Raw genomic sequence first — 230,686 nt, 5'->3', positions numbered from 1 at the left:
TTGCGATGACATTTTCTTTGTTTTTGGTACAATTGCTAAACAAAAAAGCTAGCAAGATAGTAAAGAGTATTTTGATAACCTGCATTAAATTAACTCCTTTTACAACTATATATAATATCATTAATCTTAGATAAGTCAATGAATAGTAAATATTTTGATTTTTTGATATAAGTTATTATACACATTAGAAATTTGAGGTATTAGATGAGTACAATTAAATCCGGAGATATTGATAAAGGTTCTTTTTTGCTATTTAAGGGTATGCCACATATTGTTCTTGAGCGTGAATTTTCAAAAATGGGTAGGGGAGGTTCCATTGTAAGATTAAAACTTAAAAATCTTAAAAATAAATCTGTTATTAAGGAAACTTTAAAAGGATCTGATACGGTGGAGGAAATTGAAGTGTTAGAGGTTAATTCTCAATATCTTTATAAAGATAATGAGAGTCTTATTTTTATGGATTTAGAGACATATGATCAATTTAGTGTTAATTTAAGAGATGTTGTAAATCTTGAAGATAAGGTTTTATTTTTGCAAGAAGCCGAGGTTTATTCTCTTATTAAGTGGGGTAATGAAGTTATTGATTTGAAGTTGCCACCAAAGGTTGCATTTGAAGTTATAGATGCTGAGATTGCTGTTAAGGGAGATACTGTTACTAATGCTATGAAAAATGTTACTTTGCATACAGGTTTGGTAGTAAAGGCACCTCTTTTTATTAATATTGGGGATAAAATTTTAGTTAATTCTGAAACCAAAGAATATGCTGAGAGAGTTAAAGTTTAATATAGTATTATTTTTTTTAATAATTTTTTGTTCTTGTGAGATGAACTATCCTGAGATCAGGGAAGTTGATTATGTAATTAATTATTATTTTAATAAAGATAAGTTTGATTATTTTATGACTTTTGATTTTGCTGTTAAAGTTTTAAATGCTGGTACTCTGAATAAGTTTATTATTGAAAACATGGATAGTAGAGAATTTATAGAAGTAGTTAAAGATAAATATTCATCTTCTTTTGTTAATTCTATTCTTGGACAGGATGTTCTTTATTGTAAAGACTTAAGATTTAATTTTGCTGATAAAACTTTTGATAGTTTCGTGGCAAAGGTTCATCTTATTGATTCTGGAATGAGAGTATATAGCAAGGATGTTATTATAAGTTTAAATTTGTCAAATGAAGAATTGGCCTCAATTTATGATCATGTATATAAGTCAAAAGATGTAGAAAAGTTAAATGAAATTAGTAGTAATAATTTATTTTTAATTAAAACCTCCAAAGATGAAATTAATTTTTTATATTCAATTGTTAAGATTAATGACTTAATGAATATCCAGATGGATGATAATCTTGATACTTATATAGGATTTTATCATATGGGTAAGTATTCTAATCTATTTTTTAAACTAAACTAATTTGGGCCCACCAGGACTTGAACCTGGGACCACCCGATTATGAGTCGGGTGCTCTAACCAACTGAGCTATAGGCCCCATAAGCTTTATACGCATAAAGCTTAGAAATACCATAGATCATTATATTGATTTTTTATTGATTGTCAAGTTCGTCAATTTCATCTTGTATAGTTTCTATTTTTGAATTTAGTTCATTTAATTTTATTTCTATTGATTCTTTATGTTTTATAAGTTGTTGCATTTTTGTTTGTATTTTTATAATTTCACTTTTTTTTATTTCTTTTATGAGTTCTTTATTCAACTTTGATATTTGCTTACTTAAATTTTTTATTGTTTCTAGGGATGAATTTATTGTTCCAGTTTTATTTAAGCCCTTTTCTGTTTGTGATAGTTCAACAAATTCTTCGGCTATCTTTTTTAAGATAGATTCTTTTTTAAATTGAACAATATTTATAGTCCGTTTTATTTTATTTTTATTATGCATGTTATTTGTTGTATTTGCATGTTTAATTTCGTTATTTATTTTTAAAATTTCTGTTTTCATTTCGGTTATTAATTTATATTCTTCAATAATTTCTGTGCTTAAGTCTTTATTCTCTATAAATTCATTAACAGTTTCCTCTAAATTTTCGGATTCTAAGTATTGTTTTAATATTTTGTTTTCAAATTCTTTTGACATTTTTTTTATGTTTGTTTTATTTCTTTTGTCTTTGAGCATTTGTTTTATATTTATAATAAGTTTTTTAAAAAAATTGATCTTTTCTTTACAATTTATTATTTCTGTTGTTTTATATTTATCTTTTGCAAGAGTTGATTTGATAAAATCCAGGTTATGTTCTAAAATCATTGACAGATTGTTTGGGTATTTATTTATGATGATTTCAATAATTTTTTTGAGCTTTATTTCATAGGCTTTTAAGATATGTTTTTCTCTTGATGTATAATCTTTGTTTTTTTTATATAATTCGTTTAATTTGTGTGTGACTTCTTCTGATTTATTTAAATTTGCTTTAAGTTGAGATATTTCTTTTTCAATTAACTTTAAGGAGGTATAAGATTCTAGTTTTTTAAGTTCTATTATATTGCTATTTTTAAGTTCTTTTCCAAGTTCAATTAATGCTTTATCCTTTTGTTGAATTAGTTTTTGAATTTTATATTTAAGATCTTTTCTCATAAATAACTTCTGTGTTTATTTTATTGTCTGTTGACACTTTTTTCAAGTTCAAATTTAGTAATTTTATGATAAATTTTTCTTCCATGTGGGCAGTGTTTTAATTTAAGATTAAAAAATTCATTTATTAAGAATTGACTAAATTCTAGGCTAATTGTGTCATTGCATTTAATGGCTTGTCTACAGGCAAGAGTTGCATATAATTCGGTTTCAAGAGAGTCAATTATTTTACTTTTTCTTGTCTTGAAAAATTGAATAATAATATTTTCATATTTGTTGCAAATATTGGGAATAGATTCAAGTCTATAAGTTTGGTTTTGTATTTTTTTTACTATGATGTCTATTTTTTTATATTCTTCTAATTCACTTGTTAATATTTTATCTGTATCTTCACATTCTACTTGAAATTCAATTGGTACTAAAAGTTTTTGTATAGTTTTTTCTGAATTTATTAGTGTTTGATATATGATTTTTTCATGGAGTGCATGTTGGTCTATAAAGTAAATTTCATTAGCGTTTTCTACTATTAAAAATTCTGAAAATAATTGTCCCATATATTTAAATTCATTTGTTTGTGTTGATTTTTGAAAGTTATTTGGCATTTTAGAAGTTTTTATAAAAATTTTTTGGATATGCTGTTTAAATGATGGTTTGTATTTTTGTGGTATTTGACCTTCAAATTTTACTTTATCTTCTATTATATTTGTTACTTTATTGTTTTTAGGTTTATCTAGGATTAAAGCTTCATCTTGTGTAATTTCATATGTTTTAAAATTAGAATTTGTTAAATCGTTTTCAGGGTGTAATAAATGAGCATCGTTTGTTAATTGTCTTTTTATTATTACATTATGATAATCTTGTAAAATTTCTTGTTTTTCTCTATCAAAAAATTCATTAATATTATTTGAAATTTGTTTGGGCAAAAATGGCAAATTAAAAAATCTTACTTCCTTTTTTTGAGGATGTATATTAAAGTCAACATGTGTAGTGTCTATTTCTAGGAATAAGTAACATACAGGAAAATTTTTGTAAGTTAATATTCTACTGTGTCCATTTATTATTGATTCAGATAAGCTTTTCTCTTCAATAGGTCTTCTGTTAACAAATATTTTGATGTTGCGTCTATCTTTTCTTGAGAAATTAGGTGGAGCGAAAAATATTTTCATTTTTACATGATCATATTCAGCTTCTATTTTTCCAAATTTGTTGTTTTCTATTATCTCTCCATATACACTTTGAACTCTATCTGCTAGACTCTCTTTAAAATATACTTTTTTCAGTTCTTTATTTACACTTAATTTAAAATCAATACCAGGATGAGTTACAGCTTTTTCTTCGAACACTTTTAAACACATTTTAGTTTCTATAGAGTCTTTTTTTAAGAATCTTTTTCTTGCTGGAAAGTTGTGAAATAGATTTGTAACATCTACCATTGTGCCATTTATTGCAGATTGTTTTTTAAAATATTTTTCAATACCATTTTCAATTTCAATTTGATAGCTATTTTCTCCTGTAGTAGAACTTGTTATCATAAGATTTGAACAAATGGCTATACTTGACAAAGCTTCTCCTCGAAATCCTAATGTTTGGATTCTCTCAAGATCCTTTTCTTCGTTTATTTTTGAAGTGGTATGAGGTAGATAACATATTTTCAAATCTTCTTTGCTAATTCCACTGCCATTATCTGTTATTAGTATTCGTCGAATTCCACCTTCTTCAATAAAAACTTCTATTTTGTCTGCTCCAGAGTCTATTGCATTATCAAGTAATTCTCTTAAAATAGAGCAAGGTCTATCTATAGCTTCTCCTGCTGCTATTTTTTGTACCAGAGTTTTATCTAGAAATTTTATTTTGTTCATTTGCCTATTATTTCTGTTATTGTTTTATTTTGTGTATAATTAGGAAATTTTTTAATAACTTCTTTAAGTATTTTGTCATTACCATATTCGGTATATTCTATTATTCCTAATGCATGTAGAGCTTCTGGATTGTTTGGATTTATTTTTATATATTCTTTTAGTTTTTCCATGGCTTTTTTATTATCTTTAATAGCAAAAAAGGTAGTTGCAAGATTGTATTTTGCATCAATATTTGATTGAGCTTCTGCTTTTTGAAAAACTTCTATTGCTTTTTGATAGTTTTTTTGATTTTTATAGAGTATGCCAAGATTATTTAGTGCTATTGCATGATTTTTATTACTAATCTTTTCAAGAATTGATATTGCTTTTGGTATGTTTTTTAATTTTTCATATGCCTTTGCTAAATTTATATGAGCCGTAATATTGTCAGGATTTTTTGAAATTACAGTATTATATAGCGGTACTGCTTCATTATAATTTTCTTTTGTTAGATAAATAGATGCTTTTAAATATAAATATTCAGTTTGTGTTGGATTTATATTAAGAGCTTTATTTATATTTATGAGTGATTCATTGAGATGGTTATTTTTAAAATTTGCCATTGATAAATTGTAAAACATAATATCATTTTTTTCATTAAGTGAGGTATTTGATTGCTTGAGATATTTTTCACTGTTTTTAAAATCTCCAAGATGATTTGCTATAATGCCTGCTTTTAAAGCGTAATGAGGATTTTTTGTAATTTCATAAGCTTTCTTAAAACTAATGAAAGCATTTTGTTTATCATTATCTTGTTCTTCTGCTATTCCTTTTTTATAATAGGCGTTATCATAATTTTGATCTATTGCGATTGCCTTTTCGAATTCTTTAATTGCTTGTTGTGGTTTATTTAATGCTATTAAACTTGTTCCTTTATTTGTGTATGCTTTTTTGTGTTGTGGGTTTAGAGATATTGCTTTATCAAAAGCTTGGAGTGATTCTTCATATTTTTTAAGTTTAAATTTTATGATGCCAAGTTTGTAGTGATCTTCTTCATTGTTTGTTGTATTTGCAATTTCTTCATAAATTGTTTCTGCTTTTTTTAAATTTTTTTGTTTTTCATTTTTTGATGCTAGCGTTTTAAGGGCTTGTAATTTTTGTGAATTTTGCATAGATTGATTTGTTTGTATATTAGGGTCTTTTTCTGTTTGTATTTGGGTGTCTATTGGTTGCTCTTTTATGGGTGGAATTTCTTCTATAGGAAGTTTTTGTTTTAAAAGCTCCTTTTCCAAAGGAGCTTGTCTTTTACTAGTTTGGTTTGGTTTGACATTTTGTTTTATTAATTTGATTAAAAGTTGAGCTGCTTCTTGATTTTTTTGTTTATCAATTAAATCATTAATTTTACTAAATTGTTCATTTAGTCCTTTTTTTACAAGTTCATTAATTCTTTCTTTTGCAAGTAAAGAATTGCCAGTATTAATATTATCTAATATTTCATAAAGTATTTTTTTTGTTGAATAATTATAAGGTATTTCTATTTTGTCAATAATTTGATTTTTAGGTGTGTCTTTTATGTTTTCTATTTTAGTTTTTGGTTTACTGATGGTAAAGTTTTCCTTTTTTGCTGTAGTTTGTTTTGTATTATCTTGTATCAAATTATCTGTTGTTGCTTTATCTTTATTTTGGTGATCTGTTTTTATAATTTTTTTTGGCTTGGTGTTTGTTTGATCTGTATTGGTTTGATCTAATTCTTTGTTTAAGCTTGCTTTTAGTTTTTGCAAGTTAAATAAATTTTTTTTATCATCTGTATCATTCTTATTTTCTATATTTGATTTCTGTTGTTCTTTTATTGTGTTTTTATTGTTGTTTAAATTTTGGGGTATTGTATTTTGATTGAATTCTAAAATATTTTCATTTGCAATACCAGTATTATCTTGTCTATCAGCATAATTTTCTATTTTTGTAGTGTCTTTGATGTATTTATTGTTAAAAGCAATTTCGGAGTTTTCATTATCAAGTGGTATTGATTGTTCTTTTCCTTGTATTTTATCTAATATTTGGTTAGCAGTATCTCTTTGTAAATTTTTTGATTCAAATGGACTATCATTTGCAAGTTCTGAGAGAGTGTTTTCAAGCATTGCAATGTCTGTGTTTTGAGGATATCTATCTTTTAGAATTTTTGTTATTGAATGTGCTTTTTTATAGTTTCTATCCATAATGCTGTTTTTGACTTCATTTAACATTATTTCTTGGTTATTCTTATTGAGTCTTTCTTTGTATATATAATAACCAAGACCTCCAAATGAGGTAATGAGTAATATTATTAAAATTATTAGTATGGGTAAATTTTTTCTTTTATTCATCTATATTTAACTCCTCTTGCCAATTAATTTTGTCTAATTCAATTAAAGAATTTGTTTTTACATTATCGGCAAATTTTTCTTTAAGCATTGTTTTTTTATTTTGATGTTCTTTTTTGTGTTGTTGATTGTTGTTTTGATTTAGATTTTGTGAATTTTGATGTTGCTGAGGTTTTTGAGTAGGAGTTATTTCTTTTTTGTGTTGTTGATTGTTGTTTTGATTTAGATTTTGCGAATTTTGATGTTGCTGAGGTTTTTGAGTAGGAGTTATTTCTTTTTTATGTTGTTGATTGTTGTTTTGATTTAGATTTTGTGAATTTTGATGTTGCTGAGGTTTTTGAGTAGGAGTTATTTCTTTTTTATGTTGTTGATTGTTGTTTTGATTTAGATTTTGTGAATTTTGATGTTGCTGAGGTTTTTGAGTAGGAGTTATTTCTTTTTTGTGTTGTTGATTGTTGTTTTGATTTAGATTTTGCGAATTTTGATGTTGCTGAGGTTTTTGAGTAGGAGTTATTTCTTTTTTATGTTGTTGATTGTTGTTTTGATTTAGATTTTGTGAATTTTGATGTTGCTGAGGTTTTTGAGTAGGAGTTATTTCTTTTTTATGTTGTTGATTGTTGTTTTGATTTAGATTTTGTGAATTTTGATGTTGCTGAGGTTTTTGAGTAGGAGTTATTTCTTTTTTGTGTTGTTGATTGTTGTTTTGATTTAGATTTTGTGAATTTTGATGTTGCTGAGGTTTTTGAGTAGGAGTTATTTCTTTTTTGTGTTGTTGATTGTTGTTTTGATTTAGATTTTGTGAATTTTGATGTTGCTGAGGTTTTTGAGTAGGAGTTATTTCTTTTTTGTGTTGTTGATTATTGTGTTGATTTAGATTTTGTGAATTTTGATGTTGTTGAGATTTTTGAGTAGGAGTTATTTCTTTTTTGTGTTGTTGATTGTTGTTTTGATTTAGATTTTGTGAATTTTGATGTTGCTGAGATTTTTGAGTAGGAGTTATTTCTTTTTTGTGTTGTTGATTGTTGGGTTGATTTAGATTTTGTGAATTTTGATGTTGCTGAGGTTTTTGAGTAGGAGTTATTTCTTTTTTGTGTTGTTGATTGTTGTTTTGATTTAGATTTTGTGAATTTTGATGTTGCTGAGATTTTTGAGTAGGAGTTATTTCTTTTTTGTGTTGTTGATTGTTGTTTTGATTTAGATTTTGTGAATTTTGATGTTGCTGAGGTTTTTGAGTAGGAGTTATTTCTTTTTTGTGTTGTTGATTGTTGGATTGATTTAGATTTTGTGAATTTTGATGTTGTTGAGATTTTTGAGTAGGAGTTATTTCTTTTTTGTGTTGTTGATTGTTGTTTTGATTTAGATTTTGTGAATTTTGATGTTGCTGAGGTTTTTGAGTAGGAGTTATTTCTTTTTTATGTTGTTGATTGTTGTTTTGATTTAGATTTTGTGAATTTTGATGTTGCTGAGAGTTTGAAGACTGTTTTTCAGTGCCAAACTCTTGTTTATTTTCATATTTTTGCGTATTTTCCTGTTCTTTTGGTTTTCCTTTGGCAATGTGTTCTTCGCTTCTATTTTGTAAAGTTTTATCGAGTTTTTCTAGATCAGCTTTTTTATTTCTTAAAAGGTCTATCATATGTAGAATGGCATTTTTTTTTGAGCTTTCATATCTTAGTGTAATAAATTGAGAGTAATCATGAATTGCCATGGTGTATGAATCCCACGCATTTTTATAATCTTTTTCTTTAAAATTAATTTTTCCTTGTTCAACATAAGAATTTGCTCTATTGAGGAGTGCCTTATCATAGTTGGGCATATTTTTGATAGAGCTAGAATAATATCTTATTGCTAAGTTATAATAACCTTTACCTCGTTTAAACATTATGTTTCCCAGTTCAAAATATAATTTGTAATCAATATTTCCCCCTATTGCAATTCCGTCAAGAAGGGCACCTTCTGCTTCTGTTAATTGATTGTTTTCTCTATAAGCTATTGCTAGGAAGTAGTATCCGTCTTGTTCTTTTGGATGTTTTTGAATGGCTTCACTTAAGATTTTTATTGCTTGTGAATAATTTTTATTTTTTATTTCTTCTTGTCCAAGTTTAATTAGTCTTTGAGAATATGCTAAGCTTGAATTTAGTAATAAAATAAGCAAGACAATCAAATTTTTAAGCAATAATAAACATTTCTTCATATCTTCTATATGTATTATTTTATTACTTTCAAGTAAATATTTCTATATTTTATAGTGTCTTGAAACCAAATTTATTTTGTTCTTGGGTTAGAAATGTAATGAAGTTTATTATTTCTTCTTTTTGTTTAGGTGATATTTTTTGTTCTTCTTTCAATGTATCTGGCTTGTAATAGCAAACAATATAATATATGGCTGGTAATAATGATATTTTTTTGTGAAATTCTTCTGGTTGAAATAATAATTCTAGTTTAATATTTTTGTTTAGTATTTTAAATACTCTTGTTCTTAGAGTTAGTGATTTTACAAAAATATATGATTTGCAGTAATTGAATTTATGAGGAGTTGTTTTTTGCATTTGGATTATTTCTTGAGGGATTGTGATTTTGTTTGAATCAAGGTATAGCATTATTTCTGATATAAATTCAAAATGTTTTTTATCAATATTGGGATAAAAAGATAGGAAATATACAAATATTTGATTTTGAATTTCAAAATTTTTATTTTTGAAAAATTGTTTTATATCTTTTTCTGTTTGTATTCTATCATTTTTATCTGCATATATATAAAATGAAATCCATCCATATGTATCTATTTTTGTGATATGTTTTTTAATATAATTTATCACGTTAATTAAAAATATTCTTCGTAGGTTTTTATTTTGAAATATTTTTGAGCTTTCATATGGATTGAAATTCATTTTTTCAAAAGATATGAAAAATTCTTCTGCTTGAAATTTTGCGGTGATCATGTCTTCTATATTTGTATTAAGGTTTAGTAATTTATGTGTATCAATATATTCAATTGTAAAAATGAAATCTTTCCATTCATGTGGTACTTTATCTTTAAAGAACCATTTTAGATATTGTTTTATTGCTGTTTTTTCAAGTGAAAATAAATATGTTTTGAAAGTGTTTTGAAAATCTTTTGGAGTATATCTTGTAAATTCACTGAAGAAATAATTGAAATTAGAATTTTTATTTGATCCTTTATAAAAAATTTCATTAAGACTAAATGTTTTGATTGTTTTTAAGTATTTTAAAATTTCATCGTATTTTAAAGTTAAAACTTCATCTATTATATATTTATAATTTTTTGTTAAAATTTTATTAAAAAGTGACTTAGACAGACATCCTACTGGCCAGTAAGTTAAAATAAGTAGCTTTTTTAATTTAGTTACTCTGTTTTGTTTTTGGCTTAAACTTGATTTAAATAATCTTTGAAATGATAAGTTATCTTTAAGTATTTGTTTAATTTTTTCTTTGTTTCTATATTTTACCGCTATTAGTATGTCTATTGTTGGTTCTAAATTTTCTATTTTTAAGTTATTAGAAAAATTTAGTATTAATTGTTTATATAATTCTTTTTTTTCTTCTGTGTATTGCTTATTATTGTATATTTCAATTATTTTTAAAAAATTGCTTGAATTTAATTTATATGTTATTCCAGGTCTTTTGCTAATAAGATTAGTTTCTTTTTTTATTTGAAGTAAATTTTTTTCTTTAATGATTTCTAATATCCAGTTTTTTAGATTATTGTCTTGTGCTTTTTCGTAATAATATTCTTCAAGTGTGATGTTTAATATATTTTTTTTAAGTTCATAATTTTTACTTATTGTTATGAGATTTATAACGTCTTTTTCATTGAGTTTGTAAAGTTTTGATAAGATACTATATTTTAAAATTTTTTCTTCTACATTTGTATTTATGTATTTTTTTAATATTTTAAGGTTATCATAAAATTTTTGATATTTTGTTGTTATTGTCATTTAATTCCTTAATGAATTGTTGATTATCTGTAGTAATTTATCATCTTGTTTTGCAATTTTGATTATTGTTTCTAAATAACCTTCAATATCACCTATATCAAGCCTTTCTCCTTCAATTTTTTTATATAATACTTTATTTTCAATCATTAGTTTTTTTAATGCATAAATATGGTGATATTCTCCTTTTTGGTGAAATTTAAAACCTTCTTCTAAAAATTTAAAAAATTCATTGGTATATAAGAATCTTCCTATAGATGCTTTATTGCTTGGTTCGTGACCAATTGCTGGTTTTTCTACTATATCTTTTACATGAATATTATCTTGATTTAGTTCTATTACTCCGTATCTATTGATATTTTTAGGATTTTCGATAATGGATAATATATTTTTACCAGTTTTTTTATATAGTTCTATTAATTGTGCTGTTAAGGGTGGTGATCCAATATGTAGATCATCGGGGTATGCAACTATTACGCTTTCATTGCCTATCCAAGGCTTTGCATGTAGTAATGCATGTCCTGTGCCCATCATTGTATTTTGTCTTATAAAACAAATGTTAATGTCTTTAAGTTTAATTTGTTCTAAAAAATCTTTTTGGCATTCTTTGATGAATGTATGTTCAAGTTCAACTTCTCTGTCAAAGTAATTATCCAAAACTTTTTTTCTTCTTGAAGTTATTATGAGTATTTCTTTAATTCCAGAATTAATAAATTCTTCAATAATATAATCAATTGATGGTTTATTTAAAATTGGTAACATTTCTTTTGGAATGGTTTTTGTTATAGGTAAAAATCTTGTACCATATCCTGCTGCTAGTATAATACCTTTCATATTTTGTCTCTCTTAAACAAGATTATATCAAAATTTGGTTTATGTATATATTTAATATTTTTGAAAAATGATTTAAAATGCATCCTGATGCGTGTAAGTTCAGGGAAATATAAGGGATGGAAAGTTGCTTGTCCTAGAGTAGGTTATGTACGGCCTGTGATGGCTATTATTAGGGAAGCATTTTTTTCTATTTTGTTTAATCAGATTTCGGGAATAAATTTTCTTGATGTATTTACTGGGACTGGAATAATGTCTCTTGAGGCTTTAAGTAGAGGAGCTAGTCTTGTACATCTTGTTGATTATAATAAATTTTCTAAAAATGTTTTGATTAAAAATTTTGATATTGTAAATGAACCTTATAAATTTTTTTTTACAAAAGCAGAATTCTTTCTTGCAAAGAGAGATCTTTTTTATGATTTAATTTATCTTGATCCTCCCTTTAACTATCCTTTGAAAAAAAATTTACTTGAAATAATCTCAAAAAATAAAAGTTTAAATAAAAATGCCAAAATTATTATTCATTATCCTGCTAGAGAGAATTTGGATAATAATATTTTAAGACTTTCAAAATATGATTTTAGAAAATATGGAGGCTCAAGACTTGATTTTTTTGAAGTTAATCTTGATATATAAATTGTTAATTCTGGATAGAATCTAAGAGTGGAAATTGTTCACTTTTAAGTTCTTCAATATTATGTCTTAATTCAAATTTATCAGTGTTTTTAAATGGGCTTTTTTTAATTTCTCCATTTTGTCCTTTTATTATTATTTCTCTGGATTCTAAGTTTAGTAGTATATCTCCAATTTTATATGATTTGTTTTTTTGTTTTATTATGGATAAAATAGGCAAAATATCCATTGTATATTTAAAAACAACAGCTTTAAATATAGGTTCATTGCAATTTTTTGTGTGTACATTTATTATCGTTCCATAGTCAAATGGTGCAAGTATTTTTAAAAAATTTTTTAGCATTTTTATGTCAAATTTTTTATTTCGTAAATATTCGTCTGGTTTATCTTTATCCCAATAGTATTTTGCGCTGTTTTGAGTTAAAAATTCAATTGCTTCTAATGGATTAACGGGTTCTTTAATTATTATTGGATTAATCATTTCATCATAAGTATCTATTATGCAAAAAATTCTGATAAGTTCATGTGTGAATTTTTTTGTTGTTTCTGTGTGATTTTTTTTATTAAGGTAATTTTTTTGTCCATTAATTATCATTTTTGTAATAGCAGAAATATCATCTCTCATTCTAAATAAATTTTTAGAAATATTAATACTTTTCTCTAAAAATTCTATTTTAGAGAAAAGTTGTTTTTCTGTATCGTTTTGTTTAATACTAATTTTGTTTCTTATTTTTTGTAGTATTGTGGTATGCATAAGTCCAATTGGGTGTAACAGTACTCCAAATGCAGCTTGTATTATAATATCATTATCGTAAAAAAATTCTGTAAATTCTGTATAGTGTGATTTGTCAATAAAAAATTTTGATGTTGATCTTGGTGCATTTTTTGCTGCTCGCTCTTTATTTAATTGTGCAATAGTGAATAAGAAATAAATTGTCGTATCAATTGCATGTATTAATATGGAGTCACCTTCTGTTTGTACTTGTTCTCTAAAAAATTCATAATCTCTTCTGATTGACTGCAAATTTAGTTTTTTTATTGTTTGATGATGGAGATTATCTTGATCTATGATTTTTTGAAAATCAAAATAATCATAGATCGTTGATAATATTTTTTGAATAGAGATTATTTTATGTCTTGGTAAAATTTTAAAACTACCTTCAATAATTTCTTTACTATAGATGGAATCAGGTTCTCTTTCCATTAGTGTATTTAAATTAATTGTTGTTTTCTTCCCTGAAATTGTGAATATTTTATCTTTTTCTGAGAATGGCTTATATATATCTTTTGATGCTTCTATTAGTTCTTCTTTTAAAAAATTTAATTTGTTGTTTAAAAGTTCTTTATTAATTGTATTGACTAATGTTTCATGTGAGATATTCTCATAATTGCTTATAACTGGGATATGTGAAACATTTCCTTTTTTTAAAAATGTTATGATTTTTTCATTTACCTTTGTACTTAATTTAGTTAAGTTTCCAATATTTGAAAATATTATATCCTTTTCTGTTAAGTCTTCTATTTTTTTTATTTCTTTGAGAATCATTGAAATCCTCTTAAAGTTTTAAGCATTGTCGTACAGGACAATTACATTTGCGAGATAAGGGTTTGTCTTATGTTCTGTTAATTTAGATAAGGTAATGTTTTGTAACATAATTTTATGTAGCTTTTTAATAGCCGAATTTAAAGCTTCTCCTTACTCCTTTATTTGCAACATGATTGCATGACAAAGCCTTTCATTCGTATTGCCGCCAGGGAGAATCGAACTCCCGACACAAGGATTTTCAGTCCTTTGCTCTGCCAACTGAGCTATAGCGGCTTAAATTTTGACATTATAATTTTTATTAACAGAAACAATTTTTTCATAAACAAAGTTTTTTGTCAATCAAATAAAGAGCTATTAAAATTTTTTAATCTTTATATTTCAATAAAAAGGAGTAATCAATTTTTTCTGTCTTTATATGAATTAGCAAAGAAAACGAACAATTTTATTAATTTTGATTGTTGTTTAATGATTTAAGTAAATAGTATTGTTTGATAATAAGTTGTTTGTACTTTTTAAGTGATGGAGATTAGGTTATATAGTAATTAATTTGTATTTTTTATTTAAACGCAATATTTGTATTCTTATTCTTAAATAAGAAAATAAATGGGTCTTAATACCGATAGTATATACCCATTTTATAATTTGTTTTGTTGATATTTATTTATCTTTTGATTTTTAACCAATTGAAACCAATTTTTTATTTTGTATGATGTAAGTATTTAAAAAAATCCATATCTGTTGAAAATATTTTTCGTTTATCTTTAAGTGTTATTTTATAACTTTCTAGTGATTGCCATAATTTATAAAATTCGGTATTTTGTCCGTAGGTATTTGCATAAATTTGTGCAGCTTTACTATCTCCTTCAGCTTTAATTTTAGCAGCTTCGGCCCTTGCTTCACTTAATAGTTTTAGTTTTTCTTTTTCAATACTACCAAGAATTTCTGTTTTCTCAGCAATTCCTATACTTCTTTGTTCTTCTGCTACTTGTTGCCTTTCTGAAATCATTCTGTTGTGTACGGAATCAATTAAACTTGGATCATAACCAATTTTTCTAATAAGTACATCTACAATTTCAATTCCAATATCTTTTGTATTTTGATTAGATACTTCAATTATTTCGTTTTCAATTATTTTTCGACCTTTTGTGATTTTATAGGTTGTATTATTTGTAATGTCTTGTGGGGTTAATATTCCATCAGATAGGCGTTGAATGGGATCATTTGAACTTCTTATAATTTCAAGTAAAGGATATTTTGCAATAACACCTCTTACTGCAGGTTCAATCGCTGCATTAATTATAATAGAAGCTCTAAACATTGTTTTAATTGCTGTGTAAAATTTATTAATGTCTACAATTTTCCATCTAGCAGTTGTATCTATCCAGATTAATTGTTTTTCTTCTCCTCCTGTTGGAATTCTTTGAGGTTCTCCATCCCATCTAAGTATGTATTTAGGAAAAATGTGTACATTTTCAATAAATGGAATTTTATATTTAAGACCAGCTGTATTTTCTGTTCTTTCAATTTTACCGAGTCTTGTAGTTATTGAAATTTCATTTTCTTTTAAAATATAGATTGGTTGTGTTATAGCTAATAATATTAAACCGAACATTAATGTAAAAGCTAAAATCTTAGCAAAATAGAGTAAAAATTTTAGTATATATTTCATTTACTTAACCTCCTTAAATGGAAGGAAATTTTTTAAGTTTTTGTCAATAATTTCAATATTGTCTTTATTTTCAAGAATTTCTTTCATTGTTTCGTTATATATTCGCTCTCTTGTAATTTCTGGATCTTTTATGTATGCATCTAGAATTGCATTAAATATGGCAGTTTCGGCTAATGCACTATTTATTCTGTTTTCTTTATATCCTTTAGCTTCTTCTATTAGTTTGAGTGCTTCACCTCTGATTTTTGGAATAATTTGATTAAATTCTTTTTTCCCTTCATTTATAAATTTATTTTTATCTTGGATTGCAATATTAACATCTTCAAATGCTTCATAAACTTTTCCTTTTGGTGGCATGGCATTTCTGATTTGTACCTGTATAATATCGATTCCTAAATTATATGTTTTAATAATTTCATTCATAGAATCTCTTACTCCTTCTGTGACACCAACCCTATTATCGTTAATGATTTCAAAAATAGTATTGTCTCCAATTAATCTGTTCATTGATGCTTTTGCAATATCTGTTATGGTTTTTTCTGGATCTTCTACTTTGAACATAAAAGAATATGGATCACTGATTTTATATTGCACTAACCATTCAACCTTAATTATATTTAAGTCTCCAGTAATAATAATTCCTTCATCTTCATCTGGATTGATTACCATATTGTTGTTTGCATTAAACCCAAATTTAACTTCTTGTATGATCTTTACTGGTACAATTAATTTTTCTTCAATTAATGGAATTTTGATATGTATTCCTGGTTCAAGTATTCTATTTAATTTACCAAGACGAAGAATGACCGCTTCATCAGATGGTCCAACAATGAAAACATTTGAAATGGTGATTATTAATATTATTACTAATACAATTAGAATTATAGTATATTCATATGTTTTGTTAAAAAAATTTAAGATGTTATTTAACATTTTTCCTCCCTTTTTATTACTATATTTTAAAATATGTATTTCATGATTAATCCCCTAATATTTTTTATAAGGTGTATTTTATGTTTACATTGAACTTTACTTAATAGACAATTTTTCCAAATATTCATTCCTTTTGAATTTTTTTAAATGTTATTTTTTTTATTTTATGGTTTTGAATTTCTTCTATGAGATATTCTCCGTGTTCTGTATTAACCTGTTCTCCTTTTGTAGGTATTTTGTCAAGTAAGTCCATGATGTATCCTCCCATTGTATTAATGTAGTCTTTATGTTGAATTTTAATTCCCACTGTTTCTTCAATTTCATCAAATGTTGTTTCTCCTGATATTAAGTAAATGTTATCGTCTTTTTTAGTAATGAGTTGTTTTTTCTCTTCGAAATCATATTCATCAAATATTGCACCGAAAATTTTTTCCATTATGTCTTCTACTGTGAGTATTCCTGAAAATCCACCGTACTCATCAATAACAATTGCCATTATTTTTTGTTTTTGTCTCATGATGTCTAATATGTCTTTTATTCTTTTATTTTGCTGTACAAAAACAGCAGGTTTTATGAATTTAATAATATTTTTTTCAAGTTTTTTTTTACTTATTTCAATTAAATCTTTAGTTATTAAGATTCCTATTATTTGTTCTCTATTTTGGCCTTTATATATGGGAATTCTTGAATACCCTTCTTTTTTAATTAATTTAATTTTATCTTTTAATTTTGATGTACTTGAAAGCGAAAATACTTCTGTTCTATGTGTCATAATTTCAGATGCCCTAACTTCTCCTATATTTAGCATTTTTTGCATGAATATTCTGTCATCATTTTCTAAAATTCCTAATTTTTCTGCTAAAGACAACATATTTTTTATACTATCTTTAGTTATTTTTTGATTTGTTGTTATTTTGCATAGATTTAATAAAATTTTGACTATTCCATTAATTATGTATATTGCTGGTGTGAATATTATTGTTAATGTTTTAATAAAAATAGAGGTATATAAGACTATACTCTCATTATTTAGGATTGCAATCTGTTTAGGAAATATTTCTGAACAGATGAGTACTATTATTGTTATGATTCCAGTTGAGAATGCAAGAGAATTATTGCCATATTTATCAAGAACAAATTTTGTTGTCAGAGTGCTTGCTGTTATATTAGCAATATTATTGCCAATTAAAATTGTTGTGACGAGTTTTGATGGGTTTTGTGATAAATTGTATACTACTGTTCCTAATTTTCCTTTTTTCTTTATGTCTTGAAGTTGGATGAGGCTTAATGATGTATAGGCTGTTTCTGATGCTGAGAAAATTGCCGATAATATTATAAGTATTAATATAATGATTAATTCTAACATAGTTATTATTTTAATTTATCTTAAAATCATTGTCTTTAATTTTGTTTGCCTTTATAAAAAACACATTGACCTTTAAGCCTTGTTTACAAGGCGCCGACCGGATTCGAACCGGCGAATCAAAGTTTTGCAGACTTTTCCCTTAGCCACTTGGGTACAGCGCCATATGAAACATTAGTTAGTTTATAAAAAAATATTTGAATTGTAAACAGTCTTTTTTCACTTTTATAGTTTAAATAATAATTGATTTTTTGGGTATTCTCTTTTGAAATTTTTATATAAAAATAAATTTTATTTTTGTAAACTTTATGAATATGAATAGAAAAGTACTTAATGATGTTTTATTTAGATTAAATCAAAATTTGATACAGAAAATTATAGGGTCTTGTGAAGTGGAAATATTGGGACTTGCATATGATTCAAGATGTGTTTCATTTAATTTCGTTTTTTTTGCTCTTCCTGGGCTGCATTTTAATGGTCAAAAATTTATTGAATCAGCAATTCAACGAGGTAGTAATGTTATTGTTCATACTAATGATATTGATTTTTATGATTCCAACGTAACGTATATTAAAGTTGATCCTTGTAATATAAAAAGATTTATGTCAAATTTTGCTCATGTTTTTTATGATGAGCCCTCAAAAAAGCTTAAAATTATTGGTGTTACAGGAACTGATGGTAAGAGTTCTGTTTGTTTTTATATTTATACTTTATTAAAATCTATGGGTGCTAAAGTTGGGTTTATCTCAACAGTGTTTCTTGAAGATGGAAGTGGTACTTTAGTGAAAAATCCCTATAGGCAGTCTACTCCAGAATCAACAGAAATTCATTTAGTTCTCAGTAAAATGGTTGCTAATAATGTTGAATATGCTATTATTGAATCAACTTCTCATGGTCTTGATGATAGGACATCAAGGCTTCTTGATATTGAATATTCTGTTGCTGTTTTGACTAATATCAGTCATGAACATCTTGAATTTCATGGTACGATGCAGAATTATTTGAGAGCCAAGCTTAATCTTTTTTATTCTGCAAATTTTCATGGTGGTTTTGGTATTATCAATATGGATGATAATCATTTTTCTGTGTTTATGAATTCTATTAATAGGACTTATACCTATAGTTTAAAAAATGAAAAGGCTGATTTTTTTATAAGTAAGATTAATGAACAAATGGGTTTTACTGAATTTGAGTTTTATCATAATAAAATTAAATATGCTGCTAGAGTTAATTTGACGGGTAGTTTTAATGTTGAAAATGTTATGGCTGCCTTAATTGTTGTTAGTCAAATTATGAATGTTGATATTTCAAAACTTATTTGTAAGCTTATTAATATTGAGAGTCTTTATGGACGCATGCAAGATATTAATTTTGGCCAAGATTTTTCTTTAATTGTTGATTATGCACATACCCCAGGTGCTTTTCTTAAAATGTTTCCTATATTTAAACGACTTGCAAAGAAGCGTTTAATTTCTGTTTTTGGTTCTGCTGGGGAGAGAGATATTCTTAAGAGAAGGTTGCAGGGAGAAATTGCAGATGAGTATTCAGATGTAATAATACTTTGTGATGAGGATCCAAGAGGTGAGGATTCTATGCAAATAATTAGAGATATTGCGGAAGGAATTGTGACAAAAACCTTAAATAAAGATTTGTTTTTTATTCCTGATAGAAAATGTGCAATTGAAAAAGCAATAAATATTGCATGTAGTGACGATTTGGTGGTTACTCTTGGAAAGGGACATGAAAGTTCAATAATCTATAAAGATAAAAGTATTTTTTGGGATGAACAAGCGGTTATTAAAGATATTATTTTAAGTTTGGGAAATAGGGGTTAGTGTTATGAAAAAAAATCTTATGTTAATATTTGGAGGAGTTTCTTTTGAACATGAAATTTCTCTTAGATCTGCTTATGGGATTTATTCATCTCTTTTGAAACTTGATAAGTATAATGTATTTTCGGTTTTTGTTGATAAAGTTACTGGAATTTGGTATTTGTTAGATTCTGTTCCCAGTAGCGCTGAATTGATTAAAAGACATACTACTTCTATTGTTAATTTTATTCCTGGTTGTGGGATATTTGTAAATAATAAATCTCTTGAGATAGATGTTATATTTCCTATTATTCATGGAAGAACAGGTGAGGATGGTGCTATTCAGGGATTTGTAAAGATGATGGATATTCCTTGTGTTGGTGCTGGTATTTTAGGAAGTGCTATTTCTATTAATAAATATTTCTGTAAGGTTTTGCTTAAAAGTTTTAATATTCCTGTAGTGTCTTTTATTGGATTTAAAAAGGATGATTATATTTTAAATAAAGAGGGAATAAAAGAGGATATAAATAATAAATTAAATTATCCTGTAATTGTGAAGCCTTCTGTATTAGGTTCTTCAATTGGAATTAATGTTGCATATAATGTTTCTCAGATTGAAAAATATATTGAAGAAGCTTTTGAATATGATTTGACAGTTGTTGTAGAAAAATTTATTAAAGCAAGAGAAATTGAATGTGCTGTTATTGGAAATGATCAGATTAAAATATTTACACCCGGTGAAATTGTTGTGCAGGATTTTATATTTTATGATTATGATGCTAAGTATTCTACTGTTCCTGGAGATTCAATTGTGTTTAATATCCCTGCTCATCTTGATATGAAACATTTATTAGATATTAAAGAATATGCATTTTTAACTTATAAATATTTGGAACTTAGAGGCATGGCAAGGATTGATTTTTTGATATCAAAAGATACCAATTTACTCTATGTTAATGAAGTAAATACAATTCCAGGTTTTACAGATATTTCTATGTTTGCTAAAATGTGTGAACATGATGGTCTTAGTTATGAGAGTTTGGTTGATAAATTAATCACTTTGGCTTTTGAGAGTTATAAAAAGCGTAAGGATAAAATTGATTTTACTAGGTTAGAGAGTTAGTTTAAATTTAAATTTTTTAATTTTTCAATTTCTTTATCATTTTGAAGTTTAAAAAAGGGGTCTAAATCTTGTTTTGATGATTTTGGAAGTATTCCTGAATGTTTGATTGTGTATGAATAATCTATATTGATATTTTTTATTTCTTTTTTTGTTTTTTGATCGTATATTTTGACTTCATTTTTATTAGTATCAAAGTAGGCAAAAGCATTATATTTAATGTCTTCTTTGCACTTAATTGTGAAGGTTATGTTTGTTATATTGCTTTTGATATTATTTGCTGTGAATATTATATTGTTAGATACTATTTTGTATGGTGTATTACTTTGATATACAATGAGTTCAGATGCATTTTCTAGGTACAAATGAATTTGTTCTGCAATTTTTGTTGTGGTGATTTTAATTGTATAAATCGATCGCTCTGCTGCGTCTATTTTTTGAAAAGATACGTCTATTAATTTTTCTTGTATTTTGGTTTCCTTTTTTATTTGTGTTTGATTTTTATCTAATTTTAAATTGAGATCTTTTATTGAGAGTTGAATTGTATTTTTGTTGTCTTGTAAGTATTTGACATTAATTTCATTTTTATGTTCTGGGAAGCTTATTGTTTGGGATATTTTTATTGTTGCAATTTTTTCTATGTCGTATGAAATTATGATGATGGCAATTATTAAGAGAAGAATTATAAATTCGATCTTTTCTGATTTTTGAAATTCTTGTTTTATTGTTGTAGTTTTGTGTTTTAAATGTTCTACAATATTGGCGAGTATTGCTGAGAATAGTGATATTGCTATAAAATAGCTTAGTTCAATAGGTCTTGATATCATTAAAGTTGTTTGTATTGATGTTATTAATATAAGATTTATTACCCAAATGAATATTATTATTAATTTTTTTAAGATTTTTATTTTATTAGGAATCATTAGTATTAATATATTCTTGAGTATAGTTATTAAAATAAATTCTATTTTGATATATAACACTATGATAAACTCAACTATGGAAGTTGATATTGCTAAGTATTTAAGTTCTTTTAAGTTTAGATGTATTTTATAATTGTATGCAAAGTAGGATATTAGATTGAAGTTAAATAAGGTTAGAAAAAAATTTACTAAATATACTGGATTTATAATATCATAATCTATAATATTTTCGTATGCAAATAGCATTTTATTTGTAAATAGTATAGAAAGATATGAGCTTAGGAACAATATAGAAAATAGTTTTATAATTTTATGATAATTTTCTTTTGTTTTTCTTAGTATGATGCTGGTTTTTTTGAATCTTATAATCATTATTAATATAATAAAGTTATAAGTGGCATATATCGCTATGATAAGTGTAATTTCATTTATAATCCATTTTTTAAATATAGTGTTGATAATAACATAGTGTAGTGTATCTTCATTTTGAATATTGTTTTCAGTTTTAATTGTTTCTTCTATTGCTTTATAAATATCATAAGGATTATTTTCTTTTATATATTTTAAAAGAGAATGTTCTCTATTGTTGCTTATGATTAAAATTGGAATTTTTTCTTTTAGATATAAATTATATATTTCGTTAATATTTTTATTTGTTATTTTTGATACGCTGAAATTTACTTTATTATTTTCAAATGTTTTTATGAAGTTTTTTAAAAAACTTAAATTTGTTTTTGAGTTTATTATATTTGATTGATTTTTAAATTCTATTAAGTTGTTTCTTTTATTTTCATTTAACATTAAATATATTGTATTTATATCTTTTTCAAAAGTATTACTGTTTAATAATAATCTGCTATTTATTGTTGATATTTGTTTATGTGAATCATCTTCTATAAAATAGATATTTATGCTGTTTTTAATTTCTTTGTTCTTGAAATTATTTATTAATGTAATAGCAATGGCAATTGCTAGATTATTTTTTAACTTGTATTGTGTTTCTATTGGTATAATTATGTTATAAATGGTTTTTTCTTTTCCTTTTATTTTTGTGTGAATTGCTTTATGTGAGTATCCAATAAATCCAATTTCTTGGAGTGAATGTTCTTTATATTGAATGTGATTTTCTATAAAGTATTTTTTTATATAATTATACGTGTTTTTTATTCTTTCTATTTTATCTAAAGATTTATTTAGCATATTGATTTTTGTAATATGTGTTATTATTTGTTCGTTATATTGTTTTCTTTCATCTGCGTTTATTGTTTTATGTAAAATGGATATATTTATTAAAATTAAGAATAGTATCTTAATTGTCATAGTTTTTTATGTCTTCTTCCACTTGCATTATTTGAAGTACATTAGGATTTTCTTTAAGTGAATTAAAAATCATTGATACATTTTTATGGTTTGATAATATTATAATATTTATTATTCCGTGTCCATTTCCACAGTCTTCTATTTTTTCACTAATAAGTCTTACATCAAATGTTGTAAAGAGATTATCTAGGTAATTAAAGAGATCTTTTAAATTTTTTAAAAATATTATAATATGATACACTTTCCTTGTTGGTGTTGCTTCCCATTCTACTTCTACCAGATGGTTTTTTTTCTGATATGTGATTTCTTTACAATTTTCTTTATGAACCACGATTGTATCTTTTTGTATTAAACCAATAATATCTTCACCTGTTAATGGGTTACAATCAGAAGCTGTTGTAATGCTTTTGAGTTTAGATTTTGTTAGAGATTTAAATAGACTAAATAGTCTTTTTTGTTCTTTATTTTCTCCAATCAAATATGCAATTATGTTATTGTCTACAAATATTGTATTGTCATTTTTGTTAAGCCAAGATCTAATTTTTGAACGTGCTTTTTTTGTTCTAACGCTATTTAACCAAATTACATCAGGTTTTGCTTCTTCAGATGTGAATATTTCAACAATTTGTTCGTTTTTTAATGGTTTGGTTAATGAACTAATTTTGCCATTGATTTTTGCATAAAGTGCTTGATCCCCAATATCTGTATGTATTGTATATGCAAAGTCAATTGAGTTTGAACCAAATGGAAGTTCGACTATTTCTCCTTCTGGTGTATAGACATATATAAATGTATTTAGAAGTTCCTTATGTATATCGTGCATTGAGTATTGATTTTTATTGGCCGATTCTTGTTGCCATTTTTTAATTCGATTGATAAATGATATATCATCAGCTTTTAATTCAACTTGTTCTTTATAAAGCCAGTGGGCAGCAACACCATATTTTGCAATTTTATCCATTTCTTCTGTTCTAATTTGTATTTCGATTAATTGATTATCTTCAGGTATTCTGACAGTTGTATGTAGAGATTGATATTTATTTTCTTTAGGAATGGCTATATAGTCTTTAAGTCTTCCAGGTATTGGTTTCCAAACTTTATGTACGATTTCTAGTATTTCGTAACATTCTTTTTGTTTCTTGCAAATTATTCTTATTCCCAAAGTATCAAAAATTTGAGAAATATTGTTATTTCTTGTTTTCATTTTTCTAAATATTGAGTAAAAATGTTTTGAACGCACTGTGATTGTGACGTCAATTCCAATTTTTTTGAGTTCTTTTTCTATTATTAATTTTCCTTTATATAATTTTTTTTCTCTTTCTATTTTTGTTGCGGATAAAAAATTTTTTATTTCTTTATATTCTTTTGGATAAAGATATTTTAATGATAAATCTTCAAGATATATTTTAAGAGATGAGATACCAAGTCTTTCTGCAATTGGTACGTAAGTTGCAAGACAATCTCTTGCAATTCTTTCTCTTCGATTTTTAGGTAAGTGAGAAAGCGTTGCCATGTTATGTAATTTATCTGCAAGTTTTATTATTATTATTCTAATGTCATGAGTCATTGCAAAAAACATTTTTGAGATTGTATTTGCTTCTTTGATTGCTCTTGTTTTATTGTGCAAATCATGAATTTTGGTTACCCCATCAATTAAACTGAAAACTTCTTGATCAAATTCTTTAATGATTTCTTCTTTTTGAACACTTGTGTCTTCTAAAACATCATGTAATAAACCAGCTATTATTGTTTTAAAATCCAACTGAAATTTTATAAGAAATAGTGCAACCATTATTGGGTGAATTACATATGGTTCTTTGCTCTCTCTATATTGTCCGTAGTGTAATTGCTCTGATATTTCAAGAGATTTAAATATTAATTTTTTTTGAATGTCATCTTGATAAGTATTATCTACAGTTTTTTTGAAAATATTTTTTAATTTATCAATATCATTTATTTTAAGTAAGTATGCAATTTCATAGACTTGTATCATGTTTTATCCTTAAAAGTAATGCTCTTTCTCTATTTTCAATATCATATATAGTTTTTAAAGATGTGAAACCTTCTTGTATTGCAAACTTTTCTAGAGATTTTTTTTGCCACGGAGCCATTTCTAATATTAAGAGTCCATTTTTAGTTAATTTGTATTTTGCCTGTTTGATTATTTTTTTTGCAATTTTAAGTCCATCTTGTCCAAATCCTAAGAGTGCTATTCTTGGTTCTTTTGCTAATTTTTCCTTTATTCTAAGTTCATCTTTAGTTAAGTAAGGAGGATTAGTTATTATTAGCTCAAACTTTTTACCTATGTATTTTAACAGATTTGAACGTTTTATTTCTATATGATTTGTTAGATTTAGTCTTTGTGTATTTTTTAATGATACTTTTAAAGCTTGCGCCGAAATATCGGCTAGTGTTACTTTTTGTTTAAGATAATATGCAATTGTTAATCCAATACATCCACTTCCACAACATAAATCTAGAATTTTACTTAAATTGTTTTTTTTTATTTGAATCAAGGCTTCTTCTACTAAACATTCTGTATCATCTCTAGGAATTAGTACGTGTTTGTTTATATAGAATTTGATTCCCATAAATTCTTTTGTTCCAAGTATATAGTGTATTGGGATTCCTGATTTTATGTTTTTTATTTGAGAAAATAATTTATATTCTTCTTGTTGTGTTAGATTTTTATTTGTATTTGCAAAGATTAGTTCTTTATTAATATTTAGTATTTTTTCAAGTAGTAGTAGAATTTCAATAGTGCTTAAATTATATTTTTTTGCATTTTTTATTACTTCTTGTATTGTCATTAAAATAAAATTATAACTGACTATTTTTTAGTGATTGTTCTTGAAATTTAAGTGCTAATGTATTTAGAAGGGAGTCAAGTTCTCCTTGCATAATTTCTTCTAGTTTATAAAGACTAATATTTGCCCTATGATCTGTTACTCTATTTTGTGGAAAATTGTAAGTTCTAATTCTTTCGGATCTGTCACCCGAGCCCACTTGTTGTTTTCTATCATTTGAACGTTGTTCTTGTTTCTTTAGGTTTTCCAATTCATAAAGTCTGGCTCTTAAAATTTTCATAGCCTGTTCTTTATTTTTATGCTGACTTCTTTCATTTTGACATTGTGCCACAATTCCTGTAGGTAAATGTGTGATTCTAACAGCAGAATCTGTTGTATTGACATGTTGACCACCAGCTCCAGAAGATCTGTAGACATCTATTCTTAAGTCTTTGTCATTAATTTCTATATCTGTGTCTTCAACCTCAGGTAGTACGGCAACGGTTGCTGCTGAAGTTTGAAGTTTGCCATTAGATTCTGTTATGGGTATTCTTTGCACTCTATGTACTCCACTTTCATGTTTTAATTTTTTAAATACATCTTTGCCTTTTATTTCAAAACTTACTTCTTTAAATCCACCAAGTTCTGTTTCGTTAAAATTAATAAGTTCTGTTTTCCACTTTTTCTTTTCAGAATATTTTGTATACATTTCATAAAGATTATGTGCAAAAAGAGCAGCTTCTTCTCCTCCTGTTCCAGCTCTGATTTCTATAATAATATTTTTATCGTCATTTTCATCTTGATGTAGTAGTAATATTTTAATTGTATTTTCTATCTCATCTTTTTTAGAATATAAGTGAGCTATTTCTTGCTTAATTAAATCTTTCATTTCTAAATTATCTTCTTCAGATAAAATTTTTTGATTTTCATTAATTTGATTTAGTATGTGTTGATATTCATCTTTCTTTTCCTTGATTTTTTCTAGATAATTATATTCTTTTATTATTTTTGAATATTCTTTTTGATTTTTAATTAAATTTACGTCTTGTAATTTTTCTTCGAGTATTTTAATTTTGCTTTCAATGGGATTTAATTTTTCTAAAAACATTTTCATTTCTCCTAATCAAGTAGTAAATATTTTATCCTAATTTTGAATTTTTTTAATATATTGATTTATAAATTTTATCTAATAGGTTCTCTAGGTACAATTTTGATAAATAAGTTTAACCATAAAAAATTAAGTATATTTTTTTAATTTTTTATATAATATGTTTATTGAGATTGGATGTTAAAGATTTATTTTATTAAATGTCTTGGTATGTTTATATAGTAAATAAGTTATATGTTTTTTAAGTAGTAGTATATATGAAATATGTTATGTCTTTAATAAACCAGTTAAGAAGGGGTTATTTATGTTAGACAATAAACTTTTAGATGATTTTGAAGATATCTCGCAAAATTCTGATAAAGAGCTTCTTGATGTTACTGAAAAATCCAAAAGAGGTTATCAGTTAATAAAGGAAGAGAGACTTTTTGAAGCAGAATCATTGTTTAATGATATCTTACAAAAGGATGATGATAATAATTATGCTCTTGTTGGACTTGGAGACATTGAAAGAAAGAAGCGTAACTTTGATAAAGCTATAATTTATTATCAAAAATGCCTTGCCAAACATTCAAATAATAATTATGCTCTTTTTGGGTTGGGAGATTGTTATAGAAGTTTGGGAGATTATAAGAAGGCCACAGACGTATGGGAAGAATATTTAAAATATGATTCTGAAAATATTACGGTTCTTACAAGAGTTGCGTCTTCTTATAGAAAATTAAAAAATTTTCAAAAATCAAGACAATCATATTTAAGAGTCTTAGAGCTTGTACCTGATAATGATTATGCACTTGTGGGTATTGGACATTTGTATTATGACTTTAAAGAATATAAAGAAGCTTTGAAATATTGGCTTAAGATGTATGAAATAAATCAAGTTAAGATAGATGTTCGTGTATTAACTTCAATTGGAAATTGTTATAGAAAATTGAAAGAATTTGGTAAAGGCATTTATTTTTTTAAGAGAGCTTTGGAAATTTCTCCAAATAACTTTTATGCTATTTTTGGACTTGCTGATTGCTATAGAGGAAGCAAAGAGTATGCTGAGGCTTTAAAATATTGGCTTACAATCATAGATAGAGATCCAAAAAATAATTTAGTTTTAACAAGGGTGGGGGATACATATAGATATTTGAAAGATTATGAAAATGCACAAATTTATTATAAGAAAGCACTTGATGTTGATTTTGATATGTTTGCTATACTTGGTCTTGCATTACTTCAAAAAGAACAGGGGCAATATGAAGAAGCATTGATAGCTATTAAGAATTTAATAAAAACTAATCCTAAAAATTCAATATTGTATGTAAATGTTGCTGAATGTTATGAAGCTTTAGGTCAGATTGAAGATGCTATTGATATTTTATCGAGTTTCTTGCAACTTGGCATGAAGAATGTTACCATTATTGACTATATTACTAATCTTAAAAAAAAGATGGATGCATGAAAGTTGATTTTAATAGAGCTATTTTTTTAGAAAAATTAATAGATACTCATGTTCATTTTAATGAAATGAAGAAACATTCTGTAGACATTCATTATGTTATTAGTGAATGTTTTAAAAGTGGCTTTTCTTATTTTATTGATATTGGACTTCATCCTAGTGATTTTTATGAAAGGAAACAACTTTTAGATACTTATTCTAATATTGCATTAACAGTTGGAATTCATCCTTTAAATAAAGCTTCAAATAGTGATTTTGAATTGATTGAAAAGATTTTAATGACAGAAAATGTTATTGCTATTGGTGAAGTTGGACTTGATTACCTTAAGGCAAATAATAAAAATGAACAAATTGAGGTTTTAGGGATTCAGTTAGATTTAGCTAGTAAATATCAAAAGCCTGTTATCTTGCATGTGAGAGAAGCTTATGATGATATTTATAATATTGTTAAATCGTCTAATTTTATGCATAGAGGAATATTGCATTGTTATTCTGGTACTTATGATTATGCTAAAAAATTCATTGATCTTGGATTTAAGGTATCTTTTGCAGGTAATTTAACTTTCAAAAATTCAGATCTTTTAAGAATGGTTTTAAAGAAGTTAAATATTGAAGATATTTTAATTGAGACAGATAGTCCGTTTTTAGCACCAGTTCCTTTGAGAGGCAAGATTAATACTCCACTTTTTTTGGGATATACATGTATTGAGATTGCTAAAATTAAAAATTGTGATATAGAAAAAATTGTATCTACTTTTTATAATAATTTTAAGGATTTATTTAAAGATTTGATTTAAGAATAATTTTCTTTTATTATTATTATAAAATTTTTTATTGTTAAATTTGTAATTATTATTTTATTTTGATTTAAAATTCATTTATTGTTAAATTTATTTTGTTGTTTTATAAATATTAAATTCATATTGAAAATTTTTGTTGATATTTTTTATTATTTCAATTAAATTGGGTATATTAATGCTGATTATGTATTTTACATTCACTTCTTTTATGTCTTGTTTTATATTGCCAATCAATATGAATTCTATTTGTTTAAATAATGATGATTCTGATAATTTTTTTAAAAAAATGTGGTTGTTTCTCATTGAAAATATGATTGCTTTTGTTATTTTTGGGGTAATTAAGTTTTTTATGTGAGAAATATTTTTATCGTCTATGGTAGTAATATTTATATTATGATCTTGTGCAATTTTTTCTAAATATTTGGAATCTTCTTGATTTATTGTATGATCTCTTATGATTAATGAAGTTGTTAGATCTATTGAAGGATCATTAAATATAGAATTTATTGCTTTTTTTAATGAGAATTTAATTTCTGAGAGATAGAAGGTTTTGTTTTTTATTTGTTCAGTATTTAGTATTTCGTTATTTAGCTTATGTGTAAGTAGTATTTTTTCGATATCGTTTAGTTTTTCCTTAATATTTTCGATATCTTTTTCATTTATAAATAGTATATTTTCTTGGATAAATGGGGTATTTTTGATTTTAAAAAAATATTCTGTTGCATTTGAAAAAATTATGACATAGCTAAAATCTTTGTCTGTAATTTTATCTTTTGTGCAGCTGAGATATGAGATTAAGATTATTGTGATAAGTAAAATATTTATTTTATGTAACATTATTTTATACTTCCAATAGCTTTTTTGTTTAAGATTGTTATTCCTAATAATATTAGTGATATAGCTAGAGAGTATATTTGTTGGTTAATTAAAATAAATACTTTTAAAAGTGTGATAATTATTTCTAGGGTTAAGATAGGAATAAAAATTGCTTGATACCCATTTATATTTTGTGTTAAATGTAGTCGTATTCCTTTTTCACATATAATTGCTGTGAATATTAGTTCTAACATATGTATCAATGGTATTTTAATATATTCGTATGTACCAAAAACTTTGCTGTTTGTTATGAGGAGAGAAATATTTTTAGAAAAAACAAGTCCAAATGCAAAATATATTAAAAATATTGGATTGTTTCTTAATAATGAATTTGGGTTTAATGTGAAGAAAAATGTGAATATGAATAATGGAAAGATATAGTAGTAAATTTGTTCTTTAATGAATATTGAATATATTAAGTCAAATTTTGTTTGATAGTTTATGAGCAAATTTTTATATAGTATGAATTCTTCTATCAGATATAATAAAGAAAAAATAGTTGCTGCAAGCAATATTGACATTGCATATGTGTAGGTTTGTTTTATCAATTTTAATTGAGGATGTTTTATTTGCATGTATATTTTAAGGACCAAAGGTAAACTTACGATTAAAAATACATTCATAATAAGTAGATTTTACTTTTAAATTATTTATTAATCAATTGAATTTGTATTTTTTAGAATTTTGTGGTAATTCTTTTGTTATTGTATTTAATAGATCTGTGTTCGAATTTACTTTTTATGGAAGGTATATTAAAATTAGTTATTGATTAATACTGTTTGAGGAGTATGTATTTTTAGATGATAAATAGAAATTCCGGTAAGGATAGAGATAGATCGAGGTCAGGTGATAAAGAATTGAGAATTAATCATAGAATTAAGGCTCGTGAAGTTAGAGTTATTTTTAATGATGGTACTCAATCTGTTTTGCCAATTGAAGATGCTATTAAATGTGCTAGAGATGTTGAGCTTGATTTGGTTGAAATTTCGCCAAATGCATTGCCTCCTGTTTGTAAAATAATTGATTATGGAAAGTACAAGTTTCATCAGGAAAAGCGTCAAAAAGAGCAAAGAAAAAATCAGAAAATAATTAAACTTAAAGAAGTTAGGATGCAACCCAAAATAGATACTCATGATCTTGATTTTAAGTATAAAAATATTTTAGGATTCCTCAAAGAAGGAAATAAGGTAAAAGTTACTATAAGATTTAGAGGACGAGAACTTGCTCATACTCATTTAGGATATGGGATTTTAGAGAGCATTCTTGAACGCGTAGGTGATTCTAATTATGTTTTAGAATCGCCAGCTAAGATGGAAGGGAAGACAATGTTCTTAATTATTGCACCTAAATCTAGGAAGTAATTGATAAGGAGATGTAGTATAAATGCCAAAAATGAAGACATGCAAAAGTGCAAGAAAAAGATATGCTTTTACTTCAAAGGGTAAAGTTAAATATAAAAAGCAAAATTTAAGACATATTTTAACAAAGAAATCTGCAAAGAGAAAGCGCAATTTAGGTAAGTCAGGTTTGGTTTCAAATGTTGAAGTTAAGAGAATTAAAACCTTATTGCCTTATGTTTAAATGTTGTTTGAGGAGCTTATATGGCTAGAGTGAAAAATGGAATAGTTCATGTTGCAAGACGAAAAAGAATTTTAAAGAAAACCAAAGGTTTTTGGGGTACTAAAAAAAGTAATTATAAGAAAGCTAAAGATACTCTTCGTAAGGGTATGATGTATGCTACAAGAGATAGAAAGACTCGTAAAAGAGATTTAAGAAGTTTGTGGATTGTAAGAATTTCTGCTGCTTTGACGGGTATGGGAATAAATTATTCAAGATTTTTTGAGGGTTTGCGAAAACTTAATATTAAGCTTAATAGAAAAATCTTATCTAATTTGGCAATTGAAGATATTGAAAGTTTTAAAAAAATTGTTTATGAAATAAAAAATTAATAGTTTCCTGGGAAGTTTAATTATAGGGATTAGAGTTATTTTTTGCGACATCTCACTAAATTTGGGGGGTTTAAGTATTTTTTTACGGATAGTTGCTATAGAGCACACTAAAAGTTAAGAATGAAAATCCCATCTTTGAAAATAGCGCTAAATAAAATATTTCTATGTTGGCTTCTTGGGATTTATTTAAAAGGGCTGGTATTGTGAAATTCATTTCTCTTGCTAATATAAAAAAAGAATGTAGTCACATATATTATAGAAGTGTGTATTTTGCTGATGCTTTTTATGAATATAATGGTCTTAAGGAAGTTAAACATGTAAAATTTATAATAGAAGTAACACCTTTAAATGAGAAACATGTTACTATTGAGTTTTTGGAGCCTCTCAATTATCCTGTTTTAAGTTTAATGGTTGCAATTAAAAGGCATGTCATTGAACTTAATACAAAAGGTGAACTTCCTTGATATTATCTTTTAAAAGAGAAGATGAGATGATAACTTTTTCTAAGTCTTTTTTTAATCCTTTACCTATTGGTAAAATATTTGCTCTTTATGGTGAGATAGGTGTTGGGAAGACGACTTTTTTAAAAGGTTTGGCTTTAAATCTTGGGATTTCTTGTTTTGTAAGTCCGACTTATAACATTATTAATGTTTATGAATTTGCAAATTTTAGATTTTATCATATTGATTTGTATCGTTTACATCTTTTAGATGAATTTGAGCTTATTGGTGGAATGGAACTTTTATTGGATATGTCATCTATAATAGCTATTGAATGGCCAGATATGGTTGTTGATATTTTACCTAAAGATAGATTGAGATTTTTAAAATTTAAAATTAAAGATGATAGTAGGATTTTGGAATTTGATAATGAATACTCTTGCGATTGAATATTCATATAAAAATTTATTGATTTATTTTCAAATTAATGAAGAAATTTTGTTTCTTATTATGAAAAGGAATGAAGTCAATAATGTTCTTAATGTGTCCAAATTATTTAATGATTTTATATTAGATAAAAATATTGATCTTGGTAATCTTGATTTACTTATTAATTCTTCTGGGCCTGGTTCTTTTACAGGGTTAAGAATTAGTTTAAGTTTTATTAAGGGTCTTTCCTTAGGACTTTCAATTCCTTTTGTTAATATTCCTACCTTTGATGTTTGTGTAAGATTGTTTCATACAGAGTCGGATATTCTAGTTTTAAGTTTTACTGCAGGTAGATATTTTCTTGGGCATTATAGAGATTTTAAATTGTGTGGTAATATTGTTTGTTTTTCTGAAATAGACTTGTTGAAATATTTGAATGAACTTGACTGTAAATTTGTTATTGTGGGTAATGACATTGATTTTATTTATGAAAAATTTAAAAGTAGGTTTAGAGTTATTGATGATATGCGTGCTTTTGGTGCAGTTTTGACTGATCTTGGTAAGGCAAAGTACCTCAAGAGTAGACAGGGTGATGATATTTTATCAGGACCTTGTTATGTAAGACCTAGTGATGCTGAAATTAATTTTTATTTGCTAAAATAATCAAATAATTTTTTAATTTTATGTATATTATTTTTATCTTGTAATATTGATTTTTTATTTTCTTCCTTAATGATATCGTAGATTTCAGATCTAAGTATTTTAATGTTTTCTGGGGCTTTTATTGCTATTTTTACACTATCTTTTTTTATTTCTAATATTGAAATTTCGATATTAGAGTCTATTTTAATGCTTTCATTTGCTTTTCTTGATAGTACTAACATATTTATTCCTTAAAGACTCTATATCTAAGATAATGTTCTTCATTAGTAGAGATGGCTTGTTTTCCAATTAATTTTTTTTTATTTAATATAATTGGAGCTTTGAGGTTTGCAGTTATTTCTTTATAATTCTTTACATGCATGTTGATGATACATAGTATTACCTTTTCGTTTTCATTTTCTGCTTGGATGTCTAACCAATCCTTGTTTTCTATGTTTGGCAAATATTTTTCTAAAAAGTTAAATGGGGATGTTACTAAAAAATTTATTTCTCCATTTATTGATTGCATTATAGAGAATGGCTTATGTGCAGAGTCTTTAATTATAAATTCTTTAATATCTTCAAATCCCAATATTCCTTCAGGAAATTTAACTTTTATACTAAATTTGTTTTTCATTTTATTTTAAGAAATCTAATAATGTTGTTTGCATTATTCTTGCAGAAACTCCTAAAGATACTTGATAAGCAAGACTTGTCATGTTAAGATCTGTGATTGCTTTTGTAACATCAAGATCGGTATATTGTACCATATCATCTTTCATATCCATTATTTCTTTGCTAAGTCTTGCATAACTTAATTCAAGTCTGTTTTCTTTAGTCCCAAGATCAGCTAATGTTGATAAAATTTTACTTAAACTTTCATCGATTTCTGCTAAATTTCTACTTCCTATAAGTCCTTCTCTATTTTCTTCTAAATTATCTCTTAGGTCGATTAAACTATCAAAAATTGTTCTATTTCTAATCTCAGCGTTGTTTGCTACGTTGTAAGGGGGTTCTTTGGAATCGTTATTTTGATTTAAAATACCAAGATCTGTTAGTACTGTTGACCCTTCTTCTTCTGTTATCCACATTTGATGAGGTGTTGTTGTGTTAATTATTATTGAATTTAATATATTGTCAAGAGAGGCTTCCACTGGAGCAGATGATTCATTGATTTTGGCGATAATGTCAGCAGCAGTATCTCCTGCTGTTAATACTATTTCAACATTATCAATATAAATTTTTGTGTTTTCTTGTACAACGAAATTATCAACATTTTTTGATGATGTTATATATTGATTTTGTGAAAAAAATAGCTCACTTCCAGGGTAGTTTGTTGAGATATAAATTCCATTACATATTTCGGTTGTTTGTTCTGATTGATTTCCATTATAGTCTATTTTTATTATTTGAGTTTCTGCTCTATCTTGGGTTAATTTATTAATTTTCTTTGCTCTAGTTGCTTTGAATGCTTCAGCATCGACTTTCGTTCCTGCAAACATGCTATATCCGTCTGCTCCTTTTGCATTTGCTATTGCAAGGACATCTTCAAGTATTGCATTTATTTCTTTTGCTATTATTTTTTTATCATCAGTGCCATATGTACCATTTGCTCCTTTAATAGCTATTTCTTTTGCTCGGGTTAAAATATTAGATAGGGATTGCAAGTATCCTTCTACGTATCTTAATTTGCCCCTAGCATTGTTGATATTATGAGAATAGGTATTAAGTTTAAATATGTTACTGTCTAATCTTATTGAATGAGTGACACCGGTTGGATCGTTTCTCAGGTTTGTAATTCGTTTGCCACCTTGGTATAAACTTTCTAAAAGTTTTGTTATTTTTACTTCTTTGTTTCTTGAAGATGATTTTAAGTTATCATATGTTAAAGGATGACTTACTCTGTTAATCATATATTATACTCCCATTTTGTTTATTATTGTGTCTATTAATTCTGCAGAAACATTGATGAATTTACTTGCAGCAATAAATGATTGTTGAAATTCTATCATATTTGCTAATTCTTCATCTTTATTTACACCAGATATTGATAATCTTAAATCGGTTAAATTTTTAAGTATTTGTTCTTGACTATTTTTTGTAACTTCTGCAATTTGTCCTTTTATTGCAATATTTGAAGCTGTATTTACAAAATAGTCGTTGAGTGTTGAGTTTTTCTCAACCATGATTTGTGAATTAACAAAAGATGCAATACGTAATGCTACTTTATTGTCACCAATAGGAGTATTATTTGTTGGGGTTTTAATACCCGATGCAATTTTTGATGGATCTTCTGTAATTATTTTAGATATTCTAATCCATGCTGATGGATTTTTTAGAGGAGATATTGAATATCTAGTTGTGTTTGTTAATTGGTCAGTGGTATTAATGTTTTGATAGTTATAAGCACCTTCAATTCCTGATGCATTTAATATACCCGTATAATTTGTTAAGAATAATCCAGAATCTTCAATATGTTTAATTCTAAAAATGGTACTGTCTTTATCTTCTTCTTTAACTGCCTTAATTTCAAATTTTTTGTTTTCATTAATTCTTGCAGTGACTTGTGCATCGGAATTGTTTATTTTATCTATTACATCTTTAACAGTATCTGTTGCATTATATGGTATTTCTATAAAATCATTTTTATTTATTGCTTGAAATCTGAGTATTCCTGCAAATCCTAATTTTTCTTTTGGGGAAATTTCATTTGTACTATTTACTTTAAATATATGAACAGAATCAAATTGTCCATCTCCATTGCTATCATATCTTCCACGATCGTCAGTTAATTTGTATTCTTGTTCAAAGAAGATTCTTCCATTTTGTTTGTCAAGGCCATATCCTGATATATGAACTTCATTTACAAGTTCTGCAATATTGATTGCTATATTGTCTAATTCATTAATTTCATTTTTAATTTCATTATCCCTTATATTAATAAGAGCTCCTAGTTTTCCTGTATTGATATTGGCAGTTTCTCGATTATTCCACAAAATGTTCCATTTTGTCTTTGTGGGACCATTTGCTGCTTCTAATATAAGTTCGTTTGCTATTGTACCTTGAATTAGATGTTTTCCTTCCATATGAATTAAAAATTCATTAGGATCCCTTTTGTTTTCTATGGAGATACTAATTAAATTGCTTAGTTTATCAATTATTAAATCTCGTTCATCCATTAAATCATTTGGATGATCTTTCATTGCGATTGCTTTTGCTATTTGTTTATTGAGATCACTGATATTTCTGAGATAATTATTAATCTCTTCAGTAGTTATTTTGATTTCGTCATTTGCCATTGTGTATATTCGTTCAAGAGAATGAAATCTGCTTGTTACTACTTCTACAAAAGCTTGTCCACGTTCTAATATAATATTTCTTTCTGCTAATCCTTGTGGTTGTTTTGATAAATCCTGCCAACTTGCCCAAAAATCGTTTAATCTTTTTCTCATTGATTGTTCTTCTGGTTCGTTATATACATTTTCTAGCAGAGAAATAAATCTATCTTTTAAGTTCCAATATCCAAGGTGATGTGATTCTTCGGCTATTTTTATGTCCAATAATTCGTCTCTTATTCGTTCTATAGATTGAACCATTATTCCTTGTCCTAATTGCCCAGCTTTATTTGCTCTATTTAATTGAGGAGCATATATTGGCATTTCGGTTTTCATTATAATTCTTTGCCTTGAGTATCCTGGCTTTGTTGCATTAGTTAAATTATGTCCAACTGTGTTCATAGCATCTTTGTGTGCAAATAAACTTTTTTTCCCAATTTCTATTCCTGAAAATGTTGAATCCATTTTACACTCCTTGATTATTTAAAGTTTTTTGTTTATTAATACGGATGCTTCATTTGGCGTTCCGTTTTTTGGTCCATAGGGGTTTTTATAAGTGATATTATCTACAGTCTCTTGAGCATCTTGAAAGATTGAGTCTAACATATCAAGGGATGTTTCTACATAACTTGATATTAGATGATTTAAATTTTGGATATTTAATGTTCCTATTTTCAATCTATGAAAGTAATTATGTATTTCTTTTTTATAAGTTGAGCATAATTTTTCTATGGCCATGTAAGTTGATTCAAATTGTTCATTTTGTGTAAATTCTTTCCAAATTTTATCTCTCTTTTGTTCTACATCTTTAAATTCTTGTAGGTAAATATTTGTTTTGTCTATTGATTCTTTCAACATCATTGCATTTTTTTCATCAAGATATTTTTTTATATTTAAATACATGCCATATATTTTTTCTATTAACAAGGTTTCTTCTTCTAATGTGTTTTTTAGTTCAGTTTCTAATTTAATTTCCATTTCTTTAAAGTAAATTATAAGTGAAATTTATGATATTTACAAATTTGCAATATTGTTGTTTTTATTATTTTGTACTTTTGTTTTTTATTTTATTTTTTGATTTTTGTTATTTATGCTATGTTATAATTTCTATAATCTATGAGCAGGCTTTTTCAGAAAGAAGATGATATTGTTGCACTTGCTACACCTTTTTTTAGTAGTGCTTTATGTGTAATTCGTAGTAGTGGAGTTTCTGCAATTGAAAAATTTTCTAAAATGTTCTCAGATCCGAGTAAATTGCTTGAGGCATCTGGGCACACTATTCATTATGGATATATTCTAGATAACGAAACTAAAGAAAAATTGGATGAAGTTGTTGTTTGTCTTTATAGAGCGCCAAAAAGTTTTACAGGTCAGGATTCAATAGAAGTGATGGCTCATGGTTCTCTTATTGGTATAAGGAGAATTATAGACTTTTTTTTGAAAGTAGGTTTTCGAATGGCTGAGCCTGGTGAATTTACCCTTCGTTCTTTCTTGGCAGGGAAACTTGATCTTACTAAAGCAGAGGCTATAAATGAATTAATTTCTGCTAAGACTAGGCAAGTACATGCTCTTGCTGTTAATAAACTTTCAGGTTCTTTGTTTGATAAGATAGATTTGATTAAAAAAGATATTTTAAATTTTCTTTCAGCCATTAGTGTTTATCTTGATTATGAGACAGATGATAATGAAGTTGTTATTCCTGTTGATATTATTTTAAAAAGTAAATCTGAACTTGAAAGGCTAATTGATTCTTATGATACTGCAAGAAAATTGGAGAATGGTGTTACATTAGTGTTGGCTGGTTCTGTTAATGTTGGTAAATCTTCTCTTTTTAATTTGTTATTAAAAGAAGATAGGGCTATCGTGTCTTCTTATGCTGGTACTACACGAGATTATATTCAAGCAAGTTTTGAATTTGATGGTATTTTGTTTAACGTATTTGATACAGCAGGGCTTAGAGAAACTAGTGATTTTGTTGAACAGTTGGGTATAGTGAGAAGTAATTCTTTGATTAAGGAAGCATCTTTGATTTTTTATGTTGTTGATTTAAGTGGCAAATTAACGGATGATGATTTGAAGTTTATTGATGCTTATAAGGAAGATTCTAGAGTGCTTTTTGTTTTAAATAAAGTGGATTTAGAGCAAAATAATCAAACAGTTGAATTTTTTAATTCTAATAATGTAGTTTCATTAAACACAGTAAAGATTAGTACTAAAACTTTATTTGGTATAAATTCCCTTTATGATAGGATAAGGTCATTGATAGCTGTTGATTATATGAAGACTAGTGATTATGATGTTGTAATATCATCAACTCGTCAGGCAGAACTTTTAAAGAGGGCTTATGCTTTAATTATTGAGTTGTTAAGCAAAATAGAACAAAATATAAGTTATGATATGTTGGCATTTGATGTTTACGAAGTGGTTAATGTTTTAGGGGAAATAACGGGTGAGGTTACTAGTGATGATGTGCTTGACAATATGTTTAAGAATTTTTGTTTAGGAAAATAGGTATGGATTTTGATGCTATTGTTATTGGAGGAGGGCATGCTGGTATTGAAGCATCTCTGGCTCTTGCAAGATTAAATTTTAAAACAATTTTGATTACTCAAAATTTAGATACAGTAGGTAAACTATCTTGTAATCCTGCTATTGGTGGGCTTGCTAAGGGAAATATGGTGAGGGAAATTGATGCTCTTGGTGGAGAGATGGGATGTTTAATTGATTTTAGTATGATTCAATTTCGTATTTTAAATAAAAGTAAGGGTCCTGCTGTACAAGCACCTCGTGCACAAGCTGATAAATTAGTATATCAGATTAAAGCAAAGGAAACATTAGAGATGCAGAATAATCTTGAACTTTTTCAAGATACTGTTAGTGATTTTTTACTTAATCCTATGAAAAATAAGATTGAAGGTGTCGTTACAGAAAGGGGTAATAAATTTACATCGCGTGTTGTAGTGCTTACAACGGGAACTTTTCTTAGAGGTAAAATATTCATAGGTGAATACAAGGCTTATATGGGAAGGATTTCTGAGCCAGCTGCTTTTGGTCTTGAGAAAATTTTGCTTGAACTTGGATTTGAAATGGGTAGACTTAAGACAGGTACTCCTGCAAGGGTTCATAGGAGAAGTATTAATTTTGCAAAAACAGAAATTCAGTTTGGAGATTCTGATATCATTCCTTTTTCTTTTTCAAATACTAAAATAGATAAGACTCAACTTTCTTGTTATGTTACTTATACTAATAAAAAGACTCATGAGATAATTAGTGAAAATATGCATCTCTCTCCACTTTATTCTGGGGAAATTGTTGGGAATGGTCCAAGATATTGTCCTTCTATTGAAGATAAAATTGTTAAATTTAAAGATAAAGATAAGCATCAAATTTTTATTGAGCCTGAGGGGATTAATACCCAAGAGATGTATCTTAATGGTTTAAGTTCATCTTTACCTGAGGATGTTCAAAAGAGATTAATTAATAGCATTGATGGACTTGAGGATGCAGTAATTACAAGACCAGGATATGCTGTTGAGTATGATTATATTAATCCCATTGAATTATATGCAAGCCTTGAGACTAAAAGGGTTGAAGGACTTTTTGTTGCAGGACAAACTAATGGATCATCTGGATATGAAGAAGCTGCAGCTCAAGGTTTGATGGCCGGAATTAATGCAGCACTTAAATTACAAAAAAAAGATCCAATGATACTGCCAAGGACTAGTTCTTATATTGGTGTTTTAATTGACGATCTTGTTACTAAGGGTACAAAAGAGCCTTATCGAATGTTTACTTCAAGAGCTGAACATAGACTTAATTTGAGGCATGATACTAGTGATAAAAGATTGATTAAATGGGGGTATGAAGTTGGATTGGTTAGTGAGGAGAAATATTCTAGGTATTTTTTTAAGGAAAAGCAAATTGAGGAAATTAAAGAACTTTTGAGGCATAGACGTCTTAAAGAGAAAGAGGCTAGTAGTTTTGAATTAAAAAGGCATATTAATAAAGATTTTTATCATATTGTGAAAGATCCATATATTAATTTAAAGGATCTTGTTAATATTGATCCTAAGTTAAATGCTTCAAAAGTAATTCTTGAACAAGTTGAATTAGACATTAAATATGAAGGCTACATTAATAGGCAAAAAGATTTGATTAGAAAAATGAATAATCTTGAACTTATTAAATTGCCACTTGATTTTAATTATGAGATTGATGGTCTCTCTAGAGAGGCTAGAGAAAAATTTGTTAAAATTCAACCAGCTAATCTTGCTCAGGCAAGTAGGGTTTCTGGGGTTAGGAATACTGATATTCAAGTTTTGCTTATATATTTTTCAAACCCTAAAAATAAAGTAGTACTTAATTTAGATTTATGATGACTAATTTTAAATTTGCTTTGAAAAATTTGAAAGTGAATTTTACTTCAGAAAATATTGATAAATTGAGATTTTATATAGAGAAAGTTTTATTATTTAGTGATAGGTTTAATTTGGTGTCAAATAATGTTCGCAACTTTGATGCAATGCTTTTACATGCTTTAGATTCTGTTTCTGGATTGCCTATTGTTAAAGATAAAAATCCACGACAAGTACTTGATGTTGGCAGTGGAGCTGGGTTTCCAGGAATTGTTTTAGCCCTTTTTGATCGTTGTAGAAAATATGTTCTTCTTGAGCGTAGTAATAAAAAAGCCATTTTTTTAAAAATGATTAGTTTGGAACTTGGTTTAGAGAATGTGGAGGTTTTAGAGCATAATGTTGAGGAGGAACAAAATAAATATGAATTTATTACAATCAGGGCTTTTGGAGATATAAGAAAATATGCAAATATTTTAGGCTCAATTTTGAAATCTGGTGGTTTAATTATGGCTTATAAAGGGAAATTTGATAAGGTTGAATTTGAAATGAGTTATGTTAAAAATTTATTTGATAAAGTAGAAATAAAATCATCAGAATTGATTTCTGATAAAGAGAGATATTTCCTTTTACTTTATGATTATAAATGTTAATTTTATTTCTAGGTTTTTAGTTTATATTTTGTTTTTTGTAGCAAGGAAATTTAGTACGATAGGAGTGGTATGAAAAATAGTTTTCAAATAGATTCTGAAGTAGAGAATGCATTAAGTTTAATAAATAAATTTAGAAGGGAAGTTGCAAGTAGAATTCTTGGGCAGCGAGAAATGGTTGATGCTATTTTGATGGGAATCTTGACAGAAGGTCATGTTTTACTTGAAGGTGTGCCGGGACTTGCTAAGACATTGACTATTCAGACAGTTTCAGACGTTCTTGATCTTGAATTTAAAAGAGTACAATTTACTCCAGATCTTTTGCCTTCTGATCTTACGGGTAATATGATATATAAGAGTACTACGGGAACTTTTAAAGTTAGAAAGGGTCCAATATTTTCAAATATTGTCTTAGCAGATGAAATTAATAGGGCTCCTGCGAAAGTTCAATCTGCACTTCTTGAGGCAATGAGTGAACGTCAAGTAACTCTTGGTGATGAGACACATAAGTTACCCGATCCGTTTTTTGTTCTTGCAACACAAAATCCAATTGAGCAGGAAGGAACTTATAATTTACCAGAAGCGCAACTTGATAGATTTTTATTGAAGGTGAATGTGAAATATCCATCTATTCAAGATGAAATTAAGCTTCTTAAAATATTTTCAGTTGATGGTGGACTTGAAAATATTAAAGTTGCAAAAATAATGAATGCTTATTCTTTAGCAGATCTTAGAAGGATAATTGGTAAGGTGAAGGTAGATGATAAAATAATGCTTTATATTGTGACCTTAATAGCAGCTTCTCGTGAAAATGATAAAAAAACCTATCCATTTACTAAGTATATTGAATTTGGAGCATCTCCCAGAGCTTCACTGAGTTTGCTAAAGTGTGCTCGTGTTAATGCTCTTTATGAGGGACGTTTGTTTGTTCTTCCAGAAGATGTGAAGGCTGTAGCTTATAATGTATTAAGGCATAGAATTACTCCTTCTTATGAGGCAGAAGTTGAAGAAATGAATACTGATGATATTATTAAGATACTTCTCTCAGCGGTTGCTCTTCCTTAGGATTTAATTGGATATGCAATATAGTAGTGAATCAAGTGCTAGTACTAAAACGAAAATAAAGGCTTTAAAATTTTTTTCTAGAAAAATGCTCTTAGAGCTTAATTTTGGTGGATATCGTTCTATTTTTAAAGGTCTTGGTCTTGAATTTCATGAGTTTAGACCATATGAAGAAACAGATGATGCTAGATTGATTGATTGGAACGTTAGTTCGAAAACAGATAATATATTTTCAAAGGTTTTTAGAGAAGATAAGGGAATAAATTTACATTTACTTGTTGATAATTCTCTTTCTATGAGTTTGGGAAGTATAACAAGTAAAAAAGAAATACAGGATTTATTGGTTTCTATCTTTGCTCATATGGCATTTTTTAATAATGATAAAATAGGTATGACTTTTTTTTCTAGCAAAACAGATAAATTTATTTCATCTAGAAAGGGATATTCGCATTTAGGATTAATTTTAAATGAGACAATTAATAGACAGTTAAAGAGGGGCAGTAATTTAACATATGTATTTAAAAATACAGCAGAGTATTATAAGAAAAGATCTTTAATTATTATCATTTCAGATTTTAAAGCCAGCGATTATTTTAAATCTTTAACAGTTCTCAGTAAACGTCATAATATTATTGCGATAAGACTTACAGATTTTTTTGATGAGAATCTTCCTCAATATGGAGTTTTAACCTATGAAGATATTGAAACACGTGAGGATTTTTTAGTTTCAGGGTTTAGTAAGAAGATATTAAATAGTTATAAGAATTATTGGACATTAGATAAAATAAAATGGCGGAAAGAATGCATAAAAAGGAATATTAATTTTATAGAAATTGACACAAGAGATGATGTTTTTAAAAAATTAAAGGTGCTTTTGAAAAAGGAGAATGGTATTTGAAAAATATGATTTTCCTTGCAACTTTCTTTCTTTTATTTCTTTCTTTTAATTTATTTTCTTATGAAATACAAAATGAGATGTTTATTCCAACTCGTTATTATGTGGGAGATACTGTTGAGTTTAAATTTTCTTTAATTCTTGATGATGATGAAAAATTTATTCCTATCGCGTTTGAATCAATTAAAAATGAATTTGTTGAGATTGATAAGATATTATACAGACCTGAAAGTGGAGAGATAATAATATATTTTGTTTCATTTTATATAGGAAGTAATACGCTTCCTCATATTTATGTTGGAGATATTATTAGAAGTGATAAAACTTTTAAGTTGATTCTTAATAATATTAAAATCAATACTAGTACATTAGTTGCAGATGATGATTCTCTTAAGATTCAAGATATAGAAGGAGTGCTTTTTCTTCCAGGTACCAGTACATATTTTGTTATTTTTATTTTGGCTTTTATATTGATTCCATATCTTTTTATTAAGTTTTTGAAACTTATAAAGCAATTATTAGTATTTCTAATCATAAAGCATAATTTAAGAAGGCCTTATAGAGTATTTCAAAAACAATTGAGTATTTTAGATAATTATATTAAAAGCGAAGAAAAACAGAATGTTTTTTATAATTTATTAAATTCGTCTTTAAGAGTTTATTTGTCTAAAAAAACGGGTTTTGATTTTAATGCGATTACTACTACTGAAATTTCTGAGATTTTACAAAGTCTTAATGTGCCCCATGAAATTCGTTCAACTTTTGTTAATATGCTTAGACTTTCTGATTTTAGCAAATTTAGTGGGATTAATTTATCGGGGGATAATTTATCGCTTGTTTTAAATGATTTAAAAAAAGCGGCTTTTAATTTTGAAGAATTTAATAGAGGTGATAATGTTAACATTTAATGAGCCTTTGTATTTGTTTTTACTTTTGGGATTGCCATTAATAATTTATTTTAGCCATTTTTTTAATCGTAGAGGTGGGAAAGTTAGATTTCCGATATCTATTTATGGAAATTTTGGTTCTATAAAATTAAGAGATTATGTACTAAATTTATTGTATTTTGTTACTTATACTTTTTTTTATTTAGCTATAATAGTTATGATCTTAACCTTAGCAGGGCCTTCTATATCAAGAAAGAAAATGACATATCTTAGTAGTGGAGCTGATATTGTTATTGTGTTAGATATATCTCCTAGTATGGGTGCTATTGAATTTTCATCAAAAAATAGACTTGAATTTGCAAAAGAATTGATTGAATATTTTGTATATCAAAGAGAAAATGACAATATTGGTTTAGTAGCTTTTGCAAAGGAGGCATCATTAATAGTGCCACTTACAATTGATAGGGATTTTTTTTCTAAGAAGTTAGATGATATTTATATTATGGATCTTGGAAATGGATCTGCTTTGGGACTTGGTATTTCTATTGCTCTTTCTCATTTAAAGCATTCTGAAGCACCTAAAAAATCAGTCATTGTTTTAACAGATGGTGTGGTTAATTCAGATGAAGTTTATAAAGATCAAGTAATAAATCTTGCTCAGGGATTAAATGTGAAAATTTATTCTGTTGGGATTGGTAGTGATGAGGAACTTAATGTTGGTTTTAAATTGAGATCTGGTAAATTTTATCAGGGAGTTTTGAAGGAAGTATATGATCCTAGCATGCTTTTTGAAATTTCAAATAAAACAGGAGGACTTTTTTATTCTGTTGGTGATGATTTTTCATTTAAACTTGCAATTCAAGATTTTTCGAAAAAAGAAAATGTAGAGAGAAAAGTTAAAATATCCGTTGATAATAATGATGTTTATAATGAATTTTTATTGGTAACATTTTTTTTATTAATTCTTTATTTTGTTTTTTCAAGGATTATTTTAAAAGAGGTGTTATGAGCATAGGCAATTATTATGCTTTTTACTTGTTTATAGTTTTATTTATAGTTTTGTTTGTGTATGTTTATGATTTTAGAAAGGCACTTCCATTTTTTAAAGCCTTAAGTCTTATGCATGTTAATAGTGCTTATGTTAAAAATTATTATATAAAGAAAATACTTATGATTTTCTTTTTTGTGTTGAGTTTTGGTTTTTTGATTTTATCAATTTTAGATGTTTCTTGGGGACAAAAGGCTACTGAGGATGAGAGAGTAAATTTAAGAATATCTTTTGTTGTTGATATTTCGCGTAGTATGTTAACTTTTGATGAGGGAAAATCTATTAATAGGCTTGAGAGTGCTAAAAATTTAATTAGTTTAATTTTAAATAGTTTTGAGAATGTTGAGTATTCACTTACTATTTTTAAGGGTAAATCTTTATTAGTTTTGCCTTTTTCTAAAGATAAGTCCAGTTTATATAAGATGTTAAATTATATTGAGCCTAACTTAATAAGTTCTCCCGGTAGTTTTTTAGGTGATGGGGTTTTGAGTGCTATACAAGGAATCAAAGATAGTTCTTATTATAATTTTTTGGTAGTTTTGACAGATGGTGATGAATGGGGTGAGAATAATTATTATACTTTTTCTAAATTAATTGATGTACGTAATATTGTAAGTTTTGTAATTGGAATTGGAAGCAATAGACCACTGCCTTTGGTTGATAATCATGTGAATGTGAAAGATAAGAATGATAGTGTGATGACTTTCATGCTTAATGAGGATAACTTGTATCTTTTAACATCTTCTATTAAGGGTTCTTATTATAATTTATACCTGAAAGGTACTAATTATGTTATTAATGAGATAAGGAATGATATAATAAAAAAAAGTTCAAGTAATATTTTATTAATTGGCATTTTAAGATACAAGCTTTTTTTAGCTGTTTCTTTTTTATTTATGATGTTGTATATATTTGTTAAGGTTATTAAATGGGACGATACTTTTTAATTCATTTATTAATAAGTTTTATATGTGCATTTTGTTTATCTTGTTCAAATGTTAAAGCTATGTCTCTTATGGCCATTGGTAATTATAGGTATATTAGAGGTGATTATCAGAGTGCAATTTCTACCTATTATAATCTTGTAGATGATAATAAGAGTGCTGCATGGGGTTATTATAATCTTGGAATTGTATATTATTCTTTGGGAGAGTATGAAAGCTCTCTTCGGATGTTTTCGTATGCAAGAAGAGATGATGATTTTTTTTTGAATTTTAATATAAGTTATAATGAGGGGATAATATATTACAATCAGGGACTTTATCGAAAAGCAGAAGTGGCATTTAAAGAAGCTTTAAAGATTAATCCTGCAAGTTATAATGCTAAGTATAATCTTGAACTTGCAATAATTAAAAAAAGGACTATGCCAGGAAATTTAAATAATTTAAGTATTAGTAAGAGTCAAAATTTTATTGAAAATAATGAAAATTTTTTGAGGTATATTGAAAATCTTGAGAGGGTTTTATGGGTAATGCGGGCAGACGAGCAAATTGTTTCTTTGCAAGAAGATTGGTAATATTTTTAATTTTATTTCTAGTACATTTAAAAATTTATTCTTTATCTGGTACTGATTATTTAATATCTTCCAAGATTGTTAAAGGTTCTAAGATTATTCATATTATTAGGTTAAATTTATCTCAGGATATTGATAAAAAATTATTGAAATTTGACATCAATAAAGATATAAACGAGAATGCTAAAATTGCCTTAATATCTAGAGTTATTGATGGAAATAATTTTATTATAGAGATAAAAATTGAATATGTTTTTGATAAATTGGGATTTGTCAAGATTCCTCCATTGAAAGTTATTTATAATGATGATGTTTATTTGACCTCAGAGTTTGAAGTGGTCATTTTAAGGGAAGATGAATTTCGTTCTTTGGGATTGCCAGTTGGTTTATATTGGGATTTTAATAAAAAAGAAATTTATGAGTATCAGAGTGTTGGATTTGTTTTGCGTTCTAATTGGCTTTTAAATAATAATGTTAAGTCTGTTGCTAGTTTTTTTAATGCTGTTAAAGATGCAATGATTGATAGAACTCCGATATTTGAAAATATTAATTATAGGACTTTTCATAGTAAAGAAATTTTGGATGTTCCTCTTTATAATTTTATTTTAACTCCTCTTAGGGGATCAAAAGTTGTTGTTATTCCCAGTGTTTCTTTTAATATAAGTGAGGATATTATGCGCATGAGTCCTGAAATTTCTTTAAAAATTAAATCAATACCAGAGGAGGTAAAATCTTTAGCTGTTGGTGTTTTTAAAATTGACTATGATTTTCCCAATGCCACGTCTATTACTCAAGATGCTTTTACTATTTTAATAAAAATTACAGGACAAGGAAATCTGCCTCATATTCGCTTTCCAGAAATTGAAACCTATAATTCTAGAATTATTTATAATAAAAAGAATTATAATTTTGAACCTTCAAAAGATGGTTATAAAGGTAGCATATCTAATGTATATACTATTAAGCCAGATAATAAGGGTAATTTATTTGTAAACATTGGTGATTTTGTATATTTAGATCCTGATGATGATAAAGTTTATAGACTGAATGGTAAACGACTAAAATATGAATATTATGGAGAGTTTAAAAAAAATAACTCTAATCAAGAATTATTATTAGATTTTAATTTACTCTCATATTATGATATTTTAAAATACAAAAATAAAACCTTTTTGTTTTTCGTTCCCATTTATTATTTGATTTTGATACCAGGAGTTTTATTTTCTTTAGCTATGTTTATTAAACATAAAAAATTTTTTATTGCTTCTGGTTGTGGTTTGATTGTTTTAATATTAACCCTTGCTGTTAGTCTTAATGCTATAAATGATGGTTTTCTATCAGAAGATAATATCAATGATTTAATAAATGATTATAGATCTAGTAATTATAGTGATGCTCTTAATAAAATTGATAATATTATTAAAAGAAATTCGAGTTATTCAGGACTTTGGTTAAATAGAGCTCTTATTTTAAGTAAGATGGATAGATCGTTTGATGCAATTTATTCGGCTTATAAGGCATTTTTTACTTCTCCAAATAATGATATCTTTTATAAGATTATTGATTTTATTGAAACTAAAAATGGCATTAATGAAAATATTAGGAATAATAGTTTTGTTTTTTCTAATATATTTTTTATTATTAGCTTAATTTTAATAACCATTTTAATAGTAGTTGTTTCTTATAGATTTTATGCAAAAAATTTAAAGAGAATTATTTTATTTTTGCTTTTATCTATGACATGCTTTACATTATTTCAAACATATTATTTTTATCTTGAGCAACAATCTGAAATTGGAATTATTAGAGGTGATTTAGTTTCCCTTTATAAGGTTCCTGATAATTTTTCAAGAAGTTGGAAATTTTTAAAAGGCAATATAAGTGTTTATCTTCTTGATAAAAAAGATGACTTTGTTCTAATTCAGACAAGCCATGGACTTAAGGGATGGATTCATAAAAATTTTATTGTATCTGTTAAAGATGATTTAATATGAAATGAAATAAATTTTTGAATTTCAGTTTTTTATTACATAAAAAATTATTTTTCTCTGTATACTATTCTTCCTTTTGTAAGATCATAAGGTGATAGTTCAACTTTGACTTTATCTCCAGGAACTATTTTAATAAAATGTTTTCTCATTTTTCCAGATAGGTGAGCTAGGACTAAATGTCCATTTTTAAGTTCTACTCTAAACATTGTATTTGGAAGAGATTCTTTAACAATACCTTCGGTTTCAATAGCTTCTTCTTTTGTATTCAAAATGCCTCCTTATTATTTGTGTAACAGAATCAATTGTACACAATTAGTAATATCATTGCAATTATTTTCTTATTAAAAATTAATGCACTAGTTTACATTATAGGGGATTGTTTATATAATTACACGGAGTTTTTTTTAAAATTGTAATTTATTATAGGGAGGTAATATCATGCAGAAAAGCAATTTTGAGCATGAATTTGTTGAAAAAATGCAAACTCTTCTTTTAGAATTAAAAAAAGAAATATTAAATTCTATAAGATCTGTTGAAGATAGTAAAAGAGAAATTATTAATAATGATATGCATCTAAAAGATATAGTAGATATTGCATTTGATAATATGGATGGTAATAATCTTGAGGCTTTAAGTTCAGTTGAAAAGAAGAAACTTAATTTAATAAATCAAGCTCTTTATCGGATTTCTCACAATATTTATGGGCATTGTTTAGCTTGTGATAAAGATATTGCACAAGAAAGGTTAGAGGCTATTCCTTATGCATTTTTATGTATAAGTTGTCAGACTAAAAAGGAAAAAAAGAGCAGAAGGTCAATTTAGTATTTAATTGTTTAGAATTGTAATTTCTACTCTTCGATTTTTTGATGCTAAAGGAGATGAGCTTACATACTTAGGTTTTTTAGCACCCCATCCTTTAAAAAATATTTGGTTTTTGTTCTTTACTTTCATTTTTAATAAATAGTTTCCGATTGTATGAGCTCTTTTTTCAGACAATTCTTGCATTTCTTGTTCTGTTCCAAACTTTGCTGTGTGTCCCTCTATTAGAATGTTATTGTCTTGAAATTTTTCTAGTAAATTGGCTATGTGTTTTAATTTATTATGTTCTTTTCTAATGATTTGAAATGAATCAGGATAGAATTCAATGTCTAAGCTTAATTTAATGCCATTTTTATTTTTTTCTATTTCTATAGAATCTATTTGTTCTCTTTTAATATATTCCTTAATTTCATTCTCTATTGTGTTATCATTTGGTAATTCAATGGAGATTATTTTTCCAGATGAGGTTCCAATCATTTTGATATTATTGTTTCCGTTTTTCATTTGAAATTCATATGTGTCATGATATTTATGTATATTTCCCAATTTTGAATCAAAGTATATTTTTTGGTTGACTTTTTGAGAGAATAATATGTTTTTTACATTATATTTAGATTCATAATTTGAATAAATTATATCGTAATATTTTCCATCTATTTTTTCTTTGCCTTTATATGTATAATTTACATTGAATTTTGTAATAAAATCTTTTATTCCTTTTACAATTTCAGATGCTTGTATGTATTCTTCTGCTGGATATGTCCATGTTTCATTTACTCTTATAGGTGTTTTTGGAAATTGTGGAATACCTCTAACAGAAGGTCTTTTTTGATTATGATTAATTTTGTATTCACCCTGTTTGTTTATGCTAAAATTTCCTTCAAGTTCTTCTTTTAGTAAGTAAACATCGCTCTCATCATTTCTTTCGAGTACTCTGAAATAAGATTTTATATTTGCAAAATGATTTTTTATATCTTTTATTTCACTTGATACTTGAATGTTTGTTTTTGTTTCGGAGTTAAATATGCCATTTAGATAAATTTTTTGCTGATCTGTGGTTTCTATTCTAAATTTAGTGCCTTTGGTGTATTTAAATTCTAATATTTCATAGGAAAATGTTATAGTTTTGATTAAAAATAGTAATGTTATGGTCTTAATATTCATTTAACGAATTATATCATAGTTTAGATTATGTTTTTTAATCTTTCATTAAATCTTTTTAATAATGCTTTGTGTGTTTTGTGTTTTAGTTATAATGATAGTATGCATATAGTTGTTTTAACTTTTTAATTAAATGATCTATTGTTTTGAGGTATAAGAAATGAAAAGAAAAAGTGGAATTTTGCTAAGTATTAGTTCTTTACCGTCTCAGTATGGTATTGGTGATTTGGGGAAGGGAGCATATGAATTTATAGATTTTCTTGCTAGTTCGTCGCAAAGTTATTGGCAAATATTGTTGTATTCACTTCCTAATTGTTCAGGGGTTCCTTATTTAAGTTATTCTGCATTTGCTGGTAATATAAGTTATATTGATTTAAATGCTATTGATAGATTTATCGATGTAGATTTAGGTATTTTTGGATGTTTGGAAGATAGATGTATTGATTATGATAAATTGAAAACCAAGAATATTATTTTAAGAGATGCAGCTTTGAATTTTTTGCATAGGGCGACAATTGATGAGATGTATGCATTTGAAAAATTTAAAAAATCTGCTGCTTATTGGCTTTTAGATTTTTCAAGTTTTGTTGCTTTTAGGGAATATTATTGCAGGTTCCAAGATCCACAGACCTTTAATCTTTTATTTAGTAAAGAAATCTTAAAAAGAGATCCAAAAGCTTTAATGCGACTTAGAGAAACTCTTAATGTTGAGATCAATATTCAACAAGTATTGCAATATTTCTTTTTTTCACAATTTAAAGCCTTAAAAAGATATGCAAGTAATGTTGGGATTAAAATAATAAGTGATATGCCTATTTTTATGTTTTATGATTCTGCTGATGTTTGGGCACATCAAAAATATTTTAAATTGAAATTTGATGCAAGTAAAGATAAAGTAACAGGTATGCCTTCTGGTAATTTGTCTTATAAAAAATATCTTTGGGGTAATGCAGCTTATAATTGGAAAGCCTTAAGGAAAGATGATTATGTGTGGTGGATTAATCGTATTGGTTTTATGCATAAATATGTAGATATTATTAAATTTGATTATTTTAGAGGATTTGTATCTACTTGGGAAATTTCTGAGCGAGAATTTTCAGTTTATAGTAGTAGTGGGCAGTGGGTCAAATGTCCAGGTAAAGATTTTTTTAGAAATGTTTTAAGTAAAATTAATGATTTAGAAATTTGGGTTGAAGACCTTTTAGAAGATCGTGGTGATGCTTTTAGATTAAGAGATTATTTTAATTTTCCAGAAACTAGAATTATGCAGTTTGCATTTGATTTTGATTCAAAAAATTTGTGTTTGCCACATAACTATATAAAGAATTGTGTTGTCTATACAAGTACTAATGAGAGTAATACTATTCGTCAGTTTATTAATTCTGTCGATGATGAGCATAGAGAGTACATTTTTAATTATTTTAATACTAATGAAGATTTTGTTGTTTGGGATATGATACGAGGTGCAATGTCTAGTGTTGCAGATAATGTAATAGTTTCAATGGAAGATTATCTTGATCATGTGGTTGATCATAAAAATGTGTCTGGGTCAATGCTTAATGATTTTAGGATCTTGAGTTCTGATTTAAGTACCGATTTAAGTAAAAAAATAAGTAATATTACAAAACTTTATGGAAGAATTTAAGTAGTAATTTTAATTATTTGTTAAAATAATATTTGTTTTTAAATCTATTTTAAAAAAGGTTGGATGTTGTTTATATGAGACTTAATACATGCTTAATGTTTTTCTATGTAATTTTTTTATTATTTTCTTATTTTTTTTTATGTTTTCGTTTACATTCATTAAATGGGAACAGGTATTTTAAAAATGGTGATTTCTTTTTTGTTCATAAGGGTGCTTTATATAAAAAGCGCAATAATGGGATATTTAAAATTGAAACTAAGGGAATAGAGACTAGATGGATATACCCATTTAAAAATCCTGTATCCAAAAGGATAACTTCTATTTATGAAGATTTTTATTCTTCAAATTCTCTTTTAACAACAAGTGATGCTGTTTATGTTTCTCATAATTATTTTAAAAATTTTATAAAATTAGTTGATACTGGAAAATTTAATAAAAATTCTTATATTACATCAAGTGCATTGTCTCGAGGAGAATATAAACGTGTTGCTGTTGGGACTTCTAACAGCGGACTTTATATCAGTATTAATAATAATTTAGATTTTAAAAGCTTAAATTCTCTAATTTCTAAGACATATTTGGGTGCTGGTTATTATGATATTATTAGTTCGCTAGAATTTTCAAAAAATAGTGGGAGTGAGTTGTATTGTTCTTATGGAATTTATGGAGATATTATTTTAATTAATATAGTTTCAGGGGTTATTAAGAAATTAGATTTTCCATTTAAAAAACAGATAGTTCGTATTATTGATTTATCTGATGAAAAGCTAGAAAAACTTTTGGTTGGAACTTATGATAATCATTTTTATTTATATGTTGATGGAAAGTGGATCTTTGATAGTCAATTTTCTATTTATGAAAGTAATTATTTTCAAAAATCAAAGAGACTTAATCTTGCGTCTAATAGGGGTTCAATTTATTTGACAGCTTATACTCTTCGAAATAAAACAGCTGTTGATGAGAGATTTGAGTTTATTAAAAAATTAGGTATGAATTCTGTTATTATTGATTTTAAAAATGATAGTGGTATCTTAACTTATGCAAGTCAGCTAGAATTGCCTAATAAAATGAATGCAGTTAAAAAATTAATAGATGTTCCTTATATTTTAAAAAAGGCAAAAGAATTGGGAATATATGTTATTGCTCGTGTTGTTGTATTTAAAGATTCAAAATTTTATTTATATAATAATTGTGAGTATGCTCTTTGGAATAAAAAAACCAATCGTCCTTGGGGTAATGTTGTAAAAGTCATGAATGGTAATTCTTTTAAGTTGATACAAAAAGAACATTGGGTAGATCTTTTTTCAAAAAATACTTGGGATTATAATTTAGATATTGCAAAAGAAATTCAGTTGCTTGGAGTTGATGAGATTCAGTTTGATTATATTAGATTCCCAACAGATGGACCTGTATCTCTTATAGCTTCAAGATTTAATAAGTATGAAATGAGGGCAATTGATGCCCTTGAATCTTTTTTAATTTTGGCTAGGGAAAAAATTTCTATTCCTATTTCTATTGACATTTACGGCAATAATGGATGGTTTGTTACTAATAGTATTGGTCAAAATATTTCTATGATATCAGATTATGTTGATGTTATTTCTCCCATGTTTTATCCTTCACATTATACTAATGATTTTTTGAAGAATGATTTATATTATACTACCAGGGCTTATAAAATTTATAAAGAAGGGAGTAATAGGGCGTTTGTGTTTTCCTCGGGTAAAGTTATAATTAGACCTTACGTTCAGGCTTTTTTGCTTGGTTCAGAACGTATTGTGAGTGAAGAGGTTTATCTTCAATATTTTTTTAATCAATTACAAGGTGTCAAAGAGTCTTTGGGAAATGGTTTTAGCTTGTGGAATGCATCTAATATTTATTATATGGTTAAGACTAATTTAAACAAATTTTTGGGTTTTTCTTAATATAATTTTTACTAGGAGATTTATGTGGCTTATATTTATTTTTTTTGTTTGATGTTAGGTATATTTTTATTATATCTTGGTGGTAATTATCTTTTAAAGAGTTCTGTTAATATTGCTACTTATTTTAAAGTTCCCAATCTTTTAATAGGTGTTATAATAGTCTCTCTATCAACAAGTGCTCCAGAGCTTTTTACAAGTTTGATAGCATCGTTTAAGCAAAAAAATGAAATTATTGTTTCTAATATTATTGGTAGTAATATTATCAATATATTACTTGCACTTTCTTTAACAGGTTGTTTTTTAAAAATAAAAACAGATTTTAAGAGACTTAAGTTTTCTTTTATGATGTTATTTTTATTGATGTTTCTTTTATTGTTACTTTCTTTTGATTTTAGTTCTCTTTCTTTTTTTAAAGTGCCTTATCATAAGACCAGTTCGTTGATAATTTTATTTGTATTTGTATCTTATTTATTTTTATTTTATAGGAAAGAAAAAAAATATAATGTTGTTGAGCGGGATTTAGATAATCTTAATTGTGATTATGGATTTAAATTTTTATTTTTAAATATTATGTTTTTATTTTTAAGTGTTTATTTTTTATATTTAGGTTCGAAGTTATTAATAGATAATTCAATATATATTGCACATAATATTTTTCATATTAGTGAGAAAGTTATTGGAATTATTTTTGTTGCTTTTGGAACCAGTATACCAGAGCTTGTTGTTTCACTTTTTGCAATAATTAAAAAAGAATCAGATATTGCGCTGGGTAATATTATTGGCAGTAACATATTTAATATTGGATTTATTTTGTCTAGTAGTAGTTTTATAAGTCCAGTACTGATGAGTGATATTTATTTTGTTGATTTTGGTATTATGTTTGTTATATCTTTGATTTTGTTATTGGTAGTTAAAGTCAAAGGGGTTTTTGATAGGGGTCCTTCTATTATTTTTTTGTTTTTGTATATTTTATATAATGTGTATTTATTTGGTGTTTATTAATTTTATTAAATTTATCAATGTGTTATTATGAATTATGTTTTATTGTTTTTTATATTAGGAGATTAGGAATATAAGATGAAAAAGTTGCCCGAAATTTTTTATCTAAATGATAAAGAAGTGGATATTTTGATTTCTCAAATAGGAATTTCTTCAGATACGCAAAAAATGATTTTACGAGTTATTTTGGAATGTAAAAACAATGTTATAGGTTATTCTAAGTTTGTTGAAGATTATTCTGTTAAAATACGTTCTCTTAAGGGAGAATTGGATTTTTTATTTCGTAAACTTTATGAAGTTAAGAGAGGAATTATTGTTAATCAGATTACATCTAATGGAGAATTGTTACCTGATAAAATAATAATAACAGATGAAAATAGTAGTGATTTTTATTATTATGCTATTGAAGATTTGTTTTTAAAACATTATGTGGGAATAGAATTTTTTAGTACTTTGCTTACAATTAAGAATATAGATAGAAATTTGTTAGCTTTTGAGAGAGAATTTGTTGTGCTTAAGAATGAAGATATTAATTTTAAATATTTTCAAGAAAGTGCTTCATTAAAGAAGATATTGATACTAGATTCTTTGATCATTCCTTCAAGACAAACATTGTATTTTGTTGAATTTATGAAAAGAATTTTATTTAGAACTGCTTCTAACAGAGTAGTTAAAGATGTTTTTATTAGAGCTAGAAATTTGAAGATTAGTGAGTATGATCGAATTTTGGATGAGGGCGTTAATGGGGTTGGAGTTGCTTATAATCTTCTTTTGGGTATTTTAGAAAATAAAGAGGAGATTTTAAATAAGAAAGGTGTTAATATTTCTAAACATTATTTTACCTTTTTAGAGGTATTAAATATTTATATTACTAATGAAAAAAAGTTAGAAGAAATTAAAAATTTAGAAAATATTAAAATTGATGAAACTTTGAAATCGATTGAAAAAGCAATAGAGTTTAAACCCGGATTTATTAATATAGAGGAATTTAAAAGTATTCTTCAAGAGCATGCTGATGAATTATCTGATGCTGAACATTTTTTTAATATAGCCAATGGATACTTTTTTGAATCCAATATTAAGGGTTCTTTGCCTAGAATATTTAGTATTAGAAGTGATATATATTTATATAAGCCATGTGCTTATTCTATTTTTTTAAAAGAATTTGATCAAATTATAATTGATGTTAAAGATAAATTGAGAAATGAATTTACAAAGATGCTTAATAATGGTAAAAATTCTTCTGTTATTTTTACAGAAGAGGGTCTTGAGAAGATGTTATCTGAATTTGTTGCTAATTATGATCTAAATGATTATTGCTTGAAAAATAAAGTTGCATTTCTTGATTTTATTGTGTCTCATTATAGGCGAGTTTCTAAAACTCAAAATATACAGACTCAAATTAAGGATATAATAAAAAATGAAGCCGCTAAATATTTTAAGAATAGTAATACATTCTTACCACTTTATAAAATTTATAAAATTGATTTGTCTAGTATTTTAGATTTTGCTTATAAAGATTTATCCTTGTTAAGGAAAATTGTGTTATTTTTGACTGGAAAATATCAAAGCTATAAAGAATCTTTATCTAGATTAAATTCTAAGGTAATAGTTAATAATCATGTTGGGGGACTTTTTGATCCAAATGAAAGAGTAAAAAGACAGCTAGATAAGAGGCGCAAACAAAGAGAGGAGATAAAAGAACAGATTAGAAATTCCTATTCCAAAAAAGGTAAAGGAACCTCTAACAAAGGACAGACAACCGGTAGGGTTTATAGCAAAAGTGAACAGGACGAAGCTTGGTTAAAATTTGAAGATAAATTGAATAAAAAATGATTATTTAAAATAAATCTTTAGGTCTTCTTGCCGTATTTTTTGAATTTTGGCATTCTGCATAGTGCTTTATTTTACCATTTTCAAATTTAGATTTCATTATAATTTTTCCGCCCCATCTACTTAACAATTCTTTAGAACCACTTCTTTGTGCATTTTTGGAAATTTTTGCCATATTAACACCTCATTGTATTAGTTTATTGTATAATAAATCTATCAAAATAAGGTTGATTTATCAAGGAATGGTTATGTTTTTGATAATGTTTTTTTTAGCTTATACTCTTTTTTCAGAAGAAATTTATTATAAATTTGTTGATTATGATATTGATTATAAAATAATTGGAAAATATGAAATTAATAAGGAAGATGCTGAAGAGGAGTATGGGTATAGATTTACTTATAATGATGGCAAACTTATAGTTGTTGATTATATTGGAAAGCTTAGTATTTTAATGCCTTCTTTTTTTGGTACAAATCAAATAAAAATAGAACATTTTAAAGATATAGAGAGAAGATTGTTTTTAAATAGAGGCTTTGCTGCTAAAAACTTGAAAGATGTTTATGTTGAACAAATAGAATATTTATCAAATGGTAAACCCAAGAGTATTTTTAATTATAATAAGTCTAATGAAATTATAAGAGATAAGTATGGAGTTGCTTATTATCATTTTGTTTATAATGATGATGGTAGTTTTTATGTTTATAGGTTTAGTGAGGTTGGTTTTCAGATTAAGGATTTAAATGATGTTTATTATACTAAAATTATTTATGAGAATTCTAATCGTACAAAAACAGTTTTATATTATGATGGTAATAACTATAATATAAAGGCTAAAAATGGAATTTATGGTTTTAAATTGACTTATGATAGTGCACATAATATTGTTAAAGAAGAATACGTAGATGAAGATTTTTCTTTGTCCTCAAATCCTTTTTCTGTTGCAGTAAAGACATATCGTTATGACTCAAGTGGTAATCTTATTGAAGTTGTAAATTATGATGTTAAGAATAATTTAACTCCTGATGAGAATAATGTGGCAATATATAGGTATGATTATAATTTAAAAGAAAAAGATTATTGTTGTAGAGAATATAATTATGATGCTAATAATAATTTGACCGTTAGTCAAAATGGTTATGCCATGAGAAAAACCATTTTTTATATACAAAATAATGAAAAGAGAATAATAAATTATAGTAATAAGATAAATAAGAATTATGATAGTGCTGTTCCTGTTAGTTATGAGGAAAAATATGAGATAATGGATAATTTTAAAGGTATTGCGGTTTATAGTTATAAATATGATAATAAATTTTATTTAATAGAGAGACTTTTTTTTGACAAAAATTTCAATTTAGTTAGTGATTCTAATGGTGTTATGATTTATAAATATGCTTATAATGAAGATGGACTTCTTGAATCTCAGGAACATTATGGAGATTTTGATAATCCTATAAGTGATATTGTAGGTGTTTTTAGGTACAAGTTTTTGTATGATATTAATGGTAATGTTATATTGAAGAGTAATTATTCTAAAAATGGAGCTTTAGTTGCAGATGAAAATGCTGTTTTTGAATATACTTATGAGTATGATAAACAAAATCGACTAATTAGTCAGAAAAATTTTGGTAATTTAGGTCAATTGCAAGATGATATTTATGGTGTTAGCATGTATAAGTATGAATATAATAAATTTGGTAAAATTTCAAAGAAAACAAATCATGGCCCAGATTTAAGATTGAGAGATAATATTGGGGGTATTTCAATTTATAAATGGATATATGATAGTAAAGGTGATTTAATTGATTTTCAAAAATTTGATTCTTTAGGTAATTTAATATAAGTATTTTTTTTTCTCATTTTTTCCAATAGAACAAAGTAGTTCATATGTACTTCTGCCAGATTCTTTACTAAGTATATCTAAGCTTAATCTTTCAGAAACTATTTCTACTTTGTCTCCTATATTGATTTTTAGATCTTGAGGTATTTCTATGATGGAAATGTTCATACATATTTTTCCTCTAATAAAACATTTTTTATTTTTTATTATGCAATAAAAATTTTTAGATGTATTTTGTGGTATTCCATCAAAGTATCCAACAGGTATAAGTCCAATTTGCATATCTTCTTTTGCTTTAAAGAGTCCAGAATACGATATTTGGTCTCCTTTTTTGATATTTTTAATAAATATTACTTTTGAGTATAAATTTAGTACAGGCTTCAGTTTTAAATTATTGTTTTGATTGTTAGGATTTGGGTGATATCCGTATAAAATAAGGCCTGGCCTTATCATGTTAAATTTTTCACTTATTTTATAGTTTGTTATGTGTCCTGAGTTGGAAATATGAATGAATTTTGGATTTATATTTTTATTTTTAAGTTCATTTATGAGATAATCAAATTTTTTGCTTTGTGTTTGCGTAATTTTTGTGTTTTCTGTTGTTGGTAAATGTGTGCAAATTCCTTCAAATTCTACCAATTTTGAATCTTGAATTTTAGTTGCTAGATTTAAAGCATTTTCTGTTTTGATTCCATATCTGTTCATTCCTACATCCACTTTTAAATGAACTTTAATTTTTTTATTTTGCCTTTTACATTCTTCTTCTATTAATGATAAGTATTGAGAGTCAGCAACAAAAGGTGTAATTTCGAAATTTACTAAATTTTTTATTGCATTTTTATTGATATTATTGATATAGAGTAGTATGTTTGATTTTTTATCGATTTTCCTAAGTTTTAGAGCGTCATATATTGAAAAAAGACCAAAATAATTTATATTTTTTTCTTTAAAAAATTTAAATGTTTGAATAAGTCCATGTCCGTAAGCATCTGCTTTTAGTGTTGCTACTAATTCTTTTTTGTGAACATGACTTTTAATTGTAATTAGATTATGTTCTAGATTTTTAAAGTTTATTATTATTTCTTTATGTTTTGTCATTTTGTACATTATATTAAATATCTACAAAATTCACATTGATACTTTGAAATTTATTTAAATTGTTTGACTGATATAAAGCATTTATATTAATCTTTGTTAGATTTAAAGAAAAGGAATCCTTGGTGCAAAAAAATGAATTATTCCGATAATTAATGCTAGTATTCCTATCAATTTTTTGTTGTTTTCAACTAATGATTGAAATTTTCCATATTCTTTGTTGTTTTGAAGAGTTATAGGCATCTTCTGATTTAAAAATAAGATAAACCCAATAAGAAATAAACTGATGGCAGGAAATAAATTTCCAATTATTGGTAAATCATAGGGGATAATTATTTCCAATATACTTACTGTTATAAAAATTGTACCAAAAATACTTCTTGCAGCTTTATTATTGTTAATTGCATTGACAAATTCGTCAAAGATAATTAAACACTTAAGCTTGTCTCTTAAAGTTGGAAATGCTAGTATTATTCCTCCTAAAATATTAAGTAAAACAGATATAAAATATATTTGTAACATCTCTTATCCTCCAAGATCTAATCTTTTATTAAAATATGCCTTGTAGCCCTTTTGAGTTATTAGCATTATATTTAACAAACTTTCATTCTTATATGCAACATTAGTATATAACGTATAGTTAATCTTGTCTATGTAAATCATATTATTTTCAACAAGTTTACTATCTAAGTATAATTCTATATTGGCTTTACCAAAATATTTGATGTCATTATTTTGGATATTAATTTTAAGATATAAATTTTTATTTTTTATTTTATGTTCTATTGTAATTGTAGGATTATGTTTATTTTCTATTTTTTGTAATTTGGGAATTATTATGACCTTAGTAGTAATTAAAATGATTACAAAAATTATTCCAAGCATTAGTTTTTTTTTAAGGAGTTTTTTATTTGTTTCTTCTACTTTGTATTTACAATTGTTATTTTTCATATATTTTGGTGATAAATTATTTCATAATTTAAGCAATGTATTTAAATTCCACCAATAGACACTAACTCCGCTTTTCTCTGCATAAAGTATACTAAGTATTCCGTCTTTTGATAGACTTTCAGCAAGAAATTTAAGATTAGGTGGTTCAATTAGTATCATTTGTTCTTTTATCTTTCCTCTATTGTCTAATTTCCATATTAAAATATTAGATAAATTTTTCATATTAGTAGATGCTATTATTTTATTTTTTTGAATTCCAATGATATTGATAAAACTTTCTTGTTGATCATCTAATAAATTTTGCGGTAGCGTAATTTTGTTTTTTATTTCAAATTCTTTATTTTTATTTAAGCTCATTGTATAAAAGTGTTGATTTTTGATTCTGACTCCTAGGTCATTAATGTTTTCATTTGTTCTAATGTTTTCATAGTATGTTGTCTTTGCATAAATAATTTTTTTATTTACTTCAAAAAATATTTTGTCTATTGATATATTATATTTTTTTTTCTCTTCTTCTGGTATTTGTAATATGTTTGTGTTTATATATATCTTATAAAGAGGTGAGAGATCTTGATCGTAAGAGTATATTATGTAACCTTCGTGATATATGGTTATTATTGCTATGTTATTTCCATCATCGATATTAATATCACAAACTTCTGGAAATGGCGTTCCATTATGTCCTTCTTGTCCCAGTATTGCTACAGATGAATCTTTATTTAGAATAAAGATTTGTGTAGAGTATGCTATGTTTTCTTTTTCGTCGAATTTAGATTTTGTGTTGTTTATTTTATCTGATACTATGATAAAGTCTTTTGATGGATATATAGTCTGGATATTTTCAAAGTTTACTTTTTTTATTTTCAGATTGTCATTTGTTTTAAATATGCCATTTTGGTAAGTTTGAATTAATTTTCCATAAGATGTAAAAATCATGAGTTTGTTTGCTTTTGTCTCTACAATATATACAAGACCGTTGTATGTTTTAATATCAAAGCCTGAATTTGTAAATTTGTTTGTAAGTGGTGTTATTTCTCCGGGTAGTGTTCCAAATGGTATTTTAAACTGTTGTTCTCCAAGTTCGTTTAAAGTTTTAGTGTTACATGATATAATTATAAAAAATATATTTAAATGAATTTTATAAAACTTTTTCATGTTTTAGATGTTATTATTTTAAATAGTTAAAAGTCAATTATTTTAGGAGTATTGATACCTAATATGTTAAGAGCAATATTTGAGGCGACTGTTGGCTCAAAGAGTAAAAGGGATTTAAAAAGTTATCTTCCTGTTTTAAGAAATATTAATAAACTTGAATCTTGGGCACTATCTTTGTTGGATGAGGATTTTTCAAGGGAAACAGAAAAATTCAAAAATGAACTTCAGAGTGGTAAGACTTTAGAAGATATTTTAGAGAGAGCATTTGCACTCTCTAGAGAAGCTGCAAGAAGGCGACTTAAAGAGAGACCTTATGATGTTCAACTTATTGCTGGTCTTGCGCTTCATCAAGGTAAAATAATAGAAATGAAGACAGGAGAAGGTAAAACTTTGTCTTCTGTTCAGGCTGCTTATCTTAATAGTTTAACAGGTGATGGTGTTATTATTGTTACGGTTAATGATTATCTTGCAGAACGTGATTCAAATTGGATGAAACCTGTTTTTGATCTTTTGGGAGTGAGTGTTGGTGTTGTACTCTCTAATATGGATTCTTCTAGACGAAAGATAGAATATGGTAAAGATATTACCTATGTTACGAATAATGAGCTTGGATTTGATTATTTAAGAGATAATATGTGTTTTGATTTGTCTCAGAAATCTTTAAGAAATTTTAATTATTGCATTATTGATGAAATTGATTCTATTTTAATAGATGAAGCTAGAACACCTTTAATTATTTCAGGTTCAACTGAAGGTGATACTAGTGCTTATCTTACTGTTAATTCTCTTGTTCCTTTTCTAAAAGAGTGTTCTAAAGATCTAAAAACAGGAGATTATCCTTTAGAGATTGATGATCTTGATGGAGATTATACAATTGATGAAAAGGCTAAAAGAATATCTTTTACCGTTAATGGATTAAATAATCTTGAACGAATTTTAGTTTCGAAGGGCATAATTCAAGGGTCTATGTATGTTGATTCTAATTTTAATTATGTTCATTATATGACTCAGGCATTAAAGGCACATTTGTTGTTTTTAAAGGATAGGGAATACATTGTTGGAGATTTTGGTGTTGAAATTGTTGATGAATTTACAGGTCGTGTTTTAAAAGGACGAAGATATTCAGATGGTCTACATCAAGCTATTGAAGCTAAGGAAGGTGTTAGAGTTGCAAGTGAAAATAAGACTATGGCAACAATTACATTTCAAAATTTATTTAGGATGTTTAATAAGATTTCTGGTATGACTGGTACTGCAGATACAGAAGCGAAAGAGTTTCATAGAATATATGATCTTGATGTTGTAGTAGTTCCTACTAATAAATTGGTTGCAAGAATAGATGAAGATGATATCATTTATTATACTGAGGACTTTAAGTTTAGAGCAATTACGGATGAAGTTTTTGAGGCTTATAAGAGAGGACAACCTGTTCTTGTTGGGACAGTTTCTATTGAAAAGTCTGAAATTTTATCTAATATGTTTAAAAATAGAGGGATTAAACATGAAGTTTTAAATGCTAAAAATCATTTTCGTGAAGCATTAATTATTGCTGAAGCAGGGGCAAAATATTCTGTTACAATTGCAACTAATATGGCTGGCCGTGGTACTGATATTAAGCTTGGAGGTAATCTTGAACATAGAGTTCGTAAAAAATTTGGGACAGAAATAAGTTTTGATGATTTACAGAAAGCTATGCAAAGCGAGAGAGAGCAGTATCTTAAAGATTATGAAGAAGTTAAATCGCTTGGTGGGCTTTATGTTATTGGTAGTGAGCGTCATGAATCGCGAAGAATAGACAATCAGCTTAGAGGACGTGGGGGAAGACAGGGAGATCCTGGCAGATCAAGGTTTTATGTATCTCTTGAGGATGATTTGATGAGGCTTTTTGCAGGGGACAATTTAAGAGCTCTTATGGGGAAACTTGGAATGGCTACAGGTGAACCCATTGCGCATTCTTTATTAACAAAATCTTTGGTTAATGCACAAAGGCGTGTAGAGGATCGAAATTTTGAGATTAGAAAACATCTCTTAGAGTATGATGATGTCATAACGAAACATAGAGAATTTATTTATTCTCAGAGAAATTTAATTCTTGCTGATAATAATATTAAGGAACGTATTCTTCTCTCTTTAAGAGAATATCTTGATTTTTTATTCGATCAAGTGAAAGGAGATGTGGTCACAAGTTCTGTTTTAAATGAAATAAATTCAGTTTTTGCTTATATGATGGAAAGTGTTGGTTCTGTTGAGAAAATGAGTATTGCTGATTTAAAAGATAAGTTAATGGAAGTTGCTAGGTCTAATCTAGATATAAAAGAAGAATTAATTGGTTCTGAACTTTTAAATGAATTTTTAAAATATGAATATTTGAAAAATATTGATTCTAAATTTCAGGAGCATCTTGCAAATCTTGATTCTTTAAGAGAATCAGTTTATCTTAGATCTTATGCTAATAAAAATCCAATTACTGAATATAAAGAAGAGGGTTTTGCAATTTTTAGTGAACTTATTAAAGATATTAAGATCGAAACTTTAAGACGAACTTTGCAGGTAAAGATTGATGTTGATTCTAGTAATTATAAAAATAAAAAACCTAAAGATGTTCATGCTACTCATAAGGAGTTTTCAGGTATTGTTTCTAGGGAAAGAGATGATTCGGTGGGGGTGCAAATAGTTAGAAATACTCCCAAGATTGGAAGAAATGAACCTTGTTATTGTGGAAGTAAAAAAAAATATAAAAATTGTCATGGAAAAAATTAAAAAGGGGGTGTTGTTATGTTTAAATTACCAGAACTTGGCTATTCTTATGATGCTTTGGAGCCTTATATTGATGCTAAGACAATGGAAATTCATCATAGTAAGCATCATAATGCTTATACAGTAAATTTAAATTCTGTACTTGAAAAGACAAAAGTAAATTGTTCTTATGATATTGAAAGTATATTAAAAAATATTCAGCGATTTCCAATTGAATTTCAAAAAGTTGTTAAAAATAATGCAGGTGGATATGCTAATCATAATTTATATTTTAGAACTTTAAAACCTGGCAATAAAGATAATATTTTGAAAAATTTTGAAGAGCATGTAAATGCTACTTTTAGTAGTCTTGATAATTTGAAGGTGGCCTTAAAAGATTTAGCTGTTAGTATTTTTGGAAGTGGTTGGGCTTGGTTGGTTCTTTATGCAAATAGGGAGCTGCAAGTAATATCAAGACCAAATCAAGATAGTCCTTTGATGGAGGATTATAAGCCAATTTTAGGTATTGATGTTTGGGAACATGCTTATTATCTTAAATATCAAAATAGAAGGGCTGAATATATTGATGCGTTTTTTAAGACATTAAATTGGGAAGAAATTTCGCGAATTTATAATGAAATCATAGAATAATTATAATTTTAATAGGTAAATATTTTTATTTGTTTCAAAACTAGGATTAAATATAAATATGTATAGTGTGTTCCTCTTGTCTAATATATGTCTATATTTAATCCTAGTTCATTTTAATAATATGTTATTAAAATTGATAAGTAATAATGTATTCTTTATAGCTCGTTATTGTAATTGTGTTTTTCAATGTCATTAAAATATTTTACTGTTCCAACCTTAAGTTCATATGTTGCAGCTTCATCTGATACTATAATTGCATTTTTATGTAACTGCAAAATACTAATTGGCCACATGTGATTTACTCCTTTTTCAATGGCATGTTTTAGTGCTCTTGATTTGTTGTGTCCATTTACTATAATCATTACTTCTTTGGAATCCATAATTGTTCCAACCCCTACTGTTAAAGCGCTTTTTGGAACTTTGTTGATGTCGTTTTCAAAAAATCTTGAATTTGCTATAATTGTGTCTTGTGTGAGTGTTTTAATTCTTGTCCTTGATTTAAGAGATGATCCAGGTTCATTGAAGGCAATGTGACCATCAGGTCCAATTCCTCCCACAAAAAGTGTAATGCCACCATAAGATTTGATTTTTTTCTCATATTTTTCACATTCATTTATAAGATTGATAGCATTGCCATTTAGTATATTGACATTTTCTTTTTGGATGTTTATATGTGAAAAAAAATTGTTCCACATAAATGAGTAGTAACTTTCAGGATGATTTTTATCAAGACCTATGTATTCGTCCATATTGAATGTGATCACATTTTCAAATGATATTTTATTTAATTTGTTGAGTTCAATTAGGTTTTGGTACATTCCAATTGGTGAACTACCTGTTGGAAGCCCTAAAATGAATGGTTTTTCTTTTGTAGGTTCCCATTCTTTTATTTTTCTGGCTACATGATTAGCAGCCCATCTTGACATTTCATTATAAGTAGCTCTAATAATTAATCTCATTTGTTGCTCCTTGTATTTTTGGATTAATAACACTAAAGTTTATTGAAAATTATTTTTGATTCTATCATTGTTAATTTTAGATTTAAGTCTTTGTCAAGAACATTTATATTTGCATCATACCCATGACATATTAAACCTTTTTTTTCAAGATTAATGATTCTAATCGGATTATATGAACTTGCTTGAATAGCATCGCTTAAACTGTATCCAAATTCTACTAAATTTTTAATTCCTTGTATCATTGTAAGTGCAGATCCTGCTATTGTGTCACTTTCTATAATATAAAATAGGCCGTTGTTTTTAAGATATACTTTTTCTCCATTGGCTATTAATTCTCCAGATGGTTGTAGTGTTGGGGTTAATCCATCAGTTACAAGTACCAACTTGCTTATGTCTTTGAGTTTTCTAAGCATTAAAACAAGTTTTGGATGAACATGATGTCCATCAGCAATAATTTCACAAGATACATCTCCATGAATTAAGGCAGCTCCTATTGCATTTGGATTTCTATGGTCGAGCTTTGACATTGCATTAAAAAAATGAGTTGTGTGAAGTATACCTACTTGAAAACCTTCTATCATATTTTCGTATTTTGCATTTGTATGCCCTGCTTGAAGTGTGATATTGTTTTCCATACAAAATATTGCAAGTTCCCTCATTCCTTTAAGTTCAGGTGCAACCGTCATTGTTGCAATATTTGTTCTTTTTCTACCAAAAGAGTCTGTAAAAGTTCCTCCTGCTGCTTCTATAAATTTTTTCATTATCTCAATGCTTGGTTTTTGGAGATAAGAAGTAGGATGAGCTCCTTTTTTTTCGGGAGAAAAAAATGGTCCTTCAAGGTGAAGTCCTAAAATTTTTGCACCCTTTTCTTTTCCTATCGCTTGTGTGCATGCTTTAATTGTTTCAATCATTTCTTCAGTTGGACGAGGATAGAGTGTTGGTAAAAATCCTACTACTCCGTATTCTGCTAAATGTTCTGACATTTTGATAATAGAGTTTGTTGAACATTGATCAGTTCCATATCCATAAAATCCATGTATGTGATTATCATAAAGACCAGGTGTTATGTAATTACCTTTGATGTCAATCATTTCATAATCTTGTAATTCAAGTTTTTCAAGTCTGTCGGATGTTACGATATCAAAAATTTTATTTTCTCTAATCAGGACAGCTGAGTTGTCTATTTTATCATTTCCTGTAAGTACAGATTTTGCGTTAAATAAACAAAAATTTGACATATGCGCTCTCCTATTAACTTAAATTTTACTATAAATAAGGATCTTTTTTAAAGATACTTATTTGTTATTTATATCTAAAATTAGATTTTTATTATTGGCTTTAAAGTATAATATTATTTCTTATGTAATATCTATATGTTTTTATGTTAAACTTTCTACTTAAGAGGTGTTGTAATGTCTTCTGGATTTTTTGTTCCTGGTGTAGATAATAAATATAATACCAAAGAAATCCGTGAATCAATGCTTAAGCCTGATAAGTCTAAAATAGATTCGTCTGTGCAAAAGCTTGAAAGTTTGCAACAGGAAAAACGTGCTTGGCAAACAATTAATAAAAAGGTATCTGTTTTGAATTCTCTTGCAAAACAAATTACATCTCTTGATGGTCCTTTTAATTATATGTCGGGTAATTCTAGCAATAATGATGTTCTGTCTGTTTCTGCTCGTTATGGGGCTAAAAATGAAAATTATAAAATCGGTGTTAATCAAATAGCAAGTTCTGATGTTTTCTTATCTGCAAATTTTAAACAAAAAGAAATTAATATTCCTGTAGGAGAATATACATTTTTAGTTGGGAAGAAAGAAATTAAGATTAGAAATAATGGAGATCTTGAATCTCTTGTTAGAGATGTTAATAATAGAGGCAAGGGATTTTTGTCTGCTAAAATTGTTAAGAGTGATAGTTCTGGTAATAGTAGGTTAATTTTGCAGTCTTTAAAGGAAGGTGAAAATAATAGACTTATTATGAAAGATGAAGCTTTAAATCTTGCTAAGAAAATAGGCATTTTAAGTGAACGTACGACAAATTTTAGTCCAAATATAAGGGAAATTGTTAATAGTCAACAAAATAGTAGTAATAAAATTTTTCTTGATAAAGATGATATTGTGTTAGAGCCCCTTTCAGAGATTGCAATAAGTATTCCAGACAATATTGAAATTGGTAAGGGGAGTAAAATTAAATTTGAAATTAAATATTATGATATGGATGATAAGAGTATTTTAAATGAAATAGTTTTTAATCCTGGTGAGGCTACATTTGAGGGTGCTAAAGTTGAAGGTGAGGATAGTATTATTAATCTTGAATCTGATTATAAACCTTTTTTGAAAGAAAAAAAATATATTCAAATGAATATGATTAAGATTCACAGTGGTACAGGTTCTTTAGAATTACCCCCAATCAATGTTGCAAGTGATTTTGAAAAAGTTGAGGTTGAAGTTGGGTCTCTTTTAGGTTTAAAGGAGATTAATATTGAGAATAAATTAAATAATAAGGCTTTTGTTATTCGAAATATTGAAATATTTGATCCAAAAAACAGAGATGGTCATTTGCCAATTAATGCTAAAAGCTTTGCAGAGAATGCAAAAATGAAGTTTGATGGAGTTGATGTTGAACGAGATTCGAATACTATTAATGATTTAATACCAAATGTTACATTAAATTTAAAACAGTCATCAGATGATACTGTTGATGTGCGTGTTGAACCTGATTATGAAGGGATTAGGAAACTTTTATTAGATTTTTTAATTGCCTATAATGAAGTTTTGGCTGGGATTAATATTGTAAGCTTGAATGAAGATAATGTGGATACTCAAAAGTCAGATTTATTAGAGGAATGGTCTTATTTAAATGAAGAGGAAAAGGAAGAGGCTTATAAAAATTTGGGAATTCTTAGAAGTGAATTTACACTGAAAAATCTTAAATCAAGATTAGAATCAATAATGTTTAATGTTTATAGAACAAATGATCCTAATTTTTCACTTATTAATCAGATGGGAGTTTTTACTAGTTCTATGTCTTCATCAGGAGGATTTTCACGTTATTTAAAACTTGATGAGAAGAAATTTAATGAGGTTTTACAGAGTAATATTAGTTCAGTTAAAGAGTTTTTTGCGTTTGATTTTAATGATGATAGAATTTATGATGATGGGCTTGCTAAGGTGCTTGGTGATTATTTGTCTCTCTTAATAGGTGCTGGGGGATTTATTTATAATAAGATAAAAAGTTATGATTTTAGAATTCCCAATCAAAAAAATATGGTTGAAGATTATAAAAGGAAATATGAAGAGAGAGAAAGAAAGGTTGAAGGAGAACTTAATACTTTGGATTTTACTGTAAAGCGAATGAAAGAACAGGAAGAAATTCTTAAGTCTTTAAATTTATATAGACAAAACAAGTAACAAATTTAATTTAAATGAATATTGTATTTATTTTTTTCTTGTTTTTGTGATATCCTTTTAAAAAGACGACAAATGGATTTGTCGAAAACATCAAAATTATATTAATTTATCACGGAGGAAATGATATATGATCATAAATCATAATACGTCAGCTATAAATGCTTCAAGAAATAATGCTATTAATGTTGCTAATCTTAGCAAAACTCAAGAAAAACTTTCTAGTGGGCATAGAATTAATCGTGCATCTGATGATGCTGCTGGTATGGGTGTTGCTGGGAAAATTAACGCTCAAATTAGAGGGTTATCCCAAGCTTCAAGAAATACTTCAAAGGCGATAAATTTTATTCAAACAACAGAAGGAAATTTGGATGAAGTAGAGAAAGTGTTGGTGAGAATGAAAGAGCTTGCTGTTCAATCTGGTAATGGTACATATTCAGATGCAGACAGAGGTTCTATTCAGATTGAAGTTGAACAACTTACAGATGAGATCAATAGAATTGCTGATCAAGCACAATATAACCATATGCATATGTTATCTAATAGATCATCTGCTGAGCATGTAAGAACAGCTGAAGAGCTTGGAATGCAACCTGTAAAGATTAATACACCAGCATCATTATCTGGCTCACAAGCTTCATGGACATTAAGAGTACATGTTGGTGCAAATCAGGATGAAGCAATTGCTGTTAATATTTATGCAGCTAATGTTGCAAATCTTTTTTCAGGTGAGGGTGCTCAACAAGTAGCTCCAGCTCAAGAGGGTGCACAGCAAGAAGGAGCACAAGCAGCTCCAGCTCCAGCAGCAGCTCCAGCTCAAGGTGGAGTTAACTCTCCAGTTAATGTTACAACTGCTGTTGATGCTAATATGTCACTTACAAAAATAGAAGATGCTATTAGAATGATAACTGATCAAAGAGCAAATCTTGGTGCTTTCCAAAACAGACTTGAATCTGTTAAAGCTAGCACAGAGTATGCTATTGAAAATTTAAAAGCGTCTTATGCTCAAATTAAAGATGCAACAATGACAGATGAAATTGTAGCATCTACAACAAACAGTATTTTGACACAGTCTGCAATGGCTATGATTGCACAAGCAAATCAAGTGCCTCAATATGTATTGTCCTTGCTTAGATAAATTTGATTTTTTAATAAGGGTCTGTTAGAAGACCCTTATTTTTATTTGTGTCAATCAAAATTTGATATTTAAGTGCTATAATATTGTTTTATGTAAAATTATGTTTTAGTATTAGGAGTTTGCTTTGTATAAAGCTAGTGTGACAGTCAGGAACCTTTATAAAACATTTTCTTATAATAGAAATAAAAAACAAATTTTTAAGGCCATCAATAATTATAAGAATGGTAAAGATCGATCTGATATTTACAAAGAATTTTCTGTTTTTATTGCAAATGCAAACATTAATCTTGATATTTATGAAAATGAAATTTTAGTTATTATGGGTATGTCAGGTTGTGGTAAGTCTACTTTTGTTAGATGTTTAAATGGTATACATAAAATAGATTCTGGTTCTATTTTAGTAGATAATATTGAAATGAATGATATTAATCAAAAGGATCTCTCTGCTTTGAGAAAAGATAAGTTTGCAATGGTTTTTCAGAATTTTGGGCTCTTTCCACATATGAATGTTTTAAGAAATGTGACTTATGGCCTTGAAGTTAAAAGTGTTCCTAAGAAAGTGAGGATTCAAAGAGCCCTTGATATTTTAAGACTTGTTGGGCTTGAAGATTCCAAGTATAAATATATAAGTGAACTTTCAGGTGGAATGAAACAAAGAGTGGGTATAGCAAGAGCTTTAGTTGTTAATCCTGATATACTTTTAATGGATGAAGCTTTTTCAGCTCTTGATCCTTTAATTCGAGGTGAGATGCAGTGTGAGCTTTTAAGATTGGTAGACAAGTTAAAAAAAACAGTTGTATTTATTACTCATGATTTAATTGAGGCTTTTAAATTAGGCAATAGAATTGCTTTTATGAGAGATGGTGAGATTATTCAGGTAGGCAGACCATTAGAAATATTAAGAGAGCCTAAGACAGAGTTTATAACTAATTTTATTAAAAATCTTCCTGTTTTAAATATTTTAAAAATCAAAGATATTATCAAAGTTGATTTTGATCATTATGGATATAATGATCAATTTAATGTTATCATTAAAAAAGAGAATGATAGTTTTATATTGCATGACATTTCTATTGGTAAAAAATATAGTAATGTTGTTTCTTTAAATTTGGATTTAAGTGATGAGATAAAAAGTGTCGTTAAATATTTAAATAAGTTAGATTATTTGATTGTGACAAAAGAACAAGGTGATATTATTGGATATATTGATTTAGGAGAGATTGCTGCTTTATTGGCAAGATAGTTATTTATGAATAGGGATTTTATAGTTAGTAGTATAGATAAGGCATTTGATTTTTTGGTTGATAATTTTGCAAATTCTAGTGGTATTGGATTTGCTAAGGTTATAGATTTTTTTTATGAAAATTTGAAAAGGTTGTTTACCGTAATTAATCCTGTTCTTTTTATTGTAATAATTTGTGTTTTTAGTTTTTTATTTTTGAAAAAAAGATTGGCACTTTTGATTATGTTGGGCTTTTGTTTTATTTTATATTTTGATCTTTGGGAAGTTTCTATGGATACAATATCACTTATTTTTGTATCTGTATTTTTTTCTGTACTTTGGGGAATTTTAATAGGTATTTTGGGTGGGTATTGTGCAAAATTTTATGTTTTTTTAAAACCATTTCTTGATTTGATGCAAGCAATGCCCCCATTTGTTTATTTGATCCCAGCTATATCGTTTTTCGATACGGGTACGTCTTCGGCAATTTTTGCTACAATAATTTTTGCAATGCCCCCAGTTATTAGATATACACGATTAGGAATTATTCAAGTTCCAAGTGAGGTTATTGAAGCTGCAAAATCTTTTGGAAGTAGTAGTGCTCGTATTCTTTTTCAAATTCAATTACCATTGGCTTTACAGAGTATAATAGAGGGGATTAATCAATCAATAATGATGGCAATATCTATGATAGTGATTGCGGCAATGGTTGGGTCCTCAGGACTTGGTAGAACCGTGATATATTCTGTTGAAAGGTTACATTTTGCTGAAGGTTTAATATCTGGATTGGCTGTTGTAATAATAGCTATTATTTTAGATAGAATTATGCAAGCTATTTTCATTAAATTTAGTTATTTAAATACTGATAATTATGGGGGTAAAAAAGAAAATAAGTTCAAAAGGTTTTTAGAAATGTATAACAAATAATGCTTTGTTTGTATTTGTTAGAAGGGGGATTGGTTTATGAAAGGTATTTTTATACCTGTTGTTGTAAGTTTTGTTTTAATTTTTGTGGCTTGCAGTAAAGATGATAGTTCTGATAATGGTAATCCTAAAAGTTTAAAATCGGTTAAAATTGCTTATGTTAATTGGATAGGTGAAACAATTGCTACTAATATTGTAAGAGTTGTTTTTGAGAGAATTGGATATAATGTGGAAATATTGCCTGTGACTACGTCTATAATGTATCAGTATTTAGCATCTGGACGAGTGGATGGTATGGTATCTGCATGGGTGCCCACAGCAGATAAGTTTTATTATGAAAAATTTAAAGATAAATTTGTTGACCTTGGTGCTAATTATGAGGGTACATTACAAGGGTTTGTAGTTCCAAGTTATGTTACGATTTCAAGTATTTCAGAACTTAAAGGTAGGGGTTCTGAATTTAAAAATAAAATGATAGGAATAGATGCAGGAGCAGGTACTCAGCTTTCTGTAGAGGAAACTCTTAATCGTTATGGATTGAGTGAAGAATATGAGCTTATCTCTTCGAGTGAAAGTGTAATGCTTGCAAGTTTGGAATCCGCCATTAATAAACAAGAATGGATTTTGGTGCCTTTATGGCAACCTCATTGGGCATTTGTTAAGTATGATATTAAATTTTTAGATGATCCATTATTGTCAATGGGAGGTCCTGAGAGTATTCATTCTCTTGTTAAGCTAGGACTTCAAGAAAGTGATCCTGATGCTTATTATTTATTTGATAATTTTTACTGGGGTGATGATTTGTTATTGCCTTTGATAGAAAAAAATTATAAAGAGCCTGGCCAAGAATATAAAAATGCTGTTGAATTTGTTGATTCTCATAAGGACTACATAAAAAATTGGGTTCCAGATAAATATAAAAATTTATTTGATTAATCTTGTTTTAAATTCTTTTAATGAATTTAATATTGGATTTTTAGTTGGTAGTGATTCACAACCTCCTTTAAAGAGTGCATTGCATCTAATTATTCTTAGTGTAATAAGAATAAAAGCCGTTAAAATATTATATTTTTTTAAACAATTAAGTGCATAGTTTGAGCAACTGGGTTGATATATACAGTAAAAACCAACTATTTTAGAGAGAGTTTTTTGGTATATTTTGATCAGTAGTATCAGGATTAAGTTTATCACTATAAAAATTTTTTTTAATATTCGAATGTATATCATAATATTATGTTATTATATAGGAACCATAATGAATATATTAATTATTAATAAAAATATTTTATTTTATTTTATTAAAACTAGTTATAATATCAATCATTTAATATTAATTTTTCTTTTATCAGTTCCGTCTTATGCAGAAGAAGTTATAAAAATATCTTCCATGGATGCTGTTAATATGGCTTTAAAATATAGCTTAGAATCTAAAAATGCTAAATACCAAGAAGAGATAAAGAAATTATATAAAGATAGATCTTGGAATATTTTTGTGCCAAATGTGGGATTTTCTTCAAATATTTCAAGACAAAATCCTTTTATGTCAAATGTGAGAGGAGAACATTGGCACTTGGGTTTAGGTGTTTCTGCTGAATTTTCAATATCACCATCTGTTGTTAATAAAATGAGACTTGCTTCTTTTAATTATGACGAAGTTGTTATAGATAGAGAAAGAGTTAATAGAGATATTAAGTTGAATGTTCTTAAAATATATAATGAACTTTTAGCTTTTAAAAGTATTGTAGACGTTTTAAAGGAACAGCTTGATAAAGGGAAACTTAAATTTGAACAAGTAAGTATTGCTTATGATAATGGTCTTATTTCCGAGATAGATTATCTTGATTCTAAACTTAAATATAATAAGCTTCAGCCCAATTTGGATGAACAAATCATTAAGTTTGAGGAGATAAAGTCAAAATTTAGGTTGTTAATAGGATTAGATGTCTTGCAAGATTTTGAAGTTGTAGGTGAATTATCAGATGATATATTGGATTTTTCATTTTTTAATGAAATTATAGATGTTTATGAAGATTTAGAGATAAGAAAATTAAATAATTTTGTTAAAATTATGCAAACTACTCTTGATAGTCTTTGGTTAGATGCCTTTTTACCTAGCTTGTCATTGTCAATGTCTTATAATCCTGGAAATATTTCTTTTGGTAGTGGTTTTTCTGGTTTGGGGCAACAAGGATTTCATTTTGTTTTTGGATTAACTTATAGTTTAACTGAGATTTTGCCTTTTTCGAAAAGTTTTACAGAAATATGGAAACAAGATTATCAATTGAAAATGTTAAGAGATCAAATTGATAATAAAATGCGTGAATTTAAATCTAAGGTTGTTCAAAAACGTAAAAACATGAGGCTATATAAGTCTATTTTAGATAATTCTAAAATGACATTGGAGATTTCTAAAAAGAATTATCAAATAGCTTTTGATGCTTTTAATGCAGGTACTATAGATCTTATAAAGTTAAATGATATTGAGCTTTCTTATAAGCAGAGTGATTTACAGTTGATAAAAGATAAATTAAATTATGCTAATTTAGTACTTGAGTATAAAGATTTAATAAATAAATTGGATTAATGGAGGAATATTTATGAGTCTGATTTGTAGTATTAGGGGGTTGTATTAAGTATTATTTCTTACCTTTAGTTTTATTCTTTATCTTTTCATGTAGTGAAGAGAGAGAAATGCAAGAAGATGTTGCTAGCGATAATACTGCTGGTGATGTTATTGATAAACCCTATAGGTTTCCAGTTGTTGTGATGAAGGCTCGACGAGGAGCTATCAGTGATTATATTTCTTTGAATGGTGATGTTGATACCAAAGTTAAGGTCAAAGTATTTCCAGATGTTGCAGGTAAAATAAAGTCTTTTAATATCAAACTTGGGAGTTATGTAGAGAAGGGACAAGTTATTGCAATGCTTGATCCTTCAAAGCCAGGTTCTTTTTATTTGCAGAGTCCGGTAAGATCTCCGATTTCTGGATATGTTTTGTTTGTTAATTGTAAAATTGGAGAAACAGTTACTCCTCAAACGAGTGTTGCATTAATAGGAAAAATGAATGTCATGCAAATTAAAACTTATGTTTCTGAAAAATATATCTTAGATATTAAGGTTGGTAATAATGCGCTTATTGAGTTTGGATCTTATTCTGATGAAAAGTTTCGGGCAAAGATTTCAGAAATATCGCCTATTTTAGATTTTAAAAGTCGTTCTGCTGAAGTATATCTTGAGCCTTTAGGAAGTGCTGCAAATAAAATGGTTGTGGGTATGTTTGTGAAGCTTAAAATTGTTACTAAGAATTCAAAAAATGTAATTAAAATACCAAAACATGCTTTTGTTGAAAGAGAAGGTAAACTTTGTGTGTTTAGGGTGAATACCGATTCAACAACAGTGGAGAGGGTGTTTCCTTTAGTAGATTTTGAAGTGGATAATATTGTTTCTATTAAGGATGGTATTAATGAGGATGATTTGATTGTGACTGAAGGTGTTTCTTGGCTATCAGATGGAGCTTTTGTAAATATCGTAGATACTCAAAATGGACTTGATGTTGAAGACAATATTTGATTTTTGAGGTTAATTATGTTAGTAAAAAAAGTTGTTAATAAACCAATAACGATGCTAATATTGTTTTCTTTATTGATTATTCTTAGTATTTATACTTTTTCAAGATTAAATATTAATTTGTTGCCCAATGTTGAAGATGCCAATCTTTACGTTTCTACTCTTTATGCAGGAAGTTCTGCAAAGGAAGTTGAAGAAAAAGTTACGCGCATTTTAGAAAGCAATTTGTCTTTAGTAAAGAATATCAAAACAATAAGTAGTATTTCTTCTAAAGGGCATAGTGAAATTACGCTTAATTTTTATCATGGAACCAATTTGGATTTGGTTTTAAATGAGGTAAAGGACACACTTGAGTTTTCAAAAGGTCTATTGCCAAAAGAAGCAGGTTTACCTAGGATTTCTAGAGATCGTTTAGATGGTATTCCAGTAATATCATTTTTTATGTATTCAGATAGGTCTGTTGTAGAACTTAAGAGGTATGCAAAGGAGCTTTTAAAGCCCAGATTGGAAAGACTTGCAGGGGTTGGACTTGTAAATATTACTGGAGGGGGTGATAAACATATTGTAGTTGAAGTCTCTCAAAATAGGTTGGAGGCATATGGACTTACTTTATCGGATATTGTGCCATTTATTTCTTCTCAAAATGTTGAATTTTCTGTTGGTGAGATCTTGGACAATGATTTACAATATCAAGTACAAATATCTGGGAATTTCAATTCAATTAAAGATTTGGAAGATGTTGTTATTGCTTATAAATCTTATTCTTTGCAAGATGATTCTTTAGTTCAGGTTAAGTTGAGAGATGTTGCAAGTATTAAGACTATTTTTAAAGAAAAAAAGTATGTATATTATAGTGATAAACCTTCTGTTAGTATATCTATACAAAAACAAAATGATGCAAATTTCGTTAATGTTTCAAATGCAGTAAATGCAGAATTTGAAAAAATTAAACTTATACTTCCAAAAGATATTTCTCTAGATGTTTTTAAAGATAATGCTGAACATATTAGGAATGCTCTTTCTTCTGTTTCTCATTCAGCTTATTCAGGAGCAGTTCTTGCATTATGTATTATTTTCTTTTTTTTAAGAAGCTTTAGAGCAACTGTTATTATTGGCATTACAATACCATTAGCTATTATTATTACTTTTTGTTTAATGTATTTTGCAAATATTTCATTAAATATTATGAGCTTATCAGGGCTTGCTTTAAGTGTTGGTATGGTTGTAGATTGTTCTATTGTTGTTATAGAGAATATATATAGATATAGGCAAAAAGGTGCAAAGCTTATATCTGCTGCTATTCTTGGAACACAAGAAATGATGATTCCAATTATGGCTGCAACTTTAACGTCGATTTGTGTATTTGCACCTATGCTTATTTTTAAAGCAGAATTGGGTATGATTGGTGATTTTCTTAGGGATTTTGCTTTTACTATTGTTATATCTTTAACGGTTTCTTTGTTTGTTGCAGTTTTTTTAGTTCCGGTTTTGTCAAGTTACTATATTAAACTTTATACTAGTTTTCAAAAACCCATTAGAAACACATTAGTTAAAAAAGTTGATGGCTTTTTACATAATGTTTATGCTTTTGGAGAGAGATTTTATGTTATTTTATTGAATTATGTTTTGAATCATAAGTTGATTTTTTTGTTTCTTGTTATATGTAGTTTTATTGTAAGTTTAGTTTTGTTTCCGTTTTTAAATGTATCTTTTATGCCTAATGAGCGTCCTTCTGTGATTAATTTTTCTTTTAGTTTTCCAAATAGAACAAGCTTGGATATTTCAAAATCATATTCAGATAAGGTTTTGGAAATTTTAAAAAGTGAAATTAGGGCTTATAAAAGTATTGTTTCTGATATAGATTCAGGAGGTTTTTATTTTAGAGTTTTATTGTCTTTAACAGAAGAAATTGATGATTGGAGAGAGATTCAGTATAGAGTTGATAATCGTGTTAAGAGTCTTTATCCTATTTTAAATTCTTATGCTTTATCAGATAGAAATTCTCTTGGCGGCCCTCCTATTGCAATTAAAATTACATCTTTAAATTTTGAATATGCAAAGGAATATGGAGAATTGTTGATTAATCTTTTAAAGAAAAGATTCCCAAGTCTTATAAATCCTAGACTTGATATACAAGAAGGGCCGCAAATTGATATAAATATAGATAGAGAGAAAGCTTATTCTTATGGGATTAATATAGAAACTATTTCAAGAGAAGTTGGAGCCAATATTGATGGGATTTCGGCAGGAAAATATATTGAAAATGGAGTGAGTTATGATATTTTGCTTAAGCTTGATAGAAATAATATTGTTGGATTGAAAGATTTGGATAATATATTTGTTATAAATAAATTTGGTGTAAAAATTCCTCTATCTTTAATAGCTAATTTGAGAAAGACAAAAGGAGTTAGCAGTCTGTTGCGAGAAGATCAATCTTTGGTAATTACACTGACAGCAGGTATTGCTCCAAATGAAAGTTTAGCTTCTGTTACGGAAGATGTAGTAGATTTTGTAACTAATAAAGTTCCACAAAGGGATGGTATATTGGTTAAATTTGAAGGAGAATATGATTCATTTATAAATAGTATGCAGCAATTTAAAGTAATAATTTTAATGGCTGTCTTGCTTGTATTTGGAGTAATGGCAGCACAATTTGAATCTTTGCTAAAGCCTTTTATTATTCTATTTACAATTCCATTGACTTTAATAGGTGTTATACTGATTTATTTTATATCAGGAGAAAAAATTTCTGTTTTGAGTGCGATTGGTATGCTTATGCTTGTTGGTGTTGTTGTTAATACTGGTATTGTATTGGTGGATTATATTAATTTATTGATTAAAAGAGGATTTAAGCTTAGAGAAGCAATAGTTGAAGCGGGTCGTTCTAGATTTAGACCAATTTTGATGTCTTCTTTAACCTCAATAATAGGACTGTTTCCAATGGCATTTTCAAATTCGAATAATAGTGAACTGATTAAACCAATTGCTTTTACCTTTATTGGTGGAATGATTGCTAGTACATTTTTAGCTTTGCTTTTTATTCCTATGCTTTTTGAAGCTTTTTCTAAGTTTTCTATAAAGAATTTTATTTTGATAAAATTCTTCTTTTTTGTCTTTAAAAGAGATCGTAAAAAGGAACAAGATGACTTATTAAATAAAAAAGAAAATAAAGATGTTATTTCTAAAATTGGTACTGATAGAAATGTTAAATTTAATGATTTTTTTATTAACGAAGATGAAAATTGATATGGAGGATGTGTGTATAGGGTTGAAATAATTTCTAACTTTTCTTTAGAATTTGATTTTCATGAATGTATAACTAGTATAGAAGAGGAATTAGGAGAGGTTATATATTATTCTAAAGTATATAATGTTAAGGGTAAAGGAACAAAAGGTGAAAGGCAGGGTAATGAAGTATGGCCTGAAGAGAATTTTATTTTTATAGTTTATACAGATAAGTTAATTATTGTAGAGAAATTAAAAAATATTACTGAAATTTTGGATAAAAAATATCCTACTGAGGGAATTAAATTTTTTGTTATTGGTAATTAGGCTTTTATTAATTTTTACTTTATACAATTTTGTTTTATAGATGTTTGTTAGTAATTTGAGAATTTGGTAAATATTATAAATTGTTACATTAAATAAGATTAAGATATATCTTATTAATTGGTATATTCTCAGGCAAGATTAAGTTATGATTTTGTTATTTAAAATGTTATAATTATTAATAATAATTCTTTATAATAAGTTTGTAGTAGGATCATATGTCAATAGTAAAGACTTTTTTTGAGATTGCTAGTAAGCATGGTTGTGGAATTGCACAAATATATAAAAATAATAAAGACTATTTTAAAGTTACTTATGCTGATTTGAAAGAGAATGTTTTAAAATTTGCTTCCTTTTTAAGGAAAATTAATTTAGGATATCAAGATAAAGTATTTATTTGTTCTGAAAATAGAATTGAATGGAGTGTTATAGATTTTGCGATTTTATCTTTAGGTGCTGTTGATGTTCCTAAGGGTATTGATATTACTCTTTTTGAGGCTGAAATAATTATTAATAATATTGTTCCGAATGTAATCATAGTTGAAAATGTAGATCTTCTTGATTTAATTATTAAGCTTAAGTTTCAAATAAAACCTACTGTAATTGTTATTGATGATTTGTATGAAAAAGATAAATTACGTTTTAGTGAGTTTGAAGTTTATACTTATAAAGAGTGTATTTTAATTGGAGAAAATGCGAGACAGGATGAAGAGATTATTGAGACTGTCAATAATATTAGTCTTAATGATATGGCAACAATAATATATACTTCTGGTACTACAGGAAATCCTAAAGGAGTGATGCTCTCTCATGCTAATTTTCTTTATCAGGTGTCTAGTTTTAGTCGGATGATTAGTGTTACTGAGGGGCAGATATTTATGTGTATTTTGCCAATTTGGCATTCATTTCAAAGGTCATTTTCTTATAATATTTTTCTTAAAGGTATGACTTGTTTATTTTCAAATATTGTTCCAAGAAATATGCTTGATGATATTAGAAATATTAATCCTCATTATATTGCTGCTGTTCCTAGACTTTGGATTGCAATAAAACAAAATATTGTTAAAGAGATTTCAAAAAAAAACTTTTTTGTAAGGTTATTGTTTAGGATTTTTGTTAAATTTGCATGTATTAATGACATTTGTCGTAGAATAATTTTAGGTTTATATCCTGATAATGGACTGGATTTATTAATCCCTTTCAAAAAAATTTTAAGTATTTTGGGAGTAATAGTTTTATTTCCTTTGAATGTTTTGGGAAATTTGATTGTATTTAAAAAAATAAAAAAAGTTTTAGGCAATAATTTTGTTGTTGGTATTTCTGGTGGGGGTAGCATACCTTTGTATGTTGTGAGGTTTTTTAATGCAATTGGTATTAATCTTGCTAATGCTTATGGCTTAACGGAGGCATCTCCAGGTGTTGCATCTAATGAGTATGGGAAGATAATTGTTGGTACTAGTGGTAAAATATTACCCGGAACTATTGCTGAGATTAGAGATGAGAATGGCGTAAAACTTAAAAAACCTGGGAAAGGAGTTTTGTTTATTAAAGGTCCTCAAGTTATGATTGGATATTATCAAGATATAGAGGCTACAAGGCAAGTTATTGGTGATGATGGATTTTTAGATACGGGTGATATTGTGAAATTGTCAAAAGATAATGTTGTTCAAATTATAGGGAGGGAGAAAGATACTATTGTTTTAAACAATGGAGAAAATATTGAACCTGCTCCCATTGAAATTAAGCTTGAAGAATCTTTACTTATTGAGAAAGCTGTTGTTGTTGGGCAAGATCAAAAATTTTTAGGTGCATTAATTCTTCCTAATTTTGAGGAGATAAATAAATATTTAGAGAGCATAGGGCATAAAATTCGTGATACTAATAAACAACAAATTATTGCAAATAATATTGTTCTTAAAGCTATTGGTGATGAGATAAAAAAACTTATTAATAGGGCCAATGGATTTAAACCTTTTGAGCAGATACTAAAGTTTGTTCTTTTAGAAAAGCCATTTGAAGTAGGGAAAGAGATGTCTATTAAAATGGATATTAAGCGTAATTATATTTCGAATTTTTATCGAAATGAGATAAAAAATTTATTCTCCTGATTTATTGTAATATTATCTCAAGTTCTTTTATATCTTTTAATTTTGTGTTAGGTGAATGAGACTGTTTGTATACAAAGCCATTTCCTTTAATATTTATTTTTATATTTATATAGTCTTTTAAAATTTTCATTAAGTCTCTTTTAGAGAGTCCCTTGAGGTTTGGCAAAGTTTCTTTTATGTTATGTTTTATTATAGGTTTTGGTATACTGATTTTTGAAGAAATTTTAATTTTGTTGTATTCTTCTTTATTGTTTTTCTGTTCAATTAAATTTATTATTTCTTTAGCCATTGGTGCAGCGATTCTTGTTCCATATATGATTTTTTTAGGGTATCTGTATACGACATAAATAATATATTTTGGATCTTCTGTAGGATATATTACGAGTATTGAAGATGTATAATCTTCATTTGAATATTTACCTGTATTTTGATCTATTACTTGGGAAGTTCCACTTTTGGCTGAAATGCTTAAGTTTTTTGTCTTAAGTTTTGGTATGCCTCCTTTATTTACAACTTCTCTCATCAATTTTAAAACTTTTTGTGCTGTGTGTTCAGATATTACTTTTTTAATTTCTTCTTTAGGAAATTCTTGAATTGTATCTTGCATTTCATTGATTATTTTTTTTATGATTTTTGGTTTTAACATGATTCCTTTGTTACTCAATACGCTAGCAGCTTGTAATATTTGAATAGCAGAAACCCCTATTTCTTGTCCAAACCCAATTGTGGCTTTGCTTCGTCCTGACCATTTTGAATGATGATTTAAGATGCCTTTTGTTTCTCCGGGGAAAGGGAATCCAACTCTTTCTCCAAAACCAAAATCTATTAGTTTGTTATAGAAATATTCATTATTGATTTTGTCTGTAATATGAGCTATTCCTACATTAGAGGAATAAAGTAAAATTCCACTAAGATCAATATAATCATAAGGAGGATTTAATGTTTTAATTATAATTGTTTCTCCTGATTTGAATTTTTTTTGATATATACCGTTATCTAAAAATTTTTCGTTTGGTTTTAATAGTCCACTATCTAATAGAATAGCTACTGTAAATATTTTATTAATACTTCCAGGTTCATAGGTTAGTGATGTTGAAAAGTTGTTCCATATCTCTTTAGAATATTGTGAATAATAATTGGCATCATATTGTGGAAATTGAAGCATTGATAAAATTTCTCCATTCTTAGCATCCATTACTATTGTAATCATATTTTCAGGTTTATTTTCTTGAAAATATTTTTTGGCTATTTGATTTATATTGTTTTGAAGATCTATGTCTATTGTTAGGTAAATATTGTTTGTACTTAGTTTGTCATTTATAGATTGTTGTTTTGTAAAATCTTCGTTTAATATGGAGTTTAGAGAAAATTCAATACCTGTAAGTCCAATATTATCAATACCTACAAATCCTGTAATATTGCTTGTCAATTCTTTAAATGGATAAATTCTTTTATAATCTGGATAAAGTATGATATCTTTTAGTCTTCCTTCTGATTGAATTCTTTTGATTAGTTCTGATTCTTCTTTTGTTATTTGTCGTTTTATATACTGAAATCCTTTTTTTGACAACAGTTTTTGTTTTATTGTTTGAGGATCAATTTTTAATATTGCCCCAAGAGTTTCTGACGTGTTTACAATATTTTTTATTTTTCTTGGATCTGTTCCTACTGAATATGATTTTGAAGAGAAAGCTATTATTTTGCCATTTCTATCATAAATGTTACCCCTTCTTGATATATGATTTATTTTTTGAGGAAAATGTTGCATATTTTTTGAAAACATTAGTATGAAATATTGATAGATTGTTAACAGTGTTATTATGAGAAAAATTATCAGTATGATGTTTAATCTTAAGCTACTAGCAAAATTTTTATTCATCAATTATTTAGATGCTCCTTATTTTTGAATAAATATCATAATACTTAAGAATTTTATTATTAATTTTGATTAATTTTTTCTCATATTTATAATATTATATTATGAAAAGATTAAATTTGAAATTAGTAGAGGTTGAAATATAGTGGATGTTAGAACTTTAAAAGGTTTTAGAGATTATTTGCCGAAAGAAGCGTTAATTCGTACTCATATTATAAAACAAATATATAGTGTTCTGGTTTCTTATAATTTTGATTTAATAGATACTCCTATTCTTGAGTATTCTGAATTTCTTTTAAAAAAGGGTGGGGATGAAGTAGAAAAGCAAATTTATAGATTTAAGGATAATGGAGATAGGGATGTTTCCATGCGTTTTGACTTGACCGTTCCTTTTGCAAGATTTATGGCTACTAATAAATCTAAGATTAAATTTCCTTTCAGAAGGTCTCAAATAGGTAAGGTATTTAGGGGTGAGAATACTCAAAAGGGCAGATATAGAGAGTTCATGCAATTTGATTTTGATATATTAGGTGAGGATACTTTTCGTAGTGATGCTGAGATTTTATCTATTGTTTATTGTGGACTTGAAGAGGTTTTTTTAAATTTTATAGAAGGTATTAATATAAAATTTGTTATTCACTTTTCTCATATTGGAATATTAAATACTTATATTGAAAAGTTGGGATTAAAGGATAAATCCATTTTTATTTTAAGGAATATAGACAAATTAGACAAAATAGGAATTGAGGCTGTACGAGAAAATTTGCTTTTAGAGTTAAGTGAAGAGCATGTTGATTTAGTATTAGAATTTGTAAATTTAGATGGAACTTTTAGTAATAAAGTAAAGGCTTTAAGAAGTATTTTAGGAGATAATGATGCTGTTAAGAGAATAGAAGATATTTTTGTACATTTGAATGCATTGGGAATTCAAGATGCTTTTAATTTTAATTTAAAGATAGTGCGTGGACTTGATTATTATACCGGACTTGTATTTGAGGCTGAAATGTTAGGTGTTAATATGGGAAGTATTTGTAGTGGTGGGAGATATGATAATTTATTGTCTTTATTTTCTGGTTCTTTGCAAAAAGTTTCAGGGGTTGGAGGATCTTTTGGTATTGATAGGATTCAAGATATAATTGAAATTGATAAATTTAATTACATTAAGTTGTTTGTGGTTAAAGCCAGTTCTAGAGTATTAATTGTTAATATAGACGATACTTTGCAAGATTATTATTATAAACTTGCAGATAAATTTAGAAGACATGATTATTCTAAGATAAATAATATTGCTTGTGAGGTATATCCTAAGAGTAAAGATGGTAAAAATATTAAGATTCAAATAGAGTATGCTCTTGCTAAGGCTATAAGATTTTTAATTTTTGTGGGTCAAGAAGAATATCAAGAAGGTAAGTTAAAGGTTAGAGATTTAACCAAAAAGGAAGAACTGTTATTGTCTTTTGATGAGGCTATTAAGTTTATTAAGGGTAATGATAAATTTTTATGCACACCTTTTTAATTAAAGGTGGTTAAATTTTATTACTTTTTTAAATTAAATTTATTCTTTTTCTTTTTTGATTTTTCGAATTGTGATTGCATTTAAGAGTAATGTATTTGTATTGTATTCATATTTGATTTGTCCTAATATTTCAACACAGTCTTTGAAATTAATTTCAATATCAAAGTTTATTTTTGTTGTTATTATTCCCTCAAGTATATCTTTATTGTATCCTACATAAAAATCAAAGTAGGTTATGTTATTTTTTTTTTCAATATTATTGATAATTCCTTCCCATTTAACGTATACATCTGAATAAATTAGTGGATTTTTTTTAATTTCTTTTAAAATTAAAAAATCGTCAAATGTGATAAAATCTGGGCTTGATATAAAACTTGCAAGATTTTTGGCTTTAAGTTTTATTGATTCTGATGCATTTGAATTTAATATTTTATTTATTTCGATCCTTGCAAAATTGTCTTTACCGTTTTTTAAATGGCTTTTTATTTTTTGAAATGAATTTTTAATTTCAGTTTCAGTTAGTATGAATACAAATTGTCCTTCATAATTTTTTATTTTTTCTTTGTCATTTATTTTGATGTCATCAATATATGTTGCTACATTGTTAATAGTTTTTTTTATGTTTGTTTGAGAATTATTTATTATTAATTTAATATTTTCTTTGAAATTTGTAAATGAAAATATTGCTATTAGCAAAAATGAAATACTAACTATTGATAATATTATTTTTGTTAATTTATAAAAATTCTCTCCTTTTTCTACTTTGATTTTTGGAAATAATTTATCATATATTTTGTTTTTTGTAAGAAATAATGTTCCTTGAATAGGATGTTTTCTGATGATTTCTAATGATAATTCTGAACGTTTTATATCTTGATTATCTTCTATCATTTTAAGCCATATTTGTATAGCTTTGTCTTCTTTACCTTGAGCTGCTAATAGTATTGCTATTGATTGTTTGACATCTGGTTCTGTTGGATTTAAAGTATAAGCTTTTTTTAGATATATTTGAGCGTTTCCTAAATTTCCCATTCTAAGATAAGACATTCCTAAAATATAATGATAAATATAGTAATCTTTATAGAAAAAAATTTCCTTTTCTATAAGTTTTATTACGTCTGCGTATTTATGAGAGTTATAATAATTAATAGACTTGTTAATAAGTTTTTTAGGTGCTGTTTCCATAAAGTTGAACTTACCCTCATGATATTATTTTTAATATTTTTATATATAAATATTATCTTAAAAAAATGATAAATAAAATAATATTGTTGTTTTGTTTTAAATGGATGTTAGTTTGACTAAAAATTTATTAATGTTATAATTATATAAGTCGTTTGGGATTTATACATATTGTAAAGTGGTAGGAATGTGTCATCAGAAAAAATCGCGGAATTAATCAAAGATATTTATTTAAGTTTCAAAAAAGGTGATTTTAAAACAGCTTTGATGAAATCAGAAGAAGCGCATTCTCTTGATTTTGACAATGTTGAAATTTTGACGGCTTTAAAGAGTTCTGTATATTGGAATGGTCAAATTGAAAGTCTTGATAGAATAGATAAGGATTATGAAAAGGCCGAATTTTTAACAAGAGAATGGAATAATTTTGCTAGAAGATATTTAAAAAAAATGAATTTTGATTTTATTCAAGGGCGTAACTCAATTAAGTATTTTGTATTTCAGTTATGTTTGAATATATATCAAAATATATATAGGTTACAACCAGAAAATCTAGACATTTTAATAAAGATTGCTAAGTCTTATAAAGGAATGGGTAATTATGAGAGAGCTATAGCTGTTTTTTTACAAATATTGGGAGATGCAAAGGATAATGCAGATGTGGTTGCTGAGCTTGCTGATTCTTATGCTCTTATTGATGAGATTAAAGAAGCCAAGGTATTGTTTAGAGAAGCTTTTTTTATTAATCCTCAAAAGATCGATATAGATGCGCTTGAATCTGAAATGATACTTAAATTAGTAGAAGCTATTAAGAGTGATAGAAATATTTCTGATACTCTTATTAAAGAGTGGATACCTGTTTATGGTGCACTTAATGGTGTTTTTAATATAAAAAGAGAATTGAGGCCTATTGAGCTTGGTCATTTAAAGCAATCTGTTTATAGTTTGCGTAATGAACTTAAAGAAAAGTCTTATAGATCAATAAATGAGAGCATATTGCTTCCAAGGCTTATTAATAAATATTTTTGGCTTATTGATCATTATGTAAGGATAAAAGAAGATCGTGTTAGAATCGATGAAATTTTATCTTATATTAAAGAAATAGATATAGGAATATATCAGCAATATGTCAATTAGATTGGTTTTAATAAAATTGATATTAGGAGAGTTGAATGTCTAATATTACTATAGAAAGATTAGATAATATCTTGCAAGAGGATAAATGGACAAGAATAGTTGTTAACAATTATTCTCTTGCTAAGATAAAGGAATTGGATGAGTTAATAGATAATATAATTTCTGAAAATTTAACAGAAGAAGCTTTGGATATTTGTGGTAAGCATTTAAAAGATATCAAGAAAAGTATTGCTGGTCTTTATATTTCAGGAATGCTTATATATAGTAGAAGACCACTTAATGATATGAGTTTGCTTACAGTTGTAGATTTGTTTTCTCAGAACTTAAAGTGGTCTCTTGTTGAGCATATATGTCACAAGATGCTTTTAACTTCTGAGAACAAGCATGCACTCTATACACTTGCAAAGATATATGCACAAAATAATGAAAATGATAAGTTGCCAAGTATTTGGATGCGTATTGTTGAAGCTGATGTTGATGATACTGTTTTTGTAAGACAACTTGCTACTCATTATGAGAATGTTGATTTGCAAAAATCAATATATTTTTTTAGAAAGGCTATTTATCGTTTTATAGATAAAAAACAAATGTCAGGCATTAGAGAAATATGGTCTAAATTGATAAGATATGTCTCTGATGATTTTGATTCCTTTTTGTTAATCCTTCAGAAAGTTGAAAAAGAACTTGGTTTTAAAAAGGTAGTGGTTCTTTATGAAGATTTGTATGAACATTATTCTGTAAGTGGCAATATCGATGAGACAATAGAAATTTTAAAAGGAATTTTAAAACTTGATAATAAAAATCAGAAAGCAAGAGAAAATTTAGTGATTTTTTTAAGAGAAAAGTATAAGGATGTTAATAATATCGAAGAGTATCTTGAAAAGTCTGATATTGAAAATTTAGATAAAAATTTTGTTGATGTTTATTCTGATTTTGAAAAATATTTGTTTTTTGCTAAAGGCAATTTTGTTTATCATCAGACTTGGTTTGTAGGAATAGTTAAAGATGTAAATGATCAGGGTATTTTAGTTGATTTTGTATCTAAACGCGGACATTTTATTAGTTTTGATATGGCTATATCTGCTTTATCTCCTCTTGAGAGGGAAGATATTAGAGTTTTAAAGGCTATTAAACCTAAAGAAGAGCTTGTTGAGCATCTAAAGAGAGATATTGAATGGGCGTTAAAAGTAATTATTAAAAGTTATAAGTCGATTGATCTTAAAGGGATTAAAAGAGAACTTGTTCCAAGTTTGATGACTCAGAGTGCTTGGAATTTATGGAGTGTGAAAGCTAAACAAATTTTAAAAGATAATCCTCATTTTGTTATGGCATCTGGAAAAGCTGACTGTTATATATATAATGAGCGAGCTTCTAATTTTAATGAAAAGATTTATGATAAGTTTAAGGTAGAAAAAGATTTTTATAAAAGATATGAAATTTTTATGCATTATTATACTTCTGGTGGTATTGTAAAAGATTCACATATTGAAGAAGAAATGTTAAATTATTTTTTGATTTATGTTAATAATTTTGCAAAAGTTGATCATTATGTTATAAGTTCTTACGTAATACTTAAATCTTTAAAAGATTTTGATGATAAGATTGCTTTAAAAATTAATATTGAAAGAGATATTAATTTAGAAGTTCTCTTGAAGGAATATTCTAAGAGTATAGTTGATCTTTTTGATGCTATTTTGAATGCAGATATTAAAAAGGAATTGATATCTTTGATTAAAGAAGAATTGGTTGATTGGGTTGCTTATTATAAGCAGCTTTTTCCTTGTTATGTGAATAAAAAATTAATTGATTCTCTTTATAAAGAAGATATAAAAGAAACCGAACATCTTTTTAATTATGTTACCAAGAATTATAAGATGTATAAAGATGCTTATATTTGGATTTTAAAACATTATACTTCTTATTCTCTTAATTTAGATTATTCTGATGCAGATTTATTGGTAAATTTGATTAAAATTTTAACAGATAGTGTTATTAAGATTAATAATAAAAATAATTCTGTTGCTAATAAGCGGATTTATAAGATGGTAAGTAATCTTTTAATTAAAGATAAATATCTTAGTATTGTTTTAAGTAATGTTATGGATGAGGAACTTGCTAAGAGGATATATATGACTTGTTTTTACATAAGAGATTTTCCGCCAAAAGATTTAATACATATTAAAACTGCAATAAGAACTGTATTTGGTAATATTGAATTTGAAGACGAGAAGATGCAAGTTTCAGGAGATAAGGTTGAGATAGGATTTTTAACTATTTTAAGTTCTCTTAGCAAAAAGCAAAAAGAATTACAATATTTAAAAGATGTAGAAATACCAGAAAATTCGAAAGAAATTGGTAAGGCACGTGAACTTGGTGATTTAAAAGAAAATGCAGAATATCATTCTGCAAAAGAGAGACAACAGTTTTTAACAAAGAGATTAAATACTCTTATGTCTGAGATAGATGTTGCTAAGGTTATTGATATTAAAGAACTTCAAAGTTCTGTTGTTGGATTTGGAACGAAAGTTACTATGATTAATAAAGATACGGAACGAGAGGAGTCTTATTTAATATTTGGTCCTTGGGAATCAAATCCTGATGAAGGTATTATATCTTATAAATCACCTTTTGGAGAAAATTTGTTAGATTCTCGGGAAGGTGATAGTCTTGATTTTGTTATAAATGATACTCATTTTCAATATTATGTTAAGAAGATAGAGCCTGCCAAAATTAATTGAGAGAGATAAGATGTCAAAATTAAAAGATCCAATGGATGATTCTTTGAAAAATAAATTGAACAAAGAAAAAGCCATTGAACTTGCTAGAGTGCAAATAGAGAAGGATTTTGGAAAAGGAAGTCTTATTAAAATGGGAGAATCTCCTGTAGGAAAATATTTAGAGAGCATACCTAGTGGTTCTATTTTGCTTGATGAGGCAATTGGTATTGGTGGGTATCCTAGAGGCAGAGTAGTGGAAATTTTTGGTCCTGAGTCTTCTGGTAAAACTACTTTAACTCTTCAAGCAATTGCTGAGATTCAAAAGACAGGTGGAATTGCGGCTTTTATTGATGCTGAACATGCTCTTGATCCTGTTTATGCAAGGGCCTTGGGTGTTAATATTAATGAACTTTGGCTTAGTCAACCTGATACAGGAGAACAAGCCCTTGATATTGCTGAATATTTAATTAGGAGTGGTGGAGTTGATTTAATTGTTGTTGATTCTGTTGCGGCTTTGACGCCACAAGCAGAAATTGATGGCGAGATGGGTGATACTCAAATTGGACTTCAAGCAAGACTTATGAGTAAGGCTTTAAGGAAAATTACAGCCATACTTTCAAAATCTAATACTTGTATTATGTTTATTAATCAAATAAGAATGAAAATTGGTTTAGTCTTTGGTAGTCCAGAGACTACTACTGGAGGAAATGCTTTGAAATTTTATTCTTCCCTTCGTCTTGAAGTTAGAAAGGTTGAGCAAGTTATAGGCAGTTCTTCAGATAATGTTATTGGTAACAAGATAAGAGTTAAGGTTGTTAAAAATAAAGTGGCACCTCCTTTTCGTAAAGCCGAACTTATAGTTTATTTTGGTAAAGGTATTTCGCGTGAGGCGAGTATATTAGATGCTGCTATTAAATATAATTTGGTTCAAAAATCAGGTTCTTGGTATGCTATGGGAGATGATAACTTAGGACAAGGTAGAGAAAATGTTATTGAGTATCTTTTTAAGGAAAAAGCCCTTGCAAATGAACTTGAAAATAAACTTAGAAAAATAATATTTGAAAGTCCTAGTCAAGATTCTCTTACAGTTGATATTTCTAAGAGTGAGGAAAATAAAGAATAAAATAAGAAATGATGAATTTAGATAATTATTTGATTGTTTGTAATGATTTTAAAGGAGAAATAGGGGTCTTTTTTGATTACATAAGAAATAAAAGAGAAATTCTTAAGACTTTTAATTTAAATCAAATAATAGAAGATTTTTTAGCGTTTTCTGAAAATATTGAAATGGATGTTAGAGAATTAATTAAATTTTATTCTTTTACAACTAGTTTGCTTTATTTAAAAACCCAAGTACTCTATCCAGTTAAATTAAAAGATCGAAAATTTGTTGAAAAAGAAATAGTTAATAAGTTGATGAAATTTAGTGATAAATATGTGGTGTCTAGAAAATTTGTTCGAAAAAAAGATGAAGTATGTTTAGATATATCTAAATTTCCTTTTTTAAAGGAAAATGTTGTCTTTTTACAAAATGTAGATGATGCGAAGAATTATATTGCTAATATTAATGAAGTTAAGAATAAAGATAGAACAATGAGGGTCAGTAAAGAACGAAATGATATTTTATCTGATAGATTTAGGTTTAATATTGTTTTAGATACTTATGATGCTAAGATTGCAGATAAAAAAAATAAAATCATGTTACTTTTGGCTAAAGAGGATAAGTGTAGATTTGAATTTTTATTGCGTTTAGATGATAAATTTTACTTTTTTGAGAGATTTTGTTATTTTTTAATCGTTCTTGAATATAAAATGTCAAATGTTATAGATTTGGTTTATGTAAATAATGAATTAATTGTAATAAAGGGAAGAGGTATTGACGAATATAAACAGCAAAGGGCTTAGAGTACATGTTTTTTTGGCAGAAAAAGGTATAGGTTCTAGGAGGTTTTGCGAAGAGCTTATAAGAAAAAATCTTATCAAAGTAAATGGCATTTTTGCTAAGCTTGGAGATAAAGTTTTCTTGGGTGATAGAGTGGAGTATGGAAAACAAGTGTTTGTTTTTCAAGATTCTAAAGTTGTAAATAAAATTTATATTGCTCTTAATAAACCTATAAATTACCTTTGTTCAAATTTTGATCCAATGGGAAGAAAATTGGCAATATCTTTGGTTCAGCCTTTATTTAGAGAACGTTTATTTTCAATTGGCAGGCTTGATTTTAAAAGTTCTGGTCTTTTGCTTTTTACTAATGATGGTCGGTTTGCAAATAGTATTGTGCATCCAAAGAATGAAATAGAAAAGGAATATATTATTGAATCAAAAAGGGTTGTTAGTGAAGATTTGCTTGTTAATTTTAAGAATGGAATAAAAGTTGATAATGAACTTTTTAAGTTAAAGTCTTATGTTATGCTTGGTAATAATACAGCCAGGTTAATTTTAACAGAAGGTAAAAATAGAGAAATTCGTAAAGTTTTTTTAAGTAGGAATATCTTTTTAAAGAAAGTGCATAGAGTTAGGATAGGTAATATTACATTGAGTAATTTGAAAGAAGGACAAATTAAGGTTTTGTCTTTAGCTAAAATTAATAAATTAAAAACTCAGTTTTTGGGGGCATTGATGTGATAATAGCAATTGATGGACCTTCAGCTTCAGGAAAAAGTTCTGTTTCAAAAGCATTGAGTATGAAATTGGGTTTTAAATTTATTAGTTCTGGTTATTTGTATAGAATAATAACTTTAATTGCTCAAAGATTTACTTTAAATGAGTATGATTTGCTTAATGAGAGTAAACTTGTGGATTTAATATCTCAAAATGATATTAAATATAATGATAATTCTTTTCTTTTAAATGGTGTTGATGTTATAAGTCATATTTTAACTGAAAAAATAGATTTTCAAGTTTCTCTTTATTCTTCTTATGTAAATATTAGGAAGATTGTGAATAAAAAATTAAGAGAAATAGTTAAAATTCAAGATGATGATTATATAATAGAGGGTAGAGATATTACTACTGTAGTATTTCCAGAAGCTAAGATTAAAATATATCTTGATGCTTCTGTTGAAGTGAGAACTTTAAGACGGTATAATCAAAGGGATGATGATATGGCTTTAATTGAACTGGAGCAGGCACTTGAGAAGCGAGATGAAATTGATCAAAATAAAGAGTATGGTAAATTGAAGTTGGGTAAAGGGGTTTTTTATATTGATACAAGCTATAAAAGTTTAGATGATGTATGTGATATTATCATAAAGACGTTTAATTTGAAAAAAAAGTGATAGAGAGGTGAGAATGGAAAATCAAGAAGATTTACAAGAAAATTATCTAAAGGTTCTTGAGAAGGTAGAACTAGGTAGTAGTGTTTCTGGTATTGTTATAAATATTATGAAAGATTATGTACTTGTAGATATTGGTTATAAGTCTGAGGGTTTTATTAAAATTGATGAATTTGAGACCATTCCAAATGTTGGAGATAAACTTGATGCAATAGTTACAAAAGTAGGAGGAGAATTAGGTTTGGTTCTTAGTGTATCGAAACTTGATTCTCTTAATTTGCAAGATAAAATTGATGAATATATTGCGAATAGAAAAGTACTTAAAGGCAAAATTTTAGTTGAACTTTCAAGTGGATATAAAGTTCAGATTAATGATAATGTTACTGGGTTTATGCCATTTTATTTAAGTTCTCAATTGAGAGATGAAAAATTAAAAAGAGGTTCTGTAGTTGAATTTTATGTTATTCAGGCAGATAAATCTGATGGTCTTAGGCTTATTCTTGATAGGCGTACTTTAGAGAGAGAACGGGAGTTTCTGAAGCGAAAAGAGCTTGTTAGTTCTTATAGTGAAGGAGATATAGTTGATGGTATTGTTGAGAAGATTACAGATTATGGTGCTATTATAAGGATTAAGAATCTTGTTTTAGGAGTTTTGCATAAGAGAAATATTGCATTTAATCGTGTTGAGAATGTTGAAGATTTTATTCATGTTGATGATAAATTAAGATTGAAGATTATTAAGTTGAGTACAAATACAGGCAAAATGGAATTATCCCTTAAGGCTTTAAAGGTAAATCCTTGGGATTCTGTTGAATCTAAATATAAGGTTGAGAGTATTGTAAAGGGAAAGATTGTTAAAATATTACCTTTTGGTGCTGTTGTTGAACTTGATAGTGCAATATCAGGATTTCTTCATATTAGTAATTTTTCTTGGGTAAGATCTATAAAAAGTCCTCAGGAATTGGTAAAGGTTGGACAAATTGTAGAAGTTAAGATTTTAGAGATAGATAAAGAAAATCAAAAAATTTCTTTAGGTATTAAACAAGTCAATGAGAATCCATGGAATAATTTGGCTGATAGGTGTGGTGTTGGGAAGGTTGTTCAGGGTGTTGTTAAAAATATTACCAAAACTGGTGCTTTTGTAAGTATAGAAGAGGGTATAGATGCATATATTAGTAAATTTGATATCTCTTGGGTTGAGGAAGTTAATCCTGAGAAATACTTTGAGCTTGGTAGTTCTATTAGTGGTAAAGTTATAGAATTTGATGCTAAAAGGCAAAATATTAAGTTGGGAATTAAACAATTAGAAGAAAATCCTTGGGATGATTTTTCTAAGAGTTATAAAAAAGGTGATGTTCTTGAAGTTGAAATTATGGAAAAGAGATCTAAGGGGGTTCAAGTAAGAGTTTATGGTAAAATTATGGGCTTTATTAGTAAAATTCAACTTGGAGATACAAAAGAGTCTAGTTTGGAGACTTTTGAAAAGTTAAATGTTGGGGATAAAATTAAGGTTATAATCACCAATATTGACTTTAAGAATAAATTGGTTTTGCTTTCTTACAAGGCATATAAAGAACAAAAATCGAGCGAAGAAATTTCTTCTTATCTATTTAAGGAGGATGATGAGGAATCTTATAAGCCATTTGCAAATCTTTTAAAGAGGGATTCTGATGTTTAAAAATAAATTTTTTATCGGTATTCTTGCAGTTATTATTTTTGTAGGAATTATTATTTATTTTTATGATTTTACGGATATAAATTATGTAAAAGAAGGAGGAGAGATAGTAGAAAATCTTGAGCAAGATTTAAATCTTTATTTGAAATCAAAAAATACTGAAGAAAGGCAAAATTTAGAATCTAAAATAGAAAAGGCTTTAAACAGTAAAGATGATATTACTTATGAATTTCTTCCACGTTTTTATCTTGCAAAGTCTACTTATTCTCAGAGCAAAGGTTTGTATGAAGAAGCTCTTAAAGATTTAGATGTTGTTATTGCGTCAAAGTGGATTGAGCGGGAATTAGCTTATATTAATAAAGCTGTTATTTATGAAAAAATAGGACAAGTGGAAAATGCTTTGTTAATGTATGATAATGTGATTAATCAAACTAAATTAGATTTTATGAAAATTAGGGCTTTGCTTGGAAAGGCAATATTAGTTGAATTACAAGATAAAAAATTGGCTATTGATATATATGAGAAGATTGCTAATTTTTCTTATGAAGATAATTTATATATTAATATTGCTAAAAATAAGCTTTTTCAGCTTAAATAATTTGATTTGTTTTTTATTTAAATATTCAAGGAGGATTTAGTTATATTATATTTTTAAGTGTATTTTTTTTTATATTTGGTTGTGGAATTGAGGATATCGCTTTAGTTGATTCTCCTTCTGTGGTTGATAGTAGAGCTTCTAGAGATATTTTGGCTTTTAAATTACCTTATGGGTATTTTGATAAGAGTAGTAATGCTAAGGTTAGAGGTTTTGATATATATTATAAATTTTATCCGGAAGGTACGAATCATAATTTTAGTGGTTTTGCAAGAAGTGTTCAAAGAGATTTTGATGCATTAAAGAGTGTTTTTAATAATGTTAGTGCATTTAATTTGAGAGGGTTTTATAAAATAAATTTAGATCGAGATCGTTTTTCAGGAAGTCCTACCTTAAAATTGGATAAGAGTTGGATTCAAGGTAAATTTCCTTTATATATTGAATTAAATTTTGAAAATTTAAGAAAAAGTATTCCTGGTTCAGCGTTTATTACTATAAGGAAGGGTAATGATTCTTCATCTCCTATTCTTAAAGAGATTAAGAATATGTACAGATCTTATGTTGTTGATGGTTTTTATACTGAATTTTTTGATGTTTTGAAGAAATCTAAAGTATCAGATAGCAAAGATAGACCATTTGATCTTAAACATATTAGTGATAGCTTTTTTACAAGGGATGTTTCTCCTAAGTATAATTTAGTGATTTTTGTTATGGCAGCAGGTAATGCTATTGAAGGTGATCTATATAGTGTTATTGTTAATTTAGGGACTTTAAACAGTTTTGAATTGTCAAATTAGTTGAAGGTAAGGTATGTTAGCATTTTTTCTTCATTTAATTTTAACTAATATTATTATTTCTTTTTTAGTAAGTTTTTTTGTTGTTTTTTTTGGTATATTGCGATTTAAGTTTTTACTTATTTATTTTATAAGTTTTTTAGGAAGTGTTTTATTTTTATTTTTTATTCCTCTTTTTTATTCCGATTATTATGATAGACAGATAAATATTTTATTTTATTTGTTTCCAATTATTGGTTCAGTAGTTTTGGTATCTTTATTAAGATTTTCTGAGAGGAGTAAGAATGATTTATAAAGAGAATTTTGAAATTGCGCTTGTATCAAATTCTCTTGCTAGAATTGAATTTTTAAATGCTTTAAAGCTTAATTTTGTTTCTCTTAGTGTTGATATTGATGAAAATTTAATCATGAGATCCGGTGAGATGGAAATTACAAAAAAGATCTCGCTTCTTAAGCTTACTAATGCCATTGAAAAATATGGAAAAGATAAATGTTTAATTACTGTTGATACTTTAGTAAAAAATGATTCTATTTATATTGGCAAAATACAAGATGAAAAGGAAGATTTTGTTAAAATAATGGAATATAGCTGTAAGCTTGTTGAGGTTGAAACAAGTTTATGTATTTTTATTCCAGTAAAAGAAAAAATAGTGAAAGCTTGTGAAGTTTCATTTATTAAATTTAGAGAATTAACTCCTGATATCGTTTATCATTATATTTCTCTTGGATATTGGAAAGATAAGTCTGGAGGTATAAGTCTTAAAAATGGTGTTTCAGATATATTGATTGAATATATTAATGGTAATTATTCAAACATTGTAGGCTTACCAATTGGTTTGTTTTATGATATTCTTATTAAAGAAAATATAATTTCCGCTATATAAGTAGTGAGTAATAGCGAGGGATTTGGGAGGTTGTTTTGGCAGTAATTACTATGAAAAGCCTTTTGGAGGCTGGAGTTCATTTTGGTCATCAGGTAAAAAGGCTTGATCCAAGGATGAAAAGATTTATCTTTTCAGAGAGAAATGAAATACATATTTTAGATTTACAAAAAACTCTACAAGGAATTAAAGATTCTTATGAACTTGTTCAGAGCGTTATAAAGAATGGTAAGAAGGTTTTATTTGTTGGTACTAAAAAACAGGCAAGTGAGATCATTGAACAGGAAGCTAAAAGAAGTGAGATGCCCTATGTTAATAATAGGTGGCTTGGTGGTATGCTTTCAAATTTTAATACTATTAAGAAATCAGTTCAAAAATTAAAAAAATTGGAAAAAATGGAAGTTGATGGAACTTTTGAAATGATTAGTAAAAAGGAAGTTTCTCAAATTAATCGTGAAAAGCTAAAATTAGCTAAAAATTTGACAGGTATTAAGGATATGGAAGAGCTTCCCGGTGCTATTTTTATAATTGATCCTAAGAGGGAACAAATTGTTATTAATGAAGCTAGAAAACTTGGTATTCCTATAATTGCAGTTGTTGATACTAACTGTAATCCAGATGTAATTGATTGTCCAATTCCTGGCAATGATGATGCAATTCGTTCTGTTGCTTTATTTACTAAGATAATATCTGATGCTATCTTGGAGAGTGATAAAGAGGTTGGCATTCAAATAGTTGAAAATTTGAATGAAGAAGATTTAATGAGCGAAATTGAAGTAAAGAATGAAAGGAAAGAATCATAAAATGTATATAAGGAGAGTAATATGAGTATTAGTCCTCAAGAAGTAAAAAAACTCAGAGATGCAACTGGTGCTGGATTTGGTGATTGTAAAAAGGCATTAAGTGTTGCTGGTGGTGATTTTGAATTAGCTAAGAAAAAGCTTAAGGAGATGGGTATTGTATCTGCTGATAAGAGAAGTGGTAGAGATGCTAAGGAAGGGAGAGTTTTTTCTTATGTTAATACAGAAAGAGTGGGTCTTTTACTTATTGCATGCGAGACAGATTTTGTTGCTATGAATAGTGATTTTGTGGCTTTTGGAAATTCTTTGATAAAACAATTAGTCGAAAGTGGTAGAGATATTTTAGATGAACATCAAGAACTTGAAATTAAAAATTTGGCAGCCACAATTAAAGAAAATATTTATGTAAGTAAAGTTTATATTTCTAACATTGCATCTAATGAGCTTGTGAAAAATTATCTTCATGGGGATCATTCTAAGATAGGTGTGTTTGTTAAATTTAAAATAGATGATGTTTTAAAAATGCAAGATGAAAAATTAAATAATTTTGCAATGGATTTAGCTTTGCATGTGGCAGCTTTTTCTCCTCTTTATTTAAGTGTTAATGATATTTGTCTTAATTATATTAAAGAACAGGAAGAAATTTTTATGAGACAAATGGAATCTAGTGGAAAACCTGAAAATGTAGTTAAAGGGATAATATCGGGAAAACTTAAAAAACATTTAGGAGAAATTGCCCTCTTGGAACAAGGGTTTGTAAAGGATGATAAACTTACTGTTAAAGAAAAAATAGAAGAGGTTTCTAAGTTGATTTTAAGTAAAATAGAGGTGGTGGAATTTAAGTATTTAAGTGTTGGATAATAATTTGTGATTCTTTTGATTTTTTAAGGAGGTTTGAATGGAGGAATATAAAGCTTTATTAGATGAAAAGATGGGAAGGGTTGTTTTATCTCTTGAGAGTGAATATAAGTCTTTAAGAACCGGTAGAGTAAATAGCGCTCTTTTTGATAAAGTATTTGTTGATTATTATGGAGAAAAAACTCCTTTAACTAGGGTTGCTAATATTAGTGTTCCTGAGGCAAGGCTTATTGTCATTCAGCCTTGGGATAGAAGTCTGTTATCTAAAATAGAACAGGCTATACTCAATTCAGATCTCTCAATGAATCCTTCAAGTGATGGATCAGTACTTAGGATTAAGGTGCCTGTTTTGACTATCGAGAGACGAAAAGAAATAGTAAAACAAGCAAAGAAAATAGCTGAGGATCATAAAATTGCAACTAGAAATATAAGGCATGAATTAAATAATAAAGCAAAAAAGCAAGAAAAAGATTCTCAGATTACTGAGGATGATTTACGACGAATTTTAGATGATATTCAACGAGATACCAATTTTTATATTAAAAAAATAGATGGGATTTTTGATTTAAAAGCAAAAGAGATAATGGAAGTTTAAGTTTATGAGTAGTAATTCTCTTCCAAGTCATGTTGGGATCATTATGGATGGAAATAGGAGATGGGCATTAAAAAAAGGTTTGTCATTTTTTGAAGGACATAAAGAGGGTTTAAAGAGAGCTAAAGAAATAGTGAAACATTCTTGTGAATTGGGTATAAAGTGTTTATCTCTTTATGTTTTTTCTACAGAAAATTGGAATAGAACAAATTCTGAAATAGAACATTTGATGTTTTTAATTGCCGATTATCTAAGTTCTGAGTTTAAATTTTATGCTGAAAACAATATAAGGGTAGTGGTTTCAGGCGATATTGAAACTTTAAGTCAAAAAGTTAAAAAGTCGATTGAAGATGCTACTAATTATACAAAGAATTTTGATGGACTTATATTAAATTTGGCTATTAATTATGGCGGCAGAAATGAAATAGTTAGAGCTATTAAGAAAGTTTTAGCAAAAGGGTTATCAGTTGAAACTTTAAATGAGGTTGAATTTGCTAAGTTTTTAGATAATCAAGAACTTGGTGATCTTGATCTCTTAATTCGAACAGGTGGAGATATGAGAGTAAGTAATTTTCTTTTATGGAGACTTGCTTATTGTGAATTTATTTTTTCAAATGTTTTATGGCCAGATTATTTTGTTTTTCATTATGAGAGAGATTTGGAATGTTTTAAGAATAGGAAGAGAAACTTTGGGAGATAAAGGTTTATTTAGTATTAGGTCTAAAAAGTTGACATTTGTTGCTAGACTTGGAACATTTTTATTTTTTGTTCCTTTGGTCTTGCTTTTAATATTTTTAGAGTTTAAGAGTTATTTATTCATTAATATTTTAATTTTTATGTTTAGTGGAATTGCTGCAAAAGAAGTTAATGATTTGCTTAAATTTAAGTCTGCTTCTGTTTCTAGTACTTTATCTTTCTTTTTAGGAATATTCCCTCCAATTTTGACATATGTGCATTTTAATATTTTAGATTTAGGCATTAATATAGTATTTTATTTAGTTATAACTTTGGTTTTTAGTAACTGGATTGTCAATTTGGTTTTTATTAAAGAAAATGAAATTGTTAATTTTTTATCACAAGCAACTTCTATAATTTTTATACTCATATATCCAGGTATTTTGATGTCATTTGTTGTTGCTATTACTACTTTGCCAAAAGCACCTATTCTTTTATTAATACTTTTTTCTATGGTTAGTGGTAATGATACTTTTGCTTATCTTTTTGGATATTTCTTTGGAAAAAATAGTTATAAGCCCACTATTATTAGTCCTAATAAGACTATAATGGGATTTTTTGGTGGTATACTATTTTCTGTCATTGTTGTACTTATTGTAGTAAGCTTAGGATTGATAAATTTAACTTATGGAGAGGCTATGGTTTTTGGAGTTTTAATAGGATTTTTTACTATTATTGGTGATTTGTTTGAATCTGGACTTAAGCGTAGTGCAGGAGTTAAAGATTCTGGTAAAATTATTCCTGGTAGAGGTGGTGCTCTTGATTCAATTGATTCATATCTCTTAACAGGTCCTATATTTTATTTATATTTGTCGTAGTTTTGGGGAGTCATTAATGTATATTTTTTTTAGTATTTTAGCTTTCACTTTTATAATATTCATTCATGAGTTGGGGCATTTATTTTTTGCAAGACTTTTTAAAGTTAAGGTTGAAGTTTTTTCTATAGGAATAGGCCCCAGTCTTTTTAAAATTAAAATAAAGGATACTGAGTATAGATTTTCTCCTATTTTTTTAGGGGGATACTGTAAACTTAAAGGGTCTGAACATTTGGAACACGAACTTAGGTTAAATAAACAACTTGAAGCAGATAAAGATTCTATTTTTGGTATTTCTCATTTTAAAAGGATATTAATATATTTTGCAGGGCCTCTTTTTAATTTGATTTTTGCATTAATTGTTTTTATTGTAATTGAAATGATAGGAATTGTTTATCCCGATTATTCTAATAAGATAATCGTTATTAATAAAAATGCTTTAAGTAAATTTAGAGATGGTGATGTTATATTGAACGTTGATAATACTAATATAAAGTATTATTCTGATTTAAAGAAAGTTCTTCCTTTAAAAAATTCTAAAGTAACCTTTACTGTTTTAAGGGATGGTGAGAATATTAGTTTTGAGGATAACACAAGTTTAGATAAGTTTTTAGAAGAAATTAACCCTTGGATAGATCTTGTTGTTGCTAAAGTTAAAATTAATTCTTCAGCCGAAGTTGCTGGCCTTCAGCCTAATGATAGAATAGTAAGCATTAATGATGTGTCTATAAGTAATAATAGGGATTTAGATGATTTAATTTCTAAACTTGATGTTAATGTGGTAGATATTAAATATGAAAGAGATGGAGAAATTTTGACTTCAAAATTGGTATTTCAGGATATTAATAAAAATTTAGGAATTTATTTATTACCTGGTTTAAAACGATTGGTGAGAGCGGATAATTTGGTAATTGCTTTTACAAAATCGTTTAATAAAGTTTTAGATATTTTAGGTCGTATTTTATATTCTATTATTGAGTTGTTTACTAATTTTAGAAGTAATTCTAAGAATATTACGGGGCCTGTTGGGATGATTAATATTTTTGCTGGGTCTTTTTCTTTTGGGGTATTGTATTGGCTTGATACTCTTGCTATTTTTAATTTATTGATTGCTGGTATGAATTTATTTTTTGTTGTAATTCCAATGCTTGATGGTGGTCAAATTTTGATTAGTTTTATTGAACTTGTGCGTGGAAAGAGATTTAAAGCAAAGATTATTTACTATTTTTATCTTTTTGGTATTTTAATGATGCTGATTCTTTTTATATTAGGACTTTTAAATGATTTGAGTAATTTTTAAAATACTTTTATATATTAATTTTAGTAGTATGCAAAACTTGAATTAATAAGGCAGTACATATTGAAACATAAACCAATAATGTGCAAATGATGCAAGTAATATTAATATATGAAAAAAGTCATGCATTCTCATATTTGATATTGGGTTTAGTTTTTTACTTGTTGAATATACTATTCCTCCTATTGTATAAAGGATGCCCCCAATAGCTAGCCATAAAAATCCTTGTATAGGGAGTATGTTATAGATGAGTTTGATTCCGAATATAATACTCCATCCCATGATGATAAATATGCATCCGTTAATCCATCCAGGACTATTTATGTATATTGATTTAAAAATGATTCCTAAAATGGCAAATCCCCAAACGGTTGTAAGAATTATTTTCCCATAAATATTGGGCATAAGAATTAGACATGGTGGGGTATATGTTCCTGCTATTAGTATAAATATTGATATATGATCAAATTTTCTAAATAGTTGTTTTATTTTGCTTCCCTTTGCAAATATATGATATAAGGTGCTCATTGTGTATAATAATGTCATTGATGAACCATAGATTAAAAATAATATTGCATGAAGATATTTTTTTAGATTGATTGATAGGGTTATAAGAATAGTTGTTCCTATAATTGATAGGATAATACCAAACAAGTGAGATATTGAACTAAATAATTCATTTTTAGGTATTATATCATTATATGATGGTACGTTTTGATTTTTTTTAGACATAATTCACTCTTTTTCATATTAATAATATGTATATATTTCTTTATTTTAGGTATATTAGTGCAAAATAAGACATAAATCAAGCGGTTGAAAATAATTTAATATGGAACTAGAGATTATGTTAATTTTCTTATTAAATTTTTATATTAAAATCTAACTTTTTCTAAAAAAAGCAATATAATGTTGAATTGTCTTAATTTTTAGATGGAGAGGTTCAGCGTGATAGGTTTTTTAAAAATTTTGAAATTTGCTAATTTGCAAAAGTTTTCTAGTGCAGTGAGATTGCCAATTTCTGTTACTACGATTTTTTCTTTGATGCTGGGTATAGGGTCAGCATTTTTAAATCCTTCTAATTTATTTTATATTGATAATGCTGTTTTTAAATTGATTTTGGGTCTTATTAAAAGTATAAGCAATATTGTTATATTAAATATTCCTTTATTTTTTGTTATAGGTATTGCTGTTGTTGTTGCTAGAGTTCAAAAAGGTACTGCTGCGCTTTTAGGTCTTGTTGGATATTTAATTTTTAACGTTACTGAAAATTATTTTCTTGGGGTATTTTCAGGATTAGCTGAATCTGATTTGATGTCTTCTGTTGGACAAGTTAAAGTTTTAGGAATCCAAACTTTAAACACAGGTATTTTGGGTGGTTTATCGGTTGGGCTTTTAGTTGGTTATTTACATAATAGATTTTGTAATATTGAATTACCAGGACCTTTTGATATTTTTTCTGGAATTAGATTTGTTTCTATGGTAATTTTTCCTTTTTGTATTTTATTGGGAGTATTATTTTTTTTAATTTGGCCTTATTTTAATGAACTTATCACTTCTTTTGGATTTTTTATTGCTAAGTTAGATTATTATGGTAGTTTTTTTTATGGATTTTTAAACAGAATACTCATTCCTTTAGGACTTCATTCTATTTTGACATTCCCTTTTAATTTTACTTCTTTGGGAGGATCTGAAATAATTAATGATCAGGTTGTTGGTGGTATTCAGAATATATTTTATGCTCAATTGTCAGATCCATATCTTACAAAATTTTCTTCAAGTATTTCTAGATTCAATAGTGGATTTTATCTTTCTATTATGTTTGGACTTCCTGGGGCAGCATTTGGAGTTTATAGAGGGATTATTCATGATGATAAGCGTAAGATCTTAGCATTGTTATTTCCAGGGGCTTTTGCAGCTTTTTTTACTGGCATTACAGAACCTTTAGAGTTTTTATTTGTTTTTACAGCTCCTTTGCTTTATTTTGTGCATGCTATTTATACTGGATTTGCATTGTTAATTGCTAATATACTTGATATTTCAGTTGGTATGACTTTTTCTGCTGGATTTTTGGATTTTGTTATGTTTGGGATATTACAAGGGCATGATAAGACAAATTGGCTCTATTTGTTACCATTAGGTTTGTTATTTTTTGCTTTGTATTATTTTACTTTTAAATGGGTTTATAATTATTTTGATTTTCAAATTCTTGGTGTTGGAGAGCCGTTTTTTGCTGGAAGTGAAGGTGAAGTTGAAGGGATGGGGATTGCTCATTTAATAGTTCAAGGACTTGGAGGTCTTGATAATATTCAAGAATTTGGTGTTGTATCGACAAATTTAAACTTTGTGGTTTTCAGTCCAGAACTTAGGTTTGAAGATTTTCTTAAAAAAACAGGTGCTTTGAATATTGTTACAGTTGGTAATACAATTCAAATTGATTATGGAACAAATGTTTATTATATAAAACAGGCTATTGAAAACTATTCTTCCAAAAGTTTGTTTAAAGCCAGTGTTATTGTTGCATCTGAGAATATAAGACAAGGAATTAAAGCATATATTGATATGAAAGAAGATGATAAGCGTGAAAAACAAGGAGCAACAGGGAAGCTTTATAAGCTTAATAAAGATGATAGAGATTAAACTTGAGAGTATAATAAAAATTATAGATTTATAACTACTAAATAGTAAATTATTTTTTATGATTGATTTAAGTATCTTTTTGAAGGAATGAAAATTTAAAGGAGAGATATAGATTATAAAAAATATTGAAGATAAATAATGATTTAAATTTTATTATTAAAAGAATAAATTTTATTTCTGCAAGATTGATTGGTTGTTAGTTAAAGTTTATACAGATAATCAACTTGGTATTTATTGCTATTTATCTGTAATTAATTATGATGATGTTATAACTTATCATGTATATTGTTATTAATGCTGATTTTTTTAAAAAAATATGCTAAATTTGTAGGTATGTTGCAAAAGCTTCATAGAATATTTTTTTTATGATATTCTATCGTGGGGTAATTTTTAGTAATAGTAAGTTAAAATTTTAATTCTTTAAAAAGAATACATTGAAAAAGAGATTTTTGTTTTATAATAAAAAAAGTTGATCTTTTATTATCTAGTATTAAAGGTATCTAACCATTTTTTATGAATAATTAAAAATAAATAATAAAAGAAGTTCAATTGTTTTTTATCAAGAATTGAAAAAATTGAAGTGTTTTTATATACTTTACATAAATAATATATTATAGCGTTAATAACCTTTGCCATAAATTAGAGAAATTTATGGTGCAATTAAGACCATAAGGAGTTGGAATGATAAAGAAGTATGAAGGTTGTTTTTTATTTAGGAGTGAAGAGCTTGAATATAAATCTGCTTTGGAAGAAGTAAAAAAACAGCTTGTAGCTTTTGGTGCAGTTGATTTTGTTGAAAATTCTATTGGAGAGAGAGCACTAGAATATCCTGTTAGAAAACAGTTACGTGGTAGGTATGAAATAATAGAATTTAAAATGGCAAGTGATAATTTAAGAGAGCTTGAAGCACAATTAAAGCTTATTAAAAATTTGCTTAGATATATGATTTTGGTTAAAATTAACAGAAAAGTTAGTGTTAAGAAAGTTAAAAGAAGAAATTTTAGAGAGTATAGAGATAATAGAGATATTAAAGAAAAAGAACAACCATCAGAGTCTAATGTTGATGCTGATTTAAAGGTAAATTGAGGAGGTTGTAGATGGCCGACATTAATTCCTTGGTATTGTCTGGTAGACTTACTAGGGATTCTGAACTTACTTATACTGATTCAGGTATGGCTATTCTTAAGTTTGCTTTAGCTAACAATAGAAGGATCAAAAAGCTTGATGAATGGATTGATTATGCTCAATTTTTTGATTGTGTCATTTTTGCTAAAAGAGCCGAAAGTCTTAGTGCTTTTCTTAAGAAGGGTAAACAAGTTGTAGTTAGTGGTTCGTTAAAGTATGAGAGTTGGCAAGATAAAAATACTGGGGATAAGAAAAGTAAGTGCAGTATTTTGGTAGATGAAATTCAAATGTTTGGATCATCTACTGCTGTTGCTCAGGGAACAAACAATGTTGATTTTGAAAGTTATAAGAAGCCAGATTCATTTAAAACTATTGATTTTGATAATGGTTTTAATGAAGATATACCTTTTTAGGAGTTTTAATTTATGTATAAAGATATAGATTCTCATCAAAGAGATTCAAGGACCGATGGACATCAGGATGGTTTTAAAAAGAATCCTAATTTTAGATTTTTTAAGAAAAAAACATGTAAATTTTGTGATATGGATAGAGTGCCTGATTATAAAGAGTTTGATTTTCTTAAGAAATTTATTACAGAACAAGGAAAAATATTGCCTAGAAGAATTACAGGCACTTCTGCTAAACATCAGAGACGTCTTGCACTTGAAATTAAAAAGGCTAGATATATGGCTTTACTTCCTTTTGTAAAAAAATAATGAAGGAGAAGTTATGAAAGTTATTTTAAGAGAGGATTTTATTAATCTTGGCAAAGAAGGTGATATTGTTGATGTAAAGGATGGTTTTGCTAGAAATTATTTATTGCCAAAGGGTTTTGCTGTTTTTTCAAACAAACATAATATTGATATTTTTTCTCAAAAAAAGAGAGCAATACTTAAAAGACAAGAGACAAGAAGAAAAATGGCAGTTGAGCTTAAAGAGAAACTTGATAAAGTAAATTTAGAGTTTATAATGCAATCTAATGATAGTGGTAAATTATTTCATAGTATTAATAGCTCAAATATTGCTGATGAACTTTTGAAACTTGGATTTGAGATTGAGAGAAGAAAAATAGATATGCATCATGGTGCATTAAAGGCCTTTGGAACTTATAATGTTACTATTAAGCTTTATGAAGGAATTAGTTCTGTAATTACGGTTGAGATCAAAAGGGAAGAGAAAAAAAATTCTCTTAAAAAGTCTAAAAGTGTTGAAAAAGAAGTTTAAGGAAGAGGGGCATAGCTTGTGGCTTTTACTTCGATAAGCACAACCTCTACACTTCTTTTTAATGAAGGTGCAGAAAAGGCAGTTATTTCAAGTATATTTTATAATCCGGGAAAAGTAGAAGAGGCTTTATTATATTTAAAGCCGGATGACTTTTATAATCAAGATCATGAAATGATTTTTAAAGCTATGATTTCTCTTTATGAGAAAAGAGAAAATATTGATCCGATAACTGTATTTGAGGAGGTTTCTACTATAACTCCTAAGTCACAACTTGTAAATAATTTGAAAGCTTTAACGGGTTTACAAGATTATTTAAGTTTTCTTTCAGGTTATCTTCCAACTGATAAGACTATAAATATTTATGCAAAAATTGTTAAGGAACATCGTATTAGGAGAGATATTGCAAAAATTTCTAGAGAACTAAATGATTTGGCTAATGATTCTACAAAAAAAGTTGAACAATTTGTGGAAGAAGCACAAAGACAAGTTCTTTCAATTGAATTAGATTGTTCTAATAAAAATCTTAATCATGCAAAGGTAATTGCTGAAAGAGTTCATGCTGAAATATATGAGAGGAGTGTTCAAAAACGAGAAGTTGATTTTGGCATTCCAAGTGGTTTTAAAAAAGTAGATAGTCTTATTGGTGGATTTAGGGAGAGTGATTTTATCATTATTGGTGCTCGTCCTAGTGTTGGAAAGACAGCATTTGCGTTAAATATTGCATCCAGTATAGCCTTAAAGGGTGATAAAAAACGAAGAGTAGGATTTTTTTCACTTGAAATGACCTCTGATGCTTTAATTAAAAGAATAATAGCATCTCAGGCTAATATTGATGGTTTTAAGATTCAAAATAGTATTTTGTCAGGACATGAAATTAAGGCAATTAATGATGTTGTAAATGATATTAGTAATTCTGAATTTTATATTGAGGATACTGCAAATATTAGTTTGTTAACGCTTGCAACGCAGGCTAGAAAACTTAAAAGATTTTCAGGTATAGATATACTTTTTGTTGATTATATTAGTCTTATTTCTCTTGAAAGTAAAAATGTTCCAAGGCATGAGCAGGTAGCTTCAATTAGTAAAGCTTTAAAAGAGCTTGCTAGAGAACTTAAAATACCAATTGTTGCTCTTTCACAGCTTACACGAGATACTGAGGGACGTGAGCCTAGTCTTGCTAGTTTAAGAGAATCAGGTGCATTAGAACAAGATGCAGATATTGTTATTTTACTTCATAGAGATAAGGATTTAAAGAATAATTCTGATGATGATGATGGAATTGTGAATGCTATTGATACTAAAGTTATTGTTGCTAAACATAGAAATGGTCCTACGGGTAGGGTTGATATATTATTTTTGCCGCATGTTGTTAAATTCGTTAATAAAGAACATGAAATGGACTATTATTTATAGATAGATTATATTTTTTTGATGTTTAAGGTGTTTGAGGCATTAAATATTAATTTTTATGCCGATTCCGAGATAGTTGCAAATGAATTTATGTTTTTCTAACGTGTGATTGTTTGTGTTATAAACAAGAGGAGAATAATTCATTTTTGTAAATATTTTTATGTTGTATTTTGTTTTATTATATGTAAAGGCATTTATATTTACTCCGGGTTCAATTTCAAGTCCTGTTTGTAATGTATCTTTTATTTTTAATGGCCTGTAAATGGATTTTATATCTTTTTTGTCTTTATTGTAAGCTAAAAATAAACCAGAAGCTATATACAAAATGAGCCGATTTTTTGTGAAAAATTCATATGTTATTCCAGATGAAAATCTATTTGTGCGACTATTTATTTCATGTGCATTAATATCATAATTTGCTGAAATTGCAAAATAATAGTTTAATTGAGGTATTATTTTGTAATATATTATATTTCTGGTTTGAAATGGAAGCATAATATCATATCCTATAGAGAAATTGTGATTTAGGAGATATAAGTTATTTTCTATAGGGTTATCATATTCTTCTGTGATAATTATTCCAAATCCTCCTACGCTAAAAAACTTTTCTTTATTTGAGAAATTATTTAAATTAAGATTATTTATCGAAAAGAAATTTTTGGAATAAAGTTTATATTGAATTCCAATACCAGTTTCTGCTTCTTGTATTTTTAAATATGTTTCTATATCTTTTATTTTGCTTTGAATTTGATAAAAAAGTTGAGTCTCAATCCCTATAAATTGATTTTTAAAATCCATTGAAATACTTGTTTTAAAAAAGTAATCTAAAAAATAAGATAAATCTATATAATTTTCAAGATAAAAAAAACCCATGTAAGAGTAGTTTATGGCTGTACTTATGAAACCTCTATAATGATAATGTTCATAATTTTTAGGAATTGGTCTTAATTGTCTTAGAGCAAAGTGAACTGCTCTTTGTATTAAAGAGCCGCCCCAATTTCCATAGAGTAGATTTTTAATTCCAATACCAATATTAAAATTTCCAAAATATTGAGTTTTTGTTTTGAATAAAATTGGGAAATAATACATAAATCCAAGCTCTAATAGATCAATTCTTTTTCTTAATTGTTCGGGACTTTCTTTGTCGCCTCTAAAGGTTAACATGTGTGCTTCTGCATTTATTATAAAATTATGTTTTGATTCATGAATGAATATTAAAGATCCACTTCTGAGGTCATCAAAGAAATCACTTAAAGCAAATCCAAAACCATCGTTTAATTTGTCAAAATGATACTTATCAATTCCGTCATTTTGATATTTCATTAAATAATTGTAAGCATGTGAATTGATTACTAACATTATAATTATTGTTTTAAAGCCAACTTTTGCTAAGTACATTTATAGATTAATACTAACATGTTTTTATATAAATTAAACACTTTATTTTTAAGTAAATGAAAGTTGTATTTAATAATTCAGTATTTTTAATGATAATTTTTATTAAATCATTTATAATTATTAAATATATTGTGTCAAATTGTGGTTTGCTTGTTAATAGTTAAGTTATTGTTATTGTTTGGAGTGATTTATGAAAAAAATAGCGATTATTGGTGGCCTTAGATCTCCTATTACTAGGTTTGGCGGAACATTAAAGGGAATGAATATTGTTGATGTGTCTGCTGATATTGTTAAGGTTTTGCTTGAGAGGAATAGTATTGATAAAGTAGATGAAGTTATTGTTGGAAATGTAATCTCATCGGGACTTGGTCAAAATATTGCCAGACAGATTACTTTGAAAGCTGGTTTAGGAGAAGCTATTCCTGCTTTTAGCGTAAATAAAGTGTGTGGTTCGGGGCTTAAGTCTTTGGAACTTGCATTTAATTCTATATCTCTTGGTGAGAGTGAGGTTATTGTTGCAGGTGGAGTAGAAGATTTGAGTAATGCACCTTATTTATTACCAAGAAATGTCAGATTTGATGGTTTAAAATTTGGAGACTTTAAAATAGAAGATTCAATATATAAAGATGCTTTAGTTGATACTCCAAGTTCTACTGTGATGGGTATTACAGCAGAGAATTTAGCAGAAATGTATAAAATTACAAGAGAAATGCAAGATCAATTTGCATATAATTCTCATATGAAGGCAAAAGTTGCAAGAGATAGTGGGTATTTTAATGATGAGATATATCCTCTATCGATTTTTGATAAAAAGACAAAACTTAAAAATGTTGTGTCTAGTGATGAAGAAATACGTGATAATTTAAGTTTAGAAAAGCTTGCTTCTTTAAAACCTATCTTTAAAGAAAATGGGACTATTACTGCTGGCAATTCTTCTAGTTTAGATGATGGAGCTTGTTTTTTAATATTGGCAAGTGGAGATTTTGTTCATAAAATGAATGTAAAACCTTTGGCTTATATTGGTGGTTTTAAAAGTGTAGGGTTAAATCCTTTGCATATGGGATTTGGGGCTTTTCTTGCTATTGAGGGCATTATAGAAAAGTTTAGTTTAAATTCAAATGAAATTGATTTTATTGAAACAAATGAAGCTTTTGCAGCACAATCTTTGAGTGTTCTTAAAGCTTTACGTGAAAAGTATGGTATTAAGGATGATATTGTTAATGTTAATGGAGGAGCTATTGCATTGGGTCATCCATTTTCAGTTAGTGGTTCAAGGATTTTATTGACTCTTGCACGTCTTATGAGTATGAATAATAAGTCAAAAGGAATTGCTTCTCTTTGTATTGGGGGTGGTCAAGGTATAGCAGCCTTTTTATATAGATAGATAATATTGTTTTGAAGCTAGATTTAAGTTTAATGTTTTGTTAAAATTTTATGAAGCGATTTAGTTTAATTTGATATAAGGGTAATTTTTATGGGTAATTTTTTGTGTTTTTTGTTATTTTGTGTTTTAGGAATAACTTCTTTTGCTCAAAATACTCCTGTTGTAATCATTAATTTGCATAGTAATGAAATTATTACTAAAACAGAGTTTGAGTCTAAAGTTAATACATTGAAAAAAACACAAGGTAGAGATTTAAGTAATATTGAAAAAAAGCAAGTTTTACAGGTTTTAATTGCTGATGTACTTTTTGGTCAGGAAGCTTTAAAACAGGGAATTAAAGTTGCAGATGATGAAGTTATGCAAACAATTAGATCTCAGTTTGGACTTGCAAGTCTTACCGATGAACAAATTAAGCAGATGATAGAAAGTCAAGGTACAAATTGGAATGAGCTTTTAGCTTCGATGAAAAGATCTCTTGCTGCGCAAAAATTAGTTCTAAAAATTGCTCAGCCCAAGTTTTCAGAGATAAAAGCTCCAAGTGAAAAAGAAGTAATTGAATATTATGAGGCTAATAAAACTAAATTTGTGAATCCTGATATAGCGAGAATTAGTCATGTTTTCTTTTCGGCAAAAGATAAAAAAAGGTCAGAGGTTCTTGAGCAGGCAAAAGATATTGCAAAGCAAATAAAATCTAGCAAGATTACTTTTGAAGAGGCTGTGAGAAAATATTCAAATGATGAAGGTTCTAAGGTTAAAAATGGTGACCTTGGATTTTTGGCAAGGGGTGATCAAAGTGCTCAAAATGTTCTTGGTGCAGACTTTATTAAAGAGGTTTTTGTTCTTAAAAAGGGAAATGTTTCTAATCCAATATCATCAAAGGAAGGTTTTCATATAGTGAAAGTTACTGAAATGTATTCTCAAAAATTTTTAGGTCTTCAAGATAAGATATCTCCTAATGTTAATATGACTGTAAAGGATGCTATTAAAAATAATATGATTAATGTTCATCAACAGCAAATTGTTGCTAAAATACAACAAGAAATTTATGATAAACTCAATAAGTCTGCTAGTATACAAATTTTGGATTCTAGTCTAAAATGAAGATGATATATTTATATATTGGTTATGGATTTGAGACATAAGGCTAGGGTTTTAGCTTTTCAAAAAATTTACAGTATTGATGTTAACTGTAAGGCAAAGGATAATATTTTTGATATTTTTAGTTTTGAAGAGAATGGGATAGATTTAGATGGAGATTTAAAGTTATTTTATTCTGTTCTAGTTAATGGTACTTATGATAATTTAGAGTCTATTGACAAATTAATTAGTGGTATTTCACTTAATTGGCGTTTGGATCGTATGGATAAGGTTGATCTTGCTATATTAAGAATGAGTGTATATTCACTTAAGTTTCAAGATTTAGATGTTCCTAAAAGGGTTATAATAGATGAGGCTATTTTGATTGCTAAAAAATATGGCAATAAAAATTCTGATAAGTTTGTCAATGGTATACTTGATGCTTTGTTAAAAGATATGGAGAGTTCTTTTGAAAACAAATAGGTTATTGTTATTTTTTATTTTGTTTTTAATCTTTTTTGTATCAATTTTTGTTTATTTGAGCTTAAATCCATATGTTTTGTATATATTAAAGGGAGAAAGGGATTTTAATGAGGTTATTATAGAAATTGATGATTATATTTCAAGTGGGAATTTAGATAGTGCGGAGAAAGCAATTAAATTTTATTCTTATTATGCAGATACTGAATATAAGTGGCTTTCTCTTGTTAAGAGAGCAAAGCTTTATTCTGATAAAATCAATCATTATGTGTTGATGAGAAATATTCTAGATTTGAGTGTTAAAAGTTTACCAGGGAATTTAAAGCTTAGAGCACTTGAAGTATATTCAAAACTTAAAGTAGGAGCTGTTTTAGAAGCTTATGATGTTGCTAAGCAGTATTTATTGGGATATAAAGAATATAAATATTTATGTGATGAGGCTTTTATTAAAAGTTTGATTTTAAATTATGATGTCAAAGACATAAAGAGTTTTTTAATTAAAATGGAGCAAGAAAGAGATGCTCTTGCTTTTGAGACTATAGGATTCAATCTTCAAAATAATGCGTTTTTAATTAATGCAATGCTTTTGTATATAGATAAAAAAGATTTTGATGCTGCTAGGAGAATACTCTTAAAAATAAAAGAAGATAAGGATTTTGCTAAAGAACTTGCTTATATTTCTTACGGTCTTGATAATTTAGATTTTACTATTGCCAATCTTAAACTTCTTAGTGATAATAGTGAACCTAGTTTAATGTTTTTGTTAGCAGATGCTTATTTGAAGAAGGGAGATATTAATAATGCTAAGAGTGAATATTTGAAACTTTATACAGATTTTCCTGATTATAGTATGATGATATATCTTGGGTTGGCATTTATTGCAAAGAAAGAAAATGATTTAAAGCGTGCCATTACTTATCTGAATAAGGCCAATGAAAAATTTAAAGGAAATGAAATGATGAATTATTATTTGGCTAGTATGTATTTTGAAATCAATGATTATTTTAATGCAAATGAGATTGTAAAAAGATATAAAGATAATCCTTTATTTTTTAAACTTTATTTTATTTTAAATTATTCAAATTTAAAATATGAAGCTAAAAAGTCTTTTTTATGGCGTTTATTTTATAGATCAAACTATAGTAGTGATATTGCACAATTTTTGGCTTGGAATTTACTTCTTTATTCTGATTTAAAGGATTTAGATTTGTTCTTTAATGTTTATAATCCTGTTGATGAAATACAGGATTGGTATTATTTTTATAAATTTTATTATTTATTTCTAAAAAAGGACTTGGCTGTTGCAGAAAAAATACTTTTGCGTGAGCAAACGAACAAGTATTTATATGGTATATATTATAATTTTGGGGTTCTAAAGTTTTATCAAAAAAACTATAAGGAATCAGAAGAATATTTTAGTAATGCAGTTTCGACTTTACCTTTTGCTATTGATGATAAGAGTAGCATTAATTTAAAAGAGCGTGAGGATATAGCAAAAATATATTTAAAGCGAGGGATTAATTATCTTTATTTAGGTGAATTTGAAAAGGGACTAGAGGCCATTTCAATTGCTAATTCTTTTTATGAAACTAATGAGGGTAAACTTTATATGAATATGATAAAGATATTTAAAGAGAGGAATTGAATATTTGAAATTAAGATTAAAATCTAGAGAAGAAATTGAAAAGATTAAGGCATCAGGTAGACTTTTAGCTCAAACTTTTTTGGAAATCGAGAAAAATATTGCTCCTGGAATTAACACTAAAACACTTGATTTTATAGCTAGTGATTTTATTACTAAAAATGGAGGTAAGTCTGCTTTTAAAGGATATAATGGATTTAAAGGGACTATTTGTGCTTCTATAAATGAAGAAGTTATACATGGAATTCCTGGGAGTAGAATGCTTAAAAATGGGGATGTTATTAGTATTGATTGTGGTGTTGTTTTGAATGGATTTTATTCTGATATGGCTAAAACTTTTAAAGTGGGAAAGGTAAGCTCTCAAGTTAGTCGCTTATTAGAAATTACAGAAGCTGCTCTTTATAAAGGAATTGATGAAATGAAGGTTGGTAATCGAATTTTAGATATTTCGAAGGCTATAGAAAATTATATTAAACCATTTAAGTTTGGAATTGTTAGAGAATATACGGGGCATGGTGTTGGTTTTTCGTTACATGAAGAGCCAAGTATTCCAAATTATTATGATCCTTTTTTTAAAAATATTGAAATACGGGAAGGTATGGTTTTGGCAATTGAGCCTATGGTAAATTTAGGAAGTCATAAAGTTTCTCTTAAGAGTGATGGTTGGACAGTCTTTGCATCTGATCTTAGTTTTTCTGCTCATTTTGAACATACTGTTGCTGTTATTGATGGTTTGCCTTTAATTTTAAGTAAAGTTTGATAATACTTAAGTAAATATTTAAAAGATTTGGTTTTATATTATGGAGGTGTATAAAATGAATAAAAATTTTATTTCTGTGTTTTTTGCTAGTTTTTTAGCTTTAGCTGTTGGATTTTTTGTTGGAATAGGTTATTTGAAGTCTGAAAAAAATACTATTGTTTTTGCACAGGAGAAAGGAGATGCTGTACACTCTCTTCAAGATTCTTTTAGAGAAGTATCTAAAAAAATTTTACCATCAACTGTGGAAATTTATGCTACTGGAACAATTAAAACACGCGATCCTATGCAATTCTTTTTCTTTGATATCCCAGGTCTTAATCTTGAAAAAAAAGCACAATGGGGTGGTTCTGGCGTTATTATTGGAAAAGATTCTAAGAAAACAAATTTGTTTTATGTTCTGACAAATAGTCATATTCTAGAAAATGCTAGTGAGTTTGAAGTTGGAACTTATAATAATAAAAGTTATAAAGCTCAGTTAGTGGGTAAGGACGATAAAAAAGATATTGCATTGGTTAGTTTTGAGGCTGATGATGTTGCAGATATTGGGGTAGCTGAACTTGGTGATAGCGATAGACTTGAAGTGGGAGATTGGGTTATAGCTGTTGGAAGTCCTTATCACTTTAGTTTTTCAGTTACAGCAGGTATTATTAGTGGTCTTCATCGTTCTTTTAATCCTAATTTAAAAGCTAGAAATTTATTTATTCAAACAGATGCGGCTATTAATCGTGGTAATTCTGGAGGACCTCTTGTTAATACTAAAGGAGAAGTTATTGGTATCAATTCGTGGATTTCATCTCCTTCTGGAGGAAATATTGGACTTGGTTTTGCTATTCCTATTAATAATGCTAAGAGTGTTTTTGATGCATTAATGAGTGGACAAAAAAGTGAATCAGCTTGGATGGGCGTTGCATTTCATCGTTTGAGGTCTAAAGATGTAGAATTTCTTAAAAGTTTAGGTTATGAAGATGAGTCTGTTTCATTAGCAATTGTTGCAGGTGTTTATGATGGTTCTCCAGCTTTGAAAGCAGGATTTAGAGCTGGTGATGTGATTAGCAAGATAGATGGTGTTGCAATGAATCTTTTCTTTGATGTTAAGCAATACATTAATGATTTTTATGCTAAGGAAAAAATTAAAGTTGAGGTTTTAAGAGGACAAGAGACGAAAACTTTTGAGGTAGAACTTGGTGTTATGCCTACTAATATCGATAAGGAAAAGGGCAATACTTTAGATTTAAAATTGATGCCAGGCTTTACTGTTTATCCTTTAACTAAAGAGGTTAGGGTGCAACTTGGTTTGAGAAATTGGATTAATGGAGTTGTTGTTGATAGTATTGATTCAACTTTGGGTAATAATCCTCAAATTGCAACAGGAGATATTATTATGATTGTTAATTCAAAAAATGTTAAAACTTTAATAGATTTTTATGATGCTATTAAGCATGGAAAAAATAATTATAGTATTTTAAGAAATGGACAAACTTTAAAAGTGTCTATTTGATAATACATTTTATTTTTTGTATAAGGCTTAAAGATGTTAATTCTTTAAGCCTTTAGGCATTAAATTTGGTAATTCTATTTTGTATTATTAATTTTTTTACTTGAGTGAATAAGTTTTATGTTTGATTTATCAATGTAGAGAGATAATGTTGGGATAGAGATTTGTATTTAAATATATTAGTATGAATAATACTGTTTATTTTTATAAGTTTTCTTAAATGTAGTTCAAGTTATAAATTGTTTTTTATCATTGAGAGAGTAGTAAATATATAAATTATGAGTTAAATTGAAGAGATAATTGATTTTTTTGAAACAAGTCTTAATTTTATGTGTTTTGAGGTGTTATGTAAATGAAAAAATTCGTTTCTTATGAAGATATAAGAATAAATGGTCTTAAACTTGCTTATAAAATTTATAAAGATGGGTTTATTCCTGACATTATGTATGTGTCTTTGAGAGGTGGAGCTTATCTTGGAAATATTATTAGTGAGTTCTTTAAATTTATTAAGCCAGAAAAGCCCCTTCTTTATGCTGCTGTTGTTGCAAGATCATATGATGTTTCAAATAAGCAGAAAAAAATAATGATAGATGGATGGACTTATGATCCAAAATATTTAAGAGTAGGTGATAATGTTTTATTTGTTGATGATATCTTTGATACTGGTCGTACAATTATTCATTTGCGAGAAGAAGTTTTAAAGAGAGGGATAGATAGTCAGAATGTGAGGATAGCTGTTTATGATTATAAAGAACGTGGATATATTGATTATGAACCTGATTATTATGTTAATAAGTATTCAGATGAGGATGAATTAACTACTTGGATACATTACAGTAATCATGAGTTAATTGGATTGTCAGAAGATGAATATAAATTAAATTTTGTTAATTTAGATGATGAATTATTGAATATTTTAAAGTTTTTATCAAAAAAACTTTAATTCTATTCAAGCTTAATATATTCTAGTTCGTTATATCCTCTTATGTTTAATGCTTTTGTTATTTCTCCTAAATTATCTTCTAGAATAGGTCCAATTAAAGCAAAATCTTTATTTATTTTTGTATTTATATTATTTAGTAATTTAATTTTTTTAAATCTATCCTTGATATTGGCTGGATAGACTTTGATATTATACCATACATTTTTTTCTAAATTTGGTTCTTGTATATTAATTTTATCTTGTGGATAATATATTTTTTTTGATTTTTTTATTTTTACAGTACCATTTGTGTGGTTATTTATATGTTCCTTATTATAAGATTTAAAATCTGTATTTTTTTTTCTTCTAATTTCATGATGATAATTAATTTTTTTGTGTGGATAATTTATTTTGTTGGATTTATTTATTTTAGGTTTTGATTTATTGGTTTTATTTGTGATTTCTTTTTCTATATTTGAAAATATTTTGAAATCGTCTTTTAATTTTTCATTTGCAAATAAGATTAGTACTGGTGACATTAATACTATTTTATAGAAAATTTTGATTTGCAATGTTTTTCTCCTTTCGAAAACTCTTTATTAGAAATGAAGAGTTTTCGGAGTTCTTGGAAATGGTATAACATCTCTAATATTAGCCATTCCTGTTGTATATTGCAGTAGTCTTTCAAGTCCAAGTCCAAATCCAGAATGCGGAGTTGAGCCGAATCTTCTTAAATCTAAATACCAATTAAGAGTCTCTGTTTCTAAATTTAGCTCTTTTATTCTATTATTCAATTTATCTAGATTATCTTCTCTTTCACTGCCCCCAATGATTTCTCCAATTCGTGGAACTAAAATATCCATTCCTTTTACAGTTTTATTGTCTTGATTCATTTTCATGTAAAATGCTTTAAATTCTTTTGGATAGTCAATAACTGTAGTAGGTTTTTTAATAATTTCTTCTGTTAAATACCTTTCATGTTCTGTTTGTAAATCCATGCCCCAATAAGGTTTTATTTCAAATGTTTTTGTTGCATTTTCGAGTTTTTTAATTGCTTGAGTATAGGTAATAACTTCAAATTTAGAATTTATTACATCTTCAATCTTTTTTATTACTCCCTTTTCAATGAAGTTATCAAAAAATTCCATATCTTCATGACAGTGATTTAAAGTTTCGCTTAGGACGTATTTTAAAAAATCTTCTGCTAAATTTATGTTATCTTCAAGCGTAAAAAATGCCATTTCAGGTTCAATCATCCAGAATTCTGAGGCATGGCGTGTTGTATTTGAATTTTCTGCTCTAAAGGTAGGACCAAATGTATATATTTTTGATAAAGCCATTGCATAAGCTTCTCCATGCAATTGTCCAGTTACTGTAAGAAATGCTTGTTTGCCAAAAAAATCATCTTTAAAATCAATTTCTTTTTTGTTTTCAATATTATTAAGGTTTAGGGTAGATACACGAAATATTTCACCTACTCCTTCACCATCGTTTGATGTAATAATGGGTGTATGAATATAAAAAAATCCGTTTTTTTGAAAATATTCATGAATTTTATAAGAAATTTGGTTTTTAATTCTGGCAACAGCACCAAATGTATTAGTGCGTATTCTTAGATGAGGGATTTCTCTTAAGAATTCAAAAGAATGTCTTTTTTTTTGTAAAGGATATGTTTCTTGATCTGATTCCCCAATTATATAAAAATTTGTTGTTTTAATTTCATAAGTTTGTCCTTTTGCAGGGCTTAAAATTAAGATTCCTGTTAAGGATATGCTTGCACCTGTTGTGAGCTTTTTAAATTCTTTTTTTTCAAATTGAGGATTGTTTTCATCAATAACAGCTTGAATTCCTTTAATATTTGAGCCGTCATTAATTTCTAAAAATGAAATTTTACCATTGCTTCGTTTTGTTCTAATCCACCCTTTGACTGTGATTGTACTGTTTGTTATAGGGTTGTTTAATATTTCTTTGATACTTTTGTGCATATATTCCTCCTTCTCTAACTTGATGTTTATTATAATTATAGTTTAAGCCATATTATTTTATCATTTTGTCATTGAAAGAGAGTAAATTAATTTTTATACTTAAATTTAGAGAAGATTTATGAACAATTTAGAAGATGTTATAGTTATTTTTGATTCAGGTATTGGTGGACTTGCTTATTTTGAATATATAAGTAAGAAATTGTTTAATAGAAATTATATTTATGTTGCAGATAATAAAAATTTTCCTTATGGTGATAAAAGTTCAAATTTTATTTTAAATGAGTTTTTGGAGCTTATTTCAAAATTAAGGGAAATATATAATATTGTCTCTATTGTTGTTGCGTGTAATACAGCTTCTATTAGTGTTTATAATAAATTAAATTTTAATTTTCCTATAATATATACTTTGCCTTCAGTTAGTTTAGTTAAGGAACTTTTGTGTAAAAGGGTGATTTTAATTGCAACAAATACTACTATTAATAGCGAATTTGTCAAGAAAGAGCAGAATAATCATATAGATTTGATTTTAAAATCTGCGGGTGAACTTGTAAAATTTGTTGAATATGGAGATATCTTTGAAAAAGATGCGCTTGAGTATTTAAAATCTTTAAAGTTTGAAGTTCAATCTACTAAACGAGATATGGTTTTTTTGGGTTGTACTCATTATTTGCATATTAAAGATATGATAGAAAGTGTTTTAGAAATACCCGTTTATGATAATCGTAAAATTGTTGCCGATGAACTTAATAAATCGTTAAAAAATGTTGAAAATAGTGATTATTGTTTTAAACGTTATTTTTATTTAACACAAGATAAAAATTTACACTTTTATAAGAATTTTTGTGAAAAATATAATTTTTATTTTAAAGGAATATTCAATTGAATAGTAGTACATTTGAGGTTCTCTGGGGTGTTAATAATATTTATTCTGTTGTTGAAGTTAATACTAATACAGTTTATGAGGGTGTTATTAAAGGTAAATTCTTAAATACTAGGGAGAAAGAGTATAGTCCTTTAGTTCCGGGTGATTTTGTTTGTGGTGATATTTATGATGAACATAAGGTATACATTAAAGAGAGAATGGAACGTAGAAATGTTTTTTGGCGTTATAATAAAAAGGTTGCTTTAAGGCAAGTGATTGTTTCAAATATCGATAATATTTTGATTGTAAGTTCTGCTACTCTTCCAGAATTTAAAAATTCATTTATTGATAGAACATTGATAGTTGCTGAGGAGCAGGGAATTACCCCTATTATTTTGGTAAATAAGGTTGATGAAGGCATAAATCTGAGGGTTGATTCTTTTATTAAGATTTATGAATATTTAGGTTATAGAGTTATTAAGACTTCTGTTGTTACTTTGCAGGGAATTGATGAGGTGAAAAAAATTATTAAAAATTCAAGAACTTCTTTTATTGGGCAGTCTGGAGTTGGAAAATCTTCACTTATAAATGTTATAGATTTAAATGCATCTCAGGCTATAAATGAGATATCTTATAAGTATGCACGAGGCAGACATACTACGGTTTATGCTGTGGCTTTTCATTCTGATAATAAAATTTTAATTGATACTCCTGGAATAAAGGAATTTGGCATTGAAGGTTTAGGATATCTTGAGCTTAAATATTATTTTAAAGAATTTAAATATTTTAATGATTTATGTAGATTTAATTCTTGTTTACATATCAATGAGCCAAATTGTTTTGTAATAAGTCAAATTGGATTTAAAATTGCAGAAGCTAGGTATAATAGTTATTTGAAAATTTTTAGTGAACTTAAGAGATATAAAAGTTATGCAAGAGAAATATTTGGAAAAAATTGATTTTTATCAAATATTATCTTCAGTTGCATCTTATGTAACTGTTTCAGATACGGTTAAACTTTTAAATGAACAGCAAATATTAAAAACTGATAGAGAAATTCAGGAAGTATGTTCTTTTGTTAATTTAATTAAAAATCTTATTGAACTTGATGAAGAATATCCAAATTATTGTCTTGAGAGTATAAATGAGTCTATTGTTTTACTCCTTAAAAAAAAATCAAGAATTTCTATCGAAGAGATTAAGAATATTATTCTCTTTCTAAAAGAAATTTTAAGAATAATGTTTTTTTTAGAAAAACATGAACTTAAATTTCGGGGTGAAATTGATGTTTTAAAAAAATTATTATTTGTAGATCCAAATTTAAAATATTTACTAGAATTTTTATGTAAATATGTTGATATTGATGAACTTAAAATAAAGCATGGTGTTGATAAGAGATATGATGAGATTGATTTTGAAATTAGAAATTTAAATAAAAAAATTGAAAAGCAAATTAAACAGATAATAAATTTAAATGCAAATTATTTAAGCTCTAATCTTATTTATTATAAATCAGGTAAATGTACCATTGCTCTTAAATCCAGTTTTAAAAATAGAATTAAAGGCAATGTTATATCTGTTTCCTCATCTGGTGAAACATTCTATGTTGAACCAAATGAAATGATAAGTGAAAATAATAGATTGAGTTTTTTAAATTTTGAAAAGACACATATCGTTTTTAGAATTTTGCAAAAATTATCAGATGAAATACGAAAACATATTTTTATCTTAAAATCTCTTTATAGTAATTTTATATATTATGATTCTTTAAAATCCAGAGCAATTTATGGGATTCAAAATCAAGGAATTTTTCCTAAACTTGATGGTGATTTGAATATTATGAATGCTAGGCATCCTTTAATAAAGAATGCAAAGCCTATTAATTTTTCTCCTTTAAATAATAGAGTTGTTGTTATTACAGGTCCTAATGCTGGTGGAAAAACAGCAACATTAAAAACAGTTGCTCTTTTGAGCGCTATGTTCCAATTTGGAATTCCAATTCCAGTTGATGAGTCTAGTACCTTTAAGATTTTTGATAACATTTTAGTTGATGTTGGAGATGAACAGTCAATTTTGAATTCTCTATCAACTTTTTCAAGTCATATGAATAATATTGCTTATATTTTAAAGCATGCAACAAAAGATAGTCTTTTGATATTTGATGAATTTTGTTCAGGTACTGATATTGAACAAGGACAAGCATTGGCTATAGCTATTCTTGAACATTTGATTTTCATTAATGCTTTTGTGATTATCTCAACCCATTATAATGCTCTTAAATATTTTGCATATACTCATGAAAATGTTATTAATGCTTCAATGCAAATGGATTTAGATAAAATGGAGCCCAGTTATAAGTTAATGTTTTCTGTTCCAGGGGAAAGCTTTGCTTTTAGTGTTGCAAGCAAATTTCTTGTTGATTTTAACATAATATCTAGAGCTAAAAATATTTATGAGTCTAGCAAGACGGAAGTTAATGAGATATTGGCAAGACTTACGGAAAAAGAGAGAGAAATATATTTACTTGAGGAAAAAATAAAGAATAAGCTTAAATTTATTGAGCTTAAAGAAGTTGAGATTAATGATATTCGGGAGACTCTTGTATTAAGAGAAAGAAATTTGGAAGAGAATCTTGTTAATGAACAAAAAGAGTTTTTAAAAAAATCAAGACAGACCTTAGAAAATTTGGTTAGAGAGATAAAAGAAGAAGGTGTTTGTCTTTTTAAGAATAAAAAATTTATAGCTGATATTTCAGATAATATAGCTTCTAAGGTTACTAAAATTGAAATGTTAAATCAAAAAATTGCTACTAAAGTTGAATTTAGAGTAGGAGATAAAGTTAGAGTATTAGGCTCAAATTTTTCAGGAGAGATAATAGGTGTTACCAAAAAAGGATTTATTATAAATACAGGTGTATTTAAGATTACAGTTGCAGCTGTTAGTTTAGAGAAAATATTGTATAATGATAGAGCTCCAAGAGGTTGTGAGAAAAAATTTAGTTTTTCTTTTGAGCAGCAAGATGATACATTAAATTTAACAGTTGATATTAGGGGAATGAGGGTGGCTGAGGCTATAAACTTCTTGGGTAAGAAAATAGATGATATGTTGCTTAAAAATGTTTCTAAATTTGAAATCATTCATGGCAAAGGAGAAGGTTTGCTAATGGAAGGAGTGCACGCATTTTTAAAAGATATAACGTTTATTAAAAAATATTATTTTGCTCATCCAAATGATGGAGGGGTTGGAAAAACAATAGTAGAATTTTAAATGGGTATATTAAAGTTTGAAGAATTTGAGAGTGTATTGTTTAATATTTGTCTTTATGTTGACTCTATTCTTGAAGATGAGTTTGGTAATGCTTATGAATTGCATCCGAGTAGGCTTTCTAGAGGTAAAGCAGCTAATGGATTTTTGGATGGACTCTTTCGTGTTACAACTTCTTTTACGTTTGGATATGGTTCTAAATTTGGTAGAGGATATTTAATTATTATTGAAATGATAACTCTTGATGTAGTTGATGTAGAATTTAATAAAAGAATTGTGAAAAAGGGTATTGAGGTTTTTGGTGCAAAACTTAAGGAAAAGTTTCCAGAAAAAGACCTTCGTATAGTTTATGATATTAATGTTTATAAGATTATTGGAAATTTTTTTCATGATATATAATTTTGATATTGTGACTTTTAATAATCAAAAATTTATTGGTATACTTTATGCAAAGATTTGTTTATTGAGTATTTTGGATTACTTTTTTGTATATTGAGGAGTTATAGTGCAATTTGAAGTTAAAGATTTAATAAATAAAATTAAAAAAGATGGACTTGATGAAGCTGAAAGGCTGTCAAGTGAAATTATTCTTAATGCAAAGCAAGAAGCTGAAGCTATTATTTTAAAGGCTGAGAGTGAGGCTAAAGAGTTAAAAATAAAAGCCGAAAAAGAAGCTTATGATTATAAGAGATATTCTCTTGAAGCATCTCGTCAAGCATTTAGAGATTTAGTTATTGGTACTGAAAATAGTATTAAATCTCTTTTTAAATCTGCTTTAAAGGATTCTGTTTCTAGTGTCTATGATTCTAATTTTTTAAGAGAACTAATTATTAGGGTTTTAGATGTTTGGGGTAAAGATGATAAGATAGATATTATGCTTAATGAATCTGATATTGATAATTTATCATCTATTTTAAAAACAAGCATAAGAAATAAATTCGGTGCTGAAATTGAAATAAAACCTTTTAAGGGTATAAATAAAGGGTTTAAAGTCCAACAGAGAGACGGTAGTTTATATTATGATTTTACATCAGAAGCTATTGCTGACATTCTTTTTGAATATTTAAATCCAAGGTTTAAGGAAATTATAAAATTGGATTAGGAGTATAGTATGTTAAGTTCATATTACTATATTATATCCTCATTACCTTATCTTGATTTAAAGGTTGAAAAGGTATGGAGCATATCGGATTTTTTTGATAATGTTGAGATTGTTTTAAGTAGAGAAGATTTTCTTTTTATAAAGGATTTGTCAGAGTTGAGATTTAATAAAGAAAGTTCAGAGGTTACTAAGAAGTTTTTTGAATTTGAAGAAATAATAAGATATACTCTGGCAGTTATTAGGGCTGAAAAATTGGGATTTGAGAAAGATATATATTTAGAATCTCCTTATTTTTCTAGTTATTATTTAGGAATTTTGAAACCTCTTTGTCTTAAAGAAAATCCTTTTGAGGTAGAACTAGGAATTGATATTTTAAAATGGCAATTTTTAACAGAACTTGAAGTTGGAAATGAATTTAACTTTGAAAAGTTGATAATTTATTTTTTAAAGTTAATGTTAATTTCAAGGAGAAGTCTCTTTAGAGAAGAGATAGGTGAGAAAAATTTTGATGATGTTTGTCAAAAATTAAGTATGAAAATAAGTAAAAATTTTTGAAGGAATTTAAATGGAAGCTAAAGGAAAAGTAGTAGGTGTTATTGGAAATTTGGTTACTATTGAAATGGTAGGTACGGTTTCCATGAATGAAATTGTTTTTATTAAAACAGGTGGTCAGAGTTTAAAAGCTGAAATAATCCGTATTAGAGATGGAGAAGTTGATGCTCAAGTGTTTGAAATGACAAGAGGAATTGCTGTTGGAGATGATGTTGAGTTTACAGATAAGCTTTTAACAGTTGAGTTAGGACCTGGTCTTTTAAGTCAGGTGTATGATGGTCTTCAAAATCCATTACCAGAGCTTGCTACTAAGTGTGGTTTTTTTTTAGAGAGGGGTTTATATTTAAGTGCTCTTGATAGAAATAAAAAGTGGAGTTTTAATGCAACTGCAAAAGTTGGAGATTTTGTTGTTGCTGGAGATTTTCTTGGATTTGTCATCGAAGGTACCATTAATCATCAAATTATGGTTCCATTTGATAGGAGAGATTCTTATAGAATTATAGAAATAGTTGGTGATGGTGATTATACTGTAGATGATAAGATTGCTGTTATTGAAGATGATGCTGGGGGTAAACATATTATTACTATGTCGTTTCATTGGCCTGTGAAAGTTCCCGTTACTAGTTATAAAAAGAGACTTATTCCTAATGAGACCATGGTAACTCAAACAAGAATAATAGATACATTCTTTCCGGTTGCAAAGGGTGGTACATTTTGTATTCCTGGACCTTTTGGTGCTGGTAAGACGGTTCTTCAACAGGTTACGAGTCGTAATGCTGATGTTGATATTGTAATTATTGCTGCTTGTGGTGAGCGAGCAGGTGAGGTAGTAGAAACTCTGAAAGAGTTTCCTGAACTTACAGATCCAAGAACAGGTAAATCATTAATGGAGAGAACATGTATTATTTGTAATACGTCTTCTATGCCCGTTGCTGCTCGTGAAGCATCAGTTTATACAGCTATTACTATTGGTGAATATTATAGGCAAATGGGTCTTGATATACTCTTGTTGGCAGATTCAACTTCAAGGTGGGCTCAGGCTATGAGAGAGATGTCAGGTCGTCTTGAGGAAATACCAGGGGATGAGGCATTTCCAGCCTATCTTGAATCTGTTATTGCATCATTTTATGAAAGAGCAGGTGTTGTTGTTTTAAATAATGGCAGTGTTGGATCTGTAACTGTGGGTGGTTCTGTTAGTCCTGCTGGGGGTAATTTTGAAGAACCAGTAACTCAAGCAACTTTGAAAGTGGTAGGAGCATTTCATGGTCTTACAAGAGAGAGATCAGATGCTAGGAAATTTCCAGCAATTAATCCTCTTGACTCTTGGAGTAAATATAGAGGTGTAGTTGAATATGAGGCAACAGAATATGCAAGGGCTTTTTTGGTTAAGGGAAATGAAGTTAATCAGATGATGAGAGTTGTTGGAGAAGATGGGGTGAGTATTGATGACTTTGTTGTGTATTTGAAATCTGAACTTTTAGATTCATGTTATTTACAGCAAAATTCATTCGATAGTGTTGATGCTGCTGTGAGTTTTGAGCGTCAAAATTATATGTTTAATATTCTTTATAAGATTTTACAATCAGATTTTAAATTTGAAAATAAATTGGAAGCAAGAAGTTTTATAAATGATTTAAGACAAAATATTTTAGATATGAATCTTGCTCCCTTTAAGCAAGAAAAGTTTAATAAATTAGAAATTAATTTAAAAAATTTATTACGTTCTAAAAAATTGGATTTTTGAGGTGTGCAAATGAAGAGAGTATATAGTAAGATAGAATCTATTATTGGGAATGTAATAACTGTTATAGCAAAAAGTGTTAAATATGGAGAACTTGCCATTGTAAAATCCAAAAATGGAAGTTCCTTAGCGGAAGTGATTAAGCTAGAGAGGGATAAGGTTTCTCTGCAAGTTTATAATGGAACAATAGGCATTTCAACTTCAGATGAAGTTAAGTTTTTGGGCCATCCAATGCAAGTAACATTTTCTGAAAATTTACTTGGTAGAATTTTTGATGGTGCTGGTAATCCTAAAGACGGAGGGCCACGTCTTGAGGATAATTTAATTGAAATTGGTGGTCCATCGGTTAATCCTGCAAAGCGTATTGTGCCAAGAAATATGATAAGGACTGGAATTCCAATGATAGATGTTTTTAATACTCTTGTTGAATCTCAGAAATTACCAATATTTTCTGTGTCTGGGGAACCTTATAATGAGCTTCTTGTAAGGATAGCTCTTCAAGCTGAGGTTGATCTCATTATTCTTGGAGGAATGGGACTTAAAAATGATGATTATTTAACGTTTAAGGATTCACTTGAGAGTGGTGGAGCTTTAAGTAGGACAATCTTTTTTGTAAATACAGCCAATGATCCTGTTGTTGAGTCTTTAATTGTTCCTGATATTTCTCTTGCTGTTGCTGAAAAATTTGCTTTGCAGGGAAAAAAAGTTTTGGTACTTTTAACCGATATGACCAATTTTGCGGATGCTATGAAAGAAATAGCTATTACTATGGAGCAAGTGCCATCTAATAGAGGTTATCCTGGTGATTTATATTCTCAGCTTGCATCTAGATATGAGAAGGCTATTGATTTTGAAGGTGCAGGATCAATTACTGTACTTGCAGTTACTACAATGCCTGGAGATGATGTTACTCATCCAGTACCTGATAATACGGGTTATATTACTGAAGGACAATACTATTTAAGGAGAGGCAGAATTGAGCCTTTTGGCTCTCTTTCAAGACTTAAGCAAATGGTTAATGGAAAGACAAGAGATGACCATAGGACGATTATGGATTCAATGATTAAGCTTTATGCATCTTCAAGAGAATCTATAGAGAAAAAAGCTATGGGATTTAATATGACAGAGTGGGATGAAAAGCTTCTTAAGTATAGCAATATGTTTGAGAGTAAACTTATGGATTTGTCTCTTAATATTCCGTTAGAAGAGGCTTTGGATTTGGGTTGGACTATTCTCTCTAGTTGTTTTGAACCTAATGAGACTGGCATTAAAACAGAACTGCTGGAAAAGTATTGGCCTAAAAATAGGGATTAGAGATGCCTAAAGTTAAGTTGACAAAAAATGAACTTAAAAAACAAAAAGATGATCTTAAAATGTTTAGTAGGTATTTACCTACGTTGCAACTTAAAAAACAACAACTTCATTTGGAAATTAGAAAAGTTAAGGCTTTGAAAGAAGTGAAAAAACTTGAAAGGGATAAATTGAAAAGGAATATGAAATTTTGGATTTCGTTATTTGGTGAGAGATTTCCTTTTCAAGATTGGATTCAAATTAAAAAAGTAAGAAAGGGTTTTACAAACATAGCAGGTATTACTATACCCGTATTTGAGTCAGTTGAATATGAAGATATTAAACATGATCTTTTATTGACTCCTTATTGGGTAGATGTGGGCATAGAGGCTATTAAGAACATTATTCAAATAAATGCAGAACTTGAGGTTTTAGATGAGCAAGCTAATTTATTAGAATTAGAACTTAATATTACTTCTCAAAGAGTAAATTTATTCGAAAAAGTTATGATTCCTAATGCTAAAGTTAATATAAAAAAGATTAATGTTTATCTTGGAGATCAACAGACTGCAGCTGTTGTAAGAGGTAAAATGGCGAAAGCCAGCTTAATTAAAAATAGATGAGGATGTGTTAATGATTGTTAAAATGAAGAAGGTTTTGCTTTTAACTTTATTAAAATATAAAAGAGACTCACTTGAGATCTTAAGAGAATTGGGAGTTGTTCATATCAATTTTTGCAATAAAGTTTCAGAATCTTTACAAAAAGTTATTGAGGAGAGGAGTATTTTAAATCATGCTTTGTCTTTGCTTGGTGATGATTCTGAAGTGCAAATTTTAAGTTCTTCAAATGAGAATTTTTTAGATATTGCAAAACGTATCGTTGACTTAGGTTCTGAGATTAAAGATTTAAGAGAAATGCGTCAATCATTACTTCGTAATAGAGATATTATATCTTGTTGGGGATATTTTTCTGTTGATTTAGTCAATAAATTAAGGGGATGTAATATTCATGTGCAATTTTTTAAGTCTGGAATGTCTGAATATAAAAAATTGTTGTTATTTTCGCAGGTTAAAGTTGCTCTTATTAATAATTATAAAGGTACAGCCTATTTTGTAGCTATTAATGACTCTAAACAGAATATAGATGTAGCTGAAGAATATGAATTTGAATTTGATCTAGATTCTATTGAAACCAAGTTAAAAATGATTGATGAGGTTTTAGAGCAAAAATTAACTCAGTTGTCAGTTTTAAATAAATATAGAAATATTTTAAAAGATGCAATAAAAGAGTATGAACAAATTATTGAATTTGAACAGGTTATGGCTGATATGAATGTGGAGTGTGATGAGTTTGTATATATTACAGGATTTATTCCTGAAGATAAGCAAAAATATCTTCAAAATGCGACTCTTAATGGTAAGTTTGTGGTGCAATTTGCGGAGCCAGATGATAATGATTTTATTCCTACTTATGTAAAAAGAAAAGGAATTGCTAAGCTTGCTAAACCTATTTTCGATGTTTTAGATACAATTCCTGGATATAAAGAGAGAGATGTTAGTTGTGTTTTTATGTTGTTTTTCTTTGTGTTTTTTGGAATGATAATTGGTGATGCAGCTTATGGTGTTATATTTTTGTTAATAGGCATTATTATTAGTTTGATTAGTGTTTTAAAAAATAAACCATTAACTTCTGCTCATGCTTTAATATTTTATTTAAGTACGTCAGCAATAATATATGGTTCTATGACTGGTACTTGGTTTGGTAGTGGTCATTTTGTTCTTGATTTATTTCCTATTTTGAAATCTCTTAAGGTTGAGTATTTGACAGGAAATAATGGTATGCAAAATGTTATGTTTATATGTTTTACAATAGGGGTTTTACAGCTGTCTTTGGCTCATGTATGGAATTTTGTTCAAAAAGTGAAAGAAAAGCCACATATACATGCAATTGCTCAAATTGGTTGGCTTGTTTTAATGCCTGGGCTTTATTATTTTGTTCTTAATTTAATACTTGGAAGTGATAATTTTCCTATGCATAGTATGATTCTTAATATGATATATTTTGGAGTTATGCTTATTTTTGTTTTTGACAAACAGGATGGTTCAAACTTTTTTGTGTGTGTGTTAAAAAGTTTTGGAGGACTTATAGAGCAATTTTTAGCTACTGTTTCAGGATTTGCAGATATAATATCTTATATTAGGCTTTTTGCTGTTGGACTTGCAGGACTTGCAATTTCTGATAGTTTTAATAGCATGTCAGTGTCTTTATTAAAATCATCTAATATTGGTCTTATAATAGGAGGTGTTATTGTGATACTTTTTGGACACATTTTAAATATAATGTTATCTTTATTATCTGTTGTTGTTCATGGAGTAAGACTTAATATGCTTGAGTTTTCAAATCATTTGGGTCAAGAATGGAATGGATATTCTTATAGACCTTTTAAAAAAATTAAAGATTAGATAAGGAGAGAATAAAATTATGGATATAGGTTTAGTAGGAGTTAATTCAGCTTTAACAGTTTCTGCGATAGGTTCAGCTTTGGGAATGGGAGCTGCCGGGAGTGCTGCTATTGGAGCATGGAAGAGATGTTATATGCAAGGTAAATCGGCTCCCTTTTTATTAATTGTTTTTGTTTCAGCACCTCTTACACAAATAATATATGGTTATATATTAATGAATACGTTAGCAGAGGTGATGACCCAGGCTAATCCTTGGTTATTATTTGGAGCTGGTTTTGGTGGTGGACTTGCAATGGCTATTTCTGCTTTTGCTCAGGGTAGAACTGCTGCAGGGGCTTGTGATTCTTTTGCTGAGACTGGCAAGGGATTTGCAACAAATCTTTTAGTTTTGGGATTAATTGAATCTGTTGCTCTTTTTGTAATGGTATTTTTGATGATATTTAAGTTTGTTTAAACTCAAATATTCAGATATTAAATTTTCTCGCAATTTGTGAGAAAATTTAATATATTTATGAATATGTTACGATTTTTTTTATTTCTTTTTATTTTTAGTTTTATATTAAGTTTAAATTCGTTAGGTGTAAAGGAACTTCCATATTGGATTTTGATTGAAAAAGGACGGCAGTTAATTTATTCTAAGGAAGGTTTTATCAAATCTAATCTTACTGATGCAATAAATTTTTTGCAGGAAGCATTGCTTAGAAAAGGTATATATCCAGAAGCTAATTATTATCTGTCTATTGTTTATAGCATGATTGGTAATGTTGTACTTCAAAAATTACATCTTCAAAAAACTTTGGAAGATAAAGATTATTTGCTGGATAAATCGTTTGAAAAAAATATACTTTTTTCTTTGGCAAAAATTGCTGAAATTGAAAATAATTATGTTGATATGATTGATTATTTAAATGAAATTTTAAGTAAATTTTCACGTGGTGATGATTATTATAATTATCACTATATTGTGCAAAAATATGGCGACACTTCGGATAATAAATCTGATATGTCCTTTTATTTAAATTCTTATTTAAAACAGGTAAGAGGAACATCTGGTATAGATTTTACTTTTAATCTTTATAGATTTAATAATTATGCTCTAATAGATACCCATAAGTTGTTATCAAAGGTGTACTTGAAGATAGGTGCTCATAAACTTGCAATTACTCATGGACTTGTTGCTGCAGTTGGTATTTTAACTAGAATGTATCATTATATTAATTATTATGAACCTCTTTATGAATTTAAGAATTTAAGATCTTTTGTTAAAAAAATAAATGAATATAATGATGTTAAGTCTAGTTTTGAATCTACAGATTTTTGGGAAATAATGTATAATATTTCTTATGCTACTTATATTTATGATGAGAATAAGCATAAGTTGCGGGCTGTAGATACTTGGAAATTGATAGTTGATCTTGCTCCTAAATTTTCACCCTATGTTTTAAAATCAAAGACTCATATTAAAAATTTTTTGGTTAATAAAAATATACATTAGTACAATATTCCTAAACATTCTATTTTGGATTTGGGGGAGGTATAAAATTAGTTCTTATAAAAAAAATTTTTGTATTATTGCACATATTGACCATGGTAAATCAACTTTAGCAGATAGGTTTATACAAAAGGCTAAAATAATCTCAGATCGAGAATTTAAGAGTCAAATTCTTGATAGTATGGATATTGAAAGAGAGAGAGGAATTACCATTAAAAGTCAAGCTGTAACTATTGATTATAAGTGTAGTGATGGCAATATTTATGAGCTTAATTTTGTAGATACTCCAGGACATGTTGATTTTTCTTATGAAGTTTCAAGAGCAATTTCATCTTGTGAAGGGGCTCTTTTACTTGTTGATGCTAGTCAGGGAATAGAAGCTCAAACCGTTTCAAATTTTTATATGGCATTTGAACATAATCTTGAAATTATTCCTGTTATTAATAAAATAGATTTGCCAAGTGCAAATATTGATTTTGTGAAAGAGCAAATAGAGAATGATTTAGGATTAGATGCTAATGTTGCTGTTCTCATATCTGCTAAGAATGGAATAGGTATTGATGAATTACTTGAGGCTATTTGTAAGTATGTTCCTTCTCCTAAGGGTAGCAGGGAGAGTCCATTAAAAGCTTTGATTTTTGATTCACATTATGATTCTTATCGTGGTGTTGTTGTTCATTTTAGAATTTTTGAGGGACAAATTAGACCCGGTTATAAAATTAAATTTATGCATGCAGATAGAGAGTATTTTGTGGAAGAGATTGGAATTTTTAAAATTATTCTTGAAAAAAAAGATGTTTTAGAAGCAGGTGATGTTGGATATTTTATTGCAGGAATAAAAAATATATCGGATGTTAAAATTGGAGACACCGTAACTCTTGTTGATAATCCAGCAGTAGCTCCTCTTGAAGGATTTAAAGAGGTTAAGCCTGTAGTTTTTTCATCTGTTTATCCAGTTGATGCTAATCAATATGATGATCTATTGAAAGCAATGGATAGACTTAAGCTAAATGATGCATCTCTTACTTTTGAAAAAGATGCATCAGCTGCTCTTGGCCATGGATTTAAATGTGGATTTTTGGGACTTTTGCATTTAGAGGTGATTCAGGAAAGAATTGAGCGTGAATTTGATCTTAGTGTAATATTAACATCACCATCTGTTCGTTATAAAATTATTCCTAAAAAGGGAAATCCCTATTTTATTGAAAGTCCTGAACAATTTCCCGGAAATGAAAATATTGAAGTTACACTTGAACCTTATATTAGAGCTAATATTATTGTTCCTGCTGAATTTTTAGGTAATATTATGAGCGTTTGTTTACTTAAAAGAGGTGTACAGGAAAATTTAATTTATCTTGATGCGAAGCGTGTTGAAGTTATTTATAAGATGCCTCTTGCTGAAATATTGTTTGATTTTTATGACAAGATTAAGTCTGTAAGTCGTGGATATGCTTCTTTTGATTATACACTATTAGGATATGAGGAAACAGATTTAGTTAAGTTGGATATTTTAGTTAATGGAGATAGAGTTGATGCATTATCTCAATTGGTTTTTAGAGATGGTGCACGAGCAAAGGCTTTAAATATTTGTAAAAAATTAAAAGATGAGATTGCAAGACAGCAATTTAAAATAGCAATTCAAGGAGCCATTGGTTCAAATATTATTGCCCGTGAAACAATTTCACCTGTTAGAAAAGATGTTACTGCTAAATGTTATGGGGGTGATATTACTCGTAAGAGAAAGCTTTTAGAAAAACAAAAAGAAGGAAAGAAGCGACTTAAGATGATAGGAAATATTGAAATACCACAAAGTGCATTTCTTGCTGTTCTTAAATCAGATGATAATTAATTTATGTTGAGATTAGTATTGAGATAAATTATTTTTTCATTTCAATGTATCAATTTATGCGTTTATTTGCTTTATATATTAAATACTTAATACAGGGCTTTATAAAAATATTATTGGATTGTTTTAAAGTATCATAAACTGTTATAGAATTACATTATACCAATAAAATAATTTTATATGGAGATGGTTATGCTTAAACGTAATAAAGTTGTTCTTGTTGGGGCAGGTGGTGTTGGCTCAAGTTTTGCTTATGCTTTGACAATAGATAACTCACTTGTTCATGAACTTGTAATTATTGATGTAGCTCAAGATAAAGCGAAGGGTGAAGTCATGGATTTAAACCATGGTCAGATGTTTTTGAAAAAAAATATCAAAATAGAATTTGGTAGTTATGATGATTGTTCTGATGCTGATATTGTTGTAATTACTGCCGGTCTTAATCAAAAACCAGGTGAGACAAGACTTGATTTGGTTGGCAAGAATACTAAGATTTTTAAGGAAATTGTAACAAGTATTGTTTCAAGTGGATTTGATGGTATTTTTGTCATTGCAAGTAATCCTGTTGATATTATGACTTATGTGACAATGAAGTATTCTAATTTTCCAACCTGTAAGGTTATTGGAACAGGTACAACACTCGATACTTCAAGACTTAGATATTTTTTGGCTGAGCGTCTTAATGTTAATACTCAAAATATACATTCATATATTATGGGTGAGCATGGAGATAGTTCTTTTGCTACTTGGGATGAGACCAAAATAGCTATGAAGTCTTTATCAGAATATATTGCTGATGGGACAATATTAGAATCGGAACTTGATGAGATTCATAATAATGTTGTTAATGCTGCTTATGAGGTAATTAAACTTAAAGGTTCAACTTATTATGCTATTGGACTTGGAATTAAACGAATTGTTAATGCAATAATTGGTGATCAAAACCTTATTTTACCGATATCTTCATATATTAATGGTCAGTATGGTGATTCTATTAAAGATATTTATATTGGGGCACCTGCTGTAGTTTGTAAAGATGGTGTAAAAGAAGTCCTTGATTTTAAAATTAGTGATAGAGAACTTAAAAAATTTCAAATTTCTGCTAATCAATTGAAAAGTTATCTTGATAAAATAGAATTTTAATTTTGCCCCAATTGGGGCTTTTTTATTCTTCTAATAGTTTTTCTCCATGTTTTCTGTGCTCAATTGCTTCTAGTAATGATTCTCTTGAAATATGAGACTCATCTTTTAAATCAGCAATTGTTCTTGCAAGTTTTAGGATTGAATGAGTTGCTCTTGATGATATATTAAGTTTATTTAATATATAAATCATTTCTTCTGTCAGAATTTTATCTAAGTTACAAAATATTGCAATGTGTTCTGGTTTGAGATCAGAATTTTTATGAACATTTTTAATGTTTTCATATCTTTGGTTTTGTATATTTCTTGCTTTTATTATTCTCTTTTTAATTTCTTGTGAGCTTTCATTGTCTTCTTGAAATAATTTGGCATTATTTACTGGTTTAACTGGTACTCTAATGTCAATTCTATCAAGCATTGCTGCTCCAAATTTTTTCCAGTAGTTTGAAACTTCTTGTTGTGAACAGAAACACTCAATATCGTTTTTTCCAAGATTGCCACAAGGACATGGATTTGTTGCAATCATTAATTGAAAGTTTGCAGGGTATTTAAATGATTTTGAACTTGCTCTTACTATTGAAATTGTTTTGTCTTCTATTGGTTCACGCAGTGATTGTAATATTGATTTTTGAAATTCTAGAGCTTCATCTAAAAATAGGATGCCATTATGAGCAAGTGATACTTCTCCAGGGAGTGCATTAGCTCCTCCACCAATAATGCCTTCTTTGCTTGCAGTTTGATGTGGTTGTCTAAATGGTCTTTTCCTGATTATTTTTGTATCTATTAGCTTTCCTGCAATTGACCAAATTCTATTTGTTTCAATAATTTCTTTATTTGTAAGTGGGGGTAATATTGATTGTACACATTTAATACTGAGTGTTTTGCCACTTCCAGGAGGTCCAAATATCATAATATTATGTCCTCCTGCTACTGCTATCTCTAGTGCTCTTTTTATTCTATGTTGTCCTTTGATATTTTTAAAATCATATTCAAATTCTTCTTCATTTTCTTCTATTTTAAAATTAATTGTAGGTTTTGCGGGAAATATATTATTATTAAGATTTTCAATTATTTCTAGAGTTTCTTTTAAAGTTTTGACTCCCCAAATGTTTAGGTTTGATATTAATAGAGCTTCTTCAAGATTATCAAAAGGTATTATTATGCATTTAATTCCTTTTTCTTTTGCAAGAGAAATTGCAGGTAATACTCCCTTAATTGTTCTTATTTGTCCATCTAGTTGCAATTCTCCTAACATTAAGACTTTTAAATTGTTATTTTTATTTTCTTTTGTACTTATAATGCTAGTTGCAATTGAGAGATCAATTGCTGTTCCAATTTTTTTGATACCTGCTGGTGCAAGATTTATTAATATTCTATCTTTTGGAAAAGTAAATTCTGAATTTTTAATAGCCGCTTTTATTCTTTCTCTTGATTCTTTAATTTCACTTCCAGCTAATCCAACAATATCAATTCCTGGTATTCCTTTTTTAATATCTACTTCAACTTCAATTAGCTCTCCTTCGTATCCTATTGATGAGTGAGAGTATATTTGCATATAATTCTCCTTTAATTGGCGATTATTTAATGTTACTTTAAAATTTCTTTTAAAGCTTTGTACGGCAGAATAAAACAATCTTTTCTGTTTGTATATAAGAAATTTTCAAAAATTTTAAGGTTTTTATTTATTTCTTCTAAATTTTCAAAATTATTGTTAATTATTTTTGTTATGATTTCTAATGTTGTCTTTTTAGGTTGATTGTCGCATATTTTGGTTAAAAGATACGTACTGGCTAGAAAGACTATACATCCATATGCATTATATTTTAGTTTAATTTTTTTGTTGTCTTTATCTGTTTGAAAAATTATTTGGTCTCCACACTTAGATTTATGATATATTGGACTTTGATTTTTTTCTACCTGAAAGCAATACTTTTTTATTTTGCTTAGTCTTATTAGTTCTTTTTTTATTTCTTCTGAGAACATGTTTCAATTTTAAGAAGTTTATTTGATTAAATCAATAATAGTTTTATATTGATTTAGCTTAAATTTTAGATAATAGTTAAATTTTATTTATCATTTTACTGTCTATATAATTAAATTAATGATTTTTTAATGTTTGTAAGTTTATTTAATAAAATTCTTTTATTGTTTTTTTAAGTGAAGAAATGAAAATGTCAATTTCTTCTTTTGTATTATATAAGTAAAAGCTTATTCTTAATAAATGATCTTTTTTAATATTTTCTGAAAAAAATGCGAGGTAAGCACATGTTTTTCCAGATCTGGTTGCAATTCCCATTGTATCAAGATATGTTTCAATGTCATGTGAATGAATATTTTTTACTGTAAATGATATTATTGATTTTCGTTTAATATTTTTATTTAAAATAAATTCAACCTCATCGATTTCTTTTAATTTTGAAATACAATATTCAATCAGTTCTTGATCATGTTCTTGAATAAATTCCATCGTTATGTTATTTATATACTTTATTGCTTGTCCAAGACCAATAATTCCTGCAATATTTGGTGTACCCGCTTCAAATTTATTTGGGGAATTGATAGTTTGAAAATCAAGTTTTTCATTTTTTATATAAATATTTTCTATAGCATTGCCTCCTAGTTTGGAGCTGTTGAGTTTGTTTATAATTTTATCTGATATATATAATACCCCAATACCTGTTGGAGCAAGCATTTTATGTCCTGAGAATACTAAAAAATCACAGTTTATTTTCTTTACATCTATTTTTATATGTGGTGCCATTTGAGCCGCATCTATGAATAATGTAATTTTGTTATCGCTGGCAATTTTTCCTATTTGCTCTAGATTTTGCATTGTTCCTAGTATATTATTTATTCCAGACATAGTAATGATTTTTGTTTTATCTGTAATTAGATTTTGTATTTGTTCTGATTGAATAATTCCCATTTCATTGAATTTTGCAAGTTTAATTTTTAAGTTTAAAAATTTTGCAATGTTGATCCAAGGAAGTAAATTACTATTATGTTCAAGTGTTGTTGTAATAATTTCATCATTTTCTTTAAAAAATTTTGATAACAATAATGAATTTGCTATTGTATTTGTTCCATCTGTAGTTCCGGAATTGAAAATTATGTTTTTAGGAGATTCTGCATTGATAAATTGTTTAACAATTTTTCTTGTCTCTTCTATTTTTAAGCTTGATTCTATTGCAAATTGATGTCCACTTCTATGAACATTTGCATTATAATTTGTGTAGTATTCAACTATAGATGAAATTACACTTTGAGGTTTGTGAGAAGTCGCGGCATTGTCAAAATAAATGATTTTTTTATTATTAATAGTTTTATTTAAAATAGGAAAGTCTTTTCTTAAGTTTTTTATTTTTTCATTTTTATTTTCTAGTATATTGATGTTCATTTATTACTCTTTATTTTTATATGAAAAATTTTATTTTAAAAATTATAACATTATTTTTTATTTTATTTTTGTGTGTAAAATATTTTGTATTTTAATAGAAGCGGTTTGGGATTTTAAATCTTATATTTTAATTCTAGATAAATATTTATGTTATAATTCGTTTTATGAAAGAGATAATTTACAGATTTGAAAAAGCAGAAGATTATAAATTAGTTCCTATTAATAATATTTATGGAAGTGTAACTAATACTGGAGAAATTTTTTGTGATCTTGTTTTTGAGTCTACAGAAATTCCTGAAGAGATTGTTTATACTAAAACTAAAGAAGGTGTTTTGGAAGAGATTTCTGGAGATCTTAGGGGTTCTAAAGAAAAGGTAATTTTGATTAATTCTTTTGTTGGAATTTCTATTACAAAAGATACGGCTAAAAATATTGCTTATTGGCTTTTAAAAAAAGTTGATGAACTAGAAGATAATGAGTAAAACTTCTGAAGAAAGAATTAAAATTTATTTATCTACTTTATCTAAGCATAAGAATAAAATTTTAAAAGAAAGAAGAATAAAAGAAATTATGGGACGAGCTGATATTTCTGATGCTGATATGGAAAATATTGAAAAGCATTTTTTGAAGATATATGATAGAGCTCGACAATTAGAAAGAGCTGGAGATTTTGCTCATTCTTTAAGAGAACTTGATGCTGTGTATTTGTATTCTCTTCATAATAAGTCTCTCTTTACTTTATTTTTTAATCTGTATAAGAGGCTTGTTACGGAAATAAATACTAAAGATACAAATAAAAAATTAATACATGTAAGTTTGCAGGCTAGAGAGTTTGGAATAATTGATGGAGTTGATTTAAGAGAATATGATGAATTTTCAAAATTAAAACAGAGGATATTAGTATTATTGTTAAGTTTTATATTAATATCTGTTATTGCATTTATTACATATAGAACAGTATATCCTTTTATTGATGGTCATGAATATTTTGGTGATTTAGAGAGGGATATCAAAGAGCCTGTAGTTCAAGGCTTGCCTTCAGTTACAAGGGCATCTGATTTAATAGTTGAATCTGCTAATCTTATTGGCAATCCTAATGTTTTATATTATGTTGAAGTTGAAAGTGCTAAGGTATTGGTTTTTGAAGATTCACATACTTATCAGTTAAAAGCAGGAGTTATTTCATCGAAAGATTCTATTAAAAATATTTCTTATAGTATAACGGTTTATGATGATTTGGGAAAACCTATTTTAAATAAAGTTTTTGAAAAGAAGAGTGATTTCCCCAATAAATGGAATAGGGGAGTATATGTTCCAATTGATTTTGTATATAATGTTTCTAAAGGTATTAGTTCTCATCCTAAAAAAATGGTTCTTGATATACGTTTAATTGAATTTTTTAAAGACGTTAATGATTTCTCTGGTATTAATTTGGAGACAAGTTCATCAATATTAACTTTTAAATATCTTGGTAGTTATTTTCATGAATCTTTTGAAATTTATGAAGTTAATTCTTTAATAGAAGTTTATAATAGTTCAAGTGATGATGTTAAAGATTTAGAAATTGAAATAATTTATGTTACTAAAGATAGTCAAGTTATTAGGTCTTTAAAGAGAAAGTTAATTTCTGAATCCAATTCTTTTCTTAAATCTCGTTCTAGACAAGTTTTTTCACTAAAAACCATTTTTCCAAAAGAGATTTATGCAAACATTAAAGAGGAATTATCTTCTATTAAAATCATTAATGTATTTGTAAAATAGTATCTATTTTTTTATATGGATTATAGTATTTCTTTTTCTTTAAATTTTGAGATGATGTTCAGAGGAATAAGTGTTGTTGCAATACTAATTAATGTATAGGCTAAGAGGATAATTAGGCTAAATTTAGTACTTATTTTGATGTTAAATTCAGAGATATAATAGTCAGAATTTAGAAGTTCTGTGTTATCAGCGCCAAATATCTTTAAAATTATATTGGTTATAATATCTACTATGTTAATTATTTGTTCTATATTGATGGTTAGGTAATTTCCTATGATGATTCCTATTATGCATGATGTTGAACTTAAAACAAGTGCTATCAGTATAAATATTAATTTAAGGGTTGCATTATTCATTCCAATTGATTTTAATATTGCAATTTTCTTTTTATTTTCAAGTATTAACATACAGAGTGATGAGGATATATTAATACTTGCAAATATTACGATAAATGCCATAATGAATATTAAAAGTTTTTTGCTTATATTTAAATTTGTATATTTGTTTAGATATAGTTCATAAAATGTTTTTATTTTATATTCTTTAAATTCTTTTGTGAGCTTTTCTTTAAGATTATTAGTTTTTTCTTTTGTATTGGTTTTAATAGAAAGTCCAATTATACTTTTAGATAATTCTTTTGTCATTATATTTGCGTCTTGTAATGAAATAAAAACTAAATTTTTATCAATTTCTCTTAATCCTGTTTCAATTATTCCAGCTATGGTAAATTTTTGTGCTCTGGGGAGTATTTTTTGATATTTATTGTTAGGTACTATTAAGTAGATAGAGTCATTAATATTTAAATTAAGCTTGTCTGTGATTTGTCTTGATATTAATATTTCATTTTTATTAAAGTTTTTCTTTCCATCTACTAATTTTATATGTTTATTATTATTAATAAATTTATTTTCTACTGCTCTGATTAAAGCCCCTTGTTTTTTTTTATTTCCAATAAGTCCATAGGTTCTTTTCTCAAAGAAATATCTTAGCTTATCATGTTTATATTCGTTTTTAAATTTTTCTAGCTTAGATTTTAGATATTCATCTTTGTGAATTTCATTATATTCTATCTGTACTGAAAATCCTTCATTTTTAATGTATCTTTCTATTGTGGCGTTCATAATATTGTTTGACATATAATAAACAATTATTAAAGGAATCATTACTAGACTTAAAGATATCCCAGAACCTATAAGAGCTTTTTTATTTTTTGAGTGTATGAATATAACATATGCTATTTTTAAAAGTTCTTTAATATTGGAGTGCATCATATTCTCTTTAATGTTTTATCTCTAAGTTCGTATTTGATATCTGCTTTATTTGAAAATTCTGGATTATGACTTACTAAAAGAAGTGTTTTATTAAATGTTTTTGATGTTTCTATTAATAATGATTCTACTGTTTTGGCAGTGTTGATATCTAGATTACCAGTAGGTTCATCGCATAGTATTATATTTGGTTCGTTTATTAAAGCTCTTGCAATAGCTGCTCGTTGTGCTTCTCCTCCGGATAATTCTGAAGGATAATGTTCTTTCCTTGTTTCGATATCTAATATTTTCATTAAGCGCAGAGCTTTTTTTTTGATTTCTGCAAAGTTATCTTTTCCTTCTATTATTTTAGGTAAAATAATGTTTTCAAATACATTAAATTCATCAATTAAATTGTGATTTTGAAATACAAGACCTATTTTTGTATTTTTATATAAACTTAAGGTTTTTTCATTTGCATTTTTTAAAGATATTCCACATGATATTATGTCTCCTGAATCCATTTTATCAATTCCTGATATGATATTAAAGAGTGTTGATTTGCCACAACCGCTTTTACCTTGAATAGAAATAAAATCACCATTTTTGACATTTAAATTTAAATTTTCTAGTACTTGTATTTTTGTTTTATTTTTAGTATATGTTTTATATATTTCTTTGATGCATATTATGTTTTGTGTATTGTGCATTTATGGTGTTGCTCCGTTTATTTTATCAGTATATTTGATTTTTTTAGTCACTTTTAGGCTTGAACATATTGTAAATAGACAAGCAAAAAATAGTATTAGCATTAAATCACTTAGGAATATTTTAGGCGTAATTGTATTTTTTACTATTTTTATTTCTATATTTTCCAGATTTAATTTTAATATATAATTTACAGCATTAATCAAGCTATTTATTAAGATGTCAATTGTATTTAAGATTTCGTTTATGTTTAGAGATATTATGATGCCTGAAATGATTCCAATGATGCTTCCCAGTACACAAATTACTACTGAATGAATTAGGAAAACTTTTCTAATTTTTTGTGCTCTTAGTCCCAAAAATAAGATTATTGAGATAGATTTACTTTTATTAATTATTATCCTTTTTTGTAGGTAGTATGTGTTAACAGCAATGACAAGAAATATGCTTGTTAAAATGATTAACATTGTATTTCTCTCTATTTTTAGTGCTTTGTAAAATTCTTTATTATATTCATGCCAAGGTTTAATTTTAATTTTTTGATTAATATTTTTGATTGCATTTATTAGTTTTTTACTTGGATATAAATTTTTTGTTTTTACTTGATAATTAATATCTATATCTTTAATTAGTTGTTTTGTGTAAAAGTAATTGATATTCATAAATACTGTAGATTGGTTTATTTTGCTATAATTGCTCTTAAAAATGGCTTTTATTTTAAATTGTTTTACTTCGTTTTTTAATGTATGTAAATTTGTAATTTCGTCATTTAATATCAAACCTATTGTGTCTCCTGCATATAGATCTAAGTTATATGAGAGCACGTCTCCTATGATGATTTCATCTTCATTAAGTTGGATTTGAGATGCTGTCAGACCTGTTAGGAGAAGAAAGTTTTTGTCATTTATAACGTCTTTTGTATCAAATGCTATTATATTTAGTATGCTTGGGTAATAATAATTTTCAATTCCAATTCCTTGTGTTTCATAAATTTTATTTATTTGAATTATTTCTTTCATTTTTTTAATGGAATTGAATTCTTGCTCATTTAATTTGTTTTCAATTTTTAAATTGCCACTTTCTAGTGTAGATATGCTTGTGAAAAAATCATTTTGAAAACCATTCATGATTGATATTGTGATGATGATAATGATTTGTCCAAGTACTATACTTAAGATTATGACAATTGTGAGTGATAGGCTATTTTGTTCATCTAAGATTAATCTTTTAAATAAGAGTCTATTTAGTTTCATTTTTGTCTCTAGTATCTGTATTTATTTGTTCAATAATTTCATCATTTTTATATCTTATTGTAAATATAGGGTTTCCATTATGGTATATCTTTTGTTCATATTCATTGTCACTGAAATAATCAGTCTTTAGTGATATTAAGTCATTTTCATAGATTGTTTTTGATATTAATTTATCATCAGAATCATATTCATATGTTGTTTTTGTAGTATATTCTTTATCTTCATCTTTTATAATGACATTTTCCATTGTAACATGTCCAGATTCATTATATTCAAAGTCGCATATTTTTGTTATTTTATTATCTTTATAAACTTCTTGTTTTATTAAGTTATGATCTTTATATTTTGATATGATTTTTGTATTATCTTCTTCTTTTACATTGATTATTTCATTGTCATCTAAATATTGATTGTTTTCTTTAGATACAATTTTGTTATTATCTAATATGATGTTTTTTAAATGTCTCTTTTGATCATCATATAGGATTACTTTTGTTTTAGATTTTTTTATATCAAGATATGTTGATTTTATTTCTCCATTGATTCCATAATTCCAAATTTGTAAATCTGATCCTGTTATTTTTAAAAGTTTTCCATTAGTATCTTTCATATAGTGTATTGTTTTTGGTTTTTGATTTAAAATTTTGATTTCTTTGTAAATCACATCGTTATTTTTATAAAAATAGTCTACAGATTCAAGAATTATTCCTTTGGGACTATATTTTATTTCTTTTATTTTATTATTTAACTCATCGTAAATTTCTTCTTTTATTTTAATATCTTTTTCATTGTAAAATGTTAATTGTTTTTTATTATCTTCTATTTTTTTTTGTGTTTTGTATTTAATTAATTTTAAATCTTTAAAAAGGCTAAATTTTTCAATTTCATTAACTTTGGTATATTCAATGTAAAATCCTGTTTGGGGAATATCATATATTTCCTGGTACTTGTTGAAAAATACGTCTGATATAAAGTAACTTTTTCCGTATATGTTTTGTATTAAAATTGAAATTAATATTAATTTTATGATATTTGTTGTCATAATAGTTTATTTAAGTAGTTTTCAGTGTTAAATTCTTTAATGTTGTCTACTTGTTCTCCAAATGTAAAGAAATATATGGGTTTTTGAAATAATTTTGAGATATTAATTATTCCACCTGCTCTAGATGATGAGTCAAATTTTGTGGCTATAATTCCGTCAATTTGTATTGCTTTGTCAAATATTTCTGTTTGATTATTTGTGTTTTTTCCAGATATGGAGTCTATTACCAGTATTTTTTTATAATTGATGTTTGTATCGAGTATTTGTTTTTTTATCACTTGGTCCATTTTTTTGAGTTCTTTAATTAAGTTTTCTTTGTTTTGGAGTCTTCCTGCTGTATCAATTATTAATATATCATAATTTTTAGTTTTTGCACTTGATATGCTGTCAAATATTACTGCGGCTGCATCACTTCCTTGGTTTTGAGATATGACTTTAATGCCAATTTTTTCGCTTTGTATTTTAAGTTGTTCGATTGCTGCAGCTCTGAATGTGTCTGCTGCAGCAATTAGTACATTTTTCCCTTCATTTTTGAATTTATTTGCGAGTTTTATAATACTTGAGGTTTTACCAACTCCGTTTACTCCAAGTATCAATAAGATGTTTAATCTTTTGTTTTCTAAATTAAGAGGTTGTTGATTTAGATAACTCTTTAGTAAATTTTTTAGTTGTAATACTGTTTCTTGTTCATCTTTAGCTTTTATTTTTTGAATATGTTCTACTATTTCTATTACTATATCGTTTTTTATATCTGCTTCTAAGAGTAGATCTTCTAACCTTTCAATTATTTGTGTCTTTTCTTTATTCTTGAATAAATTTCTTATTTTATTAAAAATGCTCAAAAGTTTAGTGCTCCTATTTTTTATTTGGTGTTCAATAAATTTTACAATAGTTTATTCACCTCGAGTTGCTTCTTTAATATATTGTACCAAATGAATGATTAATGGTATAAAACTACCAACGGAAAATGTTATTCCTGTACCAAGTAAGAATGTTGCAATCATCTCTTCTACTTTTGCATTATATAAATCTTGAGGTCTTATTCTATTTTTTAAAATATTATTTAAAGCTATGTTGTAAAGTTCTGAAGATTCATTATATTTTGTTATGGCAAATGCAGTTCCTATAAGATTTAATGTAAAAATACTAAGGTTGATATAGAATAGATCTCTTTTGGTAATGAGTTCACTTCTATTATCTCTTACCATTTCTATATAAACTTCTTTATCTTTGTTATTTATTATTATGAATTTGTTTTTGTGTTCTTCAGCTTGCAATAATATAGACTCTACATTTTCAGGTTCTTCAATTTCAATTGGTGTTTCTCCTATAAATACTCCTTTTTTAAATACTTTAGATGTTACATTACTTGTAATTAATATTTTATTGGAATTTGCTTTTTGTAATGTAATATTTAAGTCAATAGTGTCACCACTTTTTACTTTTTGCTTTATTCTATATGGTTTGTAAGTTGTGCTTGTAATGTCAATGATAATTTCTTTATCTGGTAGTTTAGAAATATCCCATATATCATTGTTATATAATCCTTTTGATACAAATTCTTCATTTATATATATTTTGGCATCTAAATTATTTATGACATTGATCTTAAGTTTAATAAATTCTCTTCCTAATATTTCTTCAAGACTGAGTTTTGCTATTTTGTATGCAATGTCATCAACAGATGATGATAGTTTAAAAATTTCTTTGTAAACTTTTATTCCTTGTGGAGTAATATTGCTAATTTCAACTAAATAATGTTTATCTACTTTTTTTAAGTGTATGTAATTAACAAAGAATAATTCTTGACTTGTTAAAAATTCTATATTCAAATTTGATAGATGTACTTTATCTTGGTTCTTTTTGTAATTTGCTTTTATTTTTTTTAAAGTTATAAGGTATTTTTCAAGTTCTTGTTGTTGGATTTTTATGTTTTTAATGTCTTCTTTAAGATTTTTAATTTTAACTTCTATTTTATTTTCTTCTTTTAAACCGATTGCATTTTGTAACTTTTTTTTGTCCATGTCTTCTTTGAGTTTGCTAAATTCTTGTTCTTTGCTTATTATATTTTGATATATATAAATGCGTCTTATAAAGTCTTTATCATTATCGTTAATAATGTGTTCATTTATTGCATTGTATATTTTATTTAGTGTTTGTTCAATTCCTTTTTGGAGTTCTTTATTTTCTTCTTTTGTATTTATGATATAAGAAAATCTATACTCAATGTTACTTTGAGTATATGCTAGTTTAGTCGTTGAGATTGATAATAACATGATTATTATTAATTTAAATTTTTCCATTTTAGGTATTCTTCTATAAAGTTATCAATGTTGCCGTCCATAACAGACATAATATTTGGATTTTCAAATTTTGTTCTGTGATCTTTTACTAGAGTATAAGGTTGAAATATATAAGATCTAATTTGATTGCCCCAAGAGATATCTTTTTTTTCTTGTTGTTTAGATTTACTTTTTTGTTGTTCTAGTGTTTTGTAGTGTTCATAAAGTTTTGATTTTAATACTTTCATTGCTAATTCTTTATTTCTATGTTGACTTCTATCAGTTTGAGATTGTGTTACTATTCCTGTTTTAAGATGTGTAATTCTAACGGCCGATGATGTTTTATTAACATGTTGCCCTCCTGCTCCTGAAGCTCTATATGTATCAACTCTAATATCTTCTGGTTTAATTATTATTTCAATTTTATCATCAATTACAGGATCAATGAAAACAGATGCAAAAGATGTGTGTCTTTTTTTTGCAGCATCAAAAGGAGAAATTCTTACAAGTCGATGTATTCCCACTTCACTTTTTAAGAATCCATATGCATATTTTCCTTTTATTTCGATTGTAACAGATTTAATGCCTCCTTCAGATTCCAGCAAATCTATAAGTTCTATTTTATATCCACGTCTCTCAGAATATCTTAAATATGTTCTATATAGCATATTAACCCAATCACATGCTTCTGTTCCACCTGCTCCTGAATGTATTGTCAAGAATGCGCTATTGATGTCAATATCTTCTTTGAAATATGATAATGTTAAGATATGTTTATATTGTTCTCTTAATTTATTAACATCTCTCTCTAATAGTGCTTTATCATCTTCACTTTCTGCAATTTTACAGAGTTCCCTTAAATCTTTAAGTTGGCATATCAAGTTTTCCCAAGGTTCAATTTTGGTTTTTAAAATATTTTGATTCTTAAGAATTTCTTGTGCTCTTTTGTTATCATTCCAAAAATTTTCATTATTTATTTGTTTTTCATATTTTTGAAGTTGTATTTTAATCTTATCACTGTCAAAGCTTCCTCCAGACATTTTCAATTTGTTCTAGAAATTCATTTATTGTTTCTCTCATTATAAACTCTCACTATTATTTATTAATATAATTATATTTGGAATTAAAGATAAAATGAAGATTATAAAAAAGTACATTGTTTCGTTAGTTATTAGTTTGAATGTTGATTTTTTTTCTAAATTTTTCTTTATTATTTTTGTTAATATAATAGTTATTAAGATACTTAGTGAAGATAAAATGAGTATTGTTATGCCTTCTAGAAAATTATGACTTTTATCTAGAGAAAAAAATATTATTGCAATCAAGCTACTATTAGATAACAAAAAATCATTTGAATATTTTGTCTTGCTGTTATACATGACAACTAAGATATTGTTTAATGTTTTTAACATAAGTGTTAGTATGTAAATTAATGTCATATATATTATTGGTATTATAAATAATAAATTGTATTCTACAAATAGTTTATAAATATAAAAAAGGCAAGAATAAATTAATAGCGAGGTGATGATGATAGTTAGATATTTTTTTGATAATGTTTTATTATCTTTTATTCTTATATCTTCAATTCCAATAAAGTGTATTAGTAACAAATTGTTTGCTAGCAAGTATGTTATTAAATTGCTTGTCATATTTTAATAATTTCTTCTCCATTTTCATTTTTATTTTCTCTTACTTTTTCTTTATTTATTCTTAAATAGTGTAGTATTTTTCTTATATGGAATGTTAAGCTGTACTTTTTAATTAGTGTTGCGCTTATTTGTAATATAAATATTGATATTATAGCTGAAAAAGTTTCAAGAGGAATATAACTTAGCGTTATAAAATATCCTAAAGATAATGCAAATCCATAAAGTATTTGTTCAAATTTAAAGTGGGGAGCTGTTTGTAATTCTGTACCCATTGTGAATACTAAGATCATTGGAATTGGTGACATTATCAGACTTAATATATCAAAACTTATATAATTGTAGAGAGAAAGGTTTTGTAGTATGTAAGCTATGAATAGCAAACTTATATAAAAAGATAGTGGTATTAGTTTATTGATAATGAATTTTTTAAGGATGAATGAAAAGCCAATATAGATTAGAATGGGGGATAAATACTTTTCATTTTGAAATCCCAAAAGGTTTTCAATATGGAATCTTGGTATCATTATATTGAGATGAGATAATACTTGTTCATTTATAAATTTGTCGATTATGTCGATGTATTTGTTTTCATGTCTTTTAAATTCTTTTAAGTTTTCTAAGTTGTGAATGTTTGGATTTTGAGAAATTATTTTATTCCATGTAGGAATTATATCGTTTTGTTTAACAAGTTCTTTGTAATATGTTTGTTTGAAACTTAGTGGAAAATTTAGTAATAAAAAAATGAATGAAATTAATATAGGATTTATAAGGAGTTTAGAGAGCCTTGAGAAATAAAAAAACATTAAAAATGTAAAAAATATTGCCATTATTTTTAATGTTATAGGAAAATTTAAGGGTAGTATTATATTGGTAATTAATGCAGTATATACAAAAAAAGAGAAATATCTATATTTAGATTTGAGCATTATTGGTATATATGAACATAAACTTGTGATTATTAATATAAGGCTATCAATTAAAAATTTGATATTGTTTGAAAAAGAAAATATTAAATTAGGAATTAATGCTAATATAGTAATTAAATAGATATCTTTTAAGTTGTTTTCGGTGTATATTGGTTCATTATTAAAGCTTATATTTAATATATTTTCCTTTATTTCTTTTTTTACTTTGTTTATTTCTTCTTCTATTTCAGTTTTAGTGTATTGTAAATATTGCTGTTGTGTATTTTCGTTATTATCTTGATTTTTAATTTTTTCTAAAATAATTTGTTCCATACATAATGGTGAAAAACTGGGTGTGTTTAAGAGTTTGATTTTGTTAACTTTGCTAAGTATTGTTTTTTTTCTTAATATTGTTATGCTATATATATCTCTTGTGATAGGTACATTTAGATTATCTATTTTTATCTTATTTGTTGGATTATTTAAAAAAATATCATATTTTTTTAAATCAATATTTTCGTCTATTATTTGTTTGATAGATGTACCAATTTTAACTTTGGTTATTTTACTTTTTATTTTTTTATTTCCATTGATAGTTATGAGTTTTTCTTTGTATGGAGAATTTGTTTTAAGTGTGGAATAAACATTATAGAGATCTTCAATATTTGTTACTAGTATATTTTTATTTGGATTTATATTACTTTTTGTGTTTTCTTCATTGTATAAGAAATGCATTATTAATTCGTGATTTGAATATGGATGTGGAGAGTTAGAAATTAATTTGATTGTTAATCTTTTGTCTTTTGCAACATTTAATTTTTCAAGTTCTTTTTTAATATTATGGTTGTCGGTTATTATTAATATTTCTTTAAATTTGAATATTTTATCTATATTTTCAAAGCCGTAGACAATTTTGTCTAGTTTTGTTGTTATTAGTATTTCTGAGATATTTGTAAATGAATCTTTGCCATTTATTAACAAAATCATTTTGTCTATTTTTTTGCATTTGTTCATATATTGAAATAATGAATCTTCATTAAACCAAGGAATTCCTAATCGAATTAATTTTTCTAGTGTTTTTTCTCTTGATTCTTCTTCAGTTGAAATTTCTTTTTCATTGTTGATTCTTCCATGAAATCTTATTAATGCTGATTTTATTTGATTTTTATTTGGAAGATTGGCAGTATATATTTTTTCTATTATTCCAGATATTGGGGCATATGTGTAAAGTTCTACATTTTTGTTTTTTGATAATATTTGTCCTTCTGAAATTCTTTGATTTTCAATGACATATATTGTAGATTTTGAATCTGCTGTTTCTAATGGAATTAAAATACATTCAGGTATTTGGATTTCATCTATGTTAATTTTATATTGTCTCTTTATTTTGGTTTGTGAGTTAAACATTAACTGCTTCCCCTGATATATTTTCTATAATTTTTTTCACTCATATTTAAAAGAATTGTAAATCTTATTGCTTTAAATAGGAATAGTAATAAAAAAAATGGCAATGAAAGAGTGAATAATGTTTGTTCATTTTTTTTATTAATTGTAATGTTAGCAGGTGTTTCTTTATATATTAAAATTGGATTTCCATTTTCTAAGAATAATCTAGATAGTTCGTTATTTAAGTTTTTAGATATAAATTCTTTGTCTACTTTGTATATAATTTTTGAATTGATGGTTATTTTATTGTTTTCTATTTGAAAGTAGTCTTCTTTTACATTTGTATTTACTTTTCCGTACTGAGATGTGATTTTGTATTTAAGTTCATTTTGATAAAATATATGATACATATAACCTACAATATTTGGTATTTCTTCATTATGTCCAACCATTAAATAGATGTTATTGGGATTTAGATAGTCGAAGTAGTTTAATTTCTTGCTGTAAAGGTAATTGCAATTATTATAAGAATTAAGTATGCTTTGGGTATAAAAAAATGGCATTATTGAGACTATAAATAGCATTACATGTATTAGTATTTTGTACTTTAAAATTTTGGTTTCTCTTTTTTGTTCTTTTATTTTAATTAGAGATAAAAATGTATGTTTAAAGTTGTTTTCAGTTTTGATCCAAGTAAATATTAGGAAAATACAAAGTGTTGATATTGATACACAAATAATTAAAAGGGCTTCAAGGTTAGTGGATAAAAAATTAATGCTTAAGGTAAAATATAATACTATAAATAAAAATAGAAATATTGGGGTTTTAATTTTTTTAATTAATACTGTAAATCCTATGTCTTTTAGATATATTTTGTTGTAATTTTTGTTAAAATTGTCAATTAGTATAAATAGTAGATAAGCTAGTATGGTTAAAGGATAAAAGTATGATATTTCGTTGCTAAATATAAATATAATACATGAACTTATTAGAAAAAGGATTATAAAAGGAGCATATTTAATGTTTAGTGATAATAATAAAATAATTATTATGATAAAAGTTGTGATTGAAAAGTATTTTATTTTGGTTTTATAATTTGAAGAATGCATTTCTGCTTTAATATTTTGATCTTTTTTTAGTTTTTTTAAGTCATTATTAGTAAATGATGATTCAACATAAAGTATTTTTTTGTTTCCTGTATTAAAAAGATTAGGAAGTTTTTTTAAAAATAGATCTTTTCTGAGATCGTGGTCATTAAGATGAATTAATTTGTCTATTGTTATTTCTTTAAAGTTAGGAAAGTCCAATATGTGTACTTTTGTTGTGTATTCAGATATTGTTTTGTATCCCAATGAGTTTATATAGTCATTTGCTATTTTTAAGTCTTTTTCTCCTTGTAAATATATTGGTTTGTAGTCTCCAAATTGTGCTATGTTGCAAGAAAGTAGTGGTATTAGCAATATATAAAAAAACTTTAGTAGATTCATTTTTTCCTTTATGATCTGTTATTTAGATTATTCGATATAGTATTTGTTACATATTGCCCATGCAGAGATTATACCAATCAGTATGCCTGTAAATACTTCTTTTTTTTTGTGTCCTTTAACAACTTTAATTTTTAAAGGTTCAATTTTGATTTTCATTTTTAATTGTTCTGATAAATCATTTAAATATTCTGCTTGAACACCTGCCATATATCTAACTCCAAATGAATCTCTTATTGTGATTAAAGCAAAAGCTAGAGCAATAATAAAGTGAGTATTAATTCCTTCTTTTATTAATATTGATGTTGCAAGGGCGGTTACTGTTGAAGAGTGACTGCTGGGCATACCCCCTGTTTCTAAAAAAATGCTTTTTAAAAAATATTTTGGAGTTAATTTAATTTTTTTTGTTTTTATTGCTTGGATGATGTATTTAATCATTTGAGCAATAATACCTGAAATTAAACAAGATAAGAAAAGGTCATTTGTAAACAAATCTTTTATCATTATTTGATTACTCCGTTATTTCATTTATATGAGAAATTGTCCATTTTGTATTATTATATGTTCTTTGCCCGATTTGGCAATACCGATGACATTTATGTCATTACTTCCAATCATGAAATCCGTGTGAATTAAAGAAACATTACATCCGTAATCTAGTTTTGCAATATCTGTTTTAAGTTCACTTCCATTACTTAAACAAGAAGGATAAGCACTTCCTAGTGCAATGTGACAGCTTGCGTTCTCATCATATAATGTGTTATAAAATGTAAGTCCACTTTTATATATTGGAGAGCTGTTATCTACTAATGCAACTTCGCCTATATATTGTGCTTGTACATCAGTTTCTATATGCCTCTTTAGTATGTCATTTAATGTATCATTATCACATCCAAAATTGATTATTTTACCTTCTTGAAATTCCATCCATATGCCAGTTATTAGATTGCCAAGTATTCTTACTGGTCGAGTTGCGTACATAATACCATTTGTTTTTTTGTAGTTTGGTGTTGTGAAAACTTCTTGTGTAGGCATATTTGCATTAAATTCAATTTCTGTTCCACTTATTTTTTCACTTCCTCCTGTCCAAATGGAATGTTCTAGTAAATATATTTCTAGATTTGTTTTTTTGTTTTTAAATATCAATTTTTCTAATTGAAGATTATTGAGGGTTTTGCATCTTTGATGTAGTTTATTTCCATGAATTTCCCAAGCTTTTATTGGATCTTCTGTGTCAAGTAACATAATTTTTTTTTGAATTTCAAAAAATTCTTCTAATGTTTTTTGACTCTCAGGTTTATTTAAGACTTTTGAAGCCCATTTTGGTCCTGGCGCACAGATTGTGCACCAGGCTAACTCATTATTCATCATTGCACTTGAAATATTTTTTGATGCTAGTTTTAATGCCTGAAAGTATTTAGATATTTTTTTATTGTCATATTCTTTTAGTGCATCTAAATTTTCTGTATTATCAATTCTTATTTTTGCCCATTTTTCATTTATCATTTCTTCAAAAAATTTATGTTTAAAGTCAGGAATAAACTCTAGAAGATTTTCTGATGTTGATTGTAATCTAGATTTTAAAATTTCTGTATCCTCAATGCTTAGTTCTACATATTTTGCTCCATATTCATAAGCTTTTTGTGCTAAGATTCTTAAAAATTCATAATTTTCAATTGAGCCTGTAATGAGAACACATTGGTTTTTTTGTAAGTTAATTCCTTTTAAAATAATAAGTTCTGCATATTTTATTAAGTCTTTTTTCATGTGTGATCCTTTATTATGCAGGGTCTTCTAAGATATTATCATTAATGTAATGAGCAACAGCTTCATTATCATTTGTGTTTATTATTTCTAAGTAAGATAACATTTTCTTTAGTCTGTAATTTGCATTTCCCATTAGTAATCCTTTTTTGACGTTTTCTAACATGTCAACGTCATTAAAGCCATCCCCAAATGCAATTGTTTCATTTAAATTGATATTGATGCTTGTAAGAACATCTTTTAATGCATTTCCTTTTGAAACTTTGCTATTAACAATTTCAAGTGAGTGTGGTGTTGATAGATAGGCATTTACTTTTTCTCTATATTTTTCTAAAATTGTTGCTTCATATTTTATGAGCTGTGCTTCTTCGTCATGTAGTAATAAAATTTTTGCTATTTTGTTAAAATTTTTAATTTCTTGAAAATTATTGACTTCGTTATATCTTATGTTTATGTCTTGTAATTCATGTTTGATATATTGGTGTTTGTTTAATAATCTATGTTTTTTAAATATATCATTAATAGCATTTTTAGTTATATTGTCGGCATAGAGGTTTTCATCTGTATCGTCAGATCTTTGTAAAAAGTGAGGTATGTCCTTATATTTATTTTCTCTTATATTTAGAATTTCTTTTACAATATCGGGAGCTAAGTCATAACTGCTTATTAATTGCCATTGGTTATTATATACCCTTGCTCCATTTAGGGTTATAAAAAATGATACATGTGAATTTAGATTCTGTATAAGAAGAGGTATTATTTCATTTTTACTTCTTCCTGTTGCAATAATAAATTTTTTATTTTCTTTTGTTAGCTTTTTTATTACGAGTTCGCTAAAAGCTCCTATTTGGCTATTTGAAAGCAAAAGTGTACCATCGAGATCAGAAACAACAGCCTTAATGTTTTTCATGTTTTTGTCCTTTGATTTTTACTGTTACATTTAATTATATCAGATAAGAAGTTTTTTTAAAATTGAATTATTTGTTATAATTAAATAAAAAGTTACTTTTTAAATCCTAAGGAGCTTGCTTATATGGAGGTTAATACAAGAATATTATCTTTAAGAAAATTGATGATAAAAAATAAGATAGATGCATATTTAATAGCAAGTCATGATCCGCATATGAGTGAATATTCTCATGCTAGATTTAATATTCGTGAATTTGTTACAGGTTTTACAGGAAGTGCTGGAACAGTAATTATTACAGAAACGGAATCAGTTCTTTTTACTGATGGTAGATATTTTTTACAAGCGACAAATGAACTTGAAGGAACTGAGTTTAAATTAATAAAACTTGGGGTTAAGGGGCATCCAGATATTTTTAGCTATGTTAATATGAAGCTTAAAGGATTACGGATTGGAGTTTATGCTGAGGATATTAGTATAAAATTTTATGATGATTTGGTTAAAAATTGTAAATTTACAGATATTGAGATTTTACATGAAGATTTAATTTCTAAAATTTGGCAGGATAGGCCTTATTTTACAGGTAATAAAATATTTGAACTTAAGGAAGCTCAAAAAAATGACAAAAGAATAAATAAAATCAATAAAGTTAATGCAAAATTAGAAGAAAATACAATTGATTTTTATGTTATAAGTTCTTTGGATGAAATAGCATGGCTTTTAAATTTAAGAGGATTTGATATTGAATCATCAGCTTTGTTTTATGCTTTTTTGTTTATAGCTAGAAGTGAGAGATATAAGAATGTTCTTTTCGTTAATGTCGATAAACTTGATTTTGATTTAATAGAGAGACTTGAAGTTGAAGGAATTGAGGTCGAAGATTATGGCAATTTTTATTCATTTTTAGAAGAGATTAATCATGAGGGCAAATTTTTGATACCAGTTAATAGTAATGTTAAAATATTGGAATCTATTGGTAGATCAAATGCAGTGCTTGGACTTAGTATTGTTAATGAACTGAAGGCAATAAAATCTGATTATGAGATTAGTAAGATAAGAGACGCGCATATTATTGATGCTGTAAGTTTGGTTAAATTTTTGTATAAATTTAAAAATTTAACCAAAGATGAACTTGCTGATTTGGATGAGGTTGATGTTTCAAATATGCTTTTAAGCTTTAGGACATTAAGAGATGAATTTTTTAGTTCTAGTTTTGATTCGATCATTGGTTTTAAAGAAAATTCAGCATTGCCTCATTATAGACCAAAAAAAGGATTTAAAAAACTTAATCAGGATGGATTGCTTTTAATAGATTCTGGAGGTTCTTATCTTGAACTTGGTACTACAGATGTTACGAGGACAGTTTTAATTGGAACAGCATCTCATAAAGAGAGAGAAGACTATACTTTAGTTCTTAAATCTTTTATTGCTCTTGCTTCTTTAAAATTTCCTTTTGGAATGTTAGGTGCATCTCTTGATGGTATTGCCAGATTTCCTTTGCTTAAGCATGGCTTAAATTTTGCTCATGGAACGGGGCATGGAGTGGGATTTTTTCTTAATGTTCATGAATTTCCTGTTTCTATTAGTCCTTTATCCACTTATTCTTTTAAAGGTTCTGAAATTATTTCAATTGAACCTGGGATATATAGAACTTCTGAATATGGTATTAGAATTGAAAATTTAGTTTTTGTAAAGCAAAGTTATTCAAATGAATTTGGAATTTTTTTGGAATTTGAAAATTTAACTCTTGTACCTTTTGAAAAAGAATTGATAGTTGTTGAAATGCTGTCAAAAGATGAATTAGACTATGTTAATAGTTATCATGAATTTGTATATTTTGCTTTAAAAGAATATCTTAGTGGTGATGAACTTAAGTTTTTAGAGATGTTAACTAGTAAGATATGAAATTTGTAAATTTATTGGCAATATTTATTTTTATTGTTTTTAATTCTGTATATTTGTTTTCAAATTCATTTAATGTTGTTTTTCATGATTCTTATGAGGATGCTATAGATGAAGCTAAAAAATTATATAAAAATGTTTTAATATTGGTTGGAAAAGATATTAAAGATAATTTAATAAGAGATTTTTTGAAGTCATTTGAAGATGATAAAATTTTTAAGCTGATTGCTAAACATAATGTTTTTTTGGTTATTGATGTAAATAATGAAATTTTTAGTGAAATTAATTTAAAGAAGAGTCCAACTTTATTTTTTGTTGATGCAAAAAGTGAACAAGTAAGGGCTGCTTATACTGAATCCATTAAAGATACTGTTCAATATAATAGAGAGTTTTTAAATTATGCTTTAGGAGTTTTTAAATTAGATGATATTGTGTATAAAAATGATAATTATGAAATTAATATTTTTGATGATAAGGTTTTTTTTTATAAAACATTGGATGGTCATTGGAGATTAAGAATGAATGGTAAAGATAAAAAACTTCTTCCTTCTAAAATAGAACTTAAAGAATTTTTAGTATTTCAAGATGAGAATGGAGGTAGGCTTTATGCTTTGCCAAAATCTAAGAAAGGTGGTATTTATTTTTCGGAATCGGAAAAAGAAGAATGGAAATTTTTTGGACAAATAAAGTCATAATTTTAAAAATGGATTTTTGGAGGATTTATGGAAATAGTTTTTTATCCTGATGATTTGCTTCGAGTACAAACAAAGGATGTTGAAAATATTGATGATGAGTTGCGAAGTATCATTTTTGAAATGATAGGTTTAATGGATAAAAGCAAGGGTGTTGGACTAGCTGCGCCTCAAGTAGGTCTTGATTTGTCTATTTTTGTAGTTAGAAAAAATATGATGTCAAAACCTTTAGTGTTTATTAATCCTGTAATAACGTCAAAATCTGTTGAACTTAGTGTTTATAAAGAAGGTTGTTTAAGTATTCCTGGAGTTTATTATGATTTATCAAGGCCAAAATCAATTGTAATTGAAGCTTATGATGAAAATGGCAAGTTTTTTAAGATTGAAGATTTAGATATTTTAGCCAGAATTATTCAGCATGAAATGGATCATTTGAAAGGTGTACTTTTTATTGATTATTATGAGGATAAACTTAGGAATAAATTATTGAAATCTTATCTTAAGGAAAGGAGGCTTGTTAAATTTTGAGAATTTTTTTTGCAAGTTCTGATGTTATTGCTTTAGAGGTTTTAAAGAAAATATCAGATCAATATGATGTAGTTGGAGTATTAACTGCACCTGATAAGCCTAGTGGTCGTGGTCTTTCTTTAAAAGTAAATGACATTAAACGTGAAGCTCTTAGTAGAAAGATTACTGTTTTGCAACCAGTGGTACTTGATGCTGATGTAATAAACTTGGTAAAAAGCTTAGAACCTGAACTTATGTTAGTTTTTTCTTATGGTAAGATTTTTAAACAAGAATTTTTGGATATTTTTCCAGTAGGTTGTATTAATATTCATCCTTCTCTTTTGCCAAAATATAGAGGCCCTTCTCCTATTCAAACTGCTATTTTAAATGGTGATTCTATTAGTGGAATTACTGTTCAAAAAATGACTTTGGAGATGGATAGTGGTAATATTTTGGCGCAAAGTCAGTTTGAAATAAAGAGCTTTAATACAAGTGTTGATATTTTTGAATATGTTTCTTTAAATAGTTTTGATCTCGTAATAGAAGCTTTAAATAAACTGCTTAAAGGAGATATTGGAATTGTTCAAGATAAAAATAATGCTACATATTGTTCTTTTTTGGGCAAAGAGCATAGGACTATTGATTTTAAGTTGAGTGCCTTTGATATTAAGAATAAAATTAATGCGTATAATCCTTGGCCCCTTGCAAGAGCTAGACTTGATAATAATGAGATTATTTTTCATAGAGCTGATTTTATAAGTACTAATGATTATGATGATCAAGTTATTGGAAAAATTATTGCTTTTGATCCTAGTAAAGGTCTTTTGGTAAAGACAGGAGATGGAATCTTGGTAGTATTAGAGCTTCAAAGAATTGGGAAAAAAGTTTTAGATTGTGTATCATTTTATCATGGAAATAGAGATTTAATAGGCAAGGTTTTTTCTTAAAATAAAGTGTAAGGAGATGATATAATATTGATGGATAATAAACCACCACATAATCAGTTATTTTTGGATAGTCAAAATCTAAGTGATGGTAATTTGCATGAATTTAGAGAAAATCATGATAATAAAATTCATGATTTGCCCGAGCATGTGTCTAGGGGTTTAGTGCTTACTATTGTTGGGTCTTTAATTATTTCATGTGCGATATTTTTTATTTTTTTAAAGAGTAGTGATATTGTTGTTGTTCCAAATCTAAGTGGACTTTATATTGAAGAGGCAATTACTGAGCTTCAACATAAAGAATTAATTCCTTATGTTGAACTTAAGTTCTCATCAACTTCGCTTGATAAAGGTAAGGTTATAGATCAAAAACCTAAGGCAGGTACTGTTTTGAGACTTGATAGTAAGGTTAAAATCTTTATTAGTAAAGGAGCTGTGATAAATAAAGTTGATAATTTTATTGGCAAGAATATTGATGATGTTCTTATTAATTTGAAAGCCAATGCAATTAATAATAATAGGATGCTTTATCATTTGTTAAGGCCTGTTGAAATTGAGAGTACTCTTCCAAAAGGAACAATAATTCGACAAGAACCATCACCAGGTACTAAGATTGCGAGTTTAGTTGATCTTCAATTTTTAGTAAGTAAAGGTCAAGAAGATTCGTCTGTTAAATATATAAAAAATTATGTTGGACTCTATTATAAAGATGTGATAATTTCTCTTTTAAATGATGAGATTGATTTTGATGTCAATGTTTCTAAGGGTAATGATTTTGGGAGTGTTATTTATCAATCTTTATCTCCTGGAAATAGGATTGAAAACTTAGATAAATTGATAATTACTATTAATGAACCAAGAGTTAATAGTACAAGTGTGTTTGGAATTATGACTTATAAATTGGATGTATATTCATCTAGTGTAGATATTATGTTAAAAGTAAAAGATTCTAGTGGAAATAGTTCTTTATTTTATTCTTTTAGATCTAAAGGTGGACTTATTAAATTGCCTTATGAGGCAGTAAAAGGCTCGACAGTTGAGCTTTATATTCATGATAAACTTATAAATCAAACATTAGTGAATTGAAATAATGAAGACAAAATTTTATTTTTGAGTTTAATATATCTTTATACATTTTCAATGTATAAAGATATTATTATTAATCATTTATTTTTGATGTAATAATCGTGGATGCTACGATTGTAGCTGTTTCTGTTTTTAAAATATTTGGTGAAATGTTATAGGTGTTAAAGTTATACTTTTTGATTAAATTTGTTTCTTTTGTTATAAATCCTCTCTCAGGTCCAATTATGACAACGACATTTTCTGTTTTTATATTTAAGTCAATTAGTTTGTTTTTGCTATTTCTTTCAAGTAGTATTTTTGTGGTGTTAAAATTGTTATCTTTTATATTCTCTAAGACTTCTATCAAATTGTTAAAAATTTTAATTTTTGGTATATATGTAATTCCGCCTTGCATAGCTCCTTTTATTAGATATTTTTCATATTCTTTTTCTCTAAAGAGTTTGGAGTGTGAGTAGGATTTTTCACTAAGTAAAGCATTGAAAAAAATAATTTCAGAGATTCCGATACTGCCAAGATGTTGAATTATTCTTTTTGCTGCAATTGGTCTTATGAACCCAATGACAACTTTTATTTTTGTAAGTTTATTTGATTTTGATATTTTATGATTTTTTTTAAAAAAAAGCCTTACATCTTTATGATATATACATGAATATATGTGTTCTTCTCCAATAATGCCAAATTTAAAGGTATCATTATTTTTAAGTTTTAATATTTCTGTAATATGTTTTACTCTTGGATCATTAAGTACGATTCCATTATGAAATTCATTTGTATTTATTAATATCAAATTCATTGTCTATATGATTTATTTCCTTATTAATTATATTATATTTATGTTATAATGAAAAATCTATTGATTTAGGAGAAAATATGGCAATTAGTTTAACTAAGCAGGAATTTATTGATAAGGTTTTTGATTATAAAAACAATCAAGAATGGAATTTTAAGGGTATAAAACCTGCAATAATTGATTTTTATGCTGATTGGTGTGGTCCATGTAAAATGCTTGCTCCGATTTATGACGAACTTTCTGAGGAATATGGAGATAAAATTGATTTTTATAAAGTGAATACTGATAAGGAGCAAGAAGTTTCTATGGTGCTTGGTGTACAAAGTCTTCCTACCATTATTTTTGTTCCTGTTGGAGATAAACCAAGAGTTTCTGTTGGATTTATTGAAAAAAATTCTTTGAAAGATGCAATTAAAGATTTGTTTAAAGTTTAATAAGGGTTTTAATTATAAAAAATTGAACTCTTGTCTGTTTATATAATGTTCTTTTTAAGTTATAATTAATTTTAGGATATAGTGAATTGATAAAAGAGGAGTTGAATTTATGGGCAGAAGGTGTTGAGTTTAGACATTGGGATGCTTATTATAATTTTATTTTATCTGTTCTCAATTTTCTTTGTATTAAAGAATATGAGCTGTCTGTTATCCTATGCAATAATGAGTATATTCAAAAGTTAAATGGTGAATTTAGGCAAAAACCAGAGCCTACTGATGTTTTGTCTTTTAATTATTTTGAAGGTAGTGAACAAATAAATCATAAAATACAAGGAGATATTATCATATCCCTTGAATATTTGGAGTTTAGTTCTTTAGAATTTAATGTTGAAATGTATGAAGAGCTTCAAAGAAATACTATACATGGGATTTTGCATTTAATAGGGTATACTCATGATACAAATGATTTTCAAAATGAGACAATGTTGATTATTCAGGAACGGGTTTTAAGAGAAACCAGAAGGGTATTTTGATGTTCAAGTTTTTTAATTTTAAAAATAAAAAGATGAAATATGTTGAGGGTAAAGATAGTGAAGAAAAATCGAGATTTGAAACATCTTTGCTTAATAATTTTAATTCTCTTAAAGAAACGATTGTGAAAGAGATTATGGTTCCAAGAATAAGTGTAATATTTATTGATTATTCTGTAAGTAAAGATGATATTTTGAAAGTTGTAACGTCCAGCAATCATTCAAGATTTCCCGTTTATAAAGAAACAATAGACGATATTATAGGAATAATTCATACAAAAGACATATTGTTACATATGTGGAAGAAAGATTTTTATGATATAGATCTAAAAGATATTATGCGAAAAGTTATGTTTGTTCCTGAGAGTAAGAAAATAGATTCTCTTTTAAAAGAATTTCAAGAAAATCATGTGCATATTGCTATTGTAGTTGATGAATATGGAGGAATTTCGGGGCTTGTTACACTTGAAGATATTCTTGAAGAGATTGTGGGAGATATTCAGGATGAGTTTGATAATGAAGTTGATGAAATAGTTCCTCTTGATGATGGAAGTTATCTTTGTACAGCTAGAGTGTTAATTGAAGATCTAAATGAAAAACTTGGATTATGTCTTCCTGATGGAGATTTTGATACTCTTGGAGGTTTTGTTTATGATCTATTTGGAAGAATTCCTTTAAAGAATGAGAAGATAGAATATAATAATTTAATTTTTACTATTAAAAATATGCATCAACGAAATATTAAAGTAATAAAGATTTCCCAAAAGGAAGGTTTATGAATTTTAAGAGATTTTTTATCATGCTTTTGTTTTTTTATTTAAATTTTGGGAGTTTGATGGGTGCTACTATAACTGCGATTGAATATTATCAAAAGGCACAAACATATTATCTTATGCAAAAATATTATGATGCTATTGATGAACTTCTTGAAGCTGTTAAGATTAATCCTAATTATTATGAGGCTTACAAATTTCTTGCTGAAATTTATTATAAATTAAAAATATATAATCAAGCTCAATTTTTTATAGAAAAAGCTTATAAAATGTCAAATAGAGATACCGAATATAAAATTCTTTATGCAAATATATTGCTTAAAAATAATGGAGCATCACAGGCTAAGAAGTTTTATTCTGAGGTTTTATCTAAACAGAAAAATAATATTGATGCTTTAGTGGGGCTTGCTTCAATTTTTGAAGAAGAAGGTTTGCTTATTGCAGCTGCTAATTATTATTTGTCTGTTCTTGAGTATAGTCGAACAAATTATAGTGCATTTGACCATCTTATGAGCATTTATGAAAAATTAAACATGAATGATAAGGCACAACATTTGATAAATAAGGTTAGAGGAACTTTTACTTCTTTGCCGGATTTTCATAGGAGAGTTGCAGAATTTTCTATTAAAACTGGTAATTTAGGATCTGCTGAGAAATATGCTCAAAATTATTTAATGTTGTTAAAGACTACTTATAAAGATTTTGGACTTGTTGATGCTTATCGCTTACTTGCTCTTGTTTATTTGTATCAAGTTAAATATGACGATGCAGTAGATGTGCTTCAAAAAGCAATAGTTATTGAACAAGATTCTGATGAGCTTTATTATTTACTTGGATATTCTTATTTAAAACTTGGAGAGGTTGATAAGGCTGTTTTTAATTTGGAGAGAGCTAAAAATATGAAAAAAGACTTAGAATTTTATGATATGGCTCTTGAAGAAAGTTTTTTTGTATCTAATTTTAGAAGTGCATTTCAAAAAAATAATAGTACTAATATAGAAATTTCTAAGAGGTATCACAATGAAGGGCTTAAGGCTTTTCAAGATTTAAGTTTAGATGCTGCAATATTTAATGTAAGGAATGCTATTGATATTTATCCTGATAATGATGGGGCTAGATTTTTGCTTGCTAAGATTTATAAATTTATGAAGTTAGATGTAATGGCATATGAAGAACTGTATTATTTGGTTGAACAGAGAAAGGTCACGGATTCTGCAATTTTAGATTTTTATGATATGGTTGCATTTGATATTAGAAGTTCTTTGTTTTTTAAGTATGGTTATAAAACTATTGGTGATTTGAATAAGCTTTATGATAACCAAACAGTTTACAGAATAGGTATTTTTACTCAAAATGAAAATAAAGTTTTTGGTGCAAATGATTTAATTTTAAAATATGCTGAGAGAATTCTTGATCGTAATTTAAATATAGAAGTGGTTAATTATAGATTTGATTATAATAAGGATAAAGATTATTTGGTAAGTAGTTTTTCTGAGGAATTTTCTTATGCACGAAATAATAATCTTGATTTATTTTTAATGTTTGATCTTGATGTAGATGTTTTTCGAAACTTGGCTAGCTTAAAAGTAGATGTTTTTTCAGGTAAAACTGGAGTTAAGGTGAAGACTTTTAGTTATAATTCAGGGGGAGTATTATATTTGAGTAATATTTTAAGTTCTTTCTCTAGAGATTTTAATGATTATTTACCAAAAAAGGGAAAAATACTTCAGATTAAAAAAGATGATGTTTTAATTAATCTTGGGTATGTAAATGATGTAAAATTAGGCGATGTATTTTTAGTTCTTAAAGAGGGAGCTTTAAAATATAATAGTGATAGTGCGAGCTTTATGAGTTATAGTAAATCAGATATTCTTGGGGAAATTTCTATTGAGGAGATAGGTGATTATATTTCTAGAGGAACTTTAAAATCATCTGCACTCTTAAGAGATTATATTCAGGAAGGATATACGGTTTTTATAAAAAAATAGTTTGACACTTGGTATTAATTAATTTATTATTTAATAATTCTAGTAGACAATAAAAAATGATGGAGGAGTTGTATGAAGTTAGCTATTAATGGCTTTGGACGTATAGGCAGAAATGTTTTTAAAATTGCTTTTGAGAGAGGGATAGAAGTTGTTGCTGTAAATGATTTGACAGATCCTAAAACACTTGCACACCTTTTGAAATATGATTCTACTTTTGGAGTATATAATAAAAAGGTTGAAGCAAGAGATGGTGCTATTGTAGTAGATGGAAAAGAAATAAAGATTATTGCTGAGCGTGATCCCAAAAAGCTTCCTTGGGGTAAATTGGGAATTGATGTTGTAATTGAGTCAACAGGTGTTTTTACTTCAGCAACAAGTGATAGAGGTGGGTATCTTGATCATGTTGAATATGCTGGTGCTAAGAAGGTAATTTTGACAGTGCCTGCTAAAGATGATATTAAAACAATTGTACTTGGTGTTAATGAGCATGAAATTACTTCTGATTTAAAAGCTGTTTCTAATGCTTCATGCACAACAAACTGTTTGGCACCTCTTGCAAAGGTTTTACATGAGGCTTTTGGTATTGAGAAAGGTCTTATGACTACTGTGCATGCTTATACTAATGATCAAAAGATTTTGGATTTGCCACATGCTGATTTAAGACGAGCACGAGCTGGGGCTCTTTCAATTATTCCTACTTCAACAGGTGCGGCTAAGGCTGTTGGGCTTGTTTTGCCTGAACTTAAAGGTAAGCTTAATGGTACTTCTATGAGAGTTCCTGTACCAACAGGTTCTATTGTTGATCTTACTGTTCAACTTAAGAAAAAAGATGTTACAAAAGAAGAGATCAATTCTGTACTTAAGAAAGCATCAGAGTCTAGAGAACTTAGTGGTATTTTAGGATATACAGAAGATCCGATAGTGTCTTCAGATATTAAAGGAAATTCTCATTCTTCAATAGTTGATGGTCTTGAGACTATGGTATTGTTAGATGGTTTTGTGAAAGTACTTTCTTGGTATGACAATGAATTTGGATATTCTACAAGAGTAGTTGATCTTGCACAAAAATTAGTTAAATAATTTATAAGATAATCTTGAGGTATTTGTAAATGTCAATAAGAACTATAAAAGATTGTGATTTTTCAGGCAAACGTGCTTTGGTTAGATGTGATTTTAATGTTCCCTTACGAGAAGGGAACATTACTGATGATACTAGAATTAAGGCGGCTTTACCCACAATAGAATATCTTAAATCTCAAGGAGCCAGAGTTGTTTTGATGAGTCATTTGGGTAGACCAAAGGGAGAGAAAAATCTTAGGTATTCTCTTATGCCTATTGCTAGGAGATTATCAGAACTGTTGGGGCAAAATGTTAAGATGTTGTCTGATTGTATAGGTGATGAGGTAGTTACAGCTGTTTCTTGTATGCAAAATGGAGATGTTGTTTTACTTGAAAATGTGAGGTTTTATAAGGAAGAAGAAGAAAATAGTGATGCTTTTGCAATGCAGTTATCAAAAAGTGGTGATATTTTTGTAAATGATGCTTTTGGAACTGCTCATAGAGCTCATGCTTCTACATCAGGTGTTGCATCTTATTTGCCAGCCGTTGGTGGATTTTTAATGGAAAGAGAAGATGAATTTTTGGGTAAAATTTTAAAAAATCCTGAGAGTCCATTTGTTTCAATAATTGGTGGTTCAAAAGTTTCTTCAAAAATTGCAGTTCTTGAATCCCTTTTACCAAAATCAAATGTGATGGTAATTGGTGGTGGAATGGCATATACCTTTTTAAAAGTAGAGGGATATTCTATTGGTAAATCTCTTTTAGAAAATGAATATATTGATGTAGCCTCATCTTTTTTGAAGAAGGCAAAGGAATTAAGTGTAGAAGTTATTTTGCCTATTGATCATGTTGTTGCAAGTGAATTTCAGGAATATTCTATGCCTGAATATGTTGACTCTGTTAATATTCCTGATAGTAAGATTGGGATGGATATTGGAGAGAAGACTTTGAAAAAAATTGAGGGAGTTCTTAGTAGTGCAAAAACTGTCATTTGGAATGGTCCTCTTGGAGTATTTGAGTTTGATTCTTTTGCCAAAGGTACAGCAAAGGTTGCAGAGTATGTGGCTAATTGTCCTGGAATTACGGTTGTTGGAGGTGGAGATTCAGTTGCTGCTGTAAATAAATTTAATTTGTCTGGAAAGATAACTCATGTTTCAACAGGGGGTGGTGCTTCTCTTGAATATCTTGAAGGAAAAGTTTTGCCAGGTATAAAGGTGTTGGAGGTTTAAGATGAGAAAGGTTTTCTTAGCAGGAAATTGGAAAATGCATTATACAAGTGTAGAGGCCGCAGATGTTGCTAAGCAGATTGTAGATGGTGTATACAATATTAATAATAATGTGGTTGTTATGGTAACACCTACATTTACGTCCCTTTGTAAAGTTTGTAGAGTAACTAAAGGAACCAATGTTCTTCTTGGTGCTCAAAATATGTCTTATGAGAATAGCGGAGCTAGAACAAGTGAAATTGCGCCTTCTATGCTTTTGGAATTTGGGGTTGATTACGTAATACTTGGACATTCTGAATGTAGAACATATCTTGGCGAAAATGATGAAATTATAAATAAGAAAGTTCTTACAGGTCTTAAACATCCATTTAAATATTTAATTCTCTGTGTTGGAGAAACTCTTGAAGAGAGAGAAAAAGGTAAAACTTTAGATGTAGTTTTGAATCAGGTTAGAAATGGATTAGCATCTGTATATGAATCTGATCTTCAGAGAATAATTTTAGCTTATGAACCTGTATGGGCAATTGGGACAGGAAAGACAGCAACAAAAGAAGAAGCACAAGAAGTTCATAAGGCAATTAGACTTGAAATTCAATCGTTATATTCAAAGTCCGCAGCAGATAATATTATTATTCAATATGGTGGTTCTGTTAATGTTGACAATGTGGAAGGTTTAATGGGTGAAAACGATATTGATGGAGCATTAATTGGTGGTGCATCTTTAAAAGCAGATTCGTTTTTAAAGATAATTAATAAAATATCGAAGTAGAGAGGTTGATTTTGGAGTTAGTTAGGTTTTTGGTATTTATCTTTTTTGTTATTACTTCATTTATGATTATTTTGTTAGTATTGTTTCAAGATGAGCAAGGCGATGGCATTGGAGGAGTGTTTGGAGGTGGAAGTTCTTCTATTTTTGGGGCAAGATCTTCAAGTGTTGCAATAAAAATTACAGCATTTTTTATTACTCTTTTTTTTGTTTTTGTAATTGCATTATCTTTTATTAATACCAAACGAGTTGATAGTGATTTGTTGAGAAATGTTAAGGTTGATGAGAAGAGTTCAACTTTTTGGAATGATGATGAAAATAAAAATAATGAAGATGATGCTTTAAATAAAGAAAATCAAGAAGATAGATAATAAATTTAAATAACTTGTATATACTGTTTAAAGACATGGCTTATTATGCAAATTGATTTATTGAAAATTGATTGTGGTTTTATTGTGTTCTTGTAGGTATCTTAAAGTTTTACTAAAGTGGTTTGAACCTAAAAATCCGTTGTGTGCAGAATAAGGAGAGGGGTGGCTTGTTTCAAGAATTAAATGTTTTGATGTATCTATTAATTCTTTTTTTCCCTTTGCAAAATTACCCCATAACATAAATACAACATTATTTAAATTTTTTGAGATAATTTTTATTACTTCGTTTGTAAAAATTTCCCAACCAATGTCCTTATGAGATGATGGGCGACCTTCCTCTACTGTTAATATTGAATTTAGCAAAAACGTTCCCTGTTCTGCCCATCGTGTTAAATCTCCATTTGGAATAGTTTTTATTTTTAAACTTCTCTCTATTTCTTTAAAAATATTTTGTAATGATGGAGGTATCTTGATGTCTGAATTAACAGAAAATGCCAAACCATTGGCTTGTCCTTTTCCGTGGTATGGATCTTGTCCAAGTATCACTACTTTAATATCTTTAAATGGTAAGGTATCAAATGCATTAAATATTAATCTTGGTGGTGGAAATATTTTATCCTTTTTAGTTTTATACTCATTTTTTATGAAACTTACAAGTCTTTTAAAGTATCCTTTGCAAAATTCACTTTTTAACATTTCTTTCCAAGATTCTTCAATTTTTACTTCCACATTTAATATTATATAGAAAATTAATGATTTTGTAATATTTTAATTTGATTTTATTGGTTTTTTATTTAGAATAATATGTTATGGTCAGTGATACATTGAAAAGAATAGAAATATTGGCTGAATTTATAACTCGAAGAAGACGAGAGAGAATAGATGAAGTATTAAATAATCGTACGAATTATTTGACACTTGTACTTGAAGATATTTTTCAATCTCAAAATGCAAGTGCTACAATGCGTACAATTGAGATTTTAGGACTTAGTAATATTCATATTATTGAGACTAATAATAAGTATACTTTAAATCCAGGTGTTGTTCTTGGAGCTTCAAAGTGGATAGGTATTAATAAATATAAATGTGTAAAAGTTGCATTTGAACATTTAAAAGCTAATGGGTATAAAATAGTAGCTACATCATTAGATAATGAAGCCATATCTCTTGAAGATTTTCCAATTGATACTAAAATGGCAGTATTTTTTGGAACAGAGTTAACGGGACTTAGCCATACAATTTTGCAAAATGCTGATTTGCATTTAAAAATACCAATGTATGGATTTACACAAAGTTATAATCTCTCTGTAGCTGTAGCTATAGTCTTTTATTCTTTAATTAATCGTTTAAGAAGTAGTTCTATTGATTATTTGCTCAATGAAGATGAAAAGTTAAACTTAAAGCTTGAATATTATAGGAAAATTATAAAAAGGTATAAGGTCATTGAGAAATTGCAGTTTTTCTAATTTTTAGTTTGTTTAGGAAACAATATATAAAGGTATCAATTATCATTATTGCAATGGTAAAGATCCATGAACTTTTTACCATATTAATGTTATTTCCAGGATATAATTGTTCTATTATATACATTGAAATATTTGCTAGCATATAGGCTATACAAGAAGAGCAGAATCTTGATACATTATGACTGATCCATTTGCTGTTTATATTATTTTTTTGTAGCATAGAATATACTTTTATGTTCACATAGTTAGATAAAAATATGATATATGTTCCAGTGAAAATTATTGAAATATAAGAAGCATTGTAGAACAATACTTTTAAGTGTATATTGGAAGTATCAAATTCATTTTGGTGAAAATAGAGTGTGAAATGCATCATTATTACAAAAGTGATATGTGAGAGCATATTTAATGTTATTGACTCTATAGCTGATTTTTCATTATATTTTTCTGTAATTAAATTTAGCGAACAAAGTGTTGATAGAAAGGTTATGCCTGATAGACTAATTTGTTGTTCGAATATAGTCACTTTTTTAAATATAATGAGATTTGAGAGTATATTCATTATTATGTTAAAACAAAAAAGTCCCGATTTGCCGAATAGGTAGTATAATAATGTTAATTGTGAGTATACAAATGTTATTAGAATTGTCCATAAAATTATGTTTATCATGTTGCTAATTATAACAAATTATTAAGTGATAATTGAATGTATATTTACTCATTAATTTGGATTTTTTTATTCTGATATATGTATTTTGCAATGTAAATAAATGGAGTGCCCATGATGCCTGCGATTCCTTTAATAAAATATGTGGATATTATTATATTAAGATAGGCTTCTTTTGGAAATATATTAAAGTATGTTGCAATGCTTACAAAAATTATCGTATCTATGAATTCACTTACTAATGTTGATCCATTGCTTCTTATAAACAAGAATTTTGGGAATTTTTCTTTAATGAAACGAAATAGGTATATATCGTTTAATTGAGATATTATGTATGCGATAATTGATGCGATTAATAAAATTGGAATTGAAGAGAAAATATTTTCTAAATTTTCTAAGTATATGTCAGAATTATTTGTTGAAAAATAAAGTTGGATATTTGTAATAAATGCAAATGCTATAAAACTTATAAATCCAATATAAACCGCTTTTTTTGAATTTTTATGACCATGAATTTCTGATAAAATATCTGTTGCAACATATGATGATGCATAAATAATATTGCCCAGTGTTGCATGTAATCCAAATATTGTAATTTGCTTTAAAACTTGAATGTTTGCAATAATGACGGATGATACTAGCCATGCTAGTAAGCCTTTTTGTCCAAAAAAATTGTACGTAATAATTAAAATTGAATAAGTACAAATTAACATGATGCACCATAGCATTTCGTTATTCAAAAAATCTCCTTGAATCATTTATCATTTTAATATCTATTAATGTATTAAAGTAATTATAAGCTTTTAAGTGTTGTTTTGTAAATTAGTTTGTTTTTCCTTTTTTTATTTATTTGTGTTATACTATCCTTAAAAGATTATTTAGAGGGGATGTTTTTGGATTTGACTAAGAACTTTAGTAGCATAAATGGCAAGCAGAGGGAATCTCTTAAAACTTCTTTAATAAATGCAAAAAATAATAACTTTACAAGTTCAGATCTTGTAATGGCTGCTTAATTTAGCAGAGAGTTTTGTTGGATTTTGCTTTGAGGTTCAACTTATACTCTTTAAGACATCAAAGTATGCCTAAAAATGTTTCAAGTTGATTTTTAGGGACCTTTAAACTTGAGAGTAATTTGGTGGTTTGCTTGTTTTCCAAGCCTTATTGCTTTTTCTAAAAATTAGCTAAGCTTGTAGATATTTATGATATTATTTTTAGGACGCGGGTTCAATTCCCGCCATCTCCAATTTTTTTACATTTCAGGTTATTAGCTTTTTAAGAAGCGTCCTATCGGAATCGAACCGACATCATTAGCTTGGAAGGCTAAGGTAATAGCCATTATACGAAGGACGCACAGATAACAAAGTTGATTCTATAAAAAAATTCATTTTATGTCAATTGATTTTATTGTTAATTTCGGCTAGTATTTTTTTTGTTTAGTAAGTACAATTATGTTAACTTTTGTATAAGCTAATATATAAAGGATTTTTGTGTGGAGGACTTAATGGGCGAGAGAGGGGAAGTATATTCTGATAAATTGTTTACAAATTCAGATAGGACTTATTTCTTTAATGTTAAAGAAAATAGAAAAGGTGATTATTTTCTAAATATTGTAGAGAGTAAGAGAAATGTTAATGGAGATTTTGAGAGACATTCAGTTTTTGTTTATGAAGAAAATATTGACGAATTTGAATCAAATTTATTGAAAGCAATTTCTGTAATTAAGAAAAAGGTTACTGGAAATTTAGTTAAAAAAGGAGAATATCATAATGATCGTAGATCCTAGAGTGTTTCATAAGCATGATCCTTTCTGAGGATGATTTAGTCCTAGTCATGGACATAATTACAGTTTATGTTAATTGATATTTAAATTAATTGAAAGCTCTTTCTGTGAAGGCTTAGTATTCCGTGTTTTTTGATTGCATCTTTGTGTTCTTTTGTTGGATATCCTTTGTTTTTTTTAAGTCCATATAGGGGATAAATTTTATCATATTCAACCATCAATTTATCTCTTTGTACTTTTGCAATAATTGATGCTGCTTTTATTTCATCAATCATAGAATCCCCTTTAATTATTGCTCTAATTTGTTTAGCTTGTATTTTGGGGATAAATTTTCCATCTACAAGTACTAGGTTGCATTCTATATTTAATTTTTGATATGCGATTTGCATTGCAAGGAGTGAAGCATTATGAATATTAATTTTGTCAATAATTTCATTGGATATATCTGCAAACGCATAATATGCATTTTCTAGTATTAATGCTGAGAGATATTCTCTTTTTGTTTTGGTAAGTTTTTTTGAATCATCTAGTTCATTTAAAAAGTTGGGTTTACTTTTAAAAATAACAGCTGCACTTAAGACTGGGCCAAAGATACACCCTCTTCCAACCTCATCAATTCCACAAATCATAACTATTTATTATAATACAGAATTATGTTTAGTAAATTAATATTGTTTATAATTTAAGTGGGAGTAGTTTTGTTTTTAGAAAAAATAGGACTTTTAGGATTTAAGTCTTTTGTTAAAATGCAAGAATTAAAGTTAAATAGTAGTTTAAATTTTATAGTAGGTCCAAATGGTTGTGGAAAAAGTAATTTACTAGATGCAATTCGTTTTTGTATAGGTGAAGATAATTTAAGTATTTTGAGAATTAAACATATAACAGATTTAATTTCTGTATCAAAATCTAAGGAATCTAATTTTGCTGAGGTGACTCTTTTTTTTAATAATGAAGATCTCTCTATTGGTGATTTTAGAGATAAATTTTATATTAGAAGAAGGCTTTATAAAGATGGTACAAGTGAATATTTTTTAAATAATGATAATTTGAATCTTAAAAATTATATGGATCTTGTTAATAAGCTAAGATTTAAGAATTCTCCTTATATGTTTATTAATCAGGGGAAGATTGAGAGAATATCTTCAAGTGGCAATATTAATTTAAAATCTCTAATAGAAGAGGCTAGTGGAATAGATATGCTTAGAGTTGAAGAGGAACAGGCATATAAGAGCTTAGAAAAATCTAGAGAAAATTTGACTTCTCTTTTGATGTTGAGAGATGAATTAAATGAAAAATATGAAAAAATTAAGAATGACTTTTTGATTAAAGATAAATACCAAAAATTAAAGAACGATTTAGAAGTATTGGATAAAAATTTAAGCTTGAAGAAGCTTTTTAATCTTAACTTTGAATTAACTAAACTTAAGAATGGCTTGAATATTAAAGATATAGACAATATTTTGCATTTAAGTAGTTTTTCTATTGAAAGTATTAAGGAAAAATTAGAATTTTATTCTCTTAGAGAAAAGAATGTTATTAAGAATATTGAACTTATTAAAAAAGAAATTGAAATGTTAAAATCTAAGTTGCTTACAATGGAAATTAAGATTCAAAAATTAGAACATGATAAGAGGGGAAAATTAAATTTAGCAAATATTTTTATGGGCAATAAGTCACAGATTGAATCAGTAAAAGTAAGCATAAATGAAGAGCTTATGAATTTAAATAATTCCCTTCAAAGTAAAAAGAAAGATTTTTTCATATTGACTGATGAGATAAATAGGTATACCAGGAGTTTTTTTGAACTTGTTGATTTAGTATTGTCGATTGTCAAGGAAAGTAATATAGAAGAATTTGAGCAACTTAAAAAAAACATTTTAAATTCTTTAAAATTGTTTGAAGATACATTAAGCATCAAATATCTTAAAAATATTAGAGAAAATTTACTTAAATATATAGTCAAGGAAGATAAACTTTTAAATTTATTAAGAGAGAAAATTGAACCTATTTTTGAACAAAATGTTGATTTAAGAAAATTTTTGCTTACGAGAAATAATTCTAAGACTAGTCTTGCAAAGGAAATCACTACTATTGAGAGTTTAGTGTCTGAGAAGACATTAAAATTAAATGAGATATTGGGTGAGATTGAATATACAGAGCTTTCTAGGCTTAAAAATGAAGATGAAATTAAATTAATTGATAGTAATTTAAAATTTTTATTTGAAACTAGGGATGAACTTAAGGAACGCCTTAATAATTTAAATTTAAAACTGGATGAATTAAACTTGGAACGAAGTGACATTAATGTTAATTTAGACAAGTTTTTAAGTGATGCAAAAGGTAGTGAATTAGTTGGAAATAAAGAGGTCAATACTTTGAGTGTATTAGATGCTTTTAAAAATTCATCTTATTATGAATACATGAAAAAGCAAGCAGAGTATGATATTTTATTGCATTCTAATTTGGATATTAAGGATGAGATAAAAGATTTTAATTTTGTTAATAAGGATATGGAAAAATTTGATCTTGAAGATGATTTAGTACAGATAGCTTCTTTACGGAAAGAAATGAGTATGATTGAGCATGATAATTATATTTTTTTTAATGTTGAGAGGGAATATAATGAAATAAAGGATAAGGTTGAAAAAATAAATTTACAAATAAACGATTTAAATGCTACTAAAGAATCTTTAGATAAGCTTAGAAAAAGAATTAAGAGGGAAATTAATAAAAAATTTAATGATGCTTTCGATAAAATTAGTGATCATTTTATTTATTTTTTTAGTCGAATATTTAAGGGTAGTGGAAGTTTATTTTATGATAAGGATTTAGATGAAATAGAAATTAAAATAAATTTTAAGGATAAATTAGTCAAAGGCAATAAAATGCTTTCTGGAGGAGAGCATTCTTTAATTAGTATAGCATTTTTGTTTGCTTTGTATTATTATTCTCCTGCTTCATTTTGTGTACTTGATGAAATTGATGCTTCTCTTGATTTTGAAAATAGTAATAAACTTTCAACACTTTTAAATGAACTTGGTCAAAAAGTTCAATTATTGATAATAACTCATAATATGTATGTTGCTAAGGGAAGTAAGAATTTAATTGGTGTTACTAGTGATAATGGAGAAAGTGTAATATTTAATATATAATTTATTTAGTATATTAGGAAAATTATTATGAGAGAGAAAAAGTTTCATTTTCAACAATATTTTTTAATATTAATATTTTTATTAATTATTGTTTCTTTTTTGACTTATTTGTATTCATCTAAAATTATTGACGAGAGTAAAAATAATACTGAAGAGAATGTAAATCTTAAGTTGAAACTGCTTAATATAGAAGATTTTTATTTTGATTTGAATTCTAGTTTTAATATGGATGATTTTTTCTTTCCTAAACCTAGTCTTCCTGATGGTAAATTGGGTGATAGTGTAATGCATTATCGAACAATTAATGAAGACATTTTGAAAGATCTTTGGGTTAAGTCAGATAATTTATTTAATATTGATTTAGAAAAGGAAAATGAATTATTAGTTGATAAAATTTTGGAAAATTATAAGTGAATAAAGGGAATTTTATTTATTGTAATTTTTTATTCTTTATTATTAATATAGTATCCTCTTTTGCTTTTGAAAAGAATAAACAGAATATTTATGAACTTGATTTTAATAGTGAAAGGCAAGAATTTTTGGTAAATATTAATTCAAAGTTTAATCTTTGTTTTAAAGATGAAGCTTGGATTTATATTAAAAATAATAAAAATAATCCTTTTATTAAATTTTTATCAGAATCTTATCAAAATGGTGCTATGTTTTCTTTTCAAACTTCAAAAAATGTTGGAATTGTTATGTTGACATTTAAGTATCAAAATGTAAAGGATTCTAGGGAATTTACTAAAAATGTAATTTTGAGGATTGTTAACCAAGAAAAATCTTTAAATTTGGATCAAATGGATCCTGAAGGCAATTTAAATTTAGATAAAGATATTAAAAATGGTGAGGATTTTGGATTAAATAATCAGAGTGGACATAATGTAGATTTGAAAGATATTATGAGAAGAGCTTTAAATTTATATCATATTAATGATTACAAGGGAGCAATTGAATTGCTTAATAAATATGATTTTAATAGTGATGAGTATATTTTATTAAAGGCAGAACTTTATTATAAGAATGGTGATTATTTGAACTCTTATTTAAATTATTTGAGTTTAAGGGATGATTTTTTTAATCAGATCTTTGTGAATTTAATTAGTCTTGGTATTAAATTAAATAAAGTTGAAAATGTATTAAGGGATGTTAGATTTTTAGTAGAAAATAATATTGATTTTGATGAGGATACTTATCTTGATATTCTTGAGTTTTTATTAACAAATGGTGAGCATGAATTTTACTCTAGCTTGAGTTCATTGTATTATCCAAAATATGTAAGTTCAAAGTTTGAAGATAGATATAATTATTTATTAGGTAAATTTTATGAAACCGAGAGCAAATATAAAGATTTTGTAAAGTCTCTTAGTTACTACAAAAGAGTTATTGATAGTTATCCTTTTAGTAGTTATTATGAATTATCTAAATTAAGGTTTTTGTTTTTAAAACGGTTTTTTTAGGAGAAATTGAATATGATTAGGCGTAAACTTACTAAGCAACTTGAGATTATTAAAGACTATCTTTGGGAGATGAAAGAGTGTGTTCTTAAAATGATAGAAAATTCATTAATAGCTTTAGAGTCTAGAGATAAAAATTTGGCTAAAAAAATTATTAATGAGGATGAAAAAATGATAGATGATTATCAATATGATATTGAAGATTTATGTGGACGCATAATTGCTACTGAACATCCTGTTGCTACTGAGCTTAGAGAAATTTTGGCAATTATTAAAATTATTAGCTCTCTTGAACGTATTGCAGATCATTCTACTAAAATTGTAAAAGTAGTACTTCTTTTGGAATCTAATGTAGGAGATTTTTCTTCTGTTGATATTTATCAAAAACCTTTAAGAGAAATGGCAGATACCGCAAAAGATATGCTTGCAAATATTTTTGATGCTTATTTTGATGGAGATTTTATTAAAATACTTAAGATAGTAAAGTATGATAATATTATAGATAAATTGTTTTCAAAACAAAAAACTCTTGTAATTGATGCAATGAAAAATAATCCAGAAAATTTAGATTATCTTTTAAATATATTATTTTTAAATAGTTTTTTAGAAAGAGTTGGAGATCATGTTGCAACAATAGGAGAGCTACTTTATTTTGTTAAAGTAGGAGAGAAAGTAAATCTTACTTAAATAAATAATGTGCCAGTTTATTCTTTTATTTATTTAATCATTATGATTGTTTTTTCATTGAATTGATTTTTTTATATGTTGCTGGCATTACATATTCTAAGTTTTTATTACCTCTAATTGTTTCTGAATGTCCAATTAATAAGTAAGAATCATCTTTTAAGTATTGATTGAATTTGTCAGCAAGTTTGTTTCTTGTTTTCTCATCAAAATAAATCATTACGTTTCGACAAAAAATTAAATCAAATTTTTTATTAAATGGGAAAACATCGTTCATTAAATTTAATTTTTTAAATACGGTCATTTCTTTAAGTTCGTCTTTAACTTCAAATTTGTCATTTTGTAGTTTATTTAAATATTTATTTTTTAAATGTTTTGGTAGAGTTTTTACTCGGTCTTCTGGATAAATTCCTTCTTTAGCTTCTTTTAATACAGTAATTGAAATATCTGTTGCTAAAATTTTTGCGTTGCATTGGATTTTATTGTTATTGATATATTCATTTAATATCATTGCTATTGTGTATGCTTCTTCTCCACTTGAGCATCCAGCTGACCATATTCTAATTTCTTTTTCTTGTGTTTGTGTTATTCTTTTGATCATTTTGGGTAGAAGATTGTTTGCAAGGAATTCAAAGTGATTAGGTTCTCTAAAAAAATAGGTGTGATTTGTTGATATTTTATCTACTAATTCTATTAGAGATATTTGATTTTTTTGATTTTCTAAGTAATTAATATATTCTGTAAAATTGTTTAAGTTTTTTGCTTTAATTGTTGATGATAAGCGACTCTCTATTAATAATTTTTTTTTCTCGCTAAGATTAATACCAAAATTGTTATAAATTATTTTGGTGAGTCTTTGAAATTCTTCTTTGTTTATTTTGATATTAAATTCATTATTAATATTCATTATTATATGTCACATCCGTTATATTAGTATCTCTTAATTTTTTAAATATTAGTTAAATATTAATTATAATATTGAAATTTATGATATCAAATATTTTTTTAATATAAATGTTTGAATTGAAATAATATGTGAATTATGCTATTTTAATATCTAAAATGCTATTTTATTTCAGTTGAAGGGTTTTTATTATGCGTAAGAGAATAAGTCAAACAAAAAGCGTTATATCTGGTGGTGAGAATGATAAAAGAGTTGGGATGTGGGGCATTTTTGCACTTATATTGATTGTATTTGGGTTTATTATTGCACCTTTAATGCCAGGATTATTTGATACTACTGATTCGTCTAATTTAAAGTTTGGCTTTTATAAGGGACAGCCGATTTATTATGCTAAAGATAATAAATTTGCACAATATGTTAATTTTTATTCAAATTTTTATTCTAAACTAAAAAGAGATAATAATTATGATATAGACTATTTTATTTGGCGCTTAGCTTTTATGAAGTATGTTGAGGATATTGCTTTTCTTGATTTGGCAAAGAGTAGTAACTTTTATATTTCAAAAAGTGTTTTGAGTCAAAATGTAATGAACTCTCCTGTTTATTTAGATTCTAATGGTAATTTTAGTCCTAAAAGGTATAATAAAGTTTCTGATTATCAAAAGTTTAAAATTTATAGTGACGCTGTGGAAAATTTGCTTTCTTCAAATATTCAGATTTTTTTGAATAGTAGTTTTGTATTTTCAGATTTTCTTTTAAGTGCTGTTAAGAATATGAGTAAGATTAGAAAAAATATTGCTTATATTACACTCTCTTATGAAGATTTTCCAAAAGATAAAGTAATATCTTATGCTGAAGATAATCAAAAGTTGTTTAAAAGTTTAGATCTTGTTTCTATTAGTTTTAAAAATTTAAGTGATGCTAATGATGCTTATGACAAATTATTTAAGGGTATGCCTTTTGAAGAGGTTGCTAAGTTTTATTCTGAAGACGTTGCTAATTTTAAAGGTATTGCTTCTTCTAGGCAGTATTATTTTGATTTAGATCTTATGCTTAAGGAAAAAGAAGATCTAAGTTCAATTTTTTCTTTGAAGGTAAATGAATTTACTAATCCTATTAAATCTAAGAGTTCAGGTGAATATAAAATATATAAAGCGTTAAGTGATATTTATAATTTTGATCAAAATTCAAATAATGATATTAGTGCTGTTAAAAATTATATAGAAACTTATGAACCCAATGTTATTGAGACTTACCTTGAAAATAAACTTAATGCTATTTTATCTGAAATTAATTCTGATGTTGGAGAGGAACGATCTTTGCAAAAATATAATTTGAAAGTAAAAGAAGATGTAGTTAATCTTGCATATAATATGAACATTTATTCTAGTACTTTAAAAGAGCTTTCAATTTTTAGTAATAGTCAAGGTTTTTATGACTTAATTTTTGATTTGAAAGAAGGTCAATGGTCTAAACCCTTTTTAGCAGATCATAAAGTTTATTCATTTTATTTACGTTCATCTTCTAATGATTCTTATGAGTCTGATGCTTTAGTTCAAGAGGATCGTATTATTGATAATTTTTCTAAAGCAAATAGTAAGTTGCTATTAGATAATGTCTTAAAGAAAAATAATTTTAAAGAAAATTTTAATGAGGCATTTTTTTCTTTAAAGGATTTTAGTTTAAATGCCGGTAATTAGAGTGTAGTTTAAGCTTTTATATTTTATTGAGTATAAGAGTAGATATGTAAAAATCATGTGATATGTTTTTTAAACAATATTTTATATTTCTTTTTTTCGTTTTATTTTCTTGTGTTAAAGGAAATAAGGATTTTATTATTTTTAATAAAGATTTTAATAAAAAGATGAGTAATAGCAAATTAAATTATTCTGATGCAAATGTGAGTGAAGATTCTGGAGAGAATGTGTTTGGGTCTTTAATTGATCTGAAGGGTTATAAAATTTTGTCAGTTCATCAGGAAAATTTGAATTTAGATGTTTATTTTGAGCAAGTGGTTTTAGCTCAAAATTTTGCAGATTTGAAGACACATTTATTTATTATTGGTTTTGATCCTAAAAGTCATGAGGCAGTTGTTCTATTTAAGACACAAGTAAATATTGATTCTAAAAATTCTTATAATATGTATCTTGAAGATATTACTGGTGATTATGATTTTGATATAGTTGTTCAGGGTTTTTTAGATGAATATGCTGTTTTATATGTTTTTAAAAGGGCAGTTGCTAATGATGTTTCGTCATATAGACCTATATTTTTTGATAAGGTTAATGGAAACATTATTATAAATAAGTATTCTAGGTCTTCTGCTTATGATGATAAGAAATCGAGGGAAAGTTATTCAATTTCTTTAGAGAGATATGAAAAGCAGGGGGAGGATATGATAGTAAGTAAGATAGAAAAGTATGTATATTCTCAAGCGCAGGGTAAATATTATCCTTTGTCTACTAGTGAAAAGGTTAGACGTATAGATAATGATGTATATCAAACTTTAAAAAATTTACCTAAAGATGAAGTTTATAAATTTTTATATGGTGTTTGGTATGATAATGATTCTCATCAACGTTCAGGAAAGTTAGATCTTAAAAATATTTTGCTCTTATCATTTAATAGGCATTTTAATGAAATTAGTATTTTTAAGAATAATTCTCAAGAAATTGCACACATTGAATATATTTCAAGACCTGCCTATAATATTCTCAATATCAGTACTAAATCTGTTTTTTCCGATTTAATAGTATATAACTTTTGGATTAAAATTGTTGATATTGACAATATTGAAATAAAAATTGATACAGGAACAGATGCTTATGATAAGTATGGGTTCTCAGGTATTTTTAAACGATTTAATAATTCTGTTTTAGAGAATGATGATCAAAAATTTTTGTTTATTCCAAATGGTAATTATGTTTATAAAGATGTTATTTATGATTTTTCTTATCCTAGTCTTACTTATATTGTTAAAGATAATATTTATTATGGAATTTTTAATGTTTTTAATTTAAATAATAATTTAGTTCTTGAATATGAAATTAGCATGGATGAGAATAAGGTAAGTGAGTCTTTTATTGTTGAGTATAGTGAGAGAATAGTTAATAATCAAAAATTTTCTACTATTATTCTTCATCCTATTAAGATTTTAAAAGATGAAGTAAGTTTGCTAAAAAGGCAAAAATTAAAACTTGAGAGAATAGAGAAATTAGGGTAAAAACCATATGAAAATATTAAGGAGTATTATTACTTATATTAGTTTTTTTTTCTTTGTATTGTTTTTTACTGTTTTATTTTTTGTATTTTTAGTTTTTAAGATATTTAGATTTGAAAATGCTTTTATAAAATTTATTTTTGTATTGATTAGATTTGCTATTAAGACTTGTTTATGGTTGTCTGGAATTAAGGTTGTTATTACAAAAGATGATGATTGTTGTTTGAACAAAGATGGTGGTGTGGTAATTATTGCAAATCATATTGCGTCAATGGATCCTATTTTTTTAATTTATGTTTTTATAAGGCCTTTTGTAATAGTTGCTAAGAGATCGCTTTTAAGTATTCCTTTAGTTAATTTTATATTACTTTCTATGGGAGCTATTTTTGTCAATAGAAGCAGTATAAGATCTTCTGCTGTTACTCAACAAAAGGCGACTAAAATTATTAAAGAGGGTGGAGCTATTGGAATTTTTCCTGAAGGAACCAGAAATAGAGGTGGAAAAACAAAAGATTTTAAAAGAGGTTCTGTTAATTTGGCTTTAAGAACAAATTCTCCAATTGTTCCTGTTACTTTGCTTAATACACATAAAGTTTTTATTAAAAATTTAATATTAAATTCAGGATTATCAGTATATGTGCATATCCATTCTTTAATAGATGTTTCTAATTTGACAGATGATGAGAAGGAGCAGCTTCATGTTATTGTGAGAGATAAAATAGTTAAAAAATTAGAAAAAATGAAAATTCAGTATAATTGTTGATAGGAATTTAAATGAAAAAAAATTTTTATGATGAGAGTAAAATTGTTACCTTATCTTCTCTTGAACATATTAGATTACGATCTGGAATGTATATTGGAAGACTAGGAGATGGTTCTAATATTGATGATGGTATTTATATTTTAATTAAAGAAATCGTTGATAATTCAATTGATGAATTTATTATGGGTTATGGCAAAGAAATTGTTATAAAAAGAGAGGATAATGTCATTACTGTAAGAGATTATGGTCGTGGAATTCCTCTTGGAAAGGTTGTTGAGAGTGTCTCTGTTATTAATACTGGTGCTAAGTATAATGACGATGTTTTTCAATTTTCTGTAGGGCTTAATGGAGTTGGGACTAAAGCTGTTAATGCTTTAAGTTCAAAATTTTTAATAAGGTCGATAAGAGAAGGTAATTTCTTTGAAGCTGTTTTTTCAAAAGGAAATTTAATTAATACTACAGAAGGTAAATCTGATGAACAAAATGGCACTTACATTGAGTTTTTAGCAGATACAGAAATTTTTGGGAAATATAAGTATAGTGAGGATTTTTTACAAAGAAGATTTTTTCATTATGCTTGCTTAAATAAAGGTTTAGAAATTAATTATAATGATCAAATTTTTCGGTCTGATAATGGGCTTCTTGATTTTATAAGAGCCGAGATTAAGTATGAAGATTTACTTTATGATTTTGTTTATTATTCTAGTAAAACTTTAGAGTTTGCATTTTCTCATACAAATAATTATGGTGAGACATATTTTTCATTTGTAAATGGACAATATACTAGTGATGGAGGTACTCATCAAACAGGTTTTAGAGAAGGTTTTGCGAGAGCCATTAATGATTTTTTAAAAAAAACATATTCGTCTACTGATATTAGAGAAGGACTTGTGGCAACTCTTTCAATTAAAATAAAGGATCCAATATTTGAAAGTCAGACTAAAAATAAGCTTGGTAATGTTGAAACTAGAGGTAACATTGCTAAGGAAGTGCAAAGGCTAATTTTAGAGATTTTATATAAAGATAAAACACTTGCAAAAACGATAGAGAGTAAAGTTATTGATAATGAACGTCTTAGAAAGGAATTAAGCAGTGTACGGAAAGAGGCAAAAGAGAGAGCAAAAAAAATATCTTTTAAAATTCCTAAACTTAAAGATTGTAAATTTCATTTTAATGAAAAAAGTGTACATTCTGATGCAACCATGATTTTTTTAACAGAAGGAGATTCTGCAACAGGATCAATGGTGTCTTGTAGAGATGTATATACACAGGCTATATTTTCTCTTCGTGGTAAACCCCAAAATATGTTTGAAAAAAATAGATCTGAAATTTATAAAAATGAAGAACTCTATAATATGATGGTAGCTCTTGGTATTGAAGAATCAATTGAAAATTTAAGATATAATAAAGTAGTAATTGCTACAGATGCAGATTTTGATGGATTTCATATTAGGAATTTGCTTTTAACATTTTTCTTAACTTATTTTGAAGATTTGGTTTTAAATGGGCATATGCATATTTTAGAGACACCACTTTTTAGAGTAAGAAATAAGAGTGCTACTATTTATTGTTATTCTGAGGAAGATAAACAGAAAGCGCTTCTTAAACTTAAAAATCCTGAAGTTACAAGATTTAAAGGACTTGGAGAAATTTCGCCAAATGAATTTAAGGGTTTTATTGATGTTGCTAATATTAAACTTACAAAGGTAGATCTTGTCAATATTAAAGAAATAAAAGAGCAATTGGGATTTTATATGGGGCCAAATACTCCTGAGAGACGAAACTTTATTATGGAGAATTTAATTTAATGAACATTAAAACATTACTTAGAGATAATTTTTTACAGTATTCATCTTATGTTATTAAAGATCGTGCAATTGCTAGTGTTATTGATGGATTTAAACCGGTACAGAGACGAATAATACATTCTCTTTTTGAAATGAATGATGGTAATTTTCATAAAGTTGCAAATGTTGTTGGAAATACAATGAAATATCATCCTCATGGAGATACTTCAATTTATGAAGCTCTTGTTAATATGGCAAATAAAGATTTATTTATTGAAAAGCAAGGAAATTTTGGTAATCTTTTAACGGGTGATCCTGCTTCTGCATCTCGTTATATTGAATGTCGATTAACTCCTTTAGCGTTTGAAGTGCTCTATAGTAAGGAAATAACGACTTATGAGCCTTCTTATGATGGTCGTAATGCTGAGCCTTTGATTTTTCCTGCTAAAATTCCTGTAATACTTATTCAGGGAAGTGAAGGAATTGCTGTTGGTATGGCTGCTAAAATTCTTCCTCATAACTTTAATGAAATTTTAAGAGCTGTTAAGAGTGAGTTGCTTGGTGAAGCTTATAAGCTTTATCCTGATTTCCCAACAGGTGGAATAGTTGATGTTAATGAGTATGCTGATGGCAATGGAAAGGTTTTGGTTCGTGCAAAAATTGAACCTACAGATGATAATAAGGCTATTTTGATAAAAGAATTACCTTTTGGAGAAACTACAGAAAGTTTAATAGCTTCAATTGAGAGGGCTATTCGTAAAAACTATATTAAAGTTTCGAGTATTAATGATTTTACTACAGAAAATGTAGAGATTGAATTGACCCTTCCAAGGGGGGTATATGCCAATGAAATTATTGAAAAACTGTATCATTATACAAATTGTCAAGTTTCTATTTCTGTTAATTTGCTTTTATTGAGTGATAGATATCCTGTTATTTATACTGTTACAGATATTATCAAGTTTCATGCTGAGCATTTACAAAAAGTTTTAAAGATGGAGCTTGAACTTGAGAGAAGTAAGATACTTGAAAAAATTTTTTCTAAGACCTTAGAGCAAATATTTATTGAACATAAGATTTATAAAATTCTTGAAACTATTTCTAAAGAATCTGATGTTGTTGATATTGTAATGAGTGAAATTGTTAAGTATGGAGATAGGTTTTCTAGAAAAATTGTTTTAGATGATATTGAGAACTTGCTTAAAATTCCTATTAGGAAAATAAGTATGTTTGATATTGATAAAAATAATAAAGATATTCAAATTTTAAGTAAAGAATTAAAAAGTGTAGAAAGTAATATTGAATCAATTAAAAATTATGCAATAAATTTTATTGATAAACTTCTTGCTAAATATTCAAAAATGTATCATAGAAAGACAGAGATATCTCTTATTGAATCCAAAAATGCTAGAGAAATTGCTACTAAGAATATGAAAATTTATGTGAGTTTAAAAGCAGGGTTTGTTGGAACCAGTCTTATTGATGGTGAATTTATTGGAAATGCTAGTTATTATGATAAGGTATTAATCTTTAAAAAGGATTCTTATATTTTAAAAAATATTGAAGATAAGACCTTTATTGAAAAGAATAATGTTAGTGTTTTAGTTTATGATATAAATAATTCTAAGGAGCAGGTATTTTCTATAATTTATCTTAATAAAGTCGATAATTTTTATTATGTTAAAAGATTTAGGATAGATAAGTTTTTAACTGATAAAGTTTATTATTTTTTAAATAAAGATGATGAATTTATAGATTTTACTTTTAATGCACAATTTGTGGCGTTTTCTACTAGTAGAGATGTTGTTAAAATGATTGATATTAATAATTTTATGATTAAATCGCGAATTTCTGTAGGTAAGAGAATTTCAAATAATATTATTAAAAAAGTTAAATTTAAATAAATTGAAGATGAAATAAATTATTGAACAATTCTTTTAATATGTATATAATGCAAACACTAGGCTGTTTATTTTGGGGGTATTTTATGAAGAGAGTATTAATTTTAGTTTTACTTTTATTTTGTATTTTTGAAAGTTTTGCTCAAAGTTATGATGAAATGAAGACGGATATTGGGAGTAACAGCATTAATGGTAGCGGTAATTTGGAGAAGTTATTACTTTATGAGAGTTATAAACAAAATGCTTTAATTCCTTTTTTATTGAATTTATTTGTAGGTTTTGGAATAGGTTCTTTAGTTCAAGGTGACATTACAGGTGGATTATTGATTTTAGGTTTTGACGCTTTAAGTTTGGGTTTGTTAGGTTATGGTGTATATTCTACTTTGAATTCTAAGTCAGTTGAAGTCCCAGTAATTGGTTTATCTCTAATGACATTAGGAGGAATAACTATGTTTGTAACACGAATTGTTGAAGTTGTACTTCCCTTTACACATGCGGCTAGCTATAACAAAAAACTTAGACAAAATTTAGGCATTGCATTAGGAGGTTTTCATCCTGAAGTTGATTTAAGCTTTGATGAAAATTCTAGAGTTATCTTTGAACTTTCTTTTACTAAGAAATATTAATTGTAAAAATTTATATTAAAGTCATTGAGTGTAGTTATAATAATTAGTAATTGTAACTACTCTTTGTTTATATTATGAGTATTTATTTAAGTTATCTTTTAAATTGTTTATGTTGTGTTTTTAATATAACTATTGTGTTTATGATTTTTGTTTTCTTTATTTATATTGTTTGATTTCACGACTGAGATCTTTTTTGATACTTTTTTGTTTTAAAATTTCTCTTTTGTCAAACAGTTTTTTTCCTTTACATATTCCAAGTTCGACCTTTATTAACGAATTTTTGAGATATATCGATATAGGAACCAATGTGTATCCTTCTTTTTCTTTGAATTTTTTTAATTTTTGTATTTCTTTCTTTGTTATAAGTAATTTTCTACGTCTTGTTTCTTCATGATTAAAGATATTACCTTCTTTGTATTTTGCTATATGTAAATTTTCAAGCCATATCTCATCTTTTTTTATATTAGCAAAGCTGTCATTGAATGTAAATTTTTTTAATTTAATAGATTTTACTTCAGTTCCTTTTAAAACAATACCACAACTTAGTCTGTCTTCAATAAAGTAATTAAATCTTGCTTTTTTGTTTTCAAGCAATATTGAGCTCATATTTATTCCTTTTCAATAACCAGCCTAAATCCAATGTTAGGAGAACACCAATATTTTAAAAAAGAAGCTTGTGTTGAAGGTTTAAGCGTTGAATTATTAGTATAAGTGTAAGTTCTAAGCTCTGTGATTAGTGAATTGAAATTATGGTTTTCAGAATATATGTCATTTTTGTTTTGGAATAATATAACTTCATTAAAGCTTGAGTTTTGCATCAAATTCCAAAATCCAATTTTTTTAGATACTTCATTTATATTTAAATTGTCTATAGATTGTGGGACTTCTTTTTGATACAATTCCCATTCTTGAGATATAGGAAGTCTTGCTTTAAATCCTTTAGGTAAGGTTGAAGAGTACCATTTAGCATATTCTATTGCTGCGTAGTAAGATATGTGTGTGATATCTTCATTTGAAGGCATTTGATTGAAAGTTTTAAGATAACTTTCATCTACAAGTTCTTCTTTTATAAGGTTATTTTTATTATTTAATGCCCATTTAGGATTTTTGTCTAAAAAATTTTGATATTCAGCTTTAGTAATATTTTTGTTCTGGATTAGGAATTCTTTTAATTTATATGTAGTCTTTAATATTAAATCTTGTGAATGTAATTTATAATTTTTGATGCTATCAATGTTTTGAGATATTATTTTTTTGAAGTTATTTAGAGATAAATTTATATTTTGATTTTCAAAACTTAATATTTTATTTTCATTTTTTAATTTTTCTATAAATGTTTTAAACCATTCTTCGTGAAATACTTGTTTTTGTTGTTCTGGGTCTAAATTTTCAAAAAACCAAATAATAGCCCTATCTTCTAGATTAAAATTTTGTTTTAAAGATGTCCATATTTCTTTATTGTTATTATCATAGATTGAGTATATGGTTTTGTATGCCGATATAAAGTCTTGAAACATTATATTAGAATGTATATGTGGAATGGAGGTTTGAAAAAATTTTTTGATATATTCTGAGTTATTTTGTAAATCATTCATAATTAGTGAAAATACTGGAATTAATTTTATGTTATCATCAGCATTTTTAATTTTTGTCATAACTGAGAGTTCTTTTTGCCTTTTTGCAATGATCTTTTCAGGAGCTATTAGTTTTAAATTAACATTTAGCTTATAATTTGCAAAAAATTTATTTTTGATATCAATTTTTGTTTCGTAAGTTTCAAATCCAAATCTTTTAATTTTTAAAGTTCCTTTATTAAAGTTTACGTATTTGTTTAGAGGAGTTTTGCCAATATATTTTTCATCTATGTAAACATATGAATTTTTAATATTGGTTTTTATTTTTAAATATACTCCAGGATTATTTAATTTAGCATTTATGATGAAACCAAGTAATAATATTATAGGAAGGATAATCATTGTAAAGAAAACATAAACTTTTGGAGTTATTCCCAATATTGGTTTTAGTTCTACTGTGAGTGGTTGTTCTTTAGTGACATTAAGACTATCATTCTCTTTGAGCATACATAGTGATTATAGAAAAGTATTAAAAGAAATTCAATATTACTATATTTCTTTGCGTGTATTAATTGTGAAGAAATATAGTACATGATAATTTGTATTGAATTTTAGATTTTGTTTTCTTTAATTATTTAAATATAAGATGTTATTGGCTATATTGATAATTTTTGATTTTATGTATAATTTAGGTTTGAGGACAAATTTATGTTTTTAGAAAAATTGGATAATTTTGCTAACTTTTTAGTGAGAATTGTTGAGAGATATCTAACTTATAGAAAACAAAAAAAATATTTTTATAAATTGAGAGCTAAAAAACGAGGTTTTATGCTTAACTTTTTGCTTGAGCTTTTAGGTGCTTCGATTTTTGTTTTAGGAATAAATCAATATTTTTTACAGGCGTATAGAATTCCATCGGGTTCAATGGAAAATACTTTGCAGATTGGAGATTTATTGTTTGTGGATAAGTTTTCTTATGGTCCTGAACTTTTGCCGGGATTGTGTAAGATAGTTGGAATAAAGGAACCAGATGAATCAGAGATTGTGATTTTTGAAAATGTAGAATATAAATCAAAAGGGCTTTTTTTTGATATTTTGCATAGATTGCTTTATATGCTAACTTTTAGTTTTGTCGATCTTGATAAGGATGAGGATGGAAATCCTAGTGTTAGATTTCTTGTAAAAAGAGCATTATTTGCAGATGGTAAACTTGTAAGATTTAGGAATGGATTAGTGTTTGTAAAGAGGGAAGGTGAGGAAGAATTTATAGAAGAAGATATTTATAAGTCTTCATTGGGATATAATTTTACTGTTAAGAAAAATGTAGAAGAGGTGGATTATAAGGTTTATGATAATCTTGCTATGTTTATTGCGTTAAATCAATTAAATGTTAACTTAGAAAATGTATCTGATTTTTCATTTTTTAATCTTAGAGAAATTGATAGATTTGAAATTGAAAGACTTGAATATCGTTATTTAGTAGCTTTTATGCCATATGTTGATTATTACATGGAGAAGGCAATAATGAGAGATTATGGAATATATGTACCTTATGGGTATGTGTTACCTGTTGGGGATAATAGAGACAATTCTTATGATGGAAGGTTTTTTGGTGTTATAGATAAAAAGAAAATTCTTGGTAGAGCATTTTTTATGTATTTTCCTTTCTCTAGAATAGGTTTAATTTAAATGCCCGGTTATTTAACTTTTGAACAGAGACTTTTAAGAAAACAAAGAAGAAAAATTTTTTTTAAAATTATTTTGTTATTTTTGCTATCTAATTATTTTGTTACAAAATTTGTTTTACAAATTTTTACTTTTCAAGGTGATGAGATGTTTTCTTTGATAACAAAAAACAATACTTTAGTTTTTGTTTCAAAACATATACGTACTTTTTTTATTCCGTTAACATTAAATGATATTGTTATTTATGAAGATCCAAATTTAAGATACAATTTTATTTTTAAATTTTTGAGAGATTTATTTTTTTTAAATAATATTTTCAATATAGGTAGTTATAAGATTGCAAAAATAGTTGCTACTTGGGGAGATTTAGTATACGTTAAGGGTTTTGATGTTTTAGTATATAGACAAGTTAATAATTCTTATTATTTGAATGGTAATTTGATGATAGGTTATAAATTAAATGATTTCTTTGGTTTTGATGAAGTAATTAAATGTTATTTTTTAAAAAAAAATGAATTTTTTCTTTTAAATGAAAATTTAGAAGTACTAAATGATTCTAGGGTATTTGGTCCTGTGGGACAGGCTGATATTTTATCTTTTTTATTGCTAAAAATAATGGGTTATAAGGTTGTTAAATAAAATTTTTGTTGATGCTGATTCTTGTAATTTGGAAATAATAAAGTTTTTGCAAAATTTTGTGTTAAGTAGAAATGTAGAACTTATTTTGGTTGCAAATAGGAAGCTAAAATTAAAGATATTCAAAAATACTTTTGTTAAAGTTGTAAGTGATGTTGATTCTTTTATTTTGGAATTAGTTGATAAAAATAGTATGGTGATTACTAGAGATATATTATTTGTTAAAAGCTTATTAGATTGTCAAATTAAAGTTATGAATGATGAGGGTCAAATTTTCGATAGAAACAATATAAGTTATTTGCACTTTAGAGCTAAATTAAATGTTAACTTAGATATTAAAATTAGAAAATCTTTTTATAAGGAAACTCATAAAATTAAATATTCAAATTTTACAATGAATTTTCATCGTTTATTCTTTAATTAACTTTTTATTTTCGATTTTCCATAGTCCTTTTCCTTGTGTTAATATATAAATTATTTCTTTTGATATAGGTATGATATCATTAAGTCTGGTTTTACTTAATTGCGAGCCATTGTAAGAACCTGACAATACAGATTGTGAGGGTGGTTGTAAGATAAAAGTATCCTTATCTTTAATAAGTTCTACAAATCCATTACTACTTCCAATCAGTATTATGTCATGGAATTCTCTTGCAAAGTATGCAATAAATTCTCCTATGTTATCACGATTGAATATTGGAGATTTATAATTGTCTTTATTTGAATATATTTCAAATTTATTGTCTGTTGAGTCAGTATTTCTTCCAGTAAATACTAAAGTTTCTTGCGAACCGCGAATATTTGTGTCTATTATTGCCATTATTTCATTTGTTGTATTAACTTTTGTAATTTCGCTACTATTTAATTTCCAAATTTTAGCAAATCTTCCCGTAATTGATTTATTGCTATTTGAAATTTGATAAAACTTGTCATTATGAGTTGCAGAATTGGGAGTTTGATTATTTCCATTTGTATCTAGAATAATTTGTTTGCCATTGTTTTCTATTGCCAGGATATAAGCTGCGGTAATTTCGCTTATACCTATAGATTTTAGAAATTTAATTGGAGTTACATTTTTTTGGAATAAAAGTTTCCAATCATTATCTTCAAAAGAATATAGTTCTAATTGTCCATTTTTATTTTGTACTAACAAATATGTTTTTCCTGACACATTGACGAGATCGATCACAAATTCATAAGAATTGCTAAAATTTACTCTTGTTATATTTCCGTTTTCCTTTTTAAATAGATGCATGGCTGCAATATAAAGAGTATTGTTTATTAATGAAATACCAGTTGGACTTGAGCTATCTAAAATGTTATTGTTACTATTAATTTTTTGTAATTTGCTAAGTTGAGAAAAGATAGATTCACTTGAGCATTCTAGGTTTAAAAATGTTAATATTATTATAATTAATTTTTTGAAGTTTTTTTTATTCATAATTTACCTATAATTTGTTCATATTTACTATTATTGAGAGTGATATTAGTAAAAAATGGGCAGTTTTAGCTGAATTTCCAAATTCAAACATTGCCCACCATGAAGTTGTAACTCCTAAAGCCCATTTGTAATTAAAATTCCAGAAAATCCCAGAACCAATAGATATTACAGGCATTGTATCGAATGTTCTTAAATTTGAAATACTATCACTTTTGTCTCCATAATAATTTAAAGTAAGTCCTATGTTTGAAAATATGGGTATTTGAAAAAGTTCACCTATGTCAAATACGTAAGTTGTTAGGAATGTAATAGGTACTATGGTAAGTGTCTTGCCTATTACAGAGTCAGGGTTTAATAAATTAAATGAGTGATTAATGTCAAAATTAAATATATATCTAAGTTCTGCTCCTATAGACAGGTTGTTTAATATATGGTATTTATACTTGGCTGCTCCAAGGCCACCGGGATATAGGTTTGAAGAGAAAATGTTTGATAGATCATTGTAAAATAGGGGAATTCCTAGACTTAAATCTACTTCTATAATGGAGTTCCCATTTCTGTCGATTGAATATGCTTCTAGCTTTTTTGTATTTATGTGTAACAATAATACTAAAATAAACCCCGTTAAAAAAATTTTTTTCATTATTCTCCATATTTTCAAAATTCTTTCTTTTAAAAGTTATTATATTGAAAAATAGTTTTTATTACAATTAATTTTTATATGCATTTATTCATGTTTATACTTAAAGTACAATATAGTATAATGGATAATGCTTCAAACTAGATTGGTGGAGGGGAGGGCTTATGTGAGCAGTGTTTTTGATGGTAAAATTTTTGCAAATCGATATTATTTGTTGTTAAAAGAGTTCTTGATCTATCATAATTTAGTAAATAAAATTTCTCTTAAAGTAATTTTGGCAAATAATAGTCCTGCAAGTGAACTTTATGTTTCTGTTAAGGAGAGAGTATCTAAAGAAATTGGTATTAACTTTAATGTTATTAGGTTGAGTGAGAATTCGCATCAAGATGACATTTTGCGTTTAATTGAGATTGAAAATACAAATGATTATACTGATGGGATTATTGTTCAGTTGCCACTTGCTAATAAAATAGATGTGAATATGATTTTAAATAGCATATTAAGTATAAAGGATGTAGATGGACTTTCTTTTGTGAATTTGGGTAAATTAGTTTCGGGAGATAAGAGAGGGTTTATTCCTTGTACGGCTCTTGCTGTATTGAAAATTTTATTTGATTATAAAATAGAAATTTCTGGCAAAACTGTTGTTGTTATTGGTAGAAGCTTGCTTGTTGGGAGAGCCATTTCTATTTTGCTCTCTTGTAAGCCTTATAATGCAACTGTTATTGTTTGTCATAGTAAAACTGTCAATTTAGATTTTTATGTAAAACAAGCAGATGTTATTATTTCTGCTGTTGGAAAACCTAAATTAATAGATGCTAGTATGATAGTTGGACATCCTTATGTTATTGATATTGGTATTTCTAGAGTAGATGTTAATAATAGTAGTGTTCTTGTAGGTGATGTTGATTTTGAGGCAGTAAAGGATCGTGTTAGGTTCATTACTCCTGTAATAGGGGGAGTTGGGCCTGTTACAGTTCTTATGTTGATGTTTAATACAATTAAAGCCTATTTAATTAGGCGTAAGAAGTTTGATCTTTTAGAAAAATTGATGAAATTGGTGGAGGTTTGAATGTCTGGTCACAGTAAATGGTCAACTATAAAGAGAAAGAAAGGTACTCTTGATGCTAAGAGAAATAAGATTTTTACTAAGTTAATTCGTGAAATAAGTATTGCCGCTAGAATGGGAGGAGGAGATATTGATTCTAATCCTCGCTTGAGACTTGCTGTTAATAAGGCTAGAGTTGCTAATATGCCTAAGGATAATATTGAAAAGGCAATAAAAAAGGGCATTGGTGATAATATGGGATCTGAATATTTTGAACTTACTTATGAAGCCTATGCTCTTTATGGTGTGGCTTTAATAATTAAATGTTTGACGGATAATAAGAATAGGACAGCAAGTGAAGTGAGAAGTGTTCTCTCAAAAAGTGGGGGTTCTCTTGGAGCTCCAGGTTCTGTTTCTTATATGTTTCATAAAAAGGGATTGATTTCTTACAATTTAGATAAATATCATGAGGATGAAATAATAGAGCTTGCATTGGAAGCAGGTGCAGAAGATATTTATAGTGAAGGTTCTCAAGTAGAAGTAATAACGAGTGCTGATAATTTTGAATCCGTTTCATCTATTTTGCGAACTAAGTTTGAAGAGGATATTGCAGAGGTTGCACTTGTTCCTGAGAGTAAAGTTGCTTTAGATAAAGAACAAATGGATAAAGTACTTGCTATTATTGAAAAATTGGAAGATTGTGATGATGTACAAGAAGTTTATCATAATTTAGAAATTGTTGATGATATTTGTTAGTATAGTGTTAAAGTTTTTTTATTTTGCTTTTATTTTTATAAATAAGATAAGCTTGAATTTTTATGAATTATAATTTAGTTCTATGATTAATAAAATTTATGGTAAGATTGTAGATAAAAAAGAATCTAGTATTATTATTTTAGCTTTTCCGTTTGAATTTGAGATTTTAGTTAGTTCTTTTTGTAAAATGGAATTGAGGTTGTTAGAAGATGTTGAAATATTAACCTATTTTCATTTTAGAGATGATGATGTTAAGCTTTTTGGATTTTTAAATATATCAGAACGGGAAGTTTTTGAAGATTTAATTGGTGTTGATGGAATAGGACCAAAAGCGGCTTTGAAAATATTATCTGGAATTAAATATGATGCATTTCGGCTTGCTATTGCAAAAGAAGATATTAATCTTATTTCTAAGGTTAAAGGTATTGGAAATAAAATAGCAGGGAAAATATTTTTAAAACTTAGAGGTAAACTTGTAAAGGGTGATGAATCAAGTTCGTATATGTTGAAATTTAAAGAGCTTGAACAATCAATTGTGAATATGGGTTTTGATAGAAAATTGGTTGTAGTTGCGTTTAGAGAAATTATGCTTAGTGATAAATTTTTAATTTTAAAAGAAGCCGAACAAGAACAATTTTTATTTACAGAGACTTTAAAAAGACTTTCAGTTTAGATTTTATTTTAGAGGTATATGATTAATTTTGAGTAAAAAGGGTGAAATTTAAGTGGATTTGGGCTTTTTAAATTCTGAAAAAAATTTTCTTTATGACAATAATGAAGATGATCTTAGACCAGAATTTCTTAAAGATTTTTCAGGGCAATCTCATATTAAAGATAATTTAGATATTTTCATCAAAGCATCTAGAGACAGGAATGAGGCGCTTGATCATGTGTTTTTAAGTGGTCCTCCGGGACTTGGAAAGACTACTTTGGCTAGTATTATTGCCCTTGAAATGAATACTACGATTAAAATAACTTCAGCACCAGCTTTTGAGAAACCAAAAGATATTGTTGGAATTTTAATGACCCTTAATGATAAGAGTGTTTTATTTATTGATGAAATACATAGACTTAAACCTGCAATAGAGGAAATGCTTTATATTGCAATGGAAGATTATAAGATAGATTGTATAGTTGGCCAAGGTGCTGTTGCAAGGACTGTAAGAATGTCAATTCCTAAGTTTACTTTAATTGGGGCTACTACAAAGCCAGGAAAAGTAGCGTCACCCTTGTATGCAAGATTTGGAATTGTATTTAGATTTGATCTTTATAATGAGGATGAGCTTTCAAAAATTATAAAAAGAAGTGCTTTTATTTTAAATGTTAAATTGAATGATAAAGCTGCCTTGCTTCTTGCAAAAAGTTCAAGAGGAACTCCTCGTATGGCAAATAAACTTTTAAGGAGAATGAGAGATTTTGCTCAGGTTGGTGGTTATGATTTAATTACAGAAGATGTTGTGACTGCTGGACTTGAGATGTTGAAAATTGATCATGAGGGACTTGATGAACAAGATAGGAATATTTTGAAAAATTTGATATTAAAATTTAGAGGTGGTCCTGTTGGAATTGAAACCTTAGCAATTGCTGTTGGAGAGACAGCAGATTCTCTTGAAGATTTTTATGAACCTTATCTTGTTTTAAGGGGTTTTATTGAGAGAACTAATAGAGGACGCAGAGCTACTGATTTTGCGTATTTGCATTTAAATTTAAACAAAAATAATCAAACCATTTTTGATATTAGTAGGTAGTATGGAGACTAAGGAATTTTATTTTGATTTACCACATCACTTAATAGCACAGTATCCAAGTGAAAGAAGAGGTTTGGCAAAATTAATGGTTTTGGATTCTATTTGTCAAAAAATTTATCATACTGATTCAGTAAATGATATTTTAAAGTATATTGGCAGCAATACTTTTTTAGTATTTAATGATTCAAGAGTAAGGAAATCGAGGATATATGCTAAGACAGATTATGATGGTAATGTTGAGTTTTTAATTTTAAATAGATTGACAGGAGATACATTTACGTCTTTAATTTCTAAGGCTAAAAGACAAAAAGTTGGTAAAGTGTATAGATTTCCTCAGGATTTGTCAGCTCAGATAATTTCAAAATTAGATAATGAATTTACGATTAAATTTAATAGATATGTGGATGAATCTTATTTTGAACAGTATGGGTTTATTCCTTTGCCCCCTTATATTAAAAGAGATTATGATAAAGAGGATGAAGATCGTTATCAGACTATTTATTCAAAATATATTGGTTCATCAGCATCAGCTACAGCGGGTTTACATTTTAGTGAAGAATTATTTTCTAAATTTGCTCAGAATAATATTGAATATGATTTTATTACACTTCATGTTGGACTTGGGACTTTTCTTCCCGTTAGGACCAAAACAATAGAAAAACATAAAATGCATTTTGAAAGTTTTTCAATAAGAGATTCTGTAGCTTGTAGGCTTGAGAGGGCTAAGTCTTTAGGTAAAAAAATTTTAGCTGTTGGGACTACTACTCTTAGGGCATTGGAATCTGCTTATGATAAACAAAAGGGGAGGTTTACTAGAGGTGAACAGAAAACCAATCTTTTTATTTATCCAGGTAAAAATTATAAATTTAAATCTGTTGATATGCTTTTTACAAATTTTCATACACCAGAATCGACACTTTTAATGTTAGTCTCTTCTTTTGGTGGTAAAGATTTCGTATTTAATGCTTATAGAGAAGCTGTTACAATGAATTACAGATTTTTTTCTTATGGTGATGCTACTTTATTTTTAAGTCATATATAGATATTAATGATTAATTATTTTAGTATTTACTTAATAATAATTTAGATAAATCTTGAAAGGAGAAGATATATGATTTCAATTTTGCAAAAGGAAAGATATAAGTATGTTCCAAGGTTGCCAAAAATTTTAACAAATGATTTTCAAAACATTAGTGTAGTTTTTGGTGACAAGACAGATGCTCTTGGAAATAAAGATGAGTTAAGAGAAGTTTTTGAAAATACTTATGGACTTCCGGTTGTTAATTTTATTCAAGGTTCTTCGAATGTAGATTTTACAAAAATTTTAAATGTAGGAATAATTCTTTCAGGTGGGCCTGCTCCTGGAGGACATAATGTTGTTGCTGGTATTTTTGATGCAATAAAAAAATCTAATTCAAATTCAAAAATTTTTGGTTTTAAAGGTGGTCCTGCAGGTTTGTTAGATGATAAAAAAATTGAAATTACACAAGATCTAATAGATGCTTATAAGAACACAGGTGGTTTTGATATTGTATCTTCTGGTCGCACTAAAATAGAAACCTATGTTCAATATGAGCAAGTTTTGTCAGTAGTTCTTAAAAATAATCTTAATGCTCTTATTATTATTGGTGGCGATGATTCAAATACTAATGCCGCTTTATTAGCAGAGTTTTTTAAGAAAAAACATCATGATATTCAAGTTATTGGTGTCCCTAAAACAATTGATGCTGATTTGAGGAATGAGCATATTCAAATTTCATTTGGATTTGATTCTGCTACTAAAACTTATTCTGAAATGGTAGGTAATTTATGTCGTGATGCTATGTCTGCTGGAAAATATTGGCATTTTATAAAGATAATGGGAAGAAGTGCGTCTCATGTTGCTCTTGAGTGTGCTTTAAAGACGCATCCTAATATTTGTATTATATCTGAAGAAGTTTTGGCAAAAAATAAAACTTTATCAGAAATTGTTGAAGATATAGCGTCTGTTGTTATAAAGCGTTCATTGAAAGGGTATAATTTTGGTGTTATTATAATTCCTGAAGGAGTTATTGAATTTATTCCTGAAGTTAAATCTTTGATGATTGAATTGTGTAGTATCTTTGATAGTAATGAAGAGGAATTTAAGGGATTAGATGTTGAGGATATAAGAAAAGTTTTTATCTCTAAGCTTAGTGAGTATATGAAAAAAGTTTATGTGTCTTTGCCATTATTTATTCAAATTGAACTTGTAAATTCTGTTTTAGAGAGAGATCCTCATGGTAATTTTCATGTGTCTCGAGTGCCTACTGAGAAGTTATTTATGGAAATGGTTAGTGTTAGATTAGAAGAGTTAAGAAATCTTGGTGAATATAGTGGTAAATTTTCTCCAATTGATCATTTTTTTGGTTATGAGGGTAGAAGTGTTACTCCTTCAAATTTTGATAGTGATTATTGTTATAGTTTGGGTTATAATGCTGCATTGCTTGTTTTAAATGGTTTTACAGGCTATATGTCTACTATTAAAAATTTAAATAAAAATTCTACTGAATGGATTGCAGGTGGGGTGCCTATAACAATGATGATGAATATGGAGGAGAGATATGGTGTTTTAAAACCTGTTATTAAAAAAGCTCTTGTTGATTTAAATGGAGCACCTTTTAATGAATTTGTGAAGCATCGTGAACAATGGGCAATCAATAATTTATATGTTTTTCCAGGGCCTATTCAATATTTTGGTGCATCTGAACTTGTTGATGAGATAACTTTAACATTGAAGTTAGAATTGGAAACATGAATTATTAATGATGATTATATTTTTGCTTTTTATTTGCAATATTTTTATCCTTTATTCAAATTCTTTAGGTTATACTAAATTAGATTTTGAATATTTAAATTTAAGTCAAAAATTTTCGCTGGAGAATGAAATTTATTTCAGCGAAAATAATACTAATTTTGGTAATGAAATTTTTGATAAGTTTCAATTTAACGATGATTTTTTTTATAAAGATATTCAGGAAAATAAGGATTTAAATATAGAAAAAACTATTAATTCTAATTGGGGTAAAAAAGTTTTTAGGTTTTCAGCAATAAGTATTGGTGCTTTTCCTATAGCTTTGTTTTTAGGTTTGTATTGTTTTGATTTATCTTATTATTTTAATAGCACTGGTGCAAAAAGTTTTCCATATCCTTTTGCGAGTAATTTTAAACTTTCTAAAGATGAAAATTTTAAAAAATTTGTAGTTTCTACGTCAGTTGGACTTGCAATATCATTAATTATTGCTTTGATTGATAGCTTGATTTATTCTTAGATGGAAAAACTTAAAAAAGAGTTTATTGTAAAGCATAATTCTCAAAGATTAGATATTTATTTATCAGAACATTTGTGTCTTTTTAATAGAAGTCAGATTAAAAAGAGGGAATTAAAAGCATTTAAATTTAATGATGGTTATTTTAGTGCAATTAAATTATCTAAGCCCGTTTTTATAAATGATAGAATATTAATAGAATTTAATGAAAGTATTGATTTAGGAGAATATTTGGTACCCTTGAATTTGCCCATTAATATTCTTTATGAGGACATAAATGTCATTGTTATAGAAAAACCTCAAGGGATTTTAAGTCATCCTGGTATATCAAATTTAGAGAATACTGTTGTGAATTTTTTATTACATCATATATCGAATTTAAGATATAAGTTTCAGGAAAATAAAATTAGACCTGGAATTGTGCATAGGTTGGATAAAGAGACTTCTGGTGTAATGATTTGTGCTAAAAATCTGGAAACTTTAAATTTCTTATTTGAGCAGTTTAAGAATAGATCTGTTAAGAAGGTTTATATTGCGATTGTTAAAGGTAATTTTAAAGTTGATAGTGGAATTATTGATACTTTTATAGATAGAGATAGATATGATAGAAAAAAGTTTACTGTGCATAAAAATAGTGGAAAGAGAGCATTAACCGAATATAAAGTATTAATTAGTATGAAAAATTATTCATTAGTAGTTCTTCAACCTAAAACAGGGCGTACTCATCAATTAAGAGTTCATATGAAATATTTAAATCATCCAATATTAGGCGATGATATTTATTCTAGGCTAGATCAAGAATTTAAAGAAATATCTTTGATGCTTCATTCTTTTAAGCTTGAAATTAGTATTAAAGAAGGTTTTTTAAAGAAGTTTATTTCAGTATTGCCCAAAAGATTCATTGATTTTTTATCGAATTTTTATGATGATGCAACATTGGATTTACTTGTTAAAGATTTGAATGTTGTTTTAGATAAGTTTTAACTTGCAATGTCATTTTTATTTGTATTTGTTTCGATAATTTTTTTCCCACCAGTTATTTCATTTGTGTTAATGACTGTAATAAAACAGTTGGGGTCAATTTTTTGAGAAATATATTTGATTCTAGACATACGCATTGTTGGAACTACTATAAAAACTATGGTTTTGTCATTGCCAGCCCAAGCGCCTTTACCTTCAAGTAGTGTAGCTGCTACTTTTAATTTATTGGTAAGCAAGTAGGATATCTCTTTTCCTTTATCTGAGATGATGAGAATTGCTTTTTGGTTGCCAAATCCTGTACTTGTTTTGTCTGTCATTATAGCTGTTACAAATGAAGCTATGAGGGTATAAAGAGCAATTTCGATATTAAAAAATGTTGCTGCAATTAACAATACTGCAAGATTAAATAGAAAGTTTGTAGTTCCAATACTAATTGAATATTTTTCTTTAATTATCATAGAAATTATATCCGTACCGCCCGATGAACCTTTTGCTTTAAATATTAAGCCAAGTCCAAGACCTGATATTAAACCTGCTAAAATTGACACAAGTATCATGTCATTTAGTTGAATTTTATATTGTAAAAATTGTGAATAATTGACTATTAAAGAATATAAAGCCATTGCAATCCAGCTTTGAATTACAAAAGTTATATTTAAAAATTTTATTCCAATAATAAATAATGGAATATTTAACATAAAGATTGTAAGCCCTAGATTGAAATCTAAAAGATAGTGTAACATCAATGAAATTCCCGCAATTCCACCACTTAAGAGTCCATGTGGTATGTATAAAATGTTTGTGGATATTGCCATTAAGAGTGAGCCCATTATTATTTGTAAAGTGCTAATTAATATTAGTTTAGGATCTTTAAAGACATTTTTAAGTTGTTTTCTTAATATTTTTAATATAATAAATTTAAATTTTTGCTTTATTCTAGTCCATTTGTTCTTTTTTTTCTTCATTTTTTATTACTTTACTCTTTAGTATAAAATTATTGATTCATCTGAATTTTATACTAATTTTACTAAAAAACAATTCACTTTTATTGCAATTGTTTCTTTTTTTTTGATATTATTGTTTTATAAAAGATATGATTGTTAGTTATTTAAAGCTTATATGTTTAATAGTTTTTCTCTTTTTTTATATTTGGTTTTTTATTATTTTAAAAATGAAGAGAACAAACATAGCCTTATTAGAAAAAATTAAAAATGGTGCAAAAATATTAGATATTAGATCTCCTAAGGAATATACTAAGTCTCATTATACAAGAGCTATTAATATTCCTTTTAAAAATTTATTTGCAAAAAAAGATAAATTGGGTAGTTTGGATACTCAAATAATAATTTATGGTAAAAGTTTTAGCAAGTCTTTTGAAGCTGAGAAGCTTTTAAAAGGGTTAGGGTTTAAAAATGTATTTGTAGCAGGAACATTGAAAAATATGCCTAAATTGCCCGGCTCTAAAGAAGAGATTAATGGTTAAGATTATCGGAATATCTGGTGGATCTGGAAGTGGTAAAACTACAATTGTTAATAAAATTAGTGAAGTTATTTCTGAATTCGTTCTTATATCTCAGGACAATTATTATAAAAGTGTTGGGGATTATGAGTATGAGTTTTTAGATGTTAATTTTGATCATCCCGATGCTTTTGATAATAATTTATTTTATAAGCAATTGAAAAAATTAAAAGAAAATCAATCGATTAATATGCCACTTTATGATTTTATTAACCATAAAAGAAGAGATGAAACTATTAAGATAGTGCCTACTCCTATTATTATTGTTGAAGGTATTATGATTTTTGTTGAGGAACGTGTACGTAATTTAATAGATTTGAAGATATATATCGATACTCCTAATGATATTAGATTTATTAGAAGGCTTGAACGAGATATGTCTAAGAGAGGGCGTACATTAGAGTCTGTTATTGAGCAATATTTACGTACAACCAGAGCAGGATATTACAGGTTTATTGAACCTACTAAGGAATATGCTGATTTAATTATTCCTGAAGGAGGACACAATGATAAAGCTCTTTATGTTCTTTCATCTTTTTTAAAGACACTTGTAAAGGATAGTTCAAAATTTTTTTAAAGTAGTGAAAGAGGATAATAATCTATTTCAATATATGTGTCTTTTGTATTTTTTATTCTTTCTTTTGTATTGCGTATTAACTTTTCAAGTGGGTTAAATGTTTTTGATAAATATAAAATGTTATATCTGTAGTATTTGGATATTTTTGATATGGGGGCCTTTGATGGGCCAATATATTCTATATCGTCATTTAAGAATTCTTTAGATATGTCGAAAAATTCTGAACATTTATGTTTGGCAGCTTCTTGTTTTTGACTTCTAACTACTATTCTGATTATTTTTTTAAAGGGAGGATAATTTAATTCTTTTCGAATTTTTATTTCTTCTTGATAAAATTCTTCGTATTTACCTTCATATGCATATTTTATGGCATAATAATTTGGATTTTTTGTTTGAATAATAATTGTATTATCACTTTTAAATCTTGCGGCTCTTCCTAAGACTTGTGAAATTATTGCAAAGATTTTTTCACTACTTCTAAAATCAGGAAAATCTATTCCAATATCTGCATTAATAATCCCTAATGTTTTAATTTGTTTAAAATTAAAACCTTTGGCAATAATTTGCGTTCCAATTAAGATATCTAACTGTTCATTTTCAAATGCATTTATTGATTGAGAAATTTCTTTTTGATTAATATTAGAGTCTATTCTTGCTATTCGTGCATTTGGCAAAAATTTTTTTAGTTCTTTTTCTACAAATTGAATACCATATGTTTTATACATAATGTCTTTTGAGTTACATTTGGGACAAGTGCTTATTATATTTGTTTTATGATTACAGTAATGACAAATGAGTTTATTTTCATTTTGATGATAAGTTAGATTAACAGAACAGTTAGGACAACAAATTATGTGTTCACAAATTTTACATTCAAGTGTGTTTGAGTATCCTCTTTTATTAATAAAGATTAATGCTTGCCTTTTTTCAAGTATACTTTTTTGTATATTGTAAAGTAATTCTGAAGATATTATTTGAGGTTCTTTTTTCATATCAATTATTTTAAGTTCTTTTAATGTTTTTGTTAAAAATTTATTTTTTAAGATCATCTTTTTAATTTGATTATTCTTCATTGCAAGATATGCCTCAAGTGATGGAGTTGCACTTCCCATTATAAATTTGGCATTAAAAGTGTTTTGTAAAAAAAATCCTATATGTCTTGAATGAAATCGTGGGGTGTTTTCAGATTTATATGTGTGTTCATGTTCTTCATCCATGATTATTAATCCTAAATTTGTAAATGGTAGCATTAATGCGCTCTTAATTCCAAGTATGATTAAACTTTCTCCATTTTTGACTTTGTTCCATATAGCAATTTTATTTGAATTGGATACTTTAGAGTTATATTCATAAATATTGTTTGTGCTTAAGCTTGATTTAAGTCTTTGAATTATTTGATAACCTAATGAAATTTCAGGAATGAGAAAAATTATTTGTTTTTTTTGTTCTAAATAGTTTTCGCATAATTTAATAAATATTTCTGTTTTTCCAGAACCCGGAACACCAAATAAATAAAATGTATTTTGGATACTTGATTCAATAATGTCTTTATAAATTTTATTTTGTTCTTCATTTAATTGAATAGATACTTTGGATTTTGGACTTTCACTCTTATTGTTTTTTATTTTTTTATTTGAAGTTGAAATTTTAGGTAAGCCACAAAATAAAGTTTCTCCAAATCCAGAAAATGTTTTTTGACTAATCCAACGTGCAAGATTAATATTATGTTCTGTGATTATTGGATGATCGTCAATGACCTTTAATATATCTTTTATTGAAAATGTAAAATCTTCTTTTAGTTCTTCTTTGTAATATCTTTTAATTATTATTCCAATTTTTTCTTTTCCATGAAAATTTGTTATTACTCTTGTGCCTGTTTTTAATGTTAGTTTGTACTTATAAAGAAAAAGTCTATTGATAGGTATATTGAATGCAATGTCATAGTAGAAATTTTGTTCCAGGTTATCATCCATATTTTACTATGCCTTTTATCATTTTTAGATCTTGCCAGATTTCTTTTTTGAGTTCTGGATTGCTTATTTGACTTGTAGGAAGATGCGTAAATACTATTGGAATTTTTTTAAATTTTAATTCAAATCCTCTAACAATTTGAATTCTTAAGTTTTGATTTAAAAATAATTCTACTTCTTCGCAAGCAAGAATTGCTTTGGGTTGTTGATTATCAATCTCTGCAATTAGCGTATTAGAATTATTTATTATTTTATAATTTAATATACTTATGCTTTCACACCATTTTTTGATTATTGCATTTGTATTTTTATTTAAATGTTTTTTATCTATATATATTATTAATAAATTTTTTGTATTGGTTTGTTTTGTATTATGTTCTACTGATTTTATTGGTTGATTTTCTTTGATATGTGTTTGTTCTAATGTATCTACATTTTTAACTTTTATTATTGTATTTTTAATTTTTTCAATTTCTTCTTTATAGTTGTAATAAATGTTTCCCGATATATTATTTTTCAGTATTCTAAATAATATTATTTTTTTTATTAGTTTATTTTTATTCATAAAAAACCCTATCTAAAAATAAAGCTTTTGCAGGTGCCGTTGTTCGTGCATATTTTCTGTTTTTCGACTTTAATATTTTTATGAAGGTATCAACAGATTCATTTTTGATTTCTATGTCGATCATTGTTCCTACTATTGATCTTACCATTTTCCATAAAAATGAAGAGCCTATTATTTCAAAGACGATAAATTTGTTTTTTTTCTTAAATTTAGCTAAGTAAATTTCTTTTAATTTTGAATTTGTTTGATCTCTAATACATGAAAAGGTTGTAAAATCATGCAAACCAATTAACATTTCAGCCATTGTATTTAATCTATTAATATTTAGTTTTTTTCTTACATAGTAGGCTTGATATTCTTCCCAAGGATAATGATTTTCATTGTTAAGTATGTAATAGGTATATTTTCTTTTCTTGGCATGAAATCTGGGTTGAAATTCATTTGATACATACTTTAATTTAATTATTCTAATATCATTTTTTAGGAGAGAATTTATTGCTGTCTTTAAATTTTTAAGATTAATATTTATTTTTATATAAAAAGATATTATTTGTCTTTTTGCGTGAACTCCTTTATCTGTTCTACCTGCTGATTGAATTTTGACTTTTGTTTTATTTATTTTTTCTAATGCTTTTTCTATTTCTCCTTGGATTGTTGGTTTTGTAGGTTGAATTTGAAAACCATGATATAGTGAGCCATCATATGCTATTTCTGCAAGTATTTTTTTCATTTATTTAAAAGTTTTTATTTCACGTGATATCTTAAAATAAACTTCTTTTATTTTATCTAAGAGGATAGAAGGTTTTTCTTTTGATGATTTTCCCATTCCGGCTATTTTAGACAGAAGGGTTTTTATTTCAATTAACTGGTTATACCTGTATTGTTTATTTTCTATATTTCCATAAAAATATTCTAATAATCCTGATAAATATAAGACACCGTCATATCCATAATTTTTGTCTGTATCAGGACCAAAAATGATTGCAGAATTAATGGGTTCTGAGTTATTTTGTTCTTTTTCTATTGTCAGTTTATAAAGATATGCTGCTTTATGATAAAATATTTTTTGTAAATAATTATAGTTTTTGTTTGGATATTTCTTTTCTAGATCTTCTAATGTCCAGGCTGCTCTTATTGCACATTTTGCTTGATTTAGGGTTGGATTGTGGTTTTTGTCTAGATGTTCATAACACATTATTGCAAGGATATAACTTGCAGCTCCCTCTTGAAGTCTTCTTGGTTGGTTGAAGTTTAAGTCATCTTCAAAAATTTCTTTTATTTGTTTGCGTTCATTAGTATGGTTTATTAGGAGTTGTTTTGTTTTATTATTAATAAGTGTTATTGTGTGAAATTCATTTGGGAAAGCTGAGAGATAACAGTTAGGACATACTATTATTGAATATATTCTGGGATAGATGTCACCGTACTTTTCATTTGTGATATATTCTCTTTTTAAATCAACTTTGAGTTTGCCAGATATTAATCTGCTACTTCCTGTTAATAATTCCTCTTTTCTAAATTTTTGTTTACATAAAGGACATTCAATTTCTTCTTTTGTAAAGTATGATATCTTTTTCATATATTAATTTTCTACTATTACAAATGTAACAGCATACTCCCGTTCATGCGAAATTGTTAAATACAGTTTTAGATTCATTTTTGCGATTAATTTTTTAATATCATTATGCAATTGGAACGTTACATTACCTTTTGGTAAACTGATGATTTCAATATCTTTAAGTGAATATTTTATTTTACTATTTACTAGTGGACTTAAAGCTTTGAGCAATGATTCTTTTGCTGAAAACTTACCGGCTAAACTTTCTAAAACTCCTTTTCCTTTCATTTTTAAGTTTTCAATTTCTCTTTGTGTAAAAAATCTTTCTAGTTTTTTTTTATTTTTTAAAAAACTAGAAAGTCTCATGACTTTTATTATATCACATCCTATTGATTTCGTCATTTTATTATTCATTGGCAGTTATTTCTACTTGTATTGTTTTAGGTTCATATTCATATACTTCTATGCCATAAGTGTTATTTTTAAGTATTATGTCTGTTTTAATATCATAAATTCCAGGATTTTCGATTTTACTTAAATCGAGGTTAAGATTAATATTGTTATTATTTATATGCATTTTGGTGATTTTTTCTGATAGTCCACTTCTTATTTTGATAAACATTTCATTTTCTGAATCCAAAATTTTTTCTTTATTTTTTATTTCTAGCCCATTTTTTAGATTATTAAAAATTAAGTTAGGTTTTGTTATTGTTGTTTGTATATATTTTTTACCTAAGGTAATGTTAAGTATTACGTGGTTTTTTTCAAGCGTTATTAATTGATCTGGAGATATTACTTCAAGATGATCAGAAATAAATACAGTGTTTGTGTCAAATTCTTTTATTTTTGTTTTAATTGTATTTATTGATTTTATTACTTTTTCAGGGCCATGTATTGTTAGTCTTTCAGGTACTATGTTATATTTTGCAATAAAATATTCACCTTTTCCTTCTTTTTCAATTAATTTGAACTTGGGTTCGACTTTTACTAATTTTGAAATTTTTTTATCAAGATTTATCTTGATTTTGTTTTTTGAGAGTTTATATTCAACTATAGGAATAGGATTAAAATTTTTAATTTTTATTGGCAATTCATATTCCCCAGCTTCTTTTATGTTATTAGCTTCAACTGATAAAATTATTCGTTCAAAATCTAAATATTTTGAATCTTTTTTATTAATTTTGACTGTAAGTAATATTTTATTAAAATCAGGCATTTTACCCAATGTGACTTCATTTTCTAGTAAAATATTAAAATTTTTTTCTATATTGACCGATTCTATGCTGTTAAAGTAAAACGTGATGAACATAATAATAGCTATTAGGATAGAAATAGCTTTATTTTGCCAATCTTCAAATAATAACTTAATTATGTTTATGAATTTTTTAGTTATCATCATTATTCATTCTATTAATGCAATATTTAGTTTTTTTTTGACTTCATTCAAGCTTAAATTATATTCTAATTTTCCATTTCTTGTTAGTGAAATAGATCCAGTTTCTTCAGATGTTATTATTGTTATTGCATCTGAGTTTTCAGAAATTCCAAGTCCTGCTCTATGTCTTGTTCCAAATGTTTTACTAATAGATTCTACATTAGATAATGGTAAAAAAGACCCAGCATATACTATTTTATTATTGCTAATAATAACTGCTCCATCATGTAAAGGTGTTTCATAGTCAAAAATTGATATTAAAATTTCGTTGGATACAATGGAATCTAATTTTATTCCTTTGTTTATTATTTGTTCCAATTGTATTTTTTTTTCTATGCAGATTAAGCTGCCGGATTTATTTTCTGATAGATGTTTGATTGCTTTAATTATTTCAGTAATAGTTTTTATAGTTTCTTCTTTATTATTTGCAAGTTTAAAAGATAGATTAAAGTTTCCAATTTGCATTATTATTTTTTTGATTTCCTGATGAAATAATATAAGCATTGCAATTGGTAGTATATTTGCTATGTAAGTTAATAACCAATTGATCGTATATAAATTGAAATAATAAGATATGATGCCAATGGATGTAATTATAATCATTCCTTTAAGTAGATTTACCGAATAGGAATTAATTACATTTTTATAGATATAATAGACTAAGATGCTAATTAAACTTATGTCTAATATCCTAGAGATGATATCTTTAATTTGATTTATATTATTTATGTCTATCATAAGCATTTCTTTTTAACTGATGTTGTACATAATATAATTTTACTATACATAATGTATTGAATATATTCATACTTGTATATATATTTTAATACAAGTTAATCTTAAATTAAATTTATTTTTTATTTATGAGTAAAAAAGAAAAAATTATAGCTTTTATCTTTGATTTTGATGATACTTTAATTTATGGTAACATGCAGCAAGTACTTTTTGATGAGTATAATGTTGATTCTAATTTGTTTTGGAGTGAAGTTGAAAATTTATCTGTTACTTATAATGAAAATAGTTGTAATATTATTACTAATGAGATGATATATTTATCACATTTTTTAACTTACGTAAGAGAAGGTATTTTTAGAGGATTAAATAATAAAATATTATTTGAATTAGGTTCAAAGTTAAAGTTTTTTGAAGGTGTGATTGATTTGTTTAAAGAAATAAGTGATATAAATGAAAGTCTAAAAAAATCAGATGCAATTGTCAACATTTATATTGTGTCTAGTGGTTTTAGACAAATGATTTTGGGTAGTAGTATTGCTTCTTATGTTACTAAGGTCTGGGCTTGTGAATTTGTGGATTCGTACCTTATGCCTTTTTATCAGAGTTTAGATAATAAATTTTCGGAAAATAGTGTTTTAAGTAGTGTATGTTATTTTGTAGATCATACAATAAAGACTAGAGTAATTTTTGAATTAAATAAGGGATCTTATGATAAAATTAATAAGCGAATTCCAAAAAGTAGAAGAGAAATTCCTTTTGAAAATATGTTTTATATTGCAGATGGTTTTAATGATATTCCAGCTTTTGAGATTTTGAATAATAATTTAAATCACTATAAAAATACATTAACAGTTTATTATGGCAATAATGAGAATGCTAAAAAGTTAGTTAAGGAAAAAAGGGTAGGAGATTTGGCTGAGGCTAATTATGGTAAGGGAACTAAGTTGTATAATTGGATAATGGAAAAAATTTTTTCAAATATATGAACCATGTATATGTTTTGTATGAGTTTAATTTTAATTAATGAATTTCAGTTTTAGTATTGACTTTACTTTTAAATTATTTTTCATAATAATTTCAATGGGGAGGGAAATAAGAGATGGCTTTAGAAATAAAAACAACTGATAGATTTAAGTTTGTTAGATTACAGTCGATTTTTTATGTTGTAGCTTTAATTATAATGTTGATTACTATTTTAAAAGTGGCCCAAACGATATTTAAGCCTTTATCTATTGCAGTATTGCTTGGATTTTTAGTTTATCCTATTTATACTTTTCTTAAAAAGTTAAAGATACCAAGAGTTTTAATTATTTTTATAATTTTTTTTGTTCTTTTTTTATTTTCTTATTTAGTTTTTAGCTTTGTATATTACAGTGTTACTGTTTTAATTGATCAACTTCCTTATTATCAAAAACAATTGATTTTTATTATAGTAGATATTCTTGAGAAGTATAAATTAGATAGTGCTATTATTAGTAATATTGATTTTTCTAAATATATTTATCCTTTTTTAACTAGGATATCTAATGAAATTATTGGGTTTGCAAGCAGTTTGGTGGTTTTATTTTTATTATTATATTTTTTGTTATCAGAAATACATATTTTTGACATAAAAGTTAAAAATGCGTTTAAACGATCTGTTTCAAGTATGTTTATTGAAGTTTTAAGTACAATCAATAATCAAATTAGTAAATATTTAGGAATTAAGGTGTTTGTTAGCTTTCTTACTGGATTGTTGGTATTTATAGGTTTAAAGTTGTTTGGGCAGGATTTTCCTCGTGTATGGGCTGTGCTTACATTTGTTTTTAATTTTATTCCAAGTATAGGTTCGATTTTGGCTGTTTTTTTTATTATGATAGCTGCTTTGGTGCAGTTTTATCCTGATTTAAATTTGGTGCTTTATATATTTATATATAATACATTTGTTCAGATGTTGATTGGAAATATTCTTGAGCCAAAGATGCAGGGACATAGACTTGATCTCTCTCCTTTTTTATTGCTTTGTTTTCTTTTCTTTTGGGGATGGCTTTGGGGCATAGTGGGACTTTTGATAGCTTATCCTTTTACAGTTATTATAAAGGTAATAGTAGATAATATAGTATATTTGCGACCTTTTTCTGTATTTTTAAGTGGTTCTAAGATATTAACCCTTGATAATATTGATAATAATTTTAATAATAAGGAAAATTGATGCAAAAAAAAGTTATTCTTACAGGTGATAGACCTACAGGTTCTCTTCATTTGGGGCATTATGTGGGATCTATTGTTAACAGATTAAAGTATCAGGAAGAGTATGAGACTTATATTATTATAGCGGATTTACATACTCTTACTACACAATCAGACCTAAAGAGCATTAATGAGATATCAATTAATGTTAGAGAAATAGTTTTGGATTATTTGTCTTGTGGAATTGATCCTGAGAGAGTTAATATTTATTTGCAATCAGCAATACCTGAGCTTTTAGAGTTAAATTTAATATTATCAATGATTGTTATGGTTAATCGTTTGCAAAGAATTCCTAGTATAAAAGATATGAGCATTAATGCTGGACTGAGTGAAATTCCTTATGGGCTATTAGGTTATCCTGTTTTAATGAGTGCAGATATTTTAATGGCAAAGGCTGATTTTGTTCCTGTTGGACGTGATAATGAATCTCATATTGAGCTTACAAGAGAACTTGCTAGAAAATTTAATTTTCTTTATGGTGAGAATTTTTTTCCAATTCCTGAAGCTATATTTACGGATTTTCATACTCTTGTGGGAATTGATGGTAAAACTAAGATGAGTAAAAGTCTTGGTAATGCAATATTTTTAAATGATGATGAAAAATCATTACGCAAAAAAGTTATGTCTATGTTTACAGATCCAAAAAGAATAAGAGCGGATATACCGGGAGAAGTTGATGGTAATCCTGTTTTTATTTATCATGATCTTTTTAATAGTGATATGGATGAGCTTTGTGAACTTAAGAGTAGATATAAAAAAGGTACAATTGGAGATATTGAAGTTAAAGAGAGACTTTTTAATGTTTTAAATCAATTCTTAATTCCAATTAGGGAGAGAAGAGAATTCTTTAAAGCTAAGAAGGGTTATGTTGATGAGATAATTTTTGAAGGTACAAATAAGGCTCGAAAGGTTGCATTAGAAACTGTAAGAGATGCTAAGAATTTAATGGGTATATCAAAAACATGGAATGGAATTAGAAGGAATATAGAAAAAATGGCGAAATATAAATAAAAAAGTAATTTTGAGTATTAATTGTTTTAATTGTGGCTATAAAGTAAATTGTTAATTTTTATTTTCAGTGTTGAGATTATATTATTGAGTTTGCACTTTTTATTAAGTGTTTGTGAAAATCCAAAATATCATATAATAAATTGTGATATTCAGATTTAACTTCGCTTAGTACTCTGAATATAGGTTCTGTTTTTGAGCCACGCATCCATAAGCTGCCAATTATTTCGTGTTTGTCATTTTTTAGTAAAACTTTAAGGCCTCCTGATGCATCACGGGTTCTAGTAGTAGTTTGTGTTATTCCTTCGTAATTAAGGATTTCATAATTGTTAATTTGTAATTGGTTTATTATCGTATTATTTTTGTTAAATTCTGTTTTTAATAGTTTTTCATAGTTAGTTTTTAATGTTTCTTGATTTTGTACTCTTATTTTAAGTATAGCTTCTTTTGATGATACTTCTACATTACTGTAAAAGTTGATTGTTTTTAATATGTCATCGAGATTATAGTATTCATTATATGAATTTTGAGATAATGTGCACCATATTTTGTAAAGATTTTTGATTTTAAGTAATTTTATAATGCTAAAAACAGTTGCAAGTGGGTCTCTTACCTTTGAAGGATGTGTGATATTTCCTCCATTTGATCCTTCTCCAAAAATTTTGATTATTAGTCCTTTGTTTCGTAAAATATCAGCCATTTCTGTTAAATTTGCTTCTCCTACTTCAACTCTGTAAACTTTTGCATTAAATAGTGAGGCTATTTTTTCGATATTTAGAGAAGTTGCATCATTAACCACTACAGCTAAGTTTTTTTTAATTCCTATATGATAAAGGTAACTAAGTTCTGAGAGTACTGAGAGTGCAAATATTTTTTGTGATGAAATAATATTTGCTTGTCCATTTTTGTTTATTGTAATCAGATTTCCTCTATCTCCATCACAGTCAGGTACATATCCTAGTTGAAATGAATTGTCTTTTTGAAATTTTTGTTCTAATATTTTTTTGCACATGTTTAAAGATTTTCCTTCAGGAGTCATTCCATGCTTAAAAATGCCAATTTCAGTGTTATGAAATTCTAATTTTAGTCCTAGAGATTGAAGCATTTCTTTATCAATTGAATTGATGCGAGATCCTCCGTTCATTTCACCTATTATTCCTATTTGTTCTTTTTTGATATTTGCTTTTAGTATATCAATGTTTTCTTGGTTATGCTCGTCTGAATATATGATTTGTTGCATTAGTGATTTATATGCGTTGTAAGATTGTGCTTTCAATTTGTCTTTTGAAGCTATGATTGTTTCATATGTTTTTAAGTATTTAGTATTATTATTAAAATTTTGTAATTTTTTTATTAGATTTTTTATTAGATTTTCATTTTGGATATTAGATTTGATTTGTTTTATTATTTTGTTTATTTCATTTGAATTTAACACGCCCCCATCATCTAGACCAGTTTTAATACCATTATATCCTTTAGGATTATGGCTAGCAGAAATGTATATGAATCCTTTTGAATTTTTACTAATTTTTGTGTAAGCCAAAATTTCTGGTATTGGAAGTATACCAAAAAAATTAATTTTGTCATTGTTTAAAATTAATGTTTTAATTATTATTTGTGATATTACGTTTCCCGTTGCTCTTGAATCCAATCCAACGTTAATGTATTGTTTTGGCTTGTCTTGAAAGTAATTAGATATTGTAAGTGATATTATTGCAACTAATATTTTATCATCTTCATTTATTTCATTATCCATTGAATTTTCTTTTTTTGATTGTGCAAATATTTTTCTAAATCCTGAAGGAGAGAGTATCATTTCGTTAATAGACTTTTTTAAGTTTGTCATATTTAATATATAATTTTTTAACATGTTTTTTCTCTTAATTAGTATAGTACTACAATAAATGCTAATATTAAAATATAATTGTATTTATTTACCTTATGTTTGAATGAGGTTTTTAGTATGTGTGAAGTAATAGATAAAGTTTTTTCTCAAAAAGTACTTAATATGCTTAATATGCATGACCTTAAAGGGTTAGATATATCTTTTAAAACTTTTCCAAGTGAAAGTCATAGTAATATTTTGAGTCTTACTGATAATTTTGTTAAATTAAAATTTAGAAAAGAACTTGTTGAAAATAATTTGAAAAAATATTTTGATGATTATAGAAAGTTTTTATTCTCATCAGAAGGTGATTTTTATGTTTTTACTGCTGATAATTTAAGAAAGATAGGATTGTCACTTTATCCTTATTTTTCGTTTGGGATTTTAAATGGAGGTTCTGCAACTAGTTATTTTGATCTACTTAAAAATAGTGATTTTAATAATGACTTATATTTTTTATATGCAAATAAAATATTAGAAGCTAAGGAATTTTTTGGACATTTGCCCAAAGGAATTACACCTGCGTATGTTAATGCAGATGGTAGTTATGGATTTTCGTTTTTAGAATTAAAAATTCGACATCTTTTATTGCTGTCTAGGCAGTATTATGAACTTTATGGTGAAAATATTAAACCTTCTATTTTTCAAATGACAAGTGTTAAGACTTATAAGTTAATTTCTGATTTTTTAGACGGTATTTTTGATAATAATTTGATTAAGAGTTTAAATTATTGTGATTTTTGTAAATCGGATATTTTAACAGCAATTCAGCCTTTGGTGTATTGTTATAAAGAGTTAAGTGATGGTCATTATGAATATTTTGATTATGTTAATAATGGAAAGAAAGTTTTTTTAGCTTTACCTGCAGGACATGGTCAAAATTTTAAAATTTTGAGGGATATTTATATGCAACTTTATAATTCAGGTAAAAAATTTGTATATATTGGGAACATTGATAATGTTGGTTTTACTGTTAATTTAAAAACACTTGCTATAATGGCTATAACTAATGATTCTGCTGGATTTGAGTTTAGTGTTAAGACACCACTAGATACAAAGGGAGGGATTTTAATTTTAGATGATGATAATAATTTAAACTGTGTTGATATTGGTAGTGTTATTTCTAGAGAAACAGTGTTGCAATTTGAGTACAAAGGAGGTAAGATTTTTTTTAATTGTGCTACAGGTCTTTTTAATTTGGAGTATTTGATCAAAAATATTGATAGAATAATATCAGATATGCCTATGAGAGTTATTGAACAGACTAAAGAATTTGGCAAATATACTTCAATTGAGCAAATAACATGGGAAGTTATAAAGATGGTAGATAATCCATTGATTTTTGAGGTTAATAGGGAAGATAGATTTTTACCTGCTAAATTATTTATTAATACACTTATTATGAGTAATTATATGAGTGATAAATTTTCAGATGCATTTTTTGATATTGCTAAATACTTAAATATTGGTCTTAATAATGTATTACAGAATAAATATAATTTGGATTTTAAGAAAGGTAAATGGAATGTTTAGATTGATATTATTTGTACTTTTGTTTTTTCATTTTGTTTTATTGGGTTCTATTCCAGATATAGATTATGATTATTTTGAAAGTGATAAATTTGATCTTATAGATGTTGATAAGTTTTTAGGAAAAGTTAATTCTAAAGATATTTTAAATGGAAGTTATATTTTTATTGGTATTAGAAATGTTTCTAATCCTAGTTCTGTTCAATCACTTAGTAAAAGTGAACTTATGAAAATACAAGAGATAAATCCAGTGGGAGTTATTTTGTTTAGAGAAAACTTTAAGGATGCTGAACAAACTAAAAAATTAATTGAAAAATTAAAAAAATATCTTGGTTCCAAACTTTTAATTGCTGTTGATGAGGAAGGGGGCTTGGTTAGTAGAGCTAGTGAAAATGAAAAACTAGGAGTGTATAATTTTCCTTCTATGGAATCTGTTGGGAAGACAAAAGATGTTCAACTTGCATATAAGATAGGTGAAATTCTTGGAAAACAACTTAGACGTCTTGGGATAAATATGAATATGGCACCTGTAGCAGATTCTAAATTTGCACCTGATAGTCCATTAGGTAATAGGACTTTTGGGTATTCATTTTACGATATTGGTCTTATGGTAGAGGCATTTGTTGATGGAATGCAAAGAGAAGGGGTTTTTGCTGTGGTTAAGCACTTTCCAGGACTTGGAGGTACTAAGATAGATACTCATAAGGATTTAGCTTTATTGCCTTATAGTAAAAATTTTTTGATGTTAAATAATTTCGTGCCATTTGTTTTTGGTAAAGAGGCAAAATTTTTAATGCTTGCTCATATACTTGTACCTAATATTTCCAAGGATGTTAGTAGTATGTCAAGAGATATAGTAGAGATTATAAGAGATAATCTGAATATTTTTAGCATTATAATGACGGATGCATATGATATGGGAGCAATTGTTAATAATTTTAATTTAGAGTATGCTATTAAACAGTCGTTAAATTCAGGTATTGATATTGTACTGATTCCCGAAGGTTTTAAGGGGATTAATATAGAGAAATAATATTTTTTATTTTTGTTTATTTAAAATATTGAAAAAATTTTATGTTAACTTTTATTAAAGTTATCTTTTTTATAATACCTGAATTTGTGTTTTGTATAAATAGTGATGAATAAATTATATAGCGAATATGATAGCTGCATCTACTAAAAAATATTCACTAAGAGATGAAGAAAAGGTGGAGGTAATAGAAAATACATTATTGATTGGGATATTAAGTTTAATGGAAAGAAAAGGTAAAGCAGGAAAAAGAAAAGCAGAAATATTATTACCAGTAATAATATCTGTTCTAAGGGTTATGGGTAATTGAGGTCCTATTAAGATATTGATAATAAAGGGATATATGTGTATTTTATATTTTAATATATAAAGAGATATGGAAAAGTTAAAATATGAATTTGATAATAGATTGGCACTGTGTGGATAAAAATGGATTGGAATGATGTTAAAATCAATCCAATCATTATAAATTATCGTTATTCCAAGAAATGAACGATATTTATGTTTTTGATTATAAGGAGTTAAATTTATGTAATTATGTTGAATAATTCCAATTTGTAAGGGTTTTATGTTTGTAAATTGATTATTTGTGCGTGTGTAGCACCAAGCATGTGAGTATGTTATTAATATTAAATAAGATATAAGTTTTAACTTTGTCATAGTGTGTATAAGAAAGTGTAACATTTTATTCTTATATGAAAAATTGTATTGCAATTTATTCTTTGGATCAATAGGATTACTTGATCTATTAATTAATAGACATTATTAGAAATACAATGTTTTTTATAAATTTGAAAAATATGTTAGAAGTGATATCATCAATTGATTTGACTAGTAGTCTTATCATCTGTGATTATTTTATCAAGTATGTTATTAATTAATTTTTATAGCAAATATCAAGTAATAGCACAATCTTAATTTTTTTAGTATTTATCTTATACTTTTATTTTTACTAGTCTATTAACTATTTTGTTAGTTTAAAAATTAATGTTAATGTTATTTCTGTAGCATTTGAGAATGGTGGTTCTGTTGGTCAAAATTAATAAAATTATGTAACTAAATAATAAAAGAATATAAGTTAGCTTATAAAAGGAAGATACTGAGAATTAAACTTGTAGTATCTTTTGTTTTGTGATATTAATAAGATTCGTTTTTTTATTGACGTTTATTAGTTATTATTTAAGATGTTTAATTTGACAATATTCACTAGTAAGTTCAATTTTTATTGATATGAGATATTATTAATTATTTAAAAGGTTTTGACAGTTCTAATTTTATCTTGCATCATAATTAATATGGCATTGAAATACATCGGCATTCACAAAAATTAACATTGTATGTTGTTATTATATATTCTAAATTTGGAAACGGAATATCAAAAATTTTGTGTTTTTAAATTTATAAGAAAACAACTTATCAATTTATTATATAGATATTTGTATGAAGTGTGATTTAGCCATTCATTCATTGTTGTATGCGTTTTTTTAAAGCTAAATAAATAAAAAATAGGAGGCTAAGAAAAGTATGAAAGAGAAAGAAGAAGAGAAGAGGGAATAAATAATAGAGAATATAAAGGAAAGAGAGATAATAGAAGAGGAGGGTGGAGAAGGAAGAGAGTGAAGGGAGTAATGGTGTTGTGATGATTGTGGTGATAGTGATATGGGATATAATAATGTAGGAGTAGCAGAAGGAGAAGGGAAAGGCGATGCTAAAAGTTTAAGTGTAATGGAAGTAGGAAGAAGTATAGTTTGAGTGGTAAATTTGGAGAAGCACCAGAGGAATTAGAAAAAGTGGCAAGCAAAGCAATGGTAGGTATTGATAACAGAGCGATGAATCAAAGAATGCAAAAAATCCAATTAGAATTGCAATTTGATATGTTTAAGGGAGTTTTAACTTCATTGAAAATCTATTTAGAATTATTAAAGAAAGTGGTAATGAGAGTTTAGTAAGTGAGTTAGGGAATAACAAACAAGGTATGTCAGTGCAAATTAAGATGCATTGAATATATAGTATGATGGTGGTGATGGGATATAATAGTGGGGGAGTAAAAGGGGACGAGGGGAAAGCAAGGGAGGAAGATGGGAGTGTAATTGATTTGAAATATTAGAATATTAAAACGAGTTATACTAATTGATATTAATTTATCTTTTTTTATAATTTTAGTGATTGGTATAGGGTGACGTTAAAATTATAGCCTAACGATATTAAAATAAAAATAAAAAATACTATAGTTATAATGGATAATAAAGGAGGAATACCTAACGATTTTTTAAAAGAGGTTGTAAATAGTTTTCAAAGTGATGAACCAAGAAAAGAATATGTTGTTAGTAAAGTTTTTGTTAAAAAAGTAGTAAGAGGAGATTCTGTAATAAAACATGAGAAAGAAGAATTAATACTTGCTCTTATAAATTGATGTTGATAATATTATGAGATTAATAAGTCAAGATAGAAAACTATTATTTCTATAGATCTGTGAATATAGAAATAATAGTTAGGTATTTTGTTATTTCTAATTTTGAGAATTAATGGCTTTAATAAAAAAAGTAGCTGTTTTCAATTCAGGTATGCCTTTCATGTTTGTTGATTTTTTGATAAATACAGCTTTATTAAGATTGAGGTTGGTATAAGAATCAAAGTTTCATTGTCTCATGTTTGTTGTTTTGCTTGTCTAATAATTTACTTAGTTTGTTATAAGGACTATCAGGGTCTTTGTTAACTGCCACTGTAATGTTAAAACAATGAATAAGAGATATTGGGTTTTGATAACTGATTATGGGTGCGATGTTAAACTCTTCGCTAAACTTGATTAGTGTATCAGGTTGAGTGTAATATTCTAATGTTCCTTCGTTTATTTCATCTTCAGAGAGTGAAAAAAATTTCGTTTAAATTATAGATAATGATAAATTATTTCTTTTTTTTTAATAATTTTTTAGTGTTTATATCTTATATGATAAAAGTGTAGTGCAAAAAAAAAGTATAATTGAAGTTTATTTTTTGAAATTTCTAATAACATTAACAACAATATTAGAATCAATTAATAAAATAATTTCAAACTGAAACCTATAAATTTGATATATTCATGTTATGATTTTTTCATTTGATGGTATCAATTGCTTGATTGTTGTCATTTATGTTTTTGTACATGTTGTTATTATATTAATTTTATATTATTGATGCTAGAGATATTAAAAATGTATAAAAATCTAATAATAGTAAAATTTTGTTATTGAATGTAGATAATAGGATATTTATTACTATGTAACATTAAGGTGTTATTGTTTTGGTTAAATAAATAATTTTTGGAGATTTAATTTTTTAAAAATATTTTTCTATAAGTATAATAATGGGGGAGTTGCGGGAGAAGAAAGAGGAGAGAATAGGTTTTTGAAGTCATTGGTGGGATTAAGTAATGAATTTTTGAATGTTTTTACGTCTTTTGGAGAAATGGTAGGGAGTGTATTGGGGTTGAATTTGGAGAGTAAGAAATCGGATGTAGGGAAATATTTTAAGAAAGTTCAGGGTACTGTGCAGAAAACTAAGGATGGGCTTAATAAAATTTTTAATGAAATGAAGAAAGAAAAGAATCCTAATGCTGAGGCTACTGAGACTGCGCTAAAAACATTAGTTGGAGGGTAAACTAGATAAGATAATAGCTGGAGCTAAGGAAGCAAGTGAGGCAATAGGAGATGCTAGTGAATTAATAGGGAATGTAGCTGATCAGAATGGAGCAGGTGTTGCAGGTACTGATGTTGATAAGTTAGTAGAAGGAATTAAGGGAATTGTGAAAGTAGTACTTGAAGGTGTAGGGAGTGCTGATGCTGGGGATGATAAGAAGGCAAGTGATGGTAGTAGTTCAAGAAATGCTGCTGCTGGTGAAGGAGAAGCAGGAAAATTATTTGCTGCAGGTGCTGGTGTTGCAGGTGCTCAAGCTAATGCAAAGAAAGTAGCAACAGATGCAGCTAAAGCGGTAGGAGCAGTAAGTGGAGCTGATATATTACAGGCGATGGTAAAAGATAATGGTAAATCAGCTAAGTTAGCTGAAAATAATGATGCTAATACTAATGTGGGTGTTTCTCCTAAAGATGCAGTAATAGCAGGAGGAATAGTCTTGAGAGGGATGGCAAAGGGAGGTAAATTTGCTAATGGTAATGCTGCTGATGCAGATATTTCAGCTGCAGTTAAAGGAGAGGCAGTAAGTGCAGCAAGTAAGGCATTAGATATATTGACAATAGGAATAAGAAGAGCAATAGACTTGGGACTTAAGGGTGTCAAAGAAGCAAATGAAAACTAATACTAGTGCTACTGCTATAGCAATCTGGTAAGAGTGGTTCTAGTAGTCAAAATCAATAATCAGAATACATAACCAAATAATAAAATAAGAGAAAAAAATTACAAAGTAAAGATACTAGGAATTAAGTTCTTGGTATCTTTTATTTTGTAGTGTATTAGACATGGGTTTATTACTATGTGGTTAATTCTATCATTTGTTCTTTCATTAAAATGTTCTAGTGAATTGTCATTCATTCATGCGTTGCTGTATACATTTATTTTTTGTTTGTTTGCTTCCTTGTTAGAAAAAAATAATAAAAAAACAAGGAGGCTAGAAGAATGAAGATAGAGAAAAAAGGAGAGGGGAAAGTAAGAGTAATATTATTGATGATGATGATGGTGATGATGGGATGTAATAGTGGGGGAGTGAAAGGAGAAGGAGCAGCAGGAGGAGGCGGGAGTGGAGCTAAAAGTTTAAGTGAAGTACTGCTGGAAGTAGGGAGAAGTGCAGAGAATGCATTTTATTCGTTTATAGAGTTAATGTCAGATACATTAGGCTTAAAAGTGACTAAGGATACAACTAAGCAACAAGTAGGAGAATATTTTAATAGCCTAGGTGGTAAACTTGGAGAGGCATCAGGTGAATTAGAAAAAGTAGCAAGCAAAGCAATGGTCGGTGTTGATAGAAGCGATGAATCAAAGAATGCAAAAAATTCAATTCGAAGTGCAGTTGATACAGCTAAGGGAGTTTTAAGTTTGTTGAAAACTCATTTAGAATCTTTGAAAGATATAGGTGATGATAAAAAGGTTGTTGATGTAACGAGTAATCAGGCCGGAGTGGCAGCAAATGAAAATGCATTAAAGAAGGTATATCAGGCCTTTAAAGGGATAGTAACGGTAGCTAATAAAGAGGGTGTTGAAAAGTTGAAAGAAAGTAAGTTAACTTTGTCTCAAGAATCAATAGGTGTGGTTGATGCAAAAAATGGAGTTAAGATATTAGGTACAGATTTAGCAGCAACAGCAGGGGATGCAGGTAAAGCAGCATTAATAGTATCAGCAGTAAGTGGTGAGGAAATGTTAGAGTCTATTGTTCAAGCATCAGAAGATAAAGTTGTAAAAATAACAGGTAATGCAACTGCACAGACAACGTCATTGGAATTTGCAAAAGGAGGTAATGCAGCTCATGTGTCGCATTCATCTGATTCAAAAGCAGCAGCAGTAGCAGGAGGGATAGCGTTGCGTTCATTAGTTAAAGAAGGTAAATTAGCTTCACATAATGCAAATAGCGATGAAAAAGCGGTACAATTAGCAGGAGTAACAGCGGTAAATAAACTATTAGTAGCGTTGGAAGATATAATTAAAAAGACAGTAAAGAATGTTTTGGATAAAGTGAAGAAAGATGTAGACGAAGCAAAAAAACCAAAGACAGTCAGTTAGCAATAAGATAGGTTAAAAAAATAAGACTAGAAGGAAATCTAGAGATAAATTGAGATTTCCTTTTATATTGTTATTTCAGTAATTGTTTTATTAGAATGAACAGTATCATGACTTTTCTTAGAGTAAGTTCCAACATCACACTTTTTTGTATTAGACTTTAAAACACTTCCAACCGTATTATGTCTTTAATTAAAGCTGATTAGTAAAAATAATTTTGTGAATATTTGATTAAGTGTTTTTTATTTATGTTTAAGCTCTTATTATTTCCTTGTAATAGGTCTTATCGTCGTCTAATTGCTTTTTATTGGAAATAGTATAGTGTCTCAATACTACCATTATTTTATTAGTATTACCTAAAATAATATAAATTATGAAGGAAAGGATGCTTAGAGTTAGACTTTTGGTATCTGTTATTTTATTTATAGTGTAATATAACAATATTAACCTTTTTACTTTTAGTGTTTAATTTTGTTTTTTTGATTTCATTAAGATATGTTCTAATGATAGACATATAACTTATTATATAAAAAGATAACATATTATAAACAATCGATCTTATTCCTTGCGAGATATTCTAGTTATTTGAAAATATTGAATATCAAATATTTATAGTTTTCATTATAATCAGGATACAAAAACACATTTAAAACTACTAAGAATAATATTCCATATAACGATTATAAATATATATAGTAGTTGATTATAACAAAAAAATATATCTATTAATTTTGTATTTTAAATTTATAACAAAATAAATTATTAATTTTTATATGGGTATTTTTATAAATTGTTATTTATCGATTTATTTGTTATTTATTTAATTTTGTTTTTTGTGTCTTATTGAGATACTAGGAGTGAAAAGTGGATTAAAAGGAAAGAGAATAGGGAATAGAAGAGTAAAAGGGATAATGATGATAATGCTGGATGATAATGATGTAATAGCAATCAGGAATAGAGTTGATGAAGGATTAAAGGAATTAGTGAGGTATTAGGAGAGATTAAGCAAGGAGAAGGTACTGAAGCTAAGGCTAATTAATAGGTGAATTAGTATATGTTTAATATAGTTAGAATTATTAGATAAGTATATTGATAAAGGAAAGGGAGCAATAAAGCTCTCTTTTTTTATTTGCGGTGTTGTGTATTTTATATAAAACATATTTTTTTGCTTCTGTTATTAAGGGATAAGCTAAATAAAAGCTATAAAGTAGCTATAAATAAAGGAAAAAACAAGGAGGCTAGAAGAATGAAGATAGAGAAAAAAGCAGAGGGGAAAGTAAGAGTAATAATATTGATGATGGTGATGATGATGATGGGATGTAATAGTGGAGGAGTAGGAGGAGGAGAGGAAGGGAAGAATAAATATTTGCAGTCATTAGTTAATGTGAGTGAAGAATTTTTGAATGTTTTCACTTCTTTTGGGGATATGGTAGGGAAGTGTATTGGGATTAAATTTGGAGAGTAAGAAATCTGATGTAGGGAAATATTTTAAGACAGTGCAGGGTACTGTGCAAGGGATAAAGGATGGACTTAATAAAATTGTTGCTGAAATGAAGAAAGATGGGAATTCTAATTTGGCGGCTGCTGAGACTGCGGTAAATAAGTTAGTTAGTGGGACACTTGATAAGATAATATAAGGGGCAAAGACAGCAAGTGAGGCAATAGGAGGTGCTGGTGACCCAATTGGTGATGTAGTTACTGCTGGAGCTGATGCTAAGGGTATTGGTGATGATGTTACGGAATTGGTAAAGGGGATTAAGACTATAGTAGAGGTAGTGCTTGGAGAGAAAGGAAATGCTGACGCTGGAGATAATAAAAAGGCAGAAGATGGTAATTCTGAAAGGAATAATGATGGAGCAAGTAAATTGTTTGATGGTAATACTGGAGCTGGTGCTGATGCAAAGAAAGCAGCAGCAGATGGGTCAAAGGCAGTAGGAGCAGTAAGTGGAGCTGATATATTAAAAGCTATAATTAAAAATGATGGTGGTGCTTCTAAGTTAGCTAAGAATAGTGGTGCTATTGCTAATGTTGGTTTTGCTGCTCCTAAAGATGCGGAATTAGCAGGGGGTATAGCATTAAGAGCTATGGCTAAAAATGGTAAATTTGCTAATGGTGACAATGCTAATGATGCAAATAAAATGATAAAGGGAGCAATAATAAGTGCGGTTACTAAAGCATTAGATACATTAACAATAGCAATAAGAAGTACAATAGATTTGGGACTAAAAGAAGTAAAAGAAGCAATAAAAATTAATACTAATGATACTTCTATAGTATCTGAAAAGAGTGGTTCTAGTATTCAAAATCAATAATCATCAGAATACATAACTAAATAATAAAATAAGAGAAAAATTATAAATTAAAGATACTAGGAATTAAGTTCTTGGTATCTTTAATTTTGTAGTGTATTAGACATGGGTTTATTACTATGTGGTTAATTCTATCATTTGTGTTTTCATTAAAATGTTCTAGTGAATTGTCATTCATTCGTTGCTGTATACATTTATTTTTTGTTTGTTTGCTTCCTTGTTAGAAAAGCATATAAAAACAAAAGGAGGCGAAGAAAATGAATAGAGAAGTAAAAGAAGGAGAAATAAAAGGGAAGAGAGGAATAGAGAGAGTGAGAGAGAAATAGAGAGAGGAGAGAAGATGGGGAGAATAGTAAAAGGAATAATAATGGGGATGATGGTGGTAGTGATGGGATGTAATGGTGGGGGAGTAGGAGGAGAAAGTGGAGAGAATAATTTTTTGAAGTCATTAATTAATGTGAGTAATGAATTTATAAATGTTTTCACATCATTTGGGAATATGGTATGGAGTGTATTGGGATTGAAGGCGGATTCTAAGAAGTCCGATGTTGGGAATTATTTTAAGACAGTACAGGGTACAGTAGAGGGAGTTAAAACAGGACTTAATAAAATTGTTGCTGATATGAAAAAAGAGAGTAATCCTAATGCTGTAGCTACTGAGACTGCAGTAAATAAATTAGTTACTGAAACACTTGATAAAATAATTGCTGGGGCAAAGACAGCAAGTGAGGCAATTGGTGGTGATGCTAATGCTCTAATTGGAAATGTTGCTGCTGGTGGTGCTAATGATTCTGCAGGTGTATCTGGTAGTGAGATTGATAGTCTAGTAAAGGGAATTAAGGGGATTGTTGATATAGTACTTAAGGGTATAGGGAAGGCTGATGCTGGGGATGGTAAAAAAGCCGATGCTCTTGGAGCAAGAGGTGATAATGCTGGTGATGTAGGAAAGTTATTTGGTAATACTGGTAATAATGGTGGTATTGATTCTGCAGATAATGCAAAGAAGGCAGGTGCAGATGCAGCAAAAGCAGTTGGGGCAGTAACTGGTGCTGATATTTTACAAGCTGTAGTTAAAGATGGTGGTGATGCTTCTAAGTTAGCTGCTAATAGTCCTACCTCTGATGTTGCTGGGGTATCTCAGAATGCTAAGGATGGCACTATTGCAGGGGGAATAGCATTAAGAGCAATGGCTAAGGGAGGTAAATTTGCTAATGATAATACTGCTGCTAATGTTGATGTTGTTACTGCGGTTAAAGGAGCAGCAGTAAGTGCGGTGACTAAGGCATTAGATACATTAACAGTAGCAATAAGAAGTACTATTGATGAAGGACTTAAAAGTGTTAAAGAAGCAATGAAAACTAATATTAATGTTACTTCTGTAGCATCTGAGAATAGTGGTTCTAGTGGTCAAAATCAATAATTATAATTACTTTATTAAATAATAAAGTAAGAGAAGTAAAATTATAAAGTAAAGATACTGGGATTTAAGTTCTTGGTATCTTTTTTTAGAGTATATTGAACATTGGTTTATTACTTCTAGTATTTGAAGATAAGCTAAATAAAAAAATAAAAAATAGGAGGCTAAGAAGGGAATATGCAGGTAAAAAAAAGCAGAAAGGATAAAAGAGGCGAGAGAAAAGGGATAAAAAAGAGAGGAATAATAATGGAGTGTTATAAGCAGAGGAAGGGAAGAATAAATTTTTGCAGTCATTAGTTAATGTGAGTGAAGAATTTTTGAATGTTTTCACTTCATTTGGGGAAATGGTAGGGAGTGTATTGGGGTTGAATGTTAATTCAAAGAAATCGGATGTAGGGAAATATTTTAAGACGGTACAGAGTACAGTAGAAGGAGTGAAAATAGGGCTTAATAAAATTGTTAGTGATATGAAGGAAGAAAAGAATCCGAATGCTGAGGCTACTGCTACTGCGGTGAAAACATTAATTGAGAGTAAACTAGATAAGATAATTGGTGGAGCAAAGACAGCAAGTGAGGCAATTGGAGATGCTAGTGGTCTACTTGGTGATATGGCCAATGCTGCTGTTGGTGGTACTGTTGGTGAAGTTGATAAATTAATAAATGGAATTAAAGGTATTGTGGATGTAGTCCTTAAAGAAGGAAATCCTGTTGCTGGTACTGAGAAAAAAGCTTTAGATGGGCAGACTGACAGAACTGGTGGTAATGCTGCTGATGATGAAGCAGGAAAGTTATTTAATGGTACGAATGCTGGTGCTGCTGGTACTAATGCAAAAAAATCAGCAGCTGATGCAGCTAAAGCAGTAGGAGCAGTAACTGGTGCTGATATATTACAAGCTATGATTAAAGTTGGTGGTGGTGCTTATAAATTGGCAAATGCTAAAGATGATGATAAGCCATCTACTAAGAAAGATGCTATTATAGCGGGAGCTATAGCATTGAGAGCAATGGCAAAGGGTGGTAAATTTGCTGGTCAGGCTAATGCTGAAGATGCTATTATTGTAGTTAAAGATGCGGCAATAAGTGCAGTAACTAAAGCATTAGATATATTAACAGTAGCAATAAGAAGAAGTATTGATATAGGACTTAAGAGTGTAAAAGAAGCAATGAAAATTAATACTAATGCTACTACTGTAGCATCTGAGAATGGTGGTTCTGGTGGTCAAAATAAATAGGCAAAGTTATGTAAGTAAATAATAAAAATAAAGTCATAAAGTGAAGATACTAAGAGTGAAGCTTTTGGTATCTTGTATTTTATAGTGTGTTAAACAGAAATATGTTACCTTAGCCCCAGAATTATTAGCAGCAGTAGTACCACTAAGAACAGCAGGGCAGTATTAGCACCAGCAGCCACTTCATTACCAGCAGTTCCAGCCTCAATTTTTACACCAGAACCAGTAGCAGTCTCAATTATACTTTTAACTCCTTCAATAACAGTTATAATGGGGATGATATTTTATAGGTTGTAGGCGTGCTTTATATTTTCATGAGCAATCAATTTTACAAATTAATAAAAACAGTCAAGAAACTGAAATTCATATTAAGAGCAGCATATCTGTTCTGTTAAGATTAAGATTATATACCATACCATAAAAATATTAATTCTAGAGTATAAAATGAATTATACTAGTTGATATTAATCTATATTTTTTTATAAATTTTAGTGATTAGTATAAAGTGACAGTATTTAAATTTAAAAATAAGTGATTTTAATTAGTGTAAAAGTACGCCATATCTCTTATAAAGAGGAAATGGTTAACAAGTAAATAATTTTAGAGTAAGAATGTAAAAAAAATAGTAATTTTAATTAAAAAAAAATTGTATTTTAGATAAAGTGATATATATTATTAATTAATAATCATTACTATTTAGTAATAATGATTATTAATTCTAAAGAAGGAGAATATTTGTGAGAAAAAATTTATTTATATTATTAGTTTTGGGGTTAGCATCTTGTAATCTAGATTCTAAATTATTGGATAATAAAGGAAGCCCTGACAATTTTTTAAAAGATGTTGTAAATAATGTTCAAAATTTTGTGAATAACGTTCAAGGTGATGAACCAATAAAGGAAGATGTTGTTAATAAAGTTTCTGTTGAAAAAGTAGTAAGAGGAGATTTTGTAATAAAAGATGAGAAAGGGGAATTAATATCTGCCCTTATAAATGATATTAATAGTGTTATGGGATTATTAAATCAAGATAAGGCTGAAGTTGAGGATGTAAATCAATATGGTATGAAGGATAAAGTGTTTAAATTCGTGTTAAATGCTGTTAATAATAAGACATTAGATCATGGTGATAATAAGGGAGTAAGACGATTATTTTATTCCTCTTTGTTATACAATAAAGAAAGAATAAAAGATTTTGCAGAAATTCTTAAAAAAGTAGAATCGGATAATACAAATAAGGGTACATGGATTTACGATATAATGAATACTGTAGTAGTAGATCTTCAGTTTAATTTTGAGAGAATAATTAATAAATTAGAAAAGAATAGAGATAAACTTGATAAATTGAGTCTTGTTGATTTAAGAGAAATTAAATCAAAGCTTGAGGAAATTCAATTACAGAAATTAAATTGGAGGAAAGCCTTAGATAGTCTTATTTCATCTTATAAAGCTAAGACAGATGGAATTGATTCTGATAGCAAGAAATTGATAAAGCATATTGAGAAAAGATATAAAGATCTTATTAAAGTTAAAATTCCCGGAATGAAGGCAGTATCTAATAGAATTATAGCTATTCTAGGTACAATTAAGTAATTTATTATAATTATTTGAAATACAAAGGAAGATAGATTAATTAATAATAGTCTATCTTCCTATATTTTTGTTGTATAAATGTATTTAGGTTCAATTTGGTAGAAAAAATTTATTTTATACATATTATAAAAACAAAAAGGAGTCTTTAATTTATTTAAATTTTACTTTTATAACGGGTTAGCCTTATAAAGTTTTAGCCCGCGTTTATTAATCAATTTCATGGGTTGATATAATTAAACAATACATCTTTTAATATTAAATACTGTAAATAAAAAATATTCAATTATTCAATATTAATTTTAATTATTTTCTGTGTTTTGAGGGTTTATTGTTAAGTAAAATAAGTGAATTTAGTTGATGTTCACGATACGAAGATATTAGAAAAGATTTGTTTTTGTATTTTGTGAGTTTTTTTATAGGGAATACCCATTTGTTTTAGATTTAGGTTAATGTATGATTTGAGAGTATGTATATCTTTGTAAGGGTTTTGATCAAGAAAAAGAGGATTCAATTAGATTAGCAA

General features: G+C 27.2%; 209 protein-coding genes, 4 tRNA genes, 1 other RNA gene and 6 pseudogenes (1 of these 220 cut by a window edge). 142 read left to right on the top strand and 78 right to left on the bottom strand.

Features of this window, described 5'->3' with window-relative positions:
- Positions 1-85, bottom strand: the start of a protein-coding gene (locus BDU_RS01070) for a substrate-binding domain-containing protein (protein ID WP_041177687.1). It extends 764 nt beyond the left edge of the window; only the first 85 of its 849 coding nucleotides appear in the window; its start codon is at positions 83-85; its stop codon lies beyond the left edge, outside the window.
- 119 nt (positions 86-204) lie between these two features.
- Here BDU_RS01070 and efp point away from each other — a divergent pair, with 119 nt between their 5' ends.
- Positions 205-783: an elongation factor P gene (gene efp, locus BDU_RS01065; protein WP_012537980.1), complete on the top strand. Its 579-nt coding sequence runs from the start codon at positions 205-207 to the stop codon at positions 781-783.
- On the top strand, positions 761-1,414 hold the full coding sequence (locus BDU_RS01060; RefSeq protein WP_012537979.1) for a hypothetical protein: 654 nt from the start codon (positions 761-763) through the stop codon (positions 1,412-1,414). The genes efp and BDU_RS01060 overlap by 23 nt, the downstream gene beginning before the upstream one ends.
- 2 nt (positions 1,415-1,416) lie before the next feature.
- Here BDU_RS01060 and BDU_RS01055 read toward each other — a convergent pair.
- The 7 genes from BDU_RS01055 to BDU_RS01025 all read right to left on the bottom strand — a co-directional run bounded on the left by BDU_RS01055 (position 1,417) and on the right by BDU_RS01025 (position 11,568).
- Positions 1,417-1,490: transfer RNA gene (locus tag BDU_RS01055), tRNA-Ile, on the bottom strand.
- A gap of 55 nt (positions 1,491-1,545) precedes the next feature.
- Positions 1,546-2,586: a hypothetical protein gene (locus BDU_RS01050; RefSeq protein WP_012537978.1), complete on the bottom strand. Its 1,041-nt coding sequence runs from the start codon at positions 2,584-2,586 to the stop codon at positions 1,546-1,548.
- 20 nt (positions 2,587-2,606) lie between these two features.
- Entirely contained in the window at positions 2,607-4,442 is a 1,836-nt protein-coding gene (gene mutL, locus BDU_RS01045) for a DNA mismatch repair endonuclease MutL (RefSeq protein ID WP_012537977.1), read from the bottom strand.
- Positions 4,439-6,784, bottom strand: coding sequence for a tetratricopeptide repeat protein (locus BDU_RS01040; RefSeq protein WP_012537976.1), 2,346 nt, complete (start codon positions 6,782-6,784; stop codon positions 4,439-4,441). The genes mutL and BDU_RS01040 overlap by 4 nt, the downstream gene beginning before the upstream one ends.
- Positions 6,777-8,972, bottom strand: coding sequence for a tetratricopeptide repeat protein (locus BDU_RS01035; RefSeq protein ID WP_012537975.1), 2,196 nt, complete (start codon positions 8,970-8,972; stop codon positions 6,777-6,779). The genes BDU_RS01040 and BDU_RS01035 overlap by 8 nt, the downstream gene beginning before the upstream one ends.
- Before the next feature lie 49 nt (positions 8,973-9,021).
- Positions 9,022-10,737: a BB_0208 family protein gene (locus tag BDU_RS01030; protein WP_012537974.1), complete on the bottom strand. Its 1,716-nt coding sequence runs from the start codon at positions 10,735-10,737 to the stop codon at positions 9,022-9,024.
- Positions 10,738-11,568, bottom strand: coding sequence for a sugar phosphate nucleotidyltransferase (locus BDU_RS01025; protein WP_012537973.1), 831 nt, complete (start codon positions 11,566-11,568; stop codon positions 10,738-10,740).
- Between the two features lie 87 nt (positions 11,569-11,655).
- Here BDU_RS01025 and rsmD point away from each other — a divergent pair, with 87 nt between their 5' ends.
- Complete coding sequence (gene rsmD, locus BDU_RS01020) at positions 11,656-12,201, top strand: 16S rRNA (guanine(966)-N(2))-methyltransferase RsmD (RefSeq protein ID WP_041178093.1); 546 nt, start codon at positions 11,656-11,658, stop codon at positions 12,199-12,201.
- Between the two features lie 4 nt (positions 12,202-12,205).
- Here rsmD and BDU_RS01015 read toward each other — a convergent pair whose 3' ends face one another.
- The 6 genes from BDU_RS01015 to BDU_RS00985 form a co-directional block, all read right to left on the bottom strand.
- Positions 12,206-13,744 carry an HD-GYP domain-containing protein gene (locus BDU_RS01015; protein ID WP_012537971.1) on the bottom strand — a complete coding sequence of 513 codons (1,539 nt, stop codon included), beginning with the start codon at positions 13,742-13,744 and terminating at the stop codon, positions 12,206-12,208.
- A 200-nt stretch (positions 13,745-13,944) separates the two neighbouring features.
- Positions 13,945-14,017 (bottom strand) — tRNA-Phe (locus tag BDU_RS01010).
- 424 nt (positions 14,018-14,441) lie between these two features.
- Positions 14,442-15,413: a protease modulator HflC gene (gene hflC / locus BDU_RS01000; protein ID WP_012537970.1), complete on the bottom strand. Its 972-nt coding sequence runs from the start codon at positions 15,411-15,413 to the stop codon at positions 14,442-14,444.
- A complete protein-coding gene (hflK, locus tag BDU_RS00995; RefSeq protein ID WP_012537969.1) occupies positions 15,414-16,346 on the bottom strand; it encodes an FtsH protease activity modulator HflK in 933 nt (310 codons plus the stop codon). It abuts the gene before it with no gap.
- A 124-nt stretch (positions 16,347-16,470) separates the two neighbouring features.
- Complete coding sequence (locus tag BDU_RS00990) at positions 16,471-17,712, bottom strand: hemolysin family protein (RefSeq protein WP_012537968.1); 1,242 nt, start codon at positions 17,710-17,712, stop codon at positions 16,471-16,473.
- An 88-nt stretch (positions 17,713-17,800) separates the two neighbouring features.
- Positions 17,801-17,873: transfer RNA gene (locus tag BDU_RS00985), tRNA-Cys, on the bottom strand.
- 150 nt (positions 17,874-18,023) lie between these two features.
- Between BDU_RS00985 and BDU_RS00980 the strand changes: the two genes are divergently transcribed.
- Together BDU_RS00980 and BDU_RS00975 are read left to right on the top strand one after the other, a co-directional pair.
- Complete coding sequence (locus BDU_RS00980) at positions 18,024-19,544, top strand: UDP-N-acetylmuramoyl-L-alanyl-D-glutamate--2,6-diaminopimelate ligase (protein ID WP_041177768.1); 1,521 nt, start codon at positions 18,024-18,026, stop codon at positions 19,542-19,544.
- 4 nt (positions 19,545-19,548) lie between these two features.
- Complete coding sequence (locus BDU_RS00975) at positions 19,549-20,643, top strand: D-alanine--D-alanine ligase (protein ID WP_012537966.1); 1,095 nt, start codon at positions 19,549-19,551, stop codon at positions 20,641-20,643.
- On the opposite strand, the gene BDU_RS00970 is transcribed toward BDU_RS00975, so the two are convergent.
- The 4 genes from BDU_RS00970 to prfA are packed head-to-tail and all read right to left on the bottom strand — an operon-like array spanning position 20,640 to position 26,777.
- Positions 20,640-22,883: a ligand-binding sensor domain-containing protein gene (locus tag BDU_RS00970; protein WP_012537965.1), complete on the bottom strand. Its 2,244-nt coding sequence runs from the start codon at positions 22,881-22,883 to the stop codon at positions 20,640-20,642. The genes BDU_RS00975 and BDU_RS00970 overlap by 4 nt on opposite strands.
- Positions 22,873-24,876 (bottom strand): RelA/SpoT family protein, encoded by a 2,004-nt coding sequence (locus tag BDU_RS00965; RefSeq protein ID WP_012537964.1) that lies wholly within the window; start codon positions 24,874-24,876, stop codon positions 22,873-22,875. Before BDU_RS00965 ends, BDU_RS00970 begins: the two co-directional genes overlap by 11 nt.
- Positions 24,860-25,693 (bottom strand): peptide chain release factor N(5)-glutamine methyltransferase, encoded by an 834-nt coding sequence (gene prmC, locus BDU_RS00960; RefSeq protein WP_012537963.1) that lies wholly within the window; start codon positions 25,691-25,693, stop codon positions 24,860-24,862. The genes BDU_RS00965 and prmC overlap by 17 nt, the downstream gene beginning before the upstream one ends.
- Before the next feature lie 10 nt (positions 25,694-25,703).
- Positions 25,704-26,777, bottom strand: a complete 1,074-nt coding sequence (prfA, locus tag BDU_RS00955; RefSeq protein ID WP_038366069.1) for a peptide chain release factor 1 — start codon at positions 26,775-26,777, stop codon at positions 25,704-25,706.
- Positions 26,778-27,081: 304 nt separating this feature from the next.
- Between prfA and BDU_RS00950 the strand changes: the two genes are divergently transcribed.
- Together BDU_RS00950 and BDU_RS00945 are read left to right on the top strand one after the other, a co-directional pair.
- Positions 27,082-28,224: a tetratricopeptide repeat protein gene (locus BDU_RS00950; RefSeq protein ID WP_012537961.1), complete on the top strand. Its 1,143-nt coding sequence runs from the start codon at positions 27,082-27,084 to the stop codon at positions 28,222-28,224.
- On the top strand, positions 28,221-29,018 hold the full coding sequence (locus BDU_RS00945; RefSeq protein ID WP_012537960.1) for a TatD family hydrolase: 798 nt from the start codon (positions 28,221-28,223) through the stop codon (positions 29,016-29,018). Before BDU_RS00950 ends, BDU_RS00945 begins: the two co-directional genes overlap by 4 nt.
- Positions 29,019-29,111: 93 nt before the next feature.
- Here BDU_RS00945 and BDU_RS00940 read toward each other — a convergent pair whose 3' ends face one another.
- Positions 29,112-29,858 (bottom strand): hypothetical protein, encoded by a 747-nt coding sequence (locus tag BDU_RS00940; protein ID WP_012537959.1) that lies wholly within the window; start codon positions 29,856-29,858, stop codon positions 29,112-29,114.
- Positions 29,858-30,520, bottom strand: a complete 663-nt coding sequence (locus BDU_RS07675; RefSeq protein WP_012537958.1) for a hypothetical protein — start codon at positions 30,518-30,520, stop codon at positions 29,858-29,860. Before BDU_RS07675 ends, BDU_RS00940 begins: the two co-directional genes overlap by 1 nt.
- Before the next feature lie 177 nt (positions 30,521-30,697).
- On the opposite strand from BDU_RS07675, the gene infC reads away from it, so the two are divergent.
- The 6 genes from infC (at position 30,698) to tsaB (ending at position 33,378) form a co-directional block, all read left to right on the top strand.
- Entirely contained in the window at positions 30,698-31,258 is a 561-nt protein-coding gene (gene infC / locus BDU_RS00935; protein ID WP_012537957.1) for a translation initiation factor IF-3, read from the top strand.
- Positions 31,259-31,280: 22 nt separating this feature from the next.
- Positions 31,281-31,478, top strand: a complete 198-nt coding sequence (gene rpmI, locus BDU_RS00930) for a 50S ribosomal protein L35 (RefSeq protein WP_012537956.1) — start codon at positions 31,281-31,283, stop codon at positions 31,476-31,478.
- 20 nt (positions 31,479-31,498) lie between these two features.
- On the top strand, positions 31,499-31,846 hold the full coding sequence (gene rplT, locus BDU_RS00925) for a 50S ribosomal protein L20 (protein WP_012537955.1): 348 nt from the start codon (positions 31,499-31,501) through the stop codon (positions 31,844-31,846).
- A gap of 203 nt (positions 31,847-32,049) precedes the next feature.
- Positions 32,050-32,310, top strand: a complete 261-nt coding sequence (locus BDU_RS00920; protein WP_038366737.1) for a hypothetical protein — start codon at positions 32,050-32,052, stop codon at positions 32,308-32,310.
- Positions 32,307-32,735, top strand: coding sequence for a tRNA (adenosine(37)-N6)-threonylcarbamoyltransferase complex ATPase subunit type 1 TsaE (gene tsaE, locus BDU_RS00915; RefSeq protein ID WP_012537953.1), 429 nt, complete (start codon positions 32,307-32,309; stop codon positions 32,733-32,735). The genes BDU_RS00920 and tsaE overlap by 4 nt, the downstream gene beginning before the upstream one ends.
- Positions 32,713-33,378 carry a tRNA (adenosine(37)-N6)-threonylcarbamoyltransferase complex dimerization subunit type 1 TsaB gene (tsaB, locus tag BDU_RS00910; protein ID WP_041177767.1) on the top strand — a complete coding sequence of 222 codons (666 nt, stop codon included), beginning with the start codon at positions 32,713-32,715 and terminating at the stop codon, positions 33,376-33,378. The genes tsaE and tsaB overlap by 23 nt, the downstream gene beginning before the upstream one ends.
- On the opposite strand, the gene csrA is transcribed toward tsaB, so the two are convergent.
- Genes csrA through BDU_RS00885 form a run of 5 tightly spaced genes read right to left on the bottom strand, consistent with a single transcriptional unit; the run spans position 33,363 to position 37,670 of the window.
- Positions 33,363-33,599 carry a carbon storage regulator CsrA gene (csrA, locus tag BDU_RS00905; protein ID WP_012537951.1) on the bottom strand — a complete coding sequence of 79 codons (237 nt, stop codon included), beginning with the start codon at positions 33,597-33,599 and terminating at the stop codon, positions 33,363-33,365. The two genes, tsaB and csrA, sit on opposite strands and share 16 nt — an antisense overlap.
- 2 nt (positions 33,600-33,601) lie before the next feature.
- Positions 33,602-33,994, bottom strand: coding sequence for a flagellar assembly protein FliW (fliW, locus tag BDU_RS00900; RefSeq protein WP_012537950.1), 393 nt, complete (start codon positions 33,992-33,994; stop codon positions 33,602-33,604).
- A 1-nt stretch (position 33,995) separates the two neighbouring features.
- A complete protein-coding gene (locus BDU_RS00895) occupies positions 33,996-35,270 on the bottom strand; it encodes a flagellar hook-associated protein 3 (protein ID WP_012537949.1) in 1,275 nt (424 codons plus the stop codon).
- Between the two features lie 3 nt (positions 35,271-35,273).
- A complete protein-coding gene (flgK, locus tag BDU_RS00890; protein WP_012537948.1) occupies positions 35,274-37,157 on the bottom strand; it encodes a flagellar hook-associated protein FlgK in 1,884 nt (627 codons plus the stop codon).
- A gap of 18 nt (positions 37,158-37,175) precedes the next feature.
- Positions 37,176-37,670 (bottom strand): hypothetical protein, encoded by a 495-nt coding sequence (locus BDU_RS00885; protein ID WP_012537947.1) that lies wholly within the window; start codon positions 37,668-37,670, stop codon positions 37,176-37,178.
- Between the two features lie 138 nt (positions 37,671-37,808).
- Between BDU_RS00885 and mnmE the strand changes: the two genes are divergently transcribed.
- The 10 genes from mnmE to BDU_RS00835 all read left to right on the top strand — a co-directional run bounded on the left by mnmE (position 37,809) and on the right by BDU_RS00835 (position 49,093).
- Entirely contained in the window at positions 37,809-39,203 is a 1,395-nt protein-coding gene (mnmE, locus tag BDU_RS00880) for a tRNA uridine-5-carboxymethylaminomethyl(34) synthesis GTPase MnmE (RefSeq protein ID WP_012537946.1), read from the top strand.
- A gap of 2 nt (positions 39,204-39,205) precedes the next feature.
- Complete coding sequence (mnmG, locus tag BDU_RS00875) at positions 39,206-41,068, top strand: tRNA uridine-5-carboxymethylaminomethyl(34) synthesis enzyme MnmG (protein ID WP_041177685.1); 1,863 nt, start codon at positions 39,206-39,208, stop codon at positions 41,066-41,068.
- On the top strand, positions 41,065-41,697 hold the full coding sequence (rsmG, locus tag BDU_RS00870) for a 16S rRNA (guanine(527)-N(7))-methyltransferase RsmG (protein ID WP_012537944.1): 633 nt from the start codon (positions 41,065-41,067) through the stop codon (positions 41,695-41,697). The genes mnmG and rsmG overlap by 4 nt, the downstream gene beginning before the upstream one ends.
- Before the next feature lie 69 nt (positions 41,698-41,766).
- Positions 41,767-42,759 carry an AAA family ATPase gene (locus BDU_RS00865; protein ID WP_012537943.1) on the top strand — a complete coding sequence of 331 codons (993 nt, stop codon included), beginning with the start codon at positions 41,767-41,769 and terminating at the stop codon, positions 42,757-42,759.
- A gap of 13 nt (positions 42,760-42,772) precedes the next feature.
- Positions 42,773-43,654, top strand: coding sequence for a DUF58 domain-containing protein (locus BDU_RS00860; protein ID WP_014696066.1), 882 nt, complete (start codon positions 42,773-42,775; stop codon positions 43,652-43,654).
- Between the two features lie 5 nt (positions 43,655-43,659).
- Positions 43,660-44,559, top strand: coding sequence for a hypothetical protein (locus BDU_RS00855; protein WP_041177766.1), 900 nt, complete (start codon positions 43,660-43,662; stop codon positions 44,557-44,559).
- On the top strand, positions 44,546-45,547 hold the full coding sequence (locus BDU_RS00850; RefSeq protein ID WP_041177684.1) for a vWA domain-containing protein: 1,002 nt from the start codon (positions 44,546-44,548) through the stop codon (positions 45,545-45,547). Before BDU_RS00855 ends, BDU_RS00850 begins: the two co-directional genes overlap by 14 nt.
- Entirely contained in the window at positions 45,544-46,533 is a 990-nt protein-coding gene (locus BDU_RS00845) for a VWA domain-containing protein (RefSeq protein WP_012537939.1), read from the top strand. The genes BDU_RS00850 and BDU_RS00845 overlap by 4 nt, the downstream gene beginning before the upstream one ends.
- On the top strand, positions 46,515-47,102 hold the full coding sequence (locus BDU_RS00840) for a tetratricopeptide repeat protein (protein ID WP_012537938.1): 588 nt from the start codon (positions 46,515-46,517) through the stop codon (positions 47,100-47,102). The genes BDU_RS00845 and BDU_RS00840 overlap by 19 nt, the downstream gene beginning before the upstream one ends.
- Positions 47,051-49,093 (top strand): SH3 domain-containing protein, encoded by a 2,043-nt coding sequence (locus tag BDU_RS00835; protein WP_012537937.1) that lies wholly within the window; start codon positions 47,051-47,053, stop codon positions 49,091-49,093. The genes BDU_RS00840 and BDU_RS00835 overlap by 52 nt, the downstream gene beginning before the upstream one ends.
- 44 nt (positions 49,094-49,137) lie before the next feature.
- Here the strand turns inward: BDU_RS00835 and infA are convergent, their stop codons facing one another.
- Positions 49,138-49,359 (bottom strand): translation initiation factor IF-1, encoded by a 222-nt coding sequence (gene infA, locus BDU_RS00830; protein WP_012537936.1) that lies wholly within the window; start codon positions 49,357-49,359, stop codon positions 49,138-49,140.
- A 169-nt stretch (positions 49,360-49,528) separates the two neighbouring features.
- Between infA and BDU_RS00825 the strand changes: the two genes are divergently transcribed.
- Positions 49,529-49,912 (top strand): TraR/DksA family transcriptional regulator, encoded by a 384-nt coding sequence (locus BDU_RS00825; RefSeq protein ID WP_012537935.1) that lies wholly within the window; start codon positions 49,529-49,531, stop codon positions 49,910-49,912.
- 3 nt (positions 49,913-49,915) lie between these two features.
- On the opposite strand, the gene BDU_RS00820 is transcribed toward BDU_RS00825, so the two are convergent.
- Positions 49,916-51,073 (bottom strand): OmpA family protein, encoded by a 1,158-nt coding sequence (locus tag BDU_RS00820; protein WP_012537934.1) that lies wholly within the window; start codon positions 51,071-51,073, stop codon positions 49,916-49,918.
- 157 nt (positions 51,074-51,230) lie between these two features.
- On the opposite strand from BDU_RS00820, the gene malQ reads away from it, so the two are divergent.
- The 4 genes from malQ (at position 51,231) to BDU_RS00800 (ending at position 57,475) form a co-directional block, all read left to right on the top strand.
- Complete coding sequence (gene malQ, locus BDU_RS00815; protein WP_012537933.1) at positions 51,231-52,715, top strand: 4-alpha-glucanotransferase; 1,485 nt, start codon at positions 51,231-51,233, stop codon at positions 52,713-52,715.
- 74 nt (positions 52,716-52,789) lie between these two features.
- Complete coding sequence (locus tag BDU_RS00810; RefSeq protein WP_041177682.1) at positions 52,790-54,640, top strand: putative glycoside hydrolase; 1,851 nt, start codon at positions 52,790-52,792, stop codon at positions 54,638-54,640.
- Between the two features lie 51 nt (positions 54,641-54,691).
- Positions 54,692-55,642 carry a calcium/sodium antiporter gene (locus tag BDU_RS00805; RefSeq protein WP_041177765.1) on the top strand — a complete coding sequence of 317 codons (951 nt, stop codon included), beginning with the start codon at positions 54,692-54,694 and terminating at the stop codon, positions 55,640-55,642.
- A gap of 75 nt (positions 55,643-55,717) precedes the next feature.
- Positions 55,718-57,475 (top strand): hypothetical protein, encoded by a 1,758-nt coding sequence (locus BDU_RS00800; RefSeq protein ID WP_012537930.1) that lies wholly within the window; start codon positions 55,718-55,720, stop codon positions 57,473-57,475.
- Between the two features lie 4 nt (positions 57,476-57,479).
- Here BDU_RS00800 and BDU_RS08445 read toward each other — a convergent pair whose 3' ends face one another.
- Positions 57,480-57,647 carry a hypothetical protein gene (locus BDU_RS08445; RefSeq protein WP_012537929.1) on the bottom strand — a complete coding sequence of 56 codons (168 nt, stop codon included), beginning with the start codon at positions 57,645-57,647 and terminating at the stop codon, positions 57,480-57,482.
- Positions 57,648-57,720: 73 nt separating this feature from the next.
- Between BDU_RS08445 and BDU_RS00795 the strand changes: the two genes are divergently transcribed.
- A complete protein-coding gene (locus BDU_RS00795; RefSeq protein WP_041177681.1) occupies positions 57,721-59,316 on the top strand; it encodes an RHS repeat domain-containing protein in 1,596 nt (531 codons plus the stop codon).
- Here BDU_RS00795 and alr read toward each other — a convergent pair.
- From alr to BDU_RS00775, 4 genes are all read right to left on the bottom strand, one after another.
- Entirely contained in the window at positions 59,308-60,411 is a 1,104-nt protein-coding gene (gene alr / locus BDU_RS00790) for an alanine racemase (RefSeq protein ID WP_193333500.1), read from the bottom strand. The genes BDU_RS00795 and alr overlap by 9 nt on opposite strands.
- A gap of 102 nt (positions 60,412-60,513) precedes the next feature.
- Positions 60,514-60,930, bottom strand: a complete 417-nt coding sequence (locus BDU_RS00785) for a hypothetical protein (protein WP_012537926.1) — start codon at positions 60,928-60,930, stop codon at positions 60,514-60,516.
- 3 nt (positions 60,931-60,933) lie between these two features.
- Positions 60,934-61,359 carry a hypothetical protein gene (locus BDU_RS00780; RefSeq protein ID WP_012537925.1) on the bottom strand — a complete coding sequence of 142 codons (426 nt, stop codon included), beginning with the start codon at positions 61,357-61,359 and terminating at the stop codon, positions 60,934-60,936.
- A 21-nt stretch (positions 61,360-61,380) separates the two neighbouring features.
- On the bottom strand, positions 61,381-62,514 hold the full coding sequence (locus BDU_RS00775) for an LIC_12708 family protein (protein WP_012537924.1): 1,134 nt from the start codon (positions 62,512-62,514) through the stop codon (positions 61,381-61,383).
- 63 nt (positions 62,515-62,577) lie between these two features.
- Here BDU_RS00775 and secA point away from each other — a divergent pair, with 63 nt between their 5' ends.
- Both secA and BDU_RS00765 read left to right on the top strand, forming a co-directional pair.
- On the top strand, positions 62,578-65,274 hold the full coding sequence (secA, locus tag BDU_RS00770; protein ID WP_041177680.1) for a preprotein translocase subunit SecA: 2,697 nt from the start codon (positions 62,578-62,580) through the stop codon (positions 65,272-65,274).
- A gap of 15 nt (positions 65,275-65,289) precedes the next feature.
- The gene (locus BDU_RS00765) at positions 65,290-65,901 is read left to right on the top strand and encodes a superoxide dismutase (RefSeq protein ID WP_012537922.1); all 612 of its coding nucleotides are present in this window, start codon (positions 65,290-65,292) and stop codon (positions 65,899-65,901) included.
- A gap of 155 nt (positions 65,902-66,056) precedes the next feature.
- On the opposite strand, the gene nagB is transcribed toward BDU_RS00765, so the two are convergent.
- Together nagB and nagA are read right to left on the bottom strand one after the other, a co-directional pair.
- Positions 66,057-66,860, bottom strand: coding sequence for a glucosamine-6-phosphate deaminase (nagB, locus tag BDU_RS00760; RefSeq protein WP_041177679.1), 804 nt, complete (start codon positions 66,858-66,860; stop codon positions 66,057-66,059).
- Between the two features lie 32 nt (positions 66,861-66,892).
- The gene (nagA, locus tag BDU_RS00755; protein WP_012537920.1) at positions 66,893-68,098 is read right to left on the bottom strand and encodes an N-acetylglucosamine-6-phosphate deacetylase; all 1,206 of its coding nucleotides are present in this window, start codon (positions 68,096-68,098) and stop codon (positions 66,893-66,895) included.
- Positions 68,099-68,272: 174 nt separating this feature from the next.
- Here nagA and fliD point away from each other — a divergent pair, with 174 nt between their 5' ends.
- The 5 genes from fliD (at position 68,273) to BDU_RS00730 (ending at position 74,490) form a co-directional block, all read left to right on the top strand.
- Positions 68,273-70,273, top strand: coding sequence for a flagellar filament capping protein FliD (fliD, locus tag BDU_RS00750; RefSeq protein ID WP_012537919.1), 2,001 nt, complete (start codon positions 68,273-68,275; stop codon positions 70,271-70,273).
- A gap of 127 nt (positions 70,274-70,400) precedes the next feature.
- A complete protein-coding gene (locus BDU_RS00745) occupies positions 70,401-71,408 on the top strand; it encodes a flagellin N-terminal helical domain-containing protein (protein WP_012537918.1) in 1,008 nt (335 codons plus the stop codon).
- Positions 71,409-71,532: 124 nt separating this feature from the next.
- Entirely contained in the window at positions 71,533-72,651 is a 1,119-nt protein-coding gene (locus tag BDU_RS00740; protein ID WP_012537917.1) for an ATP-binding cassette domain-containing protein, read from the top strand.
- A 6-nt stretch (positions 72,652-72,657) separates the two neighbouring features.
- Complete coding sequence (locus tag BDU_RS00735) at positions 72,658-73,557, top strand: ABC transporter permease (RefSeq protein ID WP_012537916.1); 900 nt, start codon at positions 72,658-72,660, stop codon at positions 73,555-73,557.
- 36 nt (positions 73,558-73,593) lie between these two features.
- Positions 73,594-74,490, top strand: a complete 897-nt coding sequence (locus tag BDU_RS00730; RefSeq protein WP_012537915.1) for a glycine betaine ABC transporter substrate-binding protein — start codon at positions 73,594-73,596, stop codon at positions 74,488-74,490.
- On the opposite strand, the gene yidD is transcribed toward BDU_RS00730, so the two are convergent.
- Entirely contained in the window at positions 74,479-74,781 is a 303-nt protein-coding gene (gene yidD, locus BDU_RS07670) for a membrane protein insertion efficiency factor YidD (protein WP_012537914.1), read from the bottom strand. The genes BDU_RS00730 and yidD overlap by 12 nt on opposite strands.
- 28 nt (positions 74,782-74,809) lie before the next feature.
- Between yidD and BDU_RS00720 the strand changes: the two genes are divergently transcribed.
- The 5 genes from BDU_RS00720 to BDU_RS00700 all read left to right on the top strand — a co-directional run bounded on the left by BDU_RS00720 (position 74,810) and on the right by BDU_RS00700 (position 82,778).
- Positions 74,810-76,138 (top strand): TolC family protein, encoded by a 1,329-nt coding sequence (locus tag BDU_RS00720; protein WP_143705833.1) that lies wholly within the window; start codon positions 74,810-74,812, stop codon positions 76,136-76,138.
- A gap of 107 nt (positions 76,139-76,245) precedes the next feature.
- A complete protein-coding gene (locus tag BDU_RS00715; protein ID WP_012537912.1) occupies positions 76,246-77,124 on the top strand; it encodes an efflux RND transporter periplasmic adaptor subunit in 879 nt (292 codons plus the stop codon).
- Between the two features lie 15 nt (positions 77,125-77,139).
- Positions 77,140-80,367, top strand: coding sequence for an efflux RND transporter permease subunit (locus BDU_RS00710; RefSeq protein ID WP_041177678.1), 3,228 nt, complete (start codon positions 77,140-77,142; stop codon positions 80,365-80,367).
- A gap of 12 nt (positions 80,368-80,379) precedes the next feature.
- Positions 80,380-80,673, top strand: a complete 294-nt coding sequence (locus BDU_RS00705) for a PG0541 family transporter-associated protein (RefSeq protein ID WP_012537910.1) — start codon at positions 80,380-80,382, stop codon at positions 80,671-80,673.
- 215 nt (positions 80,674-80,888) lie between these two features.
- Positions 80,889-82,778, top strand: coding sequence for an AMP-binding protein (locus tag BDU_RS00700; protein WP_012537909.1), 1,890 nt, complete (start codon positions 80,889-80,891; stop codon positions 82,776-82,778).
- Position 82,779: 1 nt separating this feature from the next.
- Here BDU_RS00700 and BDU_RS00695 read toward each other — a convergent pair whose 3' ends face one another.
- Entirely contained in the window at positions 82,780-84,657 is a 1,878-nt protein-coding gene (locus BDU_RS00695; protein WP_038365994.1) for a penicillin-binding protein, read from the bottom strand.
- Between the two features lie 142 nt (positions 84,658-84,799).
- Between BDU_RS00695 and hisS the strand changes: the two genes are divergently transcribed.
- Positions 84,800-86,170, top strand: coding sequence for a histidine--tRNA ligase (hisS, locus tag BDU_RS00690; RefSeq protein ID WP_012537907.1), 1,371 nt, complete (start codon positions 84,800-84,802; stop codon positions 86,168-86,170).
- 39 nt (positions 86,171-86,209) lie between these two features.
- Here the strand turns inward: hisS and BDU_RS00685 are convergent, their stop codons facing one another.
- Positions 86,210-87,355: a tetratricopeptide repeat protein gene (locus tag BDU_RS00685; RefSeq protein ID WP_012537906.1), complete on the bottom strand. Its 1,146-nt coding sequence runs from the start codon at positions 87,353-87,355 to the stop codon at positions 86,210-86,212.
- Between the two features lie 186 nt (positions 87,356-87,541).
- Here BDU_RS00685 and BDU_RS00680 point away from each other — a divergent pair, with 186 nt between their 5' ends.
- The 17 genes from BDU_RS00680 (at position 87,542) to rseP (ending at position 103,521) form a co-directional block, all read left to right on the top strand.
- Positions 87,542-88,486 carry a tetratricopeptide repeat protein gene (locus BDU_RS00680; RefSeq protein WP_012537905.1) on the top strand — a complete coding sequence of 315 codons (945 nt, stop codon included), beginning with the start codon at positions 87,542-87,544 and terminating at the stop codon, positions 88,484-88,486.
- 35 nt (positions 88,487-88,521) lie between these two features.
- Entirely contained in the window at positions 88,522-91,224 is a 2,703-nt protein-coding gene (gene greA, locus BDU_RS00675) for a transcription elongation factor GreA (protein ID WP_012537904.1), read from the top strand.
- A 10-nt stretch (positions 91,225-91,234) separates the two neighbouring features.
- A complete protein-coding gene (gene recA, locus BDU_RS00670) occupies positions 91,235-92,326 on the top strand; it encodes a recombinase RecA (RefSeq protein ID WP_012537903.1) in 1,092 nt (363 codons plus the stop codon).
- 8 nt (positions 92,327-92,334) lie between these two features.
- On the top strand, positions 92,335-93,108 hold the full coding sequence (locus BDU_RS00665; protein ID WP_012537902.1) for a hypothetical protein: 774 nt from the start codon (positions 92,335-92,337) through the stop codon (positions 93,106-93,108).
- Positions 93,089-93,826 (top strand): pseudouridine synthase, encoded by a 738-nt coding sequence (locus BDU_RS00660; protein ID WP_376984135.1) that lies wholly within the window; start codon positions 93,089-93,091, stop codon positions 93,824-93,826. The genes BDU_RS00665 and BDU_RS00660 overlap by 20 nt, the downstream gene beginning before the upstream one ends.
- Positions 93,823-94,479: a (d)CMP kinase gene (cmk, locus tag BDU_RS00655; protein ID WP_012537900.1), complete on the top strand. Its 657-nt coding sequence runs from the start codon at positions 93,823-93,825 to the stop codon at positions 94,477-94,479. Before BDU_RS00660 ends, cmk begins: the two co-directional genes overlap by 4 nt.
- A 13-nt stretch (positions 94,480-94,492) precedes the next feature.
- The gene (locus BDU_RS00650) at positions 94,493-96,154 is read left to right on the top strand and encodes a 30S ribosomal protein S1 (RefSeq protein ID WP_038365978.1); all 1,662 of its coding nucleotides are present in this window, start codon (positions 94,493-94,495) and stop codon (positions 96,152-96,154) included.
- On the top strand, positions 96,147-96,749 hold the full coding sequence (locus BDU_RS00645; RefSeq protein WP_012537898.1) for a tetratricopeptide repeat protein: 603 nt from the start codon (positions 96,147-96,149) through the stop codon (positions 96,747-96,749). Before BDU_RS00650 ends, BDU_RS00645 begins: the two co-directional genes overlap by 8 nt.
- Before the next feature lie 119 nt (positions 96,750-96,868).
- The gene (locus BDU_RS00640; protein ID WP_012537897.1) at positions 96,869-97,543 is read left to right on the top strand and encodes a hypothetical protein; all 675 of its coding nucleotides are present in this window, start codon (positions 96,869-96,871) and stop codon (positions 97,541-97,543) included.
- A 13-nt stretch (positions 97,544-97,556) separates the two neighbouring features.
- Positions 97,557-97,835, top strand: coding sequence for a hypothetical protein (locus tag BDU_RS00635; RefSeq protein WP_012537896.1), 279 nt, complete (start codon positions 97,557-97,559; stop codon positions 97,833-97,835).
- The gene (locus tag BDU_RS00630) at positions 97,825-98,424 is read left to right on the top strand and encodes a Maf family protein (protein WP_012537895.1); all 600 of its coding nucleotides are present in this window, start codon (positions 97,825-97,827) and stop codon (positions 98,422-98,424) included. Before BDU_RS00635 ends, BDU_RS00630 begins: the two co-directional genes overlap by 11 nt.
- A gap of 35 nt (positions 98,425-98,459) precedes the next feature.
- Positions 98,460-99,224 (top strand): 30S ribosomal protein S2, encoded by a 765-nt coding sequence (gene rpsB, locus BDU_RS00625; RefSeq protein WP_012537894.1) that lies wholly within the window; start codon positions 98,460-98,462, stop codon positions 99,222-99,224.
- Between the two features lie 21 nt (positions 99,225-99,245).
- Entirely contained in the window at positions 99,246-100,082 is an 837-nt protein-coding gene (tsf, locus tag BDU_RS00620; RefSeq protein ID WP_012537893.1) for a translation elongation factor Ts, read from the top strand.
- 37 nt (positions 100,083-100,119) lie between these two features.
- On the top strand, positions 100,120-100,674 hold the full coding sequence (frr, locus tag BDU_RS00615; protein WP_012537892.1) for a ribosome recycling factor: 555 nt from the start codon (positions 100,120-100,122) through the stop codon (positions 100,672-100,674).
- A gap of 4 nt (positions 100,675-100,678) precedes the next feature.
- On the top strand, positions 100,679-101,371 hold the full coding sequence (gene uppS / locus BDU_RS00610; protein WP_012537891.1) for a polyprenyl diphosphate synthase: 693 nt from the start codon (positions 100,679-100,681) through the stop codon (positions 101,369-101,371).
- Entirely contained in the window at positions 101,319-102,224 is a 906-nt protein-coding gene (locus BDU_RS00605; RefSeq protein WP_231439638.1) for a phosphatidate cytidylyltransferase, read from the top strand. Before uppS ends, BDU_RS00605 begins: the two co-directional genes overlap by 53 nt.
- A gap of 16 nt (positions 102,225-102,240) precedes the next feature.
- Positions 102,241-103,521 carry an RIP metalloprotease RseP gene (rseP, locus tag BDU_RS00600; RefSeq protein WP_012537889.1) on the top strand — a complete coding sequence of 427 codons (1,281 nt, stop codon included), beginning with the start codon at positions 102,241-102,243 and terminating at the stop codon, positions 103,519-103,521.
- Positions 103,522-103,563: 42 nt separating this feature from the next.
- On the opposite strand, the gene trhA is transcribed toward rseP, so the two are convergent.
- Positions 103,564-104,250: a PAQR family membrane homeostasis protein TrhA gene (gene trhA / locus BDU_RS00595; RefSeq protein ID WP_012537888.1), complete on the bottom strand. Its 687-nt coding sequence runs from the start codon at positions 104,248-104,250 to the stop codon at positions 103,564-103,566.
- A gap of 216 nt (positions 104,251-104,466) precedes the next feature.
- Here trhA and BDU_RS00590 point away from each other — a divergent pair, with 216 nt between their 5' ends.
- The 6 genes from BDU_RS00590 to dnaB all read left to right on the top strand — a co-directional run bounded on the left by BDU_RS00590 (position 104,467) and on the right by dnaB (position 109,920).
- Entirely contained in the window at positions 104,467-106,158 is a 1,692-nt protein-coding gene (locus tag BDU_RS00590; protein WP_041177677.1) for a PTS transporter subunit EIIC, read from the top strand.
- Between the two features lie 681 nt (positions 106,159-106,839).
- The gene (gene rpsF / locus BDU_RS00585; protein WP_012537886.1) at positions 106,840-107,244 is read left to right on the top strand and encodes a 30S ribosomal protein S6; all 405 of its coding nucleotides are present in this window, start codon (positions 106,840-106,842) and stop codon (positions 107,242-107,244) included.
- Positions 107,245-107,255: 11 nt separating this feature from the next.
- Positions 107,256-107,696 (top strand): single-stranded DNA-binding protein, encoded by a 441-nt coding sequence (ssb, locus tag BDU_RS00580; protein WP_012537885.1) that lies wholly within the window; start codon positions 107,256-107,258, stop codon positions 107,694-107,696.
- Positions 107,697-107,708: 12 nt separating this feature from the next.
- On the top strand, positions 107,709-107,999 hold the full coding sequence (rpsR, locus tag BDU_RS00575; protein ID WP_012537884.1) for a 30S ribosomal protein S18: 291 nt from the start codon (positions 107,709-107,711) through the stop codon (positions 107,997-107,999).
- Between the two features lie 13 nt (positions 108,000-108,012).
- Positions 108,013-108,507 (top strand): 50S ribosomal protein L9, encoded by a 495-nt coding sequence (rplI, locus tag BDU_RS00570; RefSeq protein WP_012537883.1) that lies wholly within the window; start codon positions 108,013-108,015, stop codon positions 108,505-108,507.
- Positions 108,508-108,525: 18 nt separating this feature from the next.
- Entirely contained in the window at positions 108,526-109,920 is a 1,395-nt protein-coding gene (dnaB, locus tag BDU_RS00565) for a replicative DNA helicase (RefSeq protein ID WP_012537882.1), read from the top strand.
- A 39-nt stretch (positions 109,921-109,959) separates the two neighbouring features.
- Here the strand turns inward: dnaB and BDU_RS00560 are convergent, their stop codons facing one another.
- Positions 109,960-111,315 carry a hypothetical protein gene (locus BDU_RS00560; protein WP_012537881.1) on the bottom strand — a complete coding sequence of 452 codons (1,356 nt, stop codon included), beginning with the start codon at positions 111,313-111,315 and terminating at the stop codon, positions 109,960-109,962.
- Positions 111,316-111,505: 190 nt separating this feature from the next.
- On the opposite strand from BDU_RS00560, the gene BDU_RS00555 reads away from it, so the two are divergent.
- The 7 genes from BDU_RS00555 to BDU_RS00525 all read left to right on the top strand — a co-directional run bounded on the left by BDU_RS00555 (position 111,506) and on the right by BDU_RS00525 (position 119,096).
- The gene (locus BDU_RS00555; RefSeq protein ID WP_012537880.1) at positions 111,506-112,699 is read left to right on the top strand and encodes a thiolase family protein; all 1,194 of its coding nucleotides are present in this window, start codon (positions 111,506-111,508) and stop codon (positions 112,697-112,699) included.
- Between the two features lie 90 nt (positions 112,700-112,789).
- Positions 112,790-113,800, top strand: a complete 1,011-nt coding sequence (locus BDU_RS00550) for a peptidylprolyl isomerase (protein ID WP_012537879.1) — start codon at positions 112,790-112,792, stop codon at positions 113,798-113,800.
- Positions 113,801-113,824: 24 nt separating this feature from the next.
- Entirely contained in the window at positions 113,825-114,259 is a 435-nt protein-coding gene (gene nusB / locus BDU_RS00545) for a transcription antitermination factor NusB (RefSeq protein ID WP_041177676.1), read from the top strand.
- Positions 114,246-115,901: a tetratricopeptide repeat protein gene (locus BDU_RS00540; RefSeq protein WP_012537877.1), complete on the top strand. Its 1,656-nt coding sequence runs from the start codon at positions 114,246-114,248 to the stop codon at positions 115,899-115,901. Before nusB ends, BDU_RS00540 begins: the two co-directional genes overlap by 14 nt.
- 4 nt (positions 115,902-115,905) lie before the next feature.
- A complete protein-coding gene (gene map / locus BDU_RS00535) occupies positions 115,906-116,658 on the top strand; it encodes a type I methionyl aminopeptidase (protein ID WP_012537876.1) in 753 nt (250 codons plus the stop codon).
- Between the two features lie 55 nt (positions 116,659-116,713).
- The gene (locus tag BDU_RS00530) at positions 116,714-118,156 is read left to right on the top strand and encodes a trypsin-like peptidase domain-containing protein (RefSeq protein WP_041177675.1); all 1,443 of its coding nucleotides are present in this window, start codon (positions 116,714-116,716) and stop codon (positions 118,154-118,156) included.
- A gap of 349 nt (positions 118,157-118,505) precedes the next feature.
- Positions 118,506-119,096 (top strand): phosphoribosyltransferase, encoded by a 591-nt coding sequence (locus BDU_RS00525; protein ID WP_012537874.1) that lies wholly within the window; start codon positions 118,506-118,508, stop codon positions 119,094-119,096.
- Between the two features lie 2 nt (positions 119,097-119,098).
- Here BDU_RS00525 and BDU_RS00520 read toward each other — a convergent pair whose 3' ends face one another.
- Together BDU_RS00520 and asnS are read right to left on the bottom strand one after the other, a co-directional pair.
- Positions 119,099-119,647, bottom strand: a complete 549-nt coding sequence (locus BDU_RS00520) for a hypothetical protein (RefSeq protein WP_012537873.1) — start codon at positions 119,645-119,647, stop codon at positions 119,099-119,101.
- 27 nt (positions 119,648-119,674) lie between these two features.
- Positions 119,675-121,060 (bottom strand): asparagine--tRNA ligase, encoded by a 1,386-nt coding sequence (gene asnS, locus BDU_RS00515; protein ID WP_012537872.1) that lies wholly within the window; start codon positions 121,058-121,060, stop codon positions 119,675-119,677.
- Positions 121,061-121,178: 118 nt separating this feature from the next.
- On the opposite strand from asnS, the gene murI reads away from it, so the two are divergent.
- From murI to BDU_RS00445, 14 genes are all read left to right on the top strand, one after another.
- Positions 121,179-121,943: a glutamate racemase gene (gene murI / locus BDU_RS00510; RefSeq protein ID WP_012537871.1), complete on the top strand. Its 765-nt coding sequence runs from the start codon at positions 121,179-121,181 to the stop codon at positions 121,941-121,943.
- A complete protein-coding gene (gene rsgA / locus BDU_RS00505; protein ID WP_012537870.1) occupies positions 121,940-122,881 on the top strand; it encodes a ribosome small subunit-dependent GTPase A in 942 nt (313 codons plus the stop codon). The genes murI and rsgA overlap by 4 nt, the downstream gene beginning before the upstream one ends.
- Complete coding sequence (locus BDU_RS00500) at positions 122,853-125,189, top strand: endonuclease MutS2 (RefSeq protein WP_041177674.1); 2,337 nt, start codon at positions 122,853-122,855, stop codon at positions 125,187-125,189. The genes rsgA and BDU_RS00500 overlap by 29 nt, the downstream gene beginning before the upstream one ends.
- Positions 125,190-125,585, top strand: a complete 396-nt coding sequence (locus BDU_RS00495; protein WP_012537868.1) for a hypothetical protein — start codon at positions 125,190-125,192, stop codon at positions 125,583-125,585. It begins immediately after the preceding gene.
- A gap of 106 nt (positions 125,586-125,691) precedes the next feature.
- On the top strand, positions 125,692-126,288 hold the full coding sequence (locus tag BDU_RS00490; protein WP_012537867.1) for a V-type ATP synthase subunit E: 597 nt from the start codon (positions 125,692-125,694) through the stop codon (positions 126,286-126,288).
- Positions 126,289-126,297: 9 nt separating this feature from the next.
- A complete protein-coding gene (locus BDU_RS00485; RefSeq protein WP_012537866.1) occupies positions 126,298-126,843 on the top strand; it encodes a DUF2764 family protein in 546 nt (181 codons plus the stop codon).
- 10 nt (positions 126,844-126,853) lie between these two features.
- A complete protein-coding gene (locus BDU_RS00480) occupies positions 126,854-128,584 on the top strand; it encodes a V-type ATP synthase subunit A (RefSeq protein ID WP_012537865.1) in 1,731 nt (576 codons plus the stop codon).
- Positions 128,585-128,593: 9 nt separating this feature from the next.
- On the top strand, positions 128,594-129,895 hold the full coding sequence (locus BDU_RS00475) for a V-type ATP synthase subunit B (RefSeq protein ID WP_014695998.1): 1,302 nt from the start codon (positions 128,594-128,596) through the stop codon (positions 129,893-129,895).
- Between the two features lie 2 nt (positions 129,896-129,897).
- The gene (locus BDU_RS00470) at positions 129,898-130,494 is read left to right on the top strand and encodes a V-type ATP synthase subunit D (protein ID WP_012537863.1); all 597 of its coding nucleotides are present in this window, start codon (positions 129,898-129,900) and stop codon (positions 130,492-130,494) included.
- Between the two features lie 10 nt (positions 130,495-130,504).
- Positions 130,505-132,334, top strand: coding sequence for a V-type ATP synthase subunit I (locus tag BDU_RS00465; protein WP_041177673.1), 1,830 nt, complete (start codon positions 130,505-130,507; stop codon positions 132,332-132,334).
- A gap of 19 nt (positions 132,335-132,353) precedes the next feature.
- The gene (locus BDU_RS00460; RefSeq protein ID WP_012537861.1) at positions 132,354-132,788 is read left to right on the top strand and encodes an ATP synthase subunit K; all 435 of its coding nucleotides are present in this window, start codon (positions 132,354-132,356) and stop codon (positions 132,786-132,788) included.
- Between the two features lie 63 nt (positions 132,789-132,851).
- Positions 132,852-133,829 carry a hypothetical protein gene (locus BDU_RS00455; protein ID WP_041177763.1) on the top strand — a complete coding sequence of 326 codons (978 nt, stop codon included), beginning with the start codon at positions 132,852-132,854 and terminating at the stop codon, positions 133,827-133,829.
- A gap of 46 nt (positions 133,830-133,875) precedes the next feature.
- Positions 133,876-135,675, top strand: coding sequence for a translation elongation factor 4 (lepA, locus tag BDU_RS00450; protein ID WP_081434512.1), 1,800 nt, complete (start codon positions 133,876-133,878; stop codon positions 135,673-135,675).
- 189 nt (positions 135,676-135,864) lie between these two features.
- Positions 135,865-136,815 carry an L-lactate dehydrogenase gene (locus tag BDU_RS00445; RefSeq protein WP_041177672.1) on the top strand — a complete coding sequence of 317 codons (951 nt, stop codon included), beginning with the start codon at positions 135,865-135,867 and terminating at the stop codon, positions 136,813-136,815.
- A gap of 22 nt (positions 136,816-136,837) precedes the next feature.
- Here the strand turns inward: BDU_RS00445 and BDU_RS00440 are convergent, their stop codons facing one another.
- From BDU_RS00440 to BDU_RS00430, 3 genes are all read right to left on the bottom strand, one after another.
- On the bottom strand, positions 136,838-138,367 hold the full coding sequence (locus BDU_RS00440; protein ID WP_014695992.1) for a YifB family Mg chelatase-like AAA ATPase: 1,530 nt from the start codon (positions 138,365-138,367) through the stop codon (positions 136,838-136,840).
- 32 nt (positions 138,368-138,399) lie between these two features.
- Entirely contained in the window at positions 138,400-138,795 is a 396-nt protein-coding gene (locus BDU_RS00435; protein WP_012537856.1) for an iron-sulfur cluster assembly scaffold protein, read from the bottom strand.
- Positions 138,796-138,940: 145 nt separating this feature from the next.
- Positions 138,941-140,209, bottom strand: a complete 1,269-nt coding sequence (locus BDU_RS00430; RefSeq protein ID WP_012537855.1) for a cysteine desulfurase — start codon at positions 140,207-140,209, stop codon at positions 138,941-138,943.
- 164 nt (positions 140,210-140,373) lie between these two features.
- Here BDU_RS00430 and BDU_RS00425 point away from each other — a divergent pair, with 164 nt between their 5' ends.
- Positions 140,374-140,691, top strand: coding sequence for a hypothetical protein (locus BDU_RS00425; RefSeq protein ID WP_012537854.1), 318 nt, complete (start codon positions 140,374-140,376; stop codon positions 140,689-140,691).
- Positions 140,684-141,970: a hypothetical protein gene (locus BDU_RS00420; RefSeq protein ID WP_012537853.1), complete on the top strand. Its 1,287-nt coding sequence runs from the start codon at positions 140,684-140,686 to the stop codon at positions 141,968-141,970. Before BDU_RS00425 ends, BDU_RS00420 begins: the two co-directional genes overlap by 8 nt.
- Positions 141,971-141,990: 20 nt before the next feature.
- Here the strand turns inward: BDU_RS00420 and BDU_RS00415 are convergent, their stop codons facing one another.
- The 13 genes from BDU_RS00415 to BDU_RS00355 form a co-directional block, all read right to left on the bottom strand.
- Positions 141,991-143,241, bottom strand: a complete 1,251-nt coding sequence (locus BDU_RS00415; protein WP_012537852.1) for an ABC transporter permease — start codon at positions 143,239-143,241, stop codon at positions 141,991-141,993.
- Positions 143,238-143,927 (bottom strand): ABC transporter ATP-binding protein, encoded by a 690-nt coding sequence (locus tag BDU_RS00410; RefSeq protein WP_012537851.1) that lies wholly within the window; start codon positions 143,925-143,927, stop codon positions 143,238-143,240. The genes BDU_RS00415 and BDU_RS00410 overlap by 4 nt, the downstream gene beginning before the upstream one ends.
- A complete protein-coding gene (locus tag BDU_RS00405) occupies positions 143,928-145,178 on the bottom strand; it encodes an ABC transporter permease (protein WP_012537850.1) in 1,251 nt (416 codons plus the stop codon).
- Complete coding sequence (locus BDU_RS00400; RefSeq protein ID WP_012537849.1) at positions 145,165-146,220, bottom strand: hypothetical protein; 1,056 nt, start codon at positions 146,218-146,220, stop codon at positions 145,165-145,167. Before BDU_RS00400 ends, BDU_RS00405 begins: the two co-directional genes overlap by 14 nt.
- Entirely contained in the window at positions 146,217-147,062 is an 846-nt protein-coding gene (ftsY, locus tag BDU_RS00395; RefSeq protein WP_012537848.1) for a signal recognition particle-docking protein FtsY, read from the bottom strand. Before ftsY ends, BDU_RS00400 begins: the two co-directional genes overlap by 4 nt.
- A 51-nt stretch (positions 147,063-147,113) precedes the next feature.
- Positions 147,114-148,523 carry a hypothetical protein gene (locus tag BDU_RS00390; RefSeq protein ID WP_012537847.1) on the bottom strand — a complete coding sequence of 470 codons (1,410 nt, stop codon included), beginning with the start codon at positions 148,521-148,523 and terminating at the stop codon, positions 147,114-147,116.
- Positions 148,505-149,582 (bottom strand): peptide chain release factor 2 gene (gene prfB, locus BDU_RS00385; protein ID WP_171805074.1). Its coding sequence is split into 2 segments (ribosomal slippage): positions 148,505-149,528 and positions 149,527-149,582, totalling 1,080 coding nucleotides; the frame shifts between segments, so codons are not numbered across the junction. Before prfB ends, BDU_RS00390 begins: the two co-directional genes overlap by 19 nt.
- Positions 149,582-150,154, bottom strand: coding sequence for a hypothetical protein (locus BDU_RS08515; RefSeq protein ID WP_012537845.1), 573 nt, complete (start codon positions 150,152-150,154; stop codon positions 149,582-149,584). Before BDU_RS08515 ends, prfB begins: the two co-directional genes overlap by 1 nt.
- Positions 150,151-152,466 carry an RnfABCDGE type electron transport complex subunit D gene (locus tag BDU_RS00375; protein ID WP_012537844.1) on the bottom strand — a complete coding sequence of 772 codons (2,316 nt, stop codon included), beginning with the start codon at positions 152,464-152,466 and terminating at the stop codon, positions 150,151-150,153. Before BDU_RS00375 ends, BDU_RS08515 begins: the two co-directional genes overlap by 4 nt.
- Complete coding sequence (locus BDU_RS00370) at positions 152,466-153,932, bottom strand: hypothetical protein (RefSeq protein ID WP_012537843.1); 1,467 nt, start codon at positions 153,930-153,932, stop codon at positions 152,466-152,468. Before BDU_RS00370 ends, BDU_RS00375 begins: the two co-directional genes overlap by 1 nt.
- Before the next feature lie 27 nt (positions 153,933-153,959).
- Positions 153,960-154,433 (bottom strand): divergent PAP2 family protein, encoded by a 474-nt coding sequence (locus BDU_RS00365; protein WP_012537842.1) that lies wholly within the window; start codon positions 154,431-154,433, stop codon positions 153,960-153,962.
- A 24-nt stretch (positions 154,434-154,457) separates the two neighbouring features.
- A complete protein-coding gene (locus BDU_RS00360) occupies positions 154,458-155,696 on the bottom strand; it encodes an aminopeptidase (protein WP_012537841.1) in 1,239 nt (412 codons plus the stop codon).
- Between the two features lie 13 nt (positions 155,697-155,709).
- The gene (locus BDU_RS00355) at positions 155,710-156,603 is read right to left on the bottom strand and encodes a Cof-type HAD-IIB family hydrolase (protein ID WP_012537840.1); all 894 of its coding nucleotides are present in this window, start codon (positions 156,601-156,603) and stop codon (positions 155,710-155,712) included.
- Between the two features lie 123 nt (positions 156,604-156,726).
- Here BDU_RS00355 and BDU_RS00350 point away from each other — a divergent pair, with 123 nt between their 5' ends.
- From BDU_RS00350 to BDU_RS00330, 5 genes are read left to right on the top strand one after another with little or no spacing between them, the layout of a single operon-like run.
- Positions 156,727-158,505, top strand: coding sequence for an aminopeptidase P family protein (locus BDU_RS00350; RefSeq protein ID WP_012537839.1), 1,779 nt, complete (start codon positions 156,727-156,729; stop codon positions 158,503-158,505).
- The gene (locus tag BDU_RS00345) at positions 158,502-159,197 is read left to right on the top strand and encodes a thioredoxin domain-containing protein (RefSeq protein ID WP_012537838.1); all 696 of its coding nucleotides are present in this window, start codon (positions 158,502-158,504) and stop codon (positions 159,195-159,197) included. The genes BDU_RS00350 and BDU_RS00345 overlap by 4 nt, the downstream gene beginning before the upstream one ends.
- Before the next feature lie 27 nt (positions 159,198-159,224).
- Complete coding sequence (def, locus tag BDU_RS00340; protein WP_012537837.1) at positions 159,225-159,722, top strand: peptide deformylase; 498 nt, start codon at positions 159,225-159,227, stop codon at positions 159,720-159,722.
- On the top strand, positions 159,719-160,648 hold the full coding sequence (fmt, locus tag BDU_RS00335; RefSeq protein ID WP_012537836.1) for a methionyl-tRNA formyltransferase: 930 nt from the start codon (positions 159,719-159,721) through the stop codon (positions 160,646-160,648). The genes def and fmt overlap by 4 nt, the downstream gene beginning before the upstream one ends.
- Positions 160,649-160,678: 30 nt before the next feature.
- A complete protein-coding gene (locus BDU_RS00330) occupies positions 160,679-161,731 on the top strand; it encodes a PASTA domain-containing protein (protein ID WP_049752250.1) in 1,053 nt (350 codons plus the stop codon).
- Between the two features lie 73 nt (positions 161,732-161,804).
- Here the strand turns inward: BDU_RS00330 and BDU_RS00325 are convergent, their stop codons facing one another.
- Positions 161,805-162,524: a 16S rRNA (uracil(1498)-N(3))-methyltransferase gene (locus tag BDU_RS00325; protein WP_012537834.1), complete on the bottom strand. Its 720-nt coding sequence runs from the start codon at positions 162,522-162,524 to the stop codon at positions 161,805-161,807.
- A 77-nt stretch (positions 162,525-162,601) separates the two neighbouring features.
- On the opposite strand from BDU_RS00325, the gene trxA reads away from it, so the two are divergent.
- From trxA to secG, 8 genes are all read left to right on the top strand, one after another.
- Positions 162,602-162,955, top strand: a complete 354-nt coding sequence (gene trxA / locus BDU_RS00320) for a thioredoxin (RefSeq protein ID WP_012537833.1) — start codon at positions 162,602-162,604, stop codon at positions 162,953-162,955.
- Between the two features lie 86 nt (positions 162,956-163,041).
- Positions 163,042-163,488, top strand: coding sequence for an rRNA maturation RNase YbeY (gene ybeY / locus BDU_RS00315; protein ID WP_012537832.1), 447 nt, complete (start codon positions 163,042-163,044; stop codon positions 163,486-163,488).
- Positions 163,488-164,264: a hemolysin family protein gene (locus tag BDU_RS00310; RefSeq protein ID WP_014695966.1), complete on the top strand. Its 777-nt coding sequence runs from the start codon at positions 163,488-163,490 to the stop codon at positions 164,262-164,264. The genes ybeY and BDU_RS00310 overlap by 1 nt, the downstream gene beginning before the upstream one ends.
- Positions 164,261-166,246 carry a tetratricopeptide repeat protein gene (locus tag BDU_RS00305; protein WP_012537830.1) on the top strand — a complete coding sequence of 662 codons (1,986 nt, stop codon included), beginning with the start codon at positions 164,261-164,263 and terminating at the stop codon, positions 166,244-166,246. Before BDU_RS00310 ends, BDU_RS00305 begins: the two co-directional genes overlap by 4 nt.
- Before the next feature lie 72 nt (positions 166,247-166,318).
- On the top strand, positions 166,319-167,326 hold the full coding sequence (gene gap / locus BDU_RS00300; protein ID WP_012537829.1) for a type I glyceraldehyde-3-phosphate dehydrogenase: 1,008 nt from the start codon (positions 166,319-166,321) through the stop codon (positions 167,324-167,326).
- Positions 167,327-167,355: 29 nt separating this feature from the next.
- On the top strand, positions 167,356-168,534 hold the full coding sequence (locus BDU_RS00295; RefSeq protein ID WP_012537828.1) for a phosphoglycerate kinase: 1,179 nt from the start codon (positions 167,356-167,358) through the stop codon (positions 168,532-168,534).
- Position 168,535: 1 nt separating this feature from the next.
- Complete coding sequence (tpiA, locus tag BDU_RS00290; protein ID WP_012537827.1) at positions 168,536-169,300, top strand: triose-phosphate isomerase; 765 nt, start codon at positions 168,536-168,538, stop codon at positions 169,298-169,300.
- Positions 169,301-169,311: 11 nt separating this feature from the next.
- Positions 169,312-169,668: a preprotein translocase subunit SecG gene (secG, locus tag BDU_RS00285; RefSeq protein WP_041177671.1), complete on the top strand. Its 357-nt coding sequence runs from the start codon at positions 169,312-169,314 to the stop codon at positions 169,666-169,668.
- Positions 169,669-169,725: 57 nt separating this feature from the next.
- On the opposite strand, the gene ung is transcribed toward secG, so the two are convergent.
- On the bottom strand, positions 169,726-170,397 hold the full coding sequence (gene ung / locus BDU_RS00280) for a uracil-DNA glycosylase (RefSeq protein ID WP_012537825.1): 672 nt from the start codon (positions 170,395-170,397) through the stop codon (positions 169,726-169,728).
- Between the two features lie 80 nt (positions 170,398-170,477).
- Here ung and BDU_RS00275 point away from each other — a divergent pair, with 80 nt between their 5' ends.
- Positions 170,478-171,134 carry a TrmH family RNA methyltransferase gene (locus BDU_RS00275; protein WP_012537824.1) on the top strand — a complete coding sequence of 219 codons (657 nt, stop codon included), beginning with the start codon at positions 170,478-170,480 and terminating at the stop codon, positions 171,132-171,134.
- Here BDU_RS00275 and BDU_RS07665 read toward each other — a convergent pair.
- Positions 171,109-171,804 carry a queuosine precursor transporter gene (locus tag BDU_RS07665; RefSeq protein ID WP_012537823.1) on the bottom strand — a complete coding sequence of 232 codons (696 nt, stop codon included), beginning with the start codon at positions 171,802-171,804 and terminating at the stop codon, positions 171,109-171,111. The genes BDU_RS00275 and BDU_RS07665 overlap by 26 nt on opposite strands.
- Before the next feature lie 44 nt (positions 171,805-171,848).
- Positions 171,849-172,541, bottom strand: a complete 693-nt coding sequence (locus BDU_RS00270; protein ID WP_014695958.1) for a queuosine precursor transporter — start codon at positions 172,539-172,541, stop codon at positions 171,849-171,851.
- Positions 172,542-172,684: 143 nt separating this feature from the next.
- On the opposite strand from BDU_RS00270, the gene ssrA reads away from it, so the two are divergent.
- Positions 172,685-173,045: a transfer-messenger RNA gene (ssrA, locus tag BDU_RS07660) on the top strand.
- A 34-nt stretch (positions 173,046-173,079) separates the two neighbouring features.
- Here ssrA and BDU_RS00265 read toward each other — a convergent pair.
- Positions 173,080-173,151 (bottom strand) — tRNA-Gly (locus tag BDU_RS00265).
- Between the two features lie 151 nt (positions 173,152-173,302).
- On the opposite strand from BDU_RS00265, the pseudogene BDU_RS00260 reads away from it, so the two are divergent.
- Positions 173,303-173,569: pseudogene (locus tag BDU_RS00260) on the top strand (DUF3276 family protein); the annotation flags it as partial.
- A 95-nt stretch (positions 173,570-173,664) separates the two neighbouring features.
- Here the strand turns inward: BDU_RS00260 and BDU_RS00255 are convergent.
- Positions 173,665-174,210, bottom strand: coding sequence for a ribonuclease HII (locus BDU_RS00255; protein ID WP_012537820.1), 546 nt, complete (start codon positions 174,208-174,210; stop codon positions 173,665-173,667).
- Between the two features lie 69 nt (positions 174,211-174,279).
- On the opposite strand from BDU_RS00255, the gene BDU_RS00250 reads away from it, so the two are divergent.
- From BDU_RS00250 to phoU, 4 genes are read left to right on the top strand one after another with little or no spacing between them, the layout of a single operon-like run.
- Positions 174,280-176,733, top strand: a complete 2,454-nt coding sequence (locus BDU_RS00250) for an AAA family ATPase (RefSeq protein ID WP_049752014.1) — start codon at positions 174,280-174,282, stop codon at positions 176,731-176,733.
- Between the two features lie 27 nt (positions 176,734-176,760).
- A complete protein-coding gene (locus tag BDU_RS00245; protein ID WP_012537818.1) occupies positions 176,761-177,147 on the top strand; it encodes a hypothetical protein in 387 nt (128 codons plus the stop codon).
- Complete coding sequence (locus tag BDU_RS00240) at positions 177,144-178,193, top strand: hypothetical protein (RefSeq protein WP_012537817.1); 1,050 nt, start codon at positions 177,144-177,146, stop codon at positions 178,191-178,193. Before BDU_RS00245 ends, BDU_RS00240 begins: the two co-directional genes overlap by 4 nt.
- Positions 178,194-178,205: 12 nt before the next feature.
- Positions 178,206-178,877, top strand: coding sequence for a phosphate signaling complex protein PhoU (gene phoU / locus BDU_RS00235; RefSeq protein WP_014695953.1), 672 nt, complete (start codon positions 178,206-178,208; stop codon positions 178,875-178,877).
- Positions 178,878-178,917: 40 nt separating this feature from the next.
- Here the strand turns inward: phoU and BDU_RS00230 are convergent, their stop codons facing one another.
- On the bottom strand, positions 178,918-179,781 hold the full coding sequence (locus BDU_RS00230) for a CheR family methyltransferase (protein ID WP_012537815.1): 864 nt from the start codon (positions 179,779-179,781) through the stop codon (positions 178,918-178,920).
- A gap of 188 nt (positions 179,782-179,969) precedes the next feature.
- Here BDU_RS00230 and BDU_RS00225 point away from each other — a divergent pair, with 188 nt between their 5' ends.
- From BDU_RS00225 to BDU_RS00200, 6 genes are all read left to right on the top strand, one after another.
- Positions 179,970-181,478: a peptidylprolyl isomerase gene (locus BDU_RS00225; RefSeq protein WP_012537814.1), complete on the top strand. Its 1,509-nt coding sequence runs from the start codon at positions 179,970-179,972 to the stop codon at positions 181,476-181,478.
- A gap of 62 nt (positions 181,479-181,540) precedes the next feature.
- Positions 181,541-183,001 (top strand): pallilysin-related adhesin, encoded by a 1,461-nt coding sequence (locus BDU_RS00220; protein ID WP_012537813.1) that lies wholly within the window; start codon positions 181,541-181,543, stop codon positions 182,999-183,001.
- Between the two features lie 7 nt (positions 183,002-183,008).
- The gene (locus BDU_RS00215; RefSeq protein ID WP_012537812.1) at positions 183,009-183,761 is read left to right on the top strand and encodes a lysophospholipid acyltransferase family protein; all 753 of its coding nucleotides are present in this window, start codon (positions 183,009-183,011) and stop codon (positions 183,759-183,761) included.
- An 11-nt stretch (positions 183,762-183,772) separates the two neighbouring features.
- On the top strand, positions 183,773-185,569 hold the full coding sequence (locus BDU_RS00210) for a DNA topoisomerase IV subunit B (protein ID WP_012537811.1): 1,797 nt from the start codon (positions 183,773-183,775) through the stop codon (positions 185,567-185,569).
- A complete protein-coding gene (locus BDU_RS00205; protein ID WP_012537810.1) occupies positions 185,569-187,452 on the top strand; it encodes a DNA topoisomerase IV subunit A in 1,884 nt (627 codons plus the stop codon). Before BDU_RS00210 ends, BDU_RS00205 begins: the two co-directional genes overlap by 1 nt.
- Before the next feature lie 83 nt (positions 187,453-187,535).
- On the top strand, positions 187,536-188,075 hold the full coding sequence (locus tag BDU_RS00200) for a P13 family porin (protein ID WP_041177670.1): 540 nt from the start codon (positions 187,536-187,538) through the stop codon (positions 188,073-188,075).
- 156 nt (positions 188,076-188,231) lie between these two features.
- On the opposite strand, the gene smpB is transcribed toward BDU_RS00200, so the two are convergent.
- Both smpB and BDU_RS00190 read right to left on the bottom strand, forming a co-directional pair.
- Positions 188,232-188,681 (bottom strand): SsrA-binding protein SmpB, encoded by a 450-nt coding sequence (gene smpB / locus BDU_RS00195; protein ID WP_012537808.1) that lies wholly within the window; start codon positions 188,679-188,681, stop codon positions 188,232-188,234.
- 2 nt (positions 188,682-188,683) lie between these two features.
- On the bottom strand, positions 188,684-190,156 hold the full coding sequence (locus tag BDU_RS00190) for an SUMF1/EgtB/PvdO family nonheme iron enzyme (protein WP_012537807.1): 1,473 nt from the start codon (positions 190,154-190,156) through the stop codon (positions 188,684-188,686).
- Between the two features lie 201 nt (positions 190,157-190,357).
- Between BDU_RS00190 and lepB the strand changes: the two genes are divergently transcribed.
- From lepB to BDU_RS00175, 3 genes are read left to right on the top strand one after another with little or no spacing between them, the layout of a single operon-like run.
- The gene (gene lepB / locus BDU_RS00185; RefSeq protein ID WP_012537806.1) at positions 190,358-191,338 is read left to right on the top strand and encodes a signal peptidase I; all 981 of its coding nucleotides are present in this window, start codon (positions 190,358-190,360) and stop codon (positions 191,336-191,338) included.
- A complete protein-coding gene (locus tag BDU_RS00180; RefSeq protein WP_012537805.1) occupies positions 191,339-191,974 on the top strand; it encodes a S26 family signal peptidase in 636 nt (211 codons plus the stop codon).
- On the top strand, positions 191,964-192,395 hold the full coding sequence (locus BDU_RS00175) for a DUF188 domain-containing protein (RefSeq protein WP_012537804.1): 432 nt from the start codon (positions 191,964-191,966) through the stop codon (positions 192,393-192,395). The genes BDU_RS00180 and BDU_RS00175 overlap by 11 nt, the downstream gene beginning before the upstream one ends.
- Here the strand turns inward: BDU_RS00175 and bamB are convergent.
- Positions 192,381-193,412 carry an outer membrane protein assembly factor BamB gene (gene bamB, locus BDU_RS00170; protein ID WP_012537803.1) on the bottom strand — a complete coding sequence of 344 codons (1,032 nt, stop codon included), beginning with the start codon at positions 193,410-193,412 and terminating at the stop codon, positions 192,381-192,383. The two genes, BDU_RS00175 and bamB, sit on opposite strands and share 15 nt — an antisense overlap.
- A 7-nt stretch (positions 193,413-193,419) precedes the next feature.
- Positions 193,420-194,055, bottom strand: coding sequence for a BB0027 family outer member beta-barrel protein (locus BDU_RS00165; RefSeq protein ID WP_012538607.1), 636 nt, complete (start codon positions 194,053-194,055; stop codon positions 193,420-193,422).
- A gap of 163 nt (positions 194,056-194,218) precedes the next feature.
- Between BDU_RS00165 and BDU_RS00160 the strand changes: the two genes are divergently transcribed.
- The 8 genes from BDU_RS00160 (at position 194,219) to BDU_RS00125 (ending at position 201,875) form a co-directional block, all read left to right on the top strand.
- The gene (locus tag BDU_RS00160; protein WP_041177669.1) at positions 194,219-195,124 is read left to right on the top strand and encodes a bifunctional 5,10-methylenetetrahydrofolate dehydrogenase/5,10-methenyltetrahydrofolate cyclohydrolase; all 906 of its coding nucleotides are present in this window, start codon (positions 194,219-194,221) and stop codon (positions 195,122-195,124) included.
- Positions 195,125-195,856, top strand: a complete 732-nt coding sequence (locus BDU_RS00155) for a YebC/PmpR family DNA-binding transcriptional regulator (protein ID WP_012537800.1) — start codon at positions 195,125-195,127, stop codon at positions 195,854-195,856.
- 82 nt (positions 195,857-195,938) lie between these two features.
- Positions 195,939-196,529 (top strand): Holliday junction branch migration protein RuvA, encoded by a 591-nt coding sequence (gene ruvA / locus BDU_RS00150; protein WP_012537799.1) that lies wholly within the window; start codon positions 195,939-195,941, stop codon positions 196,527-196,529.
- A gap of 52 nt (positions 196,530-196,581) precedes the next feature.
- Positions 196,582-197,604, top strand: coding sequence for a Holliday junction branch migration DNA helicase RuvB (gene ruvB, locus BDU_RS00145; RefSeq protein ID WP_012537798.1), 1,023 nt, complete (start codon positions 196,582-196,584; stop codon positions 197,602-197,604).
- Position 197,605: 1 nt separating this feature from the next.
- Complete coding sequence (queA, locus tag BDU_RS00140) at positions 197,606-198,646, top strand: tRNA preQ1(34) S-adenosylmethionine ribosyltransferase-isomerase QueA (protein ID WP_041177668.1); 1,041 nt, start codon at positions 197,606-197,608, stop codon at positions 198,644-198,646.
- A gap of 69 nt (positions 198,647-198,715) precedes the next feature.
- Positions 198,716-200,380, top strand: a complete 1,665-nt coding sequence (locus BDU_RS00135) for a diphosphate--fructose-6-phosphate 1-phosphotransferase (protein ID WP_012537796.1) — start codon at positions 198,716-198,718, stop codon at positions 200,378-200,380.
- Positions 200,381-200,387: 7 nt separating this feature from the next.
- Positions 200,388-200,894, top strand: coding sequence for a hypothetical protein (locus BDU_RS00130; protein WP_012537795.1), 507 nt, complete (start codon positions 200,388-200,390; stop codon positions 200,892-200,894).
- On the top strand, positions 200,895-201,875 hold the full coding sequence (locus tag BDU_RS00125) for an RluA family pseudouridine synthase (protein ID WP_012537794.1): 981 nt from the start codon (positions 200,895-200,897) through the stop codon (positions 201,873-201,875).
- On the opposite strand, the gene BDU_RS00120 is transcribed toward BDU_RS00125, so the two are convergent.
- Positions 201,872-202,837, bottom strand: a complete 966-nt coding sequence (locus BDU_RS00120; RefSeq protein ID WP_012537793.1) for a YitT family protein — start codon at positions 202,835-202,837, stop codon at positions 201,872-201,874. The two genes, BDU_RS00125 and BDU_RS00120, sit on opposite strands and share 4 nt — an antisense overlap.
- 128 nt (positions 202,838-202,965) lie before the next feature.
- Between BDU_RS00120 and BDU_RS00115 the strand changes: the two genes are divergently transcribed.
- Together BDU_RS00115 and udk are read left to right on the top strand one after the other, a co-directional pair.
- Positions 202,966-203,355 (top strand): rhodanese-like domain-containing protein, encoded by a 390-nt coding sequence (locus BDU_RS00115; RefSeq protein ID WP_012537792.1) that lies wholly within the window; start codon positions 202,966-202,968, stop codon positions 203,353-203,355.
- Positions 203,348-203,968: a uridine kinase gene (gene udk, locus BDU_RS00110; protein WP_012537791.1), complete on the top strand. Its 621-nt coding sequence runs from the start codon at positions 203,348-203,350 to the stop codon at positions 203,966-203,968. The genes BDU_RS00115 and udk overlap by 8 nt, the downstream gene beginning before the upstream one ends.
- Here the strand turns inward: udk and priA are convergent.
- The 7 genes from priA to cdaA are packed head-to-tail and all read right to left on the bottom strand — an operon-like array spanning position 203,965 to position 210,234.
- On the bottom strand, positions 203,965-205,941 hold the full coding sequence (gene priA, locus BDU_RS00105) for a replication restart helicase PriA (protein WP_012537790.1): 1,977 nt from the start codon (positions 205,939-205,941) through the stop codon (positions 203,965-203,967). The genes udk and priA overlap by 4 nt on opposite strands.
- The gene (locus BDU_RS00100) at positions 205,934-206,503 is read right to left on the bottom strand and encodes a uracil-DNA glycosylase family protein (RefSeq protein ID WP_012537789.1); all 570 of its coding nucleotides are present in this window, start codon (positions 206,501-206,503) and stop codon (positions 205,934-205,936) included. Before BDU_RS00100 ends, priA begins: the two co-directional genes overlap by 8 nt.
- On the bottom strand, positions 206,496-207,233 hold the full coding sequence (gene truA, locus BDU_RS00095; RefSeq protein ID WP_012537788.1) for a tRNA pseudouridine(38-40) synthase TruA: 738 nt from the start codon (positions 207,231-207,233) through the stop codon (positions 206,496-206,498). The genes BDU_RS00100 and truA overlap by 8 nt, the downstream gene beginning before the upstream one ends.
- A complete protein-coding gene (locus tag BDU_RS00090; RefSeq protein ID WP_012537787.1) occupies positions 207,234-208,082 on the bottom strand; it encodes a DUF2225 domain-containing protein in 849 nt (282 codons plus the stop codon).
- A gap of 3 nt (positions 208,083-208,085) precedes the next feature.
- Positions 208,086-208,475, bottom strand: a complete 390-nt coding sequence (locus BDU_RS00085) for a 4'-phosphopantetheinyl transferase superfamily protein (RefSeq protein ID WP_012537786.1) — start codon at positions 208,473-208,475, stop codon at positions 208,086-208,088.
- Entirely contained in the window at positions 208,468-209,460 is a 993-nt protein-coding gene (locus tag BDU_RS00080) for a YbbR-like domain-containing protein (protein ID WP_012537785.1), read from the bottom strand. Before BDU_RS00080 ends, BDU_RS00085 begins: the two co-directional genes overlap by 8 nt.
- Positions 209,461-209,463: 3 nt before the next feature.
- Positions 209,464-210,234, bottom strand: coding sequence for a diadenylate cyclase CdaA (gene cdaA / locus BDU_RS00075; RefSeq protein WP_025400466.1), 771 nt, complete (start codon positions 210,232-210,234; stop codon positions 209,464-209,466).
- A 125-nt stretch (positions 210,235-210,359) separates the two neighbouring features.
- Between cdaA and BDU_RS00070 the strand changes: the two genes are divergently transcribed.
- The 3 genes from BDU_RS00070 (at position 210,360) to trpS (ending at position 213,471) form a co-directional block, all read left to right on the top strand.
- Positions 210,360-211,217 (top strand): HAD family hydrolase, encoded by an 858-nt coding sequence (locus BDU_RS00070; protein ID WP_012537783.1) that lies wholly within the window; start codon positions 210,360-210,362, stop codon positions 211,215-211,217.
- Between the two features lie 113 nt (positions 211,218-211,330).
- Entirely contained in the window at positions 211,331-212,422 is a 1,092-nt protein-coding gene (locus BDU_RS00065) for an AI-2E family transporter (protein WP_012537782.1), read from the top strand.
- Positions 212,422-213,471 carry a tryptophan--tRNA ligase gene (trpS, locus tag BDU_RS00060; RefSeq protein ID WP_038365796.1) on the top strand — a complete coding sequence of 350 codons (1,050 nt, stop codon included), beginning with the start codon at positions 212,422-212,424 and terminating at the stop codon, positions 213,469-213,471. Before BDU_RS00065 ends, trpS begins: the two co-directional genes overlap by 1 nt.
- A gap of 76 nt (positions 213,472-213,547) precedes the next feature.
- On the opposite strand, the gene BDU_RS00055 is transcribed toward trpS, so the two are convergent.
- Entirely contained in the window at positions 213,548-215,338 is a 1,791-nt protein-coding gene (locus tag BDU_RS00055; RefSeq protein ID WP_012537780.1) for a phosphoglucomutase, read from the bottom strand.
- A 93-nt stretch (positions 215,339-215,431) separates the two neighbouring features.
- Here BDU_RS00055 and BDU_RS00050 point away from each other — a divergent pair, with 93 nt between their 5' ends.
- The 5 genes and pseudogenes from BDU_RS00050 (at position 215,432) to BDU_RS08205 (ending at position 220,326) form a co-directional block, all read left to right on the top strand.
- Positions 215,432-216,886 carry a UTP--glucose-1-phosphate uridylyltransferase gene (locus BDU_RS00050; RefSeq protein WP_041177667.1) on the top strand — a complete coding sequence of 485 codons (1,455 nt, stop codon included), beginning with the start codon at positions 215,432-215,434 and terminating at the stop codon, positions 216,884-216,886.
- A complete protein-coding gene (locus tag BDU_RS00045; protein ID WP_041177762.1) occupies positions 216,879-217,916 on the top strand; it encodes a glycoside hydrolase family 3 N-terminal domain-containing protein in 1,038 nt (345 codons plus the stop codon). The genes BDU_RS00050 and BDU_RS00045 overlap by 8 nt, the downstream gene beginning before the upstream one ends.
- A gap of 127 nt (positions 217,917-218,043) precedes the next feature.
- The gene (locus BDU_RS08210) at positions 218,044-218,223 is read left to right on the top strand and encodes a hypothetical protein (RefSeq protein ID WP_041177666.1); all 180 of its coding nucleotides are present in this window, start codon (positions 218,044-218,046) and stop codon (positions 218,221-218,223) included.
- 1,435 nt (positions 218,224-219,658) lie between these two features.
- Positions 219,659-219,844, top strand: a pseudogene (locus tag BDU_RS00035) (variable large family protein); the annotation flags it as partial.
- Positions 219,845-220,149: 305 nt separating this feature from the next.
- Entirely contained in the window at positions 220,150-220,326 is a 177-nt protein-coding gene (locus BDU_RS08205; RefSeq protein WP_158298582.1) for a hypothetical protein, read from the top strand.
- 217 nt (positions 220,327-220,543) lie between these two features.
- Here BDU_RS08205 and BDU_RS08990 read toward each other — a convergent pair.
- Positions 220,544-220,777, bottom strand: a pseudogene (locus tag BDU_RS08990) (DUF1463 family protein); the annotation flags it as partial.
- A gap of 424 nt (positions 220,778-221,201) precedes the next feature.
- On the opposite strand from BDU_RS08990, the pseudogene BDU_RS00030 reads away from it, so the two are divergent.
- The 7 genes and pseudogenes from BDU_RS00030 to BDU_RS00005 all read left to right on the top strand — a co-directional run bounded on the left by BDU_RS00030 (position 221,202) and on the right by BDU_RS00005 (position 230,163).
- Positions 221,202-222,263: pseudogene (locus BDU_RS00030) on the top strand (variable large family protein).
- A gap of 258 nt (positions 222,264-222,521) precedes the next feature.
- On the top strand, positions 222,522-223,619 hold the full coding sequence (locus tag BDU_RS00025; protein ID WP_012537776.1) for a variable large family protein: 1,098 nt from the start codon (positions 222,522-222,524) through the stop codon (positions 223,617-223,619).
- A gap of 854 nt (positions 223,620-224,473) precedes the next feature.
- Positions 224,474-224,611 carry a hypothetical protein gene (locus tag BDU_RS08510; protein WP_318250786.1) on the top strand — a complete coding sequence of 46 codons (138 nt, stop codon included), beginning with the start codon at positions 224,474-224,476 and terminating at the stop codon, positions 224,609-224,611.
- A 251-nt stretch (positions 224,612-224,862) separates the two neighbouring features.
- A pseudogene (locus BDU_RS00020) lies at positions 224,863-225,928 on the top strand (variable large family protein).
- Between the two features lie 337 nt (positions 225,929-226,265).
- Positions 226,266-227,345: a variable large family protein gene (locus BDU_RS00015; protein WP_012537775.1), complete on the top strand. Its 1,080-nt coding sequence runs from the start codon at positions 226,266-226,268 to the stop codon at positions 227,343-227,345.
- A 260-nt stretch (positions 227,346-227,605) separates the two neighbouring features.
- Positions 227,606-228,574: pseudogene (locus tag BDU_RS00010) on the top strand (variable large family protein); the annotation flags it as partial.
- Between the two features lie 734 nt (positions 228,575-229,308).
- Entirely contained in the window at positions 229,309-230,163 is an 855-nt protein-coding gene (locus BDU_RS00005) for a complement regulator-acquiring protein (protein ID WP_012537773.1), read from the top strand.
- Positions 230,164-230,686: the final 523 nt, after the last annotated feature.

The sequence above is a fragment of the Borrelia duttonii Ly genome (assembly GCF_000019685.1).
Classification (GTDB): domain Bacteria; phylum Spirochaetota; class Spirochaetia; order Borreliales; family Borreliaceae; genus Borrelia; species Borrelia duttonii.
Note: the sequence above shows the minus strand (reverse complement) of the source record. Positions and strands in the feature narration are given on the sequence as shown.

Coding starts and splice junctions, on each gene's coding strand:
- BDU_RS00530 (WP_041177675.1), top strand. CDS start 116,714: ATGAATAAAAATTTTATTTCTGTGTTTTTTGCTAGTTTTTTAGCTTTA.
- BDU_RS00775 (WP_012537924.1), bottom strand. CDS start 62,514: ATGAAAAAGTTTTATAAAATTCATTTAAATATATTTTTTATAATTATA.
- tsf (WP_012537893.1), top strand. CDS start 99,246: ATGAGTATTAGTCCTCAAGAAGTAAAAAAACTCAGAGATGCAACTGGT.
- BDU_RS00155 (WP_012537800.1), top strand. CDS start 195,125: ATGTCTGGTCACAGTAAATGGTCAACTATAAAGAGAAAGAAAGGTACT.
- BDU_RS00390 (WP_012537847.1), bottom strand. CDS start 148,523: ATGGAAAAATTTAAATTAATAATAATCATGTTATTATCAATCTCAACG.
- BDU_RS08210 (WP_041177666.1), top strand. CDS start 218,044: ATGATAGCTGCATCTACTAAAAAATATTCACTAAGAGATGAAGAAAAG.
- BDU_RS00325 (WP_012537834.1), bottom strand. CDS start 162,524: ATGAATTTGATATTAATAAATACAAATGAATTTCATAATGGAATCGTA.
- BDU_RS00065 (WP_012537782.1), top strand. CDS start 211,331: ATGGCTTTAGAAATAAAAACAACTGATAGATTTAAGTTTGTTAGATTA.
- BDU_RS00785 (WP_012537926.1), bottom strand. CDS start 60,930: ATGTTACAAATATATTTTATATCTGTTTTACTTAATATTTTAGGAGGA.
- BDU_RS00130 (WP_012537795.1), top strand. CDS start 200,388: ATGATGATTATATTTTTGCTTTTTATTTGCAATATTTTTATCCTTTAT.
- BDU_RS01040 (WP_012537976.1), bottom strand. CDS start 6,784: ATGAATAAAAGAAAAAATTTACCCATACTAATAATTTTAATAATATTA.
- BDU_RS00850 (WP_041177684.1), top strand. CDS start 44,546: ATGTTAACATTTAATGAGCCTTTGTATTTGTTTTTACTTTTGGGATTG.
- BDU_RS00440 (WP_014695992.1), bottom strand. CDS start 138,367: ATGCAAATATACTCTCACTCATCAATAGGATACGAAGGAGAGCTAATT.
- BDU_RS00795 (WP_041177681.1), top strand. CDS start 57,721: ATGTTTTTGATAATGTTTTTTTTAGCTTATACTCTTTTTTCAGAAGAA.
- BDU_RS00460 (WP_012537861.1), top strand. CDS start 132,354: ATGGATATAGGTTTAGTAGGAGTTAATTCAGCTTTAACAGTTTCTGCG.
- BDU_RS00255 (WP_012537820.1), bottom strand. CDS start 174,210: ATGATTTGTGGAATTGATGAGGTTGGAAGAGGGTGTATCTTTGGCCCA.
- BDU_RS00125 (WP_012537794.1), top strand. CDS start 200,895: ATGGAAAAACTTAAAAAAGAGTTTATTGTAAAGCATAATTCTCAAAGA.
- infC (WP_012537957.1), top strand. CDS start 30,698: ATGATAAATAGAAATTCCGGTAAGGATAGAGATAGATCGAGGTCAGGT.
- BDU_RS00375 (WP_012537844.1), bottom strand. CDS start 152,466: ATGTTTAACTCACAAACCAAAATAAAGAGACAATATAAAATTAACATA.
- BDU_RS00855 (WP_041177766.1), top strand. CDS start 43,660: ATGATTTTCCTTGCAACTTTCTTTCTTTTATTTCTTTCTTTTAATTTA.
- lepB (WP_012537806.1), top strand. CDS start 190,358: ATGTTTTTAGAAAAATTGGATAATTTTGCTAACTTTTTAGTGAGAATT.
- BDU_RS00025 (WP_012537776.1), top strand. CDS start 222,522: ATGAAGATAGAGAAAAAAGGAGAGGGGAAAGTAAGAGTAATATTATTG.
- BDU_RS01030 (WP_012537974.1), bottom strand. CDS start 10,737: ATGACAATAACAACAAAATATCAAAAATTTTATGATAACCTTAAAATA.
- BDU_RS00835 (WP_012537937.1), top strand. CDS start 47,051: ATGGGTAATGCGGGCAGACGAGCAAATTGTTTCTTTGCAAGAAGATTG.
- nusB (WP_041177676.1), top strand. CDS start 113,825: ATGGATTTGAGACATAAGGCTAGGGTTTTAGCTTTTCAAAAAATTTAC.
- recA (WP_012537903.1), top strand. CDS start 91,235: ATGTCAAAATTAAAAGATCCAATGGATGATTCTTTGAAAAATAAATTG.
- BDU_RS00715 (WP_012537912.1), top strand. CDS start 76,246: ATGCAAGAAGATGTTGCTAGCGATAATACTGCTGGTGATGTTATTGAT.
- BDU_RS00800 (WP_012537930.1), top strand. CDS start 55,718: ATGAAAAAGTTGCCCGAAATTTTTTATCTAAATGATAAAGAAGTGGAT.
- BDU_RS00200 (WP_041177670.1), top strand. CDS start 187,536: ATGAAGAGAGTATTAATTTTAGTTTTACTTTTATTTTGTATTTTTGAA.
- yidD (WP_012537914.1), bottom strand. CDS start 74,781: ATGATATACATTCGAATATTAAAAAAAATTTTTATAGTGATAAACTTA.
- BDU_RS00810 (WP_041177682.1), top strand. CDS start 52,790: ATGAGACTTAATACATGCTTAATGTTTTTCTATGTAATTTTTTTATTA.
- BDU_RS00355 (WP_012537840.1), bottom strand. CDS start 156,603: ATGAAAAACATTAAGGCTGTTGTTTCTGATCTCGATGGTACACTTTTG.
- flgK (WP_012537948.1), bottom strand. CDS start 37,157: ATGGATTCAACATTTTCAGGAATAGAAATTGGGAAAAAAAGTTTATTT.
- BDU_RS00665 (WP_012537902.1), top strand. CDS start 92,335: ATGATGAATTTAGATAATTATTTGATTGTTTGTAATGATTTTAAAGGA.
- hflK (WP_012537969.1), bottom strand. CDS start 16,346: ATGTTAAATAACATCTTAAATTTTTTTAACAAAACATATGAATATACT.
- BDU_RS00090 (WP_012537787.1), bottom strand. CDS start 208,082: ATGAAAAAGATATCATACTTTACAAAAGAAGAAATTGAATGTCCTTTA.
- BDU_RS00550 (WP_012537879.1), top strand. CDS start 112,790: ATGGGTAATTTTTTGTGTTTTTTGTTATTTTGTGTTTTAGGAATAACT.
- priA (WP_012537790.1), bottom strand. CDS start 205,941: ATGGATGATAACCTGGAACAAAATTTCTACTATGACATTGCATTCAAT.
- BDU_RS00710 (WP_041177678.1), top strand. CDS start 77,140: ATGTTAGTAAAAAAAGTTGTTAATAAACCAATAACGATGCTAATATTG.
- BDU_RS00635 (WP_012537896.1), top strand. CDS start 97,557: ATGTTAGCATTTTTTCTTCATTTAATTTTAACTAATATTATTATTTCT.
- BDU_RS00950 (WP_012537961.1), top strand. CDS start 27,082: ATGTTAGACAATAAACTTTTAGATGATTTTGAAGATATCTCGCAAAAT.
- mnmE (WP_012537946.1), top strand. CDS start 37,809: ATGAGCAGGCTTTTTCAGAAAGAAGATGATATTGTTGCACTTGCTACA.
- BDU_RS00080 (WP_012537785.1), bottom strand. CDS start 209,460: ATGATGATAACTAAAAAATTCATAAACATAATTAAGTTATTATTTGAA.
- BDU_RS00045 (WP_041177762.1), top strand. CDS start 216,879: ATGTTTAGATTGATATTATTTGTACTTTTGTTTTTTCATTTTGTTTTA.
- prfA (WP_038366069.1), bottom strand. CDS start 26,777: ATGTTTTTAGAAAAATTAAATCCCATTGAAAGCAAAATTAAAATACTC.
- BDU_RS00085 (WP_012537786.1), bottom strand. CDS start 208,475: ATGAATAATAAAATGACGAAATCAATAGGATGTGATATAATAAAAGTC.
- BDU_RS00120 (WP_012537793.1), bottom strand. CDS start 202,837: ATGAAGAAAAAAAAGAACAAATGGACTAGAATAAAGCAAAAATTTAAA.
- BDU_RS00330 (WP_049752250.1), top strand. CDS start 160,679: ATGGATAATAAACCACCACATAATCAGTTATTTTTGGATAGTCAAAAT.
- udk (WP_012537791.1), top strand. CDS start 203,348: ATGGTTAAGATTATCGGAATATCTGGTGGATCTGGAAGTGGTAAAACT.
- nagB (WP_041177679.1), bottom strand. CDS start 66,860: ATGAGATTAATTATTAGAGCTACTTATAATGAAATGTCAAGATGGGCT.
- fliW (WP_012537950.1), bottom strand. CDS start 33,994: ATGAAAAACAAATTTAGTATAAAAGTTAAATTTCCTGAAGGAATATTG.
- hflC (WP_012537970.1), bottom strand. CDS start 15,413: ATGAAATATATACTAAAATTTTTACTCTATTTTGCTAAGATTTTAGCT.
- BDU_RS00455 (WP_041177763.1), top strand. CDS start 132,852: ATGTTACGATTTTTTTTATTTCTTTTTATTTTTAGTTTTATATTAAGT.
- BDU_RS00975 (WP_012537966.1), top strand. CDS start 19,549: ATGAAAAAAAATCTTATGTTAATATTTGGAGGAGTTTCTTTTGAACAT.
- BDU_RS00735 (WP_012537916.1), top strand. CDS start 72,658: ATGAATAGGGATTTTATAGTTAGTAGTATAGATAAGGCATTTGATTTT.
- BDU_RS00605 (WP_231439638.1), top strand. CDS start 101,319: ATGAGAGAGATTTGGAATGTTTTAAGAATAGGAAGAGAAACTTTGGGA.
- BDU_RS00495 (WP_012537868.1), top strand. CDS start 125,190: ATGGGTATATTAAAGTTTGAAGAATTTGAGAGTGTATTGTTTAATATT.
- BDU_RS00980 (WP_041177768.1), top strand. CDS start 18,024: ATGAATAGAAAAGTACTTAATGATGTTTTATTTAGATTAAATCAAAAT.
- BDU_RS00940 (WP_012537959.1), bottom strand. CDS start 29,858: ATGTTACATAAAATAAATATTTTACTTATCACAATAATCTTAATCTCA.
- BDU_RS00430 (WP_012537855.1), bottom strand. CDS start 140,209: ATGAACATCAATATACTAGAAAATAAAAATGAAAAAATAAAAAACTTA.
- BDU_RS00295 (WP_012537828.1), top strand. CDS start 167,356: ATGTCAATAAGAACTATAAAAGATTGTGATTTTTCAGGCAAACGTGCT.
- BDU_RS00560 (WP_012537881.1), bottom strand. CDS start 111,315: ATGTACTTAGCAAAAGTTGGCTTTAAAACAATAATTATAATGTTAGTA.
- BDU_RS00840 (WP_012537938.1), top strand. CDS start 46,515: ATGGGACGATACTTTTTAATTCATTTATTAATAAGTTTTATATGTGCA.
- prmC (WP_012537963.1), bottom strand. CDS start 25,693: ATGACAATACAAGAAGTAATAAAAAATGCAAAAAAATATAATTTAAGC.
- BDU_RS00895 (WP_012537949.1), bottom strand. CDS start 35,270: ATGATTAACAGAGTAAGTCATCCTTTAACATATGATAACTTAAAATCA.
- smpB (WP_012537808.1), bottom strand. CDS start 188,681: ATGAGCTCAATATTGCTTGAAAACAAAAAAGCAAGATTTAATTACTTT.
- ssb (WP_012537885.1), top strand. CDS start 107,256: ATGGCCGACATTAATTCCTTGGTATTGTCTGGTAGACTTACTAGGGAT.
- BDU_RS00210 (WP_012537811.1), top strand. CDS start 183,773: ATGAAAAAAAATTTTTATGATGAGAGTAAAATTGTTACCTTATCTTCT.
- phoU (WP_014695953.1), top strand. CDS start 178,206: ATGATTAGGCGTAAACTTACTAAGCAACTTGAGATTATTAAAGACTAT.
- BDU_RS00480 (WP_012537865.1), top strand. CDS start 126,854: ATGGAAGCTAAAGGAAAAGTAGTAGGTGTTATTGGAAATTTGGTTACT.
- BDU_RS07665 (WP_012537823.1), bottom strand. CDS start 171,804: ATGATAAACATAATTTTATGGACAATTCTAATAACATTTGTATACTCA.
- BDU_RS00425 (WP_012537854.1), top strand. CDS start 140,374: ATGAAAGAGATAATTTACAGATTTGAAAAAGCAGAAGATTATAAATTA.
- greA (WP_012537904.1), top strand. CDS start 88,522: ATGTCTAATATTACTATAGAAAGATTAGATAATATCTTGCAAGAGGAT.
- BDU_RS00825 (WP_012537935.1), top strand. CDS start 49,529: ATGCAGAAAAGCAATTTTGAGCATGAATTTGTTGAAAAAATGCAAACT.
- malQ (WP_012537933.1), top strand. CDS start 51,231: ATGAAAAGAAAAAGTGGAATTTTGCTAAGTATTAGTTCTTTACCGTCT.
- nagA (WP_012537920.1), bottom strand. CDS start 68,098: ATGTCAAATTTTTGTTTATTTAACGCAAAATCTGTACTTACAGGAAAT.
- rsmD (WP_041178093.1), top strand. CDS start 11,656: ATGCGTGTAAGTTCAGGGAAATATAAGGGATGGAAAGTTGCTTGTCCT.
- rplI (WP_012537883.1), top strand. CDS start 108,013: ATGAAAGTTATTTTAAGAGAGGATTTTATTAATCTTGGCAAAGAAGGT.
- BDU_RS00435 (WP_012537856.1), bottom strand. CDS start 138,795: ATGTTCTCAGAAGAAATAAAAAAAGAACTAATAAGACTAAGCAAAATA.
- BDU_RS07675 (WP_012537958.1), bottom strand. CDS start 30,520: ATGAATGTATTTTTAATCGTAAGTTTACCTTTGGTCCTTAAAATATAC.
- BDU_RS00820 (WP_012537934.1), bottom strand. CDS start 51,073: ATGAATATTAAGACCATAACATTACTATTTTTAATCAAAACTATAACA.
- BDU_RS00700 (WP_012537909.1), top strand. CDS start 80,889: ATGTCAATAGTAAAGACTTTTTTTGAGATTGCTAGTAAGCATGGTTGT.
- BDU_RS00990 (WP_012537968.1), bottom strand. CDS start 17,712: ATGTTAGAATTAATCATTATATTAATACTTATAATATTATCGGCAATT.
- BDU_RS00225 (WP_012537814.1), top strand. CDS start 179,970: ATGCGTAAGAGAATAAGTCAAACAAAAAGCGTTATATCTGGTGGTGAG.
- BDU_RS00215 (WP_012537812.1), top strand. CDS start 183,009: ATGAAAATATTAAGGAGTATTATTACTTATATTAGTTTTTTTTTCTTT.
- frr (WP_012537892.1), top strand. CDS start 100,120: ATGGAGGAATATAAAGCTTTATTAGATGAAAAGATGGGAAGGGTTGTT.
- asnS (WP_012537872.1), bottom strand. CDS start 121,060: ATGCACAAAAGTATCAAAGAAATATTAAACAACCCTATAACAAACAGT.
- mutL (WP_012537977.1), bottom strand. CDS start 4,442: ATGAACAAAATAAAATTTCTAGATAAAACTCTGGTACAAAAAATAGCA.
- BDU_RS00630 (WP_012537895.1), top strand. CDS start 97,825: ATGATTTATAAAGAGAATTTTGAAATTGCGCTTGTATCAAATTCTCTT.
- fliD (WP_012537919.1), top strand. CDS start 68,273: ATGTCTTCTGGATTTTTTGTTCCTGGTGTAGATAATAAATATAATACC.
- queA (WP_041177668.1), top strand. CDS start 197,606: ATGGAGACTAAGGAATTTTATTTTGATTTACCACATCACTTAATAGCA.
- BDU_RS08445 (WP_012537929.1), bottom strand. CDS start 57,647: ATGGCAAAAATTTCCAAAAATGCACAAAGAAGTGGTTCTAAAGAATTG.
- BDU_RS00305 (WP_012537830.1), top strand. CDS start 164,261: ATGAATTTTAAGAGATTTTTTATCATGCTTTTGTTTTTTTATTTAAAT.
- csrA (WP_012537951.1), bottom strand. CDS start 33,599: ATGTTAGTACTATCAAGAAAAGCAAATGAAAGCATTAAAATAGACTCT.
- truA (WP_012537788.1), bottom strand. CDS start 207,233: ATGAAAAAAATACTTGCAGAAATAGCATATGATGGCTCACTATATCAT.
- BDU_RS00015 (WP_012537775.1), top strand. CDS start 226,266: ATGGGGAGAATAGTAAAAGGAATAATAATGGGGATGATGGTGGTAGTG.
- BDU_RS00100 (WP_012537789.1), bottom strand. CDS start 206,503: ATGAATAAAAATAAACTAATAAAAAAAATAATATTATTTAGAATACTG.
- rplT (WP_012537955.1), top strand. CDS start 31,499: ATGGCTAGAGTGAAAAATGGAATAGTTCATGTTGCAAGACGAAAAAGA.
- cdaA (WP_025400466.1), bottom strand. CDS start 210,234: ATGATAGACATAAATAATATAAATCAAATTAAAGATATCATCTCTAGG.
- BDU_RS00135 (WP_012537796.1), top strand. CDS start 198,716: ATGATTTCAATTTTGCAAAAGGAAAGATATAAGTATGTTCCAAGGTTG.
- rpmI (WP_012537956.1), top strand. CDS start 31,281: ATGCCAAAAATGAAGACATGCAAAAGTGCAAGAAAAAGATATGCTTTT.
- BDU_RS00805 (WP_041177765.1), top strand. CDS start 54,692: ATGTTAGGTATATTTTTATTATATCTTGGTGGTAATTATCTTTTAAAG.
- BDU_RS00050 (WP_041177667.1), top strand. CDS start 215,432: ATGTGTGAAGTAATAGATAAAGTTTTTTCTCAAAAAGTACTTAATATG.
- BDU_RS00370 (WP_012537843.1), bottom strand. CDS start 153,932: ATGAATCTACTAAAGTTTTTTTATATATTGCTAATACCACTACTTTCT.
- BDU_RS00485 (WP_012537866.1), top strand. CDS start 126,298: ATGTTAAGTTCATATTACTATATTATATCCTCATTACCTTATCTTGAT.
- BDU_RS00730 (WP_012537915.1), top strand. CDS start 73,594: ATGAAAGGTATTTTTATACCTGTTGTTGTAAGTTTTGTTTTAATTTTT.
- BDU_RS08205 (WP_158298582.1), top strand. CDS start 220,150: ATGGATAATAAAGGAGGAATACCTAACGATTTTTTAAAAGAGGTTGTA.
- BDU_RS00695 (WP_038365994.1), bottom strand. CDS start 84,657: ATGAATAAAAATTTTGCTAGTAGCTTAAGATTAAACATCATACTGATA.
- gap (WP_012537829.1), top strand. CDS start 166,319: ATGAAGTTAGCTATTAATGGCTTTGGACGTATAGGCAGAAATGTTTTT.
- BDU_RS00360 (WP_012537841.1), bottom strand. CDS start 155,696: ATGAAAAAAGACTTAATAAAATATGCAGAACTTATTATTTTAAAAGGA.
- alr (WP_193333500.1), bottom strand. CDS start 60,411: ATGACAAAACATAAAGAAATAATAATAAACTTTAAAAATCTAGAACAT.
- BDU_RS00410 (WP_012537851.1), bottom strand. CDS start 143,927: ATGCACAATACACAAAACATAATATGCATCAAAGAAATATATAAAACA.
- uppS (WP_012537891.1), top strand. CDS start 100,679: ATGAGTAGTAATTCTCTTCCAAGTCATGTTGGGATCATTATGGATGGA.
- BDU_RS00275 (WP_012537824.1), top strand. CDS start 170,478: ATGGTCAGTGATACATTGAAAAGAATAGAAATATTGGCTGAATTTATA.
- BDU_RS00310 (WP_014695966.1), top strand. CDS start 163,488: ATGTTCAAGTTTTTTAATTTTAAAAATAAAAAGATGAAATATGTTGAG.
- ruvA (WP_012537799.1), top strand. CDS start 195,939: ATGATTAATAAAATTTATGGTAAGATTGTAGATAAAAAAGAATCTAGT.
- BDU_RS00720 (WP_143705833.1), top strand. CDS start 74,810: ATGAATATATTAATTATTAATAAAAATATTTTATTTTATTTTATTAAA.
- BDU_RS00970 (WP_012537965.1), bottom strand. CDS start 22,883: ATGACAATTAAGATACTATTCTTAATTTTAATAAATATATCCATTTTA.
- murI (WP_012537871.1), top strand. CDS start 121,179: ATGAACAATTTAGAAGATGTTATAGTTATTTTTGATTCAGGTATTGGT.
- BDU_RS00180 (WP_012537805.1), top strand. CDS start 191,339: ATGCCCGGTTATTTAACTTTTGAACAGAGACTTTTAAGAAAACAAAGA.
- BDU_RS00205 (WP_012537810.1), top strand. CDS start 185,569: ATGAACATTAAAACATTACTTAGAGATAATTTTTTACAGTATTCATCT.
- rseP (WP_012537889.1), top strand. CDS start 102,241: ATGTATATTTTTTTTAGTATTTTAGCTTTCACTTTTATAATATTCATT.
- rsmG (WP_012537944.1), top strand. CDS start 41,065: ATGATGACTAATTTTAAATTTGCTTTGAAAAATTTGAAAGTGAATTTT.
- mnmG (WP_041177685.1), top strand. CDS start 39,206: ATGGATTTTGATGCTATTGTTATTGGAGGAGGGCATGCTGGTATTGAA.
- BDU_RS00415 (WP_012537852.1), bottom strand. CDS start 143,241: ATGATGCACTCCAATATTAAAGAACTTTTAAAAATAGCATATGTTATA.
- BDU_RS00685 (WP_012537906.1), bottom strand. CDS start 87,355: ATGGAAACAGCACCTAAAAAACTTATTAACAAGTCTATTAATTATTAT.
- BDU_RS01060 (WP_012537979.1), top strand. CDS start 761: ATGCTGAGAGAGTTAAAGTTTAATATAGTATTATTTTTTTTAATAATT.
- BDU_RS00365 (WP_012537842.1), bottom strand. CDS start 154,433: ATGATAAAAGATTTGTTTACAAATGACCTTTTCTTATCTTGTTTAATT.
- tpiA (WP_012537827.1), top strand. CDS start 168,536: ATGAGAAAGGTTTTCTTAGCAGGAAATTGGAAAATGCATTATACAAGT.
- BDU_RS00420 (WP_012537853.1), top strand. CDS start 140,684: ATGAGTAAAACTTCTGAAGAAAGAATTAAAATTTATTTATCTACTTTA.
- rpsR (WP_012537884.1), top strand. CDS start 107,709: ATGTATAAAGATATAGATTCTCATCAAAGAGATTCAAGGACCGATGGA.
- BDU_RS00165 (WP_012538607.1), bottom strand. CDS start 194,055: ATGAAAAAAATTTTTTTAACGGGGTTTATTTTAGTATTATTGTTACAC.
- BDU_RS00445 (WP_041177672.1), top strand. CDS start 135,865: ATGCTTAAACGTAATAAAGTTGTTCTTGTTGGGGCAGGTGGTGTTGGC.
- BDU_RS00230 (WP_012537815.1), bottom strand. CDS start 179,781: ATGAATATTAATAATGAATTTAATATCAAAATAAACAAAGAAGAATTT.
- BDU_RS00245 (WP_012537818.1), top strand. CDS start 176,761: ATGAGAGAGAAAAAGTTTCATTTTCAACAATATTTTTTAATATTAATA.
- BDU_RS00555 (WP_012537880.1), top strand. CDS start 111,506: ATGAAAAAAATAGCGATTATTGGTGGCCTTAGATCTCCTATTACTAGG.
- BDU_RS00500 (WP_041177674.1), top strand. CDS start 122,853: ATGCAAGAGAAATATTTGGAAAAAATTGATTTTTATCAAATATTATCT.
- BDU_RS00405 (WP_012537850.1), bottom strand. CDS start 145,178: ATGAAACTAAATAGACTCTTATTTAAAAGATTAATCTTAGATGAACAA.
- trpS (WP_038365796.1), top strand. CDS start 212,422: ATGCAAAAAAAAGTTATTCTTACAGGTGATAGACCTACAGGTTCTCTT.
- trhA (WP_012537888.1), bottom strand. CDS start 104,250: ATGTCTAAAAAAAATCAAAACGTACCATCATATAATGATATAATACCT.
- BDU_RS00745 (WP_012537918.1), top strand. CDS start 70,401: ATGATCATAAATCATAATACGTCAGCTATAAATGCTTCAAGAAATAAT.
- def (WP_012537837.1), top strand. CDS start 159,225: ATGGAAATAGTTTTTTATCCTGATGATTTGCTTCGAGTACAAACAAAG.
- BDU_RS00860 (WP_014696066.1), top strand. CDS start 42,773: ATGCAATATAGTAGTGAATCAAGTGCTAGTACTAAAACGAAAATAAAG.
- BDU_RS00885 (WP_012537947.1), bottom strand. CDS start 37,670: ATGGAAATTAAATTAGAAACTGAACTAAAAAACACATTAGAAGAAGAA.
- BDU_RS01050 (WP_012537978.1), bottom strand. CDS start 2,586: ATGAGAAAAGATCTTAAATATAAAATTCAAAAACTAATTCAACAAAAG.
- efp (WP_012537980.1), top strand. CDS start 205: ATGAGTACAATTAAATCCGGAGATATTGATAAAGGTTCTTTTTTGCTA.
- BDU_RS00945 (WP_012537960.1), top strand. CDS start 28,221: ATGAAAGTTGATTTTAATAGAGCTATTTTTTTAGAAAAATTAATAGAT.
- BDU_RS01025 (WP_012537973.1), bottom strand. CDS start 11,568: ATGAAAGGTATTATACTAGCAGCAGGATATGGTACAAGATTTTTACCT.
- BDU_RS00345 (WP_012537838.1), top strand. CDS start 158,502: ATGAAATTTGTAAATTTATTGGCAATATTTATTTTTATTGTTTTTAAT.
- trxA (WP_012537833.1), top strand. CDS start 162,602: ATGGCAATTAGTTTAACTAAGCAGGAATTTATTGATAAGGTTTTTGAT.
- BDU_RS00645 (WP_012537898.1), top strand. CDS start 96,147: ATGTTTAAAAATAAATTTTTTATCGGTATTCTTGCAGTTATTATTTTT.
- BDU_RS00350 (WP_012537839.1), top strand. CDS start 156,727: ATGGAGGTTAATACAAGAATATTATCTTTAAGAAAATTGATGATAAAA.
- BDU_RS00190 (WP_012537807.1), bottom strand. CDS start 190,156: ATGCTCAAAGAGAATGATAGTCTTAATGTCACTAAAGAACAACCACTC.
- BDU_RS00475 (WP_014695998.1), top strand. CDS start 128,594: ATGAAGAGAGTATATAGTAAGATAGAATCTATTATTGGGAATGTAATA.
- BDU_RS08515 (WP_012537845.1), bottom strand. CDS start 150,154: ATGACAAGCAATTTAATAACATACTTGCTAGCAAACAATTTGTTACTA.
- BDU_RS00400 (WP_012537849.1), bottom strand. CDS start 146,220: ATGACAACAAATATCATAAAATTAATATTAATTTCAATTTTAATACAA.
- BDU_RS00965 (WP_012537964.1), bottom strand. CDS start 24,876: ATGATACAAGTCTATGAAATTGCATACTTACTTAAAATAAATGATATT.
- bamB (WP_012537803.1), bottom strand. CDS start 193,412: ATGAATAAAAAAAACTTCAAAAAATTAATTATAATAATATTAACATTT.
- BDU_RS00055 (WP_012537780.1), bottom strand. CDS start 215,338: ATGTTAAAAAATTATATATTAAATATGACAAACTTAAAAAAGTCTATT.
- BDU_RS01015 (WP_012537971.1), bottom strand. CDS start 13,744: ATGATTCTCAAAGAAATAAAAAAAATAGAAGACTTAACAGAAAAGGAT.
- BDU_RS00465 (WP_041177673.1), top strand. CDS start 130,505: ATGATTGTTAAAATGAAGAAGGTTTTGCTTTTAACTTTATTAAAATAT.
- BDU_RS00780 (WP_012537925.1), bottom strand. CDS start 61,359: ATGAAAAATAACAATTGTAAATACAAAGTAGAAGAAACAAATAAAAAA.
- secA (WP_041177680.1), top strand. CDS start 62,578: ATGTTAAGAGCAATATTTGAGGCGACTGTTGGCTCAAAGAGTAAAAGG.
- BDU_RS01035 (WP_012537975.1), bottom strand. CDS start 8,972: ATGAAGAAATGTTTATTATTGCTTAAAAATTTGATTGTCTTGCTTATT.
- BDU_RS00220 (WP_012537813.1), top strand. CDS start 181,541: ATGTTTTTTAAACAATATTTTATATTTCTTTTTTTCGTTTTATTTTCT.
- BDU_RS00525 (WP_012537874.1), top strand. CDS start 118,506: ATGAAAAAATTCGTTTCTTATGAAGATATAAGAATAAATGGTCTTAAA.
- BDU_RS00765 (WP_012537922.1), top strand. CDS start 65,290: ATGTTTAAATTACCAGAACTTGGCTATTCTTATGATGCTTTGGAGCCT.
- BDU_RS00070 (WP_012537783.1), top strand. CDS start 210,360: ATGAGTAAAAAAGAAAAAATTATAGCTTTTATCTTTGATTTTGATGAT.
- BDU_RS00470 (WP_012537863.1), top strand. CDS start 129,898: ATGCCTAAAGTTAAGTTGACAAAAAATGAACTTAAAAAACAAAAAGAT.
- rpsF (WP_012537886.1), top strand. CDS start 106,840: ATGATAAAGAAGTATGAAGGTTGTTTTTTATTTAGGAGTGAAGAGCTT.
- BDU_RS00650 (WP_038365978.1), top strand. CDS start 94,493: ATGGAAAATCAAGAAGATTTACAAGAAAATTATCTAAAGGTTCTTGAG.
- BDU_RS00845 (WP_012537939.1), top strand. CDS start 45,544: ATGAGCATAGGCAATTATTATGCTTTTTACTTGTTTATAGTTTTATTT.
- BDU_RS00865 (WP_012537943.1), top strand. CDS start 41,767: ATGAAAAATAGTTTTCAAATAGATTCTGAAGTAGAGAATGCATTAAGT.
- BDU_RS00115 (WP_012537792.1), top strand. CDS start 202,966: ATGATTGTTAGTTATTTAAAGCTTATATGTTTAATAGTTTTTCTCTTT.